Origin of the sequence: Pseudomonas putida (assembly GCF_050990305.1) — a bacterium.
Classification (GTDB): Bacteria; Pseudomonadota; Gammaproteobacteria; order Pseudomonadales; family Pseudomonadaceae; genus Aquipseudomonas; species Aquipseudomonas putida_AH.
Genome location: NZ_CP158817.1, coordinates 2,977,091 through 3,207,776, shown reverse-complemented (window position 1 = coordinate 3,207,776; position 230,686 = coordinate 2,977,091). Strand labels below are relative to the sequence as shown.

174 protein-coding genes, 1 tRNA gene and 2 pseudogenes (2 of these 177 cut by a window edge) are annotated in these 230,686 nt (G+C 58.6%); 83 read left to right on the top strand and 94 right to left on the bottom strand.

The window, feature by feature from the left end:
- Positions 1-196 carry the 3' end of a hypothetical protein gene (locus tag ABTV22_RS14435; RefSeq protein ID WP_433741133.1) on the top strand. 272 nt of this gene lie to the left of the window's left edge, so 196 of the gene's 468 nt are visible here — the last part of the coding sequence; the start codon falls outside the window, past its left edge; its stop codon occupies positions 194-196.
- 32 nt (positions 197-228) lie between these two features.
- On the opposite strand, the gene ABTV22_RS14430 is transcribed toward ABTV22_RS14435, so the two are convergent.
- Positions 229-2,793, bottom strand: coding sequence for an EAL domain-containing protein (locus ABTV22_RS14430; protein ID WP_433741131.1), 2,565 nt, complete (start codon positions 2,791-2,793; stop codon positions 229-231).
- Between the two features lie 318 nt (positions 2,794-3,111).
- Here ABTV22_RS14430 and ABTV22_RS14425 point away from each other — a divergent pair, with 318 nt between their 5' ends.
- On the top strand, positions 3,112-3,300 hold the full coding sequence (locus tag ABTV22_RS14425; protein ID WP_204123383.1) for a ribbon-helix-helix protein, CopG family: 189 nt from the start codon (positions 3,112-3,114) through the stop codon (positions 3,298-3,300).
- A gap of 21 nt (positions 3,301-3,321) precedes the next feature.
- Here ABTV22_RS14425 and ABTV22_RS14420 read toward each other — a convergent pair whose 3' ends face one another.
- Positions 3,322-4,983 carry a SulP family inorganic anion transporter gene (locus ABTV22_RS14420; RefSeq protein ID WP_433741130.1) on the bottom strand — a complete coding sequence of 554 codons (1,662 nt, stop codon included), beginning with the start codon at positions 4,981-4,983 and terminating at the stop codon, positions 3,322-3,324.
- 176 nt (positions 4,984-5,159) lie between these two features.
- Here ABTV22_RS14420 and ABTV22_RS14415 point away from each other — a divergent pair, with 176 nt between their 5' ends.
- Positions 5,160-5,390, top strand: coding sequence for a hypothetical protein (locus tag ABTV22_RS14415; protein WP_204123385.1), 231 nt, complete (start codon positions 5,160-5,162; stop codon positions 5,388-5,390).
- 194 nt (positions 5,391-5,584) lie between these two features.
- Here ABTV22_RS14415 and ABTV22_RS14410 read toward each other — a convergent pair whose 3' ends face one another.
- The gene (locus ABTV22_RS14410) at positions 5,585-6,499 is read right to left on the bottom strand and encodes a LysR family transcriptional regulator (protein ID WP_433741128.1); all 915 of its coding nucleotides are present in this window, start codon (positions 6,497-6,499) and stop codon (positions 5,585-5,587) included.
- A gap of 163 nt (positions 6,500-6,662) precedes the next feature.
- Here ABTV22_RS14410 and ABTV22_RS14405 point away from each other — a divergent pair, with 163 nt between their 5' ends.
- From ABTV22_RS14405 to hutC, 4 genes are all read left to right on the top strand, one after another.
- Complete coding sequence (locus ABTV22_RS14405; RefSeq protein ID WP_433741126.1) at positions 6,663-7,838, top strand: M20 aminoacylase family protein; 1,176 nt, start codon at positions 6,663-6,665, stop codon at positions 7,836-7,838.
- A gap of 45 nt (positions 7,839-7,883) precedes the next feature.
- Positions 7,884-8,663 carry an ABC transporter substrate-binding protein gene (locus tag ABTV22_RS14400; protein ID WP_433741124.1) on the top strand — a complete coding sequence of 260 codons (780 nt, stop codon included), beginning with the start codon at positions 7,884-7,886 and terminating at the stop codon, positions 8,661-8,663.
- Between the two features lie 9 nt (positions 8,664-8,672).
- Positions 8,673-9,512: a phytanoyl-CoA dioxygenase family protein gene (locus tag ABTV22_RS14395; protein WP_433741122.1), complete on the top strand. Its 840-nt coding sequence runs from the start codon at positions 8,673-8,675 to the stop codon at positions 9,510-9,512.
- A gap of 381 nt (positions 9,513-9,893) precedes the next feature.
- Positions 9,894-10,631, top strand: a complete 738-nt coding sequence (gene hutC, locus ABTV22_RS14390) for a histidine utilization repressor (RefSeq protein WP_433741120.1) — start codon at positions 9,894-9,896, stop codon at positions 10,629-10,631.
- Between the two features lie 35 nt (positions 10,632-10,666).
- Here hutC and ABTV22_RS14385 read toward each other — a convergent pair whose 3' ends face one another.
- The 8 genes from ABTV22_RS14385 to ABTV22_RS14350 all read right to left on the bottom strand — a co-directional run bounded on the left by ABTV22_RS14385 (position 10,667) and on the right by ABTV22_RS14350 (position 20,374).
- Complete coding sequence (locus tag ABTV22_RS14385) at positions 10,667-12,070, bottom strand: amino acid permease (protein ID WP_433741118.1); 1,404 nt, start codon at positions 12,068-12,070, stop codon at positions 10,667-10,669.
- A 111-nt stretch (positions 12,071-12,181) separates the two neighbouring features.
- Positions 12,182-13,714, bottom strand: a complete 1,533-nt coding sequence (hutH, locus tag ABTV22_RS14380) for a histidine ammonia-lyase (protein ID WP_433741116.1) — start codon at positions 13,712-13,714, stop codon at positions 12,182-12,184.
- A gap of 120 nt (positions 13,715-13,834) precedes the next feature.
- Positions 13,835-15,526 carry a urocanate hydratase gene (gene hutU, locus ABTV22_RS14375; RefSeq protein ID WP_433741115.1) on the bottom strand — a complete coding sequence of 564 codons (1,692 nt, stop codon included), beginning with the start codon at positions 15,524-15,526 and terminating at the stop codon, positions 13,835-13,837.
- A 290-nt stretch (positions 15,527-15,816) separates the two neighbouring features.
- Positions 15,817-16,581, bottom strand: a complete 765-nt coding sequence (locus ABTV22_RS14370; RefSeq protein ID WP_433741114.1) for an ABC transporter ATP-binding protein — start codon at positions 16,579-16,581, stop codon at positions 15,817-15,819.
- A 16-nt stretch (positions 16,582-16,597) separates the two neighbouring features.
- Entirely contained in the window at positions 16,598-17,308 is a 711-nt protein-coding gene (locus ABTV22_RS14365) for an ABC transporter permease (protein WP_110962793.1), read from the bottom strand.
- On the bottom strand, positions 17,305-18,033 hold the full coding sequence (locus ABTV22_RS14360; RefSeq protein ID WP_433741113.1) for an ABC transporter permease: 729 nt from the start codon (positions 18,031-18,033) through the stop codon (positions 17,305-17,307). Before ABTV22_RS14360 ends, ABTV22_RS14365 begins: the two co-directional genes overlap by 4 nt.
- A 289-nt stretch (positions 18,034-18,322) precedes the next feature.
- Positions 18,323-19,096 (bottom strand): ABC transporter substrate-binding protein, encoded by a 774-nt coding sequence (locus ABTV22_RS14355; protein ID WP_433741111.1) that lies wholly within the window; start codon positions 19,094-19,096, stop codon positions 18,323-18,325.
- An 84-nt stretch (positions 19,097-19,180) separates the two neighbouring features.
- Entirely contained in the window at positions 19,181-20,374 is a 1,194-nt protein-coding gene (locus ABTV22_RS14350; protein WP_433741109.1) for a M20 aminoacylase family protein, read from the bottom strand.
- 152 nt (positions 20,375-20,526) lie between these two features.
- Between ABTV22_RS14350 and ABTV22_RS14345 the strand changes: the two genes are divergently transcribed.
- Positions 20,527-21,420 (top strand): LysR family transcriptional regulator, encoded by an 894-nt coding sequence (locus ABTV22_RS14345; RefSeq protein ID WP_433741107.1) that lies wholly within the window; start codon positions 20,527-20,529, stop codon positions 21,418-21,420.
- Positions 21,421-21,466: 46 nt separating this feature from the next.
- Here ABTV22_RS14345 and ABTV22_RS14340 read toward each other — a convergent pair.
- Positions 21,467-21,646: pseudogene (locus ABTV22_RS14340) on the bottom strand (NAD(P)-dependent alcohol dehydrogenase); the annotation flags it as partial.
- 731 nt (positions 21,647-22,377) lie between these two features.
- Between ABTV22_RS14340 and ABTV22_RS14335 the strand changes: the two are divergent.
- The gene (locus ABTV22_RS14335) at positions 22,378-23,469 is read left to right on the top strand and encodes a hypothetical protein (RefSeq protein ID WP_433741106.1); all 1,092 of its coding nucleotides are present in this window, start codon (positions 22,378-22,380) and stop codon (positions 23,467-23,469) included.
- 228 nt (positions 23,470-23,697) lie between these two features.
- Positions 23,698-24,519 (top strand): DeoR/GlpR family DNA-binding transcription regulator, encoded by an 822-nt coding sequence (locus ABTV22_RS14330; protein WP_433741104.1) that lies wholly within the window; start codon positions 23,698-23,700, stop codon positions 24,517-24,519.
- A gap of 44 nt (positions 24,520-24,563) precedes the next feature.
- On the opposite strand, the gene otnI is transcribed toward ABTV22_RS14330, so the two are convergent.
- The 6 genes from otnI to ABTV22_RS14300 form a co-directional block, all read right to left on the bottom strand.
- Entirely contained in the window at positions 24,564-25,355 is a 792-nt protein-coding gene (otnI, locus tag ABTV22_RS14325; RefSeq protein ID WP_433741102.1) for a 2-oxo-tetronate isomerase, read from the bottom strand.
- Positions 25,356-25,376: 21 nt separating this feature from the next.
- Positions 25,377-26,837, bottom strand: coding sequence for an SLC13 family permease (locus tag ABTV22_RS14320; RefSeq protein ID WP_433741100.1), 1,461 nt, complete (start codon positions 26,835-26,837; stop codon positions 25,377-25,379).
- 189 nt (positions 26,838-27,026) lie between these two features.
- Positions 27,027-27,665, bottom strand: a complete 639-nt coding sequence (locus tag ABTV22_RS14315) for an aldolase (RefSeq protein WP_433741098.1) — start codon at positions 27,663-27,665, stop codon at positions 27,027-27,029.
- Positions 27,662-28,954: a 3-oxo-tetronate kinase gene (gene otnK / locus ABTV22_RS14310; RefSeq protein WP_433741095.1), complete on the bottom strand. Its 1,293-nt coding sequence runs from the start codon at positions 28,952-28,954 to the stop codon at positions 27,662-27,664. Before otnK ends, ABTV22_RS14315 begins: the two co-directional genes overlap by 4 nt.
- A gap of 11 nt (positions 28,955-28,965) precedes the next feature.
- The gene (gene ltnD / locus ABTV22_RS14305) at positions 28,966-29,871 is read right to left on the bottom strand and encodes an L-threonate dehydrogenase (RefSeq protein ID WP_433741093.1); all 906 of its coding nucleotides are present in this window, start codon (positions 29,869-29,871) and stop codon (positions 28,966-28,968) included.
- 380 nt (positions 29,872-30,251) lie between these two features.
- Positions 30,252-31,784, bottom strand: coding sequence for a diguanylate cyclase domain-containing protein (locus ABTV22_RS14300; protein ID WP_433741092.1), 1,533 nt, complete (start codon positions 31,782-31,784; stop codon positions 30,252-30,254).
- Between the two features lie 886 nt (positions 31,785-32,670).
- Here ABTV22_RS14300 and acnB point away from each other — a divergent pair.
- The 12 genes from acnB (at position 32,671) to gfa (ending at position 44,643) form a co-directional block, all read left to right on the top strand.
- A complete protein-coding gene (gene acnB, locus ABTV22_RS14295) occupies positions 32,671-35,271 on the top strand; it encodes a bifunctional aconitate hydratase 2/2-methylisocitrate dehydratase (RefSeq protein ID WP_433741090.1) in 2,601 nt (866 codons plus the stop codon).
- Between the two features lie 151 nt (positions 35,272-35,422).
- Positions 35,423-36,289, top strand: a complete 867-nt coding sequence (locus ABTV22_RS14290; protein WP_433741088.1) for a patatin-like phospholipase family protein — start codon at positions 35,423-35,425, stop codon at positions 36,287-36,289.
- A gap of 269 nt (positions 36,290-36,558) precedes the next feature.
- A complete protein-coding gene (locus ABTV22_RS14285) occupies positions 36,559-37,239 on the top strand; it encodes a DUF3313 domain-containing protein (protein WP_433741086.1) in 681 nt (226 codons plus the stop codon).
- 139 nt (positions 37,240-37,378) lie between these two features.
- A complete protein-coding gene (locus tag ABTV22_RS14280; protein ID WP_433741084.1) occupies positions 37,379-37,837 on the top strand; it encodes a hypothetical protein in 459 nt (152 codons plus the stop codon).
- 51 nt (positions 37,838-37,888) lie between these two features.
- Complete coding sequence (locus ABTV22_RS14275; RefSeq protein ID WP_433741082.1) at positions 37,889-38,230, top strand: hypothetical protein; 342 nt, start codon at positions 37,889-37,891, stop codon at positions 38,228-38,230.
- A gap of 436 nt (positions 38,231-38,666) precedes the next feature.
- Complete coding sequence (locus ABTV22_RS14270; RefSeq protein WP_433741080.1) at positions 38,667-39,488, top strand: winged helix-turn-helix domain-containing protein; 822 nt, start codon at positions 38,667-38,669, stop codon at positions 39,486-39,488.
- The gene (locus tag ABTV22_RS14265; RefSeq protein ID WP_433741078.1) at positions 39,485-39,967 is read left to right on the top strand and encodes a hypothetical protein; all 483 of its coding nucleotides are present in this window, start codon (positions 39,485-39,487) and stop codon (positions 39,965-39,967) included. Before ABTV22_RS14270 ends, ABTV22_RS14265 begins: the two co-directional genes overlap by 4 nt.
- A gap of 378 nt (positions 39,968-40,345) precedes the next feature.
- Positions 40,346-40,678: a hypothetical protein gene (locus ABTV22_RS14260; protein WP_433741076.1), complete on the top strand. Its 333-nt coding sequence runs from the start codon at positions 40,346-40,348 to the stop codon at positions 40,676-40,678.
- 52 nt (positions 40,679-40,730) lie between these two features.
- Entirely contained in the window at positions 40,731-41,681 is a 951-nt protein-coding gene (locus ABTV22_RS14255) for a helix-turn-helix domain-containing protein (RefSeq protein WP_433741074.1), read from the top strand.
- A gap of 354 nt (positions 41,682-42,035) precedes the next feature.
- Positions 42,036-42,842: an EAL domain-containing protein gene (locus tag ABTV22_RS14250; RefSeq protein WP_433741072.1), complete on the top strand. Its 807-nt coding sequence runs from the start codon at positions 42,036-42,038 to the stop codon at positions 42,840-42,842.
- 110 nt (positions 42,843-42,952) lie between these two features.
- A complete protein-coding gene (locus ABTV22_RS14245; RefSeq protein ID WP_433741070.1) occupies positions 42,953-43,453 on the top strand; it encodes an outer membrane beta-barrel protein in 501 nt (166 codons plus the stop codon).
- A 611-nt stretch (positions 43,454-44,064) separates the two neighbouring features.
- On the top strand, positions 44,065-44,643 hold the full coding sequence (gene gfa / locus ABTV22_RS14240) for an S-(hydroxymethyl)glutathione synthase (protein WP_433741068.1): 579 nt from the start codon (positions 44,065-44,067) through the stop codon (positions 44,641-44,643).
- A 224-nt stretch (positions 44,644-44,867) separates the two neighbouring features.
- On the opposite strand, the gene ABTV22_RS14235 is transcribed toward gfa, so the two are convergent.
- Positions 44,868-46,427 (bottom strand): sensor domain-containing diguanylate cyclase, encoded by a 1,560-nt coding sequence (locus tag ABTV22_RS14235; protein WP_433741066.1) that lies wholly within the window; start codon positions 46,425-46,427, stop codon positions 44,868-44,870.
- 122 nt (positions 46,428-46,549) lie between these two features.
- Between ABTV22_RS14235 and ABTV22_RS14230 the strand changes: the two genes are divergently transcribed.
- Positions 46,550-48,307 (top strand): monovalent cation:proton antiporter-2 (CPA2) family protein, encoded by a 1,758-nt coding sequence (locus ABTV22_RS14230; RefSeq protein ID WP_433741064.1) that lies wholly within the window; start codon positions 46,550-46,552, stop codon positions 48,305-48,307.
- Positions 48,308-48,343: 36 nt separating this feature from the next.
- Here ABTV22_RS14230 and ABTV22_RS14225 read toward each other — a convergent pair whose 3' ends face one another.
- The 3 genes from ABTV22_RS14225 to cax all read right to left on the bottom strand — a co-directional run bounded on the left by ABTV22_RS14225 (position 48,344) and on the right by cax (position 55,080).
- Positions 48,344-52,723, bottom strand: coding sequence for a response regulator (locus ABTV22_RS14225; protein ID WP_433741062.1), 4,380 nt, complete (start codon positions 52,721-52,723; stop codon positions 48,344-48,346).
- Between the two features lie 47 nt (positions 52,724-52,770).
- The gene (locus tag ABTV22_RS14220; RefSeq protein WP_433741060.1) at positions 52,771-53,928 is read right to left on the bottom strand and encodes an HD-GYP domain-containing protein; all 1,158 of its coding nucleotides are present in this window, start codon (positions 53,926-53,928) and stop codon (positions 52,771-52,773) included.
- Positions 53,929-54,006: 78 nt separating this feature from the next.
- Positions 54,007-55,080, bottom strand: coding sequence for a calcium/proton exchanger (cax, locus tag ABTV22_RS14215; RefSeq protein ID WP_433741058.1), 1,074 nt, complete (start codon positions 55,078-55,080; stop codon positions 54,007-54,009).
- A gap of 317 nt (positions 55,081-55,397) precedes the next feature.
- On the opposite strand from cax, the gene ABTV22_RS14210 reads away from it, so the two are divergent.
- The 3 genes from ABTV22_RS14210 to ABTV22_RS14200 are packed head-to-tail and all read left to right on the top strand — an operon-like array spanning position 55,398 to position 61,100.
- Positions 55,398-56,489 carry an efflux RND transporter periplasmic adaptor subunit gene (locus ABTV22_RS14210; protein ID WP_433741402.1) on the top strand — a complete coding sequence of 364 codons (1,092 nt, stop codon included), beginning with the start codon at positions 55,398-55,400 and terminating at the stop codon, positions 56,487-56,489.
- Positions 56,486-59,677: an efflux RND transporter permease subunit gene (locus tag ABTV22_RS14205; RefSeq protein WP_433741056.1), complete on the top strand. Its 3,192-nt coding sequence runs from the start codon at positions 56,486-56,488 to the stop codon at positions 59,675-59,677. Before ABTV22_RS14210 ends, ABTV22_RS14205 begins: the two co-directional genes overlap by 4 nt.
- Before the next feature lies 1 nt (position 59,678).
- Positions 59,679-61,100 carry an efflux transporter outer membrane subunit gene (locus ABTV22_RS14200; protein ID WP_433741054.1) on the top strand — a complete coding sequence of 474 codons (1,422 nt, stop codon included), beginning with the start codon at positions 59,679-59,681 and terminating at the stop codon, positions 61,098-61,100.
- A 1,102-nt stretch (positions 61,101-62,202) separates the two neighbouring features.
- On the opposite strand, the gene ppk2 is transcribed toward ABTV22_RS14200, so the two are convergent.
- The 3 genes from ppk2 to arcD (ABTV22_RS14185) all read right to left on the bottom strand — a co-directional run bounded on the left by ppk2 (position 62,203) and on the right by arcD (ABTV22_RS14185) (position 65,290).
- Positions 62,203-63,024 carry a polyphosphate kinase 2 gene (gene ppk2 / locus ABTV22_RS14195; protein WP_433741052.1) on the bottom strand — a complete coding sequence of 274 codons (822 nt, stop codon included), beginning with the start codon at positions 63,022-63,024 and terminating at the stop codon, positions 62,203-62,205.
- A gap of 54 nt (positions 63,025-63,078) precedes the next feature.
- The gene (locus tag ABTV22_RS14190) at positions 63,079-63,741 is read right to left on the bottom strand and encodes a hypothetical protein (RefSeq protein WP_433741051.1); all 663 of its coding nucleotides are present in this window, start codon (positions 63,739-63,741) and stop codon (positions 63,079-63,081) included.
- Positions 63,742-63,862: 121 nt separating this feature from the next.
- A complete protein-coding gene (gene arcD, locus ABTV22_RS14185) occupies positions 63,863-65,290 on the bottom strand; it encodes an arginine-ornithine antiporter (protein ID WP_433741049.1) in 1,428 nt (475 codons plus the stop codon).
- Between the two features lie 442 nt (positions 65,291-65,732).
- On the opposite strand from arcD (ABTV22_RS14185), the gene arcD (ABTV22_RS14180) reads away from it, so the two are divergent.
- From arcD (ABTV22_RS14180) to ABTV22_RS14160, 5 genes are all read left to right on the top strand, one after another.
- Positions 65,733-67,160 carry an arginine-ornithine antiporter gene (arcD, locus tag ABTV22_RS14180; protein WP_433741047.1) on the top strand — a complete coding sequence of 476 codons (1,428 nt, stop codon included), beginning with the start codon at positions 65,733-65,735 and terminating at the stop codon, positions 67,158-67,160.
- Positions 67,161-67,194: 34 nt separating this feature from the next.
- Positions 67,195-68,451: an arginine deiminase gene (arcA, locus tag ABTV22_RS14175; protein WP_433741045.1), complete on the top strand. Its 1,257-nt coding sequence runs from the start codon at positions 67,195-67,197 to the stop codon at positions 68,449-68,451.
- Between the two features lie 65 nt (positions 68,452-68,516).
- Positions 68,517-69,527, top strand: coding sequence for an ornithine carbamoyltransferase (locus tag ABTV22_RS14170; RefSeq protein WP_433741043.1), 1,011 nt, complete (start codon positions 68,517-68,519; stop codon positions 69,525-69,527).
- A gap of 151 nt (positions 69,528-69,678) precedes the next feature.
- Positions 69,679-70,608, top strand: coding sequence for a carbamate kinase (gene arcC / locus ABTV22_RS14165; RefSeq protein ID WP_433741041.1), 930 nt, complete (start codon positions 69,679-69,681; stop codon positions 70,606-70,608).
- A 77-nt stretch (positions 70,609-70,685) separates the two neighbouring features.
- A complete protein-coding gene (locus ABTV22_RS14160; protein ID WP_433741040.1) occupies positions 70,686-71,048 on the top strand; it encodes a DUF5064 family protein in 363 nt (120 codons plus the stop codon).
- Positions 71,049-71,836: 788 nt separating this feature from the next.
- Here ABTV22_RS14160 and ABTV22_RS14155 read toward each other — a convergent pair.
- From ABTV22_RS14155 to ABTV22_RS14125, 7 genes are all read right to left on the bottom strand, one after another.
- On the bottom strand, positions 71,837-73,483 hold the full coding sequence (locus ABTV22_RS14155; protein WP_433741038.1) for a fatty acid--CoA ligase: 1,647 nt from the start codon (positions 73,481-73,483) through the stop codon (positions 71,837-71,839).
- 165 nt (positions 73,484-73,648) lie between these two features.
- Entirely contained in the window at positions 73,649-75,427 is a 1,779-nt protein-coding gene (locus tag ABTV22_RS14150; RefSeq protein ID WP_433741036.1) for an acyl-CoA dehydrogenase C-terminal domain-containing protein, read from the bottom strand.
- A 64-nt stretch (positions 75,428-75,491) separates the two neighbouring features.
- Entirely contained in the window at positions 75,492-77,975 is a 2,484-nt protein-coding gene (locus tag ABTV22_RS14145; RefSeq protein WP_433741034.1) for an efflux RND transporter permease subunit, read from the bottom strand.
- A gap of 31 nt (positions 77,976-78,006) precedes the next feature.
- Positions 78,007-79,080 (bottom strand): WD40/YVTN/BNR-like repeat-containing protein, encoded by a 1,074-nt coding sequence (locus ABTV22_RS14140; RefSeq protein WP_433741032.1) that lies wholly within the window; start codon positions 79,078-79,080, stop codon positions 78,007-78,009.
- Positions 79,081-79,144: 64 nt separating this feature from the next.
- Positions 79,145-80,503 (bottom strand): DUF1329 domain-containing protein, encoded by a 1,359-nt coding sequence (locus ABTV22_RS14135; RefSeq protein WP_433741030.1) that lies wholly within the window; start codon positions 80,501-80,503, stop codon positions 79,145-79,147.
- Between the two features lie 39 nt (positions 80,504-80,542).
- Positions 80,543-82,558: a DUF1302 domain-containing protein gene (locus ABTV22_RS14130; protein WP_433741028.1), complete on the bottom strand. Its 2,016-nt coding sequence runs from the start codon at positions 82,556-82,558 to the stop codon at positions 80,543-80,545.
- Positions 82,559-82,691: 133 nt separating this feature from the next.
- On the bottom strand, positions 82,692-83,258 hold the full coding sequence (locus ABTV22_RS14125; protein ID WP_433741026.1) for an RBBP9/YdeN family alpha/beta hydrolase: 567 nt from the start codon (positions 83,256-83,258) through the stop codon (positions 82,692-82,694).
- Between the two features lie 259 nt (positions 83,259-83,517).
- Here ABTV22_RS14125 and ABTV22_RS14120 point away from each other — a divergent pair, with 259 nt between their 5' ends.
- Positions 83,518-84,567 (top strand): AraC family transcriptional regulator, encoded by a 1,050-nt coding sequence (locus ABTV22_RS14120; RefSeq protein WP_433741025.1) that lies wholly within the window; start codon positions 83,518-83,520, stop codon positions 84,565-84,567.
- 1,321 nt (positions 84,568-85,888) lie between these two features.
- Here ABTV22_RS14120 and ABTV22_RS14115 read toward each other — a convergent pair.
- From ABTV22_RS14115 to ABTV22_RS14085, 7 genes are all read right to left on the bottom strand, one after another.
- A complete protein-coding gene (locus ABTV22_RS14115) occupies positions 85,889-86,899 on the bottom strand; it encodes a YeiH family protein (protein WP_433741023.1) in 1,011 nt (336 codons plus the stop codon).
- Positions 86,896-87,222: a Rieske (2Fe-2S) protein gene (locus tag ABTV22_RS14110; RefSeq protein WP_433741021.1), complete on the bottom strand. Its 327-nt coding sequence runs from the start codon at positions 87,220-87,222 to the stop codon at positions 86,896-86,898. Before ABTV22_RS14110 ends, ABTV22_RS14115 begins: the two co-directional genes overlap by 4 nt.
- Positions 87,219-87,881 (bottom strand): DsbA family oxidoreductase, encoded by a 663-nt coding sequence (locus ABTV22_RS14105; RefSeq protein ID WP_433741019.1) that lies wholly within the window; start codon positions 87,879-87,881, stop codon positions 87,219-87,221. Before ABTV22_RS14105 ends, ABTV22_RS14110 begins: the two co-directional genes overlap by 4 nt.
- A complete protein-coding gene (locus ABTV22_RS14100) occupies positions 87,878-89,206 on the bottom strand; it encodes an MFS transporter (RefSeq protein WP_433741018.1) in 1,329 nt (442 codons plus the stop codon). The genes ABTV22_RS14105 and ABTV22_RS14100 overlap by 4 nt, the downstream gene beginning before the upstream one ends.
- A 92-nt stretch (positions 89,207-89,298) precedes the next feature.
- Complete coding sequence (locus ABTV22_RS14095; RefSeq protein WP_433741016.1) at positions 89,299-90,351, bottom strand: 3-keto-5-aminohexanoate cleavage protein; 1,053 nt, start codon at positions 90,349-90,351, stop codon at positions 89,299-89,301.
- Positions 90,352-90,436: 85 nt separating this feature from the next.
- Complete coding sequence (locus ABTV22_RS14090) at positions 90,437-91,285, bottom strand: TauD/TfdA dioxygenase family protein (protein WP_433741014.1); 849 nt, start codon at positions 91,283-91,285, stop codon at positions 90,437-90,439.
- A 14-nt stretch (positions 91,286-91,299) separates the two neighbouring features.
- Positions 91,300-92,280 carry a quinone oxidoreductase family protein gene (locus ABTV22_RS14085; RefSeq protein WP_433741012.1) on the bottom strand — a complete coding sequence of 327 codons (981 nt, stop codon included), beginning with the start codon at positions 92,278-92,280 and terminating at the stop codon, positions 91,300-91,302.
- Between the two features lie 323 nt (positions 92,281-92,603).
- On the opposite strand from ABTV22_RS14085, the gene ABTV22_RS14080 reads away from it, so the two are divergent.
- Positions 92,604-93,251, top strand: coding sequence for an MliC family protein (locus tag ABTV22_RS14080; protein WP_433741010.1), 648 nt, complete (start codon positions 92,604-92,606; stop codon positions 93,249-93,251).
- Positions 93,252-93,304: 53 nt separating this feature from the next.
- Here ABTV22_RS14080 and ABTV22_RS14075 read toward each other — a convergent pair whose 3' ends face one another.
- The 8 genes from ABTV22_RS14075 to fdnG all read right to left on the bottom strand — a co-directional run bounded on the left by ABTV22_RS14075 (position 93,305) and on the right by fdnG (position 104,773).
- Positions 93,305-94,381, bottom strand: a complete 1,077-nt coding sequence (locus ABTV22_RS14075) for an AI-2E family transporter (protein WP_433741008.1) — start codon at positions 94,379-94,381, stop codon at positions 93,305-93,307.
- Between the two features lie 982 nt (positions 94,382-95,363).
- Positions 95,364-95,459: transfer RNA gene (locus ABTV22_RS14070), tRNA-Sec, on the bottom strand.
- Positions 95,460-95,466: 7 nt separating this feature from the next.
- On the bottom strand, positions 95,467-97,374 hold the full coding sequence (selB, locus tag ABTV22_RS14065) for a selenocysteine-specific translation elongation factor (RefSeq protein ID WP_433741006.1): 1,908 nt from the start codon (positions 97,372-97,374) through the stop codon (positions 95,467-95,469).
- Positions 97,371-98,801: an L-seryl-tRNA(Sec) selenium transferase gene (gene selA, locus ABTV22_RS14060; RefSeq protein WP_433741005.1), complete on the bottom strand. Its 1,431-nt coding sequence runs from the start codon at positions 98,799-98,801 to the stop codon at positions 97,371-97,373. The genes selB and selA overlap by 4 nt, the downstream gene beginning before the upstream one ends.
- A gap of 378 nt (positions 98,802-99,179) precedes the next feature.
- Complete coding sequence (gene fdhE, locus ABTV22_RS14055) at positions 99,180-100,106, bottom strand: formate dehydrogenase accessory protein FdhE (protein WP_433741003.1); 927 nt, start codon at positions 100,104-100,106, stop codon at positions 99,180-99,182.
- Between the two features lie 3 nt (positions 100,107-100,109).
- Positions 100,110-100,763: a formate dehydrogenase subunit gamma gene (locus ABTV22_RS14050; protein ID WP_433741001.1), complete on the bottom strand. Its 654-nt coding sequence runs from the start codon at positions 100,761-100,763 to the stop codon at positions 100,110-100,112.
- On the bottom strand, positions 100,760-101,707 hold the full coding sequence (fdxH, locus tag ABTV22_RS14045; protein WP_433740999.1) for a formate dehydrogenase subunit beta: 948 nt from the start codon (positions 101,705-101,707) through the stop codon (positions 100,760-100,762). The genes ABTV22_RS14050 and fdxH overlap by 4 nt, the downstream gene beginning before the upstream one ends.
- Positions 101,708-104,773: a formate dehydrogenase-N subunit alpha gene (fdnG, locus tag ABTV22_RS14040; protein WP_433740997.1), complete on the bottom strand. Its 3,066-nt coding sequence runs from the start codon at positions 104,771-104,773 to the stop codon at positions 101,708-101,710.
- Positions 104,774-105,081: 308 nt separating this feature from the next.
- On the opposite strand from fdnG, the gene ABTV22_RS14035 reads away from it, so the two are divergent.
- Both ABTV22_RS14035 and ABTV22_RS14030 read left to right on the top strand, forming a co-directional pair.
- The gene (locus tag ABTV22_RS14035) at positions 105,082-106,236 is read left to right on the top strand and encodes a MalY/PatB family protein (RefSeq protein WP_433740995.1); all 1,155 of its coding nucleotides are present in this window, start codon (positions 105,082-105,084) and stop codon (positions 106,234-106,236) included.
- 211 nt (positions 106,237-106,447) lie between these two features.
- Entirely contained in the window at positions 106,448-107,821 is a 1,374-nt protein-coding gene (locus ABTV22_RS14030; protein ID WP_433741400.1) for a cation:proton antiporter, read from the top strand.
- On the opposite strand, the gene ABTV22_RS14025 is transcribed toward ABTV22_RS14030, so the two are convergent.
- The 4 genes from ABTV22_RS14025 to ABTV22_RS14010 form a co-directional block, all read right to left on the bottom strand.
- On the bottom strand, positions 107,799-109,721 hold the full coding sequence (locus ABTV22_RS14025) for a PAS domain S-box protein (RefSeq protein ID WP_433740993.1): 1,923 nt from the start codon (positions 109,719-109,721) through the stop codon (positions 107,799-107,801). The two genes, ABTV22_RS14030 and ABTV22_RS14025, sit on opposite strands and share 23 nt — an antisense overlap.
- Positions 109,722-109,808: 87 nt before the next feature.
- Positions 109,809-110,717: a zeta toxin family protein gene (locus ABTV22_RS14020; RefSeq protein ID WP_433740991.1), complete on the bottom strand. Its 909-nt coding sequence runs from the start codon at positions 110,715-110,717 to the stop codon at positions 109,809-109,811.
- 112 nt (positions 110,718-110,829) lie between these two features.
- Positions 110,830-113,124 carry an ATP-dependent DNA helicase gene (locus tag ABTV22_RS14015; protein ID WP_433740989.1) on the bottom strand — a complete coding sequence of 765 codons (2,295 nt, stop codon included), beginning with the start codon at positions 113,122-113,124 and terminating at the stop codon, positions 110,830-110,832.
- A complete protein-coding gene (locus tag ABTV22_RS14010) occupies positions 113,121-114,788 on the bottom strand; it encodes a VRR-NUC domain-containing protein (protein WP_433740987.1) in 1,668 nt (555 codons plus the stop codon). The genes ABTV22_RS14015 and ABTV22_RS14010 overlap by 4 nt, the downstream gene beginning before the upstream one ends.
- Positions 114,789-114,983: 195 nt before the next feature.
- Here ABTV22_RS14010 and ABTV22_RS14005 point away from each other — a divergent pair, with 195 nt between their 5' ends.
- On the top strand, positions 114,984-115,208 hold the full coding sequence (locus ABTV22_RS14005; protein WP_433740985.1) for a YgdI/YgdR family lipoprotein: 225 nt from the start codon (positions 114,984-114,986) through the stop codon (positions 115,206-115,208).
- Between the two features lie 139 nt (positions 115,209-115,347).
- Here ABTV22_RS14005 and ABTV22_RS14000 read toward each other — a convergent pair whose 3' ends face one another.
- Genes ABTV22_RS14000 through ABTV22_RS13985 form a run of 4 tightly spaced genes read right to left on the bottom strand, consistent with a single transcriptional unit; the run spans position 115,348 to position 119,129 of the window.
- Complete coding sequence (locus ABTV22_RS14000) at positions 115,348-116,433, bottom strand: polyamine ABC transporter substrate-binding protein (protein WP_433740983.1); 1,086 nt, start codon at positions 116,431-116,433, stop codon at positions 115,348-115,350.
- A 54-nt stretch (positions 116,434-116,487) separates the two neighbouring features.
- The gene (locus tag ABTV22_RS13995) at positions 116,488-116,829 is read right to left on the bottom strand and encodes a cupin domain-containing protein (protein ID WP_433740981.1); all 342 of its coding nucleotides are present in this window, start codon (positions 116,827-116,829) and stop codon (positions 116,488-116,490) included.
- Positions 116,830-116,856: 27 nt separating this feature from the next.
- Positions 116,857-118,263, bottom strand: a complete 1,407-nt coding sequence (locus ABTV22_RS13990; RefSeq protein WP_433740980.1) for an NAD(P)/FAD-dependent oxidoreductase — start codon at positions 118,261-118,263, stop codon at positions 116,857-116,859.
- A 50-nt stretch (positions 118,264-118,313) separates the two neighbouring features.
- Entirely contained in the window at positions 118,314-119,129 is an 816-nt protein-coding gene (locus tag ABTV22_RS13985) for a helix-turn-helix domain-containing protein (protein ID WP_433740979.1), read from the bottom strand.
- Positions 119,130-119,380: 251 nt separating this feature from the next.
- Here ABTV22_RS13985 and ABTV22_RS13980 point away from each other — a divergent pair, with 251 nt between their 5' ends.
- Entirely contained in the window at positions 119,381-119,653 is a 273-nt protein-coding gene (locus ABTV22_RS13980; RefSeq protein ID WP_433740978.1) for a DUF1652 domain-containing protein, read from the top strand.
- Between the two features lie 229 nt (positions 119,654-119,882).
- Here the strand turns inward: ABTV22_RS13980 and ABTV22_RS13975 are convergent, their stop codons facing one another.
- On the bottom strand, positions 119,883-122,357 hold the full coding sequence (locus tag ABTV22_RS13975; protein WP_433740977.1) for a UvrD-helicase domain-containing protein: 2,475 nt from the start codon (positions 122,355-122,357) through the stop codon (positions 119,883-119,885).
- A 277-nt stretch (positions 122,358-122,634) separates the two neighbouring features.
- Here ABTV22_RS13975 and ABTV22_RS13970 point away from each other — a divergent pair, with 277 nt between their 5' ends.
- Complete coding sequence (locus ABTV22_RS13970; protein ID WP_433740976.1) at positions 122,635-123,330, top strand: pirin family protein; 696 nt, start codon at positions 122,635-122,637, stop codon at positions 123,328-123,330.
- A 205-nt stretch (positions 123,331-123,535) separates the two neighbouring features.
- Here the strand turns inward: ABTV22_RS13970 and pgm are convergent, their stop codons facing one another.
- From pgm to ABTV22_RS13950, 4 genes are all read right to left on the bottom strand, one after another.
- On the bottom strand, positions 123,536-125,182 hold the full coding sequence (gene pgm, locus ABTV22_RS13965) for a phosphoglucomutase (alpha-D-glucose-1,6-bisphosphate-dependent) (protein WP_433740975.1): 1,647 nt from the start codon (positions 125,180-125,182) through the stop codon (positions 123,536-123,538).
- 125 nt (positions 125,183-125,307) lie between these two features.
- Entirely contained in the window at positions 125,308-126,708 is a 1,401-nt protein-coding gene (locus ABTV22_RS13960) for a PLP-dependent aminotransferase family protein (protein ID WP_433740973.1), read from the bottom strand.
- Positions 126,709-126,763: 55 nt separating this feature from the next.
- Positions 126,764-128,242 carry a hypothetical protein gene (locus ABTV22_RS13955; RefSeq protein ID WP_433740972.1) on the bottom strand — a complete coding sequence of 493 codons (1,479 nt, stop codon included), beginning with the start codon at positions 128,240-128,242 and terminating at the stop codon, positions 126,764-126,766.
- Positions 128,243-128,799: 557 nt separating this feature from the next.
- Positions 128,800-129,822, bottom strand: coding sequence for a zinc-dependent alcohol dehydrogenase family protein (locus ABTV22_RS13950; RefSeq protein WP_433740970.1), 1,023 nt, complete (start codon positions 129,820-129,822; stop codon positions 128,800-128,802).
- 269 nt (positions 129,823-130,091) lie between these two features.
- On the opposite strand from ABTV22_RS13950, the gene ABTV22_RS13945 reads away from it, so the two are divergent.
- The 4 genes from ABTV22_RS13945 to ABTV22_RS13930 all read left to right on the top strand — a co-directional run bounded on the left by ABTV22_RS13945 (position 130,092) and on the right by ABTV22_RS13930 (position 137,781).
- Positions 130,092-131,006, top strand: a complete 915-nt coding sequence (locus ABTV22_RS13945; RefSeq protein WP_433740968.1) for a LysR family transcriptional regulator — start codon at positions 130,092-130,094, stop codon at positions 131,004-131,006.
- An 848-nt stretch (positions 131,007-131,854) separates the two neighbouring features.
- The gene (gene mexE / locus ABTV22_RS13940) at positions 131,855-133,108 is read left to right on the top strand and encodes a multidrug efflux RND transporter periplasmic adaptor subunit MexE (RefSeq protein ID WP_433740966.1); all 1,254 of its coding nucleotides are present in this window, start codon (positions 131,855-131,857) and stop codon (positions 133,106-133,108) included.
- A gap of 15 nt (positions 133,109-133,123) precedes the next feature.
- Positions 133,124-136,312, top strand: a complete 3,189-nt coding sequence (locus ABTV22_RS13935; protein ID WP_433740964.1) for an efflux RND transporter permease subunit — start codon at positions 133,124-133,126, stop codon at positions 136,310-136,312.
- Positions 136,312-137,781, top strand: a complete 1,470-nt coding sequence (locus ABTV22_RS13930) for an efflux transporter outer membrane subunit (RefSeq protein WP_433740962.1) — start codon at positions 136,312-136,314, stop codon at positions 137,779-137,781. The genes ABTV22_RS13935 and ABTV22_RS13930 overlap by 1 nt, the downstream gene beginning before the upstream one ends.
- A gap of 474 nt (positions 137,782-138,255) precedes the next feature.
- On the opposite strand, the gene ABTV22_RS13925 is transcribed toward ABTV22_RS13930, so the two are convergent.
- On the bottom strand, positions 138,256-139,866 hold the full coding sequence (locus ABTV22_RS13925) for an ArnT family glycosyltransferase (protein ID WP_433741398.1): 1,611 nt from the start codon (positions 139,864-139,866) through the stop codon (positions 138,256-138,258).
- A gap of 385 nt (positions 139,867-140,251) precedes the next feature.
- On the opposite strand from ABTV22_RS13925, the gene ABTV22_RS13920 reads away from it, so the two are divergent.
- Positions 140,252-141,814, top strand: a complete 1,563-nt coding sequence (locus ABTV22_RS13920; RefSeq protein WP_433740960.1) for an ArnT family glycosyltransferase — start codon at positions 140,252-140,254, stop codon at positions 141,812-141,814.
- Positions 141,815-142,110: 296 nt separating this feature from the next.
- Here ABTV22_RS13920 and ABTV22_RS13915 read toward each other — a convergent pair whose 3' ends face one another.
- The 4 genes from ABTV22_RS13915 to ABTV22_RS13900 form a co-directional block, all read right to left on the bottom strand.
- A complete protein-coding gene (locus ABTV22_RS13915; protein WP_433740959.1) occupies positions 142,111-143,076 on the bottom strand; it encodes a biotin/lipoyl-binding protein in 966 nt (321 codons plus the stop codon).
- Positions 143,077-143,080: 4 nt separating this feature from the next.
- Positions 143,081-143,281 (bottom strand): DUF1656 domain-containing protein, encoded by a 201-nt coding sequence (locus tag ABTV22_RS13910; protein ID WP_433740957.1) that lies wholly within the window; start codon positions 143,279-143,281, stop codon positions 143,081-143,083.
- Positions 143,271-145,409, bottom strand: a complete 2,139-nt coding sequence (locus ABTV22_RS13905) for an FUSC family protein (RefSeq protein ID WP_433741396.1) — start codon at positions 145,407-145,409, stop codon at positions 143,271-143,273. Before ABTV22_RS13905 ends, ABTV22_RS13910 begins: the two co-directional genes overlap by 11 nt.
- A gap of 145 nt (positions 145,410-145,554) precedes the next feature.
- On the bottom strand, positions 145,555-149,766 hold the full coding sequence (locus tag ABTV22_RS13900; RefSeq protein WP_433740955.1) for a hypothetical protein: 4,212 nt from the start codon (positions 149,764-149,766) through the stop codon (positions 145,555-145,557).
- Between the two features lie 194 nt (positions 149,767-149,960).
- On the opposite strand from ABTV22_RS13900, the gene ABTV22_RS13895 reads away from it, so the two are divergent.
- The 3 genes from ABTV22_RS13895 to ABTV22_RS13885 all read left to right on the top strand — a co-directional run bounded on the left by ABTV22_RS13895 (position 149,961) and on the right by ABTV22_RS13885 (position 154,406).
- On the top strand, positions 149,961-151,016 hold the full coding sequence (locus ABTV22_RS13895; protein ID WP_433740954.1) for a tetratricopeptide repeat protein: 1,056 nt from the start codon (positions 149,961-149,963) through the stop codon (positions 151,014-151,016).
- Positions 151,017-151,236: 220 nt separating this feature from the next.
- Complete coding sequence (locus ABTV22_RS13890; RefSeq protein WP_433740952.1) at positions 151,237-152,739, top strand: ATPase domain-containing protein; 1,503 nt, start codon at positions 151,237-151,239, stop codon at positions 152,737-152,739.
- Entirely contained in the window at positions 152,739-154,406 is a 1,668-nt protein-coding gene (locus ABTV22_RS13885; RefSeq protein WP_433741394.1) for a response regulator, read from the top strand. The genes ABTV22_RS13890 and ABTV22_RS13885 overlap by 1 nt, the downstream gene beginning before the upstream one ends.
- 149 nt (positions 154,407-154,555) lie before the next feature.
- Here ABTV22_RS13885 and ABTV22_RS13880 read toward each other — a convergent pair whose 3' ends face one another.
- The 5 genes from ABTV22_RS13880 to ABTV22_RS13860 form a co-directional block, all read right to left on the bottom strand.
- On the bottom strand, positions 154,556-154,933 hold the full coding sequence (locus ABTV22_RS13880; RefSeq protein WP_110963035.1) for a response regulator: 378 nt from the start codon (positions 154,931-154,933) through the stop codon (positions 154,556-154,558).
- A gap of 77 nt (positions 154,934-155,010) precedes the next feature.
- Positions 155,011-156,192, bottom strand: a complete 1,182-nt coding sequence (locus ABTV22_RS13875) for a hybrid sensor histidine kinase/response regulator (RefSeq protein ID WP_433740949.1) — start codon at positions 156,190-156,192, stop codon at positions 155,011-155,013.
- On the bottom strand, positions 156,186-156,779 hold the full coding sequence (locus ABTV22_RS13870; protein WP_433740947.1) for a chemotaxis protein CheB: 594 nt from the start codon (positions 156,777-156,779) through the stop codon (positions 156,186-156,188). Before ABTV22_RS13870 ends, ABTV22_RS13875 begins: the two co-directional genes overlap by 7 nt.
- The gene (locus ABTV22_RS13865) at positions 156,776-157,609 is read right to left on the bottom strand and encodes a CheR family methyltransferase (protein ID WP_433740945.1); all 834 of its coding nucleotides are present in this window, start codon (positions 157,607-157,609) and stop codon (positions 156,776-156,778) included. Before ABTV22_RS13865 ends, ABTV22_RS13870 begins: the two co-directional genes overlap by 4 nt.
- Entirely contained in the window at positions 157,609-161,100 is a 3,492-nt protein-coding gene (locus ABTV22_RS13860) for a response regulator (RefSeq protein ID WP_433740943.1), read from the bottom strand. Before ABTV22_RS13860 ends, ABTV22_RS13865 begins: the two co-directional genes overlap by 1 nt.
- Before the next feature lie 248 nt (positions 161,101-161,348).
- On the opposite strand from ABTV22_RS13860, the gene ABTV22_RS13855 reads away from it, so the two are divergent.
- The 4 genes from ABTV22_RS13855 (at position 161,349) to ABTV22_RS13840 (ending at position 171,512) form a co-directional block, all read left to right on the top strand.
- A complete protein-coding gene (locus tag ABTV22_RS13855) occupies positions 161,349-161,711 on the top strand; it encodes a response regulator (RefSeq protein ID WP_433740941.1) in 363 nt (120 codons plus the stop codon).
- Positions 161,712-162,076: 365 nt separating this feature from the next.
- Positions 162,077-169,039: a hypothetical protein gene (locus ABTV22_RS13850; RefSeq protein ID WP_433740939.1), complete on the top strand. Its 6,963-nt coding sequence runs from the start codon at positions 162,077-162,079 to the stop codon at positions 169,037-169,039.
- A gap of 152 nt (positions 169,040-169,191) precedes the next feature.
- Entirely contained in the window at positions 169,192-170,481 is a 1,290-nt protein-coding gene (locus tag ABTV22_RS13845) for a glycosyltransferase (protein ID WP_433740937.1), read from the top strand.
- Between the two features lie 86 nt (positions 170,482-170,567).
- Complete coding sequence (locus tag ABTV22_RS13840) at positions 170,568-171,512, top strand: carbohydrate kinase family protein (RefSeq protein ID WP_433740935.1); 945 nt, start codon at positions 170,568-170,570, stop codon at positions 171,510-171,512.
- 123 nt (positions 171,513-171,635) lie between these two features.
- On the opposite strand, the gene ABTV22_RS13835 is transcribed toward ABTV22_RS13840, so the two are convergent.
- Entirely contained in the window at positions 171,636-172,937 is a 1,302-nt protein-coding gene (locus ABTV22_RS13835) for an OprD family porin (RefSeq protein ID WP_433740933.1), read from the bottom strand.
- Between the two features lie 443 nt (positions 172,938-173,380).
- Here ABTV22_RS13835 and ABTV22_RS13830 point away from each other — a divergent pair, with 443 nt between their 5' ends.
- Both ABTV22_RS13830 and ABTV22_RS13825 read left to right on the top strand, forming a co-directional pair.
- Positions 173,381-173,653, top strand: a complete 273-nt coding sequence (locus ABTV22_RS13830; RefSeq protein WP_433740932.1) for a DUF2790 domain-containing protein — start codon at positions 173,381-173,383, stop codon at positions 173,651-173,653.
- A gap of 86 nt (positions 173,654-173,739) precedes the next feature.
- Positions 173,740-174,135 (top strand): hypothetical protein, encoded by a 396-nt coding sequence (locus ABTV22_RS13825; RefSeq protein WP_433740930.1) that lies wholly within the window; start codon positions 173,740-173,742, stop codon positions 174,133-174,135.
- Here the strand turns inward: ABTV22_RS13825 and ABTV22_RS13820 are convergent.
- Positions 174,132-174,404, bottom strand: a complete 273-nt coding sequence (locus ABTV22_RS13820) for a DUF1652 domain-containing protein (protein ID WP_433740928.1) — start codon at positions 174,402-174,404, stop codon at positions 174,132-174,134. The genes ABTV22_RS13825 and ABTV22_RS13820 overlap by 4 nt on opposite strands.
- 298 nt (positions 174,405-174,702) lie before the next feature.
- Between ABTV22_RS13820 and eco the strand changes: the two genes are divergently transcribed.
- Complete coding sequence (eco, locus tag ABTV22_RS13815) at positions 174,703-175,185, top strand: serine protease inhibitor ecotin (protein WP_433740927.1); 483 nt, start codon at positions 174,703-174,705, stop codon at positions 175,183-175,185.
- 26 nt (positions 175,186-175,211) lie between these two features.
- Here the strand turns inward: eco and ilvA are convergent, their stop codons facing one another.
- From ilvA to ABTV22_RS13800, 3 genes are all read right to left on the bottom strand, one after another.
- A complete protein-coding gene (gene ilvA, locus ABTV22_RS13810) occupies positions 175,212-176,225 on the bottom strand; it encodes a threonine ammonia-lyase, biosynthetic (RefSeq protein ID WP_433740925.1) in 1,014 nt (337 codons plus the stop codon).
- A gap of 290 nt (positions 176,226-176,515) precedes the next feature.
- Positions 176,516-177,667, bottom strand: a complete 1,152-nt coding sequence (locus tag ABTV22_RS13805) for a PQQ-dependent sugar dehydrogenase (RefSeq protein WP_433740923.1) — start codon at positions 177,665-177,667, stop codon at positions 176,516-176,518.
- 38 nt (positions 177,668-177,705) lie between these two features.
- On the bottom strand, positions 177,706-178,047 hold the full coding sequence (locus ABTV22_RS13800) for a hypothetical protein (protein WP_433740922.1): 342 nt from the start codon (positions 178,045-178,047) through the stop codon (positions 177,706-177,708).
- A gap of 161 nt (positions 178,048-178,208) precedes the next feature.
- On the opposite strand from ABTV22_RS13800, the pseudogene ABTV22_RS13795 reads away from it, so the two are divergent.
- Positions 178,209-178,385 (top strand): annotated as a pseudogene (locus ABTV22_RS13795) (Ku protein); the annotation flags it as partial.
- A gap of 113 nt (positions 178,386-178,498) precedes the next feature.
- On the opposite strand, the gene lpxO reads toward ABTV22_RS13795, so the two are convergent.
- On the bottom strand, positions 178,499-179,398 hold the full coding sequence (gene lpxO / locus ABTV22_RS13790; protein ID WP_433740920.1) for a lipid A hydroxylase LpxO: 900 nt from the start codon (positions 179,396-179,398) through the stop codon (positions 178,499-178,501).
- Positions 179,399-179,777: 379 nt separating this feature from the next.
- Between lpxO and ABTV22_RS13785 the strand changes: the two genes are divergently transcribed.
- Both ABTV22_RS13785 and ABTV22_RS13780 read left to right on the top strand, forming a co-directional pair.
- Positions 179,778-181,364 carry an ABC-F family ATPase gene (locus tag ABTV22_RS13785; RefSeq protein WP_090321229.1) on the top strand — a complete coding sequence of 529 codons (1,587 nt, stop codon included), beginning with the start codon at positions 179,778-179,780 and terminating at the stop codon, positions 181,362-181,364.
- A 221-nt stretch (positions 181,365-181,585) separates the two neighbouring features.
- Entirely contained in the window at positions 181,586-182,773 is a 1,188-nt protein-coding gene (locus ABTV22_RS13780) for an MFS transporter (RefSeq protein ID WP_433740917.1), read from the top strand.
- 81 nt (positions 182,774-182,854) lie between these two features.
- Here ABTV22_RS13780 and ABTV22_RS13775 read toward each other — a convergent pair whose 3' ends face one another.
- A complete protein-coding gene (locus tag ABTV22_RS13775; protein ID WP_433740915.1) occupies positions 182,855-183,892 on the bottom strand; it encodes an alpha/beta hydrolase family protein in 1,038 nt (345 codons plus the stop codon).
- Positions 183,893-184,071: 179 nt separating this feature from the next.
- Positions 184,072-184,683, bottom strand: coding sequence for an FMN-dependent NADH-azoreductase (locus ABTV22_RS13770; protein ID WP_433740914.1), 612 nt, complete (start codon positions 184,681-184,683; stop codon positions 184,072-184,074).
- A 131-nt stretch (positions 184,684-184,814) separates the two neighbouring features.
- On the opposite strand from ABTV22_RS13770, the gene ABTV22_RS13765 reads away from it, so the two are divergent.
- Together ABTV22_RS13765 and ABTV22_RS13760 are read left to right on the top strand one after the other, a co-directional pair.
- Positions 184,815-185,723 carry a LysR substrate-binding domain-containing protein gene (locus ABTV22_RS13765; RefSeq protein WP_433740912.1) on the top strand — a complete coding sequence of 303 codons (909 nt, stop codon included), beginning with the start codon at positions 184,815-184,817 and terminating at the stop codon, positions 185,721-185,723.
- Positions 185,720-186,079, top strand: a complete 360-nt coding sequence (locus ABTV22_RS13760) for an MmcQ/YjbR family DNA-binding protein (RefSeq protein WP_433740910.1) — start codon at positions 185,720-185,722, stop codon at positions 186,077-186,079. Before ABTV22_RS13765 ends, ABTV22_RS13760 begins: the two co-directional genes overlap by 4 nt.
- A 150-nt stretch (positions 186,080-186,229) precedes the next feature.
- Here ABTV22_RS13760 and ABTV22_RS13755 read toward each other — a convergent pair whose 3' ends face one another.
- Together ABTV22_RS13755 and ABTV22_RS13750 are read right to left on the bottom strand one after the other, a co-directional pair.
- Positions 186,230-186,649 carry a DUF1294 domain-containing protein gene (locus ABTV22_RS13755; protein WP_433740908.1) on the bottom strand — a complete coding sequence of 140 codons (420 nt, stop codon included), beginning with the start codon at positions 186,647-186,649 and terminating at the stop codon, positions 186,230-186,232.
- Positions 186,646-187,476 (bottom strand): undecaprenyl-diphosphate phosphatase, encoded by an 831-nt coding sequence (locus tag ABTV22_RS13750; RefSeq protein ID WP_433740906.1) that lies wholly within the window; start codon positions 187,474-187,476, stop codon positions 186,646-186,648. The genes ABTV22_RS13755 and ABTV22_RS13750 overlap by 4 nt, the downstream gene beginning before the upstream one ends.
- Before the next feature lie 429 nt (positions 187,477-187,905).
- Here ABTV22_RS13750 and pnuC point away from each other — a divergent pair, with 429 nt between their 5' ends.
- From pnuC to ABTV22_RS13710, 8 genes are all read left to right on the top strand, one after another.
- Positions 187,906-188,469, top strand: coding sequence for a nicotinamide riboside transporter PnuC (gene pnuC, locus ABTV22_RS13745; protein ID WP_433740904.1), 564 nt, complete (start codon positions 187,906-187,908; stop codon positions 188,467-188,469).
- Positions 188,466-188,990, top strand: coding sequence for an AAA family ATPase (locus tag ABTV22_RS13740; RefSeq protein ID WP_433740902.1), 525 nt, complete (start codon positions 188,466-188,468; stop codon positions 188,988-188,990). Before pnuC ends, ABTV22_RS13740 begins: the two co-directional genes overlap by 4 nt.
- Positions 188,991-189,319: 329 nt before the next feature.
- Positions 189,320-189,757 carry a hypothetical protein gene (locus tag ABTV22_RS13735; RefSeq protein ID WP_433741392.1) on the top strand — a complete coding sequence of 146 codons (438 nt, stop codon included), beginning with the start codon at positions 189,320-189,322 and terminating at the stop codon, positions 189,755-189,757.
- Position 189,758: 1 nt separating this feature from the next.
- Positions 189,759-190,331, top strand: coding sequence for an adhesin (locus tag ABTV22_RS13730; protein ID WP_433740900.1), 573 nt, complete (start codon positions 189,759-189,761; stop codon positions 190,329-190,331).
- Positions 190,332-190,384: 53 nt separating this feature from the next.
- Entirely contained in the window at positions 190,385-191,836 is a 1,452-nt protein-coding gene (locus ABTV22_RS13725; protein ID WP_433740899.1) for a heme utilization protein, read from the top strand.
- A 62-nt stretch (positions 191,837-191,898) separates the two neighbouring features.
- Positions 191,899-192,579 (top strand): C39 family peptidase, encoded by a 681-nt coding sequence (locus tag ABTV22_RS13720; protein WP_433740897.1) that lies wholly within the window; start codon positions 191,899-191,901, stop codon positions 192,577-192,579.
- A gap of 49 nt (positions 192,580-192,628) precedes the next feature.
- Positions 192,629-193,387, top strand: a complete 759-nt coding sequence (locus tag ABTV22_RS13715; RefSeq protein WP_433740896.1) for a hypothetical protein — start codon at positions 192,629-192,631, stop codon at positions 193,385-193,387.
- Between the two features lie 46 nt (positions 193,388-193,433).
- Positions 193,434-194,714 carry a hypothetical protein gene (locus tag ABTV22_RS13710; protein WP_433740894.1) on the top strand — a complete coding sequence of 427 codons (1,281 nt, stop codon included), beginning with the start codon at positions 193,434-193,436 and terminating at the stop codon, positions 194,712-194,714.
- A gap of 128 nt (positions 194,715-194,842) precedes the next feature.
- Here the strand turns inward: ABTV22_RS13710 and ABTV22_RS13705 are convergent, their stop codons facing one another.
- Positions 194,843-196,168: a sigma 54-interacting transcriptional regulator gene (locus ABTV22_RS13705; protein WP_433740893.1), complete on the bottom strand. Its 1,326-nt coding sequence runs from the start codon at positions 196,166-196,168 to the stop codon at positions 194,843-194,845.
- Between the two features lie 343 nt (positions 196,169-196,511).
- Here ABTV22_RS13705 and ABTV22_RS13700 point away from each other — a divergent pair, with 343 nt between their 5' ends.
- From ABTV22_RS13700 to nhaB, 3 genes are all read left to right on the top strand, one after another.
- Positions 196,512-196,778, top strand: a complete 267-nt coding sequence (locus ABTV22_RS13700; protein WP_433740891.1) for a hypothetical protein — start codon at positions 196,512-196,514, stop codon at positions 196,776-196,778.
- A gap of 286 nt (positions 196,779-197,064) precedes the next feature.
- Entirely contained in the window at positions 197,065-198,354 is a 1,290-nt protein-coding gene (locus tag ABTV22_RS13695) for a hypothetical protein (RefSeq protein ID WP_433740889.1), read from the top strand.
- 78 nt (positions 198,355-198,432) lie between these two features.
- Positions 198,433-199,935: a sodium/proton antiporter NhaB gene (nhaB, locus tag ABTV22_RS13690; protein WP_433740887.1), complete on the top strand. Its 1,503-nt coding sequence runs from the start codon at positions 198,433-198,435 to the stop codon at positions 199,933-199,935.
- Between the two features lie 99 nt (positions 199,936-200,034).
- Here the strand turns inward: nhaB and ABTV22_RS13685 are convergent, their stop codons facing one another.
- Genes ABTV22_RS13685 through gnd form a run of 3 tightly spaced genes read right to left on the bottom strand, consistent with a single transcriptional unit; the run spans position 200,035 to position 203,371 of the window.
- Complete coding sequence (locus ABTV22_RS13685) at positions 200,035-200,874, bottom strand: HAD family hydrolase (RefSeq protein WP_433740885.1); 840 nt, start codon at positions 200,872-200,874, stop codon at positions 200,035-200,037.
- On the bottom strand, positions 200,871-202,394 hold the full coding sequence (zwf, locus tag ABTV22_RS13680) for a glucose-6-phosphate dehydrogenase (RefSeq protein WP_433740883.1): 1,524 nt from the start codon (positions 202,392-202,394) through the stop codon (positions 200,871-200,873). The genes ABTV22_RS13685 and zwf overlap by 4 nt, the downstream gene beginning before the upstream one ends.
- Positions 202,391-203,371 carry a phosphogluconate dehydrogenase (NAD(+)-dependent, decarboxylating) gene (gene gnd, locus ABTV22_RS13675; RefSeq protein ID WP_433740881.1) on the bottom strand — a complete coding sequence of 327 codons (981 nt, stop codon included), beginning with the start codon at positions 203,369-203,371 and terminating at the stop codon, positions 202,391-202,393. Before gnd ends, zwf begins: the two co-directional genes overlap by 4 nt.
- A gap of 270 nt (positions 203,372-203,641) precedes the next feature.
- Here gnd and ABTV22_RS13670 point away from each other — a divergent pair, with 270 nt between their 5' ends.
- The 3 genes from ABTV22_RS13670 to ABTV22_RS13660 all read left to right on the top strand — a co-directional run bounded on the left by ABTV22_RS13670 (position 203,642) and on the right by ABTV22_RS13660 (position 206,252).
- Positions 203,642-203,818: a DUF6026 family protein gene (locus ABTV22_RS13670; protein ID WP_433740879.1), complete on the top strand. Its 177-nt coding sequence runs from the start codon at positions 203,642-203,644 to the stop codon at positions 203,816-203,818.
- A 205-nt stretch (positions 203,819-204,023) separates the two neighbouring features.
- Positions 204,024-205,769 carry a phosphoethanolamine transferase CptA gene (locus ABTV22_RS13665; RefSeq protein ID WP_433740877.1) on the top strand — a complete coding sequence of 582 codons (1,746 nt, stop codon included), beginning with the start codon at positions 204,024-204,026 and terminating at the stop codon, positions 205,767-205,769.
- Positions 205,770-206,036: 267 nt separating this feature from the next.
- Positions 206,037-206,252 carry a hypothetical protein gene (locus ABTV22_RS13660; protein ID WP_433740875.1) on the top strand — a complete coding sequence of 72 codons (216 nt, stop codon included), beginning with the start codon at positions 206,037-206,039 and terminating at the stop codon, positions 206,250-206,252.
- 79 nt (positions 206,253-206,331) lie between these two features.
- Here ABTV22_RS13660 and ABTV22_RS13655 read toward each other — a convergent pair whose 3' ends face one another.
- The 3 genes from ABTV22_RS13655 to zapE form a co-directional block, all read right to left on the bottom strand.
- On the bottom strand, positions 206,332-206,823 hold the full coding sequence (locus ABTV22_RS13655; protein ID WP_433740873.1) for a GNAT family N-acetyltransferase: 492 nt from the start codon (positions 206,821-206,823) through the stop codon (positions 206,332-206,334).
- Positions 206,824-206,967: 144 nt separating this feature from the next.
- On the bottom strand, positions 206,968-207,549 hold the full coding sequence (locus tag ABTV22_RS13650; RefSeq protein WP_433740871.1) for a DinB family protein: 582 nt from the start codon (positions 207,547-207,549) through the stop codon (positions 206,968-206,970).
- An 18-nt stretch (positions 207,550-207,567) separates the two neighbouring features.
- The gene (gene zapE / locus ABTV22_RS13645) at positions 207,568-208,686 is read right to left on the bottom strand and encodes a cell division protein ZapE (RefSeq protein WP_433741390.1); all 1,119 of its coding nucleotides are present in this window, start codon (positions 208,684-208,686) and stop codon (positions 207,568-207,570) included.
- Between the two features lie 168 nt (positions 208,687-208,854).
- Between zapE and ABTV22_RS13640 the strand changes: the two genes are divergently transcribed.
- Positions 208,855-209,907: an aldo/keto reductase gene (locus tag ABTV22_RS13640; protein WP_433740870.1), complete on the top strand. Its 1,053-nt coding sequence runs from the start codon at positions 208,855-208,857 to the stop codon at positions 209,905-209,907.
- A gap of 126 nt (positions 209,908-210,033) precedes the next feature.
- On the opposite strand, the gene speB is transcribed toward ABTV22_RS13640, so the two are convergent.
- The gene (speB, locus tag ABTV22_RS13635; protein WP_433740868.1) at positions 210,034-210,993 is read right to left on the bottom strand and encodes an agmatinase; all 960 of its coding nucleotides are present in this window, start codon (positions 210,991-210,993) and stop codon (positions 210,034-210,036) included.
- Between the two features lie 13 nt (positions 210,994-211,006).
- Positions 211,007-212,098 (bottom strand): polyamine ABC transporter substrate-binding protein, encoded by a 1,092-nt coding sequence (locus tag ABTV22_RS13630; RefSeq protein ID WP_433740865.1) that lies wholly within the window; start codon positions 212,096-212,098, stop codon positions 211,007-211,009.
- Positions 212,099-212,199: 101 nt separating this feature from the next.
- Between ABTV22_RS13630 and ABTV22_RS13625 the strand changes: the two genes are divergently transcribed.
- Together ABTV22_RS13625 and ABTV22_RS13620 are read left to right on the top strand one after the other, a co-directional pair.
- Positions 212,200-213,093: a LysR family transcriptional regulator gene (locus tag ABTV22_RS13625; RefSeq protein WP_433740863.1), complete on the top strand. Its 894-nt coding sequence runs from the start codon at positions 212,200-212,202 to the stop codon at positions 213,091-213,093.
- 253 nt (positions 213,094-213,346) lie between these two features.
- The gene (locus tag ABTV22_RS13620) at positions 213,347-214,792 is read left to right on the top strand and encodes a nucleobase:cation symporter-2 family protein (RefSeq protein ID WP_433740861.1); all 1,446 of its coding nucleotides are present in this window, start codon (positions 213,347-213,349) and stop codon (positions 214,790-214,792) included.
- A 123-nt stretch (positions 214,793-214,915) separates the two neighbouring features.
- On the opposite strand, the gene ABTV22_RS13615 is transcribed toward ABTV22_RS13620, so the two are convergent.
- Positions 214,916-215,839 carry a carbon-nitrogen hydrolase family protein gene (locus tag ABTV22_RS13615; protein ID WP_433740859.1) on the bottom strand — a complete coding sequence of 308 codons (924 nt, stop codon included), beginning with the start codon at positions 215,837-215,839 and terminating at the stop codon, positions 214,916-214,918.
- 238 nt (positions 215,840-216,077) lie between these two features.
- Between ABTV22_RS13615 and ABTV22_RS13610 the strand changes: the two genes are divergently transcribed.
- Entirely contained in the window at positions 216,078-217,253 is a 1,176-nt protein-coding gene (locus ABTV22_RS13610) for a GGDEF domain-containing protein (RefSeq protein ID WP_433740858.1), read from the top strand.
- 1 nt (position 217,254) lies between these two features.
- Positions 217,255-218,163, top strand: coding sequence for a LysR substrate-binding domain-containing protein (locus ABTV22_RS13605; protein WP_433740857.1), 909 nt, complete (start codon positions 217,255-217,257; stop codon positions 218,161-218,163).
- A 98-nt stretch (positions 218,164-218,261) separates the two neighbouring features.
- Here the strand turns inward: ABTV22_RS13605 and ABTV22_RS13600 are convergent, their stop codons facing one another.
- Entirely contained in the window at positions 218,262-218,513 is a 252-nt protein-coding gene (locus ABTV22_RS13600; protein ID WP_433740856.1) for a hypothetical protein, read from the bottom strand.
- Positions 218,514-218,676: 163 nt separating this feature from the next.
- Between ABTV22_RS13600 and ABTV22_RS13595 the strand changes: the two genes are divergently transcribed.
- Positions 218,677-218,994 carry a DUF883 family protein gene (locus ABTV22_RS13595; protein ID WP_433740855.1) on the top strand — a complete coding sequence of 106 codons (318 nt, stop codon included), beginning with the start codon at positions 218,677-218,679 and terminating at the stop codon, positions 218,992-218,994.
- A 122-nt stretch (positions 218,995-219,116) separates the two neighbouring features.
- Here ABTV22_RS13595 and ABTV22_RS13590 read toward each other — a convergent pair whose 3' ends face one another.
- Positions 219,117-220,157 (bottom strand): Ldh family oxidoreductase, encoded by a 1,041-nt coding sequence (locus tag ABTV22_RS13590; protein ID WP_433740854.1) that lies wholly within the window; start codon positions 220,155-220,157, stop codon positions 219,117-219,119.
- Positions 220,158-220,376: 219 nt separating this feature from the next.
- On the opposite strand from ABTV22_RS13590, the gene ABTV22_RS13585 reads away from it, so the two are divergent.
- Positions 220,377-225,200 (top strand): dermonecrotic toxin domain-containing protein, encoded by a 4,824-nt coding sequence (locus ABTV22_RS13585; protein WP_433740853.1) that lies wholly within the window; start codon positions 220,377-220,379, stop codon positions 225,198-225,200.
- 227 nt (positions 225,201-225,427) lie between these two features.
- Positions 225,428-226,432: a FecR family protein gene (locus ABTV22_RS13580; protein WP_433740852.1), complete on the top strand. Its 1,005-nt coding sequence runs from the start codon at positions 225,428-225,430 to the stop codon at positions 226,430-226,432.
- A 55-nt stretch (positions 226,433-226,487) separates the two neighbouring features.
- Here ABTV22_RS13580 and pvdQ read toward each other — a convergent pair whose 3' ends face one another.
- Complete coding sequence (pvdQ, locus tag ABTV22_RS13575) at positions 226,488-228,833, bottom strand: bifunctional acylase PvdQ (RefSeq protein WP_433740850.1); 2,346 nt, start codon at positions 228,831-228,833, stop codon at positions 226,488-226,490.
- A 247-nt stretch (positions 228,834-229,080) separates the two neighbouring features.
- On the opposite strand from pvdQ, the gene ABTV22_RS13570 reads away from it, so the two are divergent.
- Positions 229,081-229,452, top strand: a complete 372-nt coding sequence (locus ABTV22_RS13570; protein ID WP_433740849.1) for a fe2+ zn2+ uptake regulation protein — start codon at positions 229,081-229,083, stop codon at positions 229,450-229,452.
- A 146-nt stretch (positions 229,453-229,598) separates the two neighbouring features.
- Here the strand turns inward: ABTV22_RS13570 and ABTV22_RS13565 are convergent, their stop codons facing one another.
- Positions 229,599-229,787 (bottom strand): hypothetical protein, encoded by a 189-nt coding sequence (locus tag ABTV22_RS13565; RefSeq protein ID WP_433740847.1) that lies wholly within the window; start codon positions 229,785-229,787, stop codon positions 229,599-229,601.
- A 157-nt stretch (positions 229,788-229,944) separates the two neighbouring features.
- Between ABTV22_RS13565 and ABTV22_RS13560 the strand changes: the two genes are divergently transcribed.
- Both ABTV22_RS13560 and ABTV22_RS13555 read left to right on the top strand, forming a co-directional pair.
- On the top strand, positions 229,945-230,082 hold the full coding sequence (locus ABTV22_RS13560; protein ID WP_175380183.1) for a hypothetical protein: 138 nt from the start codon (positions 229,945-229,947) through the stop codon (positions 230,080-230,082).
- Between the two features lie 212 nt (positions 230,083-230,294).
- Positions 230,295-230,686: the 5' portion of a DUF411 domain-containing protein gene (locus ABTV22_RS13555; protein ID WP_433740846.1), read on the top strand. The gene runs 55 nt beyond the window's last position; only the first 392 of its 447 coding nucleotides appear in the window; it begins with the start codon at positions 230,295-230,297; the stop codon falls past the right edge of the window.

Sequence of the window (230,686 nt, the reverse complement as noted above, 5' to 3'; positions counted from 1 at the left end):
TTTTGAAGTTGTGTGGCAAGACCTTAATGATCTTGAGCGTGAAGATGCGGTCACGCTTAACTATGATTACTGGGATAATTATTGGCCTGGGTTCGATACCTACAACGTCACCCTGCGAAAGTTTCTAATGAATTATAAGCCGCAGATTTCTGATATCCGCCATCATGATCCGGACGCCTTGGACCACACACCATAAAAGCGACTGTCATTTGAATCTGAAAACCGCGCTCAATCGAGGTTGTAGGCAGTGAACCATTGTTCAAAATCCCGGCAAGACAGCGGTGCTGAAAAATAGTTACCTTGCCCAACTTTGTAGCCTTGGGCTTTGAGAATCTCACACTGAGTAGCGTGTTCTATACCTTCAGCCACTACGTGCAAGGAAAGCCCTCTGCCTATCGCAATGACGGATTCGCTTAAAGCGCGGCAGGACGTATCGTGCTCCAGATCGTCGACAAAACTCTTATCCAGTTTCAGCTCGCTGATTGGCAGGTGCCGCAAATACCCGAGGCTGGAATAGCCTGTGCCAAAGTCATCAATGGCCAGTCGTACCCCTAAAGCGTGCAAATCCCGGATGGCTTGCTCGGCCCCTAGACTGTCGCTCAGCAACACACCCTCGGTCACTTCCACGCATAGGTTGGCGGGTTGCAAGCCGCAACGTTGCAGTTGTTGAGCAATCAGCGTCGCCAAGTTCAGGTTGTGAAAATTGATGGGTGAGAGATTGATCGACATGGATGGAACCTCTAAGCCGTGCTGCTGCCACTCGGCAAGCTGCTCACAGGCCTCCCGCAACACCCATTGACTCAGGTCATTGATCAACCCGCACTCCTCAGCAAGCGGAATGAATTGCATTGGCGAGATAGCACCGAGTGTTGGGTGTGCCCAACGCGCCAGTGCCTCAACACCGACCAGGCGCCCGCTGTTCAGGTCGACTTGTGGCTGATAATGCAGTTCCAGACCACTGTCAGTCAGCGCTTTGCGCAGTTCTGTTTCCAGCATCAATCGCCCTTGAGCGAGTCTGTTCATTTCTTCAAGAAAGAAGCTGAAGGTACCCCGCTCGGCCCGTTTGGCCTGGTACATGGCAATGTCAGCGCAATGCAACAGACTCTCCATGTCTTGACCATCCCCTGGGAACAGGCTGATGCCGATGCTGGCGGAAACAACGATAGAAGTGCCGGCAATCGTCGTCGGCGCCCTCAGGACCACCATCAGTCGTTCAAGAAAGATCGTGACCTGTGTCGCACTCATCCGCGGCAGTACCAACACGAATTCGTCACCGGATAAACGCCCAACGAAATCACACTCTCGAAGCACGCTGCGTAACCGTTGCGCCATGACTCGCAGCAACTCGTCTCCCGACACATGCCCCAAGGCGTCGTTGACTTGCTTGAAGCGGTCCAGATCGACAAACAGGACGGCAAGCTCTGCAGCCTCTCGAGTCACTTCGAGAATGCATTGCTGTGCTTGGGAGAGCAGGAAGTTTCGATTGGGCAAGCCGGTCAACGCATCATAGAAGGCCATCCTTCGAATGGATTGACGTGCCTCCTCTCGTTCAAGTGCCAACATGCACAAGTGCGTTCCCGCCGTCACCAAGTGAGCGTGCAATGGATCGGGGCCGCGGCTTTCCCTAAAGTAGAGCGCAAAGGTCACCGCAATCCGTCCTGAGCCGTTGCGCACAGGAATAGACCAACAAGCCCGTAAGCCTGACTGTTTCGCCAGCCATTTGTACTCGGCCCACAGCGGGTCATTATTGATGTCCGTTACCAAAACCGGCTCGCCCCGATAGGCGGCCGTACCGCAGGAACCCGCCACCGGGCCGATGGATAATCCCTCGATGGCCCTGGAGTAATCGGTGGGCAAGCCTGGACTGGCCAACGGGTGCAAGATCCCCTCCTCGTCGACGCTCAGGATCGAGACAATGACTTCCGGGGCGATGCGCTCAATCTCGTGGCACATCATGGTTAGCACGTTCTCTAGAGGTTCCTCTTTCAGCAGTGCCCCAATGACCCTTTCCTGTAGGACCTCATGCAGTTTTGACTGGGTAATGTCGGTCAGCACGATCACGACATTTTCGAGCAACCCTTGCGCGTCGAACACGGGCGTTGATGAGACGTGCACCCAAAGTCGTTGACCGTTGCGCTTGCTGAGCAAGGCGCTGACATCATGAGGTTGACCACAGAGAATGCCTTCCAGCCCTGGTTCCGCAGACGCTTGCGCAGGAACATCTGAAACAAAGAACATCAGCGGTGACTTCCCGATCATTTCCTTGCGGGAATAGCCCAGCAGTCGAATGAGCCCATCGTTGACATAGATAAGGCATGAGTTCGCGTCGACGATGCAGGTGGCCGAGCTGGTGACATTGACCGACATCGATAGCAACCGGCGTTCGATGTCGTTCAAGCGTAATTGCGTTATATCCTTGAGAAAGGCCGCGTACAGGATTCGGTCATGAAGGGCGATTTTCGAGATCGACATCGAGCCCCAGCGCTCCTCCCCGTCCTCACGCACAATTCGGACATCCCGACTGACGCCCACAATTTTGTTGATCCCGGTCTCGCGGTTAGCGCTGATATAGCCATCATGATGGGCGCGCAGGATGTGAGGCACCAAGGCGTGGACATTTCGACCGAGCACCTCAATCCGAGAGCAGCCCCAAAACGCTTCGGCAGCGGCATTGAAAAACACCACCCTATTGTGATCATCAATGATCACAACGGCATCGATCGCCTGCTCCAGTGTTTGTATGAAAAAGTCTTCCGCCTCTGCATCACTCGTCAATCCGACTTTTGCATTCATTGCTGCTACTTTCCATACGGCCACCGGGCTTTATCCTTAAAGGCCTTGTGGAGCACCAAAAGAGCCCTCTTCACTAGAGGGTGAGCGCAACATCCAATACTGGATTTTGATGTCAAAAAACGCGGCTCTGCCTGCCCCTGCACACAAGATCACTACAGTGCTCAGCTTAAAGACTCAGGATAGCTCTGAAGTCTTTACCGGTCGCACATGACTGATCACAATCGACCTGCCGAACGACCCCCGGTCGTAACAGTGACAGCACCGGACAAGGCAATTACAATTTGATTAACATCTAGCGATTGAGTGATTGAATACCCCATGGAAAGCAAGACTGCGCGCCTCACTGTGCTCATTGATCCCATCAAGAAAAAAGCGTTCGAGGAGCTCTGTGCAGCACAGGATTTGACGCCTTCGCAGGTGGTACGTCAGCTGATTCGTGACTACCTAGACACCCACGGTGCCAGCTATTCGACCAAAAGCAAGCATGCCACCAGCACCAAGTCATAACCCAACACGGGCAGTTAGCCTCTAGAGAGTCGATGTCTCCTCTGCGAGACTGACCGCTTTAGCCAGCGCGGTGTTGAAGTCGGTGTGGTAATGCTCCGCGCCGATTTCTTGCAGGATCCCCACCCTATCGAGTTTGCCGAGCACCTTTGTGTTCGCTTCGCAGAGTTTCACCACGATTTGCCGCTTGTGCAGTTGCTGAATGACCTCCTCCAGCACCTGTAATCCCGTGATATCCATGAACGGTACGCGCTTCAAACGGATAATCAGCAGGCGTGGGTCGGTATGGGTCTGTGCCAAGACACGCTCGAACGTCTCGGCCGCCCCAAAGAACAGCGGCCCCTCAATCGTATAGATCAATACCCCAGGCGGCAGTTGAGCATGGCCATTAGCTTTCAGCTCTTCTTCAAGCTCGTGCTCGACGACCTGTTGCACCTCCACGGATGAGGCCATGCGGCGCATGAAGTGCAGCATCGCCAGAATGACGCCAATATTCACGGCGATCACCAAATCACTGAACACGGTGAGGCCGAAGGTGATGAGCAGGATCGATACGTCTGCGCGCGGGGCTCGCTGGACCATGCGCTTGAAGTGCTTTAGCTCGCTCATGTTGTACGCGACCACAAAAAGTATCGCGGCCAGTGCGCATAGTGGGATGTTTGAGGCCAGAGGTGCCAGAAACAGAATAATAAGTACCAGGGTGACTGCGTGCGTAATGCCGGCCAGCGGGCTTGTGCCGCCGTTACGGATATTGGTTGCCGTGCGGGCAATGGCCCCGGTAGCGGCGAAGCCGCCGAACAATGGCGTGACCAGGTTGGCCACCCCCTGACCGATCAGCTCCTGATTGGAGTCGTGCTTGGTACCTGCCATGCCATCGGCCACCATCGCGGACAACAGCGATTCGATTGCCCCAAGCATGGCGATAGTGAACGCCGGACCAATCAGATCGATAACACGCGACAGCGTGATTTCAGGCAGGCTCAACGCTGGCAAACCTTGAGGTATGCCACCAAATGCACTGCCAATCGTGGCGACCCCCTCGAAGTGAAAGCTGGACTGTATCGCGGTAGCGACCGCCATGGCGATGAGCGGGCCAGGTACCCGTTTGAGTCCGGGAATTCTGGACGCGGTGATGACCAGGAAAAGACTGAGTGCGGCCAGCAAAGTGGTGGCGATATGGAGATCCGGCAGCGCCTGGAGCAGATGCCAGAGCTTTTCATGGAAGTGCTCTCCACCGACCTTCGGTAAACCGAAAAAGTCTCTCCACTGCCCGACCCAGATGATCACGCCGATGCCCGCAGTGAATCCGACGATCACCGGGTCGGGGATAAACTTGATGATTGCACCGAGCCGGGCCATCCCCAGCAGTAACAACATGGCCCCCGCCATCATCGTGGCGATTTGCAGGCCGTCAACACCATGTTCGGCCGTGACGCTCGCCAGAATCACGATGAACGCACCTGTCGGCCCGGCAATCTGCAAGCGGCTTCCGCCAAAGAGCGAAACCAGCAGGCCACCGATGATGGCGGTGTAGATGCCTTGCTCAGGTTTGACGCCAGATGCAATGGCAAACGCCATGGCCAGCGGGAGTGCCACGACCCCGACGATCACGCCAGACACCATATTGCGAAGCCAGTGTCCTCGTCCCAACAACCCCGCCTTCCATGCCTCACCTATCGCAATCATGGCTAGCTCCTCAGTGGATGCATGTGCATAATATTAACATGCAGTGATAATTGAAATCCCCTAGTTCCACTGCCTCGTGCGGCTGGAGATGCCTATAGTGGAAGCTCAGAGGGAGCTGAGCGGGCATGCACTGCCAATAGAGAAATTTTGAGAACGCGCGTAGCGTGGTGACAGACATGAATCGTCAAGCTGTGAAAACCAAACATGCCGAAGGCGTGACCTTCGACACCCATGTGATTGCAAATCCGACCAACCCCAAGGAGTGGATTGTATTTTTCAAGAAGGACGCTGGGAGGAGTTATTTCTTGGTAGACGACAACGAGGAGGTCGAATCTTTCGGGCATCTGGATGACTTGATCGCTGAGCTTCGAGACTTGGGTCTCAAGACTGCTGAAATCCACTTTTAACCCTTGAGTCACCCACTGGAGACATGATCATGTCCGTAGTGCTCAGGACTATGCTGCCAAGCTCAAGGACCGGATCGACGCGCCGCACGTTTACCCTCGGAGAGATCCGACAGTTAAATTTATCCTTATTAAGGAACGCTGACATCTACACTCAACGGGCTTTTACTCCCCCGCTATCCGTTGCATTGATTGAATCAAACCAGTAAATCCACAGTCTGCAGCATCCGCCGATACGGCGAATGCGCCTGCGCCATTTCCCACTGAATGATCTCAATCAAGCACTCCAGAAATCGCTCAGCCGCAGGTCTCAACGGCTGCCCGCTACGACGGATGGCGCCTACCGAAGCGCTGCCCACCGATTCGCGTAATGGCAAGGCGCACAAGCCTTCGCGTTGGGCGCAAATCTCCACCAGCGGCCAGGGAAAGATGCTCAACATGTCTGTTTCGCGCAGCAAACTCATGATGATCGAGATCGAATGGGCGAAATGCACATGGCCTTGAGTCGAAATCGCGCCATCTTGCTGTGAGGCCAGTATCCAGTCGGCTGATTCCAGTTCCTCCATGCTGTGGCAGTCGGACAACGGGTGTTGCTGGCGAGCAACTACAGCACAGTCCGCCGTGAACAGCGGCTGATAGGTCAGGTCGGTGCTGGAAAAACGAGTATCCAGACGACCTATAAACAGATCGACTCTCGCCTCACGCAGCATTGGGCACGCCACGGATGAAAGCCCCTCGTACAATTCGAGTTGCACCTGCGGGAACAGTTGGCGAAACCGTACAACCGCCTTGGGCATGAGGGTCATCGCCAACCAGGGCGTGACAGCAACCGACAAATTTCCTGTCAGCTCCCCACTCTCTTCAGCCAATACCTGTTGCGCATTGCTCATTTGCGCCACCACCAGGCGAGCCTGAATCAACAGCTTCTTGCCAAGTTCAGTAAACACAATCCCTGTGGCGTTACGGATCAGCAGTTGCGTCGCGCTGTCTTGCTCCAGCTTCTGGATGGCCTTGGTGACCGCGGCCGGCGACGTGTCGAGGCTTTTGGCGGCGCCGCGGATGCTGCCCGCGTCGGCCACAGCCACCAGTGCATTGAGTTGATAGAACTTCATGGTATCCGCCACTGTTAACCCTGGGTTGCCGCGTTCACTTTCGATTGTCTGTCAGCCGTTGCCCCGGCCCTCTACTCTCGGACCCATACCGCCAGGGCTTCGATCCTCAGCAAAGGACCGTACCAGAGGTACCTCCAACTGGTCATCAAGGAAAACGCTGCCAATGACAGACTCCATCGCGCTGTTAAAGGAAATTGAGCAGGAAATGCGCGAACTGCGCCACCAGATCCATGCCAACCCTGAACTCGGTTACCAGGAGGTCGAGACCAGCGAACTGGTCGCCCAACGTTTGCTGGAATGGGGTTACGAGGTCCACCGCGGTATCGCCGAAACCGGGATTATTGCCACGCTGAGAAAGGGCACGAGCCCACGGGTGATCGGCATACGGGCCGACATGGACGCCCTGCCGATCCTGGAGAAAACCGGACTGCCCTATGCCAGCCGTATCCCTGGCAAGATGCACGCCTGTGGCCATGACGGGCATACGGTGATGCTCCTCGCGGCCGCCTACGCCCTCGCCCATGGCCACCCGTTCGACGGCACCGTGCGCCTGATTTTCCAGCCCGCCGAAGAAGGCCTGGCCGGCGCCCGCCGCATGATCCAGGAAGGCGTACTGCAACAGTTCCCTTGCGACGCGGTGTTCGCGGCGCACAACATGCCTGGCTACCCTGTCGGTAAACTCGGCTTCCGGGCCGGCCCGTTCATGGCGTCCGCCGACCAGGTCAGCGTGACGATTCACGGCAAGGGTGGCCATGGCGCCATGCCGCACTTGAGCGTCGATCCGGTGGTGGTCTGCGCCAGTATCATCATGGCCTTGCAGACCATCGTCTCGCGCAACGTTTCGCCTCAGGAAATGAGCGTGATCACTGTCGGCTCAATCAATGCAGGCAAGGCTTCCAATGTGATCCCGGACAGCGCACACATGCTGATTTCCGTACGCTCGCTGAACAATGCGGTCAGGGACCACCTGGAACAGCAGATCTGTAAGCTCATCCATGCCCAGGCCGAGGCGTTCGGCGCGACTGCCGACATCCAATACAGTGCCGACTACCCCTTGCTGGTCAACGATCACGAAATGACCCAATTCGCCAGCCAAGTGGCCGTCGACTGGCTGGGTGAAGACGAAGTCATGACCGATATCGTGCCTTTCAATGGCAGCGAAGACTTTGCCTATTTCCTGCAGAAATGCCCCGGTTGTTACCTGATTATCGGCAATGGCGATGGTGAAAAGAGCTGCATGGCTCACGACCCGCGCTACGACTTCAACGATGACATCCTGATCCGGGGCGCGGGCTTCTGGGTCAAGCTGACCGAAGCTTTCCTACCGCTGAACGCTTGAGAAACGACCTGTCAAACCGCTAAAACCAATAAAAACGAGGTCATCATGCAGCTACTTAACCGTCGTTACGCCGCCCTGCTCTTCGGATTGATCGTGGCCCCGCTGTCCCAGGCGCAGCCGGTGATCAAATTCGGGGTGGACCCCAGCTACCCGCCATTCGAGACAAAACAGCCGGATGGTTCATTGAGCGGTTTCGATATCGACCTGGGCAACGCCCTGTGCGCCGAGTTGCAGGTCAAGTGCATTTGGGTCGAGCAGAGTTTCGACGGCATGATCCCGGCTTTGAAGGCCAGGAAGTTCGACGCGATCCTGTCCGCCTTCAGCGCCACCGAAGTGCGTCGACAGCAAGTCGACTTCAGCAACAAAATCTACACCGCTCCCTCTTCGCTGGTGGCAAGAAAGAACTCGGGACTGCTGCCAACGCCGCAGTCATTACAGGGCAAGTCAGTCGGGGTCGTTCAAGGCTCGTTGCATGAAAATTACGCCAAGACGCAATGGGGTCGCCAGGGTGCCAACATCCTGTCCTACCAGACCCAGGACCAGGTGTTTTCAGACCTCATCAATGGACGCCTGGATGCTGCATTCCAGGCGTCGGTTCAAGCCGACATCGGTTTACTGCAGAAGCCTCAAGGCCAGGACTTTAGCTTCGCAGGCGACCCCATCACCGACAAAAGCATCATCGGCGATGGGGTTGCCATCGGTGTTCGCAAGAACCAGCCAGAACTCAGGGAGCAACTCAACACCGCCATTGCCGGCATTCGCCAGTCGGGACAGTACGACCAGATCGCGAAGCAGTATTTCAACTTCGATATTTACGGCGAATGAGGCAAACCCATGAATGATCTGACCCAACACATTCAATCGCTCGCCCTGCCCGTCAGCGACGAAACGATCCGCGCGTTCCAGCGTGATGGTGCCGTGTGTATCCGCAATGCGTTTACGCCAGCGCTCATCAGCGAGCTGACCCGAGGCATCGAACGCAACCTGGCCCAACCCAGCCCCCGTGCCAAAGTGGCGAGCAGCCCCGACGACCCGGGCTGGTTCTTCGAGGACTTCTGCAACTGGCAAACGAATGCGCACTATCGCAATTTCATCTTCAACTCTGCCATCGGGCCCATTGCGGCGGCGCTGCTGGGCAGCCAACAGGTGCGCCTGCATCACGACCACTTACTGGTCAAGGAGCCCAATACCCGTCAGAGAACCCCCTGGCACCAAGACCAGCCGTATTACAACATCAGCGGCGCAGATACCGTCAGTTTCTGGATTCCCGTCGACCCCGTACCACGGGAATCAACCCTCGAATTCATTGCCGGATCACACAAGGGCCCCTGGTTGATGCCTCGATCTTTCATGGACAGCCAGGCCAAATGGTTTGCCGAAGGTACGCTCGACGAACTGCCGGATATTGAGAGTCATCGCGAGGATTTCCCCATATTGGGATGGGCGCTGGCACCAGGGGACATGGTGTGTTTCAACATGCTGACCTTGCATGCTTCGTCCGGGGTGGCGGGGCAAAACCGACGTCGTGCATTCTCAGTGAGAGTCATCGGCGATGACGTTCGGCATGCGCCAAGAGCCTGGGTCACCTCCCCTCATTTCCCCGGCCTTGAAGACACGCTGGCAGCTGGCGCCCCTTTGGAGCACGAATTGTTTCCAACCCTCTGGCCCCGTTAACCGGTTTGCGAGCAAACGGATTTTGCTCCCGAACGTCTCTAAGTCGACCTTGAAGTTGATCGCCGGAACGCTGGATTACAGTGTTCCGGCGCTTTACGATACCCACCCTCCTCAACCGCCCATCCCAAAAACATTTGAACCATTGGGCTTGTGTGCTCCTGCGCCCGCTGATCGCTATCGCCAGCAAGCCGGCTCCTACGGGGATCGAGGTTCACGAAACAACTGTGGGAGCGAGCTTGCTGGCTGACGATATACTCTTGCTCTGACCTTAAGTTGGATACTTTCGGCACTTGCAGCCATCCCCCGTAACCTGTGACGATACCGTCCTTTTCTCCACGCCTCGGCAACCATTCATGCCGCACCGCAATGACGGACCAACCCATGATTAAAAATGCACCGCAAGCGCTCTACCGGCGCGCGAAGGATTTCGTGCAAGACCAGCTTCGCGCGGGCGTTTGGAAAGCCGGTGACATGATTCCCTCAGAGCATCGCTTGGTCGAGGAACTGGGCATGTCGCGGATGACGATCAACCGTGCCTTGCGCGAGCTGACTGAGGAAGGTCATCTGGTACGGATTTCCGGCGTGGGCACTTTCGTCGCCGAAAGCAAGCCGCAATCGAACCTGCTGCGCATTACCAACATCGCCGACGAGATCATCGCTCGGGGCCACACCTACACGTGCAAGGTGCTGCACCTGGGACGCGAAGTCGCCTCGATGCCGGTGGCGGCTGCGTTGTCGTTACCGACCGGGGCTTCAGTTTTTCATGTGATCTGTGTGCACAGCGAAGAAGGCATTCCGGTGCAACTCGAGGATCGCTACGTCAATCCCGAGATGATTCCGGAATTTCTCCAGCAGGAATTTGGCGCAAAACTTCAACCTGCCATGTATCTGTTGCAGGTCCTGAGACCCGATGAAATGGAGCATATCGTCGAGGCCAGCCACCCCAGCAGCGACGAAAGCAAATACCTGCAGATTGATATCAATGAACCCTGCCTGGTGCTCATGCGCCGCACCTGGAATCAGAGCAAGATCGTGACCTATGTGCGCTTGATCCACCCCTCCTCACGCTACCGTCTGGGCAGTCGCCTTCCGGTCAATGCAGTGCACAGGGACAACTGAAAATGGCGAGGGGATAAATCCTCTCGCCATTCGAATTAACCGACAGAAGCCTCGCCCATCACCCGCGCCGCCTGCCCCGCCGCTGGCTTGACCCACAGCCGGTAAGCAAGCACGAGCAAGGCAATCCACACCACCCCGACGATCAAGGCCGCCTGGGTATCCGGGAAGTAACCCAGCACACCGAAGATGAAGGCCATGAAGGCAATCGCGGCCATGGGCGCGTAAGGCCAGAACGGCACCGGAAACTTCAGCTGCGCGACTTGCTCAGCGCTCATGGAGCGACGCATGGCCACCTGGGTCAACAGGATCATCAACCAGACCCAGACGGTGGCGAAGGTCGCGATCGAAGCGATCAGGACGAACACGTTTTCCGGGATCAGGTAGTTCAGCAGCACGCCACCGAGCAACGCGGCGCTCATGACCACCACCGTCATCCATGGCACGCCGTGGCGCGACAGCTGACCGAAAGCCTTTGGCGCCTGACCTTGCTGGGCCAGGCCGAACAGCATGCGCCCGGCGCCGAAGATGTCGCTGTTGATCGCCGAGATTGCCGAGGAAATCACCACGATATTGAGGATGGTCGCCGCCGAGCTGATGCCCAGGTTGTCGAAAATCTGCACGAACGGGCTGCCATTGCTGCCGATTTGTTGCCACGGGAAGATCGCCATCAACACAAACAGCGTCAGCACATAGAACAGCAGAATACGCAGGGGAACCGCATTGATTGCTTTGGGCAGGACATGCTGCGGGTCCTTCGCTTCGCCGGCGGTCACGCCGATGATCTCGATGCCGCCGAATGCAAACATCACCACTGCGAACGAGGCAATCAGGCCGCCTACACCGTTGGGCATGAAGCCGCCCTGGGTCCACAGGTTGCTGATTCCCGTCACGTGCCCGGCCGTTGAGCTGCCGATACCGAACGCCATGATGCCGAACCCACCGAGAATCATCGCGATAATCGCGCTGACCTTGAGCAGAGACATCCAGAACTCCATTTCACCGAAGACTTTCACGGTGCACAGGTTCAGGCCACCGATTACGAAGACGATGCCGAGTACCCAGATCCAGCGCGCCACTTCCGGAAACCAGAAGCCCATATAGATGCCGAAGGCCGTCACGTCGGCCAGGCCCACGATGACCATTTCGAACGCATAGGTCCAACCAAGAATAAAGCCGGCCATCGGCCCCAGGTACGTACTGGCGTACTGACCGAAGGAGCCGGCAACCGGGTTGTGCACCGCCATTTCACCGAGCGCGCGCATGACCATGTACACCGCCGCACCACCAATCAGATAGGCCAGCAGCACCGCCGGGCCCGCCATCTGGATGGCCGAGGCCGAACCGTAGAACAGCCCGGTGCCGATCGCCGATCCCAGCGCCATGAAGCGGATATGTCGGGCCGATAGCCCGCGTTTCAAACCTGTTGCTTGCGCTTGCATTTCGCTTTCCTGATTATTTTTGTCGGGCGAAAAGCCGTGCACAGCGAGTTAGACAGGCTGTGCACGGAAATGGGAGATACCGGGAGTCAGGCTCCCGGCCAAGGCGCCTGCTTAGAGGCTTGGCAGCAACCGCGCCGGTACCAGTTCGTTCAGGCAACGGGAGGCCAACAGTTCGCTTGCGGCGTTGATGTCCGGGGCGAAGAAGCGGTCTTTCTCGTAGTACGCGACTTTGTTGCGCAGGGTATTGCGAGCCTGTTCAAGCTTGGTCGAGGTCTTCAAGCCTTCGCGCAGGTCCAGGCCCTGGCAGGCTGCAAGCCATTCCACCGCGAGAATGCCACGGGTGTTTTCAGCCATTTCCCACAGGCGCTTGCCCGCGGCCGGGGCCATGGATACGTGGTCTTCCTGGTTGGCGGAGGTTGGCAGGCTGTCCACCGAGTGCGGGTGGGCCAATGCCTTGTTTTCGCTGGCCAGGGCCGCTGCTGTCACCTGGGCGATCATGAAGCCGGAGTTCACACCGCCATTGGCCACCAGGAACGGCGGCAGTTGCGACATGTGCTTGTCCATCATCAGCGAGATGCGACGTTCGCTCAGGGAGCCGATTTCGGCGATGGCCAAAGCCATGTTGTCGGCAGCCATGGCCACCGGCTCGGCGTGGAAGTTACCGCCGGAAATCACATCGCCTTCGGCCGCGAACACCAGCGGGTTGTCGGAAACGGCGTTGGCCTCGATCACCAGCACCTCGGCGGCCTGACGGAACTGAGTCAGGCAGGCGCCCATGACTTGCGGCTGACAGCGCAGGGAGTACGGGTCCTGGACCTTCTCGCAGTTGCGGTGGGAGTCGGACACTTCGCTGCGCTCGCCCAGCAGATCGCGGTAGGCAGCAGCAGTGTCGATCTGGCCGCGTTGACCGCGAGCGGCGTGGATGCGTGCATCGAACGGCGAGCGCGAACCCAGTACCGCTTCAACGGTCAGGCCACCCACGGCCAGGGCGCCGGCAAACAGGTCTTCACCTTCGAACAGACCGCGCAAGGCGAATGCGGTGGACACTTGGGTGCCGTTGAGCAGCGCCAGACCTTCTTTGGCAGCCAACGTCAATGGCTCCAGACCGGCCACGGCCAGGGCTTCGGTGGCCGGCAGCCATTGGCCTTTGTAGCGCGCCTTGCCTTCACCCAACAGCACCAGCGACATGTGCGCCAGTGGCGCCAAGTCACCGGAAGCACCGACCGAGCCTTTGAGCGGGATGTGCGGGTAAACCTCGGCGTTGATCAGCGAGATCAGCGCATCGATGACTTTACGGCGAATGCCGGAGAAGCCACGGCTCAGGCTGTTGACCTTGAGCACCATGATCAGGCGGCACATGGCGTCACTGACCGGCTCGCCGACGCCGGCGGCGTGGGACAGCACCAGCGAACGCTGCAGGTTTTCCAGGTCCGCGCTGGCGATGCGGGTCGAGGCCAGCAAACCAAAACCGGTGTTGATGCCGTAGGCGGTGCGGTTTTCGGCGAGGATCTGTTCCACGCAGGCGACGCTCGCTTCGATCTGTGCCGAAGCGCTGTTGTCCAGGGTCAGTTTCACCGGCTGCTGGTACACAGCGCGTAGTTGGGCAAGGCTCAGTTGGCCGGGAATCAAATTCAATGCAGTCATGTTCAAAAACTCTATGGATTATGAGTGATCCCCGTAGGAGCCGGCTTGCTGGCGATTCAGACACCGCAAGGTGTCAGGCATACCGCCATCGCCAGCAATCCAGCTCCTACGGGTTTTACGTTATTGACCGGTGATCATCGGCAGGTTCAGCCCTTGTTCTTTGGCGCAGTCGATGGCGATCTGGTAACCGGCATCGGCGTGACGCATGACGCCGGTCGCCGGGTCGTTGTGCAGTACGCGAGCGATACGCTCCGCCGCTTCGTCAGTACCGTCGCAGACGATCACCATGCCCGAGTGCTGGGAGAAGCCCATGCCGACGCCGCCGCCGTGGTGCAGGGAGACCCAGGTCGCGCCGCTCGCGGTGTTGAGCAGGGCGTTGAGCAGCGGCCAGTCGGACACGGCGTCGGAACCGTCCTGCATCGATTCGGTTTCGCGGTTCGGGCTCGATACCGAGCCGGAGTCCAGGTGGTCGCGACCGATGACGATTGGCGCCGACAGCTCGCCGCTGCGGACCATTTCGTTGAACGCCAGGCCCAACTTGGCGCGCAGACCCAGGCCAACCCAGCAGATACGTGCCGGCAGACCCTGGAAGCTGATGCGCTCGCGGGCCATGTCCAGCCAGTTGTGCAGGTGGGCGTCGTCCGGGATCAGTTCTTTGACTTTGGCGTCGGTTTTGTAGATGTCTTCAGCGTTGCCCGACAGTGCCGCCCAACGGAACGGGCCGATGCCACGGCAGAACAGCGGACGGATGTAGGCCGGTACGAAGCCTGGGAAGTCGAAAGCGTTTTCCACGCCCTCTTCCTGGGCCATCTGGCGGATGTTGTTGCCGTAGTCGAAGGTCGGCACGCCCATTTTCTGGAAGTCCAACATGGCTTTAACGTGCACGGCCATGGATTGCTTGGCGGCTTTCACCACGGCAGCCGGCTCGGTCTTGGCGCGAGCGCGGTATTCGTCCCAGGTCCAGCCGGCGGGCAGGTAGCCGTTCAGTGGATCGTGGGCGCTGGTCTGGTCGGTGACCATGTCCGGACGCACGCCGCGACGCACCAGTTCCGGCAGGATTTCCGCCGCGTTACCGCACAGGGCGATGGAGATGGCTTTGCCTTCGGCGGTGTACTTGGCGATGCGCGCCAGGGCGTCGTCCAGGTCTTTGGCTTGCTCGTCGACGTAGCGGGTTTTCAGGCGGAAATCGATGCTGATCTGCTGGCATTCGATGTTCAGCGAGCAGGCACCGGCCAGGGTGGCGGCCAGTGGCTGCGCGCCGCCCATGCCACCCAGACCTGCGGTCAGGACCCACTTGCCGGTCAGGTTGTCGTTGTAGTGCTGGCGACCGGCTTCGACGAAGGTTTCGTAGGTGCCCTGGACGATGCCCTGGCTGCCGATGTAGATCCAGCTGCCGGCGGTCATCTGGCCGTACATGGCCAGGCCCTTGGCGTCCAGTTCGTTGAAGTGCTCCCAAGTGGCCCAGTGCGGTACCAGGTTGGAGTTGGCGATCAGTACGCGCGGGGCGTTGCTGTGGGTCTTGAACACGCCGACCGGCTTGCCGGATTGCACCAGCAGGGTCTCGTCGTCATTGAGGTTGGTCAGGCTTTCGACGATCTTGTCGTAGCACTCCCAGTTACGCGCCGCACGACCGATACCACCGTAAACCACCAGTTCTTTTGGGTTCTCGGCCACTTGCGGGTCGAGGTTGTTCATCAGCATGCGCAGCGGCGCTTCGGTCAGCCAGCTTTTGGCGGTCAGCGTGTTGCCGCGTGGTGCGCGGATTTCGACGTCACGGTGCTTTGTTGCTGGGGCGGGGGTTGGCTTGCTCACCGAGAATCCTCTTGTTATGGCCTGTTACGTAGGTTTGTTGATACAGCTGGTGTATAAATACAATCATGTATATACAAGCTTAATCAAGTGAAATTTTTACCGAACCTTTTTTTAGGCCGTCGTGGGTGAAATGATTGGATTCAAGAGCCGAACCCGATGGGTGGCCGGGTAAAAACCTGTAGGAGCCGGCTTGCTGGCGATGGCGCCGGTCCAGTCAGCAATGCAGCGCCTGACCTGCCGCCATCGCCAGCAAGCCGGCTCCTACAGGGGATTGATGGCGTTTTTTGGCCTTACTTCAGGTTACCGCTGAGGAACTGCTGCAGGCGCTCGCTCTTGGGGTTACCCAATACATCCTCGGGTGCGCCCTGCTCCTCCACCCGTCCCTGATGCAGGAACAGCACTTGGTTCGACACCTTGCGGGCAAAGCTCATTTCGTGGGTCACCATGATCATGGTGCGCCCCTCCTCTGCCAGCCCCTGGATGACCTTGAGCACCTCCCCCACCAGCTCCGGATCCAGCGCCGAGGTCGGCTCGTCGAACAGCATGATCTCCGGTTCCATGCACAGCGCCCGGGCAATGGCGACGCGCTGCTGTTGACCACCCGACAGAAACGCCGGGTACTGCTCGGCGACTCGCGCCGGCAAACCGACCTTATCCAGATAGCGCCGCGCGCGCTCCTCGGCGTCCTTCTTGCTGACCCCCAGCACCCGACGCGGGGCCATGGTGATGTTTTCCAGCACGGTCATGTGGCTCCACAGGTTGAAGTGCTGGAACACCATGGCCAGGCGGGTACGCAGGCGTTGCAGTTCATCGGCGTCGGCCACGCGCATGCCATGCCGGTCATGGACCATGCGAATTGGCTGGTTATCCAGGCTCATGGCGCCGTCGTTGGGCGTTTCCAGGAAATTGATGCAGCGCAGAAAGGTACTTTTTCCCGAACCACTGGCGCCGATCAGGCTGATCACATCGCCGGTTTTGGCATTCAGCGAAACGCCCTTGAGCACTTCATGGTTGCCGTAGCTTTTGTGCAGGTTTTCAACGGTCAGTTTGTACATGTGCAAGCCTCCTGAATTAATGAGCCGGGCCAAGGAAGGACAACCAGCGGCGTTCAGCCAGGCGGAACAGGCTGACCAGAGAGAACGTGACTGCCAGGTAAATGGCGGCGGCGATACCGAACGACTGGAAGGTCAGGAAGGTCGCCGAGTTGGCATCCCTGGCGACCTTGAGGATGTCCGGTACGGTGGCGGTAAAGGCCACGGTGGTCGAGTGCAACATCAGGATCACTTCGTTGCTGTAATACGGCAGCGATCGGCGCAGGGCTGAGGGCATGATGACGTAGGCATACAGCTTCCAGCCCCGCAGGCCATAGGCCTTGGCGGCCTCGATTTCGCCATGGTTCATACTGCGGATCGCCCCGGCGAAAATCTCCGTGGTGTAGGCGCAGGTGTTCAGGGCGAAGGCCAGGATCGTGCAGTTCATCGCGTCACGAAAGAACGCGTCGAGCATGGGCTGGGCACGTACCGCGGCGATGCTGTAGATCCCGGTGTAGCAGATCAGTAGCTGTATATACAGCGGTGTACCGCGAAACAGGTAGGTGTAGAACTGCACCGGCCAGCGCACCCAGACATTGCGTGAGACCCGGGCAATCGACAGCGGTACCGACATCACGAAGCCGATGAAGATCGAGGCACTGAGCAACCAGAGGGTCATGGCCAGGCCGGTGATGTTCTGGCCGTCGTTATAGAGGAAAGGTTTCCAGTATTCCTGCAATAGCTCAATCATCGTACGGCCTCGCGGGTGCCTGCTGCGTAGTGGATCTCCAGACGGCGCAGGACCTGGTTCGAAATGGTGGTGACCACCAGATAGATCAGGGCCGCCAGCACCAGGAAGAAGAACAGTTGGTAGGAACTCTTGCCGGCGTCCTGGGCCACCTTGACCAGATCGGCCAGGCCGATGATCGACACCAGCGCGGTGGCCTTGAGGATGACCATCCAGTTATTGCCGATGCCCGGCAGTGCGAAGCGCATCATTTGCGGAAACACCACCAGGCGAAAGCGCTGGGCACGGCTCAGGCCGTAGGCGGTGGCCGCTTCCATCTGCCCCTTGGGCACGGCGAGGATGGCGCCACGGAAGGTTTCGGTGAAATACGCCCCGTAGATGAAGCCCAGGGTAATGACCCCGGCGCTGAACGGGTCGATTTCGATGTAGTCCCAGCCCATGGCTTCAGTCAGGTTGGTCAGCCAGGTTTGCAGGCTGTAGAAGATCAGCAGCATCAGCACCAGGTCCGGCACCCCGCGGATCAGCGTGGTGTAGGCCTGCGCCGGCATGCGCAACAGCGACGAGCGCGACAGTTTGGCGCTGGCACCGATCAGGCCCAGGCCCACGCTCACCAGCAGGCACATGAAGGATAATTTCACCGTCATCCACGAGCCCTGCAGCAGCAACGGGCCAAAGCCCTTCAAGCTGAAGCCCGACAGCCCGAGGATCTGCAAGAGGTTATCCAGCATGGAGCACCTCCATGACGCGAGAGGCAGACACGCAGGGAGCTGAAGTGGAAAGGATCAGAAAGGTTTTTTTCATTGTTGTTTTCCTGAAGACCAACATGAGCGCTTGTGGCGCACGGGTATCGTTCGTGGAGCCGATCAAGATGCAAACACCCGGCAAGGTCGCGGACAGACCCATGAGTCGAGGTGTGCGGCCGACTCTAATGCAGCCATCTCTACTTGTACAGACAGGCTTAAGCATTTGGTCGGAAGGTGCAGCACCCTCCCCCTACAAAACCCATGCGCCCATCGGCTACCCGTTGTTGATATCGAAATCGAAATACTTGGCCTGGATCTTTTCGTAGGTGCCGTTGCGGTGCATCTCGGCCAAGGCCTCGTTGATGGCCTGCTTCAAATCGGTGTCTTCCTTGCGCAAGCCGATGGATCCGCCCATTCCCAGGGTTTTGGTGTCGTGCACAGCCTCGCCAGCGAACGCAAAATCACGACCTTGCTCGCTTTTCAGGAAGCTCATATCCGCCTGCACCGTGTCCTGCAGCGCGGCATCCAGTCGCCCCGACAGCAGGTCCTGATACACCAGATCTTGATTCTGGTACGACAGCACGGTTACACCATTGGCCGCCCAGTGGGTCTTGGCAAAGGCTTCCTGGGTCGAGCCCATCTCCACGCCGATGCGCCGGCCCTTGAGCGACTCGATCACCGGCTGGATGTCCGTGCCCTTCCTCGCCACCAGGCTGGAGGGGGTGTGGTAGATCTTGTCCGAGAAGTCGATCTGCTGCAGGCGCTTTTCGGTCACGCTCATCGACGACAGAATGCCGTCGAACTTCTTCGCTTTCAGCCCCGGAATCACACTGTCCCAGGGACTTTCCACCCATACGCATTTGGCGTTGAGCTGGGCACAGATGGCATTGCCGATATCGATATCAAAGCCCACCAGCGTACCGTCGGGCGCCTTCGACTCGAACGGTGCGTAGCTGGGATCGACACCGAAACGGATAACGGTCCAGTCCTTGGCATATGCGCCGCTGGCGGCCAGAAAAAGGGCGAGCGAAATGACGAGTTTGTTCATTTGAAACTCCGAAGACAGGTTCATTCAAGGTCGCCAGCCGTGCTGTTGTTCTCTATACGAGAGGCTGGCTGAGAGGAAAAGCGACTAGGGTTGGGCCAGGTAACGCTCCACCAGCCGCGCCCAATAGGCGGCACCGATCGGCAGGTTGCTGTCGTTGAAGTCATAGCCCGGGTTGTGGACCATGCAGCCGTCTTCTCCGTCGCCATTGCCAAGGCGCAGGAAGCAACCCGGGCGGGCTTGCAGCATGTAGGCAAAGTCTTCGCTGCCCATCAGCAGGTCGGTGTGTGGCACCACCTTGTCGACGCCCACCAGCTCCTGTGCCACCGCGATCGCAAACTCGGTTTCGCGATCGCTATTGATCACCACCGGATAGCCCATGAGGTAGTCGATTTCGACTTCGGCGCCGTAGCTGGCGGCCTGCTGCTGTACCAGGTCAGTGATGCGCGTCTTGAGCAACGCACGCACCTCGCCACTGAACGAACGCACGCTCAATTCAAGCCTGGCACTGCCGGGAATGACATTGTTGGCGGTCCCGGCCTGCAAGACGCCAACCGTTACCACCGCCGGCGCTGTGGGATCGATATTGCGCGCCACGATGGTTTGCAAGGCCATGACGATGCTTGAGGCCACCACCACCGGATCGACCGTCAGATGTGGCCGTGCCGCATGGCCACCGTTGCCCTTGATGGTGATGTAGACGTTATCGCCCGCCGCCTGCAGCGGTCCGCGACGAAACAACATCGTGCCGGCCGGTGCGCCCGGATGGTTGTGCAACCCGAACACCGCGTCACAGGGAAAGCGTTCGAACAGGCCGTCGTTGATCATGCTCAGCGCACCGCTGTTGATCCCGTGCTCCTCCGCCGGCTGAAAGTACAGATGCACGGTGCCGCAGAAACGGCGCGTCTGCGAAAGGTAACGGGCGGCGCCCAACAGCATGGTGGTGTGACCATCATGGCCGCACGCATGCATCTTGCCGGGATGCCGGCTGGCGTAGGGCAAGCCGGTTTGTTCAAGAATCGGCAAGGCATCCATGTCGGCGCGGATGCCGATGCTGCGCGGCCCGTCACCGACGGTCAGCGAGCCGACCACGCCGGTTTGCCCGACAGCGGTGGTCACCGCATAACCCCACTCCTCCAGTTTTCTTGCCACCAGCGCGGCCGTTTCCCGTTCTTCGTAGGCCAGTTCGGGATGCTGGTGCAGGTGGTGGCGTATCGTGCGCAGCTCTTCAGCCGATTCGGCGAGGTCCGCGACCTCGCAGTAACGTCGGGTAGTGTCCATATCGCTTGGCTTCTCTTTGTTGGTGCTCTTTGTTGTAAGCCACCGCCGGGCGGGGTGTGAAGCCACAGTAGAGATTGGCGAATGCTCTGAAAAGATCCTATTTTTTTGAGTATGATCAGTTTTTTTTATCACCAAGCAGGCATGAGAACGCCATGAAAATTAACCAGCTCCAGGTGTTCGTGACCGTCGCCGAAGAAAAGAGCCTGCGCGCCGCCGCCCGCTGCCTGAACCTGACACAGCCCGCCGTCACCCGCAGTGTCCAGGAGCTGGAGAGCGATCTGGGCGTTGTCCTGATGACGCGCAACGTGCAGGGCATCGAACTGACCGAATACGGCATCGCCCTGCAAATCCGTGCCCAGCAGATACTCGAAGACCTGCGTCGAGCACGGGAAGAACTCGATCAGATCAAGAACAACCTGCGTGGCAAGGTCAGGGTCAGCGCGACTTCGACCATTGCCTTGAGCCTGCTGCCAAAGGCGCTGGAGCAATTCCAGAAAACGGCGCCGGATGCCGAAATGACCTTCATGGAGGTCAAGTTCCCCCTCGCGGTGCAGCATCTGCGCGATGGCTCACTGGATTTCGTCGTCTCCCACGTACTACCCGACATGCTGGGGGACGACCTGATCAGCGTGCCGCTGTTCTCGACGGACTTCGTGGTGATGGCGCGGGCAGGACATCCGCTGGTCAACGCTCGCCACCTCGCCGAACTGGCCGACGCACAGTGGCTGAGCACCGTACCCTCGGGCGGTTTCCAGCACAGCGTGATGGAGGCGATGTTCGAGCATGCCGCTCTGGCGCTGCCACGGCGGATCATCCACTGCTCATCCTTCGCCATCGCCCTGGGCCTGGTGATCGGCACCGATTCCCTGGTGCTGTTCACACGCCTGCTGGCCGACAGCATCGCCAGCCTCGGGTTGCGGCAGATCCCGTTGGAGCAGGCACAGCCGGCGCTTGAGATGAGCATCATCATGCGCAAGGGCACGCTGCTCACGCCGGTTGCCCAGCGCTTTGTGGAGTGTTTGCAAGCGGCCGTCAAAAGAGGTTGAGGGCTTTTAGCGGTGGCTTCGCCCTCAGTAACTCAGTAAGTGCGCGTCACGGAGTAATCGCCACCTTCATGACCCCATCGCGCTGATGAGCGAACAGATCGTAAGCCGCTTCAATGTCGTCCAGTTTAAAACGGTGAGTCACCAGCGCAGACAGGTCCACTCCCCCGCTTTCGACCACGGCCATCAACCTGCGCATACGCTCTTTGCCACCCGGGCACAGCGTGGTACTGCTCGGTGCTTTATAAAAAGCTCCATGCCAAGCATGGCATTACGTGCTCGATGACCGATGGTTACGATTGTTATCAAAACGCCAAGGCAGAGCGGGTTAACGGCATCCTTAAGCTTCAGGCGAGATTGCCTGGATTGCCGGTGCTGAATAAGCCGTCTACGTAAATTGCTGCTGATGCCTACCTTCAGCAGCGTTACTTCGTCCGTTACGATCTCATAGAGGCCTGGTGCAGGTGGCACTGCGGCTTCGATCTCGGAAAATCTAATTTTAAATCGGTGTTCAATCATGAGATCACGTCCATTCGGGCCTTGCTGAATGAATCAAACCACTATTGAGGATAGACACCCACCTTCGTATGAGGACGCCATTCTTGCCCCACGTTATGTGGCACCAGACGCTCGCTATCTGGGAACTGATTGTGCACGGGCATCGGCCATGACTTTTCTCTTTTGGGTAATCAAACTGCGTTTTTGACAACACCGGGCGCGTTCCAGGCCATGATTCCGGACAACTAGCTGTCAGGCTTAGCAAGATCAGTGATAACGCATATAGCAACTATGTCCAGCATGGTTCCGCCGGCCAGTCTATAGATGTAGGCACCTACTAGTTTGCGGTTAGTCAATGTCGAGCCAGGTAGTTAATGACCGTGGAGTTTTGAAAAACACTACTGCCGCAGTGTTTCGAGAACTACCCAGTTTCGTCATGTTCATCTTGCCAAGGAGACTTATATGGCCCGCGCGCCTAAACCCAAGTTATCCAAAAAGCCACAGAACATATCTAAACCACTCTGCGCAAATCTACCACGGCCGGTGCGGCAACTCTCCTCCTCCGTGACTGTAGATCCGCGAAGGGCCGCCGCCATTCTCAGGACAACCACCAAATGGGCTAACGGTACGGTTCTTCACTATTGTTTTTTTGGCAAAGGCTCTCGCTATGCGGTTCCGAAAGTGCAGGCGGATGCAGTTCGTGATGCTTTCAAGAAATGGAAAGCGGTCGGCATAGGCCTTGAGTTCAAAGAGGTTAATCAACTGAGCGAGGCCGAAGTCCGAATTGGTTACTCGACCGCCGATGGGGCTTCTGCCTCCGCAGTCGGTCGCGATGTCCTGAGTGTTCCGCTCACTGAGCCAACCACGGTTTTTGGTTGGGATCTCACGACACCCTATGGGCGTGGGACCGCGCTTCATGAACTTGGACATGTGCTCGGCATGGAGCATGAGCATCAAAACCCCTTTGCGGGAATCAAGTGGCATGAACAAGCCGTATATGATTCATTGGGAGGTCCTCCCAATAATTGGGACCGCGCAACTACGTATCACAACATATTGGAAAAATTGACGCCGCAGCAGGTCAATGGATCGAAGTGGGACCCTGATTCAATTATGGAGTACGAGTTTGATTCAGGTCTAATCGATGAACCGCAACAATACGATATCAATGGGCTTGTCCCTCCAGGCGTGCTTTCGAATGGAGATAAGGAATGGGTTCGTCAATGGTATCCACCCTTGGCGGCAGGCCTGAAACCGCTTGTACTGGCGGAGCCGGTAACCGTCGCCCTCGCCGCCGGCAAACAGATTGACTACCTGATCGCACCCACCGAGTCCAGAAGTTACTGTATCGAAACAAAGGGGGCCACTGACGCGCTGCTTGTTTTGTTCGAAGATATAAAAGGAGATCCGAGATATTTAACGGCAGACGATGATAGCGGCGAGGAAAGAAATGCGACGATTACCTATAAGCTCTTCAAAGGTCGAAAGTACATTGTGAGAGCTCGTCTGTATTACCCTGGACAGTCGGGCAAAATAACGCTGATGTATCTTTAAGGAGGGTCCATCGCGTTACAACGTCATATCGGGTACCAAGGACCTGAAGTGGGTGGCTAGGCCGCGACTGAAACCGGCGTGCTCCCCCCACTTCTGACAAGGTCATGCCCCCCGGCCTTTGCGCGCGACAATCGAGTAGCCACCTTCTTTTTTGCCTGATCCAGAAGCAGATTCGCTACTATGGTTGCCCGTCTTCCTAGTCTGCGATTTATTCATTCTGGAGCCCGAATGCCAAGCCAAAAGGACATCGCCACCGAAAGCGGCGCACCGATGATCCCTGAACAGCGCCGTGAATTGATGCTCAGGCAGTTACGCAAGCATCAAGTGCTGAGCGTTCATCAATTGATGGAAATGTTCGACTGTTCGCACATGACCATACGCCGCGACATCGCGTTGCTGGAACAGGAAGGTCGTGCTTATTCGGTAACGGGTGGAGTGCGAATTGCCAGCCAGCTGCACAGTGAGCCCAGCCATCAGCTCAAGGCAGTGGTGGAACTGCCGCAGAAGCAGGCCATGGCCAAATTGGCCGCCCGCCTGTTGCATGCCGACATGGCGATTTACCTGGACGCGGGAACCAGCACCCTGGAAATCGTCCCCTACATCAAGGCACTGTCGGGCATGACCGTGGTGACCAACGATTTCGGTATCGTCCATGCACTGATCGACGCGCCCCATGTCACGGTAATTCATACCGGTGGGCAACTGGATCACTCTAATCAATCGAGTGTGGGCAGCCTGGCAGTGGCCACCTTGCGTCAGGTCGTCACTGATATTGCGTTCATTTCGACCAGCTCATGGGATTTGCGTCGCGGACTCACCACGCCTTCGGCGCTGAAGGTGGAGGTCAAACAAGCGGCAATGCAATCGGCCTCGCAAGTGGTGCTGGTGGCCAGCAGTTCGAAATACGGCACCTTTAGCATGTACAAAATCGCCGGGCTCGAGCAGTTCGATATCATCCTCAGCGATGATGCTTTGGCTCCTGCCGCAGCCGACGGAATTCGCAAGCAGGGTGTCGAGCTGTTGCTACCATCTGATCATCCTGCGGCGTGACTCGACGGGCTCGTGCATCCAGCAGAGCCCGCTCGTGACTTGCGCTATTGCGCCTGACGAGCCTTCCAGTCGCGCAGCCATTGCAGACCGGCCGAGGTGTTGCCACGCGGTCGGTACTCGCACCCTACCCAGCCGTCATAACCCAACTGATCGATCAGCTCGAACAAATACGGGTAATTGACCTCTCCCAGGTCCGGCTCATGCCGATCCGGCACGCCAGCGATCTGGATATGACCAATACCGTCGAAGTCCCGACGCAGTTTGGTGGCCAGGTCGCCTTCGACGATCTGACAGTGGTAGCAGTCGAACTGCACCTTCAGGTTACTGGCGCCCACTTCCTTACAGATGGCCTGGGCCTGATCTTGCCGGTTGAGGAAAAAGCCCGGCATGTCCCGCGTATTGATCGGTTCGAGCAACACGGTGACGCCGGTCTTGGCGGCTTGGGCACAGGCGTAGGCGAGGTTCTCCACATAAATCGCGTGATGCCGTGCACGGTCGCTCTCGCAAGGCAGTAGGCCGGCCATGACATGGATGCGTGAGTTGCCCAGCACACTGGCGTATTCCACGGCGCGATCAAATCCGCTGCGAAATTCGCTCTCGCGCCCCGGCAACGACACTGTCCCCCGCTCGCCCGCCGCCCAATCACCGGGTGGCGCGTTAAACAGCGCCTGTACCAGGCCGTTGTCGGTCAGGCGTTGGTTGAGTTCTTGAGCGCTGTAGTCGTAGGGGAACAGATACTCGACCGCTTCGAAACCATCGGCAGCCGCAGCGGCGAAACGATCCAGAAACTCATGTTCCGGGTAGAGCATGCTTAGATTGGCAGCAAAACGAGGCATGGTAGCTCCTGAAATAATGGGTTAGACAAAAGGCCAGATCAGCAGGGTAATACAGAACCCCAAAGTGCCAAGCAAGGTGGTCAATACCGTCCACGTGCGCAAGCCGTCGGCCACATTCAGGCCTGACAGTTTGGTGAAGATCCAGTAACCGGCATCATTGATATGGGACATGGCCAACCCGCCACCGCCCATGGCCAGGCACAGCAGGGCCATGTGGTTCGGGGTCAGATTGAGGCTCACGATCAACGGGCTGATGATACCGGCAGTGGTGACCAGCGCCACGGTGGTCGAGCCCTGCACCGCGCGCAACAACATAGTCAGCACAAAGCCCAGCGCCAACACCGGCAGACCTGTGGTGCGCAATAAATCGGAGACCACGGCACCGATTCCGGTGTCCACCAGCACTTTGCCAAACACACCGCCAGCACCGGCAATCAGGATCACCATCGCAACGCCCGGCAAGGCCGAGCCGATCACATCTGATACCTGAGTGCGACTCCAGCCCCGACGCGAACCCAGTAGCCAGGCACACAGCAAGGTGTCGATCAACAGCGCCACCAGCGGCGCACCGAGCACGGTCATGATCGCGCGAAGAGTCGATTCGGCAGGCAGCAGCGAGGTGGACAGCGTCCCCAACAGAATCAGAATAATGGGCAGCAGAATCAGGCTGACGATCAGGCCAAAACCCGGCGCGGGTGCCGGCGGCAGTTTGGACACGATGCTGCTGGTGGACTCTTCCAGGCCCATGTGCGATACGGCTTGTGCCGCGCGCTCGGGGTTCGTGTCGTTGCCGTTGGTCCAGGCGGCCAGGTCTTCGTTGGTGACATGCGGGCCATAGACCTCGGCACGAATATCGTCGGTCATCGGGTACACCCGACGGGTCATGCGCCCGGCCACCCGGTAGCCTATGTAGCAAAGAAAGGCTGTGATGGGCAGACCGAACATCAACACGCGGCCCAGGTCCGCGCCCAATTGGCTGGCAGCGGCCACGGCGCCCGGATGCGGTGGCAGGAAGGCGTGTACGGTCAACAAGGCTGCGCACATCGGCAACGCGAACACCAACAGCGGCTTGCGTGCGCGCCGGGCAATCCCATAAGCCAGCGGCATGAGGATGATCACGCCCACCTCGAAGAACACCGGCACCCCGACCATGAAGCCAGCAATCGTCAACGCCAGGGGCGTACGCCGATTGCCGAAACGGGTAATCAGCGTCTTGGCCAGCGCCTCGGCACCACCGGAAAGCTCGATGATCCGCCCGATCATCGCACCCAGCGCGATGATGATCGCAATATGGCCCAGGGTTTTGCCCATACCCCCTTCGATGGTAGCGACCAGATCAGCCGGCTTCACCCCGGCCACCAGCGCTACCAGAATGCTCACCAGCATCAAGGCCACGAAGGGCTGGAACTTGTACTTGAGCACCAGGAACAACAACAGGGCGATGCCTGCCCCTGCGGTAATCATCAGGATTAACGGGCTCATTTCATAAGCCCCCCACGCAGGGTCAATGAAACGGTGCTACCCATGGATCTGCACATGCCGCAGTGAAGGTGAGTCATGCTTGGATTTCCTGTTGTTATTGTTTTTTCAGGCAAGCCGCGTCCGTCGAGAGTCGCAGGGCGTCTCCCGGGCAAGGCTTGCGGTATCGTTTTTTCGTGTCGAGTCTGCGCGTTACCAGTGCGCGCCAAATGTTTCTCGCAGCTCGTCCAGCGCGGCCTGGTCGAGGGGTTCTGGCTTGGGATTGCTCATCAGCCACAGTCGTGCGGTTTCCTCGAGTTCCTCCAAAGCGAAGCTGGCCTTGGAAACCGAACTCTCCCAGACCACCGGGCCAAGGCGTTCGAGCATCACACCGCGAACGCTGTTGGCCAGTTGGGCAACCTGTTTGGCCACTTTTGGCGAACCCGGTCGCTGATAACCAATCAACGGGATATGCCCGACTTTCATGACCTGATAGGGCGTCAGCGGCGGCAGAATGTCGTTCGCTTGCCAGACGCCCGCCAGGGTCAATGCCACCAGGTGGGTGGAGTGGGTATGCACCACGCCGCCGACAGTCGGGTTGCGGTCATAGACCTGGCGATGCAGCGCCAGGGTCTTTGAAGGCTTGTCCCCCGACACCCATTCGCCGGCCAGATTGACCTTGGCAATGGTGGCCGGATCGAGGCGCCCGAGGCAGACATCAGTCGGCGTGATCAACCAGCCATCATCCAGGCGTGCGCTGATATTGCCGGCACTGCCGACGGTGTATCCACGCTGGTACAGGCTAAGGCCTGTCGCACAGATTTCTTCGCGCAGGGCGTTTTCGTTAATCATTGAACACCTCCCGCGAGTTGGTTAAGCGCTTTAGTGAAGAAATCCCGGCCACCGAAATTGCCCGATTTGAGCGCCAGCGCCAAAGGCTCATCAGTGCTGCTGACCGTCGCCGGAACACCCGGATCGATCTGCGCGCCGATCTGCAGAAGCTGCACGCCCAGTGCTTGCACCACGGCACCTGATGTTTCTCCACCGGCGATCACGAAGCGACGCACACCGCTCTGACACAGACCTTGAGCGATTTGGCCAAAGGCGTTTTCCACCAGGCTGCCGGCGTGATCCACACCCAGTTGCTGTTGCACCGACTTGACCTCCTGCGGCGAGCTGGTGGCATAGATCAATACGGTGTGTTCGTTCTCGCGAGCAAAGGCCAGGGCTTGCGCCACCACCGGCTCACCAGCCGCCAGGGCCAATGGATCAATGCGCAAGGCCGGTCGACCGGCTTCAAGCCAAGCCGCCACTTGTCCATTGGTGGCAATCGACGCACTGCCGGCCAACACCACTTCCCCGCCGGACACTGCCGGGAGCTTCGAAGCATCGAGGTCGCGCAGCTTGCCGGCGCGACGGAAGTTTTCCGGCAAGCCAAGGGCCAGGCCCGAACCGCCCGTCAACAATGGCAGGTCGGCGCAGGCGCTACCGAGGGTGTACAGATCGCGGTCCGACAAGGCATCAGCGATGGCCATGCCCACACCTTGGGCCTTCAGTTCGGCGATGCGCGCCTTCACCTGCTCGGCACCTTGGACAATGGTGTCGTAGCGCAGCAGACCGACATCCAGGCGAGTCTGCGATTGCAGGACCCGGACCAGATTGGCATCGGTCATCGGTGTCAGCGGGTGATGTTGCATGCCCGATTCACTGAGCAACTGATCCTGCACAAACAAGTGGCCGCGAAAGATCGTCCGGCCATTTTCCGGGAACGCCGGGCACGCCAGGGTAAAGTCGCTACCCAGTGCCGCCAACAGCGCTTCGCTGACCTGGCCGATGTTGCCGGCCGCGGTCGAGTCGAACGTCGAGCAATATTTGAAAAAGATCTGCTCGCAACCTTGCTCGCGCAGCCAGGCCAGCGCGGCGAGAGACTGCTCGACCGCTTCGACGGCCGGCGTGGTACGGGACTTGAGGGCGATGACGATCGCATCGGCATCAAGCCCGGCGGCAACTTCCGCACTCGGGATACCGATGCTTTGCACAGTGCGCATGCCGCCGCGCACCAGCATGTTGGCCAGGTCCGTGGCACCGGTAAAGTCATCGGCGATGCAGCCCAGCAGCGGGCGTGCGGTGGTTGTAGTCATAGGGGTATTCCTCACACGGGCTCAGGCTTGGCGGTCGGCAATTCGATGCCCGGGAAAATCTTGATCACCGCCGAATCATCCTCACGGCCGAAGCCGGCACTGGATGCCTGCATGAACATCTGGTGAGCGGTGGCCGACAGTGGTAGCGGGAATTTGCTGGCACGGGCGGTATCGAGTACCAGTCCCAGGTCCTTGACGAAAATATCCACGGCGGACAACGGCGTGTAATCGGCGTTGAGAATGTGCGGCACGCGGTTTTCGAACATCCAGGAATTACCGGCGCTGTGGGTGATCACCTCATACAGCGCATCGGCATCGACCCCTTCACGCAGCCCCAGTGCCATGGCTTCGGCGGAAGCGGCAATGTGCACACCGGCGAGCAATTGGTTGATGATTTTGACCTTTGAACCCAGGCCATGGACGTCACCCAGGCGGTACACCTTGCCCGCCATGCCCGAAAGAATCGACTCGGCCTTGGCATAGGCGTCGGCGGGGCCCGAGGTCATCATGGTCATCTCGCCAGCCGCCGCCTTTGCAGCACCACCGGAAATCGGCGCATCCAGATACAACAGACCCAACGCGGCCAGACGCTGGCCAAGATCCACGGCATAAGTCGGAGCAACCGTGGCGCAGCCGATCACCAGGCTGCCCGGGCGCAGCGCAGCCACGGCGCCACCCTCTCCAAACAACACGGTCTCAGTCTGCTCGGCATTGACCACCACGGTGATGATCACGTCGCACTCAGCCGCCATGTTCGACGGTGACGGGCAAGCCACACCGCCCTCCCCGGCGAACTGTTCTGTCACGCCAGCACGCACATCACAGGCATGCACATTGAAACCGCTGCGCAGCAACGAGCGGGCAATGCCCAGCCCCATCGCACCCAGACCAACGACACCGACATTCTTGTTATTCATGGGGTACTCCAGAGGAAAGCAGCGACTGCTTCAACACCTGCAAGGCGCAGACGTTGGCCGCGTTGTAGATGGAGCAGATCATCCACCAATGAACGGATTATGTGAAGTATTTTTTCTAAATAACATTTTTTAACATCGACACACGAGACGAAGAAGTACGGCCTCCGTACGGGAGGTCATCGGATCACGAGCGTATTGAAACCTTGGATTGGCCAGCGTCGGCGCTGGCCTATGTTCGAGACCTGGCTCCTCCCGGTGCTTCGGCCGCTACTGGGGTCTACCGAAAAGGCAAAGGCTGGAAGGCGAGTACGCGTCTGTTGAGGTCGGGAATATGGATCAATGGAGCGGTTTATCCGTAGACGTGCAACACAGCACTCACCTCATCCAGCCGGCAACTCAATCACACCCACCCCTCTACGCCCAAGCTGCTTGACGCCATACATCGCCTGATCCGCCGCTTTAAGCAATGAGTCGAGACTGCGACCATGAACAGGACAAAGCGAAACGCCGACACTGCACGACACCGAAAGCTCTCCGGCACTGGTCACCGCGGTCTGCGTGATGGCGTCGAACACCCTTGTCGCTTGCGACTCTGCCGTCTGGGGGTCGGAAAGATTGGAGATCAACATCACAAATTCGTCACCACCGTACCGGGCAACGGTGTCACATGAGCGGCTGGTTTGAAGCATTCGGCGTGCGACCGTTTGCAGAACCTGATCGCCCACTTCGTGACCGTGCTGGTCGTTGATTTCCTTGAAGTGATCCAGGTCGATCAACAGCACGGCAAACGGTACGCCTTTGACTTCCCAATCCGAAAACGCCTCTGCAAAACGCTCGGCGAACAGGTAACGGTTCGGCAGTTGCGTGAGCACGTCGTGGGTGGCGAGGTAGGTTGCGCGCTCGTGCTCGACTTCGGCCGTATCGATCGCCTTGAAATGCCGGATCAAGACCATCGGCATCAGCACCAGAGTCCCGGCGAGTACCAACAGAATCATCAACATTTCTTCGGTCAGGACATCAGCAAAGCGCAGCTGGCGCTCAAATACCAGCGTCATGGGTTGCGATGCGCTGTGGATTTCGACACGGTCATTCAATTGCGGCAAAAACAGGCGATCAAGAAAACCTGCCTGTTGAACCGGCGTTGAAAACACATCGCTTTCAGAGCCGGCCCCGGTCTTGAGCGTGGCGGCAATGTGCACCAGTGGATCGACGTTAGCCTGATTGACGGCATCCAGTAGCGAGCCCGTCTTGATCAACAGCAGCGACACCATTGTGCTACCAAAAAAATTGGGTCTGGCACTCTCTAGCTCTTGCTCAGGTCGATTGACTGACTGCATCAGAATGTAGGCACTGCCGCCCTCGTACATGGAGAACACGGGGGAAACCACGGGTTTCTGGCTGCTATGGGTTCGTGCCAGTGCGTACGAAAGGTAAGCGACCGTCTCCAGCCTCACACCGTAAATCGAGCTGGATTCAGGGAGTAACGGGTACATGAACAATACAGGCCAAGTCTCATTGAGAAAGGCCTGAGGTTGGGCTGGCTGCTGAGTGAGGCTGGGGAAATCCTTGAGCTTGAAGTCTGGCCGCCATGTGCGGCGCAGCAGGTCTTCAAAGACGGATTGCTCGGCGATAGGCACGGCGCGTGCGGCTTCGAGCATGTAGATATGGGGATAGGCTGACAACACGACTGCCGCATAGCGGGTCGCCGCTTCGGTATCACTTTGATCTACGGCTTGCAGGAATGCCGAGAACCCCGAGAGCACGGCTTCATTGGTATCGAGCTGATTGCGCACAATTGCAGAAATATTCTGCACGTATTCGGAAAAATACGTTTCCCTCCTCTGAGTCTCGGACTTGAGCAATAGCAAGGCCGAAAAAACAACGAGGCCACCCGCGATAAAAATAAAACCCATGAGCGAGCTGCGTCGCTTTGTCCCTATCATCCTGATGTTCCAAATACCCAGAGCGTCCAAATTGCTGTCGCTGTCCGCCAGCGTTCTGCCTTGCAGCAGAACCTGTCGGATTCACCTTGGCAATAGTCTAAAGCACCGCCATGGGTTCTCGCTCTACAAGAATCTCCCGAAATTGATCGTGGTTGAGCCTCGCACACGCCTCCTGTGCTTCCTGGCGAACCTGATAGGTCGTCTTCAAACGACGTTTCTCTTCGTTGTCATAGATGTTGAAACCGATTGGCGCCGTCTCGCAATAAAAGCGCGTCCCACTACGTATTGATCCCGTTTCCGTCGGTATTGCAGGGACAACAACGAATCTTGAAATCATCTTCAGGCCCCTCTCCAAGAACACACTCTAACGTTTAGCGGCTATTAGCCACTATGACAAGTGAGCAGAGAGGGTTTCCGATGACAAGCAGAGTGTCTGGGAACGGTTAGCGTTTCCTGTAGGAGCGAAGCTTGCTCGCGATGGCGGTAGGCCCGTCAAACGTGGACTGCCTGACACACCGCCATCGCGAGCAAGCTTCGCTCCTACTCAGGTCGAATGTCGTGGCCGATCCAGACGCACCTGTCAGGTGTCCTTCGGTTTTGCCACAAACAAAAATCGACCATGTGTCGACAATCTAGTTGCAATCAACGAATTATCCTTTTAGATTCCGCTTCGCAATATCAATGTGTCGACAATAAATGATTTTTACGGGTTTGCAGGAGCAGGTTCTTTCGGCGCTGCCACGGGTGGTCACCCTCGGTAACCGAAACCCTGCTCCTGCTTTTTCCTGGTAACGGATTGTTCCGCTACCCCACCTTGCGTACCCATTACCCAGCGCACTATCCGCAGGAGATCACCGTGCTCCAAGCCTATGTCCGTCACGTCCAAGAGCGCGCCGAGGAAGGCCTGCCGCCCCTCGCACTAAACGCCGAACAAACTGCAGGCCTGGTCGAGCTGCTGAAGAATCCCCCGGCTGGCGAAGAAGCTGTCCTCGTCGACCTGATCACCCATCGCGTACCGCCTGGAGTGGACGAAGCCGCCTACGTCAAGGCCGGCTTCCTGTCCGCCATCGCCAAGGGCGAAGCCACTTCCCCGCTACTCGACAAGAAACGCGCTGTTGAACTGCTGGGCACCATGCAGGGCGGCTATAACATCGCCACCCTGGTCGAGCTGCTGGACGACGCCGAACTGGCCGCCGTCGCCGCCGAACAACTCAAACACACCCTGCTGATGTTCGATGCCTTCCACGACGTCGCTGAAAAAGCCAAGAACGGCAACGTTCACGCCAAGGGCGTACTGCAATCCTGGGCTGACGGCGAATGGTTCACCGCCCGCGCGGCCATCGAAGAGAAATACAGCCTGAGCGTGTTCAAGGTGCCAGGCGAAACCAACACCGACGACCTGTCCCCTGCCCCGGACGCCTGGTCGCGCCCTGACATCCCGCTGCACGCCCTGGCCATGCTGAAAATGGCCCGTGACGGCATCGAGCCTGAACAACCAGGCGCCATTGGCCCGCTCAAGCAAATCGAAGCCGTCAAGGCCCAAGGTTTCCCGGTGGCCTACGTGGGTGACGTGGTCGGTACCGGTTCTTCGCGTAAATCGGCAACCAACTCGGTGCTGTGGTTCTTCGGCGACGACATTGCGTACGTACCGAACAAACGTGCCGGTGGGTTCTGCTTCGGCAACAAGATCGCACCGATCTTCTACAACACCATGGAAGATGCCGGCGCACTGCCGATTGAGTTCGACGTGTCGAACCTGCACATGGGCGACGTGATCGACGTCTACCCGCACGCCGGTAAAGTCTGCAAGCACGGAACCGACGAAGTCCTGGCCACCTTCGAACTCAAGACCCCGGTCCTGTTGGACGAAGTGCGCGCTGGCGGCCGTATTCCGCTGATCATCGGCCGTGGCCTGACCGAGAAGGCTCGCGCCGAACTGGGCCTGGCGCCTTCGACCCTGTTCAACAAGCCTGAAGCCCCAGCTCAAAGCACCAAGGGCTTCACCCTGGCGCAGAAAATGGTCGGCAAGGCGTGCGGCGTGACCGGCATTCGTCCGGGCACCTACTGCGAACCGAAAATGACCACCGTGGGCTCTCAGGACACCACAGGTCCCATGACCCGTGACGAACTCAAAGACCTCGCGTGCCTGGGCTTCTCCGCCGAGCTGGTGATGCAGTCGTTCTGCCACACCGCGGCGTATCCGAAACCCGTGGATGTGAAAACCCATCACACTCTGCCGGACTTCATGCGCAATCGCGGTGGCGTTTCCTTGAAAGTGGGCGACGGCATCATCCACAGCTGGCTCAACCGCATGCTGCTGCCGGACACCGTCGGCACCGGCGGTGACTCCCACACCCGTTTCCCGATCGGCATCTCGTTCCCGGCCGGTTCCGGTCTGGTGGCGTTCGCGGCCGCCACCGGCGTCATGCCGCTGGACATGCCGGAGTCGGTGCTGGTGCGCTTCAAGGGCAAACTGCAACCCGGCGTCACCCTGCGTGACCTGGTGCATGCCATTCCTTACTACGCGATCCAGCAAGGCCTGCTGACCGTCGAGAAGAAAGGCAAGATCAACGCTTTCTCCGGCCGCATCCTGGAAATCGAAGGCCTGGACGAACTGACCGTCGAGCAAGCCTTCGAACTGTCCGACGCCTCAGCCGAACGTTCGGCTGCGGGCTGCACCATCAAGTTGCCGGAAAAGGCCATTGCCGAATACTTGCGCTCGAACATCACCCTGCTGCGCTGGATGATCGGCGAAGGCTACGGCGATGCCCGGACCCTGGAACGTCGCGCTCAAGCGATGGAAGCCTGGCTGGCCAACCCTGAGCTGCTGGAAGCGGACAAGGATGCCGAGTACGCCGAAGTCATCGAGATCGACCTGGCGGACATCAAGGAGCCTGTGCTCTGCGCGCCGAACGATCCGGACGACGCCCGTCTTCTGTCCACCGTGCAGGGCCAGAGCATCGACGAAGTGTTCATCGGCTCGTGCATGACCAACATCGGTCACTTCCGCGCGGCTGGCAAACTGCTGGAAAAGGTCGACGGCGGCATCCCGACCCGCCTGTGGCTGGCTCCGCCAACCAAGATGGACGCCCACCAACTGACCGAAGAAGGCTACTACGGCATCTACGACAAGGCCGGTGCGCGCATGGAAATGCCAGGCTGCTCGCTGTGCATGGGTAACCAGGCACGAGTACAGACCGGCTCGACCGTGGTTTCGACCTCGACCCGCAACTTCCCGAACCGACTGGGCGACGCCACCAACGTCTACCTGGCGTCGGCGGAATTGGCGGCCGTGGCCTCGATCCTGGGCAAGTTGCCAACCGTCGAGGAGTACATGGAATACGCGGGCAAGATCGACAGCATGGCGGCCGACGTTTACCGCTACCTGTCCTTCGACCAGATCGCCGAGTTCCGTGAAGTGGCGGCGAACGCCAAGATCCCGGTGGTTCAAGCGTAAGTTGTAATGCCTTGTGCGGGCAGAGCGCCGACAGCAATGTCGGCGCTTTTTTTATGCGCGGGCGTTGGTGAGCGTTCGATAACGCTGTCGTGCCGGGCCCACGCTCGCCCAGCTACACTCATTCGAAACGTTCAGCACCGAGACTTCGATCATGGCGACGAAAACCGCAATCGTGTTCGCTGGCGGCGGCAGTTTGGGTGCGGTGCAGGTGGGCATGTTGCGGGCCCTGGTCGAGGCGGATGTTCGATTCGACATGGTGATTGGCGCTTCGGTCGGCGCCATCAACGGTGCCTACTTTGCCGCCAGGCCCGATGCCGATGGCGTCGAGGCGCTCGCCGGTTTCTGGCGCGGACTGAACAAGACGGACATTTTCCCCCTCTCCTGGCTCGATACCTGTAGAGGCCTGATCAAACGGCGCGGCTTTCTGTTGCAGCCGCAGGCCCTGCATCGATTGCTGGGGCGGGCACTGCCCATTCATCGCATCGAGGATGCGGTGCTGCCCTTGTACATTGTCACCACCGACCTGCTCAGTGGTGCCGAGACGGTGCTGTCCAGTGGCGAACTCGAGCAGGCGTTGCTGGCCAGCGCGGCCATTCCACTGGTGTTCCCCAGCGTACAAATCGCCGACCAATTCCTGATTGATGGCGGCGTGGCCAGTAACACACCCATTTCGACGGCCGTCGCCCTGGGCGCCACCAAGGTCGTGGTCATCCCCACCGGCGTGAGTTGCGACCTCAAACAACCGCCCCGAGGCCTGGTGGCCCTGGCCCTGCACACCGTCAATCTGATGAGCATGCGCCAACTGGTGAGTGACATCGAACACTTCCGCACGCTCACCAGCCTGCACATCGTCCCGCCCTTGTGCCCCGTGGATGTCTCGGTGTTCAACTTTGAACAGACCGAGTCCTTGCTGCAGCGAGCCTATGAGCAAACGCTACGGTGGCTCGATCGAGGGGGGCTGGAACGCACCAAGGTGCCGGGTGCCCTGACCATCCATACGCATGCCCATGAGCATTGAGCGACTTCACATCGAGTCATGAAAAACCCGGATTTCGTCGAATAACCACGATGAAAAACATTGATAAATCATTAAAAAAGCGGATCAGAGGCCCGGAATAGAGACGTCTCTTGGATTTTGATAGTTATTGATTCGGATTTTCCAAACCCGCGGGGCAGCATGCCCAGCGCATTGACCGACGTGCAGCCTAAAGCGTTGCGTAGCACAGGTCGGTACGGGGGCCAGTCTGGAACCTGAATGACAACTTTCAAAACTAGAGAACAGAACACATGACCATGTCGAATAAATGGATTGCCGGGATTGCCTTGAGCTGCGTGTTTCAGGTCGGTTGTGTCTCCAAGGTGACGCAGCAAGATCAATACTCGGGTTACCTGCCCAACTATCAGGGGCTGGAAGAACAAACCACGCCGAGTGAGCAGAAGGTCATGCGATGGGTTGCACCGGGGTTTGATCCTCATGCCTACTCGACTGTCGTATTCAATCAGGTTGAGTTGTATCCAGCGCCGATACCGACCGCACGCGTCAATCTGAAAACCCTGGAAGACGTGCAGAACATGGCCGGTGACAGTGTCCGTACCGCCCTCGCCCCCACCTACAAAATCGTCCCGAATGTGCAACAGGCCCCCTCAGATTCGCGGACATTGATCCTGCAAGCGGCGATCACCGACATCAACGCCTCTAACGAGGGCATGCATTGGTATGAGGCCGTGCCAGTCGCCGCGATCGTCGGGGCAACACAAGCCGCCACCGGCCATCGCGACCAGACGGCCGAGTTGTATCTGGAGGCCGATCTGATCGACGCCAAGACCGGCCTTCCGGTCGCCAAGGTGGTGCGCAAGGTGTTTGGCGGGACGCTGAAAAATGCCAGCCAGCCAATCGCTGCCAATGACTTCAAGGCCGCTTTCAAGACCTTGACGACCGACATGCAGGCCATGCTTACCAAGCAATAACCGGCACGGGATACCCCATGGCAACGTTGGCTTGTCCGCCTGCCCTTGTCATGGGATCGCGTTTCGCAACGGCAGTACGCTGCCTCTTCCCGAGCAAACCGCCACGCCCGAATGTTAAGCCTGGCGAGAGTCAAACTTTATGAAACTACCGACCCTTACCCTTTCGGCGTGCTTATTACTCGCCAGTTCCGGTGCCATGGCGGTAACGCTGGTTCCCTTGAAAAACCAGACGTCCCAGACCATCCAGCAAGACAGCAGTGCCTGCCAGACACAGGCCAATGCCCAATTTCCTATCCAGAGCACGGTGCCTACCGGAGGGCGGGTCAAAGGCGCCACCACTGCCGCGGTCGCCGGGGCCACTGCTGCGCAGGTGCGTGGCCGGCAATATGACGTTTATGACGAGATCGACGACGACGTCAAACAGGACTATCGCCAGAACAATGCACGCAGTGCCGCCGCGGCCGGCGCAGTGATCGGTGCCTCGAGGCAACGTCAAGAACGCCGACAAACCGTCGCCACCAACCAGCAAAACATCACCGCCAACAATTCCGTATACAGCAGTTGCCTGCAACAGCGCGGCTACAACGTTTTGCCTTGACCGCCAATCAACCGGGCCTGGTGAAACGTAACGAACCTGAGGACTCTACCGATGCGTGTTCTTTTTTTACCCACGATGACATTGGCTTCCGTGCTCTTGACCGGTTGTTCATTCTCGCCGAACGACCCGACCTCTACGTTGCAAACCCACAAGTCGCCTGAACAGTATGTCGATTGCGTCGAACCCAAGTTGAAAGACGATAAAATCAACCCAGCCGTCTCTGAAAACAATCGCGGCTACAGAATCGTGGTATCGAGCAAAATCGCCGTGGACGACGTGCTTGAGGCCTACGAGACGGACAACGGTGCCAAGGTGTATTTATACGATCGCCGACTGGCAACCTCCACCTTGCACACATCCCGTCTAGAGCGCGCGGCACTGGAATGTTTGTAGGTTCGCCCTCCTCTGAAGTCCTTTCACACCCTTCTTTTCCTTCTCTCCATGCCTTCGTCGTGACGGTCAGCCCCTGACGTTCTCATGACCGGCATGGATTGCGCGCCATGCTGCAGCCCGCCTCTTGATCCACAGATTGACTCAGTCGATGCCCAATGCCAGAGGCATACGGCGCGCTGCCTTGCAGATTTCGGATAGCGCTGAAGGCTGGAACCAAGCATCATATGCCCCCCGATTGAAACCCTGTGGATGACCCTTGCTTGACTCCCGTGACATTTCCGATGGGCAATTCCAGCATTGCCCGGATCGCCTGATTGCACGTTCCGCGCCTGCCCGTCCATAGTCGTTCGCCTTCCCGACACGCCCGTAATACATCAATTCAACCTCAGAATGCCGTCTCTATACTCAGCCAGAACCAACTGAACGGAGGACTCCCATGCGCTACGCCTTCAAGTTGAAAAATGGTGCCATGGCCCTTTTCGACCCAGATACCGCCTCGCTTTCCATCACCACGCCCCATGGAGAAGTCCAAACTTCCACCCTGGGTAGAGCTGAATCGCGTCTACTGGACCTGCTGCTGACGGAGCCTGGCCAAACTAAAAGCCGCGAGGAAATCACTGACTACGCCTGGAATGACCGTGTCGTCGCTTCCGGCAGTTTGAACCAGGCCGTTTTCTCACTCAGGAACATTCTCAACGACAGCCGGGATCACGAGATCCTGATGACAGTTCCTCGCCGAGGCTATTGCTTCAATCGTCAATACGTCGTCGATGCCCCACCAGAGTTGCCGATTCCCGATGATGAAACGGTGCAACCGCCTGTTTGCGTCATTGAAGAGTTACCTTCGCGTGAAATTAATGTCCCGCCACCCTCTTCAGTAAAAACCGAGAAATCAAGCTACCTGACCAAGGCGCATTTAATGGGTTATGTCTTGACCTTGGGCGTCTGTGCCTACACAGGCTTTCACTCGGGTTTCGACACACCCAAAATAGAAATCTCCAGCGCAAAACAGAACGAACTGATCATTCATGCAGTGGGCCATACCGTCGCTGAAGCTGAATCACTGAGGGATCAGTCGATCCAACAGGTTCAGAAATATTCGCCCAACCTAAAAGGGCAGGTCTGGCTGAATCTTTACAAGACAAATTATTCCGTTTCGTGCGTCCGCCCGGACTCAAGCACCGCAAATTTACAATTAAACAGCGATCAAAAAGACCTCGCAAAGATGATCCAACAATGTTTAGAGGCGACCCTATGAAGCCAGCGACATCCTCTATTACTCACTGGATAGTGCTAGGAATCATCAATGCCGCCTGCATTTTTTCGTTGTTCTATTCACCTTCTTACTACATGGAAAATACCAGTTATCAAACGATCACTCGCCAATGGCTTGAAGACGCCAATCAACTCAATACCGAAGAATATCTGACCATTGGGCATGGCCGACTGACTCAAACAACCCTGGAAAACCTGAACGACAAAATTCGTAATGCGACCATCACCGCCAGCGTGATCCGGGAAAGCAATCATCACGTTCAGATCAAAATCAATAACGTAAAACTGAGTCAGGACAACGAACTGTTCGCCATTGAAAAGACGCCGGATCTTTTTTTTCGACGCCAATACGTCCTCCAGGAAGGCGCCGTTCTGAACTATGAACTCATCCCTGTGACCGATAAAAACGCCGTGTGTTTTTATGTTCACGAACTCGGCCGCTTGCGTTGCATGAATCACTGATCCTTGGCCGGCCAACCACCCCGCGAAACTCAAGCAGGCATCAAGGATTGATTCCGCCTGCACACTGAATCCGAGTCAGAGAATAAAAATAATAATTTCTGATTTGAATCAAATCCCCTTCCCCTCTTCAAAATCACTGTTTGTGGCTTGCCATTGCGCGCCTGCTATCTCCCGGCACGACAGCGGTTCCAAGCCCTTCTTACAAACCCCTACCGCTAACAAGGCTTTTCATCGACGCGCCATTTGATCACTGGAAATAAGAGTTTTTGACTTTGACCAGCACGCGAGTAACGGGACTATTCACAGGTCCCGCTTTGACAGTGAGACGACGGATACCCTGTTCAAATTAAAAAAATTACTTACAAGGAAAAATCGTCAATGCTGCTAAAAAAAATTGCAACCGTATCGATTGGTGTATTGCTGTCTGTCAAAGCCATGGCCGGATACAAGGAACTCTATAGCGTCGATCTGGCCCAGATTGAAAGCAATAAGAAAAAGCTGAACGATGAAAACCTCAGTTATCGGATTAGCACGAGCTACCGCACCAACGATTACTTTGCCTTTGATGCCACTGCCCTCGGCCATCAACAAACGGCCATCTTTGGATCGAAAATAGCACCGGGCAAACTTCAAAGCCTGATGGATCTGCCATTGCGCGATTCGTACGTATTTTCCACGACGCTGGCGCTCAAGCCCGAGTCATTGACATAGATATCAGAACACTTGCTGAGTACTGCCCACTTGCTGAAGAGCGTTCAACTCCATGAGTAGTAAAATCCCTGACGAAGTCTTTCATGTAACATCCCCTCTCACGGATAAACCCGATAGAACGATCGGTCACTGGGAGGTGAGCCTCATCCCGGCAGAGCACGAGGCGAGAATTCGTCAGTACAAGATCATTCATACGCCCACACTCCAATGCAGCCGATTGGAGTTTGATTCGACGGTCACCCTGATCAGCTCTGTTCCCGAGGGCTTTGTCACCCTGGCCATTTCACAAGCGCCCGTTGGCCGCCCCCGTGTCAATAATCACGAGTTGCGGCCCAATGAAATCATCGTGCTGTATAGCGGCGAGCCGGTGCATTACACCTGCGAACCCAATGAAGCGCTCTTCACGCTGACGACGACGCTGGAGCACTACGCACAATGCCTGGATAACCAATCCATTGTCGACGTGCTCGCCCATCGCAACCAACACAGCTTTCAGGTTGCCAGCTACAAACTGATGCAATCGGCCGTTCAAGCCATGAACGCTTACTTCGTAAACATCAATAGCACTGCCGCCAACCAGCGCAGCCATTGCGACAGCGCTCACATTGAAAGTGCGTTCTTGATTTCGCTCTTGCAGGCACTGACCCCGAAGGACCGCACCGAGCTCAGAACCCCGACAAGAAGAAAAGTCGCGGCCGAGGCCATGAATTACATCCATGCAAACACGAAAAAAGCGCTGAGCATGAAGGCACTGGTCGCTCAGCTGAAAACCACCACTCGCAGTCTGCATCTTGGTTTCGTCGAGACGTTCGGTATCTCACCCATGGCCTACATCAGAAACCTGAGGCTCGCCAATGTACGTCGGGACCTGATCCGTAACACCTGGCCCACGGTGACCGAAACGGCCATGCATTGGAACTTTCACCATTTGGGTCGATTCTCCAAGACGTACCAGGATGCTTATGGGGAAATCCCCTCGGAAACCTCCCGGCGTAACGTCTAGAAAACGGCGATGACCTGCCGATGATGATTTCAATGACGCCACCGCGTTATTCCCGACGAAAGAACAGAGGCCTCGTACACGCTGCAGAGTGGGTGTCCACGCTGCAGACGGGGCAACTTCGTTCAGCGAACCTCTCGGCATTCAATATTTTTATCCGACAGCCTTAATGTTCTGGATTATTTTTGACACCACGGAGAACAGCATGCGCCTACAACTAAGTTCACTGCCACTCAAGCAGAAAATCTTCTTTTGCATCGCCGCTTATTTATGTGGTGTCGCATTGGCCTGGTTCGTTAATAGTTGAACCCACCCCCGGCCAATCATCACCCAGTCAAACACGCTCTCGGAGTCTCTATGTTTACGGCGTATAAAGCCTTGTTTAAGCCGCACGTGCCAGCGTTATGCGCAACCGTTACCGTGGCCTTATTCTCATGGCTTTTCGCTAACCGTCTGGTGCACAAGCTGGTCGAACAAAGTTTGAATAAGCCCCTTCAACTGAGCGACCTGGTGGCCCTGAGATGGAAGTTATTCATTGCGCTGGCTTTCATATTCGCCGTCCTGTTTTACATGGCATGGAAGACGCTGCGGCATCACGGCTCTACCGTCGTCAAACTTCGCAAGGCGATCATGACGGACACGCTGGATGTTCACTACCAGCCTATCGTTGATGTGAGGAAAGGCAATCTGGTCGGTGCTGAATCACATTCTCGCTGGCGCTCCAAAGGCACCGCGATTCCGATTGGTACACTCATCGCGGCGGCACAGAAGCCGGACTTGGTGGGCGAGCTGACGCGCTCGGTGATACGCCGTGTTGCGGAGGATTACAGCACCTATCTCTGGGCGTGCAAGGACTTCTACATCACCATCGATCTTAGCGCGCAAGAGTTGCTCGACCAGACATTCGCCGACTTCGTGATCGGCATCATGGCAACGTACAACATACCGGCGTGCGCCATCGTCTTTGAAGTCGCTGAAAGTGCATTGTTAGATCACAAAGGCGCGGCGACTCAATTACAAAGACTTCGTTCGGGCGGACATCGTATTGTCATTGGTACCTTTGGTACTGGTGATTCCAGGCTCTCACTCGGTGAACCGGCGCTCAATATTCATGCCTTGGCCCGGCGGTACTTTCAATGTACTGAAACTTCACTGATCCATTGATTTGACGTCACTCATAAATATCAATCAATGATTTCCATCAATCTTCGTGTCCCCTCACAGTCTCGGCGAACATAAAACTACCAACAACCTGTAGAAGGACTCCACCTCACATGCGTTTTCGAAACCTTGGCATCGTTACTCTGCTCTCATTGCTGTCTGCTCAGGCAATTGCGGATGACAAAGGTTTATATCTGGGTGCTGGTGTAAGCCACATTGAAACCGATGAATCCCGTCTGAACGATGATGACAACAGTTACAAGGCCTATGCAGGCTATCGTGTAAACAGCTACCTGGCCTTTGAGGGCGCCTTCGTAGACTTGGGCCAATTCAAGGACAAGGATCTTGATTTCGAAGGTAAATCAGTTCAAGCCAGTGCCCACCTCGGCCTGCCCATTGGCGATCGGATTCGCGTGTTCGGTAGCGTCGGCGCACATGCCTGGGATGCAGACGGCAACGCCAGCGATGATGACACCGGCGTGGACCTGACCTACGGCGCCGGAGTTGAAGTCGATGTGTTCCGCAACATCGGTGTGCGCGCTGAATATGAAATATTGGAGGTTGGCAACATCAACCTGAATCAAACCACCGCCTCTGCCTACTTCCTCTTCTAAATCTCCCCGGCTTCAACTGAGCGACCCTGGCGGTCGCTCAACGCCCCCGACAAACTCGCTATCCCCTGTAGGAGCGAAGCTTGCTCGCGATGACAGCTGCCCCGTCGAACAGGGTCTGTCTGACACACCGCCATCACGAGCAAGCTTCGCTCCTACGGGTAGGCGTGTTTGCAAAAACAGATGTAAACACCGTATCCGCTGTCCGGGATGACTGGTTGCCAACAAATACCCCCACATGTAGGAGCGAAGCTTGCTCGCGAAGACGGCAGCCCCGTCGAAAAAGGCCTGTCTGACACACCGCCATCGCGAGCAAGCTTCGCTCCTACGGGTAGGCGTGTTTGCCGAAACAGATAAAACCACCGTAACCGCTGTCCGGGATGACTTGACCCGTTTAGCCTTGGGCACAAATTTGCGCTCCGCAGGTCGGTAAATTGAGCGCGACGCTATCCAAGTGCAGTCGGCTGTCTCAGGCGGTATTAGTATGGGTTACAGGCGCATTTCCAATCCCTTCCAGATGGATGCCTGAAACGTAGTGCACGGCCCGTTTTAACGATAATGCCCGGGCACAAGCCCAGGCACTGTGTCTGATACCCTCCATGGGAGACGCCAACGTGAGCCCCCTTAAACTTCACCCTTCGCTGGATAATGGTATTGAACCCGCCGCTGCCGATTTCGCGGGCGGCACCTTGCAATGCCTGTGTGCGACCGACAAGGTCGAAGTCAAGATCGATGCGCAAACCCTGCATAACCATGCATGCGGGTGCAGCAAGTGCTGGAGACCCAAAGATGCGATATTTTCCGTCATTGCCGTGGTGCCCCGGGATAAGGTCAGCGTGACGGCCCACGGCGAAAAGCTGGAAATCGTCGACAAAAACGCCACCATCCAACGCCACGCCTGCAAGCAATGCCACACCCATCTCTTCGGGCGCATCGAGAACAAGGACCATGCGTTTTATGGCCTGGATTTCGTCCACACCGAACTCTCCCCCCAACGCGGATGGTCTGCGCCGGGTTTCGCAGCGTTTGTGTCTTCTCTGATCGAAACCGGCACACCGCCGGCGCAAATGAAGGCGATCCGTGAGCGTCTGCGCTCGATGGGACTGGAGCCTTATGACTGCCTGTCTCCAGACTTGATGGACGCACTGGCCACCCATGTCGCCAAACAAAAAGGCCTGCTCCCCACCGCTTGATTGATCGGCCGCCGCGGTATCTACGCCGAACCGCGGTGGCCGATTCAAAAACACACCTAACTGTAGGAGCGAGCACGCTCGCGATGGACATCAACGATAACGCACTCTGCCTGAATGCCCGCGTTGTGCTGGCGTTTTTCGCGAGCGGGCTCGCTCCTACAGGGGATCTGCGTTCGCCACTACCAATGGCCAGTCATCAGGAAAGAATCTGTACAGCCGCTGCATCAAGCTTCTACCCGGTTTCTTCCGTTTTTCTTGGCCTCGTAAAGACACCCGTCTGCCTGCTTCAGAACATCGGTGACAGGCGGCCCTTCCGGTATCCAACAGGCCACGCCAATGGAAATGGTCACATACCCTACTCTGTCGATCCTGGTGCTTTGCACCTGGGCACGCAAACGCTCGGAGACATCGATTGCGTTGGCCAATGGTGTGTTCGGCAACAGGATCGTGAACTCCTCTCCACCGGTGCGACACGCCAGGTCGCCGTCTCGCGAGCACTGCCTGAGCACATCAGCGATCACTTGCAACGCGACGTCGCCGGCGTCATGGCCAAAGGTGTCGTTGACCGCCTTGAAATGATCGATGTCCAGGGCCATCACGCAGAACGACGTCCCTGACTGCTCCAGCACTAGCAGCGACGCTTCCATTGCCCGGCGGTTGGCCAGTCCGGTCAGTGGGTCGCTTTGCACCTGACGGTTGAGGCGGCTGAGTTTTTCCTGCACCAGCGCCACACCTACCGCCAACGCACGGCGGATTCGTGCGGCTTCGCTGTACCAGGCACGCACCGACTTGATTTCCCCAGGGCTATCCGCCGAATCCATGTGGCTGGCCACGCTCGCCAGTTGCTGCAATGGCCGGGTAATCAAGGTGGCCACCCAGCCGATGATCGCGAAACCGATCAGGCAAAGGGGAAGGATCACCAGAACCGTTTTCTTGATCAGGGCGTGGAGTGGTGCGAGGGTAGTGTCACGTGATTGTGTGCAGATGACACCCCAACGGCTGTCGGGTACCCACGCATAGCCCGATAGCATCGCAGTGCCTTTGTCGCCGACGCTTTCCATAGCGCCCACACCCCCACCCAACACCGCATCCACCGCGGTGTCAGGCCCCAGCACTTGGCCAATCCTGTCTCGATCGGCGTGATAGAGCAGCCGCCGGTTGCTGTCCACCACGTACACCTGGATATCGACGTTGTGGAAGTGATTGGCGATCAGGGTGTGCAGGATGCTTTGCTTTCGCAGGTAAACCGTGCCGCCCACCGTTCCCTGATACTGCCCGTTCGAATCGACAATGGGCTGGGAAACGAAAATCACCAGATTGCCAAGTTCGGTGACAAACGCCGAGCTGATCATCGGTTGACGCCCATGCAACGCCTGGATAACGCCTTCAGCGCGGAAGGTGCGTCCCTTGATTTGCAGGCTTTCGGGTGAAGCGTCCAGGACTTTGCCGGTGGGATCGAATACCGCCACCGAGTTGAAGCTCGAGTCCTGTCGCTGCAAACGAGCCACCTCACTCTTCAACAACGGCTCATTGTTAAGTTGTCCGGCCAGCAGACCGGCACTGTAGATCAGGTGTTCATGGGCGTCTTTGAGCAGTTCTTCGATGCTCGAAGCCAGTTTGGTCGCATAGGCACGATTGGACTGTAAGGCCGAGTCGATCAGCGTCTGCCTTTCGGCTCGATAAACAACATAGAGGCTGCTCGCCAGCGTGATCAGCGCAGTCAGCAGCGTAAACAACAGGATCAAACGCCGCAGGTCGATCCTGGTCAATGACTTCGCGCTCATGATCGGCCGGTCCAAAGTGCCACATCCACACAGTGTAGTTGCACTCCCTCTGCCCAACGCTTCAATGACTATACTTCGCTCGCGCCTCGGTCCGAGACGTCAGACAGCAAGGAGGTGCGCAGATGGGACACCATGGGAGCCTGCTCCAGGCAACGGTCATCTTCCTGTTGGCGGTGGTGCTGCTGGTGCCGCTCGCCCAGCGCGTGAAGTTGGGTGCCGTGCCTGGCTACCTGCTGGTCGGGGTACTGATCGGCCCCTCGGTGCTGGGGTTCATCAACAATTCCGAGAACGTCAGCCGACTTTCTGAAATGGGCGTGGTGTTGCTGCTGTTTGTCATCGGGCTTGAGCTGTCACCACGCAAGCTCTGGATGATGCGGCGCTTGTTGTTCGGCGTCGGGTTGCTCCAGGTCGTGCTCACCGGGGCCATTTTCGCGGCGATTGCGTTTTTCGCGTTTGCCCAGACGCTGCAGGCATCCGTTGTGCTCGGTCTGGCCCTGGCCCTGTCGTCGACTGCCTTCGGCCTGCAAATCCTGGCCGAACACAAGGAACTGGGGCGCCCCCACGGCCGCATGGCGGTCGCCATTCTGCTGTTTCAGGACATCGCCGCCATTCCCCTGATTGCTGTGATCCCATTACTGGCCACTGTGGACCCCAGCCAGGCGCAAGGCGGTGAGCTTCGACAACTGCTGACCGTTCTGGGCGCCATTGGCGCAATCATCGTTGGCGGGCGTTTTCTGTTGCGCCCGGTGTTCGGCTGGGCGGTGATCCCCGGTTTGCGCGAACTGTCCACCGCCGTTGCCTTGCTGAGCGTACTAGGGACGGCCTGGTTGATGGAGCATGCCGGGGTCTCCATGGCCTTGGGCGCTTTCCTGGCCGGGCTGTTGATGGCGGAGTCGCCGTTTCGCCATGAACTGGAGTCGCAGATCGAACCGTTCAAGGGGCTGCTGCTCGGGCTGTTCTTCGTCGGTGTGGGCATGACCGCGGATTTGCGTTTGCTGTTTGGCGCACCGTGGGTGGTATTGGGGCTGACGGTGTTGTTGGTGGCGATCAAGCTGCCATTGCTGTTCGGTCTCGGACGCCTGACCGGGGGATTGAATCGGGCTGATGCGATCCGCCTTGGCGTGGTCCTGGCTTCTGGCGGTGAGTTTGCCTTCGTGGTGTTCAAACTGGCGCTGGAGCATCGCCTACTGGATCAGTCGGTCCATGACCTGCTGGTACTGGTCATCACGTTGTCGATGGCCATGATTCCGCTGCTGATGATCGCGCTGTCGCCGTTGATGCGTGAAGCGCCTGCCGTGTCGAACGGCGCGCAAAACCCGCCGGACATCAGCGACGAGCCCCAAGTGGTGATTGCCGGTATGGGGCGAATGGGCCGCGTCATCGCGCGCATGCTACACGCCCGGGGTATCTCGATGGTTGCCCTGGACACTTCGGTGCAGGCCATCGACCAACAGCGCAAGTCAGGACACCTGCCCGTTTATTACGGCGACCCGACCCGACCCGAAATTCTCCACGCCGCCAAGGTCGAAACGGCGCAACTGGTGATCGTCGCGACCGACGATCCGCAGATCAACCTGGACACCGCCCGGACCATTGGCCGGCTGTACCCCGGGGTTAAAGTGATTGCCCGGGCACGCGATCGGCAGGAGGCCCTGAAACTGATGGATGCCGGCGCCCGACCGATACGCGAAACCTTTCATTCCAGTCTTGAGATTACCCGTCGCGCACTGTTGGTGTTGGGCGAAAGCGAGGGCGAAGTCAATGCGTGGACACGTCAGTATCGCAAGCAGGATGAAGATGAGATGAACCATCGGCACCGCGACACCAGTGCCGCCGGCACGCATCCGTCCCCTGCTACTGACCCGTCCGATGAAGAATAGCGCGCTGTCCTGGCCGGTTTACCGATAGCAGACTCATTACGCAACCGCATCCTGCAGCAGCTCCAGGGCCCGGTCGAAGTCGAAGCGTTCGACCTGCTGCGCCACGAGGTCCAGACGTTGGGATAACGACGGGGCCAGAGACAGATTTCGCAACTGCTCCAGCACATCGGCGGCTGCGGTGTCGCTCTCGGCTAACAGACGCGTGAGCGTGTCGAGTCGCTCGCGCAGCTCGGGTGAAGACGGTGTGAACTGATTCCCAGGATCAGCGGGCGCTTCGCCCACAAGGCTCAATCCCCCCACCACCTGCGCAAGGTGCCGTTCAACTTCGGCCAGTCCGGCTTGCAATACGTCATTGGGTTCGCCAGCCAGACTGATTTGCTCCAACAGCGCAGCGGCCTGTGCCAGCTCCTTTGCCCCGATATTGGCAGCGCTACCGCGCAGGGTGTGGGCCAACCGGGTGGCGGCGGTTGGATCAGGATCGGCAATCGCCGCGTGAAACTGCTCGGAAAAGTGTGCCTGGGACTCATGAAACTTACGCAACAGGCGCAGATAAAGCTCGCTTTTGCCCATGCAGGTAGCCAGCCCCGCTGCCATATCGATGCCCTCGAGCCTGCCGGGGAGTAACGGCGCATCCACAGCCTGGTTGATCGGTTGCACGACGGTGTGGCGTCCAGCCCTCGGTGTGATCCACCGCGCAAGGATGGCGAACATGCCGTCCACATCCAGCGGTTTGGAAATATGGTCATTCATGCCACTGGCCAGGGTCCGCTCACGGTCGCCCGTCATGGCATTGGCGGTCATGGCGATGATCGGTAACCCGGCGAAGCGTGGTTGCTCGCGAATCCTGGCAGTGGCGGTGTAGCCATCCATGATGGGCATCTGACAATCCATCAATACACCGTCGAAATCCGAATCACGGGCCAATAGATCGAGTGCCTGCTGACCATCGTTGGCCAAGGCAAGCTCGATACCGGCCTCCTGCAACAGCTCGCATGCCAGCTCCCGATTAAGCTCATTGTCTTCAACCAGCAACAGGCGTGCGCCTCTCAAACCGGTCCGGTTGCGTGCACTCTCTTCGTTGCGCTCACTTCCTCGGGTTTCAGTGTGCGGCTTTCTGCCCAGCGCAGTGCACATGGCTTCCAGCAACGTCGAAGGCGTCACCGGTTTGGTCAGAACCGCCGGCAGCACAAGCCCCTCGCGCTCGGCTTGTTCAAGTAAATCCTCGCGATTGACACAGGTGACCATGATCACCGCTGGGGTGTTTACCCCTGAGGTGGCGTGCATTTGGTGAACCGTCTGCACGCCGTCCATGCCTGGCATGCGCCAATCCATCAGCACCAGGTCATAGGGCAACGATGTTTGTCCGGCATCCACCAACATTTTCAATGCCGCACTGCCACTGGCTGCGACGTCCACTTCGATGCCGAAACTGCGTGCCATGTCCGAGAGGATGTCCCGAGCGCTGGCATTGTCATCCACCACCAGTGCGCGTATTCCCCGCAACTCGTCTGCGGTAAACATGCGGTGCACTTGTGCATCGTTCTGCAGGCCCAGCCAGATGCTGAAGTGAAAGGTTGAACCGACACCCGGTTCGCTTTCCACCCAGATGCGCCCATTCATCATCGTCACCAGGCGCTCACAAATGGCCAGGCCCAGGCCGGTACCGCCGTATTTGCGGGTCGTGGAACTGTCGGCCTGGCTGAACGACTGAAATATCCGCTGGCACTGCGCCTCGCTCATGCCAATACCGGTATCGCGCACCCAGAAATGCAGTTCTACCCTGCCCTCATCGCCCCCCAGTCGCTCGACCCCCACCACGATTTCACCCTGCTCGGTGAATTTGGCAGCGTTATTACCCAGATTCACCAGGACCTGCCCCAGGCGTAGCGGATCGCCAATCAGTTCTGTGGGCAAATCGGCGCTGCTGCTGTAGAGCAGTTCAAGGCCCTTTTCTTCGGTCTTGATGCCGATCATGCCGACAAAGCTCTTCAGCACATCCTCGAGCCGGAACGGGATGCACTCCAGATCCATCTTGCCGGCCTCGATCTTGGAAAAGTCGAGGATGTCGTTGATGACGCCCAGCAGGTTCTCGGCCGAGCCATGCACCTTCTCGATGTAGTTGCGCTGGCGGTGATTCAATTCGGTACCCAACGCAAGATGGCTCAGGCCGATGATGGCATTCATCGGGGTGCGGATTTCATGGCTCATGTTGGCCAGAAACTCGCTTTTGGCTCGCGTTGCTTCCTCAGCAATCTCCCGCGCGCGCTGGACCTGGACTTCGGCAGCCTTGCGGTCGGTGATGTCGTAATACCAGTTGGCGCTGATGCTGCGCTCCCCGAGACGAATGCGAGTGGCCGATTGCAGCACATGAAAGTACGAACCGTCGCGGCGCTGGTAGGCGGCTTCGAAATCACGCACCTCCCCCTTGGCGGCCAAGGCCCGAAATCTCTGATGTGCTTGTTCATCGCACCAGAGGCGACTTTCATCAACCTGATCGAGTTGTTCGTGACTCACGCCGAACAGGCTCTCCAGTTCAGGGTTGCAATAGCTCAAGTGGCCATCGTCGTTGCGGATCAGCATGGCTACAGGACTGCTGTCGAGCACCGCCCGCAACTGCACTTCACTGGATTTGAGGGCTGCCTGTAGCTGGCGCCTTTCACTGACATCACGCACCGAAGCGCAGATACAGGTGCCGCGACCCTCCAGGGTCGGCAAGCACGACAGACCGATCTCCACGGAAAACTCACTGCCGTTCTTGCGCAGACCGTGCAAATCCTCGTGGTTGGCGCCCATCTGCCGAGCGCCGCCGTGAGCGATGAACCCATCGCGCATCGCTGGGTGCCGACCGCGTGCCGCGTTCGGCACCAGGCGCTCGACAGTCTCGCCAATCAGTTCTCCTGCCGAGTATCCAAAAAGGCTGTCCAGTTGTGGATTGGTCATCAAAATCGTGCCATCGGCACCGATCACCAGCATGCCGTCGGGCGCCGCTTCGAGGATCCCGCGGTACCAGGCCTCGGTGGCACGTAACGCAGCTTGTTGGTCCTCCAGTGCCCGCGACTGTTGCTCCAGTCGCAACGTTTGCTCACCCAGCTCATCGGCCTGTTGGCGGGTTTCGACCAGCAGGGATTGCACCGCCTGGTTGCGCTCCATGACGGCCATGGCGCCGGCCAGCCTGGGCAATGCCTCCTGCAGAAAAAGCCGCTCGCGCTCACCCAGCGTTTCTGCGCCTGCCACCTCAAGCACGCCAAGCAGCCGTTCTCCCCGCACGATGGGCTGCTGCAGCACAAAATGCGTCGGCACCTCGCCCAACTGGGTTCGAATCGGTCCGGCCGGCAATTCGCGCGGCGTGCGATCGATCGCACATTGCCCAAGCAGGCCGGCACCCATCGCCAAGGTTGGTGCGGGCGGATACTGCGGATCGGTTGCGTAACTGCCAATCAGCTGTAGCTCTGTGTCCTTCTCACGCAGGCTGTAGAGCACGCCCCGGCAGATACCCAGCGTGTTCGCCATGAGCAGTAAAAAAACCTCGGCCAATTGTGCGGGCGTATTGGCTTGTAGCAGATCGGCCTGTAACTGTGCCGCCTGGGCATTGATCCAGCGCTGGCGTTCCAATTGCTGCGACTCGGCCTGGAGCTTGGCGATGGCACGGGCCAGGTCACCGGTCTCGTTTTGCAGGTCGGTATGAGGGATGTGTTGCTCCAATCGGCCAGCGGTGAGCTCATCGACCGCAGCGCGTACCCGATTGAGCGGCTGGCGAATCGAACGGCTGACCAGCCAGGCCAGCAGCAATGCCAGGCTCAGGCCTCCGAGCAGTAACTGGTAGGTGAGTGTCGTGCTGCGTTCTGCGAACTCGGCGATTTGCTTGGCCGTATCATGGATGGCGACGGCCTTGATTTGCGCCATCGCGTTGAGCAACTCATCGCCCTGTTCATCCAGTTTCTGAAAGTCATCGCTATTGAGCAATTGCAACGCCTGCACCACGTTGCCTTCGTTGGACAGTTGCAGCGCCTGCTCGCCATCGTGTTGCAGCCGATCCAACATGACCTCGAATTCGGCAAGCCGAATTTGGTTTTCCTGGCGCCAAAGGGTGGGCATCGCCAGGGTCATGGCCTCGCGCAGACGCGCCTGGGCGCCACGCATCTGAGCGACGGCCTGGGCACGAATGTCCGCGTTGCGGCTGCCGACCGCCCTCTGCAACGCCTGGATCAAGTGCGGCATCTGTACCCTGGCTTCGTGCAGATGTTCAACGCCGACCAGTTCCTGCTGATAGAGCCTCTGCATCTCGCGCTTCAACGACTCCTGGGTACGCAAACTCTGCACGCCCAGTACCAAGACAAGGGCCAGCAGCGCGGTGAACCCCAAAAACAGCTTGTGCCTCAGGGATAGCCGTTCCAACAGGCTGAACACTCTGTTCATTACAACTCCCCTGCTCCTCGAAACCCTTGATACTCGCACCCGGTTGTTCAAGGCTTGCGAGCTCTACGTTCAATGGCGGCCTGTTGCCTGGCCATGTCCTGATCACTGTCGAGGTAGCGATCGGCAATGGCCTGAAATTGCTCGGCGTTGTTGAGGAAAGCATCACAGATGTCCGGATCGAAATGCGATGCACGCCCCTGCCGGATGATCTCGACAGCCTGTTCGTGCGTCATGCCGGCCTTGTACACCCGCCGACTGATCAGCGCGTCATAGACATCCGCCACCGCCATCAGTCGAGCACTGATAGGAATGTCGTCGGCGGCCAACCCTTGCGGGTAGCCGCTACCATCCCACTTTTCCTGGTGGCTGTAGGCAATCTCCTTGGCAAGGCGCAGGAACTCCACGCAGATGCCCAGCTGATCCTCGGCCCGCTGAATGGCATCGCGTCCCAGTGTGGTATGGGTCTTCATGATCTCGAACTCTTGCTCGGTGAAACGTCCGGGTTTGAGCAGGATGTGATCGGGAATACCAATCTTGCCAATGTCGTGCAGTGGCGCGGACATGAACAACCGGTGGATGGTCTCGTCGGTCAAAAAGTGTCTGAAGCGTGGGTGATTGCATAGCAGCTCGGCGAGCAATTTGACGTAGTGCTGGGTGCGACGGATGTGGTTTCCAGTTTCGTTGTCGCGGGTTTCCGCCAGCGAAGCCATCGCCTGGACAGTGACGTCCTGGATGGCGGTCACCTCTCGAGTACGGCGTTGAACTTCCTGTTCCAGGAAGTCGTTCTTGTTTCGCAGAAAATCAGCTGCCGCCTTGATCTTCAGCTGGTTTTCCACCCGGGCCAGTACCAGCTGTGGGTTGATGGGTTTGGTGATGTAGTCGACAGCGCCCAATTCCAGCCCCTGAATCTCGTCATCCATGGATGCCAGGGCGGTGAGAAAAATGATCGGGATCGCGTGGGTACGTGAATCCTGCTGCAATTGCCGCGCGACCTGATAACCCGACAGGCCGGGCATCATGATGTCCAGCAGGATCAGGTCCGGCAGAGGGTCTGCTTGCAGCACACGCAGCGCTTTCTCGCCGCTGTTGGCCGCCTTGACTCGATAGCTGTTCTTGAGCAGGTCAGTCATCAACATCAGGTTATCGGGCGAATCGTCGACCACCAGAACAGTGGCCCTGGGATAAACATCGTGTTCATTCGCCATGGCTATCGGCACCCCCGCCAAGTAAGAAGCGCCGTATGGCGCCACTCCGTAGCATGCAAGCGTAGCCTCTAATAAATGCTATCGGACGGAGATATCAGGGGTGAAAAAGAAAGCCAGCCCCAGGATCAGATAGACGGCAAGCAATTGCACGCCTTTGAGCCAGTCGGAGCGACCATCGCCGGCAACCTGGCCGGTGATCAGCACGGCCACCAGGACACTGAGCACCAGGCCACCAGAAAAGGCCAAATCCATGGATGCCGGCCCCAGCACCAGACTGGCCAGTACCAAAACCGGCGCCACCAGCAGCGCGACCTGGACGCTGGAGCCGATGGCGATGGACAGCGCAAGGTCCATGCGATTTTTCAGGGCGGCCGAGACGGCCGACGCATGTTCAGCGGCATTACCCAGGATAGCCACGACAAATAGACCGACGAAGAGGTTACTCAGCCCGAGCTCGCGAGCGCTCGGCTCGATCGCACCCACCAGGATTTCACTGACCCAGGCGATCAGCACCGTCGCCACGCCTAGCACCAGCAAAGCCTTGCCCGCGGACCAAAGCGGAGGGTGATCCGAGCTTTGTTCGAAATCGACGTTCCCGGAAAACAGGCTTTTGTGGGTCACCAGGGAATAGACCAGGAACAAACCGTAGACCATCAGCAGAACCAATGAAATGTACAGGCTCAAAGGCGCAAGCCCCTGTGGATTGCGCGGCGCTACGGCTGCGTTGTAAGCGGCTGGCAGGATGAGTGCGATGGCGGCCAGGGTCAGCAGGGTTGCCTGGGACCGGGCCCCTGACACGTTGTATTGCTGTTCATGGTGGCGAAGGCCGCCAGCCAACATGGAGGCGCCCAGTACCAGCAGAATATTGCCGACGATGGACCCGACGATAGACGCCTTGACCACATCATAGAGGCCCGCCCGCAGCGCGCTCAGACCGATGATGAGCTCCGTGGCGTTGCCGAAGGTAGCATTGAGTAATCCCCCGACCCCCTCCCCGGAGCGCTCCGCAAGTTGTTCTGTGGCCTGTCCGAGCCAACCTGCCAGCGGCACGATGGCCAGGGCGGCCGCCAGGAAAACCAGCAGATGGCGCTCTGGCGCGACAAACTCCAGGACAATGCTGATGGGCACAAAGACCAGCATCCAGTAGAGCATGGGCGTCTCTCCTCACGCTGGTGCAAATGGGAAAAAGCGACGGATATCGCGTAAGAATGGATCACGCCCGGTGACTCGTCCACCGAAGGCGTCACAGAGGATGCAGCATTGCCACATATCGGATAGCGCTGTGCATAGATCATGGCTACGCTTCTGTTCGGGAAACCTAATGGAGTAAAGGCATGGGCGGAAAAAGAAACATTATCAGTCGGTTCGCAGGCTTGCCGATCGCCTTCCTGGCGGCGGGAATGGGCCTATTGGCCGGCTGTGGTAAAGAGCCCACCGCCCCTGCACGCAAGCCCCCAGATGTAACGGTAATGACGGTCACCGCCCGCGATACCCCGGTGACCTTTGAGTTCGTGGCCCAGACCGAGAGTTCCCGCGAGGTGGAAATCCGCGCCCGGGTCGCCGGCTTCCTGGACAAGCGTCTGTACACCGAGGGCGATCTGGTAAAAACCGGGCAAACCCTGTTCCAGATGGACCGCAAGCCGTTCGAGGCGCAGCTGCTGTCGGCCCAGGGCCAATTGTCGCAGCAACAGGCACGCTGGGAAGTCGCCAAGGCGGCCCTGGCGCGAGTGCGTCCATTGGCCGCACAAAACGCGGTGAGCAAGATGGACCTGGACAACGCGGTCGGTGAAGAACGCTCGACCCGCGCCGCCGTCTTGGCCGCTGAAGGTACCGTGCGTACCGCACAACTGAACCTCAGTTACACCACCATCACCTCTCCCCTCACCGGCCTTTCCAGCTACGCAAAGAAACAGGAAGGCAGTTATGTCACGCCGGGAGAATCGGGTCTGCTGACCACGGTTTCGCAAATGGATCCGATCTACGTCAACTTCAGTCTCTCGGAAAACGAAACGCTCAAGTACCGCGACCAGATTGCCAAGGGCCAGCTCAAGATGCCGCCACGCAGCGACTTCGTGGTCGAGGTGGTCATGGCCGACGGTTCGGTGGCCCCCGAGCGTGGTCATGTGAATTTCCTGGCGCCTTCGTTCAGCCCTGAAACCGGCACCTTCCTGGTCCGGGCAGTGCTGGCCAACCCGAATGCCCTGCTGCGTCCCGGTCAGTTCGTCAAGGCGCTGGCCAAGGGTGGCACCCGGCCAAACGCTATCTTGGTGCCACAGAAAGCCGTGCTTGAGGGCGCCAAAAGCCATTTCGTCTGGGTACTCAATGCCGAAGGAAAACCCGAGCAGCGCGTTGTCGAAGTGGGCGAATGGCAAGGCGATAACTGGTTCATCAGCCAGGGCCTGAAGGCCGGTGAGCGCATCGTGGTCGATGGCGCGATCAGGGTCACGCCCGGAGGACCGCTGAACATAGTCGACGCTGCCGCCGCAACACCGGCAGCCACCCCGGCCGGCGAAACAGTGAAAGCAGGTACAACCGGAGCAGCGGGCGGGAAAGCACCATGAGCATTTCTCACTACTGCATCGATCGGCCGATTTTCGCCTCCGTCATTTCCATCATCATCACATTGGCCGGTGCCGTGGCCATGCTTTCATTGCCGGTTGCCCAATACCCGGACATCACGCCCCCGCAAATCACTGTCGCGGCGACGTACCCGGGCGCCGATGCGCAGGTGGTGGCCAACAACGTGGCGGCGCCTATCGAGCAACAGGTCAACGGCGCCGACAACATGATCTACATGAACTCGTCGAGCTCCGCGACGGGCAACATGACCCTCAACGTGTTCTTCGAGATCGGCACCGACCCATCACTGGCTCAGGTAGACGTACAGAACCGGGTCAACCTGGCCCTGCCGCAACTGCCGTCCGCGGTGCAGAGCCAGGGTATCCAGGTGCAGAAGAAATCGTCGGCGTTCATGATGATTCTTTCTGTGTACTCCGAGGGCGACCGCTATGACAGCACCTACGTCGCCAACTACGCCAACCTCTACATCCTCGATGCCATCAAACGCATTCCGGGGGCTAACCAGGCCGCCATTTTCGGTACGCCAGACTACGCCATGCGCATCTGGCTCAAACCCGACCGCATGGCCCAACTGGGCATCACGGCCGCCGATGTGCAGAAAGCCGTGGCCAACCAGAACCAGCAATTTGCGGTCGGTCGCGTGGGACAATCCCCCACCGGGGGAGCGGTTGAACAGTCGTTTGCCGTGACCACCAAGGGGCGCCTGACCGAGCCTGCGGAGTTCGAAAACATTATCTTGCGCGCCAGCAACGACGGCGCCGCGATCGTTCGTCTCAAGGACGTGGGACGCGCCGAATTGGGGCAGAAGGATTACTCGTTACGCAGCACCTACCAAGGTAAACCGGCGACCTTGATTGCCGTGTATCAACAACCCGGCGCCAACGCCCTCGACGTTTCGGCGGCCGTGACCAAGACCCTGGCCGACATGAAGGCAACCTTTCCCGAGGGCATCCAGTACAAGATCGTGATGGATACGACAGCCTTTACCCGTGCTTCGATTTCCGAGGTGATTCACACCTTCTTCGAAGCCCTGGTGCTGGTGGTCATCGTGGTGTTCCTGTTCCTGCAGAGCCTGCGCGCCACGTTGATTCCGGTGATTGCGGTGCCGGTGTCCATCGTCGGTACTTTCATCGGCATGACGGCTTTAGGCTTCTCAGTGAACATGCTGACGCTGTTCGGCATGGTGCTGGCCATCGGTATTGTGGTGGACGACGCGATCGTGGTGATCGAAAACGTCGAACGCAACATGCACGTGCACAAGATGAACGCCAAGGATGCGGCAAAACGCGCGATGGACGAAGTGGCGGGCCCCGTGGTGGCGATCGTGCTGGTGCTGTGCGCGGTGTTCATTCCGGTCGCGTTCATGGGCGGCATTACCGGCCAGCTCTATAAACAGTTCGCGATCACCATCGCCATTTCCGTGGTGATTTCCGGCATTGTCGCCCTGACCTTGTCGCCGGCCCTGGCCGCCCTGCTGCTCAAACCGCAGCACGGTGAAAAGAACGCGTTCTTCCGCTGGTTCGAACGCAGTTTCGAGCGCATGACCGAGGGTTATTCACGGGCAGTGGCAATCACGATCAAGCGCTTTGTCGTCGCGCTGCTGTTGTTTGGCGGGATGATCGTGCTGATCGTCTTGATGGCCGGGCGTCTGCCCAGCGCCTTCCTGCCGCCCGAGGACCAGGGCTATCTGCTGGGGGCCATCATCATGCCCGATGCCGCGAGCCTGGATCGCACCGGCGAAGTCGGCACGGTGGCCAGTGACTTCTTCATGAACGATCCGTCCGTCGAAGGCGTGGCCATCGTCAATGGTTATAGCCTGCTCGATGGCCAGAACAAGAACAATGCCGGCGCCTTCTTCGTCGGCTTCAAGGATTTCGAAGGACGCTACAAGGACTCCGAGACCATCAAGGAACAGAGCGCCCCGGCGGTTATCCAGAAAGCGGCCCAGGCCTTTTCCACGGTTCAGGGCGGGGTCATTCTGCCGGTCAACCCGCCTTCCATTCCCGGCCTGGGCACCACCGGCGGCATGGAGGTCTGGGTCCAGAGCAAGGGTGATGCCAGCATGGACCAATTGGCGGAAATGGTCGCCACCCTGTTGGCCAAGGCCAAGCAGCGCCCTGAACTCGGGGCGATAACCTCAACCTTTAACGTGCACTCGCGCCAATTGATGGTCGATGTGGATCGGGAAAAGGCCGAGACCCTGGGCGTGCCGGTCGAAGATGTGTACAGCGCCATGCAGACCATGTTCGGCTCGCTGTATGTCTCGCAATTCAACAAATTCAGTCGTCTGTGGCAGGTCATCCTGCAGGCTGAACCGTCTTATCGCCTCAAAGCCGAGGACCTGGATCAGATCTACGTGCGCAGCAGGACCATGGAGATGGTACCGCTCAAGGCAGTGCTAACCAGCCGCTACGTCACCGGGCCCGACCTGCTGACCCGTTTCAACAACTTCCCGGCGGTCAAGCTCACGGCCAACGCAGCACCCGGCTACAGTTCCGGTCAGGCATTGGCGGCCCTTGAGGAAATCAGCGCTGAAATCATGACCAACGACTACGCGCTGGCACTGAGCGGCGAGGCCTTCGAAGAGAAAAAGAGCGGTGGCGCCTCCTCACAGGTGTTCATCTTCGGCCTGGTGATGGTGTTCCTGATCCTCGCGGCCCAGTACGAAAAATGGTCCCTGCCGATCGGCGTGCTGATGGCGGTGCCTTTTGCACTGTTCGGCGCTTTGCTCGCGGTCTTGCTCCGAGGCTTGAGCAATGACGTGTACTTCCAGATCGGCTTGACCATGCTGGTGGCGCTGGCGGCGAAGAACGCCATTCTGATCTTCGAGTTTGCGGTGTTGAACCGCGAGAATGGCATGTCGGCCTACGACGCAGCCATGACCGCGGCCAGGGAACGCCTGCGTCCTATCGTGATGACCTCCCTGGCATTCATCCTCGGTTGTGTTCCGTTGGCCATTGCCGTGGGCGCCTCCGAGAACAGTCGACACTCCATCGGTACCGGGGTCATCGGCGGGATGCTGGGGGCTACCGTGATCGCCGTCTTCTTCATTCCCATGTTCTATTACCTGATTGAGCGGATGTTCGCGAAAAAAGAGCCGAAACCCGTGGAGAAACCGTCAGCGCAGATTCCCGATGGCGCGGCGCAAAACCGACATGAGGGGGAGTGATATGCGTAAGCCTCCTCTTTCGTTGCTGTTGTGCCTGGGCCTCGCTGGCTGCATGGTGGGCCCGGATTACCAAGCCCCGCATATCGATACGCCGGCGGCTTATCGCTATGCCGACAAGGAAGCCCGGGACCTGTCCAACACCTTGTGGTGGGAGCAGTTCCAGGACCCGGTGCTCAACGATTTGATCCGCATCGCGCTGCAAGAGAACAAGGACATTAAGATCGCTGCCGCACGGGTGGAGCAATTCCAGGGGCGTTATGGTGAAACCCGCTCCCTGTTGTTCCCCCAGGTCGGGCTCGGCACCCAGGCTCAGCGCGCCCGCTCTGCCCGAGACAGCGGTCCGGTACCGCTCGATCCGTCCGTAGACCCGGTGTTCAACAACTATCAGGCTGCTCTCAATGTGAGCTGGGAGCTGGACATCTGGGGTCGCTTGCGCCGCCTCAGCGAATCCGCACGAGCCGATTTGCTGGCATCGGAGGAAGGTCGTCGCAGCGTCTTGTTGAGCCTGGTGTCGTCGGTGGCATCGAGTTACGTGACCTTGCGTGATCTTGACCGGGAACTGGAAATTGCCCGTACCACTGCCAAGGCCCGTGGCGATTCCTACGAGATTTTCAAATTGCGCTACGGCGCCGGCACCATTTCCGAAATGGAGTTGGCGCAAAACCAGTCCGAGTATGAGCGGACACTGGCAGCCGTCGCACAATTCGAACCCTTGGTTGCACAACAGGAAAACGCACTGGCCGTACTGCTGGGTCGCAATCCCGGGCCGATCATTCGCGGACGTGACCTTGGGCAACTGGTACTGCCCTCGGTGCCTGCGGGCTTGCCTTCGGACTTGCTGGAGCGACGACCCGATCTACGTCAAGCCGAGTTGAACCTGATCTCGGCCAACGCCCTGATCGGCGCCGCCAAGGCCCAGTATTACCCGACGATTTCCCTGACCGGGCTGCTCGGTTCTGCGAGCAACCAACTCTCGGACCTGTTCACCGGCCCCGCCGCTACCTGGTCCTACGGCGTGGCAGGGAGCATGCCGATCTTCACCGCCGGCGGCATCGCCGGGCAGGTACAACAGGCAGAAGCTTTCCAACAACAAACACTGCTGATTTACCAACAGGCGATTCAATCGGCATTCAGGGATGTGGAAGACGCCTTGATCGCATCTACCAAGTCCCGCGAACAAATGGCCTCTCAGGGTCGGCAGGTGGATGCGTTGAGCACCTACGCGCGATTCGCGCGGCTGCGCTATGACAACGGCTATACCGACTACATCGAAGTGCTGGATGCCGAACGCAGCCTGTTCGATGCCGAACTGAGCTACACCCGCACCCGCGCCCAAGTGTTCACGTCCATGATCAACCTGTACAAGGCCACCGGTGGTGGCTGGATAGGTAAGGCGGATGAGCTGACAGTATCCGGGAAATAACGCAGCCGTTGTTTGAACCTGTGGTGATGGGGCGCGGGCAGGCGTCCACACTCCCTTGCAGGAGCGATGCTTGCTCGCGATGGACGTCAACGATGGCGCAGGCTATCTGGATGGCCGTGTTGTCTATGCGTTTTTCGCGAACAGGCTTGCCCACATTTGATCTGTACCACACGCCAAGCCTGTCTCCACTGAAGATCCCCTGTTGGAGCGGGCTTGCTCGCGAAGAGGCCGGCCCATTCAACACTTATGGCGACTGACAGACCGCCTTCGCGAGCAAGCCCGCTCCTACATTTGATCTGTGCCACACGCCAAGCCTGCCTCCACTGAAGATCCCCTGTGGGAGCGATGCTTGCTCGCGATGGACGTCAACGATGACGCGGGCTTTCTGGATGCCCGTGTTGTCCTGACGTTTTTCGCGAGCAGGCTCGCTCCTACAGTTGGATTGAGGCATGCCTGAAAGGACTTGATCGTCAGCCAGTCAGCCATCGCTGGCAAGCCAGCTCCCACAGGGGTATGCGGACACCTGCCAAAACCAGGTCGGCTCGAAGGCCGCCTCGGCTTGGCTGTTGAGGTGTACGCCCCCTCGAGAGGCCGAGCGCAGGTTCTGCGCAGTGGGCAACCCGGCATGGATGCCGGGTTAGCCGCGCACGGCCATGGATGGCCGATCGCGGCGGGCCCACGGAGCAGGACCGGAGCGAGGGCATGCCGAGCCACGGCGAGGCACCGAACGAAAGGGGCAAAAGCGCTTGGTTACTTGGCGCTGTTCCAAGTGACCCGTTGTAAAAGCGGAACCGCCAGTGGCCGTGACCGCAGCAACGGATATGTACACCGTCCCTATTTCCCGCGAACAGCCCCCTGTAGGAGCGAGCATGCTCGCGAAAAACATCCAGACAACACGGACATCCAGACAGCCCGCGTCATCGTTGACGACCATCGCGAGCAAGCATCGCTCCTACAATTGGATCGGGGGGTGTGCCCGAAAGAGTTGATCGCCAGTCAGGTCGCCATGGCTGGCAAGCCAGCTCCCACAGGCGAACGCGGACAACAGCCAAAGCCAGATCGGCTCGAAGGCCGCCTCGGTAACCACCCAACACCGACCCACTCAGAATTTCTCAGGAATGTGCCTGTACGGATAATCCGGCTCGCGGTAGTTGCCCGGTTTCTGCCGCTTGGGCAGCACCACCTTCTCACGGGGCACTTCCTTATAGGGGACGCGGCTGAGCATGTCGGTGATGATGTTGAGACGGGCGCGGCGCTTGTCATTGGAGTCGGCCACCAGCCACGGCCCATATTCGGTATCGGTCGCCAGGAACATGTCATCACGGGCACGCGAGTAGTCATACCAGCGGCTGTAGGACTTGAGGTCCATCGGCGACAGCTTCCAGATCTTGCGCCCGTCCTTGATGCGCCCTTCGAGCCTGCGGGTTTGCTCCTCGGGGCTGACTTCCAACCAGTACTTGAGCAGGATGACCCCGGAATCGACAATGGCGCGCTCCAGCAGTGGCACGGCCTTGAGAAATTTATCGACCTGTTCCTGGGTACAGAATCCCATCACCCGCTCGACACCCGCGCGGTTGTACCAGCTGCGATCAAAGATCACCACTTCACCGGCCGCTGGCAGGTGCGGCAGGTAGCGCTGCATGTACATCTGGCTCTTCTCGCGATCGGTCGGCGCAGGCAACGCCACGACCCGAAAGACACGTGGGCTGACCCGTTCGGTCAGCGCCTTGATCGTCCCGCCCTTGCCGGCACCGTCGCGCCCCTCGAAGACGATGCAGACCTTGGCGCCCACTTGTTTGACCCACTCCTGCAACTTGACCAGTTCAACGTGCAAATGGGCCAACTGCTCCAGATAGTCCTTGTTCTTCAGTTTCGGGCTGTCTGCGGGCTGCTGCTTGCTCACGTGTTTTTTTTCTTTTGCCATGTTCAACTCCTTACGAAAAATAATGCTGCAGAGCTCCAGGAGCAGGATGGCGGTCTATCCCCCGAGAGCGATAATGGCGGCGATCAACAGCGCCCCGGTAATGGTCAGTGCAATCGCGCCTTGCCACGGTTTCGCCCCCGCGTACCGAGCCAGCATCCAGCCGGCCACGAACAACACTGCGAGCCCGATCAGGTTGGAAATGCGTACGGCAAGCTGGGTCTGTTCAAGCAACAGGAACGGCACCACCAGGGGGAACGTCGAAGCCACCACCAACAGGAACACGCCGAGTGCGCCCTTGAAATCCTCCAGGCCCAGACGCGGCGGCACGGCCCTGTCCGGTTCCTCGATCAGGCGGCGACGCAATAATTCCAGGCCATCGGTACCGGCCGCTATCGCCAGGCGCGGCGGCAGTGCGTCCGCTACCAGCGCCTGTCCGGTGGCGGCATCCGCGCCACTGCACAGGTTCGCCAGCAGTGTGCGATTGCGTGTGCGTTCGATCACGGTCCGCAGCAGATACATCACCGCATCGGCCAGCCCCCAGGCGAGGTTGCAGCCGAGCGCGGCCAGCATCATCACCCGTTCCGCCTCCTGATCGGCGGTGACCACGCTGATCGTTCCGGTAAATGTCATCGCCATGAGCAGGCCGAAGATGACCTCGGTGACACGATCGACTGGATCAAGCACACGTCCCGATTTTTGTTCACCATCGTTTTGCATGTGTCCAACCTTGGCGGAGCCGAGCCTGAGTGATGTTCAATGAGTGGGTCATCCAGCAAGAATTGAGTGTAGTTTGAAACACAATTGTCGCTTTAACCGCAGGGGCCTGTTTTCAATAAACTCACAACGACAGCACTCCGCTGTACAACCCATAGGCGGCCAATCCTGCGCCGATGAGCACGCCGGTAAAAATCGCCTTTTCGACATGGGTGAACAGTGGCTCGCCCTGCTCATGCTTGGCCTTGGCGAACAGAATCACACCGGGTGCGTACAACAGCGCCGACAGCAGCAAATATTTCACCCCGCCGGCATACAACAGCCAGGTCGCATACACCAGCGCGATGCCGCCAATCATCAAGTCCTTGGTGCGCTCGGCCGATGCGTTTTCATAGGTTTCACCGCGTCCGCTCAACAGCACCGCGTACGCCGCCGACCACAGGTACGGCACCAGAATCATCGACGACGCGAGATAGATCAGGCTGGTGTAAGTACCGGCGGAAAACAGCGTGATCAACAGAAAACCCTGGATCATGATGTTGGTCAGCCACAAGGCATTGACCGGCACATGGTTTTTGTTTTCCCGGGTCAGGAAAGCCGGCATGGTCTTGTCCTTGGCGGTGGCGAAGAGGATTTCGGCGCACAGCAGCGCCCAGGACAATAAGGCGCCCAGCAGGGAAATCGCCAGGCCGATGCTGATCAGCAATGCCCCCCAGGGGCCGACGATGTGTTCCAGCACCGCCGCCAGCGACGGGTTCTGCAAGCCGGCCAATTCGGGCTGGCTCATGATGCCCAGCGACAACACATTGACCAGCACCAACAGAGCCAACACGCCGATAAATCCGATCACGGTGGCCCGCCCGACGTCCGAGCGTTTCTCCGCCCGGGCTGAATAGACGCTGGCGCCTTCGATGCCAATGAACACGAACACGGTCACCAGCATCATGTTGCGGACCTGGTCCATCACGCTGCCGAAGTTCGGATTGCTGTGGCCCCATATGTCGCGGGTAAAGACGTCGGCCTTGAAGGCCACGGCGGCGATGACGATAAACATGATCAGCGGCACAACCTTGGCCACGGTCGTCAGCTGATTGATGAACGCCGCCTCCTTGATCCCACGCAAGACGAGAAAGTGCACGGCCCACAGCAAAATGGAGGCGCACCCGATGGCGATCGGCGTATTGCCCTGGCCAAAGATTGGAAAGAAATAACCCAGGGTGCTGAACAGCAGGACGAAATAGCCGACGTTGCCCAGCCAGGCGCTGATCCAGTAGCCCCAGGCCGAGGAAAAGCCCATGTAATCGCCGAACCCGGCCTTGGCATAGGCGTACACGCCGGAGTTGAGTTCTGGTTTGCGATTGGCCAGGGTCTGGAAGACAAAGGCCAGGGTCAGCATGCCCACGGCGGTGATCGCCCAACCGATCAGCACAGCACCGGCATCGGCGCGCTCCGCCATGTTCTGTGGCAGGGAGAAAATCCCGCCGCCAATCATCGATCCCACCACCAGAGCAATCAGCGCACTCAAACGGAGCTTTTGCGTCGGTTGCGACATTCCTGTGTCTCCTTGGCCCGTGCGGTCATCGTCGCGAGACCGTCACATCTTTGGATTTAAGCTAAACAGAGTAAGCGTAATAACGTTTATTAACTAATGCTCGACCAGGGCTTGTTTTTTTATACCTAATCACTCTAAGCGCCTTATGCCGAAATAGCCAACGTGTTGGAAGACAGCGAAATTGCAAATATACCCATTTGAACTTTACAAAACGGAAAAACGAACTAGCGTCTAAACTTCAATAGACCCCGTTTGTGGTTATCTAGCATTGGCCGAGCCCTCTGGAAAGGGGTTCTCCCGGTTACAGGCATAAATCGGCATCAATTTTTCAAATTGAGATTAATTGGCAAGCATTGGCGGCCGGGCATTGATCCAAGTCAGTTTTTGAATAGCGAAGAACACTAAGCTGTTTACTCTCTTTATCCCGCAATGGAGGCACACCATGTCAGATACCCCCGGAAAATTGCGACTAGGCGCATTGGTAGCGTTGGTTGTCGGTTCCATGATTGGCGGCGGGATTTTCTCTTTGCCCCAGAACATGGCCGCCAGTGCCGACGTTGGCGCGGTGTTGATCGGCTGGGCGATCACCGCAGTCGGCATGCTGACCCTGGCCTTTGTCTTCCAGACACTGGCCAACCGAAAGCCTGACTTGGACGGCGGTGTGTATGCCTACGCCAAGGCCGGTTTCGGCGACTACATGGGCTTCTCGTCCGCCTGGGGGTACTGGATCAGCGCCTGGTTGGGCAACGTGGGGTACTTCGTACTGCTGTTCAGCACCCTCGGTTACTTTTTTCCGATTTTTGGGGAAGGCAACACGGTGGCCGCCATCATTGGCGCCTCGGTCTTGCTCTGGGCCGTGCATTTCCTCGTATTGCGAGGGATCAAGGAAGCGGCGTTCATCAACCTGGTGACCACGGTTGCCAAGATCGTTCCGCTGCTGCTGTTTGTATTGATCGCGATTTTCGCCTTCAAACTGGACATCTTCACCGCTGACATCTGGGGCGTGAAAAACCCGGACCTGGGCAGTGTGATGAACCAGGTGCGCAAAATGATGCTGGTCACCGTGTGGGTGTTCATCGGTATCGAAGGCGCGAGCATCTTCTCGGCCCGGGCGGAAAAACGCAGCGACGTTGGTAAGGCCACCGTGATCGGCTTCATCACCGTGTTGCTGTTCCTGGTACTGGTGAACGTACTGTCGCTGGGCATCATGACCCAACCGGAACTGGCCAAACTGCAGAACCCTTCGATGGCGGCGGTGCTCGAGCATGTGGTCGGTCACTGGGGTGCGGTACTGATCAGCGTTGGTCTGATCATCTCGCTGTTGGGGGCCCTGCTGTCGTGGGTACTGCTGTGTGCGGAGATCATGTTCGCCGCCGCGAAAGACCACACCATGCCGGAGTTCCTGCGCAAGGAAAACGCCAACCATGTACCGGTCAACGCCTTGTGGCTGACCAACGCGATGGTGCAGCTGTTCCTGATCATCACCCTGTTTTCTGCCAGTACTTATCTGTCGCTGATCTACCTCGCCACCTCGATGATTCTGGTGCCATACCTGTGGTCGGCGGCTTATGCACTGCTGCTGGCGGTACGGGGCGAGAGTTATGAAAACGATAGTGGCGATCGCAGCAAGGACCTGTTGATTGGCGCGATCGCCCTGATCTACGCGATCTGGCTGATCTATGCCGGCGGCATGAAGTACCTGCTGCTGTCCGCCCTGCTCTATGCCCCCGGCGTGATCCTGTTCGCCAAGGCCAAGATGGAACTCAAAAAACCTGTTTTCACCAATATCGAGAAGCTGATTTTTGCAGCCGTAGTCGTAGGTGCCGTGGTGGCGGCCTATGGGCTGTATGACGGCTTCCTGACGCTGTAAGCCCCGAAGAATTCTTAACTGGAGGAACATTGAAATGACCACGGAAAAAGTTAAGTACGGCGTTCATTCCGAAGCCGGCAAACTGCGCAAAGTCATGGTTTGCTCCCCCGGCCTGGCCCACCAGCGGCTGACGCCGAACAACTGCGACGAATTGCTGTTCGATGATGTGCTGTGGGTCGCCCAGGCCAAGCGTGATCACTTCGACTTCGTCACCAAGATGCGTGAACGCGGCATCGAAGTACTGGAAATGCACAACCTGCTGACCGACATCGTCAGCAATAAAGAGGCGCTCGACTGGATTCTCTCGCGCAAAATCACCCCCGATACCGTCGGGGTGGGCCTGATCAACGAAGTGGGCTCCTGGCTGCGCAGCCTGGAACCCCGCCAGATTGCCGAGTTCCTGATTGGTGGCGTTTCGGCCGATGACCTGCCGGATGCATTCGGTGGCAAGGCCATTCAGATGTTCCGCGACTTCCTCGGCCACTCAAGCTTCCTGTTGCCGCCCCTGCCCAACACTCAGTTCACCCGCGACACCACCTGCTGGATCTACGGCGGCGTGACGCTCAACCCGATGTACTGGCCGGCGCGCCGTCAGGAAACCCTACTGACCACCGCCATCTATAAATTCCACCCGCAATTCACCAACGCCGACTTCCAGATTTGGTACGGCGACCCGGACAAGGACCACGGCGCTTCGACCCTCGAAGGCGGCGACGTGATGCCAATCGGCAACGGTGTAGTCCTGATCGGCATGGGCGAACGTTCGTCACGCCAGGCCATTGGCCAACTGGCGATCAACCTGTTCAAGAACAAGGCCGTGGAAAAAGTCGTGGTCGCCGGCCTGCCGAAATCCCGCGCAGCGATGCACCTGGACACCGTGTTCAGTTTCTGCGACCGCGACCTGGTAACCATCTTCCCTGAAGTGGTGAACCAAATCGTCGGCTTCACCCTGCGTCCGGACGAAAGCAAACCAGGCGGCATCGACATCCGCCGCGAAGAAGGCCACTTCCTCGACGTCGTGGCCAAGGCCCTCAACCTCAAAGAGCTGCGCGTCGTACAAACCGGCGGCAACAGCTTCGCCGCCGAACGCGAACAGTGGGACGACGGTAACAACGTGGTGGCCGTGGAGCCTGGCGTGGTCATCGGTTACGACCGCAATACCTACACCAACACCCTGCTGCGCAAGGCCGGTGTGGAAGTCATCACCATCAGCGCCGGCGAACTTGGCCGCGGACGTGGCGGCGGCCACTGCATGACCTGCCCGATCATCCGCGATCCAATCGACTACTAACCTATTAACCCTCGGCCGCCGTCCCACAGGACGCGCGGCCTGGCCCACACCTTAGGAGATCCAAAATGGCGTTCAATATTCATAACCGCAATCTGCTGAGCCTGGAACACCACACCCCTCGCGAATTGCGCTACCTGCTCGACCTGTCCCGTGATCTCAAGCGCGCCAAATACACCGGCACCGAACAACAGCACCTCAAGGGCAACAACATCGCCCTGATCTTCGAAAAAACTTCGACCCGCACCCGTTGCGCCTTCGAAGTCGCCGCCTATGACCAGGGGGCCAACGTCACCTACATCGACCCGAACTCCTCGCAGATCGGCCACAAGGAAAGCATGAAGGACACCGCCCGCGTGCTGGGGCGCATGTACGACGCGATCGAATATCGTGGCTTCAAGCAGGAAATCGTCGAAGAACTGGCCAAGTTTGCCGGCGTCCCGGTGTTCAACGGCCTGACCGATGAATACCACCCGACGCAAATGATCGCCGACGTGCTGACCATGCGCGAACACGCCGACAAGCCGGTACACGAAATCAGCTACGCCTACCTGGGCGATGCCCGCAACAACATGGGTAACTCGCTGCTGCTGATCGGTGCCAAGCTGGGCATGGACGTGCGTATCTGCGCACCGAAAGCCCTGTGGCCCCATGACGACCTGGTCGCACGCTGCAAAAAATACGGTGAAGAAAGCGGTGCCCGCATCACCCTGACCGAAGACCCGAAAGCTGCGGTCAAAGGCGTGGACTTCATCCACACCGACGTGTGGGTGTCGATGGGCGAGCCTGTTGAAGCCTGGGCCGAGCGTATCCAACAACTGCTGCCGTACCAGGTCAATGCCGAGCTGATGAAAGCCACCGGCAACCCACGCACCAAGTTCATGCACTGCCTGCCGGCGTTCCACAACAGCGACACCAAGGTCGGCAAGCAGATCGCCGAGCAATACCCGAACCTGAAGAACGGCATTGAAGTGACCGATGACGTGTTCGAGTCGCCAGCCTGCATCGCCTTCGAGCAAGCGGAAAACCGCATGCACACCATCAAGGCGATCCTGGTGTCGACCCTGGCTGACCTGTAACTAAATCGGCAGGTCGAACTACGCGACCTGCTGTTTTTACCTGTAGGAGCGAGGCTTGCCCGCGAGGCGGTCGGCCTGACACACCGCAAAAACCCATTCGCGGGCAAGCCTCGCTCCTACGGGATCACCGAACTCTCAAAGGACTTGCATCATGCGTATCGTCGTTGCTCTGGGCGGTAACGCCCTGCTTCGCCGGGGTGAGCCCATGACCGCTGACAACCAGCGCGCCAATATCCGGATCGCCACCGAACAGATCGCCAAGATCCATCCCGGCAACCAACTGGTCATCGCCCACGGCAATGGCCCTCAAGTCGGCCTGCTGTCGCTGCAAGCGGCGGCTTACACCTCCGTGACCCCTTACCCGCTGGACGTGCTCGGTGCGGAAACCGAAGGCATGATCGGCTACATCATCGAACAGGAACTGGGCAATCTGCTGGACTTCGAGGTGCCGTTCGCCACCCTGCTGACCCAGGTCGAAGTCGATGCCAATGACCCGGCGTTCAAGAACCCCACCAAACCCATCGGCCCGGTGTACTCCAAGGCTGATGCAGAAAAACTCGCCGCCGAAAAAGGCTGGGCGATTGCCCCGGACGGCGACAAATATCGCCGCGTGGTGGCCAGCCCCAAACCCAAGCGCATTTTCGAGATTCGCCCGATCAAGTGGTTGCTGGAAAAAAGCAGCATCGTGATCTGCGCTGGCGGTGGCGGCATTCCGACCATGTACACCTCGCCCGGCAAACTCGAAGGCGTGGAGGCGGTGATCGACAAGGACCTGTGCTCGGCGCTGCTGGCCGAACAGCTGGAAAGCGATTTGCTGGTCATCGCCACTGACGTCAACGGTGCCTATATCGACTACGGCAAGCCAACCCAGAAAGCCATTGCCCAGGCCCACCCTGACGAAATGGAAAAACTGGGCTTCGCCGCCGGCTCCATGGGGCCAAAAGTGCAGGCAGCCTGCGAATTCGCGCGCAACACCGGGAAAGTCGCGGTGATCGGTTCACTCTCGGACATCGAAGCGATTGTCCAGGGCAAGGCTGGTACCCGCATCTCTACCGAGAAATCAGGCATCAGCTATGTTTAAACAGCGCGTATAAGAAGAAAATACCAGGGCAGATCGAGGGTCTGCCCTACTTAAATGCCTTTGAAGGAGAAGTAACAATGGCTACGTTCACGCCCGGTCATTTGCACATTGAGCGCCACGCGCTGAACGATAAAGATGTCAGCTACAACATCTACATCGATTACAAGGTCGAATCGGACCCCAAGGAAGGCAAAGGCATGCAATTCAGGATGCATGGCACGATCCAGGGCAAGACGGTCGATGACCCGTTCTTCCTGCCCAAGGATCAGGCCTACAACTTCGCCAGCAACGTGACGAAAATCGCCGAGAAATATGGCATTCCCAAGGCACTGAGCAGCATCGGTTCGATTCACAAACACTACGACGCGATGTTCGAAGATGTAAGGGTGCAGTTGAACATGAAATCCGGCGACCCAGTCAATCCCGAGCATCTGGATTAACCCACACACAATCCTGTAGGCGCGAGGCTTGCCCGCGATCAGCCGGCACATTCAACACCCATGTCGAATGACACACCGCTATCGCGAGCAAGCTTCGCTCCTACGGCTTGATCGGTGCACTACACAGCCCTGTAGGAGCGAGGCTTGCCCGCGAAGAGGCCGGCACCTTCAACACCCATATCGAATGACACACCGCTATCGCGAGCAAGCTTCGCTCCTACAGCTTGATCGGTGCACTACACAGCCCTGTAGGAGCGAGGCTTGCCCGCGATGAGGCCGGCACATTCAACATCCATGTCGAATGACACACCGCTATCGCGAGCAAGCTTCGCTCCTACGGGGCTGTGTAGTGCACCGATCAAGCTGTAGGAGCGAAGCTTGCCCGCGAAGAGGCCGGCACCTTCAACACCCATATCGAATGACACACCGCTATCGCGAGCAAGCTTCGCTCCTACAGCTTGATCGGTGCACTACACAACCCGGTAGGAGCGAGGCTTGCCCGCGAAGAGGCCGGCACATTCAACATCCATGTCGAATGACACACCGCTATCGCGAGCAAGCTTCGCTCCTACGGCTTGATCGCTGCACCCCACAATCCCGTAGGAGCGAGGCTTGCCCGCGAAGAGGCCGGCACATTCAACATCCATGTTGAATGACACACCGCTATCGCGAGCAAGCTTCGCTCCTACAGCTTGATCGGTGCACTACACAACCCGGTAGGAGCGAGGCTTGCCCGCGAAGAGGCCGGCACATTCAACATCCATGTCGAATGATCGGTGCATCCAGGGTCAAGAGACTTCGAACTGCTCGCGAATCAACTTCTTGTTGATTTTCCCGACGCTGGTTTTGGGGATGTCGGTCACGATCCGGATTTGCCTCGGGATCGCCCATTTGTTGATCCGGCCACTCTCGACATACTGCTGCAGATGCACCGACAGTTGCTGCGAACTGATGCACACTTGCGGCGCACATACGACCAGTGCCACGGGCCGCTCGCCCCACTGCGCATCAGGGATGCCGACCACTGCCACCGAGACCACGGCCGGGTGTTCGCTGATCAGGCTTTCCAGCTCCAGCGAGCTGATCCACTCCCCGCCCGTCTTGATCACGTCCTTGATCCGGTCCTTGATTTCCACCACGCCCCGGGCGTCGATCGAGGCAATGTCACCCGTGTGCATCCAGCCGCTTTCCCAGAGCTGTGCGCCTTGCTCGGGCGACTTCAGGTAGCCCTGGGTCAACCACGGCGCACGGACCACAATCTCGCCCACCGACTCGCCATCGTGAGCGACTTGATTGCCGTCGGCATCGACGATCCTCAAATCCACCATTGGCACCGCCACACCGGTCTTGATCCGCGCGGCGACCTGGTCGTGCAACGGCTGATCGAGTTCGGCATCGCTCAAGTGCGCCAGACACAGTAACGGGCAGGTTTCCGACATACCGTAGCCGGCGTAGACATGCATACCCCGCTCCGTCGCGAGGTCGGCCAGACCATGGGTCAAGGCACTGCCGCCCAAGAGCATCTTCCAGCCCCTGAAGTCAGTGTGGCTGGCTTCATCGCAGCCCAGGATCATTTGCAGAATGGTCGGTACGCAGTGGGAAAAACTCACCTTCTCTTCGCGGAACAACCGCACCAGGGCGTTGGGTTCATAACGACCGGGGTACACCTGCTTGATGCCCATCAAGGTCGCGACATAAGGCACGCCCCAGGCATGGACGTGGAACATCGGGGTGATGGGCATGTACACGTCGTCAGAGCGCAGCAGCGGCCGACCTTGATACACGCCGAGGGCGCCCACGGCATTGAGCGTGTGCAACACCAATTGGCGATGGGTGAAGTAAACGCCCTTCGGATCGCCCGTGGTGCCGGTGGTGTAGAACAGCGTGGCGACGGACTGCTCGTCGAAGTCCGGGAAGTCGAAATGCGGTTCGGCGCTGGCCAGCAGACTTTCGTATTCACCCAGTACCGGCAGCTTGGCCGAGGGCGCTTCGCCGTCGCTGAGCTGGATGAAGCCCTTGACGGTGGTCAGCTGATCCTGGATCTGCTCCATCAGGGGCAGGAAGTCGTCATGCACCAGCACCAGGTCATCCTCGGCGTGGTTCATGGTGTAGAGCACCTGGTCCGCCGAAAGACGAATGTTCACCGTGTGCAAGACCGCGCCAAGCATCGGCACGGCAAAAAAACATTCCAGATAACGGTGGCTGTCCCAATCCAGCAACGCCACGGTATCCCCTGCCTTGACGCCGGCACGGGTCAGCGCGTCGGCCAGGCGCTGAATGCGCTCATGGAGCGTGCGGTAGTTGTAGCGCAGCTTGTCCGCGTAGACGATTTCCTGATCGGGCGAATAACGACCGCCGGAGAGCAACAGGCTCTTGATCAACAAGGGATAGGTGTAGGCACCTGGTGCCGGCGGGATTATTTTTGTGGTCACCACAGTCAAAGCTTCCTGTTGCTATTGGTTGCTCCTGTGGGAGCGGCGGTGCGACGATTCGACTTGCAAGCGAAAGCGTCGGGTCAATCAGTAATGAGTCAACTGACCGAAAGCATTCGCGAGCAAGCCCGCTCCCACAGAAGTCCGAGTCAAATGGATGGTTCGTTGTCAGAACTGCGCGGCGTCGAGCAGGAACAACGATTCGCTACCGGCTTTCACCGAGGCGCTCAACGAGTGAATCCGTGGCAGCAGGCGGGCGAAGTAGAAGCGTGCCGTGCCCAGCTTGCTGGCGTAGAAATCGTCTTGCGTTTCCTTGCCCAATGACGCCTGGGCCATCAGTGCCCACATGTAGGCGTAAGCCGTGTAGCCGAATGCCTGCAAGTACTCCACCGAAGCGGCCCCGATCTCTTGTGGATTGGCCTGGCAGCGATCCAGTACCCACGCGGTCAGTTCGTCGAGGTTATCCAGCGCCGCTTCGAGCGGCTTGGTGAACTCGGCCAAGCCGATGTCCGCCGTGGCAGCGAAGTGACGAATCTCATCGGCAAACAATTTGTAGGCCTCCCCGCCATTACCGACGATCTTGCGCCCCACCAGGTCCAGGGCCTGAATACCGTTGGTGCCTTCGTAGATCTGGGTGATGCGCACGTCGCGCACCAGTTGCTCCTGGCCCCATTCGCGGATGTAGCCGTGACCGCCGAACACTTGCTGACCGTGAACAGTGGTCTCCAGGCCCATGTCCGTCAGGAACGCCTTGGCGACCGGAGTCAGCAGCGCCACCAGCTCTTCCGCACGCTTACGCGTCTCGGTGTCTTCACTGAACTTGGCGGTGTCCAGTTGCATAGCCACGTAAGTGGAAAACGCACGACCGCCTTCGTTCGCCGCTTTCATGGTCAGCAGCATGCGACGCACGTCCGGGTGGACGATGATCGGATCGGCGACTTTGTCCTTGTTTTGCGCGCCGGTTGGCGAGCGGCTTTGCAGACGGTCACGGGCGTACTCAACAGCGTTCTGGTAGGAGCGCTCACCCGTGGCCAGGCCCTGGATGCCGACGCCCAGACGCTCGTAGTTCATCATGGTGAACATCGCCGCCAGGCCCTTGTTCGGCTCGCCGACCAGATAACCCACGGCTTCGTCGAAGTTCATCACGCAGGTCGCGGAGGCCTTGATACCCATCTTGTGTTCAATCGAACCGCAGTTGGCCGGGTTTCGCCCGCCCAGGCTGCCGTCGGCATTGACCATGAATTTCGGTACCAGGAACAGCGAAATGCCTTTCGGGCCCGCCGGGGCGTCCGGCAGCTTGGCCAGCACCAGGTGAATGATGTTTTCGGCCAGGTCGTGCTCGCCCGCGGTGATGAAAATCTTGGTACCGCTGACCTTGTAGGAACCGTCGGCCTGAGGTTCGGCCTTGGTACGGATGATCCCCAGGTCAGTGCCGGCGTGCGGCTCGGTCAGGCACATGGACCCGGTCCAGACGCCGGCGTACATGTTCGGCAGGTACGCCGCCTTCAGTTCTTCGCTGGCGTGGGCATTGAGTGCAAGGCAGGCGCCGGCGGTCAGCATCGGGTACAGGCCGAACGAAAGGTTGGCACCGTTGACCATTTCCTCGACCTGGGCGCCAATCACCTTGGGCATACCCATGCCGCCGTACGCCGGATCACCGCCCACGCCAGCCCAGCCACCCTCGGCAAAGGCACGATAAGCCTCGACAAAGCCCTCGGGCGTCGTCACCTCGCCATCGCGCCACGCGCAGCCTTGCTCGTCGCCACTGCGATTGAGCGGAGCAATGAGACCTGCCGCGACTTTACCGGCTTCTTCGAGCACGGCGTTGGCCGTGTCCTGGTCCACCACTTCGGCCAGCGCCGGCATGGAAGCCCACAGCTCGGAAACGTTGAAAACTTCGTTGAGTACGAAACGAATGTCGCGCAGGGGTGCTTTGTAATCAGACATGTTTGAAAGACTCAGGCAATGTCAGGGCCATCCAATTGGCCCTGGTCAATGGAAGTGACACTCCTCAGGAGTGAACGCCAACACGCTCCACCACAGGTTCGGTGGACTTTGCTGCAGTCGGTTTGACTTTTCGCAGCAGGAAATAGGACAGCGCCGGGATCAGGATCAGTGCACCGAGCATGTTCCACAGGAACATGAAGGTCAGCAGGATGCCCATGTCGGCCTGGAACTTGATGGGCGACCAGGCCCAGCACACCACGCCCGCGGCCAGGGTAATGCCGACCAGTCCGACGACCCGTCCGGTGAACGACACCGCGTTGCGGTAGGCCTGCGCCAACGGCATGCCCTGACGCTGGTATTGCAGCTGCACGCTGAGCAGGTACAAGGCGTAGTCCACGCCAATCCCGACCCCCAGTGCAATCACCGGCAAGGTAGCCACCTTCACGCCAATGCCCATGACCACCATCAGCGCTTCGCACAGGATCGACGTCAGGATCAGCGGCAACAGCGCTACAACGGTTGCCCGCCAGCTACGGAAGGTGATCAGGCAGAACAGCGTCACCGCCGCGTACACGTACAGCAGCATGGTGTGGTTGGCTTCGCGCACCACGATGTTGGTGGCAGCTTCGATCCCGGCGCTGCCGGCGGCCAACAGGAACTGGCGATCGGCGGTGCTGTTTTCCTTGGCGAAGCGATCGGCGACAGCCACCACGGCATCCAGGGTTTGCGCCTTGTGGTCTTTGAGGAAGGCGATCACCGGCATCAGCGAGCAGTCGGTGTTGAACAGTTCCGGGGCGTTGACCGAGGCCTGTTGCGCGGCATAGTTCAATACGTTTTGGTTGCGCTGAATGCTGTTGAGCTTGGGGTTACCCTCGAAGGTACCGGCTGTGATCTGGCGCACCGCGTTGACCAGCGATGAGGTGGCCTGCACGCCCGGCACCTGCTGCAACTCCCACGCCAGGCGGTCAGCCAGGATCAGTGTCTGGTAGTTCAGGCAACCTTCGGGAGCCGTCTTGATCATCACCGCGAACAGATCGCTGGACAGCGCATAGTGACTGGTGATGTAGGCGTTATCGCGGTTGTAACGCGAGTCAGCACGCAGCTCCGGCGCACCGCTGTCGAGGTCGCCGATCTGCAGGTTCAGGCTGACCATGAAACCGACAATGCCCAGCACCAGGGCAACCAGCACCGTGCCCGTCGCCCACTTCGGCGTGGTGAAGCGGTCGAGCATGTCCCACAGCTTGCCGAATCCGCGATGCTCGGCGGCGCGGGTGTCGATTTTCAACGCACGGGTGGCGGCCTTGCTGCCAACGCCCACGTACGACAGTGCCACTGGCATCAGCAACAGCGACGTAAAGATCAGCACCGCGACACCGATACTGGCGGTAATGGCCAGGTCCTGGATCACCGGAATGTCGATCAGCATCAGTACCGCAAAGCCCACGGCGTCGGCCAGCAACGCGGTGACCCCGGCAATGAACAGGCGGCGGAAGGTGTAGCGCGCGGCAATCAGCTTATGGGTGCCACGGGCGATGTCCTGCATGATGCCGTTCATCTTCTGCGCGGCGTGGGACACGCCGATGGCAAAGATCAGGAACGGTACCAGTACCGAGTACGGATCAATGGCATAGCCCAGCCAGGCGACAATGCCCAGCTGCCAGACCACCGCGATCAATGAACAGCCAACCACCAGCAGCGTGCTGCGCACACAACGGGTGTAGGCATAGATGATGACCAGCGAGGTCACCACGGCCAGGCCGAAAAACATCATCACCTGGATCAGGCCGTCGATCAGGTCACCCACCAGTTTGGCGAAGCCGATCACGCGGACCTTGTAATGGCCCTTGCCCTCTTCCCCGGCCTTGTGCTCTGCGCCTGCGTACTCGATCTTGTCGCGCAGGCGCTCTTCGAGCATCCGCGAAAACTTGTGATAGTCGATGCCATGGCCGGTGGCCGAGGCCTTGTCCAGCAGTGGCACGATCAACATGGTGGACTTGAAGTCGCTGGCCACCAGGCTGCCGACGATGCCGGCGCGGTTGATGTTCTGCCGTAACTGCTCGATGTCTCCAGGGGTACCCTTGTAGGCATCAGGCATCACCGGGCCGCCCTGGAAACCCTCTTCGGTGGCTTCGGTCCAGCGTACCGCCGGGCTCCACAGGGACTTCATCCAGGCACGGTCGACGCCTTCGGTCAGGAACAACTCATCGTTGACCTGCTTGAGTACGTTCAGGTACTCGGGGTCAAAAATGTCACCCTGGGTGTTCTCCACCACGACCCGTACCGAACTCCCCAGGCCGCGCAGCGATTGGCGGTTCTCGAGGAAATTCTTAATGTACGGCTGACTCTGCGGAATCATCTTCTCGAAACTTGGGCGCAACTCCAGGCGGGTTGCCATCATGTAGCCCAGTAACACGGTGATCATCGCCATCAGCAGCATGAACACCGGACGGTGGTTGAACACCCACCGTTCCAGGCGATTGCCCGAACGGTGATCGAAGTCACGCAAGTCGCCAATCACCGGCATGGTGTCTTGCTGAATATTGCCCATAGGTGGGTACCCGCTCTGATTTTATTGGTTCTTATTCTTTGGAAAGCGACCGCGCACCACGACTGCCGACCACGATCAGCGAGCCATCGGCAGCCTGCACTGCACCTGCCACGGGGGACTGGTTTTGCTGGGCGATCAGTTGCAGTCGAGTCGCGGCAGACTGGCTGAGCAACTCGTGCCCGGCCTGGGTGAACAACCGGAAGCGGCCGTCATTGCCCTGAGCCGCCGCGGTGATGCTGACTTGCAGGCCGGTCTCCAGCAGCGTCCAGTTGGCGCCGCCATCGGTGCTGCGCAACACATGTCCGCGCAACCCGTAAACCAGCACTTCGCCGGGTTTGCCGATCACCCCGAAGAAGCTGCCCTGGTAGGGGGTCTGCAAGGCTTTGAAGCGTTGCCCGGCGTCATCCCATTTCATCAGCAGGCCTTGTTCGCCGGCGATGTAAAGCCCATCGCCCGTGGAGGCAATGGCGTTGAGGTGAAAGCCCTGCGGGTTTTCGGTACGGTCCTGGAACGGTGTCCAGTGCTTGCCACCGTCTTCGGTACGCAGGATCAGATTGAACACACCGACCACGTAGCCGATGTTGTCGTCGGCAAACCAGACATCCAGCAGGGGCTTGTCGGCGCCCTCCTCGACCAGTCGCTGACCATCGGCGACCAATAACGGCCATTGCTCGTTGTCGGGCTCAGCCTGGGCCAATGCCGAGTAATGCTTGACCAGCACGTCGCCGATCTGGCGTCCATCAAGTTGCTTGTCCCAGGTTTCGCCGCCATCGCTGCTGTGCAGCACTACACCATCGCCGCCGACGGCCCAGCCGTTCTTGGGTGAGGGAAAGTACACGGCATTGAGGTCGGCACTGACTGGAACGGCGGCCTGGCGCCATTGCTGGCCGGCGTCATCGGAAAAAAGAATGTGGCCTCGCTGGCCCACGGCAACCAGTCGGTCGCCGGCACGGGTCGCGTCCAGCAAGGGGCTGCGCACGGCCAGGGCACTGGGCTTGGCGGGCAGATCAAGCACGTCGACGTAGGCGGCAGCCTGAGCGAATCCTTGCGACAGAGCCAGCGCGGCGCCCATCAGCAGCGGCACGCACTTCTTGAACGAATACATACGGCGTCCTCATAAGAAAACTGCGCCGGGTGCCCGCAGGCGACCCGGCGTTCAAACCCGATGCTTAGCGAATGCCGGCGCCCGCCAGGGATTCCGGCGACCACTGCGCGTTGGACAGCGAGTTGATGTAGTGGATGCCGCCGTATGGGCCAACCACACCGTTGATGTTGTAAGCGCCGCCGACCAGGTCGTAGATCATGAACGGGGTGGAGTCTGGAACCTGTTTGTCGTAGCTCTGGCTCAGGAACGCGAAGGAACCACGGTAGAGCTGACCACGAGCGTCGTACTGGTCGGATGCCAGAGCGGCCCAGCTGTCTTCATCCAGGTAGAAGCGACGCTTCTGGTAGACGTGACGGGCGCCGGCCTTGAGGTTGCCCTCGACCACCCACACGCGGTGTTTTTCCCAACGCACGAAATCAGGCGCGATGTGGTTGGCGGTGGTCAGGCTTTTCGGGTCCTGAGCGTAGGTCAACTTGTAGGTGTTGTACGGCACGATCATTTCTTGCTTGCCGACCAGCTTCCAGTCGTAGCGATCCAGCGCGCCGTTGAACACGAACACGTCGTCGTAGGTGCCCGCGCCGGCTGTGCCTGGGTTTGGCGTGTCATAGGCCAGGTTCGGTGCCAGTTTCACCCGACGCTGCCCCGGCAGGTATTGCCAGGCGCGACGTGGCTGTGCCAGCGGGTTGGTGGCGTCCTTGAGCATGATCGACTCACCGGCCCGACGTGCTGGACCGGTGTAATACAGCTTCATCTGGTAGTACACGTCGGAGCTGGTGATTGGCTGCGACATGTTCTCGTAGATCGGATAGGTGATGAACGCCTGGCCGGTGATCGCGAGGCTTGGCACACCGGCCGAGTCAACGTTCCACGAGTCGTATTTGGAGTTGATGTTGACGCCCTGGTAACGCAGCAGGAAGTTCCACATCGCTTCGGCGCCCGATTGCGGGATCGGGAACGGCACGCCAGGCAATACGTTGTCGATGGCCAGGCCGCCTTCAAGGGACTTGGCGCCCGTGGCGTTTTTCACGCTGTTGTCCAGCACTGCTTGCGGCAAGGCCACGGTGCGGTGGGTCGGGAACACATCGACGCGGAACGTCGGGAAACGCTTGGCCAGTTCGACCGTGGTGGCCGTCAGCATGTTTTTGTACTGGTCGACGTTCTTGCCATCGATCACCAGCACCGGTTTTTCGTTGGCGAACGGGTCCGGACGCATGCTGTCGCCGCTCTTGTAACCGGCCGGGGCCGTGGTCAAGCCACCGGCATAGGCTGGAATCGAGCCGTCGGCGTTGGCGGCTTTTTCGGCGCCTACCAGGGTCAGGCTGGTGCCCAGCTTGCCGGCTTCCTGCGGCGATACGGCGGCCTGAGCGTGGGCGGCCAAGGTCATGGCCAGTGAAGCGGCCAACAGGGTTTTGACGAATTTCATGGTTTCTAACTCCTGCTTATTGACTAAGCATTGGGTGAATCAAAAGGTGGTTTTCAGCGTCAGGTACATCGCGCCACGGTCTTCTGTGGTCGCACCGCCACCCGAGAAGGCTGAATAGCCGCCGGCGAAGCACGCATAGTTTTCGTTACCGCTAAAGGCGTTCGGCGTGGAGCCGTCGCCACTTCCGGCGTTGGCAGCACCGGTGCTGTTACCGCTGACGTTGCACTTGTCAGCCTTGCCGAAGGAGTCCACGTACTTGAGGTCGACGAAGTACTTGTTGTAAACGATGGCACCGACGCCGACGGCGTAGTTGCCGGTGTCCTTGGCACCACCGCCCGATACCGGGGAAACGCCGTCGATACCGACGTTGACCGACATCGGCGTGTTCAAGTCCACGCCAGGGAATACCTGGTACCAGGTCGGGGTGAAGTTGACCGCGACGCCCCAGTTGTCACGGGTCGGCGCATCGATGCCACGGTAAGTGTCCTTGCCCTTGTAGAGCGCCTCGTTCTTGCTATCGAGTTTGAGCAGGTTGCTGTAGTACAGCTCGCCCAGCAGCACGGCCGAATCGAACACCGGCGTCTTGGGCAAGGTCATCAGACCGTTGAGTGTCCAGTGCAGGGTGTCGCCGGTGGCGCTCATGCTGTCGCCATCGTGCGGGGTGTCGTAGATCACGCCGGTAGCAGCCGAGCGCGGCGGCAGCAGGCCGAGGCCCTGCCCCAGGCCCAATGGGCTGTTGGTGCTGACGATGGCCGGGATACTGGCCAGCGGCATGTTGTGGCGGAAGTTCAGGTCACTGCCGACGCTGACGCCACCGATATCCTTGGACAAACTGAAGCCGAAGATGTCGATCTTGTCGGAGTAAGCCAATTGATAGGTGGCTGTGCTCAACGAGTTCAGGGTGTTGACCACGGCCGGCACTTGGCCCCGTGGCGGCGTACCGTTGGCATTGGCCGAGGTCAGACCACGAGCGTCAAGCCAGGCTTGAGGCAGGATGTCTGAGGTCTGGCGGTAGTAAAAGCCAAGTGTGCCGTCCAGCCAGGCGGGCGACCATTTGGCCATGACACCCCAGTCGCCGGAGTTGCGCGGCGTCAGGTCATCGCCGCGACGCACGTTGGTCAATGCGTTGCAAGGTGCCAGGCCGCAACCGAGCGGGCTGCCTGGGGTGATGGAGTTGGTGTTGCCCAGCAGGAACGACTTCGCGCCGAAGCCCACCAGGTCCGAACCACCGTAGTAGGTACCGGCCTCAGGCAGGCGCGCCGCATCCCAATCCAGGAAATACTGGGCGCCGACCGTCCACTCGGGGTTGAGGGTGAACGACATCGACAACTGGTTGCGTGGAACGAACAGTTCCTTGGCCTCGGTGCCTGGCGATGCCGCCAGCTTGGCCAGGTCCAGGCCGGACTGGCCATAGCTCATCGAATGCACCGGGTTGAGGATGGTTTCACCCCAGAACACGTTGTGCTGGCCAGCCTTGACGCTGAACATCGACTCTTCGCCCACTTCGGTGCTGTAGAACACAAAAGCATCGAGAATCTCACCGGACGGACCGGTGTAGTAACGCTGGGCGTAGTTGCTCAGATGAGGGCTGCCGAAGCCGACGTTGTCATTGGTCACGCCAGCCAGACGCGGGTCATTGGCGACCAGGCCCGAGGTATCTTTATTGCCGTTGACGAACGGGTTGGAGTTGGAGCCAGTGTTTTCATAGGCCTTGTCGTACCAGCTGGCGGCGCTGACACGAAAACCCATGTTTTGCTGGTAGACCACGTCCATCTCGGTCAACAGATCGAGACGGTTGGTGATGTTGGTCCCGGACTTGCGGAAGTTGTAGTCGCCGTCGTTGTTGTTCGGCGTGCCCAACATACGCTTGTCGGCACCTTCGGTGCGCACGCCGTAGTTGTACTTCACGGTGTTATCGAAACGAATGTTCCAGTCGGGATTGCCGGTGTCCAACTCCATGGCATGGGCAGCTGGCATTGATGCCGCCAGGACCGCCAGGGCCAGTAAACTGCGACGCGAAGGAAGTGTGTAGCCGTAACTCTTATTGTTGTGCATAGCGTTGGCTCCGCCTTTTTGTATTTGTTTTAAGCGCAGGGGTCCCCGCGCAGGCGCCCGGTAAGAGCGCGCCAGTGCATTGGGGAGTTTGGACGAATGCCGGTTGGCGGGTAGCCGGACCGGCGCGTTTTTTTTAGCGATCCAGGTCCAGAATGAGTGATTCTGCCTGGGGCCAAGGGCCGAAGCCCGAAGCCGGATTGAGGTGGCCGACGGCGCCGAGATTGACCAGCTCCGCCTCCCAGTCCCGGGCCATGTGAGTGACCGCGGCGAAGCTGGCGAGGTGATCGTCGGTGCTGGCAGCGACAATGCTGCGAAAGGGTAGCGCCCCTTGGGGCATTGGGGTCCAGCCGTGCTCACGAAGGGTTTGCGGGCTTGGGTAGTTTTGCGGCCATTGGGCCGACAGATCCGGCGGCGCGGCCAACAGCGCGCCCTTGATCGGACGACTGTAGCGGGCAGCCCAGTGCGCAACCATCAGCACGCCGGCACTGTGGGCGACGAGGATCACTGGCCCGTCGATTTGCTCCAGCTCATGCTGGATCGCCCGGACGCGAGCAGCACAGTCGAGCTTGTCGGTCTCAAGTGGGGGAACGCTACGTACTTTGCTCAAACGGGCTTCAAGCAACGTTTGCCAATGTTCGGCTACGTGCTCACGCAGGCCCGGTACGATCAGAACGGTTGCGGTGGTATGCAATTTATCCACTGGAACACCTTCGGCTTCTCGGTGACGTGCTTGACTCATTGGTCAGGCGTTTTTTGTAGTACCGACATTAAAGAGCCAGAGGAGGCCGCGCTTTTCATTTGACGACAGTGACTTTTCTTTTGATGACAGCTTAACTAGAGCTGCCAAGTGGCCGCTTTTAAGCTGTTAACGTGACCTTACACAGCTGTTCAATTGCTGGCGTGATGGCTATATTCGGCCACACTCGTTTCCATTGGATCCACTGCAGGAACGCCTCTGCATGACAAAGCTCGTTCGCGCCGCTGTCCTGACAAACTACTTGGAAGTCGCTCATTACCAGGGCTTCAATCCGCACGATTTACTGGCGAGTGTCGGCCTGAGCAAGGCCCGGCTGCAAACGCCCGAGTACCGAATCCCGATCGATGCGGCCGTTCGCCTGCTGGAGGATTCGGCCACTGCCAGCGGTTGCCAGACCTTCGGTCTGAGCATGGCCGAGTCGCGCCATCTTTCGGATTTCGGGGTGGTCAGTTTACTGCTAAGCCATCAGCGCACCTTGCGCGAAGCGTTGCAGGTGCTGGTGCACTATCGGCATCTGATGAACGAATCGCTGGCCATCCACATCGAAGAAGCCGGCAAGATGGTGATCATCCGCGAAGAAGTCATCACCGCTACACCCATGCCCTGCCGGCAAGCCAATGAACTGGCCATCGGCGTGATGTTCCGTCTGGCCTCTGCCCTGCTCGGCACCCACTGGCAGCCCTACAGCGTCAACTTCACCCACCAGCCACCGGACAACCTGCACCTGCATCGGCGCCTGTTCGGCTGCAAACTGGAATTTGGCAGCGAGTTCAACGGTATCGTTTGCCCCGATGCCAGCCTGGACATGACCAACCCCCACGCCGACCCGGCAATGGCGCGTCACGCCCAGCGCTATCTCGACTCGCTGCAGAGCCACGAGGGACCCTCGACGCTGTTTGAAGTACGCAAGGCCATCTACCTGCTGCTGCCCATGGGACGCGCCACCATCGAGCAAATCGCGCAGAGCCAGGGCATGAACGTGCGGACTTTGCAGCGTCGCCTGAAAGAAGACGGCTGCGCCTTCAACGACCTGATCAACGACGTGCGCCGCGACCTGGTGATTCGATACCTGGAAAACCCGAACTATTCGCTGGGGCGCATCGCCGACATGCTGGGCTACTCCATGGCCAGCTCCTTCACGCGCTGGTTCATCAGCCAGTTCGGCATGCCACCGGCGACCTGGCGCAGCACGCAAAAACCCGGCACGTTGAAAGCACCCTCTGACGTGAACACCCTCCCCGACTCAGAGTAAAAACCGAGCGCTGTGAGAGCGGACGGCGTTCCGACTTGCCCGCGAAGAACGATAATGCGGTAGACCAGATGCACCGCGGCGCCTGGTTCGCCCGTAGGAGCGAGGCTTGCCCGCGAAGAACGATAACGCGGTACACCAGATGCACCGCGGCGTCTGGTTCGCCCGTAGGAGCGAGGCTTGCCCGCGAAGAACGATAATGCGGTAGACCAGATGCACCGCGGCACCTGGTTCGCCGGCAAGCCTGGCTCCTACGGGCGAAGAACGATAACGCGGTACACCAGATGCACCGCGGCGCCTGGTTCGCCCGTAGGAGCGAGGCTTGCCCGCGAAGAACGATAACGCGGTACACCAGATGCACCGCGGCGTCTGGTTCGCCCGTAGGAGCGAGGCTTGCCCGCGAAGAACGATAACGCGGTACACCAGATGCACCGCGGCGCCTGGTTCGCCCGTAGGAGCGAGGCTTGCCCGCGAAGAACGATAACGCGATACACCAGACTCACCGTGGCGTCTGGTTCGCCGGCAAGCCTGGCTCCTACGGGCGAAGAACGATAACGCGGTACACCAGATGCACCGCGGCGCCTGGTTCGCCCGTAGGAGCGAGGCTTGCCCGCGAAGAACGATAACGCGGTACACCAGATGCACCGCGGCGCCTGGTTCGCCGGCAAGCCTGGCTCCTACGGGCGAAGAACGATAACGCGGTACACCAGACTCACCGCGGCGCCTGGTTCGCCCGTAGGAGCGAGGCTTGCCCGCGAAGAACGATAACGCGATACACCAGACTCACCGCGGCGCCTGGTTCGCCCGTAGGAGCGAGGCTTGCCCGCGAAGAACGATAACGCGGTACACCAGATGCACCGCGGCGCCTGGTTCGCCGGCAAGCCTGGCTCCTACGGGCGAAGAACGATAACGCGATACACCAGACTCACCGCGGCTGGTTCGCCCGTGGTTGCCCGCGAACGATAACCGATACACCAGACCGCGGCGCCTGGTTCGCCCGTTGCCCGCGAAGAACGATAACGCGGTACACCAGATGCACCGCGGCGCCTGGTTCGCCGGCAAGCCTGGCTCCTACGGGCGAAGAACGATAACGCGGTACACCAAACTCACCGCGGCGCCTGGTTCGCCGGCAAGCCCGGCTCCTACAGGCGAAGAACGATAACGCGGTACACCAGATGCACCGCGGCGATGGTGAGGAATAAAAAACGGCGACCGCAGGAACGGTCGCCGCAAAATAACCGGCGCTGTGGCACCGGTTGTCAGCCGCACTACGCCTAGGAGGAGACATAATGCGGCCCTGCCACTTCGAGGGCGCGGTGCTGGCTTACATGCCCCAATGCAGCAACAGCAGCACCAGCACAACCAGAAACACCGTCTCCCCCACCATCAGCAGGATCGGCTTGATACCCACCGACGCCAGTTCCTTGAGCTGGGTCTTCATGCCCAAGGCACTGATGGAAACCACCAGGGCCCAGCGCGACAGGTCATTGACCGTCCCCTGCACCATCGGAGCCACCCAACCCGTGCTGTTGATGCACGCCAGAATCAGAAAACCGACCGCGAACCACGGCAACAGCGGCGGTCGCTTGCCGGTGGGATCGGCGCCCTGCATGCGGGTAATCATGGCCGCGCAGACGATCACCGGCAGCAGCATCGCCACCCGCATCAGCTTGACCACCGTGGCCGTATCGCCGGTTTCGGTGGACATGCTGTAGCCAGCGCCGACCACCTGGGCCACATCATGAATAGTGGCGCCCAGGAAGACCCCGGCCACTTGCGGCGACAATGCCAGCCACTTGGCAATCATCGGGTACACGATCATCGCCAGGGTCGACAGCGCCGACACCCCGATCACGGTGAACAAGGTGGCACGTTCTTTTTGTGGATGGTTGGGCAGCGCCGCAGCCAGGGCCAACGCCGCCGAAGCCCCACAAATCGCGGTGGCGCCGCCGGTGAGCATGCCGAATAGTCGCTGAAAACCCAGCGCCTTGGCAGCGATCACCGAGACACTGATCGTCACCACCACCAGAATCACCACCAGCGCAAAGGGCTTCCAGCCCAACGCGGCAATCTGTTCCAGGGTGATGCGCATGCCCAGCAGCGCGACGCCGATGCGCAATACGGTGCGCGCGGTAAATTCGATACCGGCCTTGCAACTGCCTTCACCGGCGAGAAAGTTCAGCGCCATGCCCAGCAGCAACGCGAACAGCATGACCGGTGCGCCGTAGTGCTCCGAAAGAAAAGTCGCCGCCGCTGCGACGATCAGGCTGACGATAAAGCCTGGCGCCAGTTCGCGCGTACGGCTATGGATACGGGTCAGGGCGATGGCGCTCATGGCGCGGTCTCCTCGGTAGCGATGACAAGGAATGTCTGATCGCCAATGACCTCGATCGGGTAGTTGGCAACCTTGAATGTTTTGGAGTTGAGCAAGTAACCGCTGGCCAGGTTGAACCGCAGTCCATGGGCGCAGCATTGAATCACCCGCCCGTCCAGGCGACCGCCACACAGGGACGCACCCTGGTGCGGACAGCTGTCGTCGATGGCGTACAGCTCACCGTCGACATTGAACAGCGCGATGCTTTTGTCATCGAATTCGAAGAGCGCACGGCCCCCGGCCTGCGGGAGTTTTCCGGCAGGCACATGTACACGCGTATTCATGAGGACTGTCGCTCGCCGCTACGGTCCAGCAAGGCTTCTTCCATGACGCCAAACAGGTCTTCGGCCGGATGCGCACCGACCACGGTCACACGCCGGTCGAACTGAAAGCATGGCACGCCGCCGGTAGCACCCGGATCGCCAACAAATGGCTCGCCATTGCCAAACAGGCAGTCGGCGACGAAACCGGAGTCGAAACCACAGGATTGTGCGATGGACAACAAGGTCTCGCGGCAACCCAAGTCCTCACCGAGGTGGAAGTAAGCGTCGAACAGCCGCTCGATCAAGTCGTCTCGCTGCTGGCTATTGCCCAGTACGCTGATCCGTTCCAACAGACGGTGGGCATCGGCAGTATTGGGCATGGTGACAATACGGTCGAAATCGATGGTTTCGCCGACCGCCAGCGCGGCCTGCTTCACCTGCGCCTGGCGCATCCGTACGGCATCGGCGCTGCCCAGACGCTTGCGATAGAACTCGACGAAGGGCGTACCTTGCACCGGCAATTCAGGCAACAGCTGGACCCCGTGCCACACCGTGGTGAACTCCACGTCCGGGTACTTGCCAAGCAACAACGCTTGAGCACGTTCCAGCTGGCGCTTGCCGATCAAGCACCAGGGGCAGATGAAATCCAGAAACACATCAATACGCAGACGACCACTCACAACTTCACCTCTAACCCTGATTCGCTGACCGACTCAGGCACACACTGGCCCTTAAGCCGGGCAATATCTTTGTGGTAATGACACTTGGCATAGAAGAACACCGCCGCCGCTGCAAGGCTGACCAACGGCACCAGTTGAAACGCGGCATGCAGGCCGATCAGGTCGGACACCTTGCCAGTGATGAACGGCCCTGGGGCCAACCCGAGCATGTTGTTAGCCAACGTCAGGGTGGCGAACGCCGTGCCGTGCACCGAGTAATGGGTCAGGTTGGCAACCATGGCCCCAGCGGGTCCCGTGGTGCCGGCGGCAATCAACATCCCCATGCAAATCAACATCAATTGCAGCGGCCCCGCCTGCAGCGCGAACGCCGCCGACAGCAACAGGCAACTGCCCAGGCAATACGCAATGGCCAAGGCCACCTTGCGCTCTGGAATGTTGCGGCACATGCGATCACTGAGCATGCCGCACAGGATCATTCCCGCACCGCTGCACAACACGATGATCGCCGCGATGCCACCGGCCTTGTCCGTGCCCATTTCGTAGTAACGATTCAAATAGCTGGGCATCCACACAATCACGGTGCCGCCGACAAACAGTTGCAAGCCGCTGCCAATGTAAGTGGCGATCACCGAAGGACTGGAAATCAGCGTACGCAATGGCTGCTTTACCTTTGCCTTGGCTTGGCCAAGGGCATTGGTTGCGCGTTGCGGCGCAATGCGTGCTTCCTTGACGATGATTGGATACAGCACTGCCAGCAGCAGGCCGAACAGCGCCATGCCAGCAAACGACCAACGCCAGCCCAATTTAGCGGCGATCGCACCGCCCAGGGCCATGCCCAGCACCGAGCCGAACATGCCACCGGCCATGAAGGCACTGGCCAACGTTGCCCGCATATGTTTGGGAAATACTGAAATCACCACCGCGATTCCGACGCTGCCGTACGCCGCTTCACCCACGCCGACCATGAACCGGGCGATAAACATGTGCTGGTAATCCTGCGCCAGCGCACAACCCAAGGTCGCCAGGCTCCACAGCAACGCCATCAGCGCCAGGCTTTTGACCCGACCGAAACGGTCTGCCATCAGCGACAGCGGAAACGTCAGCAAGCCGACCATCAAGGCAACGATACCGCTGAGCAAGCCAAGCTGACCGTCACTCAGCGCCCATTCTTCCTTGAGCAGCGGGAATACCGCGTTGAGCACTTGACGCGACATGTAATCGGAAATCAGCAGGCCGAACGTCAGGGCAAAGACGATCCAGGCATACTTGCGCGCAACGCTGACCGTACCGTCGTCATCGTCTGCGGCAATTGGATGAAAGGCCATACAGCCTCCTCGAAACGTTGTTTTTGTTGTTATCGAGCGTTTTGTTCAAACCACCGGGCGAGAGATCATCGACCTCCCGCCCTTTTTAGCGGTCAGCCGCGCTGCGGCACGCCTTTTTGCCCAGCCTTGCGGTTGGGGGCCATGCCGTTGGCCAACAGGGTTTCTTCGATGCTGTTGTACTTCACACCGATGCGATAGATCTCACGGGCTTCTTTGCCGGTGGCGATTTCGCGACCCAGCTCGTGGGCGATGCGCACGGTTTGCTTGATCTGATCGACCGAGCCGAAACGGTCGCCCTTGTGATCAATAATAGTGTCTTCGTTGCCCACGCGCGGGTGCATGCCCATGGCCATCGACATGGTGTTGAACGGCATGACGTTCTTGAGCAGCGACTCGGATGTCAGCGTGCAACCGTCCGGCGCGCGGTGGATGAAGTTGAAGAAGTTGAACGGGTTCGGACCGTCGAAACCGCCGCCGATGCCGATCCAGGTCAGGTTCAACGGGCCCATGTAAACGCCACGGCGAACCAGACGTTCAAGGGTTTCCAGGGCGTGCATGCCAGTCAGCTGGAAGTGCGGCTGGATGTCGTTGTCCATCAGGCGCTTGAGGTGCTCGGCGACCCAGGCTGGACCGGCCGGTACGGTCATTTCGCTGTAGGCGGCATGAACCAACGGGTTATCCAGGGAAGTGCCCTTGAGGTACTCCGGATACAGCAGTTCCATGATGTTCATCTGGGTGGTGTTGATCGCCACCGTGACCTGATCCGGTTTTGGCGTCAGCTCGGCCAGCATGTGGCGGGTATCGTCCGACAGCCATTTGGCCGCTTCACCTTCGCTCTCAGGGGCGAAGGAAATCGAACCGCCAACCTGGATGATCATGTCCGGCACGGCTTCACGCACACCGGCGATCAGTTCGTTGAACTTGGACAGGCGCTTGGAGCCCTTGCCGTCCAGTTCACGCACGTGCAGGTGCAAAACGGTGGCGCCGGCTTCATAGCAGTCCACTGCTTTCTGGACCTGCTCGTCCATGGTCAGCGGGATGTCTTCCGGGAAGTCTTCCGGCATCCATTCAGGACCATAAGGGGCCACGGTGATGACCACCTTTTCCATGTTTTCCGGGTGCAGGGAATCGTCGAAGAATTGCATGATTTACTCCAGTTCTTATGATTGTGCGCCCAGCCGGGTTTGATCCCGGCGGGGGGCTGTATGAGTGCGAATGCAGAGAGGTCTATCAGTAAGTCTTGTCGCCAATGATCCCGGCCCGCTCCATCTTGCGATGGCACGGCGGGTAATCCATGACGGCGTAGTGCTGGGTACTGCGGTTGTCCCAAATCGCGATGCTATTGGGCTTCCAGCGCCAGCGCACCTGGTACTCGGGGATGTACGCCTGGCTGATCAGGTAACGCAGCAACTCGCTGGCACCGGGGTTGGCATCCTGGCCGAAGCGCACCCGATCAGGGGTGTGGTAGTTGCTGAAATGGGTGGTGAAAGCGTTGACGAACAACACTTTTTCGCCAGTTTCAGGGTGGGTGCGCACCACCGGGTGTTCAGCATCCGGGTACATCGCCTTGAGCGCCAGGCGCTTTTCGATGGGCATGGCGGCACCGAAGCTCGCTTCGATGCTGTGCCGGGCGCGCAGATCGGCGATCTTCAGCTTCACGTCTTCAGGCAGGTTTGCGTAGGCCTGGACCATGTTTGCCCACATGGTATCGCCCCCCACCGGCGGGCACTCCACGCAACGCAACACGCAACCCATGGGAGGTGCTTCGCGCCAGGTCGCATCGGTGTGCCAGGCGTTTTCGTAGCGGTCCATCGGCTGGTCTGGATTCTTGTAGATCCGCACCAGGCCCGGATGATCCGGGTCGCTGCCCGCTACCGGGTGATCTTCCAGCTCGCCAAAGCGACGGGCGAAGGCCACGTGATCGGCACGGCTGATGTCCTGGTCGCGCAGGAACAACACGCGATGCGTAAGCAACTGGGCACGAATCTCGGCAAAAAGACCGTCGTCATGGATAGCATCGGCCAGGTTGACGCCGATCAGTTCCGCGCCAATGTGGCAGGTCAATTGTTCGACTTTCACGGCTAGTAGCTCCCTTAAATGACGAAAATCGACGAGCCGGTGGTTTTGCGCGATTCCAGGTCACGGTGGGCCTGAACGGCATCCTGCAGCGCGTAGTGCTGGTTGATCTCGATCTTGATCCGACCGCTGCCGACGTGATCGAACAGCTCGCCGGCCAGCGCGGCTTTTTCCGCAGGATCGGCAATGTAGTCGGCCAAGGCTGGACGGGTCAGGAACAGCGAGCCTTTCATGGCCAGCATGACTGGATCGAAGGCCGGGATCGGGCCGGATGCGGTCCCCACGCAGACCATCAGGCCGCGGCGCTTGAGCGAATCCAGGGAGCCCATGAAGGTGTTTTTGCCGACGCTGTCGAACACCACGTTGACGCCAACACCATCGGTCAGCTCACGCACGCGCGAGGCGACGTCTTCATGGCTGTAGTTGATGACATGGTCGCAGCCGTGGGCCTTGGCGATTTCGCCCTTGGCCTCGGTGGACACGGTGCCGATCACATTCAGGCCGAGCAATTTGGCCCATTGCGAAACGATCAGGCCGACACCACCGGCGGCAGCATGCAGCAGGATGCTGTCGCCAGCCTTGAAATCGTAAATGCGGCGCATCAGGTACGATGCCGTCAGTCCGCGCATGGTCATGGCGGCGGCGGTCTCGAAACCGATGGTTTCCGGCAGCTTGATCAGCGGCGCGGCCGGGATCAGGCGCTCGGTGCTATAGGCGCCCAAGGTGTTGAGAAAACCGGTGTAGGTCACGCGATCACCCACTTGCACGTTGGTGACCCCTTCACCAACGGCCTGGACCACACCTGCGGCTTCCACACCCATGCCATTGGCCAGCGGAATCGGATAGGTACCATTGCGGAAATAGGTGTCGGCGTAGTTCAGGCCCACCGCCACATGGCGTAGACGAACTTGACCGGGCCCGGGTTCGCCCACTTCGACGTCTTCCAAGCGAAGCACTTCGGGACCACCGGTTTCGTAGAAGCGGACGGCTTTGGCCATGTTTTTTATTCTCCAGTCTCAATTATTGGCGTGCAGCATCGAAATTGCGCTGATTGGACTGTAGGTCGCACGCCTGATCATCGCTTCTCATCAGACGACAACGACTTTTCATTTCATGACACTCGGGGTGAACCGCCGCCTGGAAAACTTTCCCTCTTCTCAACCGTCACCCGCAGCCCCCCACCACTGCCTTGCCACCCAGCCGTCAGGCGATGTGGCAAGTTTCGAGTGCTGGCTTACACTGCCTACACCCTATGCGAACGAATGTCTGTTCGACGCCACGTCTATCCGGGCATCCCGTAATGATCTGGGTGAAACCAAGCATGAAAACGGTCGCGGCCTTTTTCACCGAAGTACTGGTTGCCAGCTTGAGCATGGCGACGAGTTCCTATGCCGATGCGGCGTCCTTCAAGACCAGCTTCGATTGCAACGCCGCAACGGCCTCCATCGAAAAGTTGATCTGCCGCGATTCGCAACTGGCGCAGATGGATATCGAACTGTTGCGTCTGTATCGCCTGGCCCTCACGGATGAGCATTCCGTTCCGCTTCCGGACAAGGTCATGATTGACCAGAAGTTCTGGATCGATGCCCGCAACCAGTGTGCCTCCGAGCAGGACCCCAAGGCGTGCACGATCCGCAGTTACGCCGAGCGCGCGTACCAGTTGCGCAAGGGATCAGCCATTGTCAGAACCCGAGACCCCAGCAGGCTCACCGAAGGCCCCCTGGCCTTTCGTTGTCCGGGATTGAATACGCCGTTGGCCGCGACCTTCTTCACCACGCTGCCTGGCGTCGTGTACCTGAAGTGGGCGAGTGCGTCGATCACCTTGATTCAGGTGTCGAGTGAGATGGGCGCCCAATACACGGGCAAGGATTACCAGGGGAGTTACAGCTTCTGGCAAAGCGGCGACGATGTGCTGTTCCAGAAGCCGGGATCCGGCGCAATGAGTTGCAAGGTTGAGCCGGCCAGTTGACGCTCATGCCACCTTGTTGCACCAAGGCGGCATGAGCGCAGGGGTATGGCGCCCTATTCCGACGGCTGAACCTCAACCCACTGCCAGAACAGCTGATAGCCGACCGCAAGCACCACCGGGCCGATGAACAAACCGATGATGCCGCTGGTGACCATGCCGCCCAGGGCGCCAATCAGCACCACTGGCATCGGCACATCGACGCCGCGACCGAGCAGCAACGGCTTGAGTACGTTGTCCACCAAACCGGACACAAACACGTAGACGGCAAACACGATGGTCGCGGTGCTCGCGCCCTCGGTGGCGAACACGTAGGCAATCACCGGTATCGTGATCAGTGTCACTGGCAATTGCATGATGCCCAGCAGTAGCACCGCCAATGCCAGCAGCCCGGCCCCAGGGACGCCCTTGAAGACAAAGCCCAACCCCACCAGCAGCATCTGAATGAACGCGATGCCGACCACCCCGAGCGCTACCGCCCGAATCGTCGCGGTGCACAATGCGGCGATTTTCGGGCCTCTCTCCGGGCCGCTGATGCGCGACGCGATCTGCACGGCAGAGCGGCTGCCGGCGTCACCGTAGGCCATGAAAATCCCGGCGATGATCAGCGCGAAGATGAAGGTTAGAAAGCCCATGCCGACGCCAGCCAGCTTACCCAACAACGTAAGGCTGACGCCCTTGATTTGCGGCAGGTACTTGGCCATCAGACCGGGAAAGTCGGTGGCCGCCTGCAGCCAGATGGCCGTCAGCGGCTTGCCAATCACCGGCCACCCGGCAATCGATTCATTCGGCGGCGGAATGCGGAAGCCTTCGGTCTGCACCAGGGTAATGACGCCCTGGACCGAGTCGGCAATCGAAGTGCCCAACAGATAGATCGGCACCATGAGGATCACGATCGACACCAATATGATCAGCGTCGCAACCCGACCCTCTTTTTGCCCCAGCGGACCCATGAGTTTTGTCTGCAATGGGTAGAGCGTGATTGCCAGGATCAATGACCACAGCATCAAGTCTCGGAACGGGCTGAAGATCTGGAAGCAGAACAACACCAGCACGGTGATAAGCCCCGCGCGGATCAGCACATCGAGCAACCCTCGGGACAGGGTCTTCTCTGAGAGCGGACTGGGTACCATTGACGTCTCCTGGGAGTTTGCTGCGAAAATTGGGAGTTGATTTGCCCAGCATAGACGCACAATGAGTGTTGCGAGTTACTTCAGTCGCGGCCACGAGTGCACTGGAACGCTTGTAGGAGAGAGCTTGCTTGCGATGATCGTCAACAAAAACGGGGGCCTTGTGGTGAATCGCGTTGTCCTGATTTTTTTCGCGAGCAAGCTTCGCTCCTACAGAGGGCGGGTGGTCGGGTCGCTTTTACGGCACACCCCCACTTCGTAGGAGCGAGGCTTGCCCGCGATGGTCGTCAACGATGACGCGGGTTGTCTGATTGATCGCGTTGTCTGGGCCTCCATCGCGAGCAAGCTTCGCTCCTACAGAGGGCTGGTGGTCGGGTCGCTTTTACGGCACACCCCCACTTCGTAGGAGCGAGGCTTGCCCGCGATGGTCTTGAACGATAACGCGGGTTGTCTGATTGATCGCGTTGTCTGGACCTCCATCGCGAGCAAGCTTTGCTCCTACAGAGGGCGGGTGGTCGGCGGTCGGGTCGCTTTACGGCACACCCCCACGTTGTAGGAGCGAGGCTTGCCTGCGATGGTCGTCAACGATGACGCGAGTTGTCTGATTGATCGCGTCGTCTGGACCTCCATCGCGAGCAAGCTTCGCTCCTACAGAAGGCGGGTGGTCGGTGGTCGGATCGCTTTACGGCACACCCCCACGTTGTAGGAGCGCGGCTTGCCCGCGATGGTCGTCAACGATGACGCGGGTTGTCTGATTGATCGCGTTGTCTGGACCTCCATCGCGAGCAAGCTTCGCTCCTACAGAGGGCGGGTGGTCGGCTCGCTTTTACGGCACACCCCCACTTCGTAGGAGCGAGGCTTGCCCGCGATGGTCGTGAACGATAACGCGGGTTGTCTGATTGATCGCGTCGTCTGGACCTCCATCGCGAGCAAGCTTCGCTCCTACAGAGGTAGTCGTTCGCTTCAGACCCGCCTCAAAGAAAAGTGGCGGAAGGTAGCCGGAGTCGAACCTGCCCGGGAACGGATGCCGTCCCCAACCGGGTTTGAAGCCCGGCCGCGCCACCGGGCGCGATTACCTTCCTGAACGATCATTGATCCATGCGCTGGGCCAGTGCGTTGTCCTGGCGGATATGGCGCTTGTCGCCCAACCGCCGAGTCAGGCCAAGCCGGTCGAAATACTCCAGAATCTGGATACTGCGCTTGCGCCCCAGCCCGACCACATCGCGAAACGCCGCCACCTGAATCACCGGGTCGGTGTCGGCCAGTTGCAACAGCATAGTCGCCAGGCGGCGAATCATCGCATCGGTATAAAACAGATCCCGCACCACCTGATGCACCAGCCCCAACCGGGCCATTTTGCGCAGCAGCGAACGCACCGTGGCTTCGTCGTGCCCCAGATCACGCACCCAGGGCGGGTCGAATCCAGCGGCCTCGAACAAGGGCTGCAACTGTTGCCATAGCGCTTGGTCCGCGTCGCTCATGCGCACGTGATGATCGGGCAGATGCAACCAGGGCCCGTGGCTGGCGATGGCGTTGCACGCCAGCAATTCATCGAGCAGGCTGATAAACACCGGACGGTCGAGGGCCATGCCGGTGAAGCGCCGCAGGCGATCACGGTCCGGACCCATTTGGTCGGGTTCCTGTTCGTGAAAGCGCGCCAGGTGTTGCAGCAATTGGGCTTTCAAGGCCTGCCAACGGGAGGCATCGAACAGTACCGGGCCTTGCCGCGTCTCGATCAAGCGCAGCGCATCGGGTAGCCCCCAGGTTGCGCGCGGCTGGTTGAACTGACGCTCCAGCCGCCGTGGATCGAGCCCGGTGTCGCTGTGGACCAGCAGCGCCGCCAGCACATCCTCGAATCGAAAGGTGTCAGTCAGCGCCTGGAGTTGCGCGATTCGCTCGGGACTGCGCCGGTGACGGCTCGGCGCAAAGGGATCGAGTACTCGTCCACCGCCCAGGGTACGTTGCGCGCTTTGGTCGCGCAGGATCAACGGATCGCCTTTGACCACCTGCACCGGTGCACTCAACAGGATTTGCGCCAGCATCCGCCCACCCGGCAACAGGCTCGCGCCCTCCAGCAAGGCCACTCTACCGGTGATGTCCTGCGTCCCCACATGCACATGCACCGGCTGAAAATGCTCGAAGGCGCGGGGTTCGCTCGCCAACAGTTGCAAGTCGATATCCACACGCTGGGTCGGTGCGTACAGCCATTGGGCCGCTAGCCATTGACCACGATGAAGCTGCTCAAGCGCCAGGCGCTCACCACTGAGATTGAGCGCGACACGCTGCCCGGCGATGGCGTTTTCGGCTGGCTGATTTTGCGCGTGCAGTCCCTTCACCCGCACCGGCTTGCCAAGAGGCCCGAGCAGCAACGTATCCCCCACTGTCACCTGCCCCGACAACGCCGTTCCGGTGACCACGATGCCCGCGCCGGCCACGCTGAACGCCCGGTCGATCCACAGGCGAAAACCACCCTCAAGGCTGCGTTGCAGCACATCTTGCTGCGCCTCCAGCAAGGCCCGACGCAGAGATTCCACGCCTTCCCCGGTCACGCTGGACAATGCGAACAGGGGCGCATCGGCATAAGGTCCGGACGCCAACAAGGTACGGATTTGTTCGCGCACCGCTTGCACCCGGGACGGCTCGACCCGGTCACATTTACTGATGGCCACCAGTGCCCGCGGGATGCCCAGCAATTCGACGATGGCCAGATGTTCACGGGTCTGCGGCATCACCCCGTCATCGGCGGCGACCACCAGCAACACCAGGTCGATGCCCTGGGCGCCGGCGAGCATGTTATGGGTGAAGCGCTCATGACCCGGCACGTCGATGAAACCGGTCAAGGTCGCGCCCGGTTCGAGTGCCGCGTAGAGGTAGCCGAGGTCGATGGTCATGCCGCGTTCGCGTTCTTCCCGGCGCCGATCACCGGCCTGTCCGGTCAGTGCCTCAAGCAACGCCGTTTTACCGTGGTCGATGTGCCCTGCGGTGCCGACAATCACCCTGCCTGGTCCTCATGCTGCAATTGATCGAGTTGCGCCAGCCACGCTGCTTCGTCATCCAGTTGCCGAAAGTCGAGCCACAAGGCGTCGTCATCGATGCGCCCAAGCACCGGAATCGGTAAGCCTCGCAACGCCGCTTCCAGTTGATGCAGGCAGCGCCCGCGCAGACGTTTTGAGGTGTGCGGACGAAGGCATAGCGCAGCACTGGGCAAGCGCGCTACCGGTTGGCTGCCGCTGCCGATCATGCCCAGTGCCGGCACCGCGCTGACATTCCAGGCCGCACCCAACAGTTGCGCCAGGAACGGTTGCAGGCGTTGGGCCTGCGCGAGGATATCCGCCTGAGGCCGGGTCAGCAGGCGCAAGCTTGGCAAGCGTTCGGCCAGACGATCCGGGTTGCGGTACAGACCCAACACGGCTTCGAGAGCCGCCAGGGTCAGCTTGTCGACCCGCAGCGCGCGTTTGAGCGGGTTCTTCTTGATCCGGGTGATCAATGCCTTGCGCCCCACGATCAATCCGGCCTGTGGGCCACCCAGCAATTTGTCGCCGCTGAAGGTAACGATGTCCGCGCCATCGAGCAGCGCTTGGCGCACCGTGGGTTCGGCGGGCAGGCCCCAACGCGTGAGGTCCAGCAGGCTGCCGCTGCCCAGGTCTTCAAGCAGTGGCAAGCCGTGTCGATGGGCCAATTGCGCCAGCTCGGCGGTGGGCACGCTGGCGGTGAAACCCTGAATGTTGTAGTTGCTGGCATGCACGCGCATCATCAGGCCACTGCGTGGGCCGATAGCGGCTTCGTAGTCGCGGGCGTGGGTGCGATTGGTGGTGCCGACTTCATGCAGCTTGACCCCGGCCCGAGCCATGATGTCGGGGATGCGAAATGCACCGCCGATTTCGATCAACTCGCCCCGGGAAATGATGCCTTCCTTGCGTGCGCCCAGGCTGTTGAGGGTCAGCAGCACCGCTGCGGCATTGTTGTTGACCACGGTCACCGCTTCGGCGCCGGTCAGCTCGCGGATCAGCCCTTCGATCAGATCATCGCGATCACCGCGCTTGCCGCTGTCCAGGTCGAACTCCAGATTGAGTGGATAGCGCGCAGCCATTTGCACGGCCTCGATGGCTTCGTCAGGCAACAAGGCACGGCCCAGATTGGTGTGCAGCACGGTGCCGGTGAGGTTGAACACCCGGCGCACGTGGCTGCGGTGTTGAGTGGCCAGGCGCTCTCCCACACGGCCTGCGAGTACTTCGGGGCTGGTTTCAATGGCCTCGACCTGCCCATGTTGCACACCTACACGCAGGTCATCGAGCAGTTGCCGCAGGGCGGCCAGCAAAGCTTCGCGGCCATAACGCTCGGCCAGTGGCTGGCACGCTGGATGACGAAGCAGGCTGTCGATCGAAGGCAAACGCAGGGATTGACTGGCAAGGCTTGCGGGCATCGGGCGCTCCAGAGTTGGCGGTGTCTGACCCGCCCCCTGTAGGAGCGAGCATGCTCGCGATGGTCGTGAACGATAACGCGCCCTGTCTGGATGCTCGCGTTGTCTGGGCTTGCATCGCGAGCATGCTCGCTCCTACAGGGGGGGCAATTGCGTCGGCGAAACAGTGACCGTCGCGCCAGAGTGTAGACCCTGTGCTCACTCGTCTCCCACATTTGACTGTAATCGGAGCGAGCATGCTCGCGATGGTCGTGAACGATAACGCGCCCTGTCTGGATGATCGCGTTGTCTGGGCTTGCATCGCGAGCTTGCTCGCTCCTACAGGGAGGGCAATTGCGTCGGCGAAACAGTGATCGTCGCGCCAGAGTGTAGACCCTGTGCTCACTCGTCTCCCGGTGCCAGCAACAGATTCGGCGCCAGCCGCTGATAGCCGTCCTGGGTCAGGCGCATGTCCAGCATCAGGCTGGCCAGGTCCGCCGACAGTGCTTCGGCGTGGGCGTCGTTCTCCAGATAAACGAGTTTCAAATAACAGTTGCAGCCCGGGCAGACTTCGGCCCGTAACGGCGCCTGATTGGCGGCGTGGCGATCATCTTCAAGGCTGAGGTATTCAAGGCCCTTGCTCTGTTCGCAATACACGCATTTGACCCGCACCACGTGCCACTCGCAGGCACACAAGGAACAGACCAGATAACGCAAACCATTGTGCTTGCCGCGGTTGCGAATCACCCCGGCCATGGCCGGTGATCCGCAGGCCGGGCATTGGCTGAGGCTGGGGCCTTGGGTCAGTTTCAGGTTCGGTGTGCTCAGCAACCAATGGCTCCAGGCGGTTTGCAGGGCCGCGCCGAGGAATGGCACCAAGGCCGCCGGCATCAGCGAGTATTGGCCGCTGACCAGCGCTACCGCCCAGGCGCGACGTTGCCCCGTACTGGCTGCGCGCAGGGTGTCCAGCGCATCGGCCACGGCGGCTTGTTCGGGGGCGGCGTAGCGTTGCAATAAGGCATCGAGGTACGCCTGCCAATCATCCTCGCGGCTCAGACTGTCGGCCGCGAACGGCGGCAGTCCGTGCTCCAGGCACAACTCAATACGTTGCCGGTCCAGAGGCTCACTGACCGGAGGATCATCCAGCACCCGCTGTTGCGCCCGGCACAGCCCGGCCAACAGGCGCAGGTAATCAGCCAGCGGATGCCCGTCGGCCAATTGATCGAGACGCTCGGCACGCAGGGTAAACAGGTTGTGCGGTGGCAGGTGCAGAAACGGCGGCGAACCGGCCGCCGCTTCGATTTGTCCGGGTTCGAGGATGGTTGGCAAGTGTCAGCCCTTTTTCGTGATCGGTCGCTCCGGTGTTTCCTCGCGAGTCACTTCGCGGTACCAGAGTTCATGGTGTTTCTTCGCCCAGGCACGGCTGACCCAGCCATGCATCATGGCGCTGACCGAGCCCTTGATCCAGATCCCGGCGTAGATGTGCACGATGATGCTCAGGATCAACACGAACCCGGCCAGTGCATGCAGCAACATCGCCCAGCGAATAGCAGTGATGCCGAAGTACACACTGAAATACGCCCGCCAGATCACCAGGCCGCTGAACAGCAACACCAGCATGCACAGCAGTAAAGTCCAGAACAGCAGCTTCTGCCCGGGGTTGTACTTGCCAATCGGTGGCACGCCCTCCTCCTCATTGCGCATCACCCGGTCGATGCGCTTGAGCCACAGGCGATCATTGGCAATGAAGGTGTTGGCGCGCCAGAAACGAAACACCAGGCCGAGGAAGAACAGGAACATCAACACACCCATGAACGGGTGCAAGATGCGCGTCCAGGGTCCACCACCGAACAGGTTGCTCAGCCAGAACAGTGCCGGGTGAAACAACGCCAGCCCGGACAACCCGGCCATGAAAAACAGGATCGCCACCAGCCAGTGATTGGTGCGCTGGTTGGCGGTGTAGCGAAGGATCTGCTTGCGGATCATGGTCGGTCTCCTGTCTTCGGAGCCTGCTTCGGATCATAGGTGTGCACCGACGGATCAACCTCGTGCACCGCCGGGTCTGTGCCGTGGGGCAGCTCATCCTCTTCGACCACCTGCGGACCGACCCGCACGTAGTGGAAGAATCCTGCCAGCACTGCCAACCCCATTGCCAACAGGCCCAAAGGTTTGCTGACGCCCTTCCATAGCCCCACCAACGGGCTGATCGCCGGATCACTCGGTAGCCCCGCATACAGCTTGGGCGTGTCGGCATGATGCAGCACATACATCACATGGGTGCCGCCGACCCCGGCCGGGTCATACAGACCGGCGTGATCGAAGCCACGACTCTTGAGGTCGACGATGCGCTCGGCGGCGTGTTCCTTCATGTCCTCCTTGGAGCCGAACACGATGGCGCCGGTCGGGCAGGTTTTCACGCAGGCCGGCTCCAGCCCCACCGCCACCCGATCCGAACACAGCGTGCACTTGTAGGCCTTGTGGTCTTTTTGCGAGATGCGCGGAATGTTGAACGGGCAACCGGTGATGCAGTAACCGCAGCCGATGCAGTGGTCCTGATTGAAATCGACGATGCCGTTGGCGTGCTTGATGATCGCCCCAGGGCTGGGGCATGCCGCCAGGCAACCGGGCTCGGCGCAGTGCATGCAACCGTCCTTGCGGATCAACCATTCCAGGTTGCCGGCGTCGGTTTCGTGCTCGGTAAAGCGCATCAGGGTCCAGGTGTCGGCTGTGAGGTCTTGCGGGTTGTCGTAGGTGCCGTGGTTATGCCCGACGTCGTCGCGCAACTCGTTCCATTCCGAACAGGCGACCTGACAGGCCTTGCAACCGATGCATTTGGTGGTGTCGATCAGCTTGGCGACTTCCTCCAGATTGCGCACTGAAGACGGCACGGTGGTGGTGGCCGAGCGGGCAATGATGTCTTGGCTGGCCATTTAGACTTTCTCCACGTTGACCAGGAATGACTTGGATTCCGGGGTCTGGGTGTTGCCATCGCCGAGGAACGGCACCAGGGTGTTGGTCAGGAAGCCGTGACGCGTCAGCCCGGTAAAGCCCCAGTGCAGCGGGATACCAATCTGGTGCACCACTTGGTTGTTGACTTGCAACGGCCTGATCCGTTTGGTCACCACCGCCACCGCTTCAATGAACCCGCGCTTGCTGCTCACCCGCACACGGTCGCCGGCGACGATGCCTTTCTCCTTGGCCAGCACTTCGCCGATTTCGACGAATTGCTCCGGCTGGGCGATCGCATTGAGCTTGCAATGCTTGCTCCAGAAGTGGAAATGCTCGGTCAGCCGGTAGCTGGTGGCGGCATATGGGTAGTCCTTGGCCACGCCGAGGGAATCCCACACCGAATCGAAGATCCGCGCCGCCGGGTTGCTGGTGGCTTTCTTGTTTTGTGGGTGCAGCGGATTGATGCCGATGGGCGTCTCGAACGGCTCGTAGTGCTCGGGGAATGGCCCCTCGTTCATCTTGTCCACGGCAAAGAAGCGCGCCACGCCTTCGGGGTTCATGATGAACGGATTCATCCCCGCTTCCGGCGCCACGTCGGCCTTGTAGTCCGGCACATCGGTGCCACCCCAGGTCTTGCCGTTCCACCACACCAGGCGTTTTTTCGGGTCCCACGGCTTGCCTTGCACGTCGGCCGAGGCGCGGTTGTAGAGAATCCGCCGGTTGGCCGGCCAGGCCCAGGCCCAGCCCTGATGCTGATGCATGCCGAACGGATCGTTGTTATCGCGCCGAGCCATCTGGTTGCCGGTTTCGGTCCAACTGCCGCAGAAAATCCAGCAACCGGAGGCCGTGCTGCCGTCGTCCTTGAGCTGGCTGAAGGCCGCCAGTTGTGTATTGGCCTTGATTGCGACGCCGGTGGCATCGGTGAAGTCGGCGGTGGCACTGCCGTTGATCTCCTTGGCCAACTCCTCCGGTGAAGGCTCGTCGGGAATCTTGTAGGGCCAGGTCAATTTGAGGAGCGGATCGGGATAAGCGCCGCCGTTGGCCTGGTAACGCTGGCGCAGGCGCAGGAACAGTTCGCTCATGATCCGAATGTCCGTGCGCGCCTCGCCCGGACCGTCCGCGCCCTTCCAGTGCCATTGCAGCCAGCGGCTGCTGTTGACCAGCGAGCCGTCTTCCTCGGCGAAGCAAGTGGTGGGCAGGCGAATCACTTCGGTCTGGATATCGGCGCTCTTCACATCGTTGTAGGGCCCGACGTTTTTCCAGAACTCAGACGTTTCGGTGGACAGCGGGTCCATCACCACCAGCCACTTCAATTTGGCCAGCGCCGCCGTCACCCGGTTCTTGTCGGGCAGCGCGGCGATGGGGTTGAAGCCCTGGCACATGTAGCCATTGACCTTGCCCTGGCCCATCAGGTCGAAGACCTTGAGGATGTCGTAGTTGGGGATGTCCAGTTTAGGCAGGTACTCGTAGCACCAGTTGTTATCGGCCGAGGCATTGGCGCCGTACCAGGACTTCATCAAGCTCACGTGGAATTTGCTGTAGTTCTGCCAATAGGACAGTTGCCCCGGACGCAACGGTTTTTGCGTGCGCTTGACGATGTAGGCGTTGTAATCCTGCTCGGCATCGCCGGGCAACGTGAGATACCCCGGCAGCGAGTTGGACAACAGGCCCAGGTCGGTCAACCCCTGGATGTTGGAGTGCCCGCGCAAGGCATTGACGCCGCCGCCCGGCATGCCGACGTTGCCCAGCAACAACTGCACCATGGCCGCGCTGCGGATGATCTGCGAGCCGATCGAATGCTGGGTCCAGCCCAGGGCGTAGAGAATCGTCATGGTCTTGCCCGGTTGCGAGCAGGTGGCGATTTCGTCCCAGATTTTCTGCATGGCATCGACCGGCATGCCACAAATCTGGCTCGCCAGTTCGATCGTGTAGCGACTGTAGTGCTGCTTCATCAATTGATAGACACAGCGCGGGTCTTGCAGGGTCGGGTCGACCTTGGCATAGCCGTCTTCACCCAGTTCGTAACCCCAGCCGGACTTGTCGGTGTAGGCACGCTTGGCTGCGTCGTAACCGCTGAAGATGCCGTCCTCGAAGCCATACCCGGCTTTGACGATGAACGAGACGTCGGTGTAATTGCGCACGTACTCGTGCTGGATTTTGTCCTGGGTCAGCAGGTAATTGATCAGCCCGCCCATGAACGCAATGTCGGTGCCGGTACGAATCGGCGCGTAATAGTCGGCCACCGAGGCGGTCCGGGTAAAACGCGGATCGACCACGATCAGCCGCGCATTGTTGTGCGCCTTGGCTTCGGTCACCCATTTGAAGCCACAGGGGTGGGCTTCTGCTGAGTTGCCACCCATTACCAGCACCAGATTCGCGTTGGCGATATCGGTCCAGGTATTGGTCATGGCACCACGGCCGTACGTCGGGGCAAGACTTGCCACCGTCGGGCCGTGTCAGACACGCGCCTGGTTATCGAACCCCAGCATGCCGAGACTGCGAATGACCTTGTGGGTGATGTAGCCCGCTTCGTTGGACGCCGCCGACGCCGCGAGGAAACCGGTGGTCAGCCAGCGGTTCACGGTCTGGCCCTGGGCGTTCTTCTCGATGAAGTTGGCGTCTCGGTCGGCCTTCATCAGGTCGGCGACGCGATCCAGCGCTTCATCCCAGCCGATACGTGTCCACTCGTCACTGCCGGGCTTGCGTACCTGCGGGTATTGCAGGCGACCGGGGCTGTGAATGAAGTCCAGAAGGCCCGCGCCTTTGGGACACAGGGTGCCGCGGTTGACCGGGTGGTCGGCGTCACCTTCGATGTGGATGATACTTTGCGCGACATTCTTTGCCGTATCGCCTTGGCTATACATGATCAACCCGCAGCCGACCGAGCAATACGGACAGGTGTTGCGGGTTTCATGGGTGTGGGCGAGCTTGAAATGACGCACCTGTTCGGCAAAGGCAGGCGTCGGGGCCATGCCCAACGCGCCCAGGCTAGAGCCTGCAAGGCCGATACCGGCGACCTTGAAGAACTGACGACGGCTGAGGTCCATCGTGCACTCCTGATCAGGTGGAAATCCGGTGCTTTGCCGGATTTTTCTGGACAATCACGGGCGCGGCAGACGGGCTGCCGACAGTTGAACTCTAGTCAACCCTGTCGAATCCGCGATGAAAACCGACCGTCGGGTGTCGGGTTCGGACCTGTAGGAGCTGCCGAAGGCTGCGATCTTTTGATTTTTCTTTTTTTTTAAGATCAAAAGATCGCAGCCTTCGGCAGCTCCTACAGGGTTCCTGCATTGGGTATTGGAGACAGGAGCGATTATCATGGCGGCATTACTAACTTGCCTTCACGAGACCGCGCATGACTTTCGATTTTGATCAGGTGTACGACCGCCACAACACCGGCAGCACCAAATGGAGCCGCTACCCGGCCGATGTGTTGCCGATGTGGGTCGCCGATATGGATTTCGCCGCGCCGCCGATGATCATCCAGGCCCTGCAAAAGCGTCTGGAGCACCCGATGGTCGGCTACAGCGTGGCCCCGGACAACCTGCGTGAAGCCATCGTGGCCGACCTGTGGAACAAGTACGCTTGGCGCGTCGAGCCCCAGGAGCTGATTTTCCTGCCGGGGGTCGAGTCCGGCTTCAACATGGCGTTGAAGGCGCTGGTCCATCCGCAGCAGAACGTTGTGGTGCAGGTCCCCAACTATCCGCCGTTGCGCCATGCGCCGGGCCATTGGGGCCTGAACAAGGTCGAACTGAACTTCAACACGCAAGCGGACGGCACCTACGCCACGCCGCTGGACACGCTGAGCCAGTCACTGCAAGGCGGCGGCGCCTTGTTGCTGAGCAATCCGCACAACCCACTGGGCAAGGCGTTCCCTCGGGCTGAACTGCAAGCCATCGCCGATATCTGCCTGGAGCGTGACGCCTGGATCATCTCCGACGAGATCCATGCCGAACTGTGCTTTGACGGTCGCAAGCACATTCCAATCGCCACCCTGAGCCCGCAAGTGGCCCAACGCACCATCACGCTGATGTCGGCGAGCAAGGCCTACAACATCGCCGGGCTGAAAACCTCGTTCATGATCATTCAGGATCGCCACCTGCGCGAGCGGGTCAACCATGCCCGTTGCGGCATGGTCGACAGCGTCAATCCGCTGGGCCTTGAGGCCACCCGTGTCGCCTACAGCGAAGCCGCTCCCTGGCTGGCCGAGTTGAGCGCTTATCTGCAAAGTAACCGTGATTACCTGGTCGACGCCGTGCGCACCCGCCTGCCGGGTATCAGCATGAACGTGCCGCAAAGCACTTATCTGGCCTGGCTCGATTGCACGGCATTGGGGCTGGACAATCCGCAGCAATTCTTCCTGGAGCAAGCCAAAGTCGGCTTGAGCCCAGGCCTGGATTTCGGCGATGACTGCAAACAGTTCGTGCGCCTGAACTTCGGCTGCCCACGGTCGCTGCTTGAAGAAGGGATCGCCCGGATGGAGCGCAGCTTGCGTAACCTCAAGGCCTGAATTCCCCCCTGTAGGAGCTGCCGCAGGCTGCGATCTTTTGATTTTGATTTTTAAAGGACAAGATCAAAAGATCGCAGCCTTCGGCAGCTCCTACAGGGGCCCGCGTAACCCTATGGAACTGTAGTCACCTCCAGCGCTCCACTTCTTATGGGCCGCCACCACAGCGGTCCCTTCGATGTCGGGAGACCGTCATGCCCGCCTCTCTGAAGCCATGAGTTTCGTCGCCTGGGTCGCGGTGCTGGGCATGGTGTTGCTGACACTGGCCCTCACCTCTTCATACCTGCGCTGGATGCCGGTGACCACCTCGGCCGTGTGTCTGGCGCTTGGGGTTGCGATCGGGCCGGCCGGACTGGGCTGGCTCAATCTGAATCTCAACGAGGCGGCCTTCTGGATCGAACACCTGACGGAAGTCGCGGTGCTCTTTTCCCTGTTCGTTTGCGGGCTGAAATTGCGCCTGCCACTCAAGCATCGCAAGTGGCGGGTGGCCTTCGGGCTGGCGGGCCCGGTGATGCTTTTGAGCATCATCGGGGTCTGCCTATTGTTGCACTGTGCCTTCGGACTGGCGTGGGGCCCGTCATTGCTGATCGGGGCGATTCTGGCGCCGACCGACCCCGTGCTGGCGTCGCTGGTGCAGGTCAACGACGCCAAGGATGATGACCCGGTCCGCTTCGGGCTTTCCGGTGAGGCCGGACTGAACGACGGCATCGCCTTTCCGTTCGTGATCCTGGGTCTGTTGTTTCTGCAACAAGGCGAAAGCGCCTCAAGCGCCTCAAGCGCCTGGCTTGATGATTGGGCGCTCAAGCGCCTGTTGTGGGCCGTGCCGGCCGGTCTGTTGATCGGCTACTGCATGGGCCGGGGTATCGGGCGCCTGACCCTGTCGATGCGCATCCGCAATGCCGACAGCACCCTGTCCCCCAACGATTACCTGACGTTTGCCCTGATTGCGCTGGCGTATGTCGCGGCCGAATCGGCTCACGGTTATGGCTTTCTCTCGGTGTTCGCCGCCGGGTTGGGCTTGCGTCGGGCCGAGGTGAAATCAACGGCATACGCGCAACCGCCGGCCGAGCATCTGGTTCAAGCAGTGGTCGGCCACCAGAATGTCGAACCGGACAATGCGGTGCACGGTGATGTAGAACATCTTGAGGACAGCCAGGTGGCTGCCGGGATCATGATCGGCGACATGCTGTTTTTTGGCGGGCTGGTCGAGCGTGCCATGGAAGTGTTTCTGGTGACTTTGCTCGGTGTAGTGCTGATCGCGCACTGGGACTGGCGTGCACTGGTCATTGCTTTGGTGCTGTTTTGCGTGATTCGCCCCCTGAGCGTGGTCCTGCTGCCATGGGGCCGTTTACTGAATGGTCGGCAACGATGGTTGATCGGCTGGTTCGGTATTCGCGGTATCGGCAGTTTTTACTACCTGTTCTACGCCTTGAATCACGACCTCCCGGTAGGTGTGGCCAGCCTGAGCACCGACCTGACGCTGTCGGTGGTGGCGCTGAGCATTCTGCTGCATGGCATCAGCACCCAGCCGATGCTGGCGCGCTATGAGCAACTCAACCGCCCGCTCACTTCATTGTCGAGGCGATGACTTCAACCAGATTGATTTGCGTGAAGGGCTTGGAAAGTCGTGGCAGTGCCGCCGCAAAACCCTCCAGGCGATCGGCATATCCCGTGGCCAGGATGATGGGCAAGGTGGGTTGGAGAATTCGAATGGCCTGCGCCAATTGGGCACCGTTCATCTGAGGCATTGCCATGTCGGTGATGACCAGATCGAAATGCTGTTCGCTTTCAAACAGCTGCAGTGCCTGCGCCCCGGATTCGGCGACGCTGACCCGATGTCCGAGATCCTCTAGCAGAAGGCAGGTGCTGGTCAGCACCAGGCCGTCGTCATCGACCACCAATACGTTCAACCGCGGAACCTGCGGTGTGTCCGGCGCGGTGACCTGCGGGCCGACCACCGCCCCCGTCCTGGCGACGGGCAACCAGAGTTCAGCGGTGGTGCCTGTGCCTTTCTCGCTTCTGAGGACGAAGCGCCCCCCCATTTGTTCGATAAAACCATGGACCATCGACAACCCGAGCCCCGTCCCTTTGCCGACGCCCTTGGTGGTGAAAAACGGATCCATCGCCGAAGACAATGTAGCGTCATCCATGCCCTCCCCCGTATCGCTGACGGTCAGGCAGACATAGCGCCCTGGCGCCAGAGAGGAATGGGAATGCTCAAGGATCACTTCCGTACGGGTACCCAGCACGAGTTTCCCGCCGCCGGGCATGGCATCACGGGCGTTGGTCGCCAGATTGAGTATCGCCAGCTCAAGCTGATTGACGTCGGCCAGCACGGGTTCGGGTTCGGGTGAGAAGCAAGTTTCGATTTTCACCGAAGGCCCCAGGGAACTGCGCAAAAGGCCGCTGATACCTTGCACCAGCGCCGGTATGTCAACAGATTCGGCCTTGAGTTCCTGGCGCCGGGCAAACGCCAGCATGCGTTGGGTCAGGGAAACCCCGCGCAAGGCGCCCTGGGTGGCGTTGTCCAGCAAACGAGTCAGTTTCGGATCGTCTCCCAGACGTTTGCGGACGATTTCCAGGTTACCCAGGATGACGGTCAGCAAATTGTTGAAGTCATGGGCAATGCCGCCGCTGAGTTGACCGATGGCCTGCATTTTTTGCGCCTGGAACAGCGCCTCGCGGGTTTGCTCGAGGGCCTGCTGTGCTTGCGCCGCCTCGGTGATATCACGGGTGATCTTGGCGAATCCAAGTAATGTGCCGGTGTCGCCCCAAATCGGGTCCACCACCACGTGAGCGAGAAATCGGGTGCCGTCCTTGCGCTGGCGCCACCCCTTGTTTTCGAACCTGCCTTCGCGCGTTGCAATGCTCAGGGTGCGTTGAGGCTCGCCCGCCTCGCGGTCTTCCGGTGTGTAGAACATGGAGAAATGCTGGCCGATGACTTCCTCGGGCGTATAACCCTTGATGCGTTGAGCACCGGGGTTCCAGTTGCTCACGCGTCCATCGGCGGTCAGCATGTAGATGGCATAGTCCGTGACGCTCTGCACCAGCAAGCGAAATTGCTGCTCGCTTTGCTTGAGGGTTTCCTCGGCCATTTTGCGGTCGGTCAGGTCGCGGGTGATCTTGGCAAACCCCAGCAACCTGCCCGAAGCGTCGCGTATCGGATCGATCACGACATGGCACCAGAAATGCGTGCCGTCCTTGCGTACACGCCAGCCCTCGCCTTCGAAACGCCCCTCGCGAAGCGCCGTGTCCAGTGCCCGTTGGGGCAAACCGGCACGGCGATCCTCTTCAGTGTAAAAACGCGAGAAATGATGACCGAGGATTTCGGCTTCTTCATAGCCCTTGAAACGCCTGGCGCCGGCATTCCAACTGGTAATGATGCCGTCGGGATCAATCATGTAGATCGCATAATCGACCACCGCATCGATCAGCAGGCGAAAGCGCGCTTCCTCGCTCACGTCCACCTTGGTTCGATCCTCGCTCATTGAGTGCTCGCATCAGGAGTGTTTTTTTTGAGTATGCGACAAATTAACCATTTGGACAGCCTGATAAAACATCACGTGTCGCTAGCGCTATCGACTGACGTATTTGACGATATAGGCGTTTAGTTCGTTGTAGACGAAATCCGGCACTTTCTCGGCGTGAAGCGCCGCCTGGAACAGTGCCAACTGGCACTCCTTGAGTAGCTCATTACGCTCGTTCACCGCAAAAACGAGGTTCTCGATAATGCTCGAGTACAGGTTGTACGAAAAACCGACCGAGGTTGTCGTGGTGCTGACAGAACCGTCCAAGGCCTTCGAGTAAGCGCTTTGAGCAACCAGCCTGCGCTCCTTCAACGCACCGAATCCGCGTTCGTACAGGTTGATCTGGGAGCCGCTGACCGCCTTCGCGGCAGTTTCCAGGGCGACGATAATTGCCTTGGCGTGGCTCATGCTCGCCTCCAGTTTCGAAACAGTGAGGAACCTTTCCATTTCCTTTTTTTCGAGGCTTTTGAACGCTCTTTTGTAGCTCGACACGTGGGCAAATTCTTGCGTGCAACCCACGATATGGATCTCGAACTGATAACCACTGGCCGTCGCCAAGGGCGGAAAGGCCACGAGGTCCATGCTGTCGAAGGCAGACTCCATGATGATGTTGTATTTGCCGGTGAAGGCCTTCGTGAAGATCTTTTGGCAGACCTCTCGCACAAACGACTCGGTGTGTTCATACGCATGCAAGACGCCCAGTTTGATCATCTCGTTGTACTGCGGGTGTTTCTCGCGGTATTCCGGCAGGTACAGGCGAACGTAATTGGCGTAACGCTGCGTAGGCAGCAGGGTCTTTTCCAGCAGGTAGGTTTTACCTGACGATTCCAGCCCCGCTATCACCAAAATCTTGGGGATGGCCTGGGTGGTCATGCCGCTGAACAGCGTGGCGCTTATTTCATTGAACGCGCTCGTGACGTGGTCAGCGGTGTACGTGTATTGCGGGGTTTGCGACATGGTTTGATGTCCTTATCAAAAAGAGTGGATTGCTGGTCTCCAGCTCTTTCAATAAACGGCGTTTTCGTCGCTCGCTCAAAGGGATGTTTACATCAAGCCATGTCGATACTTTTCAAAATAAGTGCTCCGGCGTCCCGAAGGAAAAAGGCGTCGGCGCAATCGACCACCAGCGCGGCAGCAATTGCTTGACCTTGCTCTCGGCAAAACGGTCATCGATCAGCATCACCACCCCTTCGTCCTGTTGCGTGCGAATTACCCGTCCGGCAGCCTGCACCACTTTCTGCACACCCGGATAAAGATAGGTGTAGTCGTAGCCCGCACCGAATATCGCGGCCATGCGCCGCTTCATCTGCTCGTTGACCGGATTGAATTGCGCCAGACCCAAAGTGGCAATGAACGCACCAATCAACCGCGCCCCCGGCAGGTCGATGCCCTCGCCGAATGCCCCGCCCAATACCGCAAAACCGATGCCATGCCCGCCTTCAGTGAACCGATCGAGGAACTGCTGACGCTGTTCTTCGGCCATGCCACGGGACTGCGACCACAGGTTGATCAGCGGATATCGCTCGGCCAGCAACTGCATCACTTGCTGCAAATAATCGAAGCTGCTGAAAAACGCGAGATAGTTGCCGGGGCGTTGACTGAATTGCTCGGCGATCAACTCGACAATCGGCGCCACGGACGCCTGGCGATGGGCGAACCGGGTAGAGATCTGGCTGACGATGTGCACTTGCAACTGCCTGGCCTCAAACGGCGACTCAACGTCGATACACACCGTGCTTTTCGGCGTCCCCAGCAGGTCGGCGTAGTAATGTCGCGGGCTCAAGGTCGCCGAGAACAGTACGGTGCTGCGGGCTGCCGTCAGGCGTGGCCCAATGAAGCCGGCCGGTACTACATTGCGCAGGCACAGTTGTGATAGCTGCCGTTTGCGCTCCAGGTCGCGTTTGCTGATATCGAACAGGAAATGCTCATCAAAGAGCTCGGCCACCCGGCCAAACTGCAACATGTCGAAGTAAAAGCCCTGGAGAGCGCTGTCCAGCCCTTGGGGGTGATCGTTGAGGTAGTCACCGATGCTGGCACTGCAGGATGACAACGCCTGGAGCAGTTTTTCCGGGGCTTTGTCATACGCCTGGTAAACCGCCAGTTGCGGGCCATGCAGGGCGTTCCATTCGCGATTGACCCGTTGCAAGGGCTTTTTCAACGCCTCGGGGGCGGCTTTTCGTACGGCGTTGAGGGTCGCCTGATCGAGGCTGGCGCTGTACATCTGGCGACCGCGCTCCACCAGATTGTGGGCTTCGTCCACCAGCACCGCGACGTTCCACTGGTTCACCTGGGCCAGCCCGAACAGCAAGGCGCTGAAGTCGAAGTAGTAGTTGTAATCGGCAACCACCACGTCGGCCCAACGGGCCATTTCCTGGCTCAGGTAATACGGACAGACCTCATGCTCCAGGGCGACTCGGCGCAATGCGCCCTGATCCAGCAGGCTCAGTTCGCTGGCGGCCTGGCGCGCGGCCGGCAAGCGGTCGTAGAAACCCCGGGCCAGCGGGCAGGATTCACCGTGACAGGCTTTGTCCGGATGCTCGCAGGCCTTGTCCCGGGCAATCATCTCCAGCACGCGCAAAGGCGGCGCATCGGCGCGGTCGAGGATGACCTGCGCCGCATCCAGCGCCAGTTTTCGCCCTGGTGTCTTGGCCGTGAGGAAGAACACCTTGTCCAGCTGTTGCGGCGCCAGGGCCTTGAGCATCGGAAACAGCGTGCCGACGGTCTTGCCGATCCCGGTTGGGGCCTGGGCCATCAAGCAGCGACCGGTACTGACAGCCTTGAACACCGACTCGGCCAGATGCCGCTGTCCGGGGCGAAAGTCGGCATGGGGGAACGCCAATTGTTGCGCCCCCTGATTACGTGCCTGGCGATGGACCATCTCCTGCTCGGCCCAGTGCAGGAACCGTGCGCAATGCTGCTCGAAGAATTGCCCAAGCGCTGCCGCGCTAAAGGAATCGACCAGGCAGGTTTCCTTTTCGCTGACAATGTCGAAGTACACCAGCGCCAGATTGATCTGTTCCAGATTCAATTTGCGGCACATCAACCATCCGTAGATTTTCGCCTGGGCCCAGTGCAATTGGCGGTGATTGTCCGGTTGCTTGCTCAAGTCGCCGCGGTAGGTTTTGACTTCTTCCAGGCAGTTTTGCGCGGGATCGTAGCCATCGGCCCTGCCCTTGACGCTCAAGGTCCGGTACGCACCTTCAAGTGCGACTTCGCTCTGGTATCCCTCGCTACGCCGGGACGCCACAGTGCGATGCCCGACAATGCCCTCCAGCGCCGTCGGCGACGGCGTGAAGCGCAGGTCGAGGTCACCGGCCTTGGCGGTGAACTCACACAGCGCCCGCACCGCGATGCTGTAGCTCAAGCGTCCTGCTCCGCCCACTGCACGTAGCACACGGCAATCGGCATGTGGTGCTCATGGCAGAACTCCAGCCAGCGCAACTGGTTATCCTGAAGACGATCCCCCGGGCCTTTGACTTCGATCATGCGGTAGGTCTTTTGCTGCGGCCAGAACTGGATCAAGTCCGGCATGCCGGCGCGATTGGCCTTGATGTCGAGCAGCAGCCGGTTGAACCAGTGCTTGAGGTGTTCGGCCGGCAAGCACTCCAGCGCTTGCTCGAGCAATTCTTCGCTCAGGACGTTCCAGAAGACGAAAGGCGACTGGATGCCCCATTTTTCGGCATGGCGCTCGCGAATGGTTTGCCGATAGCGCCCGTCGTCGAGTTCCGCCAGGCAGTCCTGAAACAGGTCGGCCCGGCGCTCATGGAAATCTTCACTCAGCAGGTCGACTGGGCCACGCTGGAACGGATGGAAAAAAGCCCCGGGCAGCGGCGCGAAAATTGCCGGCCAGCACAACAAGCCGAACAATGAATTGATCAGGCTGTTTTCGACGTAATGCACCGGCGCGGATTCTTCTGCCAGGTGCGCCTGAACGTAAAACTCCACTGGCATCACCGGATCGGTCCTGGGCAGTTGCAGCTCCAGGCGCAGCATTTCCCGCGCCGCCGCTCGCTTGGCTGGCGGCCCGCCGAGTTTGCGCCGCAACCTGGGCAACATGCGCAGCACTTGCTGCTGTTCGGCCGCGCTTTGCGGCGATTGTTCGGCCTCGGTGGCGAGTTCCAGCGCCAGCGCATATTCACCGCAACGTTCCAGCACACGGATCAACCGCGCACGCGCGCCGGGATAGGCACATTGGCGGTACAAGGAAAGCGCCGTGGAGAAATCCGTGATGCGTTCGCAGTGCTGCGCGATCTGGAACAGCAGCTTGTCACGACGCCGTTGCAGCCAGGGATTGTTCAGCGCTAGCCCGTTGATCTGCTGGACAACCTCAGCGATCTCCTCCCCGGCTTCGAAGTGCTGCTGGCAGAGGTGGAGGAACAGGCAAGCATCGACATCCTCACGGCTGCGCAATCCGCGGGAATCGGCACTGAATTCGACTTTTTCGTAGGTGAAGATCCCAAGATCGGCCAACACGAACTCGGACCAGTCTTGGTAAAGGTTGCCGAAAAACATCAAGCGCAAGCGATCGCACAATTCCATGATGGTAAGGCTGAACAAGCGGTCGCTGAGCGACGGGCACCAATCAACAAAGCGACGGGGTTCGGGAAATTGCTCACTGAGTGCCCGCAACCAATCGGTTTTTTTCCCCTTGGGCTCATCGATGGCGCTACCAAGGCATTGAATAATTTCGGCCTTGAGCAATACGTCAAACAACGCCTCGACCGTTAACGGCAGCTGTTCATCGACCCAACCCAACGCCACGAGCGGTTCGGCCGCGCGGGCGATGTCACCGATTTCGGCGTAATGCAGCTTGCTGCAACGAAAATGAATCCCTTTGCGCATGACCATTCTGACCAGCAAAGCCCGGGACTCGCGGGGCAATTCGTTAAAGTCGCTGATGAAGCGTTGCTCTTCGAGACTCAACACATCGCCATAACGATGTTCAAGCCAATCAAGCACTTGCATGAAGTTATTCAAGTAATAGAACGGATCGTCGAGGGGGTTTGCAGTCACGGGAAAATGGGCCATGGAGAGCGAGTACTGGTTATGCGTACAGATACCAGTAACGCCCTGCCCGGTGCAATCGGAAAAAGATAGGCGGAGCGCCGTCCTGATTATATTTTTCGATGTGTCGAACTTTCTGCCGCTGCGTGACACCAACCGCGATAGAGGGTCTGTTTAATGCAATGACCGCAGCGTGTTTTTGAAGTGTTAGAGGTGGCGATGAACATCAAGACTCTGGGTTTCCCCCTGGCAGCAGCGGCTTTCATGATGCTCACTGGCTGCTCGACACCAACGGTTGTGACCCTGCAGAACGGCACCCAGTATCTGACCAAGGACATACCCAAAACCAAGACCAAGGACGGGTTCTTCGAGTTCGAGGATATTTCCGGGGCGAAGGTAAAAGTCAGGGCCGATGAAGTGGCGACGATCCGCAAGGAAGACTGAATTATCAGCTGATCGCTGCGCTGACTGTAGGAGCTGCCGAAGGCTGCGATCTTTTGATCTTGATCTTTAAAAGATCAAAAGATCGCAGCCTTCGGCAGCTCCTACACAGCTCCTACACAGCTCCTACACAGCTCCTGATTCAGCTACCCGTACGAATCTTGTTCCATACCCGCGTGCGAATCCGGTCGATGTTCAGCGGCATCGCTTCCAGCGCGAACAATTTCCCCATCATTTCCGGGCTCGGGTAGACCTTGGTGTCGTTCTTGATCGCCGGGTCGATCAGGCTATCGGCTTGTTCGTTGCCATTGGCGTAATGAACGTAGTTGCTGACGCTGGCCATCACATCCGGGCGCAGCAGATAGTTCATGAAGGCGTAACCGGCCTTCTCGTCCGGGGCGTCGGCCGGCATGGCGACCATGTCGAACCAGATCGCAGCGCCTTCCTTGGGAATCGAATAGCCAATGTCGATGCCGTTTTTCGCTTCTTTGGCGCGGTTTTCCGCTTGCAGGATGTCACCGGAGAAGCCTACGGCCACGCAGATGTCGCCGTTGGCCAGGTCGCTGGTGTACTTGGATGAGTGGAAATAGCTGACGTATGGCCGGACCTTGAGCAACAAGGCTTCAGCCTTTTTGTAGTCCTCCGGATTTTTACTGTGGTGAGGCAGCCCCAGGTAATTCAGGGCGGCCGGCAGCAGTTCCGGGCCATTGTCGAGGATGGCCACGCCGCATTTCTGCAGTTTCTGCATGTTTTCCGGTTTGAAGATCAGGTCCCAGGAATCCACCGGCGCGTTGTCGCCCAGGACCGCCTTGACCTTGGCAATGTTGTAGCCGATGCCGGTACTGCCCCACAGGTACGGAAAGCCGTGCTCGTTGCCCGGATCGTTGGTCTGCAAGGCCTTGAGCAACACCGGATTGAGGTTTTTCCAGTTCGGCAATTGGCCCTTGTCGAGTGCCTTCAACGCCTTGCCTTCGATCTGGCGGGCCATGAAGTGGTTGGATGGAAACACCACGTCATAGCCGGATTTCCCGGTCATCAATTTGCCATCGAGGGTTTCGTTGCTGTCGTAGACGTCGTAAGTGAAGGCGATGCCGGTTTCTTTCTGGAAGTTCTTCGTGGTGTCGGGCGCGATGTAATCCGACCAGTTGTAGATTTTGACGGTGTCTGCCGCCTGGCTGATCGAAGCGACGAGCATCAGCGGGGCCAGGGTCATTGTCTTTCGAAGCATGAGTCGATTCCTGTATAGGTTTTGTTGTTGGCAGGCAATCAAAGGATCAATGGATCAAAAAATCAGCACGTAGCTCTTGCGCACGGTTTCCTGGATATCCCAGACACCGAGGGTGTTGGCGGGCAACATCAGTGCGTCACCGGCTTCTATGTGCAGGGTTTCCCCTTCATCGGGGGTGAAGGTGCAACGGCCCGAAATGAAGTGGCAGAACTCCTGGGCGACGATCTGCCGCCGCCAGCGTCCCGGGGTGCATTCCCAGACGCCGGTTTCGACACCGTCGTCGCGTTCCACGCTGGTGGTCGACGCCACCGCCACCGGTGTGCCCAATGGCACGGCGACCGGGTTCGATTCTTCGAGTTTCAGGGTTGCGGTGTGCTTGAACTGGGTAATGCTCATGGGAATACCTGTCGATGATGAAAGCGTTTACTGCATGAAACCTTCCATGAAGCCCGCCAGAGTGCTGGCGAATTTGCGCCGCCAGGGCGCGGTGTCGGGGTTGGCCAGGGTCTGGTCTTCGTGGACGAAGCTGCGAATGATCGCGTTGTAACCGAGCCAGCGGCACGGCTCGGGCTCCCAGGCCTTGAGTGCGTCCAGCCCGCCCTGAGGGATGACCCAAGGCTGGCGAACCAACGCGGTGTCGCGCGCCAGGATCAGGTCCGCCAGGGTTCGCCCGCCCAGGTTGCTGGCACCGACACCCTCCCCGCCATAACCGCCGGACAAGGCAATTCCGCTGGCTCGGTCGCAGAGCATGTGCGGCTTGAACCGTCGGGACATGCCCAGGTTGCCACCCCAGCCATGAGTGATCTGAACGTGCTTGAGTTGCGGGAACAGTTCGCCGAACAGATAGCGCCGCAATTCGATTTCGCTGCTCGTCAGGTCGAAGTCATTGCGCAGCCGCCCGGCAAATTGATAACCGCCTCGGGCGCCGAAGATCAGCCGATTGTCAGCCGTGCGCTGGCCGTAGGTGACCTGACGGCTGCTCTCGCCGAAGGCTTGGCCTTGACTGAGGCCGATTTCGTCCCAGGTCGCGGCCGGCAGTGGTTCGGTGGCGACGATCAGGCTTTGCACCGGCAGCTGATAACGCCCCAGCGGTGGCAACGTAACGGCGTAGCCTTCAATCGCCGGTACCACCCAACGGCTGCGCACCGAGGCTTTTGCTGTGCGCAGACTGCCGGACTGCCACTGGGTGACCGGGCTGTTTTCATAAATGCTGACGCCCATGGCTTCGACCGTGCGAGCCAGACCGCGCGCCAGTTTGGCCGGGTGCAGGGTGGCCACGTGAGGAGCAAAAATACCGCCGTAGGGTTTGGCGATCCGGATCTGTTGAGCCAATTGCTCCCGGCTGAGCCAGCGGTAATCGCTTTCGTTGAGGCCTTGGCGGTAAAGCTTGTCCAGATAGTGGCGAAGGCTAGCCTCCTGTTCCGGGTAACGAGCGGCGCAGTACAGCGCTCCACCCTGACGCAAATCACAGTCGATGCCTTCACGTTCTACGACCGTGCGCACCTCATCCGGGATGTTATGCAGCAAGTCGTAAGACGCACGGCGCTGTTCGGCAGACAAGCCTGCCAGTAGACGGTCTTCACCCAGCAGATTGCCCATCAGCCAACCGCCGTTGCGCCCCGATGCGCCAAAGCCGGCGGTCTGTGCCTCAATGATGGCGATGTTCAGCTGCGGCGCCTGACGCTTGAGGTAGTACGCGGTCCAGAGTCCCGTGTACCCGGCGCCGATGATCGCCACGTCGATGTCCAGATCCTGTTCCAGCGCCGCACGCGCCTGCAACGGCTCGTCGAGCTGGTCCATCCACAAACTGATAGTGCGCCACGCCGGCATGCAAGACTCCGCCACTCAACTTTCGATGGCGTTGATCCTAGTGCGCGGGTTCAGTGGCTGTCTTGCGCGCGTGCACGCAAAGAAATTTGTTTGGCGTAAGCCTTGGGTGACAAACCGGTGTGCTGGCGGAAACAGCTGTAGAACGCTGACAGCGAATTGAACCCGGCAGCAAACGCCAGTTCATCGACGCGCACCGGTGGCGTGGCGTTATCCAGTGCGGCAAGCAGATGTTGCAAGCGCGCCTGGTTGACGTAGCGATAGAAGCTCTGGCCAAGCACCTGATTGAGCAGATAGGAGATTTGATTGCGGCTGTACCCGCACTCCTTCGCCACCCGTTGCAGGTCGAGCTCGGGATCGAGATAGGGTTGCTGGCGCCGGAAATACTGCTGCAGGTCATCGGCCATGAAACTCAACTGGCGCGGCGACAGGCCCAGTCGACTGACCGCCGGGCGTTGCTTGCCCGCGGTTTTATCGATTGTTTGTTCATGCACCAGCGAAGCGTATTCGTTGACGCGCCAGATCAATCCATCGCGCACGGTAATCGCTTCACTGGCACGGAACGAGACCAGCCCTTCACCACCGCGCAAGGTGATCCGGTACTGAATGAATGCGGTGTTGCCATCCAGGCGAATGCGGTCCGAATGCTCCAGCGCTTCATCAGGATCACGGGGCATGCTGCTGCGCACGTATTCGCGCAGTTCGCCCAGGCCCATCACTCGATTCTGGAAAAAATCGTTGTACTGGACCTCGGGGTGATACAGCGCCATGACGCCGTCCAGATCCCGATGTTTCCAGCGCAAGTGGTAGCGCATGACGGTCTCGCCCGTAGCCTGGGTTTGCAGCGGGCCATCATCCTCGGCGTACATAAAGGTCTCGACGAAAAAAAACGAGACTGCCGAAGTTTCTGTTCCCCTTCAAGTAGGCCTGTTTGTCCGAGCCACGCTCGGACGGTGACCTGAATCAAAAAATGGGCAGCAATCGCTAAACGGCCTGAAAAAAACACATTTTTTTCACACGTGGGTGCTACTTTTAAAGTCTGTCACTGGTTGAGCCATTGAAGGTTCTTCCCTCCTAACATGAGCTAACGGAAGCGCTCGATTAAGAAGGCGGGCAACATATGAATAAAGGGTTTAGTAAGGTCACTTTTCCAAATGCCTGCCAGCTGATGCGCTGGCATTTTCATCCCATGGGATTCGAGGCGAGCATGGATGCCCCGGGCAGCATGATTGCCCGTTTGTTTGATCGGGCCAGTGGCGAGACCATGATCGCCATTGCCGGCATTCCTTGTGCCACCGTCATGAATGCCGCCGATGTGGAACGAATAATCGAAGCAGTGGAGGATGAGCTTGCCGCGTTCATTCCCCCGGTGGCGCTCAGGAGTTATGCCTGACAACCAATGATTGTAGAAAGCCCACTTTAGGTGGGCTTTTTCATACGTGTCACAAAAGTCTATAGGAGCGAGTTTTTTGTGGTGAGGGGATTTATCCCCGTTGGGCTGCGACGCAGCCCCTAAATCACAGATACGCGGTGTATCAGGCACGTCCCATTAAATGGTTTTACGACTGCTTCGCAGCCGAGCGGGGATAAATCCCCTCACCACAAAGGTTTCCAAGCCTCATTCACGCCGATGCCTTGCTTTGACGGTGATCGGCAAAAAACGCCTTGCCCGTGCCGATCCGATCAGAGGCCTTGGGCAGGTTGGCAGCCTGGGTGTCCTGCCCGTCCACATACCAGTAGCAATGACTCACTGCCCGTGTAATGCCCACATACGCCAGGCGCAGGATTTCGTCTTTCTGTGCATTGTCATACGGCTCGCTGTCACCTGCCTTGCCAAGACCTGCCATGCGGTATACCTGATTCTTGTAAGGCGAGCTGGTCAGGTGCTGGCAATCGCCCAACAGGAATACGGCGTCGGCCTGCAGGCCCTTGGCGCTGTGGTAGGTCAATTGCTTCAGGCGCCGGGCTTCACGGGGCAAGCTAGAATCAACATTAACTACAGGCATAATATGCTCTTGAATCAATGACTTATCGCTACTTTTTCGATAAAGCATCAAGATCGAATCGCCCTTTTGGTAGTGTTCGATCAGGCGCTTGGCCAAGCCTTGATCGTCTCGATCGAGCACATTGACCGGCAGCAAATCCTTGGGCTCACCGCTGGCCTTGGCCTTCTTGCCGGCAATCGCCGGGGCGGCGCGAACGATGTGTTCGGCGGCGTCGATGATGTACTGATGGCTGCGGTAGTTGTCGCTGAGCATGACCTTGGTAGTGCTCGGCGAAGAGAATTCCTTGTTGAACTCCATGAAATAGCTCGGCGAACTGCCGCGCCAGCCGTAAATCGATTGCCAGTCGTCCCCGACGCAAAGCAACGAAGATCGCTGGGCTCCACGCCCCACGTGCATCGCTGGGCCGCGACTGCGGATTTCCGTCAGGCTGGCGCGAATCCACGAGACGATCTGTGGCGAGACATCCTGGAACTCGTCGATCATCAAATGCGACAGCGGCCGCAGCAGCTCGTCGCTGAGCAGTTTGAGGTTCTCCGGCGAATGCTCGCTGAACAGGGCGAACATTCGGTTGTAGGTCATGATCGGTGGCTTCTGGTCGAGCAAATGATCTTCCAGCGCTCGCCAGAACAGGCTCAGGGCCTCGAAGAAAAACCGGTCCGGGTCGTCCTTGGCGAAACTCATCTGGCTGACGGCGTTCGGCACATCCAGACCGAGGTTCTCGATAAACCCGGCGGCTGCGACAAAGCAGTCCAGCAACGGCGCGGACGCCAGTTCGCCCTTGACCTTGTAATCGAAGCCCGGCCCGGCGTTGGCATCACCTGCCAGTGATGCCAGAACGCGCCTTGATGATTCGTAACTATCCAACCATATCAATGGCTTACGACAGAAAGCTTGAAACAGGGTGCGCTTCACTGCCCATTCGGCGCGCACCGTGAGCTTGGCATTCGGGCGGGTAACTTGAGGGTTTTCCCGGGGGTCGAACCCCAGCACCACCCAGGCGTCCAGAGACGGAATGTAGCCGTGGCAATGGAATGTCGAGCCATTGATATCGAAGGTCTGGCGCTTGGGCTCGATGCCTTTGATGGGCCACGCCTTGGCACGAATCCACAAATCCTCAATGGTGTCGCAAAGTTCTTCGTCGCGTTTGGCCGCCAGTTCGGTCACCGCCACGCGTTTCTGCACATCGGGGTGATCCCGTTCCAGCTCCTTGAGCTGCAGGGCATGGCGTGACAATGGCTTGATCAATTCCCGAAAGCGCTCATCGCGGGTATGCAAGGCGTGATAGCAGGCATTGAGTTGTTGGCGCTGGGCATCGTTGATCCGCAGGTCGAACGGATTACTGTCGGCCTCCTCGTCACCTTTTACAGGGTTCAGGCTGAGGTTTTCGAAGGCTTGCAGGCGTTCGAAGCCCGGCAGGCTGCGAACCATTGGTAATATCCGCGAGTGGAAGGTGCGCACCAGATCCCGCGCCTCCTTGAAGCTGAGCACCCGTTCCCACAGTGCAAAGATCTCGATCAGTTTGTTGATGAAGTCCTTGCGCGACTCCCGAGTGAAAGTCACCACGGTCATCGAACTCAATTCAAAGCCCAGGTAATGCGCCAGCAATACAATGCGCAACACCAGCGTCGTCGATTTACCCGCCCCCGCGCCGGCGATCACCGAGGTCGAGGGCGTGTCGCTGAAGATCATCTTCCATTGGGCCGCGCTGGGTTGGGCATGCGCCGGCAACCGTCGCGCAACGTCGGCCTTCATGCGCTTTTTCAGTTCCGGCGTCAGCGGCAGTCGCCAGTCGTCAAACAGGTGATCATCGATGGAGGGCGGTCGATGCTCGGTTGAGCGCGAGTCGCGTATCAGCAGCACCTGCCGACCTTCTTCCAGTCCTTCGAGCTTGCCTTCCTTGTAGCCGTACTCCACCCCGGCGGTGTGCCCACTACGGAAGCCATCCGCCTGGCCGTGCAGCCAGGATGCCCTGTGTTGTGCACGCAGGCGCGTCAAGCCATGGCCAAAGAAACGGGCGGCCAGGCGCTTGAGCAGCGGCATCTCGGCCAGTGGACGAAGTTCAGGCGGCAGATCGGGGGTGTGTTGCGACACGCGGACGGACTCCAGGGTGTGAGGCTGTTGGGGGTATGGTGTCTGCATTTGCCGCTGAGTACTAGTGAAATGCTTATGACTCATTGGCTTATGGACTAAATTGAAGGTTGGTTGAGAGTATTTCGAGCTGCTTTATATCAGCCGTTTCGATCGTTATAAGGCATTTTTTACGCTTTTTATCGATCGTTACCTGTCGGATGATGCCCGTCATCAACCACCGGTCTCGCTTCATGGTTCAGGCGCTCTGCCCCATGACGAACCTTTTCAGGAGACGATCATGCTTGAACTCAGACCTTTCAACTCGCTCGGTGGTGCTCACCACGGCTGGTTGGATGCCCACCACCATTTTTCGTTCGCCGAGTACTACGACCCTGCGCGCATGAACTGGGGAAACCTGCGGGTTTGGAACGATGACGTGATCGCTCCGGGCACCGGTTTCCCTCAGCACCCGCACCGGGACATGGAAATCATCACCTATGTGCGTGAAGGTGCGATCAGTCACCAGGACAACCTGGGCAACAAAGGGCGTACCGAGGCCGGTGATGTTCAGGTCATGAGTGCCGGGACCGGCATCGCCCACAGTGAATACAACCTGGAGGCGACGCCGACCAAGATCTTCCAGATCTGGATCATCCCCAACGAGACCGGCCTGGCACCGTCCTGGGGGGCCAAGCCGTTCCCCAAAGGGCAGCGCGAAGGTTTCGTGACCCTGGCCAGCGGCAAGGCCGGTGACGATCAAAGCCTGCGCATTCGCGCCGATGCGCGGCTGGTGGCGGCCAACCTCAAGGCCGGCGAAAGCGCTGAGTATCACCTCGACAGCGGCCGTCGTGCCTACCTGGTACCGGCCACCGGTGTCATTGAGGTCAATGGCTTGCGGGCACAAGCTCGCGACGGGATTGCTGTTGCCCAAGAACAGGTGTTGCGGGTGACGGCGATTGAAGACAGTGAAATCGTGTTGGTGGATCTGGCTTGACCCAGTAAATGCCGGGCAAAAAAAGGGGCGACCGTAATGGTCGCCCTTTTTTGTTCAGCACATTGTGGTGAGGGGATTCATCCCCGCTCGGCTGCGAAGCAGTCGTAAATCTGCATCCGCGCAGAACCAGGAAACCCGTGTGCGCCGATTTTGGGGTCGCTTCGCAACCCAACGGGGATAAATCCCCTCGCCACAGCTCCCTCAATCACTTCGCCGAAATCGCGCCATCCACCAGCGTTTGCGCCTCAGCCACCAACTGCTTCAAATGCTCATCGCTGATGAAGCTTTCCGCATAGATCTTGTAGATGTCCTCGGTGCCCGACGGACGCGCCGCGAACCAGCCGTTCTCGGTCATGACCTTCAGGCCGCCGATGGCCTGATCGTTACCTGGGGCGTGGCTGAGAATGCTCTGGATCGTTTCGCCTGCCAGTTCGGTCGAAGTGACCTGATCCGGCGACAGTTTGCTCAGCAAGGCTTTCTGCTGCGGATTGGCCTTGGCGTCGACGCGCACCGAGAACGGTTCGCCCAGTTCGTCAGTCAACGCACGATAGGCCTGGCTTGGATCGCGACCGGTACGCGCGGTCATTTCAGCCGCCAGCAAGGCCGGGATCAGGCCGTCCTTGTCGGTGCTCCAGACACCGCCGTCCTTGCGCAAGAACGAAGCACCGGCGCTTTCCTCGCCGCCAAAGCCCAGGGAACCGTCAAACAGACCATCGGCAAACCACTTGAAGCCCACCGGTACTTCGTACAGCCGGCGACCCAGGCGCTTGGCAACGCGATCGATCAGACCGCTGCTGACCACGGTCTTGCCCACGGCGGCATCAGCGCGCCAGTGCGGACGGTTCTGGAACAGGTAGTCGATGGACACCGCCAGGTAATTGTTCGGCGCCAGCAGCCCGCCCGACGGGGTGACGATGCCGTGACGATCGTGGTCCGGGTCGCAGGCAAATGCCACGTCGAAACGCTCTTTCAGGCCGATCAGGCCCTGCATGGCATGCGTGGAGGATGGGTCCATGCGGATCTGGCCGTCCCAGTCGACGGTCATGAAACGGAAGGTCGAATCCACCGCTTTGTTCACGACATCCAGATCCAGACGGTAGTGCTCGGCAATCGCCGACCAGTAGCGCACCCCTGCTCCGCCCAACGGGTCGACACCCAGGCGCAGCTTGGCGTCACGAATGGCATCGAAGTCGATCACGTTGATCAGATCGGCAACGTAGGTGTTCACATAATCGTGGCGATGGGTGGTGCTGGCCTTGAGAGCCTTCTCGTAGCTGATGCGCTTGACGCCGGCGAGTTTGTGGGCCAGCAACTCGTTGGCCTTGGCTTCGATCCACTTGGTGATATGGGTATCGGCCGGACCACCGTTGGTAGGGTTGTATTTGTAGCCACCGCTTTGCGGCGGGTTGTGGGACGGCGTGATGACAATGCCGTCGGCCAGGCCCGAGGTGCGTCCGCGGTTGTAGCAGAGAATCGCATGGGAAACGGCCGGGGTCGGCGTGTACTCGTCGCCTTCGGCAATCATTACCGTCACGCCGTTGGCGGCCAGCACTTCCAGGGCGCTGGCGCCCGCCGGCGTGGACAGCGCGTGGGTGTCGATACCGACGAACAGCGGACCATCGATGCCTTGGGCCTCGCGATACAGGCAGATCGCCTGGCTGATCGCCAGGACGTGCCATTCGTTGAAACTCAGGTCGAAGGAGCTGCCTCGATGCCCGGACGTACCAAAAGCCACGCGTTGGGTCGAGATGTCGGCATCAGGCTGGCCGGTGTAATACGCCGTTACCAGTCGCGGGATGTCGACCAACAATTCTGCCGGTGCCGGTTTACCCGCAAAATGACTGAGTGTCATGCAAAACCTCTGGAATAGAGTGGTTCAGGAATTGAAACGCAGTTTACTGGCAGTTTGACCGCCGCGCGACGTTATCGATCCTGTTGCCCCTCAAGCGCGATGTTATAAAACCCGGACAGGCCTGCTCAATCGATCAACTCCAGGCGTAACGCATCCCCCAACAACCCCAGAGCGGTGGCAAGGTCGTGATCACTGCCGAAGCTGTGACTCAGGCGCATATGTTGTGCGTGCAGTCCCTGGAGACTGAACAGCTCACCCGGCGCGACCACGACCTGGTGCTTGAGCAGGCGCTGGTACACCCGGTGCACATCGACCCGGCGCAAGGAGCGCACCCAGACCGTGGCGCCCCCCTCGGGATCGACGAACTGCAGGGCATCACTCATTCGCTCGCCCAGCAGATCAATCATCTGCGTCTTGCTGTCCTTGAGCCGGCGTCGCAGCACTTGCAGGTGCTGGTCGATACGGCCATTGCTGTACAGACGGGCAATGGCTTTCTGGCGGATGGGTGAAAGACGGAAGGCGCGCAGCAAAAACTGTCGCTGCCATTGGGCACTCAGATGGCGCGAGAGCAGATAACCGTACGGGGCCTCGGGGCCGATGACTTTTTCAAAGGTTGAAAACACCATCAGTCGTTCCGGGTCCAGCAGGTCGCGAAAACGCAGACCGTCGGGTTCGAACCCCAACTCGCCGTAACAGTCGTTTTCCAGCACCCAGCAGTCATGACGGCTCAGCAATCGCGCCACAATTTCTCGGTCGTCGTCCGACGCCTGGCTGCCATGGGGCATGTTCACCCCAGATGACACCATCACCAGGCGCACCGACTCGGCTTCCAGCAGCTCCTCGAGACGTTCGTGATGCAAGCTGCCATTGGCCAGCAGCGACCACTCGATGACCCGTACGCCGGCACTGCGCAAGAGGCGCAATATCGCCCAGTCGCATGGCGACTCGACAATCACCGTAGCGTCCTTGAGATCTAACACCGCGATCAGCATTTCCAGCACCCCGCGAAGGTCCGCTCCGATGTAAACGTCATCGGCATGCCAGCATCGCACGGGCGACGTGGTGTAACGGGCTGCCAATGCCAAGCGCAGCTCCCATTCGCCACAAGGTTGCGAGTTCGGTTGCGGCTGGCGTGGGTACTGGCGCAACAGCTCTCGTTCCAAGAGTAGCAATGGGCTGTCAATCGGCTGCGACAAGGCCGGGTCATCGCTGCTGAGCACCAACATCCCAGGCCGGCGAGCATTGACATAGACACTTTCCAGCAGGTCATTGCCACAGTAGAGCGTGCTGATGGCGGGTGCGGGCCACGCGTAATAACCGGACTTGGCGACCGAGTACACCCGCCCTTCTTTCTCCAATAATGAGTACGCGTATTGAATGGTCGAAATCGACACATTCAAGCGTTCAGCCAGCTGGCGCAATGAGGGCAAGCGCACGTGCTCCTCACCGGCGGACTCGCCAATCAGATTGATCAGGTAACGGTAAACCGCCTGGTAGGCAAAATCGGTTTCACGGGGTCCTTTCATGGCAAGGGATCCTGGACGTGAGATGGCCCGTCACTTGACGTCAAGGCAATCACTGTCAACGACCTGCTGACCATTCACCCGGCATGCAGGGATCGTCATTGCCGGTTTCCATGTCCGGATCGCTGCTTGCCGATTCGACCGCCCTGCTCTGACTCACCGGCACCGGCGCAGTGAGATAAAGCTTTCTGAGCAGGTTGATCGGCAAACCACTGACGTCCACCATCCATTGCATGATCTGCTCTGCAACAGGCTTGCCCTGCAGAGCCCGGTGCAACTCCGGCAGCGCTACCAGCATGCCGGGATGGCAATGGCGCAGGAAGCGCTTAAGGTTCGAGGCCTGCCTTCCAAAAGGTGCAAACAGCAGGCACACCCACTGTGCCTCGTTCAGGCCAAAACTGCGGTGCGCCTCCGCCGCGGCCCGGGCACGCAACTCTGCCAGCGTGCCCGGATTGCCAAACGCCTCCACGGCCTGTTCGCACAGGCGCTCCGGCAATTGCTTGCGGCGCATCATCACCAACGCCCGCTGCAGGTACTCGGCGACGCCCAATTCATAGGTCCGACCTTGTACGAAGCTCGATTGTAGCCCGCGCAGGTGCGCCGAAACCGGGAGGCTGACGTATTCGTTATCACTGAGCTGCGCCGCCAACTCGTCGGACTGGAAGCCGAGAAACTCGGTGAGCAATGGCCAGCGCTCCTCCAGATTGCCCACCAGCATGTCGTGGATGTCGATGTGTGTCGCACGACGGCAGGTTTCAAACTGGTCGACCGGACGCCAAGGCGCTTGGTTGCCCTCGCTGTAAAACCGTTCGTAGCCTTCACGGCCCAATTCGTCGAGCAGCGTGAACAACCCTGCGTAGCCTGGCTCATGGTGTTTGGAGACCTCCAGCCCACTCTTGGCGGCCGCGCGCCTCAATCCCTCGATGAACTGTTTCTGCTGCCTTGGTGAGTCGTTGCTGAGCAAGGCATCGACGCCGTGATTCCAACGAGAGATCTGCCCATAGAACTCGCCGGTAACCAGATAGCCGTCATCCCATAGATCAAGCGGCGCCTCCCAGGCCCGACGATGCCCCAGCATCAGCAGGTTCGTGCGGTTGGCTTCGCGCCCGGCCTGGGAAATCGGTGCTGTGTGATCGAACGGCAGTACTTCCCGGTTTTCGACCATCAGGACTTCAGCCCGCGGATCGTCATAAATGAACAACGCGTTGTAGCTGCGATGGATGTTGTCCAGCGCCGTCGGGTTGCTGTCGTTCAGGCGCAAGGTCGCTACCCGCAATCGGAATGTCGCCGGTGATCGGGTGGCAATGGTCAGTTGTGCGGCGCGCAGCAACGCCAGTGCGTAGCAACTGTCACGAGAGCCTGTCTGGATCGCCAGTACCTTGAACTCACCGATGCGCTCCATCCCCCCGGCGGCGACACCCAGGCGCTGAATCAACAATTGCAGTGCAGTGCGTTCGGCACGGGAAAAGAAACTCAGCAATCGCTGCAGCACTTGTTGGTAGACATTGTTCATCGCTTGGTCATGGATGCTGGTCATCGTTATTTACCTGATGCTCGAAAGTTCGATATTGCGCAAACAACCGTACGCACAGCGCAGGGAATTGCCTGGATATGATCTGAAGATAGAATTTTATGGCTGGATGCTAACACTTAAGTTTTCAGGCCAACATTCGAGGTGCCGCATAGGTTCCGGCACCCTGAGTACGTGCGGGGCACCGTAAACGCCCGGACTTAACGGCTTGTTGCGAACAAGGCCTACATCCTAGGAAATGTCCGACAACGTCCCACGGATGTTTAATACAAGAAATAAAGAAAGAAGTTGCCGATATTGGTTTTGCAACGACACAAGAGTGCGCGGCTTTCTGAATGTATAACTGTAAAGCGCATCGAAAAGTATCGATCGGATACCCACCCATGACTCATTCCTTGAGATGAAAGTAATCATCCAATTATCAGGGCTGAGTTGCGCAATAGAAGCTACAGATAGCGCGCAAAAACCAGTTCAGTTGCTGGTTATGCCCCTATGCGCAATGTGCTGAATACGAAAGAGTCCGTGTGAAACGGACTCTTAGAGGAGGGATTTGGAGGGGGCAATCAGGCCGGTTCGACCTGCAGGGCGACGCGTTCGCGGCAAGGACATTCGCCCATGTAGCGATGCGCTTCGACAAACTCGGTAAACGGGAAGACCCGAGTCTTGAGCGGCAGCAGAACGCGGTCAGCGGTCAGCTGGTTGATGTCACGCAGGGCACGTTGCAGTGCGACCTGATCCTGGATGATGCCCAGTTCCGGCTTACCGGTGAAGTTACCGATGCAATGCACGAAGAACTGAATGTTCTTCTGGAATGCCGCGCAGGCCGGGAATGGCGTCTGGTTGCCACCTTGCAGGCCGTACAGGACCAGGCTGCCGCGCGGTGCCAGCACATCGCCGAGCAGCGACATCTGCGGTCCGCCCAGGCCATCGAACACCACGTCCACGCCGCGGTTATCGGTGATCTTGTTGATCCGCATCAGCAGATCTTCTTCTTCGGTGACGATGACTTTTTCGGCACCCAGCGACAGCAAGTATTCACGCTCTTGCTCCGTCTTGGTGGCGGCAATCACCCGCACGCCCAGGGCTTTACCCAGTTGCACGAACGATGGACCGGCGCAGTGACTGGCGTCAGTCACCAGAGCAAATTGCCCGGGTTTGACCCGCGCAAGATCGATGTAGGCAAAGTAGGCAATCAATAGCGGTGTGTAATGCACGGCCGCTTCAATCGAGCTGAGCACATCCGGATAGCGGGTCAATGATGAGCGCGGCAACACGATCTGCTCGCCGTAGACGGGATAGTCGTTCGGGCTTTCGGCCGGGAAACTGGCGACCTTGTCACCGACGGCCAAGTCATCGACGCCTTCACCAACGGCGGTAACGATACCGGCCATTTCCTGGCCAAGACCCGATGGCAGACGGGCATGGGAGGATGCCAGGTTCTGACGCCAGAGTACGTCGTACCAACTGATGCCAATGGCTTCGACGCGCACCTGCACTTCGCCCGGTGCAGGCAGAGCCGCCGCATGCTCTTCGCATTTGAGCACCTCGGCTGGACCAAACTTGTGAAAACGGATCGTGCGGGACATCGCAAACCTCGCCAATGAAACCTCTAATGCCATGAACTTTAGCTGGGCTTTCAACCCAACACTATCAGTGGCTATTAATAGTCGACATGCCTGTCATTGATTCAGCGGCATCGGCAACATCACCTGAAACCGTACGAAACTGAAGCTTCCTTTGTGGGAAAACTGAATTACTCGGTGCAGAGTACCAGCCTTTCCCCGTAATATTCCTGCTGGCCATTGTTCTCATATGGCCGCTCACGTCAAGTTTGCTGACTCTGCCAGGACTCCAGATGAATCGTAATGACCTGCGTCGTGTCGACCTGAACCTGTTGATCGTATTCGAAACCCTGATGCACGAACGCAGCGTGACTCGCGCTGCGGAGAAGCTGTTCCTGGGTCAGCCGGCCATCAGTGCCGCGCTCTCGCGCCTGCGCGGGTTGTTTGATGATCCGTTGTTTGTGCGCACCGGCCGCAGCATGGAGCCGTCCGCACGGGCCGTGGAGATCTTCGCCCTGCTCTCGCCGGCGCTGGATTCGATTTCCACCGCGGTCAGTCGTGCGGCGGAATTCGACCCGGCCACCAGCACCGCGGTGTTTCGCATCGGTTTGTCAGATGACGTCGAATTCGCCCTGCTGCCGATGCTGCTCAAGCGCTTGCGCGCCGAGTCCCCCGGGATTGTGTTGGTAGTGCGGCGGGTTAATTACATCTTGATGCCGAGCTTGTTGGCATCGGGGGAAATTTCCATTGGCGTCAGCTACACCACCGACCTGCCGGCCAACGCCAAACGCAAGGTACTGCGCCGCAGTTCACCGAAAGTATTGCGCGCCGACAGCATGCCGGGGGCCTTGAGCCTCGATGATTTCTGCGCACGACCCCATGCGCTGGTGTCGTTCGCCGGTGACCTCAGCGGTTTTATCGATGAAGAGCTGGAAAAACTCGGGCGCAAGCGCCACGTGGTCCTCGCCGTGCCGCAATTCAACGGCCTGAGCACCCTGCTCTCCGGCACCGACATTGTCGCCACCGTGCCGGACTATACGGCCGATGCGTTGACCGCAGCCGGTGGCGTACGGGCCGAAGATCCACCGTTGCCGGTGCGCAGCTTTGAACTGCACATGGCGTGGCGTGGGTCGCAGGATAACGATCCTGGAGAACGTTGGTTGCGCTCGCGGATTCAGATGTTCTTCGGCGATCCCGACAGCCTCTAAACCCTGCAGGAGCTGCCGCAGGCTGCGATCTTTTGATTCTGAACAACAAGGTCAAAAGATCGCAGCCTGCGGCAGCTCCTACACGGGGTGCATACCGGCCTCGCTCGGTGCTTCTTACAACCCATTTCCATCAGGCCCATCGATTGGCGCCTTGCAGAGGTTCTTCGAAAACCCGCACAAACCCCGTAGGAGCTGCCGCAGGCTGCGATCTTTTGATCCTGAACGACAAAGTCAAAAGATCGCAGCCTTCGGCAGCTCCTACACGGGGTGCATACCGGCCTCGCTCGGTGCTTCTTACAACCCATTTCCATCAGCCCCGTTAATTGGCGCGTTGCAGAGGTTCTTCGAAAACCCGCACAAACCCTGCAGGAGCTGCCGCAGGCTGCGATCTTTTGATCCTGAACGACAAAGTCAAAAGATCGCAGCCTTCGGCAGCTCCTACACGGAGTGCATACCGGTCTCGCGCGGTGCTTCTTACAACCCATTTCCATCAGGCCCATCGATTGGCGCCTTGCAGATGTTCTTCGGGGATCCCGACAGCCTCTAAACCCTGCAGGAGCTGCCGCAGGCTGCGATCTTTTGATTCTGAACAACAAGGTCAAAAGATCGCAGCCTTCGGCAGCTCCTACACGGGGTGCATACCGGTCTCGCTCGGTGATTCTTACGACCAGGGAACAACAGAATTTCCATCATTGTCATTGATCAAAACCTGATCAAAGGTGCAGGCTAGAGGGCTAGCTCGGCTCTCCTATCATTCCGAATGATAGTTACCTTCGCCCCGTTCGATTCGTGCGATATCCGCCCGCCGAGCATCATTCGCCAATCTCAATACATTGGCGGATGCATCCATGGAACAGTCACTCAAACATTTGCGCTTCCCGTTGGCTCTGTTGGCCGTGGTGGTGATCAGCGCATGCGGCAAGGCGCCCGAAACCGCCGGTGCCCCGCCTGCCGCCAAGGTCAGCGTGGCCAAGGTACTGGAACAACCGGTCAACGAGTGGGATGAGTTCACCGGGCGTCTTGAGGCGCCAGAAACCGTAGAGATTCGTCCACGGGTTTCAGGCCAGATCGATGAAGTGGCGTTCACCGAAGGCGCGCTGGTCAAAAAAGGTGACCTACTGTTCCAGATCGACCCCCGTCCGTTCCAGGCCGAGGTCCGCCGCCTTGAAGCGCTGGTCGCCCAGGCCCGCGCCAATGCTACCCGCAGCGAAAACGAAGCCCAGCGCGGCGAGCGTCTGCGCACCAGCAACGCGATTTCCGCTGAGCTGGCCGATTCGCGCACCAGTGCTGCCCAAGAAGCCCGCGCCGCTGTCGGCGCCCTTCAAGCGCAGCTCGACCTGGCCAAATTGAACCTGAGTTTCACCCGCGTCACCGCGCCCATCAGCGGTCGCGTCAGCCGTGCCGAAATCACTGCCGGCAACCTGGTCACCGCCGACACTACGCCACTGACCAGCGTCGTTTCGACCGACAAGGTCTACGCCTACTTCGACGCTGACGAGCGTGTGTTCCTCAAGTACACCCAGCTCGCCCGCCAGGGTAAACGTGGCGCCACCACGCCGGTGTACATGGGCCTGTCGAATGAAGACGGCAACCCGCACCTGGGCCAGATGAACTTCATCGACAACGCGGTCAACCCCAAGACCGGCACCATCCGCGGTCGCGCCGTGTTCGACAACAGCGATGGCAGCTACACCCCGGGCCTGTATGCACGCCTGAAACTGGTGGGCAGTGGCACCTACAACGCCATGCTGATCAACGATGAAGCGGTCGGCACTGACCTTGGCAAGAAGTTCGTGCTGGTGATGGATGCCGACAACAAGACGGCTTATCGAGCAGTCGAGCTGGGTCCGAAAATCGAAGGTCTGCGCATCGTGCGCAATGGCCTGAGCAAGGACGACACCGTCATCGTCAAGGGTCTGCAACGGGTCCGCCCCGGCTCGCCAGTCAGCCCCGAAGTGATCCCGATGGCCAGCGAGCAAACCCTCGCGGCTCTTGCACAACAACGACAAGCGCTGGAAGCCAGCAACCTGCCACAAGTCGCGCCTGCCAAGGTTGCGCCGGGCACGGCTGTGAAACTGGCTGCTGCGACCCCACGCGGTTAAGGGATAACGACTCCGATGAATTTTTCCCAGTTCTTCATTACACGGCCGATCTTTGCAGCGGTTTTATCGCTGCTGATCCTGATCGCCGGTTCCATCTCGCTGTTCCAGCTGCCGATCAGCGAATACCCGGAAGTGGTGCCGCCGACCGTGGTGGTCCGCGCCAACTTCCCGGGTGCCAACCCCAAAGTCATCGGTGAAACCGTGGCCGCTCCCCTGGAGCAAGCCATTACCGGCGTCGAGAACATGCTGTACATGTCCTCGCAGTCCACCGCCGACGGCAAGATCACCCTGACCATCACCTTTGCCCTGGGTACCGACCTGGACAACGCCCAGGTGCAGGTGCAGAACCGCGTGACCCGCACAGAGCCCAAGCTTCCCGAGGAAGTGACGCGCATCGGTATCACCGTGGACAAGGCGTCGCCCGACCTGACCATGGTCGTGCACTTGACCTCGCCGGACAAACGCTACGACATGCTCTACCTGTCCAACTACGCGATCCTGAACATCAAGGATGAGCTGGCGCGCCTCGGTGGTGTCGGTGACGTGCAACTGTTCGGCATGGGCGATTACTCGCTGCGGGTCTGGCTCGATCCGAACAAAACCGCGTCGCGTAACCTGACCGCGACCGATGTCGTGAGCGCCATCCGCGAGCAGAACCGCCAGGTGGCCGCCGGTCAACTGGGCGCGCCACCGGCGCCGAATGCCCAGAGCTTCCAACTGTCGATCAACACTCAGGGTCGCCTGGTGTCCGAGGAAGAGTTCGAGAACATCATCATTCGCGCAGGCGACAACGGTGAAATCACGCGCCTGAAGGACATCGCCCGCGTCGAGCTGGGTTCCAGCCAATACGCTCTGCGTTCATTGCTGAACAATCAGCCGGCCGTGGCCATCCCGATCTTCCAGCGCCCGGGTTCCAACGCCATTGAAATTTCGAACGAAGTTCGCGGCAAGATGGAAGAGCTGAAGAAGAACTTCCCGCAAGGCATGGACTACAGCATCGTCTATGACCCAACGATCTTTGTGCGCGGCTCCATCGAGGCGGTGGTTCATACCCTCTTCGAAGCGCTGATCCTCGTGGTGCTGGTGGTGATCCTGTTCCTGCAAACCTGGCGCGCCTCGATCATTCCGTTGGTGGCGGTGCCGGTCTCCTTGATCGGTACGTTTGCCGTGATGCATTTGTTCGGCTTTTCGCTCAATGCCCTGTCGCTGTTCGGGCTGGTACTGGCCATCGGTATCGTGGTCGACGATGCGATCGTGGTGGTCGAGAACGTCGAGAGAAACATCGAGCTGGGTCTCGAACCAATGGCCGCCACCAAAAAAGCCATGGGTGAAGTGACCGGTCCGATCATCGCCACGGCGCTGGTGCTCTGTGCGGTGTTTGTCCCGGCGGCCTTCATCTCTGGTCTGACTGGACAGTTCTACAAGCAGTTCGCCCTGACCATCGCCATTTCGACGGTGATCTCGGCCTTCAACTCGCTGACCCTGTCGCCAGCCCTCGCGGCCGTGTTGCTCAAGGGCCACGATGCACCCAAAGACCGTTTCTCCAAAGTACTGGACAAGATCTTCGGTGGCTGGCTGTTCCGTCCGTTCAACCGTTTCTTTGAAAAAGCCAGCCATGGTTATGTCGGCACCGTGCGCCGGGTCATCCGCAGCAGCGGCATCGCCCTGCTGCTGTATGCAGGCCTGATGGTGCTGACCTTCTTCGGTTTCTCCAGCACGCCGACCGGTTTCGTACCAGGCCAGGACAAGCAATACCTGGTGGCGTTTGCGCAACTGCCGGACGCCGCGAGCCTGGACCGCACCGAAGACGTGATCAAGCGCATGTCCGACCTGGCACTCAAGCAGCCAGGTGTGGAAAGCGCCGTGGCCTTCCCGGGCCTGTCGATCAACGGTTTCACCAACAGCCCGAACGCCGGCATTGTGTTCGTGACCTTGAAGCCGTTCGATGAGCGTAAGGACCCGAGCATGTCCGCAGGGGCCATTGCCGGTGCCTTGAACGGCCAGTACGCCAACATCCAGGAAGCCTACATGGCGATCTTCCCACCGCCGCCGGTTCAGGGCTTGGGTACGATTGGTGGTTTCCGCCTGCAAATCGAAGACCGGGGCAACCTGGGCTACGACGAGCTGTACAAGCAAACCATGAACATCATTGCCAAGAGCCACAACGTGCCGGAACTGGCCAACCTGTTCACCAGCTACACCGTGAACGTGCCGCAGGTTGAAGCCGCCATCGACCGCGAGAAAGCCAAGACCCACGGCGTGGCCGTCAGCGACATCTTCGACACCCTGCAGATCTACCTGGGTTCGCTGTATGCCAACGACTTCAACCGCTTCGGTCGTACCTATCAGGTCAACGTTCAGGCTGAGCAACAGTTCCGCCTCGAATCCGACCAGATCGGCCAGCTGAAAGTACGCAACAACAAGGGCGAGATGATCCCGTTGGCGACCTTCATCAAGGTCAGCGATACCTCGGGGCCGGACCGCGTGATGCACTACAACGGCTTCATCACCGCTGAAATCAACGGTGCGGCAGCCCCCGGCTACAGCTCCGGCCAGGCCGAACAAGCCATCGAGAAACTGCTCAAGGAAGAACTGCCTAACGGCATGACCTACGAATGGACCGACCTGACCTACCAGCAGATTCTGTCCGGCAACACTGCGCTGTTCGTGTTCCCGCTCTGCGTCCTGCTGGCGTTCCTGGTGCTCGCGGCGCAGTACGAAAGCTGGAGCCTGCCACTGGCGGTGATCCTGATTGTCCCGATGACCTTGCTGTCGGCCATTACCGGTGTGATTGCTTCCGGTGGCGACAACAACATCTTTACCCAGATCGGTTTGATCGTACTGGTGGGGCTTGCCTGTAAGAACGCGATTCTGATCGTCGAGTTCGCCAAGGATAAACAGCAGGAAGGCCTCAACCCGCTGGCGGCGGTACTGGAAGCTTGCCGCTTGCGTCTGCGGCCGATCCTGATGACCTCCTTCGCGTTCATCATGGGTGTGGTGCCCCTGGTGTTCTCCAGCGGTGCCGGTGCCGAAATGCGTCACGCCATGGGTGTGGCGGTGTTCTCCGGGATGCTCGGGGTGACCTTCTTCGGCCTGCTGCTGACGCCAGTGTTCTATGTACTGATCCGTAACTTTGTCGAGCGCGGTGAAGCGCGCAAGGCAGCCAAAGCGCTGAAACTGGCCTCGCAACTGGAGTCGCATTGATGAGTCTTAAAGCCTTTCTGCCGAGCCTGCTGGTAGTGGCGCTGAGCGCCTGTGCCGTCGGCCCGGACTACAAGACCCCAGCCACGGAGCCGGCCAACATCACCACGGCTACTGACGGTGCGGCCGGCCAGAAGAACTTCGACCGATCGCGCTTCGAACGCGTCTGGTGGCAACAATTCGAAGACCCGACCCTCAACCAGTTGGTCACCGAATCGCTCAAGGGCAACCGTGACCTGCGTGTCGCCTTCGCCCGCTGGAAAGCGGCGCGGGCGATCCGCGATGACGTCAGCAACGACGCCATGCCGACAGTGACCAGCCGGGTCAGCAGTGACTTGGGCAAGGGGCAAATCCCCGGTGAAACCACTAAGCGGGTCAACAGCGAGCGCTATGACCTGGGCCTGGACATGGCGTGGGAGATCGACTTGTTTGGCCGCATCCAGCGCAATCTGGAATCGGCGGACGCCGAGCAGCAGGCATTTGAAGCCGATCTGTATCAACTGCAAGTGACAATGATCGCCGAACTGGTCGACGCCTACGGACAGTTACGAGGAGCGCAGTTGAGGGAAAAGATCGCCCTGGCCAACCTGCAAAACCAGCAGGAATCGCGCAAGATCACCATCAGCCTGCGTGATGCCGGCGTGGGCGATCAGCTCGATGTGGAACGCGCCGACGCCCGTCTGGCCTCGGTCGAAGCCAGCGTGCCGCAGTTGCAGGCCGAGCAGGTCCGGCAGAAAAACCGCATCGCCACTTTGCTGGGTGAGCGCCCGGACAAATTGACCGTGGACCTGAGCCCGAAAGACTTGCCGGCGATTGCCAAGGCCTTGCCGATCGGTGATCCGGGCGAGCTCCTTCAACGGCGTCCGGACATTCTCAGCGCCGAACGCAAACTGGCCTCGGCCACGGCGCGCATTGGCGTGGCCAAGGCTGACCTGTTTCCACGGGTGAGCCTCAGCGGGTTCCTCGGCTGGACCGCCAGCCGTGGTTCGCAGATCGGCTCTTCGGCAGCCAATGCCTGGGCGCTGGGCCCAAGCATCACTTGGGCGGCATTCGACTTGGGTAGCGTGAAAGCCCGCATCCGCGGTGCCGACGCCGATGCCGAAGGCGCGCTGGCGACCTACGAGCAGCAAGTGCTGTTGGCCCTGGAAGAGTCGGAAAACGCTTTCAGTGACTACAACAAGCGCCAACAGCGTTTGATTTCTCTGATTCGCCAGAGTGAATCGAGCCGCTCGGCCGCCGATCTCGCCGAGATCCGTTACCGCGAAGGTACTGCCGACTTCCTCGTGTTGCTGGACGCCCAGCGTGAGCGCCTGGCGGCGGAAGACACCCAGGCCCAGGCCGAAGTCGATCTGTATCGCGGCATCGTCGCCATCTACAAGGCCTTGGGTGGCGGTTGGCAACCGGAGACGGTCGCCCGTAGGAGCGAGCATGCTCGCGAAAAACCCGAGGGCGCCGTGGGGCATCTGATTTAACGCATTATCGCTCACGACCATCGTCGGAACGCCTCCCAGACCAAGGCAGAGCTCCTTTGGTTGGTCGCAACCAACCAATTTTTTGGCCCCGCGTCTCATTCGGTCGCGGGGCTTTTTTTTGCGACGCCGCAAAACACTGCCAATCCCTGTGGGAGCAACTGTCTTCACCCTGTCATTGATCACCGCCACTCGGTGCCATCTCGCATCATGGCATTCACCCTGCTCAGTAGGAGCGAGGCTTGCCCGCGAAGAACGATAACGCGATCTGTCTGATACACCGCGTTATCGTTTTTCGCGGGCAAGCCTCGCTCCTACAGGGGAAGCAGCGGCAACGATAAATCCTTGTGGGAGCGGGCTTGCCCGCGATGACGGTGTGTCAGGCGCCATTGATGTTGGATGTGCGGGCCTCATCGCGGGCAAGCCTCGCTCCCACAGGTTTTTGTGTCGAGCAGAGGACCATTCAGGCACCAAGCATCAAGGCGCAAGACGCAGCAGCACGTAGTCATCTTTGTCAAAGCGGCCACTCAACACCGGTGCCAGTGACTCGGCCTGTGATGATGGGAGTTTGCGGTAAGACTCCTGACTCATGACGATGTAGGCAGGCGCTTTGACAGCCGCCAGTTGCTCGGGTGTCTCGGTGAAGATCGGCCGAACGTCGGTATCTGTATTGACCATGAACTTGATTGCCTTCGCGTCCTTGCCCATGCCATGCAGCACCACCGGCATGGAATCACTGTTCATCCGCTCAAGAACCGCTCGAGAAAACTGGCGGGTGTCATACATGCCACGTTGAATGGGTTCAACGTACAGGATGAAGACCGACCACACAGCCAGCACCGCACAACACGCAAGTCCTGGCACTCTCAAATGTGCTTTGAACACCGAGCCCAATGCGGCTACCTGCAAGAAAATCAGCAGCCCAAGGACCAAACCGATGGAGGGCAATGAATCCGGCAGCCGATGATGCGCAATCAACACAACACCGAACATCACGCCAGGCAGCACTAGCCAGAGCCCTTGTATCAGCAGTCTCAAACCGGCAAACACTCGACCACTCGCTGCCTGGAACGGATAAGCCGCGACAATGGCTGCCATCGGCAACATCGGCAACACATAGCGAGCTTTTTTAGCCTGTGGAATCGAAAGTCCGACCAACACGATCAAGCCGGCAGCCACGCAAAACATCATCAGTCGCCATTGCGGCCCGCGATTACTTCTATCACCGGCTAGAACGCCAACCAATGTCAGTAAGGCCAGGGGATAAGCCACCGCGTAATTGCCCAGGGAGCTGGTGACGTAAAACAACGCATTACTGGAGCCTTCGCTACCATCAATGCGCCCTGTCACCTGCATGCGAATGACATCGCGCACAAAGGCTGCGTCGCCGCTGATATCGGCCAGCCACAAAATCAAACCGATACAAATGACCAGCAGCGCCAGGGCAACCACACCAAAGCTGAACATCCGCCGGTATTGACCGCTGAACAGGTAGTAACTGCATAACATGCCGGTAGGCACGATCAGGCCGATCGGCCCACGAATGGCAAAGCCCAGCACCAACAAGGTAAATAACCCAACCAGACGCCGGCGTGCATTGAAGTGATCGGCAGCATAAGCCAGATAAAAAGCCGCGAATGAAACCGCCGCAAGCATCAGGTCCAGCGATACGGCCCTTACCTCAGTGATGAACGTCACACTCAGCAGCATCAACGCGATGCTGACCAGCGCCCACTTTATTGAGTACGGCGCGAGCAGGCGATACATGAGCGTGACGATCACCGCTGCGGCAATCGAGGAAGGCAGCCAGGCAGTGAAGCTCGTCACGTGCCCGAAAGGCATCGAAAGCAGATAGATGAAAAACGTCGACATTGCGCTGTAGTCAGCATAGGGCTCACCGTAGGTCGTGGGGAAAATGCTTGGCCCATGGCGCAGCATTTCCTGAGCGAACATCACGAACCTCGAGTCGAAGCCAATGAACGCCTGATGATTGCTCATCATCACGAACAGCAACAAAGTAAAGAGACCTAGCGCGAACGAATGCAGACGCATCGCCGTTGGCGGCTGGAGGCTTGAAGGGGAAGACATGTTGTTGATCCCTGAATTAAACGCCCGCAAGTTTGCGTTTGCTATACGTTTTCAATAACGCCGCGCTACGAACAAATTCAGGTAAATCCAATTCACCCGAGTTGACCCTATTCGGTTGCCAGCATGCGCAGTCTGTAGCGCAAAGTCTGGAGTAGCATTTGTTAAAAAGAAGTGAAAGTTTGGTGATGATAATTACATTTATGAGGCATATACCCCGACTTAAACAATAAATAAATTTCATGTTTAGAATCGCAGGACGATATCAGTCATTGAGGAAAGTACGTTTAATTCAAACTAATGGTTTGTTCGCAATCTACTGACATTATTATCACATTTCGCCAGATAGCTTTACGCTCCAACCGCGTGCGCAAAATGCGAAATAATCATGAATAAATCGTTCGTCGGCTTCTTAAAAAATGACCACGGTGCGCTGATACTTCTACTGGGCGTGTCCGCGCTGCTGCTGCTATTCGGGTTGGGAGCAAGAGAGCTTTGGGGCCCAGAAACGCGCTGGGCAAACATCGCCCTGCAGATGTTGCAATCAGGCGATTATCTCGACCCTTACCTCAAGGGCCTGCCCTATTACGACAAGCCTCTGCCTTCCTATTGGCTGATTACCGCCACTGCCCACCTGATGGGCGGTCTCGGACACTGGTCGCTGCGCCTGTCCTCAGTCGTAGCGGCCTGGCTGAGCATCTGGCTGGTCTATCTGGTCGGTCAGCAGCTATATAGCAAAGGCACTGGCCTGATTGCCGGCTGGTTTCTGGCGACGACTTTCTTTTTCGTTTTCTGGGCCAGGGTAGCCACGGCGGACATCTTGACGGTTTGCGGTGTCCTGGCCTCTGTTTGGTGGTATTGGCGCGGCCCGGACGACACGCGCCTGAGCCGGTACATCGTTTTTTTCTTGATTCTGGCACTGACGTCGCTGTTCAAAGGCTTGATCGGATTCATCCTTCCAGGGCTGTTGCTACTGCCACATCTGATTGGCGAGGGACGCTGGAAAAGCCATCTCAATGGGCGCATGTGCCTGGCCGTTCTGACGGCGGGCCTGGTCTACATGGTGCCGTTCATGCTGTCACACCGCTTCGGAGCGCCTGCTTTTGGGGAAAGCGGGCTTAGCTTGGTGTTCAGGGAAAACGTCGTTCGATTTTTCCACCCCTTCGACAACATAGGCCCGATCTATACCTACCTGCTCTATCTGCCGGTTTATACCCTGCCCTGGGCGCCGTGCTGGATACTCGGCCTGTGGGTGGCAGTCAGGAACTGGAAGCATACCGATCCCAATATTCGCTGGTTGATCTGGGGCCTGACGTTACTGTTCCTGTTCTTCACCGCCAGTGGCAGTCGGCGCAGCTACTACGTCTTGCCCCTGGTGCCATTTGCCCAACTGCTGGCCGCCTGGTGGGTTACCCGGCGAATGACCGAGCGTAAGGCAGCCGGCAAGGTCAGCGGGCCCGGTTGGACAAAGGGCATTGCCGCCGCCGCGGGACTGTTGTTCGTGATACTTGGCATTGTCTATCCCTGGACCAACGGTGGGGATGGCGGTGTCATGCAGTTTTCCCAGGATGTGCGTGCGCAAGCCATCAAGACCGCGCCGTGGAACGAATGGCGCATGGTGCTGGTGGATGTCGACAATAAGCTGCCCATGTACCTGCAAAATCATGGAGCGCCGTTCTACTACGTGGCCCCGGATTCAGACATTCCAAAAACAGGCGACAGCGCAGCATTGATGGCGTGGCTGGAAAAACAAAGTGGCCAGCCCTGGCGTCCTGAACGCACGATCATCGTGGAGCAGTACGACGACCTCAAACAATTGCCCCTGGATTATCTGACCGCCGACCATCAGTTGATCACCACCAAACCCAACAACGGCGCCCGGTTGTTTCGCACTCATGAATCCGGCAGTGCCGCGTTCATTCCCAATGTGAAAACGGCGAGCAACCCTTGAAGTGGGATGCGCCTCCGATGCAGGAGCGGGCATAGTCGGCATCGATCTTTATCTGCACCGTGGCGGCTGATAACCGGAGACGGTCGCCAGCCAGTAACCGGTTTCTACTGAGCTCCTTTGGTTGGCCGCAACCAACCAATTTTTTGCCCCGCGTATCATTCGGTCGCGGGGCTTTTTTTTGCCTGCGCAATTATCGGACAGGCCCCTGTAGGAGCTGCCGAAGGCTGCGATCTTTTGATTTTGATTTTTAAAAACAAGATCAAAAGATCGCAGCCTTCGGCAGCTCCTACAGGGGATCAGGGGGGATTTTGGGTATTGCGGGATTCCTGCACGGTTACGGTGGCGGTAGTTCCGGCGCGTAGTTTGTCCTTGCCGGCATAGTCCGCATCGATCTTTATCCGCACCGGCACGCGCTGCGCCAGTTTGACCCAGGTGTAGCTGGGGTTGATGTTGGCCAGTAAACGCCCGCCGGGCAGGTTCTCCCGGTCGGCGATGGCGAATGCGATGCTTTGCACGGTGCCGCCAAAACGCTCGCCACTCATCAATTCGATATCGACCCGATCCCCTTCCCCGATTCGCGGCAGTTTGGTTTCTTCGAAGTAACCGCTGACATAAAACGAATCGCTGTCCACCAGTGCCACCAACGGACCACCCGCCGTGGCGTAGTCGCCCTGTCGGGTCAGCAGATTGGTGACGTAGCCGCTGACCGGCGACTCGACCCGGGTGCGCTCCAGATCGTGCTCGGCCTCGGCCAATGCGGCAATGGCCAGTTGCACGTTAGCCTGAGCAAAACCCAGATTGGCCTGGTTACGCAACAAATCAGCCTGCGCCACAGACACTTCGGTACTGGATTTCTCCCATTCCTCGCCGGGGATCATCGAGCGTTCCTTGAGGGTTCGACGCCGGCGCTCCTCGCTCTGCCGTTGGCGCAGCAGCGCCTCGCTGGCAACGATGGTGGCTTCGGACTGCCCCAGTGCGGCCTTGGCCACTTCCACCGAGCGCTTGGCGTGCTCCACCGCCAGGGCGTAGCGCGAAGGATCGATTTCCAGCAGCAACTGGCCCTTCTCCACGTGCTGGTTATCCTGCACGCCGAGGTTGACGATGCGACCGGCGACATCCGCGGACAAGGTCACCACATCCGCCCGCACCCGCGCATCCCGGGTCCAGGGGGCGCGGGTGTAGTGTTCCCAGGCAAACCAGCCGAGCACGAACGCCAGTGCCACCACCGCCAGTGTCGTGAGTTGGGCAAGAATCTTCTTCAAGGCATCAGGCTCCCATCACCAGAATCAGCGTCGCGCACACGCAGGTGTACAAGGCGCCTTCGAACAAGGCCTCATGCCAGACAAACTGCAACACGCCCAGGCGCCGCAAGAGCCAGTCCAGCACCAGGAAAATCGGCAGGCCCAGCAGCAGCGCCTGGGCGATCGGCGGCAGGTAGACACCGCCTATTTCCAGATCAATGGGCAAGGGACGGCACTCCCGGTTGTGCACTCGCGGGCTCGAAGTGCCGACGGTGGCGCTCCAGGAACGACACCACGATCAACAGTGCCACGCGCATGCGAAACACCGACCACAAATGTTCATGGACGCTGGAGTGCAGCGCATCGAGTTCATCGCCCAGTGCGTGCAAGTCGCCGAGCACGTGATCGACGTCAATGTCGGATCGACCGGCCACCACTCGCCCGGTATCGCGAACGGTGGTCGATACACGGGTTTGCATCGCCGCGCTTAGCAGGACGTTGCCCTGCGACTGCTGTCTAAGCTGGTTCAAAGCGATTCCCAACGCCAGGCAACCCAGGCTGACCTGAAACAGATCCTGCGCCGCCTTGTCCGAAATCGCCGGCAACAGGCCCAGCATCATGGTCAGGCGGTCGACCATGCGGCTTTCGAAAGCAAACTGGTTTTGATCAGTGGGCGCAGTTTTGAGCAAGGCGTAGACCTGCTCGCAGTTTTCCTGATGCAAACGACGAATGCGCAACACCGGCCTGAAGGGGAAAATCAAGGCATACACACTCAAAGCCAGGGTGGCGGCGCATACGTAGGCGCCGGCAAATTCGAACCACTGGATCGCCGTGTTCTGCCCCAACCCGGTGTTCTGCGGCCCCACCATCAATAACGTGATCAGCCCAAGGCCGATCCCGGTACCGGTGGTGGGCGGGCTCGACAATCCTACGGCGACGGCATACAGCAACGGCGCCAACACCAGCGCCAACAGTTCGAAATCACTGATCATCGGCACCAGCGCGAATTGCAGGAGCGCCGAGACCACCAGCGCAATCCCCAGTCCCCTGGCAAAGCTCTGGGCGGCCAGCAGCGGACGGGGAAACGTCGCCATCAGCGAGCACAGAATGCCGGTCACGATCATCCCACCCCGGGCGCCGTCCCAGCCGGTTTCGATCCAGATCAACCCCGCCACCATCAGGGCGCAGTAGGCGCGGATAGCGTTCATCGACGCCAAGGTGAAATCCAGGTGCAGCGGGTTGGCTTGACCGCGATACAGGCTGCTGGCCTTGCGTCCACTCTGGATCGCATCGGCCAGTTCCAGAATGGTTTCCAACTGCTGCAGCATCCGCGCCTGTTCCCAACGCAACGACCAGGACAGTGAACGCAAGGTGGCTTTCAAGGGCTCGGTCAGTTGCTCGGAGCGGTAAGCCAGCGCATCGAATCGCTGTTGCAATACTGCAAACTGCCGTCGCTGCTCGGCGGACAGCGCCCGCCCCTGCCGGGCCAGTTCATCGAGAAACACCAGCTCTTCGGTGAGCAATTGCTGTATTTCAGCCGGGATCTCACCTTCCCAACGTTCGAGCAGCAACTCGCGCTGATGACGCAACGCGGTCAGCCTCGCGGTGAGCAATAACAGTTGGTTAGCGAGCAATTGCACCAGGTCATCGCAACTGCGCAAGCGCGGCGCGTCGTAATACAAATGCCGGCGTACGCCCTCCAGCGCACTGATCTGCCCGAGCAGCTGCATTTGGCGCTGGTGGAAATCCGCCTCGCTTTCCACCGTGCGTATGACGGCGCTGGCATGGGTCGCCAGCAACTTGATCACCTGATCGATGCGCGCAAAGTAATCCTTGGCCACGGCCTCCGGGCGTGCGGTCAGCAGGCTGACGACACAGACGCAGGCCACCGCCAACAGCGTCTCGGTCACACGGGTCACGGCCAGCAGGAACGTGCCGTCCTGATCGGGCACCGCCAGCAGCCCCACCACCACCGCCGTGTAGCCACTGAGTACGAAGGCCTGGGAGCTGGTGTAGCGCAACAAGGTGCCGCCGGCAGTACACAGCGCCAGCCAAAGGGACAACGTAATCAGGAAAGGCACTGGGGCCTGGGGGAAAATCGCCATGATCGCCACGGCCACGATCGCACCCACCGTGGTGCCGATCACCTGGCCAAAACTACGGGCCAGTGCCATGCCGGCCAGGGGCTGGCTGACGATGACCACGGCCATGATCGACCACTTGGGCTGCTCGAGGTCGAACAGGAAGGCCAGATACAAGGTCAGCAAGCCGGCGGTGATGGTTCTCAAGGCAAACAGCAACACCCCGGGGCCGGGGTGGATGATGGCCTTGAAGTATTGCAGCAGTGCATGCATGGACGGGCATTCGTTGATCGTCATCCAACAAGCGTAGCCACTGCATGGACGGGCCGGATCAGTTTGTGAGCCGGTGCGATCCACAAGAGGTGAGACTATGGAGCCGATATACGGCAACCTCTGCCACTTTTATCGCCCCCTTGTTTCATTGAGGAAGTTTAATCGGTGTATGGGTGGAGTTTTTATTTTGAACAACGTTTTTTATAGGGAAAGGAATCGACTCCACAAATGGCGTGGGAATACTTTTTTCTATGGCGCTGTTCAATGCTCGAGGATTGGGGATAAACCTCCCAGAACTGTCATATGCACCCAGCACATTTGATCCCGGGATTTTTTCCACATAGTTTATTTGATACGGATTACTGCCCAACTTAGCTCCACCAGCCGTCTTCCAGTTCATATTCCTCAGCACATCTTTTCCTTCAACACCCCTGCCATCAATCAAATAGGTCCACCCTCCCTGCTTGCCACCATTATGAAACGCCCCCATACCGTTACTATCGTAATAACCCGAAGCTTGCCCGCTGTCAGACTTGAACCCCTTGGCAAAAACGTCCTTCGGTGAACGTATATCTCCGCGCATGGCGAACCCGCGATATACATAGCCCTCTTTAGGACCTCCAAAATACAAGACCCGCGAACGATCCATGAGCTTCTGCGCAACCTGAGGCCCCTTGCCCAATGAACTCAATCGTTCCACTACAAGCTTGTTAGTTAATTTTCGGTTTACCTTTTCCTGAATAATCCAAGGGTTTCTGACTCGAGGCGCGATCCATTTTTCTATTTTGTTCGCGCTACTCATAAGCGGAGCAGATGCATGGTTATATTTTGGAAATAGCCTGGCCAGCTTTTTTGGAAGGATGTCGGAAAACCTTAAGTACTCAAAAATTCTCCCTGCAATACGGGAGTCCACCACCGTGGAAAACGTTCTCCCCAACAACTTGCTTACATACGGAGCGGCGATCTGAGCAACCATGCCTATCACTGCATTGGATTTATGTCGGTTCGACTCCAAGGGGTCGTCATTTATCCCCCCCCGTACATACTGAGTCGCCGATGCACTGGCGCCCATCAAAAAGGCCAGGCCGGCGGTAGGCGCTCCAGGTAGTGCCAGGATAACCGCCCCCCACCTCAGCGATTCCGACAAGATACCCAGCAGACCATCAGCGGTGCGCTCCATCCAGGTTGAAGTCATCGTGTCCATATCGTCGTTGGCTTTATAGATGGCATTATTGAACATGGAAGCAAAAGCATCATGACTTTCCCCATAATGATTAGGACCATCTTTTTGGCCAAACTCGATGGGTTTGTAGGGCCACTTATAGTTTTTAAACATACCCACAGGATTCCAGCCCCAGACAAATCGCCCTTGGCTGTATTTGAAGTCGTCATCGTCACGGCCTAACAAGCTCTTCAGGGGGATTCGATCGGACAATGCCGCCCTCAATGCCGGAAAATCCTCAATTGACTTTCCATCTTTCTCAAATAGTTCTACAGGACTTTCGATGACCGTTTCATTTCCACCCATGAAAACAAATAACCCTTCGCGAGCATCACGTCCGAGATAGCTCGTGCACAAAAAGACCGCATTTGTCACTGGGACGGTCGAGCTGTATTTTCCATCTCGAATAAAGACGGGCCTTACGCTTATTTCACCTGCCAGAAACTTGTTGCCAATGTCTTTGCCTTGCTGCGAAACACCTGTCCCCTTCAAATAATCACCGACCAAATGCTGTAATTTATTTTCCATAACCTCCTTCCACAACTCGAAGAACCTGGGCTGAGAGGACACCACTTCCGAGCGTTTTTCGTAATCAGCCCAAAGCCCACTATTTTCCACCGAGCCTTTGAATGCATCGGTATAGCTGGAAGGCCAAATAACCGTCATCACCTCGAATTCTTTCACCTGCTTTTCGTGCTGCCCCATCAACAATTCGGCCAAGGTGAATGTTTTATACCTTTTTGTCTTGTCTGGTAACGCGTGCCGATACTTGCTATCGGGGCGTGACAAATGATACTCAACTTTAAACTCGGTCTTGTAATTCAGCTGAGACTTCAATCCCGCCGGCAAATCCGAACCCGCCACAAGATCCGCCACGTACGACAAAACAAACAACCTCGAGTCCAGCACTGTCTGTAATTCGACGAAGTCCTTGATGAATAAATCCGCCGCCTGACTGATCGTGACTCCCGGAGCAATTTCCTCGCCCGCTCCGATTGCATTATCAGCATCCAATGAACGTTGCCCCGCTTCGATCATCCAAAGTACCGGCGAATGAGCAGCTAATGCACTTTCGGAAGTTTGAATGTTGGAAAACATACCCGAATCGTCCAGACTCCTTTTACTGCGACCGTTGGCCGCCAAGGCCTTATCAGAAGCCAGAGGCGTCGGGGCATCGGATGAGCTCGTCGTCTCAGTCCTCGGTCCGTCAATACCATCTGTATCGTCATCCGCCTCTATTGTCGCCAGCATGGCAAGCTCAATGAGGTAGTCCTGATAAGTCATATTTTCCATGCCGGGTGCGGCGGACTGCAAAAGCGCGTCAAGGTTTTCAAGCAACTGCGGATCATCGGCAGGATCGGAATAATCGGATTGGCTGACCAGTCTTTTGACTTCATTTGCGAAGTCTGGAAACTCCTCAAATAAATCCTCAATCCCTTCAATCATGTATTGATGGACTACCGAGTATCCATCGGGTGCAGCCTGGGGCGTGAGATCAAGCCCTTGTAATGGATCAACCATTTCTTCAGGTTCAGACTGCGACCAGTAATCCAGAATATTGTTGATCAGCACGCATACACCAAAAAGCCCGGCGACTCGACCTGGATTGGCTTCAACTAAAGCGCCTGCACCGTTCCAGACGGCGGCACCGCTGCCAATCAATCTGGCAGCCCAGCCCATTACCTGCTCCCTGACAACCTCCACCTCAGGCACGAAGCGCCCAAGACTCTCCATTTCAATCACAACATCGCTCTGGCCTTCGCTCGTCGCACTGGCGCTGCTCCACGGCACCATGTTGCGGGTAACCCACTCATCCACCGTTGCAATGAGCTGTGTGACCGAGGCCAAGGGATCAGTTTGGCTGGTTGTTTGCGACTGTCCCGGAGTCGGTTGGAATGGTGATTCAGGCATATCGGAGGCACCATTTTTCCAGGCAAGATTGCTCGGTGCTGTACGGGCGTACGGTGAAATATGGCTACTGTCCATCCTCAACTGGCCAAAGGTATCCAGCGCATTGCAGACCCACAGCAACTTGCCGGTAATGCTCTCAGGAATACGAGGGCCCGTAGTGCAAACATCCAGTTTGAACGATGCATTGCGTTCAAAACGCTGGAAGGACGACAGTGGCCAGCCAGGATCGAACTTCGGCTGAGGTGTCGAGCCATGCGAGGTGGCCGACCAAAGCGGGTAAGCACGCAACTCCTCAAGCCAGCCGGGGCTGAACAACCACTCCAGCCAGGATGGGTGCACCTCATCATCGGGCTTTAGCAGATCTCTCAATGCCTTGACCTCTGTAACGTAGCGCTCCGGGAGGTGCACTTGCGTGACATCTTTCTCTTCAAGCATACGGACAAACTTGTCCAAATCCGCATGCAAAGCTTTTGGAGAGGGGCGATCCTCTGATGCGTCTTCCAACATCATCAGTGCACCGTCAAGTGTGTCTTCACCATGGGGTACAAACTCTCTTGCGGGAATATGTTGGCGACCTTCTTGCACGAGCGTTTTCAAGGTTTCCCAGTGAGCACTCGCAAATAACTTACCGCTCTCTATCTGCTCTACTTGCTGATCTCGTGAAGTATCTAGCTGTACCTGGATGCGCTTGGCAAGCCCGTTGTTTTTAGCACTCGTTAGTCTGAAGTCTTCTCCCAATGCGGCTTGCCATTGCTCGGCCGGTAATCCGCAAAGTACATCGAACAAATATTTCAGTTGAACTTCGTCCAGCGATGCAAACCTCGGAAACGAACGCACCATCGCTTCCGTAAACAGTCCACACAAGAATTTTCCCGTATCCGTTCGCAGAATTCCGCTGCTCAACACCTCCCATGCTTGCCGATGAGTAAGTGTCCGGGTCTTCAGTTGCTCTTGAAGCAGGGACCATTCACGGTTGAGCTCATCCTGATCATGAAAACCTGGAAAAAAAGAACTGCCCATTTTGCTCACGAGCGCGGGGAACGGAATTCCTGAATTCAATTCTGAGGACACCACCACTGATGCGGCACTGAGGTCGCCCATGGAGTGGGGATTGTTGCCGGCGCGCAGAAGCGTATTTGAGAGATAAGTTTGCGCAGTTACTTCATTGGCAAATGAGGGGCGGGGCGGTGCGTTATACACGCTTGTTGCATTTAGTGGCGGCACTGAACAACTTTCCATTTCATCTTGATCATCTCCAAAGATGAAGACTCAGCCAGGAAATATCTTGCAAAAACCGCCTATAAAGCACCCGCCCGCCCCATAGACTCGCCAACATCAAACCTCCCAAGGTTTGACTCGAGCCCCAGACTGATCAAAGCTGACACTCTTTTGCATTTGCCTCTATCCCCGGATTCTGCATGCCCAAGTCCCGCCGCTACCTGATCATCAGCCTCTGCGCCCTGTTTGCCATCGTCCTGGCGTGGTTTTTCCTGCGCAGCACAACGCCCGAGGTACCCGAGGCAATCAAGCGTGGCTACAGCGAAGCGCTGAACCAGGCCCGCAACGGTCAACCCGGCGCTGCGCGGGTGCTTTATCAGCAACTGGCCCGCCCGGACATTTCGCCCAAGCGTCGCGTCTGGCTGCATGCCGAGCTGCCCAACTACCCCAGCTCCGTGGCGCTGAAACTGGCGGATGCGGACTTGCAGCACGAGGCGCCAGAGGTACGCATTGCGGCGATCAAAAGCATCAGTGGTCTGGTTTCCAGTGCTCAGCGCAGCCTGTTGCTAGGGCCGTTGCTCGATGACAGCGATCAGAACGTACGGCTGGCGGCGGTCAATGCACTGCTGGGGTTGTCGCCGGATGACCTGGGTCTGTATTTCGGGCCGCTGGAGCAGGCCATCGATGCCTGGCAGCAGTGGCTCAAAAGTGCGCCAGAGAGCGCCGAAAACCACTATCAGATGGCCCGCCTTCATTTACACAATGCCGAATTGAAGGAGGCGCAACAGGAGCTCGACAAAACCCTGCAACTGGCGCCGGACAATCTGCCCGCGCTGGTGATGCAGATCGAGGTGCTGGACCGGCTGGGTCAAAGCGAAGCGGCCCGGGAGTTGTTGGCCAAACAGCTGAAGGCACAACCTGATTCCGCTTACTTGCAACATGCCCTTGGGCTTTGGTTGCTGCACCACGGGCAGAGCGAGTTTGCCCTGCTCGGCCTGTCCAAGGCAGTGGAGCTTGAACCGGACAACAAGGATTACCGCTATGACCTGGCCACCACGCTGCACGGTGAGCAGGAGCTTGAGGCGGCGCAAAAGCAGCTGCAGGAAATCGTCCAGCGCCACCCCAATGATCGCAGGGCCAGGGTGTTGCTGATCAATTACTGGAAGGAAAGTGGGCAACTGCAGAACGTGCAGATTCTGTTGGCACAACTGGAACAGCAGAACCCTGACGATCCAGCCCTTCAGCAGGGTCTGTAGGAGCGAGCATGCTCGCGATGGAGGACAACGATAACGCGGGGCGCCAGGATTCGCGCGTTATCGTTTAGCCCCATCGCGAGCTTGCTCGCTCCTACAGGGAAAAACACCTCCAAGTATAAAAGGTTGAACGCTCAACTCGGCCCAGGGTCAAGTGAACAGGCACCTCGTTCAGGCGCTGAGCGCCTGCTGCCTCGTTCCCCTGGTCAAGAGAGGGCATTCTTTGTCTATAGCCAACGAGTTGATAAGCGCAAAAGCCGCCACCGGGATTGAAGGTCTGGATGACATTCTCGACGGCGGACTGTCCCGTGGCCACGTGTTTCTGCTGGAGGGCGAGCCGGGGACCGGCAAGACCACCGTCGCCTTGCACTTCCTGTTGGCCGGCGCCCGAGCCGGCGAACGCTGTCTGTACATCACCCTGTCCGAAACCGAACGCGAGCTGCGCCAGGGCGCACGGTCCCATGGCTGGGAGCTGGACCAGAACCTGTCCGTGTTCGAACTGACGCCGCCGGAAGATCTGCTCAATGCCGAGCACCAGCAGACTTTGCTGTATTCCTCCGACCTTGAGTTGGGGGAAGCTACCAAGCAAATCTTCGAGGCGGTCGAGCGGGTCAAGCCGACCCGCGTCGTCCTCGACAGCCTGTCCGAAATCCGCCTGCTGGCGCAAAGCTCCCTGCGCTATCGCCGGCAGATCCTCGCCATCAAGCATTACTTCGTGCGTTACGACGCCACGGTCCTGTTGCTGGACGATCTGACCACCGAGTCTCTCGACAAAACCGTCCACAGCGTGGCCCACGGGGTGATTCGTCTGGAAGAGCTGACGCCCAACTACGGTGCCGAGCGGCGGCGTATCCGTGTGGTGAAATACCGGGGGCAGAAGTACCGGGGCGGTTTTCATGACTTCACCATCATGGGCGATGGCGTGCATGTGTTTCCACGCTTGGTGGCGGCTGAACACCGCGGTGCCTACTTGCGGCAGCAATTGACCAGCGGCATCCCGGAAATGGACGCCCTGCTGGGCGGCGGCATCGAGACCGGGTCGAGCACCCTGATCCTGGGTCCGGCCGGTACCGGCAAATCCCTGATTTCGATGATCTTCGCCGCTGCTGCCGTCGCCCGGGGCGAAAAAGCCGCGTTGTTCATTTTCGACGAAGAACTGGGCTTGCTGTTCGAGCGTATGAAACATTTGGGGATCGACCTCAAGGCACTGCAAGACTCCGGCAACCTGCTGATCGAGCAAGTGGATGCCGCCGAACTGTCGCCCGGCGAGTTTTCCCACCGAGTGCGGCGCTGTGTGGACGGCGGCGATATCAAGACTGTGGTCATCGACAGCATCAACGGCTATCAGGCGGCAATGCCGGAAGAAAACGCCCTGGTGCTGCACATGCACGAGTTGCTGCTGTACCTCAACCGCAAAGGCGCCGCGACCTTCATGACCGTCGCCCAACATGGGTTGGTCGGCGACATGCAGGCCCCGGTGGACATCACTTACCTTGCCGATACGGTCATCCTGCTGCGTTACTTCGAGGCACTGGGCAAGGTGCGCCGGGCCATTTCGATCATCAAGAAACGCACCGGCAGCCACGAGTCGACCATCCGTGAATACCGGATCGGCTCACGGGGCATGACCATCGGTGAACCGCTGGAAGCCTTCCAGGGTGTGCTGCGTGGGGTGCCGACTTACCTGGGGGCGGGCGCGCCCTTGCTCGCGGATGAACATCCGTGATGCTTCGGGAGGCGACATCAGAGCGCGCGATCATCCTCGCGCCGTTGGGTCGCGATAGCCAGATTGCGCTGATGATCCTTAAAGAAGCCGGTTTCGATGGGGTCATCAGCCGCGATTTGCGCGAACTGTGCGGCGAGCTGCAACAAGGTGCGGGATTGCTGCTGGTGTCTTCGGAAGCCCTGCTGGGCCAAGCGCTTGAGCCACTGATCAAACTGATCGAACAGCAACCGGCCTGGTCCGACCTGCCGATCGTCCTGCTGACGCACCACGGCGGGCCGGAACAGAACTCGACCTCACGCTTTGGCTCGCAACTGGGCAATGTGACGTTCCTTGAGCGTCCTTTCCATCCGGTAACCTTGATCAGCCTGGTGGCGACCGCGTTGCGGGGGCGCCGACGACAGTACGAAGCCAGGGACCGGCTGATTGATTTGAGCCAAAGCGAACTGCGCTTGCAAAACACCCTGGAAACCCTGGAACAGCAAGTCGAAGAGCGCACCGCACAGTTGCGTCACAACGAAGAAGTGCTGCGCCAGTCGCAGAAAATGGAAGCGGTCGGCCAACTCACCGGCGGTATCGCCCACGACTTCAACAACATGCTGACCGGGATCATCGGCAGCCTGGAGTTGTTACGCCGGCGCCTGGCTCGAGGACGCTTTGAAGACCTGGACAGCCTGATCGACCTCGGCGTGACCTCCGCCAACCGCGCAGCCGGCCTGACACACCGACTGCTGGCCTTTTCCAGGCGGCAATCGCTGGACTCAAAGCCTGTGGAGATGAACGCCCTCGTGGTGTCCATGGGCGAGTTGCTGCAACGCAGCATCGATGAACGCATTCGTCTGGACATGCAGTTGAGCGAGCCGCTGTGGGTGGCAGAGGCCGACCCCAATCAACTGGAAAGCGCCCTGCTCAACTTGGTGATCAATGCCCGTGACGCGATGCCGGACGGCGGCGAACTGGTGGTGAAAACCTCGAACCGACAACTGGACGAGGAATTCACCCAACCCCACAGTAATCTGGCCCCCGGCGATTTCGTGGTGCTCAGCGTGACCGACAATGGCTGCGGCATGACACAAAGCACGATCAACCGTGCGTTCGACCCCTTCTTCACCACCAAGCCGATCGGCCAGGGCACCGGACTCGGTTTGTCGATGATCTACGGTTTCAGCAAGCAATCGGGTGGCCACGTGGCCATTCAAAGCACCGTCGGCGAAGGCACTACGGTCAGTCTTTTCCTGCCGCGTTATCTGGGCGATGTACCGCAGGGGCAACCGGTGGAAAGCCTGCACCCGTTGATTGCCCGAAAAGGAGAAACGGTACTGATCGTCGAAGATGACCCGGCCGTTCGGGTATTGGTCAGAACCGTGCTGAGCGAACTGGGCTATGGCTTTGTCGAGGCAGGCGATGCGGACAGTGCGATGCCGATTCTCGACTCGGGGCAACGGATCGACTTGATGATCAGCGACGTGGGGCTTCCCGGCATGAATGGCCGGCAATTGGCGGAGATCGGCCGGCAATACCGACCCGGGCTCAAGGTGTTGTTCATCACCGGCTACGCGGAACACGCGGCGGTGCGCGGGGGATTCCTGGATTCGGGCATGCAGATGATCACCAAGCCGTTCACCTTCGATTTGTTGACGGCGAAGGTGCGGGAGATGGTGCGGGCCTGAGTTCCCCTGTAGGAGCTGCCGCAGGCTGCGATCTTTTGATCTTGCTTTTAAAGACAACATCAAAAGATCGCAGCCTGCGGCAGCTCCTACAAGGGGCGGTGGGTGTCAGGCATCCCGCGTGGTCGTTGACGACCATCGAGAGCAGGGCCTTACGACAACAAGTCCTGCATGATGTCCTGCAACACATCCAGGTCGAACGGTTTTTCCAGGATCGGCGCCTTGAGGGTGATCGGGCTGCCGGTTTCGCGGATTTCTTTTGCATACCCGCTGATGAAAATCACCTTGAGGTCCGGTCGCAGCTTGACCGCGGGTTCGGCGATCTGCACGCCGGAGATGCCGCCAGGCAGGCGGTAGTCGGTGATCAACATATCCAGATGGGGCTTGCTGGCGAGAATCTCGAAGGCCTGCTCACCGTTTTCCGCCTGTAGCACACGATACCCCTGCCCCGACAAGTAATCGGTCAGCACCATCAGGATAACCGGCTCGTCCTCGACGACGAGTACTACATCTTGTGCATCTTCACTCATGGGAAGCCTTTGTTCGTTCAATAGCTGCTGATACGACCCCGAGGTCGATCAGAGGTTGCGTTTTTCCGGCTGTTTTCCTACAGCGGCAGACAAACGCGAAACAGGGCGCCTTCGCCAATCCGGCTTTGGACGGTAATGGAACCGCCATGGGCGGTCACTATCTGTTCGGAAATAAACAATCCAAGACCTAACCCGGCGACGACCTGCTTGGCCGAAACCCGCTCGAACTGCTGGAAAATCCGTTGCTGGTTTTCTTCGCTGATGCCGATCCCGAAATCCCGGACTTCGACCCGTGCCTCACCGTTTTCACTGTAGACCTTTACCTCGATCGGGCTCTTGGCACCGTAGCGCAAGGCGTTGGTCAGCAGGTTGGAAATCACCTGTTCGATGCGAAATTCATCCCAATTGCCGACCACCGGTTGTTCGGCTTGCAGGGTAACGGACGATTCGGCCGCCTCGATCTGCTGGGCAAAATTCTGTAACAAACTGCAGACCAGCACCGACAGATCGAAGCAGGTCGGCCGGATCGACAACTTGCCGGTACGAATGCGCGACACATCGAGCATGTCTTCGATCAGGCGGATCAAGCTTTTGATCTGTCGTTCATCGCGGTCGACCATGGCGTGCATTTTATCGAGGGTGAAGGCAGCTGCGTTATCCCGGGCCAAATGCATCTTGCGCAGTTGGGTTTCGAGAATCAGGCCATTGAGCGGCGTTCGCACTTCGTGGGCGACGATGGACATGAAGTCGTCGCGCATACGCACCGCCTGCTCCAGTTCCAGCTGCGTGCTCTGCAGCTGTGCCAACAAAGCCTCTTGTTCGCGACGGCTCTGCTCCAGGGCTTCGACCTGCTGCTTCATGGCCTTGCTTTGGCGGTACAACTCGACAAACACGTTGACCTTGCTCTTGACCGCATGAATATCCAGCGGCTTGTACAGGAAGTCCACGGCGCCGCTTTCATAGCCCTTGAACGCATAGTTCAGCTCGCGGCCGGCAGCGCTGACGAACACGATCGGAATGTTCTTGGTCTTCTCCGTGCCACGCATCAGCTCGGCCAGTTCAAAGCCGTTCATGCCGGGCATCTGCACGTCGAGGATGGCCAGGGCGAACTCGTGCTGCAACAACAGCGACAAGGCCTCGTCGGCCGATTGCGCCTTGTACACGACGCGGTCTTCGCGCTTGATCAGCGCTTCAAGTGCCAACAGATTCTCCGGCAGATCGTCGACGATCAGCAGTTTGGCCTGGGTAGTACTTAGCATGCGATTCGTTCCAGCTCGACAAGCAGACGGCCGATGCCGCGGACAGTGAGAATATGGTCAGGCTGCGAAATATCCAGCGCCGCCTGAGGCATGGTTGCGACCTGTGCCTCCTGCGGGTCTTGCACAATCGTCAGCCCGCCATGGCGTTTGACCTGCGCCAGGCCATGGGCACCGTCGCGGTTGGCGCCGGTCAACAGTACGGCGGCCAAGGTCGGGCCGTAGGCATCGGCAGCGGATTCGAACAAGTAGTCGATGGCAGGCCGTGAAAAATGCACACGGTCTTCGAGACTCAAGGAAAAGCTGCGGTCCTGCTCCACCGACAGGTGATAGCCCGGTGCCGCGAAATACAGCGTCCCGGCTTCAATAGGGGTTTTATCGATGGCCTCCTGCACCGGCAAGACCACCCTGCGGGCAAAGACATCCACCAATTGGCTGCGACGTTCATTCGGCAGATGCAACACAACGATGATCGGCAACGCGAAGCCTTCACGCAGCGGTCCGAGGATATTCAACAACGCCTCGACGCCACCGGCCGAGGCGCCGATCACGATCGCTTCAATGGAAGGAAAAGCTGGTGCATCGTTCATGATTTTCGGTAGATCCGTTCTTGTTTGACCAACGGCTGGAACTGGTTGCCGAACGCCGAAAAATCCGGGGTTTCCTTGCTGCCCAGCACCAGAAAACCCCGGTGGCACAGCGACTCGTGAAACAAACCAAATGCACGATCCTGAAGATTTTTATTGAAATAAATCAATACGTTGCGACACGAAATTAATTGAGTCTCTGAAAATACGCTGTCGGTTGCCAGGCTGTGATCGGCGAAGGTCACGTTCTCACACAATGACTTGTCAAAAATCGCGTAACCGTAGGCCGCCGTGTAGTAGTCGGCAAACGAGCGCTGGCCACCGGCCTGTTGATAGTTAGCAGTGTAGGCGCGGACATTCTCCATGGAGAAAATCCCTTGCTTGGCTTTCTCCAGCGAACGCGGATTGATGTCGGTGGCGTAGATAATGGTGCGGTCGAGCAGGCCTTCTTCACGCAGCAAAATGGCCATCGAATAGACTTCTTCGCCCGTGCTGCAGCCGGCGATCCAGATCTTGATCGACGGGTAAGTCTTGAGCAACGGCACCACCTCTCGGCGAATCGCCAGGAAGTGAGAAGGGTCGCGAAACATCTCACTGACCGGAATCGTCAGCAACTGCAGCAATTGCATGAACGCAGCCGGATCGTGCAGGACCTTTTCCTGCAGGGCCGAAATGGTATTGCACTCGAACTGACTCAGTGCATGGATCACTCGGCGCTTGATCGATGCACCGGAATAGTCGCGAAAATCGTAGCTGTACTTGAGGTAAATGGCCTCAATCAGCAAGCGCAATTCGATTTCGGTATTTCGCTCCACTGAATACTGGCGTTCCACTAGATGCGTTCCACTTTTGGCAACCACACACGTATCAGCGAAAACAGGCGATCAAGGTCAATGGGCTTGGCCAGGTAATCATTGGCGCCTGCGTGCAGGCAGCGTTCCTGATCGTCCTTCATGGCCTTGGCGGTGACCGCAATGATCGGCAGCTTGCGCCAGCGCGGGTCCTTGCGGATTTCAATGGTGGCTTCAAAGCCATCCATCTCCGGCATCATCACGTCCATCAACACCAGATCGATGTCCTCGACTTCATTCAATCGAGCAATCGCTTCCCGACCGTTTCGGCCAATGACCACGACGGCACCCTTTTGCTCCAAGGCACTGGTGAGGGCAAAGATGTTGCGCACATCGTCATCCACCAGCAGCACCTTGCGCCCCTCGAAGACCTTGTCGCGGCTGCGGGCGGTCTTGAGCATCTTCTGCCGTTCGTGGGACAGCCGGGATTCGACTTTGTGCAGAAAGAGTGTCACCTCATCCAACAAACGCTCGGGTGAGCGCGCGCCCTTGATGATGATCGATCGTGAATAACGGCGCAGTTCGGCCTCTTCGTCCCGGGTCAGGTTGCGCCCGGTGTAGACGATGACCGGCGGGAACGAACAGATTTCCTCGGTGGACATGCGCTTGAGTAAGTCGCCGCCGAGCATGTCCGGTAACTTGAGGTCAATGATCATGCAGTCGAAAATCGTCGTGCGCAGCAGGTCCAGCGCTTCCTGAGCGAAACCAACCGCAGTGATTTCGATGTCATCGTCGCCGATCAAGCGGGAAATACTGTCACGCTGTAAATCATCGTCTTCGACCAGCAGCACACGCTTGACCTTCTGGGTCAATTTGGCTTCCAGGCGCATGAACACGTCCTTGAGTTCTTCACGGGTGGTTGGCTTGACCGCATAACCGATGGCGCCCATGTGCATCGCGGCCTCCACCCGATCTTCGACCGAAATGACATGCACCGGAATGTGCCGGGTCTCGGCATGCTCCTTCAGGCGTTGCAGCACGGTCAGCCCGGAATGGTCCGGCAGGCGCATGTCCAGCAGGATAGCGTCGGGAATGAACTGCCGGGCCAAGTCGTAGCCTTCGTCCGCGCCATGGGCCACCAGGCATTGATAGCCCAGTTCATGGGCGAGGTCGTAGAGGATATGGGCAAAGTTCGCCTCGTCCTCCACCACGAGAATGCAGCGGGTGCTGAACGGCGCCTTGCTGCGATCATCGTTGAAACGCGGGATGTCGACCTCGGCGATCAATGGCTTGGCCTGGGGAGCCGGGACACTCGGTACTGACACGACCGGGGATGCCCACATCGGCTCGACGGCGTCCTCTGGTGGCTCAACGTAGTTTTGCGGCACGACCAAGGTAAACACACTGCCCTGCCCCGGCGCGCTGGAGACGCTGATGGAACCGCCGAGCAGCGCCGCCAGGTCACGGGAAATCGACAGACCCAACCCGGTGCCACCGTAACGCCGATTGGTGGTGCCGTCGGCCTGACGGAAGGCCTCGAAAATGCTGTCCTGCTGATCGTCGGCAATGCCAATCCCCGAATCCCGCACGATGAACGCAATGCCCTCATTCGGCGCGCTGGCGACAGATAGGCTGACACTGCCTTGCTCGGTGAATTTCACCGCATTGGACAGCAGGTTCTTGATCACCTGCTCCAGGCGCTGGCGATCGGTGAAGATCATGGCCGGCACACCACTGTGCAACTCGACGTTGAAATGCAGTTGCTTGTCCGTCGCCAGCGGCTGGAACATGCCGCGCAAGCCGTCCACCAGACGCTCCACGCTGGTGTTCTCCGGGCGGATTTCCAGTTTGCCGGCCTCGACTTTGGAGATGTCGAGGATGTCGTTGATCAGGTTGAGCAAATCGTTGCCGGCGGAATAGATCGACTCGGCAAACTTGACCTGCTCGGCACTGAGGTTTTCCTGGGGGTTTTCTGCGAGCAACTTCGCCAGGATCAGCGAACTGTTCAACGGCGTACGCAGTTCGTGGGACATGTTGGCGAGGAATTCGGACTTGTATTTACTTGAACGCTGCAACTCTTCGGCGCGTTCCTCAAGCTGGCTTTGCGCCTGGTTCAGCTCGGTATTCTTCAGGTCCATGGCATCGCGTTGCTCGGCCAGAATCTCGGCCTGCTCCGCCAGTTGTTCGTTGGTCTGCTCCAGCTCGACCTGCTGGGTCTCCAGGTGCGCCTGGGACTCCTTGAGAATCCGCGATTGTTCTTCGAGCTCTTCGTTGGCGGTCTTGAGTTCTTCCTGCTGAACCTGCAGCTCCTCGTTGAGTTGCTGGGTTTCGGCCAAGACTTCCTGCAAGCGTTGGCGATAACACGCGGCCTCGATGGCGGTGCCGATGTTGCCGGCAATCAGTTCAAGCAGTTCGATGTCACGGTCGTCCAAGGGCCGCAGGAAGCCCAGTTCAATGACGCCGTTGACCCGGTCATCGTCGCTGGTCGGTACCACCAGCACGCTGCGCGGCAGGCCTTCGCCCAGGCCGGAGCTGACCTTGAAGTAATCGCCCGGTACATCGTCGAGACGAATCAGCCGCGCTTGCTGCGCCACCTGGCCGACGATGCCTTCATCGCTGTAAATCTGTTGCTCGCGCTCTTCCTGATCGCGGGACATGCCGTACGCCGCCACGCGTTTGAGGCCACCGTGCTCTTCACGTACGTAAATGGCCGCCACGGCGCTGCCCAGGTAACGGGCGCAGAACTGCAGAATATTGCGCCCCAACAAGTTCAGGGACAGTTGCCCCAGCATTTGCTCGGCCAAGCCGGTCTGTCCATTGCGCAGCCAAGCCTGGCGCTCCAGTCGATCGGCGCTGGCCTGTTGCCGGCCAAGGTTGGCGCCATACTGTTGCGACAGGTTGATCAGATCACGCCGGCCCACATACGCCAGCAAGCCGCTGATCGCGGCGATGAACACCAGATACAGGGCAATGCTCCAGATCGTCGTACCGCGCACTTCCTCATTGCGCGCCGCGCGCAACTGCTGCTCCATGTCGATCACGTCTTCGAACTGCTTGCGCACCTCATCGGTCAGGCGCTTGCCCTTTCCGGCCTTGACCGCGCTACGGTAGTCGCCACTGGTTCGCTGCAAGTCGATCATCGATTGCGCGTACTCGGCCCATTCCTGCTGCAAGCCTTGCAACCGGTGCAGACGGTCGGTCTGCACCGGATTGTCGGCAGTCAAATCAAGCAGGGTATTGAGCACCACCTCGATGCGTGGCTTGGCGGTTTCGTAGGGTTCGAGAAATTTTTCATCGCCACTGAGCAGAAAACCACGCATGCCGGTTTCCAGGTCGACCGTCAGCTTGACCGCCTCATTGGCGTTATTGATCACCCGGTCGGTGTGCTCGACCCACTGGATCGTCGACAGCAGATACGTAATCAGCGAGACGAAAAAGACCGCGCTGATGACGCCGACACCCAGCGGCAGGCTGATATTGCGGTTCAGGAGTTTCCGGAATCGTTGCTCATCAACCGAAGACACGGTGGTCATAATCAGGCCTTGTTGAACGGGTGAAAACCAGGGAGTTTGCCCCAAAACCGACACACAGTTCTAAATTTCTCACGCATTTTCGCGCAAAATCCTACATTCAACTGCTCCCGCGCCAAGGGAGCGGTTATCCTTTCCATCATTCTTTTATAGCGCGTCGGGAACTTGTCGGGATCCGCCATTTACTCATGCATTAGGGTCGGCGATTTCAATCGACCGGCGAACGCCCATTCATTTTCGAGACCCCCACCATGTCCACCAATGCTCCCACCATTCTGGTCGTCGAAGACGATTCCATCGTGCGCATGCTTATTATCGATGTGCTGGAGGAACTGGAGTTCAATGTGCTGGAGGCCGACGGCAGTGAGCAGGCATTGGAGCTTCTCAAGGATTTGAACCGGCACATCGACCTGATGATGACCGACGTTGGCTTGCCGATCATGGACGGGCGTGAACTGGCATTCGTAGCGCGTACCTTTCGCCCTGCGCTACCGATTCTGTTTGCCAGTGGTTATGCCGAAAGCATCGAAGTGCCAACCGGGATGCATGTGATTGGCAAGCCGTTTTCCATTGATCAGTTGCGCGATAAGGTCAAAGGTATTCTTGACGCCTGAAGGACCGGTGAGCCTCGACCTCGATACCTTTCGAATAATCCCATCATTTTTCAAAAAAATGGTTCGCCTATCGTTTCGCGTTGACGCCTTGCCTGCCTGACTCATTAGCGGTCAAGGACTTCTTTCAACGCATCGAAACGGTCCATATGCCCTCAGTCAACGCTACTGCAACAACCACCCAAGCGCCTACGAATCCAATCCGGATCACGCCATCACAAACAGACAGCAGACTCTCTGTCGCACATACGCGCAACAGTTCTACGCCCATACCGTTTCAACGACTGCCTGACCAGGCCGGGTCGGGCATTGGTCTGGCACTTCGTGATCCTCATCAGCCTGTCGCTCCTCCAGCATTTTGCGCCAACATGTTCGGCTCTAAAGAGAGTCAGGTTTTTGATCAAGCGTCTCTCAACACTTTCTGGTCGTCGATCGAACGTCAACTACGCAGCGAATCAGTGTCTGAGCAGTTCGTTGTAGAACTGCTGAAGTCCGGTATTTTGCAAAAGGACGCCGGTAAAGCATTCGCACCCCTCTTTCTCGAGGCCATCATGCGCTCGATCCAGCCCCTCGACGGACTCTCGCCAGAACAATTACGCGAGTATGTCGACTGCATCTGCAATGAACCCTCGGAGCGATGGCTGGCAACGTTCACAGAAAACGTCAGACTTCCTAATGACGGACTCCATAGATACCTGCAATCGGAACTCACGCGAGCTCGAGCCAGGCAAGAGCAGAAAATCAACGCGGGCGAGTTAGTCGACAATGGCACGTGGAAGTTACTGCGTGACGTTACCCAGCAAACCCGGGTGTTCATTCATCCAAAGAGCGAAGGCGAGCTAAATGAAGTACTGAGCCTGCTCGAAGACTACATCGAGGTCAGGCCTTCACCGGCAGAAGCGAAAAGCCTCGCGTCCAGGCTTCTGCTGGCCATACCCAACACCCGCGAACTGGCCACTTGGGGGGCCGCCGAAAGTACGGTGCAGAAGCTTTGCGATGCGATTGAGGCGTTTCAAGGTGCAGAAAGGCCTGAGCCAAAAGACCTCGATGAAATATTGGCTGACGCTGAATTCTTGAAGGCAAACGACAATGCAACTGCACATCGGTACTTCGAATTCAAATCCGCGACTGCACCCGCCACAGAGAACACACTGTCTGTTTCTGAGCTGATCTCGCTTCTGGAAGAGATCGACAGCAAGTCCAGCTTCTACAAAGAGGTAAACACCGGCGGCCCCCAACCAACCGGTGGCATCCAGGGGAAGTTGACTTATGTCGTCAACGCATTGAGCGCACTGGGTGGGCTCACATCATCTGCGTATATTGACAAGCCCACCGCCCTTCCCAGATCGGTTATTGAAGAAACCGACCCTGTCTCGCCCGCCATGTCCCTGGTCCGCACGGGTTCGAAGAGCACGAGCTTTGATCCAAACTCTACGTCAGCACCTGACAGCACCCACGGCCCTTCCGCCCTGTTCACTCAGGTCGAGCAAACGCGAGCTGAGGTCAACACTTTCGTTGCGGCACAGACGACTCGCAACGGAGTCGCATCAGATAACAACGTGAGCCCCGACTTGGCATCCACTGCCTCACCCGCAACCTTGGGTGGGACCACGCTGGAGCAGTTGACTCAGTCCGTTCTCGATGTCTTTAGTCGTATCGATGATGCACTGACATTTCCGTCGGCTTCGGCTGATGAACTTAAAGGGCTGTTGAGCCAGCTGGAAGAAAGCTCATCCATCCTCGAAGTCCTGGAGCAATTTGAGCCAATAGGACCTTTACAGGTAACGCCGGTTTCATGGTGGGAACCGATCACACAACAGTTGAACCGCTTGCTGTTCCGCCTATCCTTTACCCTCGTCCCCTACTCGCTCGGAGCAGCTTCAACGGCCTTGCAACTGATCAGGGACAATCCGCGGGCAAGTGTGACGACCGCTCTCATCGCCGTCTCGGCGCTGTATAACGAATATCGACAATCGCTTCAGGACCCGACAGACCCCGGCACTGCCCTCCCCCCGGAAGTCGAAAGTCCGGCACTGCATCAGGAGCGGCTGGAGAACGATATAGAGCAAATCCTGGAGAAACCCATGGCGAGGGGTGAACCAGGCCTTTCCCAGACGATTCTCAAGCTCATGTATCAGTCCACGGAACATGACCTGCTAGACGATGAGCAACTGATCGAAGACGTTGCAAAAGTGCTGCAACGAAGCAGTCCACAAAACCCGGCAAAAACCTACCTTGAGCTGATCCTCGAGACGCAAGCAGCGGAGCATGTTGGCCACACTGAGCCAGTATTGAACGCCCATCATGTCCGCAAGCGAGATACTGCGGCAGCTGACGCGGACGTTGCACACGTCGAAGTCTTTGAGCAAGACGTCGAACCGACACCCGACATCGAAGAAAGCGAATCGCATAACCTCGCGACCCTCACTCAATACCTCAACACGATGGATGAGCTGGAAGGTGCTGTCAGTGCTACTGACGAAGACATCGATGACAGCCCATCTGACTCGCAGACCAATACTGCACGGCACGTTATCCGCTTGCTGCGCCATAGGCGCGCTGTGACCTGGACCGATGCTTCAAGGGCCGATGGCGATACGCAGTTGATTAACCGTTACGCGAGCGCGTTGACGGACTATGCCGCCGGGAAAGTCAGTTACAACGCTGCGACTGTCGTGGTGCCCATGCATTCAACCTTTGGCCACTGCTGGCTGAACTTTATCAGCGCCATTAAAAACCCGTTTTTCATTGACTGGGCAAAGCAGGCAAACGTTGACCTTTCTACAGTCAAAGTCAGTACGGCGCACAACACGCTGACCGCCAAGGTCCAGGGCGTCGAAAAGACCTTCACCCTGGAGGATGACAGCGGCTGGGCCAATGTCGCCGGCCCGATACTGAAGACGGCTGGCATCATAGACCCGACCTATCATGGCGTGGCTTACCCGGCCAATTCGTCAATTCCTCTGGCTCTGGTCATCGGGTTCCATGGTGAGCGCCCAGCGCCGGACCGCTCTCAGGCACGTCAGCGCGCCCAGGAGCTGGAGACCCATCCAGCGTTTTCCGAGATCAAGCCGGACGACCCGCTCAGACCACTGGAATCGAGATCCGAAGCACAGGTTGAAAAACAACGACAACGCTTGGGTGACCTCTATAGCTATCACGCCCTGATAACGTCACTGACCGGTCTCATCAACGACAAAACCGACGCCCCCCCCGTCAACCTCAATAGCTGCACGTTGGCCGTTCACAAGGACTCACTATTTGCTCTCAAACATCCCCAGGAAGCCCGGCGCATGGTCACGGCGCAACGGTTCATCAGCGCCATGGGCTTGATGTTACCGATTACCGTGGGAGAAGTGCGCAACCTAATCAAGGCGATGTCATTCGCGTTGCCCGAGAGCAATAAGCGGGCTGATTACAAGGGTGCCTTAGGCTATGAACTGCCCCTGAGCCCTACGCATATGCAAACGATCCGGCAAACCGTTCAGCATTTCGATCAACCGGTCGCCGGCGGCCTGCTCGATGCGCTCTTGCAGCACAAGTCTGTGACCAGTCCCGCTCAAGGACTGAACCTCGCACTCAACAGTGATCTTGGTATTGAGCTGGGCAATACACTGGAGTCCAATCTCAATGCCATCACCACTACCAATAGTGCGGCTGAATGGGTCATGGCAGCGCTGTTGCTCGACCTCGACCCCACGCCGGGGCAGCCGCGCAACCATGTGGCCGGTTACAACCTCACGCAATCGGCCAATTGGGGAGCCAAGCCTTCAGCAGTGGTCAGCCGCCTCGAAGCGCATCTGATAGCCGGTAGAAAAGTTTCCGCCACCAGCGCGCCTGTCGCCGCGTACCACTTGTTGTCCGCTTTCGCGCCAGAGTTTCTGGTTCGCAATTTGCCCGACAATCTGGTCTGTGGCAGTCACACATGGACAAGCTTCAGGATCGCGGTTGCACGTATCGAACAGATCGACCCAGGCGCCGCCATGCTCATGACTTTCGAACAGGTCATGACCTATGGCAGCACGGCCCCCATTACCGCGGGCCAGGAAATAGCCACGCAATCAGCCTCGGTCGATCCGCTGATCGACTGGGCTATCGCCAATGGAAACCTCGTGGCCAATACCAGCGATACCTACACCGCAGGGCAGTTGGACGTCGCCCGGGAGAAGTTCAACAACGTCAGAGCGCAGATGGCCCGGGCTCTAGATTCTTTGACTGCGCCGATGCCTACAAGAGAAGGGCTTGCTCAGGCCGAGCTGGAAAGGGTTTTCGGTGAGGGCTTGCCGTACGCAGACCTGTGCTTTCGTGGTAAAAACATTCCCCACAACGTACGGGCTTCGAGGTATTCGCTGCTCGACCTCTATATCACAGGACAGCTGAAGCCCGGAATCTGGAGCTCTTACAACGGCCAGATCCCTATCCGAACAATTGAAAACAAACTCAATCAACTAAAATCCGTCGACTCCCTCTTCAAGGAAACCTTTACTGCTTACTTTGACACCCTGCGCAGCGGCTCCGAATCGGTGTTCAAGTATTTAATATCGCAATTGCCACTGGAAGATCGACAAAGCCTGGAGTTTGGTCGTCAGACATTTTATTCGGTGCGCAGTGCGGTTGACGAAGGCCGCTACGTTCAAACCCCGGAGCAGATAGAGGCACACAAGGGGCGCCACGGAATATTGCTACGATCGGAATACAAGGGAAAGTTCACTTACTATGAAGTGTTTCCTGACTCGGTGGAAATCCGAAAGAACACAAAACTCCCTATCCACTTGAAGTTGGACGGTGAACTTAAAACCTTTCGCAGCATGAATGACCCGAGCGGTTACATAGAAAAGCAATGCGCCACACCACAACCGATCGATTGGGATGCCTATGAAAAAGGTTCAGTACCCAGAGAAGGTATAACCTCCAACGTCATCATCGAAGAAATACAACCCATCACCCAACAGGTCACGTTCTACCCTGCCGGGTACAACTTTGACAGGGTGCCCGACGCTTTTTCTCCACACTCTCGAGTTGACTATTTGGCCAAAGTCGTCGTCGATGAGCATTTCGTGGTGGGGCGAGACAAACTGGAAAGCCTGGCCCGAGGTTCAACGAACTCGGAGAACGAAAAAGCATTCAAGATCAAAATTTCAGACTTCTTCGCAAGCCTGGTGCCGTTCAAGTCCTGCATAGACAACATCAGCCAGGGCAAAGTCGGCGCAGCCGTGTTCGATTGTGTGCTGGATGCAGCAGGCTTCGTCATACCAGGGGGCGTGGCGGCTGGCCAGGCCGTCAAGGTGGCAAAATCAACAGGCAAAATCTTTCCCAAGACAGTGGAAGTGATCTGGATCACGAGCAGCAGCCTCTTCTCATCCGCCAACCCGCTGGGTGGCATGGGTGATTTGCTCAGGTTCGGGAAAAACACGGTGTGTAAGCTGGGAGCCACGCTTTACCGAGCCGCAGGCCTTGGCATCAATCAGATCAAGAGCTTTTATGGCACCAGCAAAGCCATTGATCATGCGCAACTGCTCAAGCGCGCCGATATCGCAGAGGGCGCAGCCAGCACGGGGTTGTCAGGCCAGACCCGTCCGGTTACGGCGCTGTTCAAGGACGGGAAATGGTATGCCTATGACGCAACCCGCAATCGACCGTATGGTCCTCCCCTCGATAACTTCACGCCGGCCAGCTCCATCGCGTTGGAGCCGGTGACATTCAGCGACGGGACAACCACACTCGCGCCATCACGCCTGTTCGATACAGAGCCTCACACGATTCGACGTTTTTCGGGTCAAGTCGACGTCGTCGTGGGTCATAACGTTTACCGATTCGATCCAACACAGCCCAATACCCTTACCGACATAACCTCACCCTCTCATTATGGAAAACTTGAGGGCTTCGACGCGGTTTGCAGCGCCGGTGGAAAATCCAAGAGAGGCGTAACATGCCTCTCAAAAGAGATAAAAACCACTAAAACCCCCGAACAGCAACGGGCTCAGGCACTGGAGCACAAACGCCTTTACCCTACAAAAGGTACAAACGCTCAAGTGATCCATGAGCGACGCATATACAAGTTTGACGGTGTTGTAGGAGAAGCCACAGCTGCGCCCTTTGTCGAACACATGCGATTCAAGTCGGAAACCACTGGCAGCATCATCAATGATCCCCATTTCGGGTTTCCGGATAAACAAATCGATGATGAACTTGAAAAATCAACACGCATTGTAAGAGTGAACGCCATTATCGATGGCATCGACGACATGCGCGATGTAAGGGCATTTCAGGTAGACATTCCTGGCATCATATATGGCAAATACAACTATTTGGTCGCTGAAGTAGACACAGGACTTTTTTACTTCTGTCCTTACGATAAGAAAAACACAAACAACCTTGTATTCACACGTCTTGATTACGAGGATGATGGTCTGGCGGCCGACCTGATCAATGGTTTTCACAAGGCCAAAGACCCCCTGCTTGAACCCGCACTGGCTATACCGAATCAACGTTTTCAAGCCCTACCATCACTGGATACATTGTATTCAAATCTAGAAATTAAAAAGGGCTTCAGTGCGACTGATATCGAAGCACTGAAGAGCAAAATCGAGCATTTTTCAGATGAAAAAAAACGGGAATTTGTAATCACCACCTGGAATCAAGGGAATATTTTGGGAGTCGAGGTTTATATCCCGGAAATTAAAATAAACATTACTCCCAAACCATCCGCCTTCAGTGGTTTCTCCGAGGCCAACAAGAATCGTTTTTATGCGACTGACGCAGAAAAACAAATAGACGACCAACTACAGGCCACCGGCCTGGGTGCCTTCAATCAACAACTGCCACATGACCCACTCGATAAGGAAAGAGTGAAACTCACTCAGCCCGTTGTTTTGTGGGAGTACGAAAGAGCTGGCAAACCCAATTATCCTGAAATAATACTCAAGACAGGCGCGGGAAACTGTGACCAGATGGCAGTTGCAAGCGCAGTAATCGTGATCAGTAATGGCGGCGTGGCAAGCCTTTGGAGAATGCCGGGAGCGCATACCTTTACTGTTGTCGGGATTCCGATGGGAACTCAACACTCCACTCTCGATTTTAGTGAACCGGAATACATCAACGCATGGATCGTTGACGCATGGGCCGATATCAGTTGCCCGGCCTCCCAATACATGGACGAACTCAAGGCTCAAATGTCCAGCTGGAGTCGCGAGGGACGACAGATCATTTCCACCGACTGGAAGGCCACCCCACCGATTATTCGATGGATGGATCCGCTGGATAGCAATTGGATTGAAAGGGTCATCGATGGACCAAAAGAAACCGCCATGAAAAAGTCCCTGACGCCGTAAAAACCTGAACCAAACCAGACCCGACGCTCCCTGCCACGGGAGCGTCGACCTCTTCGCTCTATACCGACCAAACCACTCCGCCTTCTACAGTACCTGTGATTTAATTGCCCCCCTGCCCGTTCTGCCCTGCCCGCCCCAAGGAATAGCCCCCAATGAGTCATCCCCACGCAACCAAAGTCCTGGTCATTGGTTACGTCTGGCCCGAGCCCCGCTCTTCGGCGGCTGGCGGGCACATGATGCAAATCCTCGAGAGCTTTCTGGAGCGAGGCTGGGACATCACCTTCAGCAGCCCAGCTCGCAGCGGCGAACATCGCGCAGACCTCGCCACGCTGGGCATTAACGAAGTGCCAATCGAGTTGAATGACAGCGGATTTGACACCTTCATCCGCGAACTGGCCCCGGATGTGGTGGTGTTCGACCGTTTCATGATGGAAGAACAGTTCGGCTGGCGTGTTGAAAAACACTGCCCCGGTGCACTGCGCGTACTTGAGAGCTCCGACCTGCAAAGCCTGCGCGATGCCCGGCATCAGCGACTCAAGCAACGCTTGAAAGCCAGTGACGATGCCAATGACTTCAACGAATTGTTCGCACCGGCACTGCGCGAAGAGTTCGAGTTCATGGCCGACACCGATTTGGCCCAACGGGAGATCGCGGCGATTTATCGCTGCGACCTGAACCTGATGATCTCCGAAGTGGAAATCGAGTTGCTGGTCGAGCAGTTCAATGTGCCGCGCAACCTGCTGCATTGGTGCCCGCTGATGGTCGATCTGCCGAGTGCCCCACCCGTGGCGTTCGAAGGCCGCGCGCACTTTCTGCACATCGGCAACTTCCGCCATGCGCCGAACTGGGATGCGGTGCTCTGGTTGAAGACCACCGTGTGGCCATTGATCCGCCAGCGGCTTCCCAGCGCTCAGTTGCACATCTACGGCGCTTACACGCCACCCAAGGCCACCGCGTTACACAATGCGAGCCAGGGTTTTCATGTGATGAACTGGGCCGAAGACGCCTTGCAAGTCATGTCGGCGGCGCGGATATGCCTGGCGCCGTTGCGCTTCGGTGCGGGGGTCAAGGGCAAGATCGTCGATGCGATGCTCTGTGGCACACCTAACGTCACCACGCCGATTGGCGCAGAAGGCATGCACGGCGAGGAAGCGTGGCCCGGCGCGATTACCTGTACGGCTGAAGAATTCGCCGGCAACGCCGTGCAGCTGTATCAGGACAGAACACGCTGGCTGCAGGCTCAAACGCAAGGCTTTGAGCTACTGGCCAAGCGTTACCAACACAAGGTTCATGGTCCGGCATTGGTCAGCCGGATCGAGCACAGCCTGCAAAACCTGCCTGCTATCCGCCGAGACAATTTCACCGGCAGCATGCTGCGTCATCATCACCACAAGAGCACGCAATACATGTCGCAGTGGATCGAAGCGAAGAATCGCCTGTAGGAGCGAGCGCTGCTCGCGATGGACCTCGCAACAGGCCTATGAGCGCTATCGAAAACATGTCGCAACCCTTTAGAGAGTGAACAGTTATGTATTTGGTGTGTGGGGAAGCGCTGTTCGATTTCTTCAGTGAAAACGACGCCAGTGGTCTGGCTTCAAAAGTGAATTTCAAGGCCATTGCCGGTGGTTCGCCATTCAACGTCGCAGTGGGCTTGCGTCGCTTGGGCGTGGACGTGGCACTGCTTGCCGGATTGTCCACCGACCACCTGGGTCGGCGCTTGCTGCAGGTGCTGCAGGATGAAGGTGTAGGTACGGATTATTTGCTGGATTTCGCCGCACCCACGACCCTTGCGATGGTTGCGGTCGGCGCCAATGGCTCGCCGCACTACAGTTTCCGCGGCGAAGGTTGCGCGGATCGACAGCTGAAACCAGAGCATCTGCCGCAGCTGGGGCCTGAAGTGCATGGCTTGCACATCGGCTCGTTTTCGCTGGTGGTGCAACCGATCGCCGACACTTTGCTGGCGTTGGTACGGCGAGAAAGCGGCAAGCGCCTGATCAGCCTTGATCCGAACGTGCGGCTCAATCCCGAGCCGAACATCGAGTTGTGGCGCTCGCGGATCACCACCCTGGTCGAGCATGCGGACTTGATCAAGGTCAGCGATGAGGATTTGAGTCTGCTGTATCCCGAGCAGGATCCTGGGCGGGTCGTCGACGGCTGGTTGCAACACCGTTGTCAGTTGGTGTTCCTGACCCGTGGCGGTGCAGGCGCGACGGTGTTCAGCCGGGTGTATGGCTCGTGGTCGGTGCCGGCCTGTGAGGTGAAGATTGCCGATACCGTGGGCGCTGGCGATACGTTCCAGGCGGCGGTGATTGCCTGGTTGACCGAGCATCAGCTGGATTCGGTCGAGGGTTTGCAACGGCTGAATCGTGAGCAGATCGATGCGATGGTGAGGTTTGCAGTGCAGGCGGCGGCGCTGACCTGCGGCAAGACCGGGCCGGATTTACCGTATCGGCACCAGTTGGATCTTCGCTGATTTGCATGCCCCTTCGCGGGCAAGTCGGGTCGCCGCATCGCTCGCTCCTACGGTATTTACGCGCTTTTGTAGGAGCGAGCGATGCGGCGACCCGACTTGCCCGCGAAGGCGCTCTGTCAGGCGCTACAGCACCGAAAAGTTGTAGCTGACGATCAACCGGGTCTCATCCACGTCCCGGGCGAACTGCTCATAGTTGGTGCGGTAGGTCGCATTGCGCAGGCGCAGGCTGACATCCTTGAACGTCCCGGTCTGCACCACGTATTTGAGTTCGCTGTCGCGTTCCCACTCTTTGCCTTCCTGATCGCTGCCCGGCACCTTGACGTGATCGCCGTTCACGTAGCGCGTCAAGAATGTCAGGCCGTTGAGACCGATGGCTTTGAAATCGTAGTCGTAGCGCAACTGCCACGAGCGCTCTTGGGCGGCGGCGAAATCGTTGACCTGCACGTAGTTGACCAGGTACGGGTTGGTGCCATCCAGGTACGGCATCGAATTGTCACCGTTCATGCGCTGCCAACCGGCACTGAACGTATGACCGCTGATGGCGTAGGCGAGCATCCCGCTCAGGGCGCGGTTGTCGATGGAGCCGGCGCGTGCGGCGCCACTGTCGGCACTCTTGAGCAAGCGCATATCAGCCTTGAGCAAGCCGCTGCCTAGCGGTTGGCTGGCCAGCAAACCGAAGAAATGCTGGCGGTAGATGTCTTCCAGTTCGGCATAGTGATATTGCGCGGTCAGCCGCTCATTGATCTTGTAGTCAAGACCGTACATATCGAAGTGATCGGCCGTGATATTGCAGGCATAACGCTTGTTCTTGCAGTGCACGCGGATGTCCTGGGAATCGGTGGAATCCCGGGCGGTGTACTTGTCCAGGCGCGCGGCCATGAAGGACAGATCCTTGACTTCTCTGGAGGTGAGCATCGCGCCGTTGAACATCGTCGGCAGCAGGCGTCCATCGTTGTACTTGAGCAGCGGTACATCCGGCAGCAACGCGCCGTACTTCAACACGCTTTGCGAGACGCGCACCTTGGCGGTGAGGCCGAGCTTGGCGTACTGATCCACCGAACCACGCGGGTTGCTGCCGCTGGAGGGCAACAGGCCGCTGTTGCTGCTGTCAGGGCTGGAGTCAAGTTTGATCCCGAGCATGCCCAATGCGTCGACGCCGAACCCTACCGTGCCCTCTGTGTAACCCGATTGCAGGTTGAGGATGAAGCCCTGGGCCGACTCCTCGCGCTTTGAAGCGCCCTGCTCGTTGGACGTGTGTCCGTCACGAAAATCTCTATTGAAATACACCGTACGCGATTCGATGTTTGCCTGAGTGTCATCGATAAAACCGCTCGCTTGAGTCGGCCCGGTAAAACCGGCGCACAGCACTAAAGCGCCGAAGCCAAGTGACTGGCGCGCGGTGATCAAGGTAAAGGGGGGACGCATGAAAAACTCCAACAGTGCTGCGTGAACGCCGGGGCGCACGCAGCCAAAAATAGCCTTCGCCCGGATCAGTGGCTGACCGGGGAAGTGAACACGCGGGGGTGAACGGCAATGATGGCAGAAGGCTTCTTGACCTTGCAGTCGACTTTAGTCGGAAGGCTCTAACTGTAGGAGCGAGCATGCTCGCGAAATACGAACGGGCGCCGCTGGGCATCTGGATTCACGCGCCATCATTCACGACCATCGCGAGCGGGCTCACGCCTTCAGGAGGCATTGCCGCCGAACGGTAGTGGCAAAGCGACAGGTGGCATTGCGGCGCGTTAACCAATTCTTAATCGTGCAGTCCAATATTAACTGGACCGCACGCCTTCAGAGTCCTCTGATGACCAGTGCGGCAAGTTCGACGCCATGTCGAGCTGATAACCGCCTGCACTGGAGATCGCACCATGAACTCGCGCGCCCTGCTCGTTTCCGTTGCCCTTGTCTGTGCCCCGCTGACCGCATTGGCTCAAGCCGATGAATCCGCCTCATCCCAAGCCATCCCTTCTTACCACTACGGCATGCCTCTGCATGTCGGCAAGGTCCTTTCGTTGACAGAACCCGACACCCTGGAATGCAAAGTGGTCACGGCGACAATGACGTACATCGATGAGCAATCGGGAAAACCTGCAGAACTCAATTACCGAAAACTTTCTGATGCGTGCAACTATCAGAGCTGACGGAAAAATCTGAAATATCACCTTGCGGTATTCGCGTGAGGGTTCTGGCGCTATGCTCTAGTCCCTCACTGCCGCAAGGATTCGCCATGCAGTTTTCTTTTCGAACGTTATCGACGTTCACCGCCGTGTTGTGTTTCTTCCTGGCGCTGGTCTGGGGCTTCGTGCCCGACTGGATGCTGGCCACCTGGGATAGCGAGTACTCACTGACGACGGGGTTGATCGCGCGACGCACAGCCGTGCTTTTTGCAGCATTGGGTGTGATGTTCTATCTGGCACGCAACGAAGCCCCCTCCGCCACCCGCAGCGCGCTGAGTAACGGCTTCATGCTCGGTTGCTGGGGCCTGGCGATACTGGGCTTCGGCGAATGGCTCAATGGTCATGCCGGGCCGGGTATTTTGCTTGCCGTGGCAATGGAACTGGCGCTGGGCCTGGCTTTTTTCCAGACCCGGCGCGTATCAGTTGAACTGGAAACCGCAGGTTAAAGCGCCTTGCGCATAGCCTGACTGTGCACCGGTTCCACGTAGTGATGTGCAAGATCGGTACGCAATATCGCAATCAATTCGTTGATTTCCCGGCAGCCATTGAGTTGCCGGGCATCGATACCGGTCTTGAAAAGGTCCAACTGATCGGTTTCCCCATCGGCGTACACTTTTACCGTCATGGACAATTCCGGCGACAGCGTGCATTGGCAGCGTTTCGGTAGAAAACTGCTTTCAATGATATTGCGTAGTTCCAAGGCAGAAAGAAACATGGGGACCCTCTCCTTTTTTATGTGATTGCCAATCAATCATTGACGCCCGCTCGTTTGAAATCCTGGTCAGCTTGAGAACAGATAGAGCATAAAACATGCCCTCAAATGCGCCCGGTTGTTCATCGGTAAATCAAGGTTTTATGTAACAACCCATTAACAATTGCCATGCAATTTGCAAGACAAGTTTGCGGAGGTCCTGCATTTTGCAAACACATTAAATTTTGCATCCGCCGCCAACGGCAGTAAAAATGCGCGCCTGGCGAACACTCGCCACTCTTCTTAAACGCAAGGAGGCATCATGAACTCTTTAATCAATCGCCTATCCATCGGCCTTGCCCTGACTGCACTATCGGGCCTGGTCCAAGCGTCAACACTGGAGAAGGTCGCACCTTACCCAAAAGCCGAAGCCGGCTTCACCCGTCAGGCCATTCACCTGCCCCCACAAACCCAGGAGGAAAACTTCAAAGTCGAGATCCTCGCTGGAAAAACCCTGACGGTTGATTGCAACCGCCAACGTCTGGGTGGCGTTCTGGAAGAGAAAAACCTTGAGGGCTGGGGTTATCCGTACTACCGCCTGGAAAAAGTCACCGGCCCGATGAGCACGCTGATGGCCTGTCCGGACGGCAAGAGCAAGCAGGACTTCGTTCCGGTGGTCGGTGATGGCTTCACGCTGCGTTACAACAGCAAGCTGCCCATCGTGATCTATGCACCCAAGGACGTCGAGGTACGCTACCGAATCTGGTCGGCGTCGAGCCAGGTCGACAAAGCCGTCATGGAGTAACCCGTTTTACCGTGCCCTGCCCCCCATCAAGCCAGCGCATCGCTAGACGCGGCGCGCTCGGCCACGTGTTTCAAACTATCAAAATTGATATTCGCCCCCGAGTCGATGGCCACCAGTGTCTTTCCCCTGACGCCGCTGCGCGCCACGTATTGCTTGATCCCGGCCACAGCCAGAGCGCCAGACGGTTCGGTGATCGAGCGCGTATCGTCGTAGATATTCTTTATCGCACAGCAAAGCTCGTCGTTACTGACCGTCAGCACTTCATCGACACAAAACCGGCACACTTCGAAACCATGAGCACCTATTTGCGCGACCGCTACACCATCGGCAAAGGTGCCCACGGTTGGCAGGACCACGCGCTCACCGTCCTGTAACGCGGCTTTCAAGCAGGCGGAATGCTCCGACTCGACGCCGATGATGCGCACCTCCGGCCGTAGGTATTTGATGTACGCAGCGATGCCGGCAATCAATCCCCCACCGCCCACTGGGACGAATATCGCGTCCAGCACACCTTGATGCTGCTGGAGAATCTCCATGGCCACTGTGCCTTGCCCGGCAATCACATCCGGATCGTCGAAAGGCGACACAAAGGTTCTGCCGGTTTGCTCTACCAGCGCCAATGCATGGGCCAAGGCAAACGGAAAGCTATCCCCATGCAATAGCGCTTCAGCACCTCGACTGCGTACGCCTTGCACCTTCAAATCCGGCGTAGTGGCTGGCATGACGATCGTAGCGTCGATACCCAACTTCCGAGCGGCAAGTGCCACGCCCTGGGCATGGTTTCCGGCCGAAGCGGTAATCACGCCGCGGTTCTTTTGCGCAACGCTCAAGTTCACCAGTTTGTTGTAGGCACCACGGACTTTGAAGGAAAACGTCGGTTGCAAATCTTCGCGCTTGAGCAGGATCTGGTTGCCCAACGTTTCAGACAACCCAGGTGCCGTTTGCAGCAGTGTGCGCACAGCCAGTTCGTAGACCGGCGCGGCAAGGATTTTTTTAACGTAGTGCTCAAGCAGGGAATGTTGCGCGGGCGTGCTGGTCATGATCGTCTCCTGACATTGATCAGAACCCCGAGACAGAAAATGAAAACCCGCCTCTAGGGCGGGTTGGGTGCTGCAGTCGTGAGCTAGCCCGCCAAATGAGGAATGGCGGTAATAATGCTTGGCTGGCAGCGCAATACGGTAAAAGTCATGGCCAGAAATTAGCCGGGCGTTGATGGCAAGTCAATGGCCTATTGGCAGATCTGGAGCTGTCGAAGGCTGAGATCTTTTGATTTTGCTTCTTTGAAAGATCGCAGCCTCGTTGCACTCGACAGCTCCTACAGGGCGACGGTTTATTTCAGGCCGATCCTGTACAACCCTCCATTCTCTTCATCGGTTAGCACATACAGATACCCGTCCGGCCCCTGCCTCACATCACGGATGCGCTTGTCGAGTTCACCCAGCAAACGTTCTTCATGAACGACCTTATCACCGTCCAATTGCAATCTGATCAGTTCCTGGGTTACCAATGCGCCGATGAATGCATTGTGCTGCCAAACCTTGAATCGATCTGCGTCATAGAACGCCATGCCACTCAGGCCGGGAGACTTTTCCCAAACATGGTGCGGCCCGACAGTGCCTTCGACGGTTTTCCCTCTGGATTCCGGGATTGGCTGACCTGAATAGTTGATGCCGTGGGTGGCCATTGGCCAACCGTAGTTCCTGCCGCGCTCGATGATGTTGACCTCATCACCGCCTCGGGGGCCGTGCTCGTTTTCCCAAAGTGCGCCCGTCCAGGGGTTGAGCGCCGTGCCTTGCGGATTGCGAATGCCATAGGCCCAAATCTCCGGTCGCACACCGGGCTGGCCGACAAAAGGGTTGTTGTCCGGTACTTTGCCATCCGGGTAAATCCGCACGATCTTGCCTTGCAGCTTGTCGAGGTCCTGGGCCGTCGGGCGATCGTTGTTTTCACCCAGGGTAATGAACAGGAAACCGTTGCGGTCGAACACCAGCCGTGAACCAAAATGGTTGCCGACCGAAAGCTTGGGCGCCTGGCGAAAAATCACCGTGAAGTTCTTCAGGCTCATCAGGTCTTCGGACAACTGCCCGCGACCAACGGCCGTGCCGGCCTTACCGCCCTGACCGCCACCTTCAGCGTACGACAGGTAGATCGTACGGTCCTGCTTGAAATCCGGTGACAACGCCACGTCCAGCAGCCCCCCCTGCCCTTTGGCCCAGACCTCGGGTACACCGTTGATGGGCGCAGAGAGTTTTCCGTCGGGACTCACTACCCGCAGGTTACCGGGCCGTTCAGTTACCAGCATGCCCGTGCGGTCAGGAAGAAACGCCAGTGCCCAAGGATGCGCCAATCCCTCAACGATTGGTGTGACCTCAAGGGTGCCCTGTTCACTCTCCATGTCTTGGGAGGGTGCTGCCAGAACAGGCAGCGTGGTGGTGATCAATAAGCTGACGCAAACAGTGGCCAGGAGGGTTGGTCGCAACATGCACGGTTCCTTATGTCATGGGACGGTTACCCGACCACTCAATTGCGGGGCGCTGGATTGGGGATGAATTTTGGGGTTCCAGCAGGCGCCGATTGACTTTGCGGATATCGGTTGCCGATCCCGCCGTTATCAAGGGTCGGTGGTCGTGGCACAGGCACGGTGTTCGGGCTTCGAATGGCCGGAGCGCTGGGTTGCGTGCCCTGCATGCTATTGGGGTTGGCCCGCCGAATCGGGCTGTTGTAGGGATTGTTGTTGCCACTGTTCGGCAGACTCTGGGCGACCTGCAACGGTGTTTGTGGCAGTGGGTCTTGCGCGTGAGCCAGTTGACCAAACGTACTGCTCAAGGCCAGCAGGATGACGCCGCTTACGCATCGTTTCATGGGGTGCCTCTTCGACGTGCGTGTGTGGGGACTTCGATAACACGCTACGCCCAGGGTTCGAATTTGTTAATCAAAACCTCCATGAGCAGATGTAACACGACGTTTTTTTCCAGCGCTCCGGACGAATGGCAAACCGCTGGAACTTTTATTGCAGATTGGCTCTGGGGCTAGTGGGCAGGAAGGCGTATGAGGGCAAGATCGAGGATGTTGAAACGGATTCAGGGGAAGAAGCACGCAAGACGGCGGTTGTGATTGAATTGACTGAATTGCTCAGGCGCAGTCTGGATGGCAGGGCAAAGCCTGCAGCCAAGAAAAAGGCCAGCAAATGGCCTCTGTAGGAGCGAGCATGCTCGCGATGGTGGAAAACGATGACGCTGGGTGCCTGGCTCCCCGCGGGCTCTGGCGTCCATCGCGAGCATGCTCGCTCCTACAAGTACAGAGGTTAAGGCCCTCAGATCAGGACAAAGACCGCCAGCAAACCACCAAAAATTGCCCACTTCTCCAAGTAATAGAGCTTGCGATTGCGCTTCTTCAGTTCCTTTCCGCGCAGCCGGATCTTATAGATTTTGCTGAACAGACGATTGAGCCCCCCGGTTTTGTCGCCCGCCTCGTTTGGCGCGCCGGCAGCCGACATCACTGACCGGCTGAACCAGCCATTGAACGCGGCTGCCCAGCGGTACTTCATCGGTCGCTCGACATCGCAGAACAGAATAAGGCGATTTTGCTGGGTGGTGTTTTCGGCGTAGTGAATGTAGGTCTCATCGAACATCACCGCTTCACCGTCACGCCAGTAATAGTTCTCGCCATCGACATTGATGTAGCACCCGGCATCGTTGGGCGTTTCCAGGCCCAAGTGATAACGATAGGAGCCGGCGTACGGGTCACGGTGGCGCACCAGTTTGGAGCCCGGCGGCAGCTCGGCGAACATGGCGGCCTTGATTGAGCCGATGCTCTTCACCAGTTCAGTGGTACGCGGGCAAAGCTTCATGGCCGACGGGTGGCTGTCGCCATACCACTTGAGGTAGAAGCGCTTCCAGCCGGTCTTGAAAAACGAATTGAAACCCAGATCGTCGTACTGATTCGAACGCTTGATTTCACCCGCGCGCAGCAGGTTCTGGCCTTCGGCGCGGATTTCTTCCCAGTGAGTCTGCAAGGGGCTCAGGTCGGGAAAGTCAGCCGGATCAAGGTAAGCCTTGTTGGGAAGCTTGGAAAACAGATAAAGGAAGCAATTGATCGGCGCGAGAAACGTCGAGTGATCACTCAGTTGGCGGCCCAGCTTGTGGCGTACGCGTCCGCGCAAGTGCACATACGCGATAGAAACAACGTAAATAGCGGCAATGAAGAGTTTCACGGAAATCATCACACGTCAGAAATGAACAAACTGCGCCCCCTCTGCCAGACCAGCGGCCTGCGGGACTTGTGCAGCGTCTGAAAACAAAACATTGGTCCGGGTACCCATTACCGGAATGAGTTGAAAGATGGCATTTTAGCCACTGGTTGTAACCAATTGTTAGCCTTCAGATGTGAAAATCTGTCCACTGATGCGGGCAAACCGTGGTTGCGGCCTTATTGCCCTATCGTTTAAAGAGCCAGACCAGTACAATCGCCGCCAAACTTTACGCGCCCCCTTGGTTGATGACGGGAATACCCCGGCCTCAGCGCACTTCGATTCGGGCCAAGCGCGGTACTCCCGCACCCTCGCTACTCTGAATGCTTCGCAGGAAAAACCTTTGATTTCTACAGCTAACATCACGATGCAGTTTGGCGCCAAGCCGCTTTTCGAAAACGTTTCCGTCAAGTTCAACGGTGGTAACCGTTACGGCTTGATCGGTGCCAACGGTTGCGGCAAGTCGACGTTCATGAAGATTCTTGGCGGTGACCTCGAGCCCTCCGGTGGCCAGGTCATGCTCGAGCCGAACGTGCGCCTGGGTAAACTGCGCCAGGACCAGTTCGCTTACGAAGAATTCACCGTGATCGACACCGTGATCATGGGTCACGAAGAGCTGTGGAAGGTCAAGGCCGAACGCGACCGCATCTACTCGCTGCCGGAAATGAGTGAAGAAGACGGCATGGCCGTGGCCGAGCTGGAAACCGAGTTCGCCGAAATGGACGGCTACACCGCCGAATCCCGTGCCGGTGAGCTGCTGTTGGGCCTGGGTATTCCCCTGGAACAGCATTTCGGCCCGATGACCGAAGTCGCGCCAGGTTGGAAACTCCGCGTCTTGCTGGCTCAGGCACTGTTTTCCGATCCGGAAGTGCTGTTGCTCGACGAACCGACCAACCACCTGGACATCAACACCATCCGCTGGCTGGAAACGATTTTGACGGCGCGTAACAGCACCATGATCATCATTTCCCACGACCGTCACTTCCTCAACAGCGTCTGCACTCACATGGCCGACCTGGACTACGGTGAACTGCGCCTGTTCCCGGGCAACTACGACGAGTACATGACCGCGGCGACCCAGTCCCGCGAGCAACTGCTGTCGGACAACGCCAAGAAGAAAGCCCAGATCGCCGAACTGCAGACCTTCGTCAGCCGCTTCTCGGCCAACGCCTCGAAAGCCAAGCAGGCCACTTCCCGCGCCAAGCAGATCGACAAGATCCAGCTGGCCGAAGTCAAGCCATCGAGCCGCGTGAGCCCGTTCATCCGCTTCGAACAAACCAAGAAACTGCACCGCCAGGCCGTGACCATCGAGCAGATGTCCAAGGGCTTCGACGGCAAGACCCTGTTCAAGAACTTCAGCTTCACCGTCGAAGCCGGCGAGCGCGTGGCGATCATCGGCCCGAACGGTATCGGCAAGACCACGCTGCTGCGCACCTTGATGGGCGAGCTGACGCCGGACGCAGGCTCCGTCAAATGGACCGAAAGCGCGGAGCTGGGCTACTACGCCCAGGACCACGCCCATGACTTCGAAGACGACGTCAGCCTGTTCGACTGGATGGGCCAGTGGACGCAGGGCGAGCAGATCATTCGCGGCACTCTGGGCCGCATGCTGTTCTCCAACGACGAGATCCTCAAGTCGGTCAAGGTCATTTCCGGTGGTGAGCAAGGTCGCATGCTGTTCGGCAAGCTGATCCTGCAAAAACCGAACGTACTGGTAATGGATGAACCGACCAACCACTTGGACATGGAATCCATCGAAGCGCTGAACCTGGCGCTGGAAAACTACCCGGGCACGTTGATCTTCGTCAGCCACGACCGTGAGTTCGTATCGTCGCTCGCCACGCGCATCATCGAGCTGAGCCCCAATGGCGTGACCGACTTCAGCGGCACCTATGACGACTACCTGCGTAGCCAGGGTGTGGTGTTCTAAGGGCAGCTGCAAGTTTCAAATGAATAGCCCTGTCCTTGTGACAGGGCTTTTTATTGCCTGAAGATCAAAAGATCGCAGCCTTCGGCAGCTCCTACAGGGAAAATGCATTCCAATGTAGGAGCTGCCGAAGGCTGCGATCTTTTAATAGTTAGCCTGCTTTCTTTTATCCCCCCGCCACGCCATCATGCAGTTCTCCCACCGCCGCCCGCGAACGAGCCCTCATGTCTGCGCCGCTACAGCCACCGCAAAGCTCCATGGCGATCACCCTGCAGATCGTCTCCATCGTCTTCTACACCTTTATTGCCTTCCTCTGCATCGGCCTGCCGATTGCGGTGTTGCCGGGTTACGTTCACGAGCAACTCGGGTTCAGCGCGGTTATCGCCGGGATCACCATCGGTTCACAATACCTGGCTACCCTGCTCAGCCGCCCGATGGCCGGACGCATGTCCGACACTGTTGGCACCAAACGCGCGATTGTTTATGGCTTGTCGGGCATTGTCCTGAGTGGCGTGCTGACGTTGCTGTCGACTCTGCTGCAGAGCACGCCTGTTTTGAGTCTGGTGATCCTGATTGCCGGCCGCTTGTTGCTCGGGGTCGCCCAAGGCCTGATCGGGGTAGGCACCATCAGTTGGTGCATGGGCCAGGTGGGGGCCGAACATACGGCGCGTTCGATTTCCTGGAACGGCATCGCCTCCTACGGCGCTATCGCCATCGGCGCGCCGCTGGGGGTGGTGATGGTCGATCAACTGGGGTTCACCAGCCTGGGGATCGCGTTGTCATTGCTGGCTGCTCTGGCGCTGCTGCTGATCCGCAACAAACCGTCGGTGCCGGTGGTGCGCGGCGAACGCCTGCCCTTTTGGGCCGTGTTTGGACGCATAGCGCCCTTTGGTGCGAGTTTGAGCCTGGCGTCCATCGGCTACGGCACCCTGACCACCTTTATCACCTTGTATTACGTCAACCGTGGCTGGAGCGGCGCGGCGTACTGCCTGACGGTATTCGGGGTGTGCTTCATTCTGGCGCGGCTGCTGTTCATTTCCAGCATCAGCCGTTTTGGCGGATTCACTTCGGCCATTGCCTGCATGACCATCGAAACCGCGGGTCTGGCCTTACTCTGGCTTGCCCCTTCAACGGGCTATGCCCTGATCGGGGCCGGCCTGACCGGTTTTGGCCTGTCGCTGGTCTATCCGGCGCTCGGTGTCGAGGCGATCAAGCAGGTGCCCAACTCCAGCCGTGGCGCGGGGTTGAGCGCTTATGCAGTGTTTTTCGACCTGGCATTGGCGATTGCCGGGCCGTTGATGGGCGCCGTGGCGTTGAACCTTGGATATTCGTGGATTTTCTTTATTGCCGCGCTGTTGTCAGTGGCTGCGCTGGTGCTGGCCGTGCTGCTCAAACACCGGTCACTGGCTTGACGACTCCCTTGTAGGAGCTGCCGCAGGCTGCGATCTTTTGACGTTAAAGATCGCAGCCTGCGGCAGCTCCTACAGGGGCGGCTACTGATCGGCGGTTTGCATGCCGGCGCGGGACACTTTTCCAAGGGTGCGCGAGAAGAAGCGTCCAGCTTCGGTAATCAGGTTGCGGTGAATGTCTTCGCGATCGACGCCATCGGCATCGGTGCACAGCGCCGGCATGATGACGATCTGTTCATCGTTGCAGGGCGCCATGAACACGAAGTGCCCGGCTCCGGCCAGCAACTTGAAGTCCGGTGCCACCGGCAGTTTGCGCGCCAACGCCGCAGCGTTTTTGTCGATGGGCACCAGCTTGTCGCCGTCACCGCTGTACAGCAGCACCGGTACATGCACATCGGCCAAGGTCTGGCGGCCAAACTTCAGGCTGAGCGGCGCCATCAGCATCAATGCATGGACGCGAGGGTCGGCCACCGGTTGCAAATCATCACGATCGACGATGAGTTCACCCTGGGTGTTACAGGCGTCGCGATCGTCCGGGCGTTCCTGGCAGTAACGGCGCAGGCGATCCAGGTCCGGCGTCGCACCGGACAGTATCAACGCCGTCTCCCCGCCCGCCGAGTAACCAATGACGCCGACCTGATCGGCATTGACGTAGGGCGCCAGCATCCGGTCGCCCAGGGTTGCGGTAATGGCTTCGGAAATCTGGATCGGGCGTCCGTACAGGTTGCTCAAGGTGCCGAGACGACTATGGTCCTTGGAGTTGTCACCCGGATGAATCACCGCCACCACCACAAACCCCTTGCGTGCCAACGAGGTGGCCAGGTCATGCAAAGCCAGTGGGGTTCCAGTGTTGCCGTGGGACAGCATCAGCATGGGAAAGCGGCCCATGGCGACTTTGGTGTCTTCACCGGCCTCGACCGTGTAACCCTCAAGTTTGCTGGAGTGCTCTTTTTCGCTGGAGGGATAGAACGCGATGGCACGCATCGGCTGCAGGTCGAGCGGATCGAGAAAGCTCATCTCGTGGTAGCCGACGCTCCAGTGTGGATGCGGCGCAGGCGCGGCGTGCACTGAATTCAGGCTGCTGAATAAACATATCAGTAAGGTTGCACAAAGACGCATCATGGGATGCCCCACCCTGTTACCGGACCGCGGTTGTTCACCCTTGACTGCATATCTCGGGCCACAACTCATTAAAATCATGAAACAGTCGGAAACAAAAAACTCCGCACCTGCCACTTGCGTGATCAGAATACAGAGTTTTTTGGGGATTGCCTGCGCCGTTTGACGTCTTTACGCAAGCCTTACGCGGCGGCGAACAGTTGCTCGCTGATTTGCGTCTGGGCGTCGTTCATGGCTTTGGTGCGCATTTCGTCACCGTAAGCCAGGCCATGGGCGCGGACGAACTCGATGTCGGTGATACCAATGAAGCCGAACAGCACTTTCAAGTAGTCTTCGTGGGCAACGCCGGTTGCCTGGCCGGCGTGCAGACCACCGGACGTGGAAACGATCACCACTTTCTTGCCACCGCACAGGCCTTCAGGGCCGGCTTCGGTGTAGCGGAAGGTCTGACCGGCCACCGCGATGCGGTCGATCCAAGCTTTGAGTTGAGTTGGGATGGTGAAGTTGTACATGGGCGCTGCAATCACCACGGCATCGGCGGCGAGGAATTCAGCCAGGGTCGATGCACTGAGCTCCGCTTCGTGTTTTTGCGCCGCGTCGCGCAGTTCGGCAGTGGTGCCCGCAGCCACCAGCGTGGTCGAAGAGAAGTGACTGATGGCGTCGGCGGCCAGGTCACGGTAAGTCACCACGGCAGTTGGTTCGGCGGCCTGCCAGGCTTTGACCACTTGGCTGCTCAGCTGACGGGAAGCCGAGTTGTCACCAAGAATGCTCGAATCGATGTGCAGCAGTTTCATGTGGGATCTCCAAGTGAGGATCGCCGCCAGGGCGATCTGATGGAAACAATCCTACAGACCAAACCAATAGCTGATTAGCGTGCAACAATGCGATAGTTTGTCCCACTGATGGAACAATCGAGGCACCCTTCATGCAAGACCTGAACGACCTCTATTACTTCGCCAAAGTCGTCGAGGCCGGAGGCTTCGCCGCGGCCGGGCGATTACTGGGGATTCCCAAGTCACGGCTGTCCCGGCGCATTGCCGAACTTGAGGAACGACTGGGGGCGCGCCTGCTGCAACGCACCACCCGCCAACTCAAGCTGACCGCTGTGGGTGAACGCTATCTACGTCACTGCCAGGCCATGCTGCTGGAAGCCGAAATGGCCGACGAAGCCGTTGCCAGCATGTCGAGCGAGCCCCGGGGACGGTTGCGCGTGTCCTCCCCTGTCGGACTGGCGCACGAGATGCTCCCCGGTGTGATCAGCAGCTTTCTGGAAAAATTTCCGCAGGTGCAACTCGAGGTCATGCTGGTCAATCGCCGGGTCGATCTGGTAACCGAGGGCGTCGATGTCGCATTGCGCGTGCGCGAACCGGGCGACGAAGACCCTCTGCTGGTGACCCGTCGCCTGCGTCAGGCACAGATGCTCGTAGTGGCCAGCCCCGAGTTCATCCAGGGACATGACATCAACCATCCAGACGACTTGAAAGGCCTGCCGATACTGGGCGCCCTTGAACCGGATCGCCTGGTGCACATTCGCCTGGTCGATGGCCACGGCAAGCCCTACGACCTGGCCCGTGAAGCGCGGTTGGGCATTGACGATTTCATCGTGCGCAAGACCTGCGCCCTCGCCGGCCAGGGCTTTACCACACTGCCAATGATGTATTGCGAGCAGGAACTGGCAAACGGCTCGCTGGTGCAGTTGCTCCCCGACTGGTCGATGCCCGGTGGCTGGCTACAAGCGGTCTACCCACATCGGCGCGGAGTGATGCCCGCCGTACGTGCCTGGCTCGACCATTTGATCGAAACCTTCAACGCCTGCGGGGACCGTTTGATATGAACAGAGGACGCATGAGTGAGGACGACGCCGCTGCCTATTGCCTGGCGCTGCCCGGTGCACGGGAAGATTACAAATGGGGTGGCGTGCGAGTGTTTTCAGTGGCTGGGAACAAGATGTTCGCCTTGCAGGGCCTGCGTGGCGACTCGTTGGCGTTCAAGGTCGACAAGGATCTGTTTCTCGGTCACTGCGATCGTCCGGGCATTCACCCGGCCCCTTATCTGGCGCGGGCCCAATGGATCATCATGACAACGCCCTACCCGCTGGGTACCGAAGAGCTGCAAGGTTTGTTGCGGCGCTCTCACCAACTGGTGGTCGGCAAGTTGCCCAAGCGTACGCAGGTTGGGTTGTTGCTTTAAATCTCGCTCATTCAGAGGGCAAATACATTGTGGCGAGGGGATTTATCCCCGTTGGGTCGCGCAGCGGCCCCTTTTACCCCTCAAAAGAAGAGGCCTGCTGCGCAGTCCAACGGGGATAAATCCCCTCACCACAGGGGGCATCACTCTTGATCAAAACAGTGCAAACAGATGCGCGCCGAGAAACAGCATGTCGATCCAGAACACCTGATGCAGCACCACGATGAGCCAGAACACCAGTTGAAACGAGACCTTGCGCGTTTTGTGCCGAAACACCTGCTGCGCCAACAGGGCGCCCGGCCAGCCACCGGCGAACTCCAGTGCATGCAGCACGTTCTCCGGCGTGCGCCACTGGTCGGCACGGGCCTTGCGCTTGTCACTCCAGTACAGCAGGAACGCCAACACACTGACGATGCCGTAGGCCGCCAAGGGAATCAGCGAAACCCCTCGCAGCCACATCGACAGCGAACCGAACAACGGCAGCGCGCACAGCATCGCAAACGCCAGCAGCTTCAACCGCAAATGACGGGTCGAACCCCGGTCTGATTGATTGCGGGCGCTGGCGTCATTCATGGCTTGGCCGCGCTCCAGTCGACCCAACCGAACTGCCAGGTGGCCAGAATGAGCAGGCCGAAGGCGATGCGATACCAGGCAAATGCCGCATAGCTATGGCTGGCGATGAACTTGAGCAAACCTCTGACGGCAATCATCGCGAAGATGAACGCGGTGACAAAGCCGAGGGCAAACACCGGGAAGTCGGCCGGCACGAACAGCTTGTGGTACTTGTAGCCTGAGTACACTGCCGCGCCCACCATGGTCGGCATGGCAAGGAAGAACGAAAACTCGGTAGCCGTTTTGCGCGACAGGCCGAACAGCAAGCCGCCAATGATCGTCGAGCCGGAGCGCGAGGTGCCCGGAATCATCGCCAGGCACTGGGCGAAACCAACTTTCAGCGCATCTTTCCAGGTAATTTCATCCACCGTTTCGGCATGCACCTCATGCTGACGATTTTCAGCCCACAACATGATGATGCCACCCACAACCAGCGCGGTGGCCACCGTGATCGGGTTGAACAGGTAGTGGTGGATCAGATCGGCGAATATCACGCCCAATACCACCGCCGGCAGGAAGGCAATCAGCAGGTTGGCGGTAAAGCGCCGGGCACTCGGTTGTGTCGGCAATCCAACGACGACATCGAGAATCTTGCGGCGAAACTCCCACACCACCGCCAGGATCGCCCCCAGCTGGATGATGATGTTGAACGCCATGGCGCGCTCGCCACCGAAATCGAGCAGGTCGGCCACAATGATCTGGTGCCCGGTGCTGGAAATCGGCAAAAACTCCGTCAGTCCTTCAACAACCCCAAGAATCAACGCCTGAAAGGCAGTCCAAAGATCCATCAATCCCCCAAAGGCCACGCGTCAACGCATGCCCCGTCATTATTTTTCAAAGCGTTCAGCGTAGTTGAAAACCCGCGCGCACAAGATACCTGCAGGCCACGGAAAATTCCGTGAAAAATCAGTTTGTGTTCAGGTTTTTCCACTAAAGGCCGAAACGCTATCAGGCAAGCCCAACTAAAGGGCCTCAATGGCTGGCCATCGTTGTTCCAACAACAAGCAACCACCAAAAACCGCATTGGCAACTGAACAGTCGAGTGCGGCCAGTGTTCGGCTCGTTTAATTCTGTAGGAGCGAGCTCTGCTCGCGAAAAACGTCAACGATCACGCGCAGTGCCTGACGGACTGCGTTGCCCGGACGCTCATCGCGAGCAAGCTCGCTCCTACACAGGGTACAATCCGCCCCCTCTTCGATTTCCTCCAAGGAACTTCCATGTCCGGGCTTGAACTGTTTGCTGCCACCCTCGGCGTCATCGCCGTCTGGTTGACGGTCAAGCAGAACCCCTGGTGCTGGCCGATCGGCCTGGTCATGGTGCTGATCTATAGCTGGATCTTTTACGAGGTGAAGCTGTATTCGGACATGCTGCTGCAAGTGATCTATGCCGCCTTGCAGCTCTATGGTTGGTGGCAATGGACCCGCGCAGGCGATGCGCGACATGGGCGTGAGGTCAGCGCTTTGGACAGGCGATCGGTGGCGTACGGCCTGGCCATCGGTGCGATGGGCAGCCTGCTGCTGGGTGCCGCCATGGCGCACTGGACCGACGCGGCCCAACCCTGGCTCGATGCAGCACTCACGGGCTTCAGCCTGGTGGCTCAGTGGTGGATGGCACAAAAGCGCGTTCAATGCTGGCCGTTGTGGATCGTCGTGGATGTGATCTTCGTTGGGTTGTTCGCCTACAAGGCGTTGTACCTGACCGCCGCTTTGTATGGGTTGTTCCTGCTGTTGGCGGTGCAGGGCTGGCGCGAATGGCGCACGACCCCGGTGTTGCGCACATGAAAGTGCTGGTGCTGACAGGGCCGGAATCCAGCGGAAAAAGCTGGCTTTCCAATGAGATTCTCGCCAATTTCGGCGGCATATTGGTCAATGAATACGTTCGGCATTTTATCGAAAGCGAAGCACGGGAAACCCGCTATGATGACATTGCACCCATAGCACATGGCCAGCTGACTTGGGAGGATGAAGCACGGGCCCAACAGCCTTCGCTGTTGATTCTGGATACACATCTATTAAGCAATATCCTTTGGAGTCGCACGTTGTTTGGCGATTGTCCCACGTGGATCGAGCAGGCTTTGTTGGCACGGCACTACGACCTGCATTTGCTGCTGAGTCCCGACAGCGTGGCTTGGCATGACGATGGACAGCGTTGCCAACCACAACTTGCAGAACGCCAGGCGTTTTTCCAGGCCAGCCGCCAATGGCTTGACCTGCACCGCCGGCCTTATGAGGTACTGCAAGGGGATTGGCAACAACGAAAAGAAGCCGCATTTGAAGCGGTGACACGTTTGCTCAAGGCCTGACAGGGTTGCCCTGCCCAGTGGAAAATGTCCATTTCTGAAACACCCTCCCCGCGTAAACCCCCGAGCTAAAGCGCTTCGAGCGCTCAGACGTGAAAATGTAAAGCCACTGATACACCCGGTCGTCAGCGCCCTTGATGAGCAATGGCGCCAGCAAAGACGGCACTTTCAGGCTGCTCTGTCTCAGTGGCGTTACAAAATTTTTTAACCACTTCTACTATCAAGCCCAACTTACTGTTTTCAATAAGAAAACCAAAAGCGGCACACCTTCTGCTCTGTCCCTTGTATCGCTGATAAGGGCCAGCGTTCGTCTAACAGAAGGAATTGCCGCCGTGGGGACATTGAATAAGAGTATTTACAGCCTCTTGCTGATCGGATGTGCATTAGGCTCAAGCGTCAGCCTGCCTGTACTGGCCGACAACGGCATCATTGTTATCACCCGCGATGTCCAGCCGCGCATGGCAACGCGCCCTCCGATGATCCCCGATCCCAACCCCACGACCGTCAATGCCAACCCATCCCAACAAATCTTGCGGCAAACCAATGAGCTGAGCGATGGCGACTTTGCGGGCGTCACCAGTGGTACGGGCATTTCCGGCCTGATCACACAAGGTACCAACAACCTCGGCGGCAACATCACCAATCAGACCCAACTCTCCAATCTCCCTGGCGGACGCTCGGGAAATTCGGGCAGCGGCATCGCCAACATGGTCAATTCAAGCGTCCAGCGAGGCTTGGGCGCTCTGAATATCATGACCGGAGACCGTTAAGATGAATCGTACGCTGCTGATGATCGCCATGTTTTGCAGTGCATCGACCTTCGCCCAGCCTCCCGTCATCAACAACGCCGATATCGATAATTCCGGCGCGCAGTACCAGGGCAACCTCGCCGTCAACCAGGCGGCGGGCGATCTGCAGCAACAGGCCAACGCCCGCGCTATCGCCACAGGCCGCAACGCCAACGCCGTCACGCAGATCCGCCAACGGCTGCGTACGATCGTCGACCCCAACATGGATGCCAAGTCCAGCATTCAAGGCAACTCCTTTAGCCATGGCAGCGGGGCACTGGGTGTCAACCAGAGCTCAGGCGCCGCCAACCAGCAAGCCAATGCGATGAGCATCAGCATCAGTGCCCAGCCGCAAAGTCTCGACGACAGCGTCCTCAAGCAACAGAACGTGGCGCTGCTCAACAACTCCGATCCAACTGACTCCACACCCGGCCATCGCCAGGTCACGACCAGTGACCAGGCATTCACCGGTAGCCGTGGGGTGATTCAGTTGAATCAGAGCGCCGGGGTGGGAAACCGAATGGCCAACACCCTGAACGTCCGGGTCGTGGATTGACCCTCAACAGGTAATAACAACACTTAACCTAAAATAAAGTACGGAGAATCACCATGAAACCTTCGACGGCGTTAAAGCCTCTGGTTTTCGCAATTGCTGCGGTCATGGCTGTTGCTGTACAAGCTGGTAACGATCGGCACCATGGTCATCACAACAATGGCAACGATCACACCCCTCCTCCAACCAAGATCCCTGTGTATGCGACTGCTAATGCTACCGACAAGCAAAGCAGCACCAACAATCGCATCTACAACGAAGGGACTCAGAACACCGCTGAGATGAGCAGCTCCGCCACAGGCACCAGCGGTAACGTCGGCGTCAACGTGGCCGGTGGTAACGGCAACCAGCAAGACAACGCAGCCGCGATTGCCAATGCCGGTGCCAGTTCCAGTCAGGACAACAGCTTTGTGTTCGGCACGGCCACCGCCACCGCTAACGTCAAGCAATTCAGCAACAACAACCGGGTAGACAACTACTCCACCCAAAACTCTGCCACGATGAGCGGATCGGGTAACAACGGCAGCGGCAACATGGGGATCAACATTGCTGGCGGCGACTTGAACCAGCAGAAAAACACCATGGCAATTGCCAACTCCAATGCTCCACTCGGAAACGCAACCGCCACCGCCTCGGCGGATCAAAGCGGCCCTGGCCTCACTGTGAACAACGGCGCCGATCGGACCTTCCGCCTCGATACCATCACGCTGACCACCACGAAGAGCGGCAGCGCTTCCTTCGATAAGTCTTTCGAAGCAAGCGGCAGTCAAAGCAACTCCTCGAGTTGGGCTGCGGCAGGTTCGAAGAACTCTAACTCCAGTAGTTCTTTGAGCGTAGATATCAGCGGTTCCAATAGCAGCAGCTCCAGTGGTTCCAACAACAGCGCTGCAAGTGGTTCGAACAGCAGTTCTGCAAGCGGCTCCAACAGCAGCAGCGCAAGCGGTTCCTCGAGTGCTTCTCTGACTGCTTCGTTGGACGCTACATTGGACGCTTCTAAGCAGACCTCCAATTCCACTACTTACGGCAATCACACTCACAGCAACAGCTCCGACAAGTCGCTTAACGCATCGCTCAACGCAACGCTTGACGTAGCGGTCGACAAATCGTTCGAAAAATCGCACCAATCCTCGTTCGACAAATCACGCGACTCTTCGTACGACAGATCGAACAGCTCCTCATACGACAAGTCCCACGATTCCTCGTTCGAGAAGTCGTTCGATGCCTCGTACGAGAAATCGACCGCGTCGTCGTTCGACAAGTCGGGCAGCAAATCGTCCGAATCGGCGTACGACAAAGCGAAGAGCTTCAGCGAAAGCAGCTCGTTTGATCTGAGCAACACTGTGTCCTACCAAGTGCTGACTCCTACTGGCTGGGCAAACCCTGTGACCAACACTGCAACCCTGAGTGGCTCGGTCAATGGCGGCAGTGGCAACCTGGGCGTCAACGTAGCTGCTGGTGTGGGCAACCAACAAAGCAACTCGCTGGCTATCTCCAATACTTCGTTCTAAATGCTGTCTCTGGAGGCCCCCTCACGGGGGCCTTTTCAACATAACCAGGGGGGCATCCCATCATGCGTATTATTGCCTTGGCATTTTTGCTTTGCGTGGCCGGTGTGATCGAGGCTGCACAGATGCCGCTCGCTATCCTGCCCGGTGGCGCGGTGGTGTACAAACCGATCCAGAGCATACGCGAGCGTAAATTCGCCGACCTGGTGCAACAGAAAACCGACTTCAGTTGTGGCGCAGCGGCGCTGGCCACCATATTGCGCCAAGCCTATTGGCTGGATGTCACTGAAGATCAGATCATCGAAGGCATGCTGGAACATTCAGATCAGAATCTTGTCCGCGTCCAGGGCTTCTCCATGCTCGACATGAAGCGCTACGTGGAAAGCATCGGCATGCGTGCCCGTGGCTACCGGGTGGCGACGGAAACATTGAACGACATCAAAATTCCAGTGGTCGTGCTCATGGATGTCCGCGGCTACAAACACTTTGTGGTCATGCAAAGAGTCCAAAACGGCTGGGTCTATATCGGAGATCCGGTACTCGGTCATAAACGCTACAAAGTCGAAGATTTTGTCAAAGGCTGGAACGGCATCATCTTTGCCGTCATCGGCCAGGGCTATGACAAGGCCAATGTGTTACTCGAGCCACCCCTGCCCCTGACTGCCAAGAACCGCATCAACGCGTTCAACCCGGTGCAAGACGCCGAGTTGATGGATTTCGGATTCATCCAAAGCGACTTTTTCTAATCACGACTTTTTCTAATAACAAGGGAGCATGAAGCTCCGGGAGTATCCAATGAAGACTCCACTCTGGCTGGCCATGGTTTGCCTGACCGCCAGCCTGCCCACCCAGGCAGAAATATTCAAACCCATCGAACTGAAGGATCAGGAACTGGCGACCTTGCGCGGCCGCTTTGTCATGCCGGGGCGGATTGTCAGTTTCGGCGTGGTCATGACCAGCACTTGGGAAAATGCCAAAGGCGAAGTGATCGGGGCAACGTCCTCGATGCAAGTTCAACAATCCACCATCAAGCCGCAGTTCTATGTGTCGATGATCAACGACAAAGGCACCGGTTCAGCGAGTTCGCAAAGCGCCAACACCAACAACGGTACCGGCACCGTGACGGGTGGCAACGGCCTCAACAGCACCGAAGGTGTCACGCAAGTCGTGCGCGCTGCCGGCGACAACAACACGGCCTACAACAACGTTGATATCAACGTCACAAAGGCCAACCAGGCGCAAGCCACGCAGCCACAGGGCCAGGCATTGGCCACAGGCGGGACGTTGACCGGTTCCAATGAAGCGGGCTCGCTTAGCGTTTCTTCGACGGGCACCGGCGTACAACTGAACATCGTGGCCAACAATAACCAGGGCAGTACGATGCAGCGCCTTGGCCAAGGTGGCCTGATGCAAAACACCACATTGCTCGGCAGCACCAATCAGGTCCGTAACCTCACGTCCTTAAATGTCGTGTTGCGTGACAACACGCAGACGGCCGGTTCGTATAACGGCAATCTGGACCAGCTCAGAGGTCTTCGCACTTCCGGATTCTGATCTACGCTCAGTCTCATCAGATGCATTCAGAAGGGACGGCTTACCCATGCACCGATCGTTTACGCTCAGAGCTATCGTTTGTTTGAGTAGCCTGGCTCCGGCAACATTGCTACAAGCAGCACCGGATCCCCAGGTTGAAGCACTAAAACAAGAACTCATGGAGTTGAAACAGCGTTACGAAGCACAACAGAACGCGCTGATGGTCCTCGAACAGCGCGTTCGCCAAGTCGAAGAAGCACCTGCGACACCGCCCCCAAAACGTCTGACCAAATCCCCCGCCGAAGGCACCAAAGGCGGTCAGACGGTGGCCGCTGGCGCGCCCGGCACTACCGGCAGTTCCTACGGGCAGTCGCTCAAGGATGACTCGGAACCGGCGCAAAGCGTTTCAAACCTGTATGACGAAGCCAGCGGGTTCTTCGGCGGCGGCAAGTTCAGTTTCGAAACCGGCGTGACCTATACCCACTACGATACCCGTGCACTGACACTCAACGGCTTCCTGGCACTGGACTCGATTTTTCTCGGCAACATCAACCTTGACCGCATCAAGGCCGACAACTGGACCCTTGACCTGACCGCGCGCTACAACGTCGCGCAACGCTGGCAGTTCGACATTAACGTCCCGGTCGTTTATCGCGAGTCGACGTACTCTTCCGGTGGCGCCGGGGGCGCAGGACCGGTGACATCAGACGCTTCCGTCACCCGTGACCCGACCATCGGCGACGTGAACGTTGGCGTCGCGTACAAATTCCTGGATGAATCGGAAAGCCTGCCCGACGCGGTCGCTACCTTGCGTGTCAAGGCACCGACCGGCAAGGACCCTTACGGTATCAAGCTGATCGTGGACCCTGCCAACGATAACCTCGCTGTGCCAGAAGACTTACCGACCGGTAACGGTGTCTGGGCGATTACCCCGGGACTCTCGCTGGTCAAGACCTTCGACCCGGCCGTGTTGTTCGGCAGCTTGTCCTACACCTACAACATGGAAGACTCCTTCAGTGATATCAGCCCTCAGGTCGGCTCCAAGGTCAAAGGCGACGTGAAACTGGGCGATTCCTGGCAGATCGGCGGCGGTATTGCGTTTGCCTTGAACGAGAAGATGAGTATGTCGTTCTCGGTCACCGATCAGTGGGCTCGCAAGAGCAAGATCAAGCCCGATGGGGGTGATTGGCAATCGATCACCAACAGCGACTACAACTCGGCCAACTTCAACATCGGCATGACGTTCGCGGCCACCAACAACCTGACAATCGTCCCCAACCTGGCCATTGGCCTGACCGAAGACTCACCTGACTTTTCCTTCAGCCTGAAATTCCCGTACTACTTCTAGTCCCTCCCCCACAAAAAAACCGCTGCGGCTCAAGTCGCAGCGGTTTTTTTTTACTCCTGTAGGAGCGAGCATGCTCGCGATGGCGTTATCGTTAACGACCATCGCGAGCATGCTCGCTCCTACAGGGGTCAGCGGATCTGATGTTTGTGCAACAAACGGTAGAACGTAGGCCGTGAGATCCCCAGCACCTTGGCGGCGATGCTCAAATTATCGCTGTGACGATTGAGCACATCGCACAAGGCCTGGCGCTCTGCGCGGTGCTTGTACTCTTCCAGCGTGCCCATGGGCGGGGCTATACCGTGATGGCTGATCAGCCCCAGGTCTCGCGCTTCGATCTGCCGGCCTTCCGCCAGTACCAACCCGCGACGCACGCGGTTGGCCAGTTCACGCACATTGCCCGGCCAGTCGTGCTTGCCCATGGCAATCAGGGCGTCGTCACTGAAGCTGCGTGGACGACGACCGGTTTCATGGCTGTAGAAATGGGAAAAGTGGTTGGCCAGCATCGACAGATCGCCATTGCGCTCACGCAGGGGCGCAGTCACGACCTGCAACACGTTCAGGCGATAGTACAAATCTTCGCGAAAGAGTTTCTTCTCGATGGCGGCTTCAAGGTCGACATGAGTCGCGGCCAGCACCCGTACATCCACCGGAATCGGCTGACTGCCCCCCACCCGTTCGATGTGTTTTTCCTGGAGGAAACGCAACAGGTTCGCTTGCAGCTCCAGAGGCAGATCACCGATCTCATCGAGAAACAGCGTGCCGCCGTTGGCCGCTTCGAGCCGTCCGATCTTGCGTTGATGGGCACCGGTAAAGGCGCCCTTCTCGTAACCGAACAGCTCGGACTGGATCAGGTGCTCGGGAATCGCGCCACAATTGATCGCGACAAAAGGTTTGCTGTGGCGCAGCGATTGCCGATGCAGCGTGCGGGCAACCAATTCTTTGCCTGTCCCGCTTTCGCCGCGGATCAACACCGGCGACTCGGCGGGTGCCAGTTTGCTCAATAACTTGCGTAACTCACGTATAGGTTTGCTATCGCCCAGCAGTTCGTGCTCGGCCTGATTGATATGAACTGTACCCTGACCACGCAGGCGAGCCATGCCAAAAGCCCGTCCCAGTGTGACCTGGACCCGGGATACGTCGAACGGCAACGTATGAAAGTCAAAAAACCACTCACAGACAAAGTCTCCGACATTTTGCAGGCGCAGGACTTCCTGATTGAGGACGGCGATCCACTCTGTTCCGCTGCGGCTGATCAACTCCTTGACGGCGTCCGGGTGCTCCAGGTGAAAAGGCTGCAAACGTAACAAACCTACATCACAGGTTCGGGCGGGGGCGTTTTCCAGCGAACAGCTGTCAACATCCCAACCCACGGAACGTAATCCCGGCAATACACGATGGCAGTCGTCGTCGGGATCAACCACTAATAGACGTCGTAAAGCTGGCGCTTCGCTCATGACGGTTCCTTGGCGCCAAATTAGGGGAAATTTTATTAAAAACAGTCATTTGGCGGACCTGGCTGTAACGTTAGCAAGAATTTGACGTAGCCTTGTATCGTTTGACTATAGGGAGGTTGTGTAAAGAGTTATAAGAAACAGCATCGTTAGTTACCTAACGAGTCTTTTCTTTCATTCAGCTTTCAAAACAAGTGTTTGCGATGGGCATTTGAACGAAAGTTGAAATTTCTTTTCTTTATGTGTGACCCGAACCCAGGTAACGGGCATCAGTACAAGTAACCTGCCGAACGGTGAGCCCAACCGTCGGTACATCACTTGATTGGGCATACAGAGAGAAGATCCCATGAACGCCCCGCTGCGCATCAACGAAGCTCTTTTGATTGCCGACCGCGCCTTTAAACCTTTCCAGTGCGTGGCCTGGGCCCCCCAAGACGGCAATGGCGAACTCAGCCTGACCGTCATCGACCGTACCAACAACAGCATAGGCCGCAAGCAGATCCCGAGCAGTGCCTACACCGACCCGGCACAACTTGAGCGCCTGCTCAAACAAGCCCGTGAAGAGTTGAGCCAGGAAGGTTACACACTGCAATCGTGGACTATGCCGCACTAAGCTTTATGCGGATTACTCCAAGGAGTAATCCGCACCCTCCCCTGATCGATAGTTATGTGATTTTTAAGATCATCGAAACTTGCGACATCTCGTTATTTGAACTAACGCACGTTTAATCCTTTGCAGGCTTGGCAGTGGTTCGAAAAGACACTGTTGTGGCACACAACGACCCTCCGCCTGTTAGTTCTCCCAGTTGTGCACCCGCACGTTCAGGGATTGAATACTCTTCTTAACAAGTCGCCACTCCCAACTTCCGGACAATGACGACTCGCAAGGAGATGCGTGCATGTCAACCCAGTCCGTTTTAGCTTTTCCAACCTCATTGAGTCATGCCGGGCGCCTTGATCCTGCTTTTGCCTGCCATGGCAAAACCCAGGTGTACTTTGCCCACAGCGTTTCAAGCATGACCAACGGCGTCGCAATCGATGGCTGCGGTCGTTTACTGGTGGCGGCAAAGGTCGGAACACCGGGTGGCAGTCGTTTCGGATTGGCTCGCTTGCTGGAGGATGGTTCGGCGGATCTGACCTTCGGCAATCAAGGCAGTGTGATCGGGCAATTCGTACCGGGTTTCGAAGCGATGGCCGGCAAGGTTCACGCGCTGCCCGACGGACACATTCTCGTGACCGGCCTGCACTACGAAAATGCCCACCGCACCCTCCCCGCCTTGGCGCTGTTCGACTCGCAAGGCTGCCTGGTCCCGCGTTTTGGCGACAACGGCTGCTGTGTCGTGCGCCTGCCGGGCAACCTGTCCCACGGAATTCGCGATGCCTGGCTGCCACCCGGTGTGCCGGGGGCTGAAGCTTGCGATGCCGACGTCCAACCGGACGGGCGGATCGTGTTGGTGGCCAACCATCACTTCGAACTGGCCGACCATGCCGGCCTGCTCATCCGGCTCGACGCTGACGGCCAACTGGACCACAGCTTCAATGGCCGTGGATTCGTGATCGTCAGGCACTTGTTGATGAACACCTGGCTCAACAGCGTCAGCGTGCAACGCGACGGCCGCATCCTGGTGGGCGGCTCGATCAATTTCCCCGAGGAAGGTTTACTGGCCCGTTATCACGCCGACGGCAGCCTCGACGATCGATTCGCCGTGGATGGTTTCATGAGCTTCAAGGTCCAAGGCCAAGGCGCCCAGGTCAGCCAAATTGTCCAACGCGACAATGGCGACGTGCAGTGTTTTGGCAGCAGCCGTGACCCCATGCGCTGCCTCGCCCTGAGTATCCACATCAATGGCCGCCCGGACAGGCATTGCAACGACGGCCAAGCGCAATTGCTGGAAATCGGCCGCAGTGGTTGTCAGTGGACCGCCGCTCAAGCGCAACCCGATGGTCGCGTGGTGACAGTCGGTGCAACCATCGGCGGTGTCGAGGCTGATTTTATTCTGGGTCGCTACCTGGCCGACGGGCAACTCGACCACGACTTCGGCGACGGCGCGGGATGGGTCCGCACTCGGCTTGGTCGCAGTCTAGACACGGCCACTTCACTGGCGGTTCAGGCTGATGGAAACATTGTGGTAGGCGGCTATTCACTGGACGGAAACTATCGTGCGGTGGTGGCACGCTACTTGGGCTGACCCTACGTGCCTTCCTTGTACTTGATCTTCTCAATCGCTTACGGCAACTTGCGCGCTTCTTTTTACAAGGAGTAGCCGATGTCCGGTTCCATGCCCCAGGCGTTCGCGCATAACTTTCTCGGCAACTCACCTCGCTGGTACAAAGTCTGTATTGTCGGTTTTCTGGTTCTCAATGCTTTGGTGCTGTGGACCGTAGGCCCGGTGGTGGCGGGCTGGCTGCTGGTATTGGAGTTTATCTTTACCCTGGCCATGGCACTCAAATGCTATCCGTTAATGCCAGGCGGCTTATTGTTGGTCGAAGCGTTATTGCTGAAGATGACCACACCTCAAGCCCTTTATGATGAACTGCTGCACAACTTTCCGGTGATCTTGCTGCTGATGTTTATGGTGGCGGGCATCTACTTCATGAAAGATTTGCTGTTGTTTCTATTCTCGCGATTACTGCTCGGTGTGCGCTCCAAGGCCATGCTGGCGTTGATGTTCTGTTTTTTGTCGGCGTTTCTGTCGGCCTTTCTTGATGCCTTGACCGTGACGGCGGTGATCATCAGTGCGGCCGTCGGCTTTTACTCGGTGTATCACCGTGTGGCCTCGGGCACTGATCCGCGCCAAGACAGCGAGTTCAGCGATGACCAACACCTGCCCACACTCCATCACGAAGATCTCGATCAGTTCCGCGCCTTTCTGCGCAGCCTGCTGATGCACGGTGCCGTCGGTACAGCACTGGGTGGTGTCTGTACGCTGGTGGGCGAGCCGCAGAACCTGCTGATTGGCCATGAAATGGGTTGGCACTTCTCCGAGTTTTTTCTGAAAATCGCCCCGGTTTCGCTGCCGGTATTGGCGGCAGGCCTGGTCACTTGTGTCCTGCTGGAGAAGCTTGGCTGGTTCGGTTACGGCACCTTGCTGCCCGACAACGTGCGTGTCGTGTTGGCCGATTACGCCGCCCAGGACAATGCCGAACGTACACCACGCCAGCGTGCGGCGCTCATTGTGCAAGGGCTGGCGGCCTTGATCCTGATTGCCGCACTGGCCTTTCATGTGGCCGAAGTGGGTCTGATCGGCTTGATGGTCATTGTGCTGATCACCGCGTTCACCGGAATCACCGACGAGCACCGTCTGGGCACCGCCTTCAAGGATGCGATGCCGTTCACGGCGCTATTGGTAGTGTTCTTCGCCGTGGTGGCGGTGATTCATGACCAGCAATTGTTCACGCCGTTGATCCAGTGGGTACTGGCGCTGCCGGTCGGTCAACAACCGGGCATGCTGTTCATTGCCAACGGCTTGCTTTCGGCCATCAGCGATAACGTGTTCGTGGCAACGATCTACATCACAGAAGTGAAACGGGCGTTCATTGCCGGGCACATGAGCCGTGAACATTTCGAAACGCTGGCCATCGCGATCAACACCGGTACCAATCTGCCGAGCGTGGCCACGCCCAATGGCCAGGCAGCGTTTCTGTTTTTGCTGACGTCGGCGATTGCACCACTGATTCGCTTGTCCTACGGACGGATGGTGTGGATGGCGTTGCCGTACACGGTGGTGATGGGGCTTCTTGGCTGGTACGCCGTGAGCTACTGGCTGTAAACCCTATCCCTTGTAGGAGCCGAGCTTGCTCGCGATGACGGTGTGTCAGGCGACGACAATGTCCAATTTTGCTGACGTCATCGCGAGCAAGCTGGGCTCCTACAGGTCATGCGTAAACTCCCGAGGGAGCATGTACTGCTCAATCGCCAGCGCCGCACCGTCATCGCAGTGGCTGGCCGTGACCACATCCGCCTGTCGCTTCACTGCCTCTTGCGCCTGCCCCATGGCAATCGACAGCCCGGCACGCTGAAACATCGCCGGGTCGTTGCCGCCATCGCCCATGGCAGCCGTCTGCTCCAGCGGCACACCCAGAAACGCTGCCAGCGTGGCCAGCGCGTCTCCTTTGTTGGCTTGCATCGCAGTCACGTCCAGATACACAGGTTGCGAACGCGAGACCTGAGCCTGGCCTTCAACTTTCGGCAGCAACTGCGCCTCCAGTTCAACCAACAATGCTGTGTCGTTGCTGGTGGCAACGATCTTGTCGATGCAAGCGAGAAACGGCTCAAAGCTCTCGACCACCACCGGTGGATACCCCAGCCCGTGCTGCTCGCGGGGCACCATGGGGCCATTGGGGTCTTGCACCAGCCATTCGCCCCCACTGAACACCCAGACCTCGATGTCCGGTTGATCGGCGAACAATGCCAGTGAAGTCAGTGCCGCCGTGACTGGCAAGTAGTGCGCAACCAGCAAGCTGCCATCGGGATGCACAATCGTGCCGCCGTTGAACGCCGCCGTTGGCAGATCGACGCCCAGGGCTTCGATGGTCTGCAACATGGCCCGGGGTGGGCGTCCCGTGGCCAGGCTGAACAACACGCCCGCCTTGCGTAACGCGCGGACGGCGTCGATGGTGCGCTGGCTGAGACTGTGATCGGGTAGCAGCAAGGTGCCGTCCATATCACTGAGCAAAAAGCGGATGGGATGTGGCGCGAGGGCACTCATCCGAGGCCGTGCCAAACGCGACCATCGCGAGTGAGCAACTCATCGGCGGCCTGCGGACCGTTCTCCCCAGCAGCATAGCCCTGCACCGTGGCGTCCTGCTGCCAGGCATCGAGGAACGGTTGAACCGCGCGCCAGCCGTTCTCGATGTTGTCGGCACGCTGGAACAGCGTCTGATCACCGGTCAGGCAGTCATAGATCAGCGTTTCGTAGCCGGTGGACGGCTGCATTTCAAAGAAGTCCTTGTAGGCAAAGCCCAGCTCGATGTTGTCCATTTTCAGGGACTGCCCCGGCCGCTTGGCCAGTAAGTCGAACCACATGCCTTCGTTGGGCTGGATCTGGATGCGCAGGTAGGTCGGTTGCAGCTCATCGACCTCGGTGTCACGAAATTGCGCATAAGGCGCCGGTTTAAAGCAGATGACAATTTCGGTGTCGCGCACGCTCATGCGCTTGCCGGTACGCAGGTAGAACGGCACGCCGACCCAGCGCCAGTTGTCGATCATCACCTTGAGGGCCACGTAGGTTTCGGTGTTGCTGTCCGGCGCGACCCGGTCTTCCTGACGATAGCCCGGCAGGGCTTTGCCATCGACTTCACCTGCGGTGTATTGACCACGGACCGAATTGGCCCGGGCCTCTTCCACCGACCAGGGCCGGATCGCGCCAACCACCTTGGCCTTCTCACCCCGGACCGCATCCGCGCCAAAGGCGGCCGGTGGTTCCATGGCCACCATCGCCAGCAACTGGAACAGGTGATTGGGCACCATGTCCCGCAGGGCGCCGGTGTTTTCGTAAAAACTGCCACGGGTTTCCACGCCAACGGTTTCGGCGGCAGTGATCTGCACATGGTCGATGTAGTGATTGTTCCAGAACGCTTCGAACAGGCTGTTGGAAAAGCGGCTGATCAGAATGTTCTGCACCGTTTCTTTACCCAGGTAATGGTCGATGCGGTAGATCTGCTTTTCCGACATGACCTTGAGCAAACAGGCATTCAAGGCCTCGGCGGTTTGCAGATCGGAACCGAAGGGCTTTTCGATCACCACCCTTCTGAACGCCTCGGGGGTTTCTTCGAGCAAACCACTCGCGCCGAGACGGCGTACCACTTCGCTGAAAAAGCGTGGCGCGGTGGCCAGGTAGAACACCGCGTTGCCCGTGCCGCTGTCGGCAATCTTTGCCGCCAGCGCTTGATAAGTGCTGTCGTCCAGGAAATCGCCCTGGACGTAGCTGATGTTTTTCGCGAGTTGCGCCCACAGGCCCGGATCCAGGGACTGATCGCCCTTGCCGACCTTGCTGGCCACTTCGCTGCGAATGAAGTCTTCGAGTTTTTTCGCGAAGCCTTCATCGCTGATGGCGTTATGGTCAACGCCAACGATCCGCAGTCCATCTCCGAGCAAACCGTCACGCTTGAGGTTATACAGCGCCGGCATCAGCAGGCGCTTGACCAGGTCACCATGGGCGCCGAACAGAAACAGCGTGGTGGGAGGTGCGGGTTCAGCCTTGGATTTTCTGCGGATCGCATGGGTCATTTTTTAGGCGTCTCCACATGGCCGCCGAAGCCGAAGCGCTGGGCCGAAAGAATCTTGTCGCCGAACGTGCCTTGGCCACGGGAACGGTAGCGCGAGAACAGTGCGGTCGTCAGCACGGTTGCCGGTACCGCTTGTTCCATGGCCGCTTCGACCGTCCATTGACCTTCGCCGCTGTCGGCGACGGAACCGGAATAGCCATCGAGATTGGAGTCACTGGCCAGGGCGTCTGCAGTCAGATCAAGCAACCAGGACGAAACCACGCTGCCACGGCGCCAGACTTCGGCGATGTCGGCGACGTTCAGGTCGAAGCGCTGGTCTTCCGGCAGGCGGGTGCTGGACTTTGTCTTGAGGATGTCGAAGCCTTCGGCGAAGGCCTGCATCATCCCGTACTCGATGCCGTTGTGGATCATCTTCACGAAATGCCCGGCACCGGCGGGACCGGCGTGGATGTAGCCGCGCTCGGCACGATCGTCATCGGACTTGCGGTCCTTGGTGCGCGGAATGTCGCCCATGCCCGGAGCCAGGCTGGCGAACAGCGGATCAAGACGTGTAACGGTCTCGGCATCGCCACCGATCATCATGCAGTAACCGCGCTCCAGGCCCCAGACGCCGCCGGATGTACCGACGTCGATGTAGTGCAGGCCTTTTTCGGCGAGGGTCTTGGCCCGGCGAATGTCGTCCTTATAGTGCGTGTTGCCGCCGTCGATGATGGTATCGCCGGCTTCGAGCAAGGTGCTCAGGGTGTCGATGGTGTCTTCGGTCGGTGCGCCTGCCGGCAGCATGACCCACACCGCTCGCGGTTTGGCCAGGCCAGCGACCAGGGCTGGCAAATCGGCGACGCCGGTGGCGCCTTCTTCGCTCAAGGCGTCGACAAAATCGGTATTGCGGTCGTACACAACGGTGGTATGGCCGTTGAGCATCAGGCGCCGCGCGATATTGCCGCCCATGCGGCCCAGTCCAATAATCCCGAGTTGCATGTGCTGATGCTCCCTACTACAAATAAATGTGTGTCAAAAGTTATAGCCCAACGCGACTATTGAGGTTAGTCCAGAGCGTTGGCACATAGTTTCCGGGCATTGTGCCCGATCCAGACAGATAACGTCGGGAATCGTGCCGAAGACACAACGACATTTAAAAATAAAAAAGTTCCCTTCTCGGGGAAAAGAAATCAAAATCGGCGCCGATGGTAGATCAGCCGGTGATTTTGGCAGTTCTACAGTTGAGACACGCCATTTGCGAGGTGAGCAATGGGCACAGTACACACCGCACTGCCAGCACAAACCCTTTATGTCACGATCCGCCGTGATGAATTGCGCCAGTTGAAAGACGAGCGCGACCAGTTGAAACAGGAGCTGGCGCAACTGCGCTTGCTGATTCAGGGCCAAGCCCCCCTGGCCGTGACACAACGTGCTCCCAACGCCTGACCCCCTCGCTTGAATCGGAAGCAGCACTGCCCTGCTTCCGATACGCCGTCACCCTTCGCCACTCCTGGCAACTCACGAATTTTTCACATTCTCTTGTTGATACTCCGCCTCTTTTTTTTGGCCGCTCGGCACCCCGCGCGCGCCACCCGCACATCGGCGACTTTAATGGTCTGGCGATGGAAGTGATCTTTGGCTGGAGCATTGAATGTTTTTGTTTAAACGCAGCGAGACGTCTGCGAAAGGTTTCGATTGGGCAGGGTTGCTCTGGCTGTTTTTGTTCTTCTGGTATTTTTCTGGCATCACCCAACTGCTGATTCAACTGACCGGCACGTCCGGTTTCTCTGGCTTCCGCCAGGCGTTCGTGATGAGCGCCATCTGGCTCGCGCCTATGCTGCTGTTCCCCAAACACACGCGTGTGATGGCTGCGCTGATCGGCGTAGTGCTCTGGGCGTGCTCCATGGCCAGCCTGGGTTACTTCTTCATCTATCAGCAGGAGTTTTCCCAAAGCGTCATCTTCATCATGTTCGAGTCGAACGTGGCCGAAGCCGGCGAGTACATGACTCAGTACTTTGCCTGGTGGATGGTGGTTGCGTTCCTCGCCCACAGCGCCTTTGCCTGGTTCCTCTGGACGCGCCTGCGTCCGGTGTACATGCCGCGCGGTCGGGCCCTGGTCGCAGCGACCGCGATTTTGGTGGCCGTGGTCGGTTACCCGTTGATCAAGCAAACGGCACGCACCGGCAGTTTCGCCAGCGGTTTCGAAAAGTTTGAGAGCCGCATCGAGCCGGCAGTGCCGTGGCAGATGGCCGTGGCCTACCATCGCTACCTGGACACCCTGGCGGGCATGCAGCAGATGCTGACCAGTGCCAGCAAGATTCCTCCGCTGCACAACTTCAAGGACACGATGGCCAACCAGCCGTCGACCCTGGTGCTGGTGATCGGTGAGTCCACCAACCGCCAACGCATGAGCCTCTACGGTTACCCTCGGGAAACGACCCCGGAACTGGACAAGCTCAAGAATCAGTTGACGGTCTTCGACAACGTCATCACCCCGCGCCCCTACACCATCGAGGCGTTGCAGCAGGTGCTGACCTTTGCCGACGAAGACAACCCGGATCTGTACCTGACGACGCCCTCGCTGGTCAGCATGATGAAACAGGCGGGTTACAAGACCTTCTGGATCACCAACCAGCAGACCATGACCAAGCGCAACACCATGCTCACGACCTTCTCTCAGCAGGCCGACGAGCAGGTGTACCTGAACAACAACCGCAACCAGAACGCCGCCCAATACGATGGCGACGTGATCGAGCCATTCAACAAGGCCCTGACCGACGCGGCACCGCGCAAGTTGATCGTGGTGCATCTGCTCGGCACGCACATGAGCTATCAGTACCGCTACCCGTCGACCTTCGACAAGTTCAAGGACCGCCATGGGGTGCCGGCCGGTGTGCGTGACGATCAATTGCCGACGTACAACAGCTACGACAACGCCGTGCTGTACAACGACTTCGTGGTGTCGAGCCTGATCAAGGACTACGCCAAGACTGATCCGAACGGCTTTTTGCTGTACCTCTCCGACCACGGTGAAGACGTGTTCGACTCCGCGGGCCACAGCACCCTGGGTCGCAACGAGAGCAAGCCGACGGCGCCGATGTACACCATTCCATTCATGGCCTGGGCCTCGCCAAAATGGCGCGAAACCCACGACTGGAGCTTTGCCGGCGACCTGAGCCGGCCGTACAGCAGCTCGCACCTGATCCACACCTGGGCGGATCTGGCTGGCCTGAGTTTCGATGAATTGGATCGCAGCAAGAGCCTGGTCAGTGACAGCTTCAAGCCACGGCCATTGATGATCGGCAACCCATACGAGCGTCAGCAGCGGCCGCTGATCGACTTCAGCCTGATCAAGCCAAAAACCAGCCCGGAAAAAGCGGCAGTCGTACAGAAATAACCACCCCCGGCAGGAGCTGTGTAGGAGCTGTGTAGGAGCTGTGTAGGAGCTGTGTAGGAGCTGTGTAGGAGCTGTCGAGTGCAACGAGGCTGCGATCTTTTAAGATCAAAAGATCAAAAGATCAAAAGATCAAAAGATCGCAGCCTTCGGCAGCTCCTACAGGGTGGTCATTCCCATTTCACGGAATCGGCGGATAATGAGCCTTCGACTTTGATTCATTGATTCATGGACGAATGGCATCCGACACCTTGATGTGGGAGGCACACCATGAAACGCATCACGCCGATCCTTGCCCTTCTCACCCTGTTTGGTTGCGCTAGCGCCTTTGCCGAGGGTGGCGCCGAACGCATGCGGTACTACTATGAAACCCTGCATTACAACCAGCAATTGGCACTGGGCAACACGACCCAAAGCCAAGCCAAGGAATTGCGGGTTCCGGACGATCAAACCGCACAAATGACCGAGTCCTATCGGCCGAAATGATCGTGACACCTCTGACTGTTTGCTCTTCAGTCAGAGAAGACCGTTGGGCGTCCTGATGGACGCCCTTTTTTTGTCCGCATTAAAGCGCTTTGATCCAGAACATCATGCGTCCGTGCGCCGGGTCGAACTCGCCCGGGGCAAAGCCGAACTTACTGTAGGACGCCTGCGCCACCGCATTGCCTTCCAGCACTTCCAGGGTGATTTTGCAGCAGCCGCGCTGGCGAGCGATGTCCTCGACCTTTTGCAGCATCCGCTGGCTCAGGCCCAAGCCGCGAAACGTCGGCACCACGGCCACATCGTGCACGTTGACCAAGGGCCGGCAGGCGAAGGTGGAAAAGCCTTCAAAGCAATTGATCAGCCCGGCTGGCTCACCACCGACAAAAGCCAACACGCTGAATGCATGGGGACGCTTGGCCAACTCGCCCGGTAGTTGTTCCAGCACATCGGCGGGCAAGGCATGACCGCCGCCCATCGGGTCCTGCGCATAACTGTTCAGCACCAGGCCAATCGCCTCGGCATGCACCGGGTTGGTGTAGCTGGCTTGCAGTACAAGAATTTCAGCGGAATCCATTTCCATCCTCGATCACGTTAATAGCCCCGGTGCGTCGTTCGCTCCGTAAGGCCCGGCGACGATATCGCGAGCGTGGGGGGAAATCAAAAGATCGCAGCCTCGTTTCACTCGACATCGCCTACAGGGAAATGCGGCTGCGATCTTTCAATGCCCCCAGATCAGCGCTTCAGTCCACCCCAGCTCGGCAAAGTCTTCGGCCCGCAGGTGCGATTCACCGCTACAGAAAAACTCATCCAATTGCGGCGGTTTCACCGACGTGCCGCTGAGCATCGCGTGCACCTGCCCCCGGTGATGAATCTGGTGTTCGAACAGGTGCGACAGCAGGCGCAGGCGACTGTCATATTGCGGTGTATCCCGGGCGATGGTGACGACCTTGCCCAAGTCGGCATCGCGCATTTGCTCGCAATAGGCAATCAGTCGACGGTCGACCTGAGCTTGCTCACGCTTCAGGTCCGGGGCCTGGGTAAACGGCTCGTCGTCGTTGAAGAACCCTTGGCAATCGGGATGCGGGTCATCACCGCGCAACTCGCGCTCAAGGGCATCCACATAAAACCAATCGCAGGTCAGGATGTGATTGAGGGTTGCACGAATACTGGGAAAGAAGCTGACGCGAGGAGCCACCAGTTCACCCGGTGTCAACTGACACCAGGCCTTGGCCAGGCGATGGTTGGCCCAGGCGTTCTGGTAAGCCATGGTCAACAAATGGTTGGACAGAGGTTGATTCATGCCGATGCCTCCTTGATCTCATGCCTGGGCAAAGCGTTGCAGCTGCATCTCCTGCAAGCGACTGAGGGTGCGGCGGAACGGGAATTCCAGATAACCCTCGGTGTAGAGCGAATCCATCGGTACCTGCGCTTCGAGGTACAGCGGCACTTTGCGGTCATAGCACTCGTCCACCAGGGCAATGAAACGTCGCACCCCGTCGTCATGCACCGACAACTGCGGCAATTGGCGATCCCCTGCTTCCACCCGAACGGCGCCGTCTTCAGTGCCCCGGGCAATGCGGCCGGCACGTTTTTGAGCGCTCAGGTTGGGCACCTCACTCAACAGGATAGCGCTGAAGGTGTCGCACAGGGCCATGAAATCCATTGCGGCAAACGGCTGTTCACAGAGATCGGCATAACGGCACCAGAGCACGGTTTTGCTCGCCTGCACCACGACGAGCGAACGGTAGCCGACCTTGAGCGGATCTGCGCACACCGTTTGGCCCACGGTCAGTACTTTGAACACGTCATCCAGTGCGCAGGGCTGTCCGGGGGCAGCCACCCAATAGCGCTGCAGGCCCTGCCCCGGATGCAGGCGGTGATCTTCGCCGCCGTCCACGGCGATCACCTGCATGTGCTGTTTGATCGCGGCGATGGCCGGCACGAAGCGGTCATGGTTGAAGCCATCGGCGTACAGCTGGTCTGGAGGCAGATTGGAGGTGCAAACCACCACAACACCCTGATCGAACATCACCTGGAACAAGCGCCCGAGGATGATCGCATCGCCGATGTCATTGACGAACAGCTCGTCAAAACACAGCACCCGCACTTCTTCGCTCAGTTCTCGAGCCAGGGCCTTCAAGGGATCGGCAGTGCCGGTGAGCTGAAAGGAACGTTGATGCACCCAGCCCATGAAATGGTGAAAGTGCTGGCGCCGCGCCGGGACGCGCAGGTTCTGGAAGAACTGGTCCATCAACCAGGTCTTCCCCCGCCCGACCGGGCCCCAGAGGTATACGCCCAGGATCGGCGTGCGCCCTTCATGCAGCGCCTCATGGCATTTTTGCAAGGCCCAGACAGCATGTTCCTGAGCTTCATCCTGGACGAAGCCCTTTTGTTCGATGGCGTGCTGCCAGGCACTGAGTGGGGAGTCGACATTCATGCGCGGCAGTATGCCAGCAGTCGACGCTGCCTTCATTGAAATGTCTTGCTGACCGACCGCCGATCAATCCACGAAAAGGCAACTTGACGCAGAAATTACTAGCGTAATATTTTATAAATGTCTTACGTAATCTATAAAACCCTCGACGCTACCATCAGGAGTCATCCCATGCATTACAAAGTATTCGGTCGTAAAACCGGCCTGCGGGTGTCCGAACTGGCGTTAGGCGCCGGCAATTTCGGCACGGGTTGGGGCCATGGCGCCGAACGTGACGAAGCCAAACGCATTTTCGACGGTTATCTGGAAGCTGGCGGCAACTTCATCGATACCGCCAATGGTTATCAGGGTGGTCAGTCGGAAGCCATGCTCAGCGAGTTCATCGCCCCGGAGCGCGATCGCCTGATCATCGCCAGCAAATACACCCTGGGCACGACACCGGCGGCCGGCATTTCCCATACCGGCAACAACCGCAAGAACATGATTCGCGCCGTCGAAGAGAGCTTGAAGCGACTGAACACCGACCACCTCGATCTGTTCTGGGCGCACATGAGCGACGGCGTAACGCCGATGGAGGAGATCCTGCGGGGTTTCGACGATCTGGTACGCGCCGGCAAGATCCATTACGCCGGGCTGTCGAACTTCCCGGCGTGGCGCATTGCCCGGGCCGACCTGCTGGCCGAGGTGCGCGGCTTTGCGCCGATTGCCGCGATTCAGGTCGAGTACAGCCTGGCCGAGCGCACTGCGGAGCGTGAGCAATTGCCCATGGCTGAGGCCCTGGGACTGGCTGCCACCTTGTGGTCACCGCTGGGTGGTGGATTCCTCACCGGCAAGTACCGCACCAGCGTGGGTGACAACCGCGCGAGCAAACTTGGGGTGCTGGTTCACAGCGAGAAAAGCGCCCGCGAAACCGCGCTCCTCGACACCTTGCTGGCGGTCGCAGCCGAGCTGGACGCGTCCCCGACCCACGTGGCCATCGCCTGGCTGCGTGAACAGGCAAAACGCTCGACCACCGCGTTGATTCCGATTCTTGGTTCGCGGACTCGTGAACAGTTGGATGCAACATTGGGGGCGTTGGACGTGCAGTTAGATGACGATCAACTGGCGCGGCTCGATGGCGTCAGCAGCGTGGCCAAGGGCGTGCCGCATGAATCAATTTCCGGTTCTGTTGCCCGGTTTAGCGGCGGTGTAACCCTGGATCTGCCGATAATCCCCGTCGCCTGAAAAAACATCGCGGGCAAGCCTCGCTCCTACAGGTTTTGTATCGTTCATATATTTTGTGTTCGACGAAAATCCTGTAGGAGCAAGGCTTGCCCGCGATGACGGCAGTGAGGTCACTGCACATCTGTGCTATCGATCGACTTTATGTTTGGCGGCATACAGACACAGCATCTCCATCGCCAGCGTTGCCGCCGCCAGGGAGGTGATGTCCGCGTTGTCATAGGCCGGCGCCACTTCCACCACGTCCATGCCCACCAGGTTGATCCCGCGCAATCCGCCGAGGATTTCCAGCGCCTGCACCGTACTCAAACCGCCGCACACGGGGGTCCCGGTGCCAGGAGCAAAGGCCGGATCGAGGCAATCGATGTCGAACGTCAGGTACACCGGGTGGTCACCGACCCGTGCCCGGATGGCCTCGACAATCGCCTCCACCCCCCGTCGATGCACCTGCCGCGCATCCAGCACTTCAAAGCCCTGATGATCATCATTAGTGGTGCGCAAACCGATCTGTACCGAACGCGACGGATCGACCAGGCCCTCCTTCGCCGCATGCCAGAACATGGTGCCGTGGTCGATGCGCTTGCCCGCCTCGTCCGGCCAGGTGTCGCTGTGCGCGTCAAAGTGGATCAGCGACAGCGGGCCATGTTTGCGGGCATGGGCCTTGAGCAGCGGATAGGTGATGAAGTGATCGCCACCGAAGGTCAACATCGCGCTGCCCGCGTTAAGGATGTGCTCGGCGTGGGCCTCGATGCATTCCGGGGTCGACTGCGGGGAACCGTAATCGAAGTCGCAATCACCGAAGTCCACCACCGCCAGATGATCGAACGGGTCGAACGTCCATGGCCAGTGGCGCTCCCAGGCGATCCCGGTGGACGCTGCACGAATGCCCCGCGGCCCGAAGCGCGCGCCGGGGCGGTTGCTGGTGGCGGTGTCGAACGGCACGCCGCTGACTGCGACATCGACGCCGCGCAAGTCGCGGCTGTAACGACGACGCATGAAACTGGTGATGCCGGCGTAGGTGCTTTCGGCGGCAGTGCCATACAGACTGTCGCGGGTCATCGCCTGATCGTTTTGCATCGGAACGTCCATCAAGGTCTCCTAATTATTGGCGGCTACGGAAGGTGGTCCACACGCGGGTGCGCTGGCGCATGTCCTTGAGGTTCATGCTGCGGTCGGCGTAGAGCCGACCACGAACGTCGGCGGGTGGATAGATGTCCGGGTCAGTGCGCACGGATTCATCCACCAGCGGCGTCGCGGCCTGGTTGGCGGTGGCAAAAAACAGGGTGTTGGTCAGCGCGGCAACCGACTCGGGGCGCAGCATGAACTCGATGAACTGGCGGGCGGCTTCGGGGTGCGGCGCGTCCGTGGGGATCGCCAGGTTATCCTGCCACACGAGGGTGCCTTCCTTCGGTATCCGATAGGCGATTTCGTAAGGCTTGTTGGCCTTGCGCGCCTGGTCGGCGGCCATGCTGGCGTCACCGTTATAAGCCAGTGCCAGGCAGACACTGCCATTGGCCAGGTCGTTGATCTGCCGCCCGCTGGCGACGTACAGCACCGACGGCTGCAACTGGTGCAGCAGCGTTTGGGCCGCGTCGAGGTCTTCCTTGTGGGTGCTGTAGGGGTCTTTGCCCAAATAGTGCAAGGCCAGGCCAATCACTTCCTGGGGTGAGTCGATGATCGCAATGCCGCAGTCCTTGAGCTGGCTGGCGTATTCAGGCTTGAACAACAGATCCAGGCTATTGAGCGGCACGTTCGGCAAGCGTTTTTGCACCGCTTCGACGTTCATCCCCAGGCCCAGGGTGCCCCAGGTATAGGGCACGCCATAGCGGTTGCCAGGGTCGACCGCCGCCAGTTTTTCCAGCAGATCCGGATCAAGGTTTGAGTACCCCTTGAGGCCTTCATGGGAAATGGGCTTCAGCGCGCCAGCCGCCAGGCCGCGTGCCAGGACGCTGGACGACGGCACCACGACGTCATAGCCACTGCCGCCGGTGAGCAATTTGGTTTCCAGCACTTCCGGCGCATCGAAGGTGTCGTAGCGCACGTGAATGCCGGTTTCCTGTTCAAAGCGCTGCAAGGTTTCGGGGGCGACGTAATCGGCCCAACTGTAGAGATTGACGACGTTATCCTCGGCCTGGGCCGCTGCGGCCATGGCAAGGAACAGCGCGGGGACACACATCTTGAATACGGGAGCCATGACGAACACCTGACCGAAGGAAGTGGTGGCAGGATGCGTCGTCGGATACATTGGTAAAATACCAAGTCAATTAACCTGACATTACCCAGGAGTAATGTTTGATGCTCGGTCAACTCCACGACCTGGACCTGCAACTGTTGCGTCTGTTCGTCAGCGTGGTGGAATGCGGTGGTTTCAGCGCAGCCCAGGGTGAACTTGGCTTGAGCCAATCCAGCATCAGCCAGCAAATGGCCAAACTGGAAACCCGGCTCGGCTATCGATTGTGCAGTCGCGGCAAGGGCGGGTTCCGGATCACGCCCAAGGGTGAACAGCTGCTCGTTGCCACGCGCGGGTTGTTCGAGTCCATCGAAGCGTTCCGCCATCAATCCAACGGCGTGGCCGGACGGCTGATCGGCGAAGTGCGTCTGGGTTTGTCCGAAGCGCTGGATCAATCGGTGCTGCAACGGGTGGCCGAGGCGATCCGGCGCTTTCGCGAGCGCGACGAATCGGTGCGCATCGAGCTGATGAGCGCCATGCCCGGCGAAATGGAACGCTTGCTGTTGCAACAGCGCCTGGATCTGGCCATCGGCTATTTTTCACAGATTCAGAGTGCGTTCGATTACCGCGAACTGTTTATCGAAACCCAGCATTTGTACTGCGCTGCCGGCCATCCGCTCTTCAACGATGAGTCGCCGGATGATCAGGCCTTGCTGGCCTGTGATCGCGTCGACCACCCCTACCGCTTTCTGCGCAGCGACGAGCCGTTTCAAGGCACACGGTGTTCGGCACGTTCGGAACAGGTCGAAGGCACCCTTGCCTTCATCCTGTCCGGCAAGCACATCGGCTATCTGCCCGATCACTTTGCCCGTAGCTGGGAGGACAAGGGCCTGCTGCGGGTCGTGCGCCGCGAAGGCATGAGCTTCGACGTGGCCTTCCACCTGGCGCGCCATCGTGCGCAAGTACCGGGGGATGCGCAGAAGGCCTTTGAAGAGGATTTACTGGCGGCGTTTGCCTGAGCTGAAAGCTGGACGCAGTACCCAAGGAGATGATCTGTGGCGAGGGGATTTATCCCCGTTGGGCTGCGAAGCAGTCCTAAACCCAGGCAGCGCGGTTTGTCAGTTGTATCGACTGGAAAGGATTTGGGGCCGCTTCGCAGCCCAACGGGGATAAATCCCCTCGCCACAGGATTGGGTTTCGACAATAGATTCTTTCTGGCATCCTGCGCCTCCATTTTCTGACCCGGCCTGCCTTTTTGGCTTGCACACCCTCATGACCGCCTCTGAAAAGCCCCCTGCCCCACACAATAATGATCTGATCTACGGCCTCGACGATCGCCCGCACCTGACCGCCACCGTGTTCGCCGCCCTGCAACACGTACTCGCCAGTTTTGTCGGCATTATCACCCCGACGCTGATCATGGGCAGCGCCCTGGGCCTGCAAAGCGAGATTCCGTACTTGATCAGCATGGCGCTGTTCGTCTCCGGCCTGGGCACCTTCGTGCAGGCGCGGCGTTTCGGCCCTGTCGGTTCCGGCCTTTTGTGCCTGCAAGGCACCAGTTTTTCGTTCATCAGCGTGATCCTCAGTGCCGGGTTCATGGTCAAAGCCCGGGGCGGCGGTACCGATGAAATCCTCTCGACGATCTTTGGCGTGTGCTTTTTCGCCGCGTTTATCGAAGTGGTATTGAGCCAGTTCATTGGCAAGCTTCGGATGCTGATCACCCCGGTGGTGACCGGCACCATCATCACGCTCATGGGCCTGTCGCTGATCAAGGTCGCCATGACCGACATTGCCGGCGGTTTCGGTGCCGCCGATCTCGGTGCGGCCAGCCACCTGGGTCTGGCGGCGCTGGTGCTCGGCACCATCGTGGTGTTGAACCGAGTGGATGTGCCGTTCCTGCGCCTGGGGGCGATTGTCATCGGCTTGACCCTGGGCTATGCCGTCGCCTGGCTGTTGGGCCACGTCGATTTCGCCAGCCTGCCCGCCGTGCCGCTGATGAGCGTGCCGGTGCCGTTCAAGTACGGCTTCTCCTTCGATTGGGTGGCGTTCGTGCCGGTGGCGGTGATTTTCCTGGTGTCGCCGCTGGAAGCGGCCGGTGACCTGACCGCCAACTCGATGATCTCCCGGCAGCCGGTCAAAGGCCCGATCTACATCCGCAGGATCAAATCCGGGTTGCTGGCCGACGGCCTCAACTCGGCCATGGCCGCAGTGTTTAACAGCATGCCGATGGTGACCTTCGCGCAAAACAATGGCGTGATTCAGCTGACCGGCGTGGCCAGTCGTTACGTGGCGTTTTTCATCGCCGGCCTGCTGGTGCTGCTGGGGCTGTTCCCAATGATTGGCGCGGTGCTGCAATTGATGCCAAAACCGGTGCTCGGTGGCGCGGAGCTGGTGATGTTCGGCACCGTGGCCGTGGCCGGGATCAAGATCCTCGCCGAAGCGGGCCTGCATCGGCGCAACATGCTGATCGTGGCGATTTCCATCGGCATGGGCCTGGGCGTGGCGGCGGTGCCAGAGGTCTTGCGCGAGTTACCCAAGGCGCTGCACAACATCTTCGAATCGCCGATCACTGTCGGTGCTCTGTGCGCAATCGTTCTAAATATCTTCCTGCCAGAAGAGTTCATTGAGCTGGAAGAAGACGACTTCGATCCGGAAGCCTCGATTCTGCAGGTCATGGAAAACCCGGATGCCACGCCACCGGTTGTCGGCACCCGCTGATACCCTTGTAGGAGCCAAGCTTGCTCGCGATGACGGTCGCACTGTCTATATTGAGGACAACTGATCCACCGCTATCGCGAGCAAGCTTCGCTCCTACAGAGGGGCGGTGTCGTACACAAGCGGTCAGGCGTTGAAGCGAACACCCGGTTTGGCCCGCTCATCCACGCTCAACTCGAAGATGTCAGGTCGCGCGTAGTGCCCGACCACATCGTAGTCATAACGGGCGCGAACCAGCTCGTCGGTGTCGATTTGTGCCGTAAGCAAGCCTGCCTCGCCACGCATCGGCCCGGCCAGGACATCACCCATGGGCCCGACAATCACGCTGCCGCCGGCAATCAACGGCCGGTCGGCCGGCCAGTTGGCGATCTCCACACCCAAGGCCTGCGGTGAGTCCTGAACCTGACAGGCGCTGACCACGAAGCAGCGGCCTTCATGAGCAATGTGGCGCATGCTGACCTGCCACATCTCTCGCTCGTCCACCGTCGGTGCGCACCACACCTGCACGCCTTTGGCATACATCGCAGTGCGCAGCAGCGGCATCATATTTTCCCAGCACACCACCGCACCGATCCGTCCGACCTGACTGTCGATCACCGGCAAGGTCGAGCCATCGCCCTTGCCCCAGATCAGGCGTTCGGTGCCGGTGGGCATCAATTTGCGGTGCTTGCCCACCAGGCCCGCCTGCGGATCGAAATACAGCGCGGTGCAGTACAACGTGCTGCCCGCTCGCTCGATGACGCCGATCACCAGATTGGCGCCGGTCCGCGCCGACAGCCCTTCCAGCGCCTGGGTTTCCACGCCGGGCACATCGATGGCATTGGCGAAATAGCGGGCAAAGGCCTCACGCCCTTCCGGCAGCCGATAGCCCAGTTGCGTGCCAAAGCCTTCGCCTTTGGGGTAACCGCCCAGCAGTGCTTCAGGCATCACCACCAGTGCGGCGCCGGCATCGATGATTGCGTTTTCATAAGACAGAATCTGTTCCAGCGTGTCGGCCTTGCCACCAGGCAAGGCGCCGATTTGCAGCGCGGCAACAATGGATTTGGGCATCACGGTAGCTCCGTTGGCATCAGGTGACGCTCATTCTCAAACACCATCTGATCGTTGAAAAAGCCCTATTCACTGTTAAATGATATGAGCTATATGAATATCGCCTACAGTGGAGCAACACACAGCGTTTGGCGCTATCGAGCAAGGCGGTGCTACAGATACCCTCAACGCTGCGAAAAATCGGCTCAAACGCTTACAATCCTGCCTTTTCACCGCATATCAGACAGGCAACACGGCTATGACGCTCGACCCTCCCACCCTGTTGACCATCTCGGTCGCGCTCGCAGCCGCCGCCGCGCTGTACCTGGCGATCGAGTGGCGCAGCATTCGCGAAACCTCGCTGCTGTTCTGGAGCGCGGGCTTTGCCACGATCAGCGTGGGCTCGACACTCGCCCTGCTGCGCATGAGCGGCCTTTTGTTGATCGGCATCTGGTTCGCCAACGGCTTGCTGGTGGTGGCGCACTGGTTTTTCCTGCTGGGCGTCGCGCGTTTCACCCAGGTGCGCCTGTCTCGGGCCTGGTACTTGATTTTCATCACCTGGACGGCCCTGCTGTTTCTGCCGGACGATCCGGCATGGTCGAAGATCATGCTGCTGGCCAATTCGCTGCTGGTCGCGCTGTTGTCGCTCAGGGCCAGTTTCCTGCTGCGGCCCCATGGCAAATCGCTGAGTGTTGGGGCGGTACAACTGCGTTATGTGCTATTGGCCCATGGCGTGTTCTATATCGCCAAGGCGATGACGGCCGTCATACCGGGCACGCTGATCGATCTTGCCTCTTTGCGCGGCGAGATCATTCAGGTTTCCCTGGTCGAGGGTGTGATGGCGATCATGCTGATCGCGCTCTCCATGACCGGTACCGAACGCTACCGGCGGGAAAAGCAAATTGCGCGGCTGGCCGAACGCGACCCCTTGACCGCCCTCTACAACCGCCGGGCCCTCGAATTGCGGGCACCGAACCTGTTGGCCGAGGCTTCAACCTCGCGACCGGGCGCCTTGCTGCTGATCGATATCGACAACTTCAAACTGGTGAATGATCTGTATGGCCATATGGCGGGCGACCGACTGCTGGTCACGCTGAGCGACATGATTCGTTCGGTACTGCCCGAAGGCGCGCTGGCGGCGCGGCTGGGCGGCGACGAGTTCGTCATCTTGCTCAGGCATGCCTCGAGTGAGCGCATCGAGGCGCTGGGCAGCTCGCTGCGTGAGCAGTTTCACGACGCCGCCGCACAAACATTCGCCACGCCGCAAGCCGTGACCCTGAGCATCGGAGCCGACCTGTTTGACCATCCACCCATCAGCTTGGCGAATTTGATCGAGCAAGGTGACAACGCGCTCTACGAGTCCAAGCGCGGTGGCCGCAATCGTATCCGCGTGGTCGATCGGACCCTGGCGAAGGCGCCGTTCCCGGCTCAATGACATGAACTCAATGAATATCGCCAACATCGATCTCAATCTGCTCAAAGTCTTCGAGGCGCTGCACGAGGAATCCAGTGCCAGCCGCGCCGCACTGCGCCTGGGCGTGACGCAGTCAGCGGTCAGCGCAGCACTGCGTCGCCTGCGCGAGGTGTATGGCGATCAGTTGTTCGTGCGCACCGGACGCGGCCTGGCCCCCACGCTCAAGGCCAATCAACTCAAACCCGTGGTCAGCGATGCCTTGAACAAATGCCGGCAGAGCCTGGCAATGGTCGACCCTGATGCCGATCATTACGACGGACGCTCGGTCACCGTGGGCATGTCGGACGATTTCGAGATTGCCTACGGCCGGCGACTGATCGAAGAAGTTGCACGCAGGGCGCCGAAGCTGCGCCTGATTTTTCGCCAGACTCACAGCCAGATCGTCGCCCAGGCCTTGATGGAGCGCAGCATCGACCTGGCCATTACCGCCGGTGGCTTTGCCGAACGCATGCTCAGTCGTCAGGTCTTGGGTGAAGGCGGTTATGCGTGCCTGGTGGACCCGCAGAGTCTGGCGGCCGGGCAAGAAGGCATCGATCTCGATGAGTTCGTCAGCCGCGAGCACATCCTGGTGTCGTCGGGGGGCTTTATCGGCATCACCGACGAGGGATTGGCGGCGTTGGGCCTGAGCCGGCGGGTCTGCGCCTCGACCACTCACTTTGCCGCGCTACCGCACCTGCTCAAGGGCAGTCAGGCGGTGGCGACCATTCCCGCCCATGCGGCCCGCAGCATTGCGGCGATCAGCGGCCTGGCGCTGCTGCCCTGCCCTCTGGCATTGCCGCGCTACCCGATCGAGCTGGGCTGGCGCACCAGCGCCCAACTCGATCCAGTGGTGTTGAAGGTGCGTGAAGCGATTGTCGCAAGCTTTATGTAGGAGCTGCCGCAGGCTGCGATCTTTTGATCTTGTTTTTAAAAGGCAAAATCAAGAGATCGCAGCCTTCGGCAGCTCCTACAGGAATGGGTTGGTAGAGGTTATTTGGCCGCCATCAAGCGGTTGACTTCACTGCGCACCATGTTCGAAAACTCCGGTGGCGACATGCCGTCCAGTTCGGCACGAACCCACTCGGCCCATTTGCCTTTGCGTTTGCCGCGTTCACCGAACAACCGGGCGGCTTCGCCCTTGGCTTTGCCCAGGTTGTTTTGCCAGAGTTCGAACAGGCGGGACTTTTCGTCTTCGATCTCCGCACGCTCGGCAAGGGATTTTTCGGCCAGATTGAAGCTCATGGAAATTTCCTGCTGCGTAAATAGCCGACATCTTACACTGTAGGACGAATCCTTCTGCCCAGGATTTTCTTCGGGATGGCGCCAGCACGCAAAATCGCTGCAACTTTTTCAATCGCGGCGCACTCCATTGTTCACTGCCCACTTACCTGCAAGGAGTACGTCAATGGCCCGTAAAACCGCCTCCCAAGCCGCCGAAGAGCAGATCAAGGATCAAGCCTTCAGCGAGCTTCAGACGCTGATAGAAGAGTCGGAAAAACTGCTCAAAAGCAGCGCCTCACTGGTGGGTGAGGAAGCAGAGACACTGCGCGGGCAAATCGCCCTGAAACTCCAGCAGGCCCGCAACTCGGTGACCAGCGTTCGCGACCGGACGCTGCCCGCGGTCGAGGCCACCGAAACCTACATCGGCGGCCATCCATGGCAAACGGTGGCGGTGTCGGCCGGTTTCGGACTGGTGGTGGGGTTGTTGCTGGCTCGCCGCTAAATAAATAAGGCAGGCATTACCCCCTGTAGGAGCGAGCTTGCTCGCGATTAGCTCGAGAGCGACGCGCTCCACCCGCCAATGAGCGTTATCGTTCACGCTCATCGCGAGCTCGCTCCTACAGGTTAGAGCCCGGCCAGCTCCCGCAGATTCGCCAGCGTCTGCGCATCCAGTGCAATCCCATTGGCTTGCGATTTCGCGCGTTGACTATGACGCCGATCACCTGGCAATCGCTTGAGCCCCACCCCATGCATCTGTCGCACCAGCTCCTGGCTGCGCTCGGCAAAGCTCTGTCCAGCGGCCTTGCTGGGGTCGATGACGATCAACAACTGCCCGGTCCACGGCGTTTTGGCGCCAGGGTGATTTTTCCAGTCGAACTCGAACGAGAAGTTACCACCGGTCAACGCCGCAGCCAGCAGCTCTACCATCATCGACAGCGCCGAGCCTTTGTGTCCGCCGAACGGTAACAAGGCGCCGCCTTCAAGAATCGCTTTGGGATCCTGGGTCGGCTGACCGAGGCTGTCCACGCCCATGCCCGGCTCCAGACGCTCGCCCTTGCGCGCGGCAATCTGCACGTCGCCGTGGGCGATGGCGCTGGTCGCCAGATCGAAGACTATCGGATCGCCGTCGGCGCGAGGCGCGGCAAAAGCAATGGGGTTGGTGCCGAACAACGGACGATCAGCACCATGAGGCACCACGCAGGTCATGCTGTTGACCACGCTGAGCGCCACCAGTCCTTCATAGGCAAAGGGCTCGACATCCGGCCACAGCGCGGCGAAATGGTGGGAGTTGCGGATGGCGAGCACGGCGATACCGGCACTGCGAGCCTTTTCCACCAGCAAGGCCCGCGCAGCCGCCAGCGCTGGTTGGGCAAAACCGTTACCGGCATCGACCCGGACAAAACCCGAGGCCACATCTTCGACCACCGGAACGGCGTTGCCGTTTACCCAGCCACTTTGCAACGTCGACACATAACCGGGAATCCGGAACACGCCGTGACTGTGGGCACCGTCACGTTCGGCACCGGCACAGTTTTCGGCCAACACCCGGGCGACGTCAGCCGAGGTGCCATGACGCAGGAATATCTTCTCAAGCAAGGCCGTCAGCTGGGTGAGGGACAGGTTTTGCGAGACAGCAGTAGACACAGGATCGAGTGGCGCAGACATCTGAAGCTCCAGACTTTAATTATTGGAGGGGGCAACAGCGTATGTAGACCGCCGATTAACAACGCGTGGCGAGTGGCCTGTCAACCCTCCACTGCGCCTGTTTGCACGAACGTTGCCCGCCCATGCATTAACTATCTACCACCTGCTGCCCATCACCGCTTTTAGTCTCGAGGCTCCATCCACTGGCGCGTCGCACCGCGCCTAGCACGAGACACGCCAATGCCTGCATCCCCCACTCCACTTTTTTTCCCCGAAGCCCGATATGCTCCTGGCCACTGGACCGAGCTTGGGAAGGCCCACGGTCTGACGCAACAGGACTTCGAATGGATGCGCCATGTGCAATGGTTCACCCATGCATTGCGCAATCAACAAACCCCACCGATGCTCGCCGAGAGCATCCTGGTCAGCACCGGCGAATTGACTGTCCCTCTTGCCGGCAGTTTCGTGTTGAGCGCAACGCCCGACGACAAGGGTGAAATTCTCTACACGCCGTACACCGGCATTAGGAAATTCCCCAGCCGCGCAGCGCTGTCCGAACACCTCAAAAGCCAATTGGACAGCGCGAACGAAGACGATGAGCTACTGGCGTTCATGTCATTAGTCGCGCGTAAAACTTTGGCCGAAGCCACCGACATCACAGTGAGTTTCAAGACCATCGACGGCGGCATATTCGAGGATCAGCGCACCGTCATCGAAGACAACCTGCTCGGCAATGATCAGGCCATGATGAACGAACTTCAAAAGCTACCGACCCTCGACACACTGCTCGACACCATGCTCGAAGAGTTGCTCAAAGCGGACTTTCCAACCCTGGACCAGCGTCAGACCCTGGTCAATTTTTACACCGAAAAAGCACCCGTCACTGGCGACCTGAAAAGCTCGAAATCGCGCCCCTGGGTCAGCTCCATGCCCTTGCGTGAAGCAGTGTTATCGTTTTACCGACATCAACGCTGGCCGCTCGGACAGCACGCCGAATTCACTCACCCGCGACTGTTACCGCTGGCCTCCGACCAGAGCCGCTGGCAAGCAGCAGTCAAGCGCGCGTCCGATAGTCTGATCAGTTACCTATCGTCGCAACTGCAACGGTTCTGGAATCAGGCAAGCAATGACGGAGCTACGCGCCGGGCGTTCTTCTCACGAGCCATCGGTGAAAAGGCGCGAGCTGATCTGCTAGTCAAGCGTGAGGACGGGATCATCACCCCGGAGCAAAGCGACACCTTGCTGCCGCTGATCAAGCCGACGATGGGAACACCTTCGCTGCTGACCATCGAAACGGTACGTCTCTGGGAATATTCACCCAACTACATAGAACTCGCTGGTTCCCTGATGATCAGCCAAGGCAGTTCCCATGCCTTTCTTTACACCCCTGCCAAAGGGTTTGAGGTGCTGAAGGACCATGAGGACCTGAAAACCACCCTGCAAAAGAAATCCATGGTCGCCGGTCACGACGATGAGCTTTATGAGCTCATGAATCTGGAGGAACGACAACGATTCATCGGTTTCGATGAACCCCAGGTGTCTGGATCCGTCACCAGCGGCTCGGTGTTTGCGGCACTCTTCGAAGCGATCATCACCAAACAACTGCAAAACATGGAGTACGCCTTGCAGGTGTTCCGCCACAGTGACGGCGCGATAAACATCCAGGCCTATTTCGACAAGGCGCTGGATATACGCTCAATGATCAACGAGCAACTGCCTGCGCTGGAAGCCCAAGGGCGCTGGAGCACACGGCCCGTATTGTCTGGCAAACAACCCTCTCTGGTGCTGGGAGACACGGCAAAAAGTCTGGCCAAGACTTATCTTTCCGTTGAGTCGGCGCTGCGCGACAAGTTTTTGAAGCAACCGATCGGCACGCTGGCGCTTCAGCGAACCTATCTGGAGGACATTAAATCGGATATTGCCGATGCCCTTTCCATCGGCCTGCGCGGGGAAGCTGCCCTGCGGGAACTGGGCGGCACCTTGCGAAACATTGACTGGCACATTGTTGAAACCGTCTTTAACCAGGAGCGTGCAGATCGAAAAAGTCGCCTCGCCGTCAGGGGTTTTCACCCCGATGTCTACTCACTGGTTCTTGAATGTGCGGGTGAGCAAAACGTTCTGACTTTGGCCAATTGCGTATTGCTAACCACCCGGGGCGGTCTTGATGTACAGCATTCCGGGCGCGCAATACTTTGGACGCCCGCAAATGGACTGGAAGTCTTCGAGACGGTCGGCTGTGCCCGCCAGCAGTTGAACCTGCGTCTGCTCGACTCACAAAAGCGTCTGGCACTGCTGGACAATCTTTCCCCTGCTCAGCGCAAGTTCCACCGCCGCTACTCGCTCAGTTCGCTGCGACTTATCGAGGGCGATATTTTGCAACACCTCGCGCAATCCGCGATTGACCACTTCCTGGCACGCTGTGACCAAGTACATGCCTGGAAGCTGTCTCCCGCACAACAAATAAAAGCGCTTAATACGTTGACGCAAACAGTCATCGACACCAACTTGCGCAGAGCCTCAACCATTGCCACGGCGATGGCTCTCCAGCAATCCTCTCCCGCCTGGCTCGGGATGGCACCTGTCGAGGAACAACAACTGCATGCCGAGCTGCTCCAACAGCTTTATAACAGCGTTCCCGATGACAAAGACTACCTGCATGCAATTAAGCCACTGAGGACCTATGTCCGTGAAACCTTGAAAACGTTGCTTACCGGCCGATTTGCCGGGACAACGCTCAATCCCGACGAAATCGAGATCACCCCCAACTTGTCGCTGGCGGGTCCGGCTCAATCCTTGACCGAATTTGCCTTGAACCATGTCAATGTGACCCAGGGCACCGGTTTCAGAATTACCTCGACAACCAACCAACCGTTGCCTTCGAATCTGGACCAGGCCGCGATCAAACAACTGCTGCTGTCGCTCGATATCGACAAAGCCTACGTCAAACACGTGACCGACAATCTCGTGACTGACAGTACTCAAGCGGTACCCCGTTGGCAGCGCTTTGTTCGGCAAGTGCCCTGGCAACTGCTTCATCACGCTCATGAACTGAAACTGCAACATCGACTGTCTGATGGTGCTTTTGATTTGATTCGACAGGTTCTGGACATGCCGGACGCCGTCGCTCGCGCTGCAGTCGAGGGAGCACACGCCATCGTTCGACCGCTGCAATTGATCAAGACGGCCGGCGCGAGCCCCGTTGAGGCCAAGGGTTTGTACCTGATCGGTCCTGGGGGCGGGCAAAAAGGCGCTCTAGTCTTGTATGCGCCCTATCACACAGGCTCGATATTCACCGAATTCGAAAATGACGCCAGTGTAGCCGCAGCACTCAACACGCCCAGTCCCTTGCAAGAGTTGCTGTTCAGGCGTCTTCCGGACACTGAACGCTCGGGATTTCGCAACCTGTATAAATCCACGGTAGGACAAGCGAGTGAAATAACACTTGGGGCCGGTGTAATCGGAGGAAATCTATTAACCCGCTTGTTCAATGACAACGTCGCCTTGTTGCCACGCATGCTCGCCGCTCGGGCTGAAGCCGAAGGCGCTGCAGACTGGGAAACGGTGAAGCATTTGTTCAGCGGCGCAATCAAACTGTTTTCAGGGCTGCTGCCCGGAAAGCTCGCTTATGGGGTGTTTCTATGGCAAGCCTACGAAGACTTTAAGGATTCAGCCGAAGGACTGCAGGATCATCACTGGAAAGCTGCATTGCGCAGCTTCATCAGCGGTGCAGTGCAAATGCTTACGCTGGGTAAACTGTCGCTGGAAGCCCAAACCGAAACAGCCGTTGCCCCCCCGTCCAAACCCACACCGACTGCCTCTGCGGTGACTGCACTGCAATGGTCGCAGGTGGATTCCACGTCACCGCAGCGTACCCGTCTACAGCATTTCGAAACATCGTCCGTGCAATTGAGGGATCTGACAAAAAACATGGCTGATGGCACGTACCTGGAAGCAGCCACCAAACGCCTATACGCCCCCATCGCCGGCAAGGTGTATTCCGTGAAAAAACCCGGAGCGGTATGGCGGATGGTCAAAGACAAGCAGGAAGGCCCCGTTCTGGCGGTCACCAGCGACAAAAAACTGGTCGTCGATCCAGACATCCATACGGTCCATTACGGAAAGAACCTGTCGAAAATGCACAACAGATTTCTCACCAGCCGCGAGGCGCGATACGTCTTGAATATAGAAGCGCGAGGCATGGCCGACATTCGCGCCAAATTCCCGGAGCGGGCCGCCATGCTCGTAGAGGCTGTCGATCTGGCGCGCTTTTATGCATTCAATAGCCTGCACAATCTGGCGCTCTCGGGAAATCTCGCCCATGGGACGCGACTGAACACTTTTTTTAGAGACCACTTCGATGTGAACACGGTAGATGCCAGCCTGATCCAGAAAATCAAAGCGGCAATCGTGCCTGTCTGCAATGCGCTAGTGGATCCTGACCAGGATTTGCTCAACAGCGACCGACTGGTCATTGGTACAAATAAAAACCCTTTATCCTGTGTGACAGCTTTTGTGAATGTGGAAGATCCAGACAAGCGAATACACATCACAGAACATTTTTTCAATCAACAACTTGATTGGTATAAAACGTCTTTGACGCAGCCCTTCGATGTCGAGACGCATGCTCAGGCTGCAGTACTGATCCACGAGCTGGCTCACCAGGCTACTAATGCAGTGGATATTGTGTACGTAGAGGCCAGACGCCCATTCAGCGATCTTGTGGAGACAATCACAGGCTTTGGTCAGGCGATAAAGCAGGAGCAGGTCGAACTCCAACGCACTGCGCTATCACTACAAACCCCCAGGCAAGAGTTGTTTGCCCGATGGAACAGCGGCCTGAACTCATGGATCAGTCTAGGTTCACTGATAGGCGCCGATGATGAGTCTGAGGCCATTCTCGCGATAACTGGCAGCCCAACCATTGACGAGGCCCGTGATGTTTTCCTGAATGCACAAAACGCCGAACATCGAATCAACATCATTTTGCGCAATGCCGACTCAATCTCACGTCTTATCTGTGAAATGGGTCGGCAATTGGACCCACTGCCAGTAGCTAATCCCTGACAACTGTAAAGTGCGCAGAACTGCAGTTCTGCGCGCTACGCTGGCCGCAATTGCGCCAACAGCGATCTCTTTGATCAATTTTTCACTTTGCCCATGGATACTGCGCTCCACTGACAGGCTATTGCAGTACATCAGCGAAAAATAAACAACTTTGATGTTTAAATGCCATGACCGATGTTCTCGTCGACTTACTCCATGGTTAGAATGTAGGAAATCAGGATGAGTCAATGACGGACAACTCTCTTTCGCAAGCCGAATACGACGCCATCACCGATGCCGCTGCGCATTGGTGTATGCGCCTTCACGCCGATGACTGCACCGCGCAAGAGCGCGTGGCGTTCGAGCAGTGGCTCGACGCCCATCCGCTGCATGCCTTCGAATATGAAGCCATGCTGGAAATCTGGGAGATCGCGGGGGATCTGCCGCGCCCGGAACCTGTCGTGGTGCCCTTGGTGCAAGCCAAACCCCAGACACCCTGGCGGACATTCGGCGTGGCCGCTGCCGTGTGTGCGCTGGCACTACCTTTGGCCGCCTATAGCGGGTGGAGCCTGGGTTGGCTGCCCAATTCGTACCAGCATTTCGAAGCCACCGACAATGTGCGCCAGGTCACCTTGAAGGATGGCAGCCAGGTCGAACTGAACCTGGGCAGTGAACTGACCTACAGCAACTATAAGGACCGCCGCCAAGTCACGCTGAAAAAGGGCGAAGCCTTCTTCAGCGTCAGCCACGACACCACACACCCTTTCGTGGTCAAGGCCGCCGAAGGCAAAGTCAGGGTCACCGGCACCCAGTTCAATGTCTGGATGTACCAGGATCAGGTGAAAGTGAACCTGATCGAAGGCTCGGTGCTGGTCAGCAGCAACGATGACCTGCCGGGGGACGGTTTAAGGCTGGGTCCGTCGATGCAGGCGAGCTACGGTCATGGCGATTTCATCCCACGGATCAGCCAGACGTACGACGGCGACAATTCGCTGGCCTGGCGCAGCGGAAAACTGGTGCTGGACAATCTGGCGCTGAACGATGCGTTGCCGCTGATCAATCGCTACCTTGAAACGCCGTTGATGCTGGCCGACAACAGCACCGGCGCGATCCGCATTGGCGGCATCTACAACATCAAGGAACTCAACACCCTGGTCACGACCCTGCCCAAAGTGCTGCCGGTCTACCTGACCCGCAACAAGGACGGCAATCCGGTCGTCAACTCCATGCCACAACGCGCCCCAAAAAGCTGAAGGCCGCAGCCCTTGCGGGGTGCGGCCTTCGCGAAGCGCTCGAACGACCCTCACATTAATGGGCAGCCACCTTCCCGGCCTTCTCATCCTGCTCGCGGATCGTCAGCGCCTGATACTGCGGATCGGACGTGATCTGCTGCTCGGTAAACGGCAGCACACTCAATTGCTTCTTCGAAAAGGCCAGGGTCTGGTCATTGGCGTATTTCGATGCCGGATCACTGGACAGTGAGAACGCCAGCAGCCCCCTGGCCTGCGGCCCCTTGTCGTCGAAGGTCACGACTTGCAAGTAGCTGGTGCCACTCACCACTTCGCGCTTGCCATCGGTGCGGGGCACACTCTGAATCGCGTTGTACACCCCCAGCGTCCCCGGACCACCGTGGATCGGCATTTGCCGGCCGCCACTGCTGGCCACCTGGATATCGCCCCAGCGGCTGTCCTGCTTCAGGCCTGAGGCCCTGACCTGTTCGACCGACGCCAACATTGCCTGGCGCAGCGCCTGTGCCACGGGTGGGCGGTCGACCGCCAAGCCACGCGGTGTGTGTTGAGGATCCCTCGGATCGAATGCCACTCGCCAGATGTCCGCAGCCTGCTCCAGCGGCTCCATGACATGCTGGAAATGCACGAAGCCCAGGCCACTGTCGAGGTTCGCTTTGCCATCCCACGCCTTGAGGCTGGCACACAGCGATGCCAGGGTTTTGGCATCCACCCCCAAATCGGCCGCGCAGAATTGCAGCAGGTCCGGCATCACTTGCGCAGCCTGATACACCTGATCGTCCATCACCATATTTTGCAAATCCGCGACCTTGAGCGGGCCGGTCTTGGCCAGTGTGCTCAGACGATCCAGGGCGAAGCGCGAGCGCAGGCCCAGTGGCAGACTGTCCTGGCTGATCAGCGGTGAAAAACCGGTGAGTGGCTGCGCCGGGTTGGCCATCCACGCCGAATCGTTGGAGTGTTGTACGAAGTCCTTGCGTAACAGTTGCGGCAATTTATCCGAGGCGTAAATGCCCTTTTGCGCGGCCTGCGGATCAATGTCCCAGGCGCATGCGCTGTTGGAGCCATCGAGAATAATCATTTGCAAGCCGATGCGCGGGTCACTGCATTGCGCCAGCTTCTGAGCACTGACGTTCGGCACTACCGACAGGTTCATGTACAGCGTTTGCCCCTGATCGTCCGCCGCCAGGGTGTTGACCCAAGGAATACCCTGGATTCTATGCACGCTGTCCTGAAAGTCTTTGAGGCTGTCGGCGCGATTCATCGCATACCACTGCTGCAGCACACGGTCGTTATCCAGATTGGCGTCGCGCAAGCTGTAGGCAAACTGGTTGTCCCAGTCCAGTTTGCCGGGCCATTGCACAATCGGGCCGAACTGCGAGCGATAGACCACATGGGAAACCGCCTTGACCGAACCGTCCGGCTGTTTCACATCCACCGTCAGCGTCTGCTTCTGCATCGGCAGGGATTGGCCGTCGAGCAAGTAGCGGGTCGAATCCTTGGGGTCCAGTTGCAGCCGGTACAGGGTGAAATGCTTGGACGAATCCACGGTGTGGGTCCAGGCCAGGTGCTGGTTGAAGCCGATGTTGATCATTGGCAGGCCAGGCAGCGCGGCCCCCATCACATCGAGCTTGCCGGGAATGGTCAGGTGCATCTGATAAAAACGCATGCCGCCGACCCACGGGAAATGCGGGTTGGCCAGCAGCATGCCGCGCCCATTGAAGGAACGCTCGCCACCCACTGCCACGCCATTGCTCCCCCGATCCAGGGCGAAACGCTGCTGACGCGAGTCGGCGACCTGGAACGCGATCGGTCTTGCGGCACGTGCGACGACGGCCGTCGGTGGCGTAGCCCCCGCCAACGCTTCGGCAAACTGCCCGACACCGCCTTCTACCAACAGTCGGCGGGTCAACTTGACCAGGTCCATGGCGGTAATCTCCCGCACCCAGTCCCCCTGGCACTGCGGCGGCAACCCTTGAGTCCGCCGCTCTGTCAGCGAACGGTTGTACCCGGCCACATAACCCTCGATCAGCGCCTGCACTTCAGGGGGCTGCGCCTGCCAGAATCCGGCGACCGCCTGCGGTGTGTTCAACCAAGTGAAGAAAAGATCGCTGACCCGGTTCTCGCGCTCTTCGACCGTCAGTTGGTCCGGTCCGAAAAAGCGCGACCGTTGACCGTTCACCGTAGCGATCTCATTGGCCAGCAGGCACAGATTATCCTGGGCATACACATAGCCGATGCCATAACCGAGCCCTCGCTCGTCCGCGGCACGAATGTGCGGCACGCCGAAACTGGTGCGGCGGATATCGGCACTGGCCTGCTCAGTCAGGCTTCGCGCATTGGCCGCAAGACTCAGCCCCAGAAATACACCCGCCAGGCTCAACCTGGCTAACTGGCTGGAAATAATCACACTCGCTCCTGATCGAAAAACGATGGTCACAGTTCTGCGTACTGACACGCACTGCGCATCCTGTTAGGGACGAAGCAAACGGCAAAAATTTAGGCGAAAGGACCGCGAATCAACGGTGCCTTACAGACTGGTCACGCGGCGATGACGAAATTTCTACATTTAAGTCTTCATGATTTGTGTGGTTGATACGTCTTGTTGTTAAGAGCGCCCACTTTTCCTGATCAGGCTCTGAAAAGGAGTTTTTGCAATGTACAACTCGCAACTGCCAACGGACGGTAGCAATGCGCCAAAGAGTACTTCCGTAGGGGCCAGTGTTTTCGAGGAGCGTACCGAGCGCCACGGCAACGAGCGGATTCGCTTTCTGCTCAAGAGCTTTGGCCTGCGAACCAGCCTGATTCGACTCAAAGTCATCGACGCCCTGCTCTCAGCCGCCGAAAACGATCGCAGCCTGGGGGTGCGCGGCGTGCACACGCATTTGCTGGAACTGGACATTCCGCTGTCCTTCCTGAGCGTGCGCGAGGTGTTGAAACGCCTGTGCAGCGAAGGCGTGATCGTGCTCAATGAAGACAAAAGCTACAGCCTGGATCCGCGGGCTGCCGCCGTTCTGCAACACCACTGATCACACCTTGTAGGAGCGAGCCCTGTGGCGAGGGGATTTATCCCCGTTGGACTGCGCAGCAGTCCCTTTTTTGGGGCCGCTTCGCAGCCCAACGGGGATAAATCCCCTCGCCACAAAGCCCGGCCCCACAATTAATCGCGTTTAGCTCAGCGCTTGACCTTGCGGCGCATCACACCATTGATGACCACCACGATCACCGCCACGCCAATGGCGATGTACTGAAACACCTTTTCGCTAATCACCCCGGTGCTCTGCAAATACGACAGGCCAAACATGATCCCCAGCACGGCCAGGACGATCAGAAGGGAGTATTTCAAACGTTGCGACTGGGTCATTAGGCTTTCCTGAAACTGATAAATGTATCCGCTTTGTATCCGAACGCGTACCAAGCCCCTACCGTTTTCCGGGGATGACACGCTGCGAACGGGGTCTCATGTTACAGCCGATGAAGAGATTTGGCTTCATAGCGGCGTTAACCATGAGGATTTTCAAATGTTGCGTCGAATCACTCTGCTGATTCCCCTGCTGGCCCTGCTGTCCCTGAGCGGTTGCATCGTATTCCCCCACGGTGGCTGGCACCATGATCACCATTACGACGACCGGGGCGGCCCAGGTTATTACCATCGTTAACCCTATTCGCATATCCAGCACCCTGAGCGCCTGATCCGGCGCTCAGCGGCCAACCTGACAAACTTGTCATCTGCCCCTCATCTACCTGACAGCGTTGGTCTACGATCATAAGGCTGTGCAGCTTGTAGTAATTAGAAACACTCCTTGAAGGTCTGGCCGGGAAAACCGGTCAGAATGCGTTTTTTCGCCCGCAATCCGAGACATTTTCCGACATGCGAACCCACCTGCGTCTGATCGCCCTAAGCGCCCTGTTCATGTCCACCCTGGCCCAGGCCGCCGACCTGATTCCGATCGAAGTCCATCGCGACGCCAATTGCGGCTGCTGCAAGAAATGGATCAGCCACCTGGAAGCCAACGGCTTCAAGGTCGAGGACCATGTCGAAGCCAACATGAGTCAATTCAAGCAACAACATGGCGTGCCACCGCGCCTGGCGTCCTGTCACACGGCATTGATCAACGGCAAGTTCGTCGAAGGCCATGTGCCGGCCGATCAGGTGCTGGCCCTGAGCAAACGCGATGACCTGCTGGGCGTCGCTGCTCCCGGCATGCCCATGGGTTCGCCCGGCATGGAAATGGACGGCATGAGCGATGCCTATCAAGTGAT

Coding starts and splice junctions, on each gene's coding strand:
- ABTV22_RS14430 (WP_433741131.1), bottom strand. CDS start 2,793: ATGAATGCAAAAGTCGGATTGACGAGTGATGCAGAGGCGGAAGACTTT.
- ABTV22_RS14425 (WP_204123383.1), top strand. CDS start 3,112: ATGGAAAGCAAGACTGCGCGCCTCACTGTGCTCATTGATCCCATCAAG.
- ABTV22_RS14420 (WP_433741130.1), bottom strand. CDS start 4,983: ATGATTGCGATAGGTGAGGCATGGAAGGCGGGGTTGTTGGGACGAGGA.
- ABTV22_RS14415 (WP_204123385.1), top strand. CDS start 5,160: ATGAATCGTCAAGCTGTGAAAACCAAACATGCCGAAGGCGTGACCTTC.
- ABTV22_RS14410 (WP_433741128.1), bottom strand. CDS start 6,499: ATGAAGTTCTATCAACTCAATGCACTGGTGGCTGTGGCCGACGCGGGC.
- ABTV22_RS14405 (WP_433741126.1), top strand. CDS start 6,663: ATGACAGACTCCATCGCGCTGTTAAAGGAAATTGAGCAGGAAATGCGC.
- ABTV22_RS14400 (WP_433741124.1), top strand. CDS start 7,884: ATGCAGCTACTTAACCGTCGTTACGCCGCCCTGCTCTTCGGATTGATC.
- ABTV22_RS14395 (WP_433741122.1), top strand. CDS start 8,673: ATGAATGATCTGACCCAACACATTCAATCGCTCGCCCTGCCCGTCAGC.
- hutC (WP_433741120.1), top strand. CDS start 9,894: ATGATTAAAAATGCACCGCAAGCGCTCTACCGGCGCGCGAAGGATTTC.
- ABTV22_RS14385 (WP_433741118.1), bottom strand. CDS start 12,070: ATGCAAGCGCAAGCAACAGGTTTGAAACGCGGGCTATCGGCCCGACAT.
- hutH (WP_433741116.1), bottom strand. CDS start 13,714: ATGACTGCATTGAATTTGATTCCCGGCCAACTGAGCCTTGCCCAACTA.
- ABTV22_RS14370 (WP_433741114.1), bottom strand. CDS start 16,581: ATGTACAAACTGACCGTTGAAAACCTGCACAAAAGCTACGGCAACCAT.
- ABTV22_RS14365 (WP_110962793.1), bottom strand. CDS start 17,308: ATGATTGAGCTATTGCAGGAATACTGGAAACCTTTCCTCTATAACGAC.
- ABTV22_RS14360 (WP_433741113.1), bottom strand. CDS start 18,033: ATGCTGGATAACCTCTTGCAGATCCTCGGGCTGTCGGGCTTCAGCTTG.
- ABTV22_RS14355 (WP_433741111.1), bottom strand. CDS start 19,096: ATGAACAAACTCGTCATTTCGCTCGCCCTTTTTCTGGCCGCCAGCGGC.
- ABTV22_RS14350 (WP_433741109.1), bottom strand. CDS start 20,374: ATGGACACTACCCGACGTTACTGCGAGGTCGCGGACCTCGCCGAATCG.
- ABTV22_RS14345 (WP_433741107.1), top strand. CDS start 20,527: ATGAAAATTAACCAGCTCCAGGTGTTCGTGACCGTCGCCGAAGAAAAG.
- ABTV22_RS14335 (WP_433741106.1), top strand. CDS start 22,378: ATGGCCCGCGCGCCTAAACCCAAGTTATCCAAAAAGCCACAGAACATA.
- ABTV22_RS14330 (WP_433741104.1), top strand. CDS start 23,698: ATGCCAAGCCAAAAGGACATCGCCACCGAAAGCGGCGCACCGATGATC.
- otnI (WP_433741102.1), bottom strand. CDS start 25,355: ATGCCTCGTTTTGCTGCCAATCTAAGCATGCTCTACCCGGAACATGAG.
- ABTV22_RS14320 (WP_433741100.1), bottom strand. CDS start 26,837: ATGAGCCCGTTAATCCTGATGATTACCGCAGGGGCAGGCATCGCCCTG.
- ABTV22_RS14315 (WP_433741098.1), bottom strand. CDS start 27,665: ATGATTAACGAAAACGCCCTGCGCGAAGAAATCTGTGCGACAGGCCTT.
- otnK (WP_433741095.1), bottom strand. CDS start 28,954: ATGACTACAACCACCGCACGCCCGCTGCTGGGCTGCATCGCCGATGAC.
- ltnD (WP_433741093.1), bottom strand. CDS start 29,871: ATGAATAACAAGAATGTCGGTGTCGTTGGTCTGGGTGCGATGGGGCTG.
- ABTV22_RS14300 (WP_433741092.1), bottom strand. CDS start 31,784: ATGGGTTTTATTTTTATCGCGGGTGGCCTCGTTGTTTTTTCGGCCTTG.
- ABTV22_RS14290 (WP_433741088.1), top strand. CDS start 35,423: ATGGCGACGAAAACCGCAATCGTGTTCGCTGGCGGCGGCAGTTTGGGT.
- ABTV22_RS14285 (WP_433741086.1), top strand. CDS start 36,559: ATGACCATGTCGAATAAATGGATTGCCGGGATTGCCTTGAGCTGCGTG.
- ABTV22_RS14280 (WP_433741084.1), top strand. CDS start 37,379: ATGAAACTACCGACCCTTACCCTTTCGGCGTGCTTATTACTCGCCAGT.
- ABTV22_RS14275 (WP_433741082.1), top strand. CDS start 37,889: ATGCGTGTTCTTTTTTTACCCACGATGACATTGGCTTCCGTGCTCTTG.
- ABTV22_RS14270 (WP_433741080.1), top strand. CDS start 38,667: ATGCGCTACGCCTTCAAGTTGAAAAATGGTGCCATGGCCCTTTTCGAC.
- ABTV22_RS14265 (WP_433741078.1), top strand. CDS start 39,485: ATGAAGCCAGCGACATCCTCTATTACTCACTGGATAGTGCTAGGAATC.
- ABTV22_RS14260 (WP_433741076.1), top strand. CDS start 40,346: ATGCTGCTAAAAAAAATTGCAACCGTATCGATTGGTGTATTGCTGTCT.
- ABTV22_RS14255 (WP_433741074.1), top strand. CDS start 40,731: ATGAGTAGTAAAATCCCTGACGAAGTCTTTCATGTAACATCCCCTCTC.
- ABTV22_RS14250 (WP_433741072.1), top strand. CDS start 42,036: ATGTTTACGGCGTATAAAGCCTTGTTTAAGCCGCACGTGCCAGCGTTA.
- ABTV22_RS14245 (WP_433741070.1), top strand. CDS start 42,953: ATGCGTTTTCGAAACCTTGGCATCGTTACTCTGCTCTCATTGCTGTCT.
- ABTV22_RS14235 (WP_433741066.1), bottom strand. CDS start 46,427: ATGAGCGCGAAGTCATTGACCAGGATCGACCTGCGGCGTTTGATCCTG.
- ABTV22_RS14230 (WP_433741064.1), top strand. CDS start 46,550: ATGGGACACCATGGGAGCCTGCTCCAGGCAACGGTCATCTTCCTGTTG.
- ABTV22_RS14225 (WP_433741062.1), bottom strand. CDS start 52,723: ATGAACAGAGTGTTCAGCCTGTTGGAACGGCTATCCCTGAGGCACAAG.
- ABTV22_RS14220 (WP_433741060.1), bottom strand. CDS start 53,928: ATGGCGAATGAACACGATGTTTATCCCAGGGCCACTGTTCTGGTGGTC.
- cax (WP_433741058.1), bottom strand. CDS start 55,080: ATGCTCTACTGGATGCTGGTCTTTGTGCCCATCAGCATTGTCCTGGAG.
- ABTV22_RS14210 (WP_433741402.1), top strand. CDS start 55,398: ATGACGGTCACCGCCCGCGATACCCCGGTGACCTTTGAGTTCGTGGCC.
- ABTV22_RS14205 (WP_433741056.1), top strand. CDS start 56,486: ATGAGCATTTCTCACTACTGCATCGATCGGCCGATTTTCGCCTCCGTC.
- ABTV22_RS14200 (WP_433741054.1), top strand. CDS start 59,679: ATGCGTAAGCCTCCTCTTTCGTTGCTGTTGTGCCTGGGCCTCGCTGGC.
- ppk2 (WP_433741052.1), bottom strand. CDS start 63,024: ATGGCAAAAGAAAAAAAACACGTGAGCAAGCAGCAGCCCGCAGACAGC.
- ABTV22_RS14190 (WP_433741051.1), bottom strand. CDS start 63,741: ATGCAAAACGATGGTGAACAAAAATCGGGACGTGTGCTTGATCCAGTC.
- arcD (WP_433741049.1), bottom strand. CDS start 65,290: ATGTCGCAACCGACGCAAAAGCTCCGTTTGAGTGCGCTGATTGCTCTG.
- arcD (WP_433741047.1), top strand. CDS start 65,733: ATGTCAGATACCCCCGGAAAATTGCGACTAGGCGCATTGGTAGCGTTG.
- arcA (WP_433741045.1), top strand. CDS start 67,195: ATGACCACGGAAAAAGTTAAGTACGGCGTTCATTCCGAAGCCGGCAAA.
- ABTV22_RS14170 (WP_433741043.1), top strand. CDS start 68,517: ATGGCGTTCAATATTCATAACCGCAATCTGCTGAGCCTGGAACACCAC.
- arcC (WP_433741041.1), top strand. CDS start 69,679: ATGCGTATCGTCGTTGCTCTGGGCGGTAACGCCCTGCTTCGCCGGGGT.
- ABTV22_RS14160 (WP_433741040.1), top strand. CDS start 70,686: ATGGCTACGTTCACGCCCGGTCATTTGCACATTGAGCGCCACGCGCTG.
- ABTV22_RS14150 (WP_433741036.1), bottom strand. CDS start 75,427: ATGTCTGATTACAAAGCACCCCTGCGCGACATTCGTTTCGTACTCAAC.
- ABTV22_RS14145 (WP_433741034.1), bottom strand. CDS start 77,975: ATGGGCAATATTCAGCAAGACACCATGCCGGTGATTGGCGACTTGCGT.
- ABTV22_RS14140 (WP_433741032.1), bottom strand. CDS start 79,080: ATGTATTCGTTCAAGAAGTGCGTGCCGCTGCTGATGGGCGCCGCGCTG.
- ABTV22_RS14135 (WP_433741030.1), bottom strand. CDS start 80,503: ATGAAATTCGTCAAAACCCTGTTGGCCGCTTCACTGGCCATGACCTTG.
- ABTV22_RS14130 (WP_433741028.1), bottom strand. CDS start 82,558: ATGCACAACAATAAGAGTTACGGCTACACACTTCCTTCGCGTCGCAGT.
- ABTV22_RS14120 (WP_433741025.1), top strand. CDS start 83,518: ATGACAAAGCTCGTTCGCGCCGCTGTCCTGACAAACTACTTGGAAGTC.
- ABTV22_RS14115 (WP_433741023.1), bottom strand. CDS start 86,899: ATGAGCGCCATCGCCCTGACCCGTATCCATAGCCGTACGCGCGAACTG.
- ABTV22_RS14110 (WP_433741021.1), bottom strand. CDS start 87,222: ATGAATACGCGTGTACATGTGCCTGCCGGAAAACTCCCGCAGGCCGGG.
- ABTV22_RS14100 (WP_433741018.1), bottom strand. CDS start 89,206: ATGGCCTTTCATCCAATTGCCGCAGACGATGACGACGGTACGGTCAGC.
- ABTV22_RS14095 (WP_433741016.1), bottom strand. CDS start 90,351: ATGCAATTCTTCGACGATTCCCTGCACCCGGAAAACATGGAAAAGGTG.
- ABTV22_RS14085 (WP_433741012.1), bottom strand. CDS start 92,280: ATGGCCAAAGCCGTCCGCTTCTACGAAACCGGTGGTCCCGAAGTGCTT.
- ABTV22_RS14080 (WP_433741010.1), top strand. CDS start 92,604: ATGAAAACGGTCGCGGCCTTTTTCACCGAAGTACTGGTTGCCAGCTTG.
- ABTV22_RS14075 (WP_433741008.1), bottom strand. CDS start 94,381: ATGGTACCCAGTCCGCTCTCAGAGAAGACCCTGTCCCGAGGGTTGCTC.
- selA (WP_433741005.1), bottom strand. CDS start 98,801: ATGCCCGCAAGCCTTGCCAGTCAATCCCTGCGTTTGCCTTCGATCGAC.
- ABTV22_RS14050 (WP_433741001.1), bottom strand. CDS start 100,763: ATGATCCGCAAGCAGATCCTTCGCTACACCGCCAACCAGCGCACCAAT.
- fdxH (WP_433740999.1), bottom strand. CDS start 101,707: ATGGCCAGCCAAGACATCATTGCCCGCTCGGCCACCACCACCGTGCCG.
- ABTV22_RS14035 (WP_433740995.1), top strand. CDS start 105,082: ATGACTTTCGATTTTGATCAGGTGTACGACCGCCACAACACCGGCAGC.
- ABTV22_RS14030 (WP_433741400.1), top strand. CDS start 106,448: ATGAGTTTCGTCGCCTGGGTCGCGGTGCTGGGCATGGTGTTGCTGACA.
- ABTV22_RS14025 (WP_433740993.1), bottom strand. CDS start 109,721: ATGAGCGAGGATCGAACCAAGGTGGACGTGAGCGAGGAAGCGCGCTTT.
- ABTV22_RS14020 (WP_433740991.1), bottom strand. CDS start 110,717: ATGTCGCAAACCCCGCAATACACGTACACCGCTGACCACGTCACGAGC.
- ABTV22_RS14010 (WP_433740987.1), bottom strand. CDS start 114,788: ATGGCCCATTTTCCCGTGACTGCAAACCCCCTCGACGATCCGTTCTAT.
- ABTV22_RS14005 (WP_433740985.1), top strand. CDS start 114,984: ATGAACATCAAGACTCTGGGTTTCCCCCTGGCAGCAGCGGCTTTCATG.
- ABTV22_RS14000 (WP_433740983.1), bottom strand. CDS start 116,433: ATGCTTCGAAAGACAATGACCCTGGCCCCGCTGATGCTCGTCGCTTCG.
- ABTV22_RS13995 (WP_433740981.1), bottom strand. CDS start 116,829: ATGAGCATTACCCAGTTCAAGCACACCGCAACCCTGAAACTCGAAGAA.
- ABTV22_RS13990 (WP_433740980.1), bottom strand. CDS start 118,263: ATGCCGGCGTGGCGCACTATCAGTTTGTGGATGGACCAGCTCGACGAG.
- ABTV22_RS13985 (WP_433740979.1), bottom strand. CDS start 119,129: ATGTACGCCGAGGATGATGGCCCGCTGCAAACCCAGGCTACGGGCGAG.
- ABTV22_RS13980 (WP_433740978.1), top strand. CDS start 119,381: ATGAATAAAGGGTTTAGTAAGGTCACTTTTCCAAATGCCTGCCAGCTG.
- ABTV22_RS13970 (WP_433740976.1), top strand. CDS start 122,635: ATGCTTGAACTCAGACCTTTCAACTCGCTCGGTGGTGCTCACCACGGC.
- pgm (WP_433740975.1), bottom strand. CDS start 125,182: ATGACACTCAGTCATTTTGCGGGTAAACCGGCACCGGCAGAATTGTTG.
- ABTV22_RS13960 (WP_433740973.1), bottom strand. CDS start 126,708: ATGAAAGGACCCCGTGAAACCGATTTTGCCTACCAGGCGGTTTACCGT.
- ABTV22_RS13955 (WP_433740972.1), bottom strand. CDS start 128,242: ATGACCAGCATCCATGACCAAGCGATGAACAATGTCTACCAACAAGTG.
- ABTV22_RS13950 (WP_433740970.1), bottom strand. CDS start 129,822: ATGTCCCGCACGATCCGTTTTCACAAGTTTGGTCCAGCCGAGGTGCTC.
- ABTV22_RS13945 (WP_433740968.1), top strand. CDS start 130,092: ATGAATCGTAATGACCTGCGTCGTGTCGACCTGAACCTGTTGATCGTA.
- mexE (WP_433740966.1), top strand. CDS start 131,855: ATGGAACAGTCACTCAAACATTTGCGCTTCCCGTTGGCTCTGTTGGCC.
- ABTV22_RS13935 (WP_433740964.1), top strand. CDS start 133,124: ATGAATTTTTCCCAGTTCTTCATTACACGGCCGATCTTTGCAGCGGTT.
- ABTV22_RS13930 (WP_433740962.1), top strand. CDS start 136,312: ATGAGTCTTAAAGCCTTTCTGCCGAGCCTGCTGGTAGTGGCGCTGAGC.
- ABTV22_RS13925 (WP_433741398.1), bottom strand. CDS start 139,866: ATGTCTTCCCCTTCAAGCCTCCAGCCGCCAACGGCGATGCGTCTGCAT.
- ABTV22_RS13920 (WP_433740960.1), top strand. CDS start 140,252: ATGAATAAATCGTTCGTCGGCTTCTTAAAAAATGACCACGGTGCGCTG.
- ABTV22_RS13905 (WP_433741396.1), bottom strand. CDS start 145,409: ATGCATGCACTGCTGCAATACTTCAAGGCCATCATCCACCCCGGCCCC.
- ABTV22_RS13895 (WP_433740954.1), top strand. CDS start 149,961: ATGCCCAAGTCCCGCCGCTACCTGATCATCAGCCTCTGCGCCCTGTTT.
- ABTV22_RS13885 (WP_433741394.1), top strand. CDS start 152,739: ATGCTTCGGGAGGCGACATCAGAGCGCGCGATCATCCTCGCGCCGTTG.
- ABTV22_RS13880 (WP_110963035.1), bottom strand. CDS start 154,933: ATGAGTGAAGATGCACAAGATGTAGTACTCGTCGTCGAGGACGAGCCG.
- ABTV22_RS13875 (WP_433740949.1), bottom strand. CDS start 156,192: ATGCTAAGTACTACCCAGGCCAAACTGCTGATCGTCGACGATCTGCCG.
- ABTV22_RS13870 (WP_433740947.1), bottom strand. CDS start 156,779: ATGAACGATGCACCAGCTTTTCCTTCCATTGAAGCGATCGTGATCGGC.
- ABTV22_RS13860 (WP_433740943.1), bottom strand. CDS start 161,100: ATGACCACCGTGTCTTCGGTTGATGAGCAACGATTCCGGAAACTCCTG.
- ABTV22_RS13855 (WP_433740941.1), top strand. CDS start 161,349: ATGTCCACCAATGCTCCCACCATTCTGGTCGTCGAAGACGATTCCATC.
- ABTV22_RS13850 (WP_433740939.1), top strand. CDS start 162,077: ATGTTCGGCTCTAAAGAGAGTCAGGTTTTTGATCAAGCGTCTCTCAAC.
- ABTV22_RS13845 (WP_433740937.1), top strand. CDS start 169,192: ATGAGTCATCCCCACGCAACCAAAGTCCTGGTCATTGGTTACGTCTGG.
- ABTV22_RS13840 (WP_433740935.1), top strand. CDS start 170,568: ATGTATTTGGTGTGTGGGGAAGCGCTGTTCGATTTCTTCAGTGAAAAC.
- ABTV22_RS13835 (WP_433740933.1), bottom strand. CDS start 172,937: ATGCGTCCCCCCTTTACCTTGATCACCGCGCGCCAGTCACTTGGCTTC.
- ABTV22_RS13830 (WP_433740932.1), top strand. CDS start 173,381: ATGAACTCGCGCGCCCTGCTCGTTTCCGTTGCCCTTGTCTGTGCCCCG.
- ABTV22_RS13825 (WP_433740930.1), top strand. CDS start 173,740: ATGCAGTTTTCTTTTCGAACGTTATCGACGTTCACCGCCGTGTTGTGT.
- ABTV22_RS13820 (WP_433740928.1), bottom strand. CDS start 174,404: ATGTTTCTTTCTGCCTTGGAACTACGCAATATCATTGAAAGCAGTTTT.
- eco (WP_433740927.1), top strand. CDS start 174,703: ATGAACTCTTTAATCAATCGCCTATCCATCGGCCTTGCCCTGACTGCA.
- ilvA (WP_433740925.1), bottom strand. CDS start 176,225: ATGACCAGCACGCCCGCGCAACATTCCCTGCTTGAGCACTACGTTAAA.
- ABTV22_RS13805 (WP_433740923.1), bottom strand. CDS start 177,667: ATGTTGCGACCAACCCTCCTGGCCACTGTTTGCGTCAGCTTATTGATC.
- ABTV22_RS13800 (WP_433740922.1), bottom strand. CDS start 178,047: ATGAAACGATGCGTAAGCGGCGTCATCCTGCTGGCCTTGAGCAGTACG.
- ABTV22_RS13780 (WP_433740917.1), top strand. CDS start 181,586: ATGTCTGCGCCGCTACAGCCACCGCAAAGCTCCATGGCGATCACCCTG.
- ABTV22_RS13775 (WP_433740915.1), bottom strand. CDS start 183,892: ATGATGCGTCTTTGTGCAACCTTACTGATATGTTTATTCAGCAGCCTG.
- ABTV22_RS13770 (WP_433740914.1), bottom strand. CDS start 184,683: ATGAAACTGCTGCACATCGATTCGAGCATTCTTGGTGACAACTCGGCT.
- ABTV22_RS13765 (WP_433740912.1), top strand. CDS start 184,815: ATGCAAGACCTGAACGACCTCTATTACTTCGCCAAAGTCGTCGAGGCC.
- ABTV22_RS13760 (WP_433740910.1), top strand. CDS start 185,720: ATGAACAGAGGACGCATGAGTGAGGACGACGCCGCTGCCTATTGCCTG.
- ABTV22_RS13755 (WP_433740908.1), bottom strand. CDS start 186,649: ATGAATGACGCCAGCGCCCGCAATCAATCAGACCGGGGTTCGACCCGT.
- ABTV22_RS13750 (WP_433740906.1), bottom strand. CDS start 187,476: ATGGATCTTTGGACTGCCTTTCAGGCGTTGATTCTTGGGGTTGTTGAA.
- pnuC (WP_433740904.1), top strand. CDS start 187,906: ATGTCCGGGCTTGAACTGTTTGCTGCCACCCTCGGCGTCATCGCCGTC.
- ABTV22_RS13740 (WP_433740902.1), top strand. CDS start 188,466: ATGAAAGTGCTGGTGCTGACAGGGCCGGAATCCAGCGGAAAAAGCTGG.
- ABTV22_RS13730 (WP_433740900.1), top strand. CDS start 189,759: ATGAATCGTACGCTGCTGATGATCGCCATGTTTTGCAGTGCATCGACC.
- ABTV22_RS13725 (WP_433740899.1), top strand. CDS start 190,385: ATGAAACCTTCGACGGCGTTAAAGCCTCTGGTTTTCGCAATTGCTGCG.
- ABTV22_RS13720 (WP_433740897.1), top strand. CDS start 191,899: ATGCGTATTATTGCCTTGGCATTTTTGCTTTGCGTGGCCGGTGTGATC.
- ABTV22_RS13715 (WP_433740896.1), top strand. CDS start 192,629: ATGAAGACTCCACTCTGGCTGGCCATGGTTTGCCTGACCGCCAGCCTG.
- ABTV22_RS13710 (WP_433740894.1), top strand. CDS start 193,434: ATGCACCGATCGTTTACGCTCAGAGCTATCGTTTGTTTGAGTAGCCTG.
- ABTV22_RS13705 (WP_433740893.1), bottom strand. CDS start 196,168: ATGAGCGAAGCGCCAGCTTTACGACGTCTATTAGTGGTTGATCCCGAC.
- ABTV22_RS13700 (WP_433740891.1), top strand. CDS start 196,512: ATGAACGCCCCGCTGCGCATCAACGAAGCTCTTTTGATTGCCGACCGC.
- ABTV22_RS13695 (WP_433740889.1), top strand. CDS start 197,065: ATGTCAACCCAGTCCGTTTTAGCTTTTCCAACCTCATTGAGTCATGCC.
- nhaB (WP_433740887.1), top strand. CDS start 198,433: ATGTCCGGTTCCATGCCCCAGGCGTTCGCGCATAACTTTCTCGGCAAC.
- ABTV22_RS13685 (WP_433740885.1), bottom strand. CDS start 200,874: ATGAGTGCCCTCGCGCCACATCCCATCCGCTTTTTGCTCAGTGATATG.
- zwf (WP_433740883.1), bottom strand. CDS start 202,394: ATGACCCATGCGATCCGCAGAAAATCCAAGGCTGAACCCGCACCTCCC.
- gnd (WP_433740881.1), bottom strand. CDS start 203,371: ATGCAACTCGGGATTATTGGACTGGGCCGCATGGGCGGCAATATCGCG.
- ABTV22_RS13670 (WP_433740879.1), top strand. CDS start 203,642: ATGGGCACAGTACACACCGCACTGCCAGCACAAACCCTTTATGTCACG.
- ABTV22_RS13665 (WP_433740877.1), top strand. CDS start 204,024: ATGTTTTTGTTTAAACGCAGCGAGACGTCTGCGAAAGGTTTCGATTGG.
- ABTV22_RS13660 (WP_433740875.1), top strand. CDS start 206,037: ATGAAACGCATCACGCCGATCCTTGCCCTTCTCACCCTGTTTGGTTGC.
- ABTV22_RS13655 (WP_433740873.1), bottom strand. CDS start 206,823: ATGGATTCCGCTGAAATTCTTGTACTGCAAGCCAGCTACACCAACCCG.
- ABTV22_RS13650 (WP_433740871.1), bottom strand. CDS start 207,549: ATGAATCAACCTCTGTCCAACCATTTGTTGACCATGGCTTACCAGAAC.
- zapE (WP_433741390.1), bottom strand. CDS start 208,686: ATGAATGTCGACTCCCCACTCAGTGCCTGGCAGCACGCCATCGAACAA.
- ABTV22_RS13640 (WP_433740870.1), top strand. CDS start 208,855: ATGCATTACAAAGTATTCGGTCGTAAAACCGGCCTGCGGGTGTCCGAA.
- speB (WP_433740868.1), bottom strand. CDS start 210,993: ATGGACGTTCCGATGCAAAACGATCAGGCGATGACCCGCGACAGTCTG.
- ABTV22_RS13630 (WP_433740865.1), bottom strand. CDS start 212,098: ATGGCTCCCGTATTCAAGATGTGTGTCCCCGCGCTGTTCCTTGCCATG.
- ABTV22_RS13625 (WP_433740863.1), top strand. CDS start 212,200: ATGCTCGGTCAACTCCACGACCTGGACCTGCAACTGTTGCGTCTGTTC.
- ABTV22_RS13620 (WP_433740861.1), top strand. CDS start 213,347: ATGACCGCCTCTGAAAAGCCCCCTGCCCCACACAATAATGATCTGATC.
- ABTV22_RS13615 (WP_433740859.1), bottom strand. CDS start 215,839: ATGCCCAAATCCATTGTTGCCGCGCTGCAAATCGGCGCCTTGCCTGGT.
- ABTV22_RS13610 (WP_433740858.1), top strand. CDS start 216,078: ATGACGCTCGACCCTCCCACCCTGTTGACCATCTCGGTCGCGCTCGCA.
- ABTV22_RS13605 (WP_433740857.1), top strand. CDS start 217,255: ATGAACTCAATGAATATCGCCAACATCGATCTCAATCTGCTCAAAGTC.
- ABTV22_RS13600 (WP_433740856.1), bottom strand. CDS start 218,513: ATGAGCTTCAATCTGGCCGAAAAATCCCTTGCCGAGCGTGCGGAGATC.
- ABTV22_RS13595 (WP_433740855.1), top strand. CDS start 218,677: ATGGCCCGTAAAACCGCCTCCCAAGCCGCCGAAGAGCAGATCAAGGAT.
- ABTV22_RS13590 (WP_433740854.1), bottom strand. CDS start 220,157: ATGTCTGCGCCACTCGATCCTGTGTCTACTGCTGTCTCGCAAAACCTG.
- ABTV22_RS13585 (WP_433740853.1), top strand. CDS start 220,377: ATGCCTGCATCCCCCACTCCACTTTTTTTCCCCGAAGCCCGATATGCT.
- ABTV22_RS13580 (WP_433740852.1), top strand. CDS start 225,428: ATGACGGACAACTCTCTTTCGCAAGCCGAATACGACGCCATCACCGAT.
- ABTV22_RS13570 (WP_433740849.1), top strand. CDS start 229,081: ATGTACAACTCGCAACTGCCAACGGACGGTAGCAATGCGCCAAAGAGT.
- ABTV22_RS13565 (WP_433740847.1), bottom strand. CDS start 229,787: ATGACCCAGTCGCAACGTTTGAAATACTCCCTTCTGATCGTCCTGGCC.
- ABTV22_RS13560 (WP_175380183.1), top strand. CDS start 229,945: ATGTTGCGTCGAATCACTCTGCTGATTCCCCTGCTGGCCCTGCTGTCC.